The sequence below is a fragment of the Enterobacter sp. SORGH_AS_0287 genome (assembly GCF_031453695.1).
Taxonomy (GTDB): Bacteria; Pseudomonadota; Gammaproteobacteria; order Enterobacterales; family Enterobacteriaceae; genus Enterobacter; species Enterobacter ludwigii.
Genome location: NZ_JAVIZW010000001.1, coordinates 1,323,048 through 1,551,992 on the forward strand (window position 1 = coordinate 1,323,048; position 228,945 = coordinate 1,551,992).

Genomic DNA, 228,945 nt, shown 5'->3' on the forward strand with positions numbered 1-228,945 from the left:
ACTACATCAACGTGCGTGATGCGCTACTCGGAAAAATCACCAATCCGGTTCATCCGGTCGAGGCGCTGGCGGTGATGGCGGTACTGGAAGCGGCCGTGAAATCCTCAGAGACGGGCACCACTCAGGCGCTGGAGTTAACCCCGGAAGAGCGTGCTCAACTGCAATAAAACGCTAAAAAAAAGCCCTGCAGACTGCTGCAGGGCTCGTTGTTATGAGTTACTTGCGTTTTTTTGGCATCATGCGCAGGAGGGTGTTGTCTTTCCAGAAATAGTGATGCATCAGCGCCGCCATCGCGTGCAGACCAATCACAACGTACCCCACGTTGGCCAGCGTCTCGTGCCACTCTTTCAGAACGTCGACCAGATCAAAATTCGATTCTGCCGCGTGCGGCATCACCAGACCAAAGGCTAACCAGTCAGTACCGCGGTTATACATCATGACAATACCAATCAGCGGCAACGCGATGAACAGTAGATACACCACCAGATGGCCAAGATGGGACAGTCCGGTCACCATCGGTTTTGGTTTCGGTTCAATCGGCGGTGCGCGGAATTTAAGGCGAACCACTAAACGCGTCACCATCAACACCAGCACAGAGATGCCGCACGAAACGTGGATCATGTTGATTACCGGCCGTGCGGTGCGTGGGAAGAAGCCTTTGAACTCCATCGCGCAGTAGGCGACGATGATTAACAAAAACACCAGCCAGTGGATAGCAATTTGCAGGCTTGTATATTTAGTACGCATGAGATTTCCTGATAAATAACCGATATCGCGCCAACATAATCCCCTTTCCTTAAAAATTCATTAATTTTTCTGTATGGTTTTTCAAATACTTCCCCTCGCATGAAGCTTCTTCAATTGCCGCCCTGTCCGTGATGGTCTAAGCCTGGATGAGTTCAAACTGTCGCAAAGACGCGTTCACAGGAGTACACCATGAGTAAAATTGGCATTAACGGATTTGGACGCATAGGACGCCTTGTCCTGCGTCGCCTTCTTGAAACCCAGGACAGCAACACCGTCGTCGCCATCAACGATCTCACCTCTCCCAAAGTGCTGGCCTACCTGCTCAGGCATGATTCCAACTACGGTGGCTTCCCGTGGAGCGTAGATTTCACCGAAGACGCCCTGATTGTTGACGGAAAAACTATCGCCGTGTACGCCGAAAAAGAGGCAAAACATATCCCGTGGAAAGCCGCGGGCGTGGATATCGTCGTGGAATGCACCGGCTTCTACACGTCGGCAGAAAAATCACAGGCACACCTCGAGGCCGGTGCCAAAAAAGTGCTGATCTCTGCCCCTGCCGGTGAGATGAAAACCATCGTGTATAACGTGAATGACGATACCATTGACGCCAGTGATACGATTATTTCCGTTGCTTCCTGTACCACCAACTGCCTCGCCCCACTGGCAAAAGCCCTGCACGATGCGTTTGAAATAAAAGTGGGCACCATGACAACCATTCACGCCTATACCGGCACGCAGGCGCTGGTGGATGGCCCGCGCGGGAAAGACCTTCGCGCCTCACGCGCCGCGGCGGAGAATATCATTCCGCACACCACCGGGGCGGCCAAAGCCATCGGTCTGGTGATTCCGGCCCTCAGCGGCAAGCTGAAAGGCCACGCCCAGCGCGTACCGGTGAAAACCGGTTCAGTGACCGAGCTGGTCTCGATTCTGGGTAAAAAGGTCACCGTTGAGGAGATCAACGCCGCGCTGAAAAAAGCGACGCAGGGGAATAAATCTTTTGGTTATACCGATGAAGAGATTGTTTCGTCTGATGTGATTGGCTCTCACTTTGGTTCTGTCTTTGACGCCACACAGACCGAAGTATCAGAGGCTGGCGATCTGCAACTGGTGAAAACCGTCGCCTGGTATGACAACGAATACGGTTTCGTCACCCAGCTGGTGCGCACGCTGGACAAATTCGCCTCGCTGTAATGCCTGTCCCCTCTCCGCGGAGAGGGGAATACCGCAAACGGCCTCTGCTCAGAGAAGCGACCGGTGGTTCAGGGCATCCGTAAGCACAGGATCCTGCTTTAACCGTGCCCACGCTGCAGTCACCTCGTCGGGGAATTCAACGTGTGCAATAAAATCACGCCCGGCCGGGCCATAGCCGTTCATGTCATCACAGAGTCGCGGAAGCTCGCCTAAAATGAGCGAGAGATAGCGCTCTACCGGCCAGAGGCCAGCGCTCTCCCCGCTGAACACCAGCCCGTTTTCGCCATTTTTCAGCACCGGTGTATAGCCCGGGTGGCTGACCCACTGCGGCGAAGCAGACTCGTCACGGCACACGCGGGCAAAGGTTGCCATCGTGCGGCGCTGCATGGTCGGATCCTGCACGACCAGCACGCGCCCGGACGTCTGTTGATGCTGTTTGAGCATGTTCCAGCTAAAACGCGCGTTTTCTCCGCAGTTGGTTGATTGTTCGTCAACCCACACGCGCGCATCAGGGATCTGCCAGAACTGGCGGGCAATATCGGCCAGAATACGTGCTTCCGCTCGCCCCGTTACCGGGACAGTGTGATAACGCGGATGCTGAGCGATGGCTGCATACAAAAACGCGGTCGAATGGCCAATCCCTCCGCTAATCAGTAACGGAACGTCGTGTTCAGCGGCAATACGGCAGGCAGCGTCGATGGTCGGCATCACCGCGTTTCCGGCCAGAATAACCCTGTCAACCGCCGCCACGTCGCGGGTATCGCCCAAATCATCCTGTGCCAGCCACTGGCCGACCGTGTTGATTGCCGCCAGGGTTGACTCCGGCAGAAGGGGAAAATGCGTCTGAACCATGGTGATGTCCTCAGTTGCTCTGGTTCAGATTAACGACTTCAGATCGACAAAACAACGGCCTCCCGGGCCGCTCTTTTTCCTTAACCTGTTCTTCAACATTTGATTAACCTGCGAAAATCATATTCACTTGAATTATCATTTGCGGCAAACGTAGAATCGTTAGCCCACTCATTATTCAATTTTTTCTAAGGTAAAAGACGTTATGCGCCTGCCCGAACGCGACCCTTATGCTCCTCGCGAGTGGCAGCCTCATGAGAAACCCGCCCTGTTGGGTTCGCCCTCCACGCCAGAACACAGCACGCCAAAACGGATTGCCTACGGGGTTGTCGGTCTGCTGGTGTGCCTGACGGGGGCGCTGGGTAATGCGGTGGTCACCGCCAATCTGCAAAATCTGCAGGGGACCTTCGGGGCCTGGTCGACAGAAATCGCCTGGCTCCCGGCGGTGTATGTGATGACCAACATCTCCATCAACCTGCTGCTGGTGAAATTCCGCCAGCAGTATGGTTTGCGCGCCTTCACGGAAGGTTTTCTGGTGCTGTATGTGCTGGTCACCTTTTTCCACCTGTTTGTAAACGATCTCAGCTCCGCGCTGATGGTGCGTGCCGCACACGGGATGGTGGCCGCCGCGCTCAGCTCCCTCGGTATTTACTACCAGATACAGGCCTGGCCCGCGAAACACCGTCTGAAGGCACTGACCATCGGGATTACCGGGTCATCGCTCGCCATCCCCCTCGCCCGCCTCTTTTCGACCGAGCTGCTGCAGCTTGACGAGTGGCGCGGGCTTTACTTCTTTGAGCTCGGGCTGGCGCTCATTTCACTGGCCTGCGTGATAGCGTTGAAATTGCCTCCTGGCGACCGGCGCAAGGTCTTCGAGAAAAAAGACTTCATCACCTTCTTTTTACTGGCCCCGGGGATGGCGCTGCTCTGCGCGGTGCTCTCCTTAGGCCGTCTTTACTGGTGGTTTGAAGCGCCGTGGATCGGCTGGTCGCTGGCATTAGCGCTGGTATTAATCGTGTCTGCGATCGTGTTTGAACATAACCGTTCTAACCCGTTGCTGAATACCCGCTGGTTGTCGAGCGGCAGCATCGTGCGTCTCGGGCTCATTATGCTGCTGATCCGCATCGTGCTGGCGGAGCAAAACACCGGCGTTATCGGCTGGCTGCAGTATGTCGGCTTGCAGAATGAGCAGATGACCCACCTGGCGTGGTCTATTTTTGCCGGTATTGTCTGCGGGATTGTGACCAGTTGTTTGACCATCAAGCCCACAAAACTGGCGTGGCCGATCATTACCTCGCTGGCGCTTATGATTGTTGCCTCCCTGCTGGACAGCCAGTCGAACAACCTGACCCGCCCGGACCAGCTGATGCTAAGCCAGTTCCTGCTGGGCTTCGGCAGCGCCTTCTTCCTCGCGCCCGCCATGCTGGCCGCGATTGGCGGGGTTATCGCCGATCCGCGCAACCTGGTGAGCTTCTCGGTGATGTTTGGCATGAGCCAGAACCTCGGCGGCCTGCTCGGCTCTGCCATCCTGGGGACCTTCCAGACCTGGCGCGAGAAATACCACTCCAGCATGCTGGCCGATCAGCTCACAACCCTGAACCCGCTGGTGAATGACCGTATTCAGGCTTACACCGGGCTGTACCGGAGCCTGATTGGCGACAGCTCGCTGCTGGGCACCCAGGCCATCACCCAGCTGCAAACGGTTTCAACGCTTGAGGCAAATATTCTGGCTTATAACGATACTTATTTACTGACGGCGAGCATTGCCGCCGCCACCCTGGTCTGGATTTTATGGCGCTTGCTGCGCCTGCGACTGACTGCCCGTATGGCCCTGAAGAAGGCAACAGGCAACAAGTAATGAATATGAAGATGATTTCTCTGGAGATGTTATGAGTCAGCAGGATGCCGCTAAAGAGCAGGCCAACACCCGTAAAAATGTCCGTATCGTTTCGGTTTTCACCGCGGCGGCAATCGGTATTGTCGGCGTACTGGTGATCCTCTACGCCTGGCAGCTACCCCCGTTCACCCGCCACTCGCAGTTTACTGATAATGCCTACGTGCGCGGACAGACGACCTTTATCAGCCCGCAGGTTAACGGCTATATCACTGAGGTGAAGGTGCAGGATTTCGACCGGGTTAAAAAGGGCGAGCTGCTGCTGCAGATTGATGACCGTATCTACCGCCAGCGGGTGCATCAGGCCGAAGCGCAGCTGGCGATGAAGATTGCCGCCCTGAACAACAACCTGCAACAGCGCAAAAGCGCCGAAGCGGTGATCGCCAAAAACGAAGCGGCTCTGAAAAATGCCCGCGCCCAGAGTCTGAAATCCCAGGCAGATTTGAAGCGCGTAAAGGACCTGACGGCGGATGGTTCACTGTCTATCCGTGAGCGCGACGCCGCGCTGGCAAGCGCAGCCCAGGGCAGCGCCGACATTGACCAGGCGAAAGCCACGCTGGAAATGTCGCGCCAGGATCTGCAAACGGTGATCGTCAATCGCGGCGCGCTGGAGGCGGATGTGGAAAACGCCAAAGCGGCGCTGGAGCTGGCGCAAATTGACCTGCAAAACACGCGCATTGTGGCGCCTCGCGACGGCCAGCTTGGTCAGATCGCCGTTCGTCTGGGCGCTTACGTTACCGCCGGAACCCACCTCACCACCCTCGTGCCGCCTCAGCACTGGGTGATCGCCAATATTAAAGAGACGCAGCTGGCGGAGCTTCGGGTGGGTCAGCCGGTGAAATTCACCGTCGATGCATTAAATGATAAGGCCTATCAGGGCCGCGTGGAGAGCATCTCTCCGGCAACCGGCGTTGAGTTCAGCGCCATCACGCCGGATAACGCCACGGGTAACTTTGTCAAAATTGCCCAGCGTATTCCGGTGCGAATTGAAGTATTGGGTGACCAGGAAGCCTATCAGCTTCTGCGTCCGGGCATGTCGGTGCAGGTGACCATTGATACGCGGGAGGCGAAGCAATGACCCTTCGCCCGATAGCCGTTCTGATGATCATGACCGTGCTGGCCGGTTGCCAGTCGGTCGACGTGAAACCGGCGCAGCCGTCGCTGCACATCCCCACACAATGGCGAGCAACAGCAGGCCCGGCAAGCCCTGCAGAACAGCTCTGGTGGCGTAATTTCCACGACAATAATCTGAACCGCTATGTGGACCTGGCGCTTAAGAACAACAGCGACGTGCTGATTGCCCGCGAACGGATTAACGAGTATCAGGCGCGGGTCTACGCGGCCGACGGCAGCCTGTTTCCGTCGCTGGATGCTGGCGTCACGGGCACCCGCGCGCGGACTCAATCTGCTGCCACCGGTCTGCCGATCTACAGCAGCCTGTATAAAGGCAGCCTCACCGCCAGCTATGATGTCGATATCTGGGGCGTAAACCGCAGCACCGCGAATGCGGCTGAAGCCTCGCTGGACGCGCAGAAAGCCGCGGCGGCGGCGGCAGATCTTACCGTGGCATCCTCGGTCGCCTCCGGCTATATCACCCTGCTGTCCCTCGATGAACAGCTTCGCGTCACCCGCTCCACGCTGAAGTCCCGGGAAGAGGCATTCACTCTCGCTAAACGCCAGTTTGAAACGGGCTACAGTTCACGCCTGGAGCTGATGCAGTCCGACTCCGAACTGCGCTCCACGCGGGCGCAGGTTCCCCTGCTGCAGCATCAGATTGCACAGCAGGAGAACGCCCTGAGCCTGCTGCTGGGGAGCAACCCGGGCGAGGTCGCGCGCAGTGAAAGCTTCGCGGCCCTGACGCCCCTGGCATTGCCCTCGCAACTGCCCTCCTCGCTGCTTAATCGCCGTCCGGATATTGTGCAGGCTGAAAAGCAACTGGTTGCGGCTGATGCCTCGCTGGCTGCCTCACGCGCCAGCCTGCTGCCGTCGATCAACCTGACCGCAACCGGATCGATACAGGATCGCACGCTTTCCGGCTTACTCGACAACCCGCTGCAGCTCTGGAGCGTCGGCGGCAGCATTCTTGCTCCGCTGCTCAACCGCCAGGCGCTGAACGCACAGGTGGATATTTCGCAGTCCCAGCGCAACCAGGCGCTTTACAGTTATGAAAAAACCGTCCGTAACGCCTTTGCCGAGGTCAATAACAGTCTTGATGCCATCACGCGCTATCAGGAACAACTGACGGAGCTGCTTGCCCAACAAGATGTGGCGCAAGAGACGCTGCGCATAGCGCAAAACCGCTATCGCAACGGCTATTCGTCGTACCTGGATGTGCTGGATGCCCAGCGCACGCTGTTCTCGGTACAAACCAGCGTCGTGCAGGTCAAAAATAACCTGCTGCTGGCGCAGGTTGATTTGTACAGAGCACTGGGCGGAGGCTGGAGCAACGCGTGACCTGATACCCCACAGGCCCTCTCCGGCATGGAGGGGGCGAAAACCGGATCGCAGCGCAACCCGGTGTTTGCCACTCAGGAGTCAATCTATGCAACAACAGTGGTCTGCAGTCGATAATTACATGATCTCTTCACTCATTCCCGAGGATGATATCCTCCAGCGGGTGCTGGAAAACAACCAGCGAGCTGGTTTACCCGAACACGATGTCGCGGCCAATCAGGGGCAGCTGCTGGCGCTTTTTGTCCGCATGACGCAGGCACGGCGGATCCTTGAAATCGGCACGCTGGGCGCCTACAGCACTATCTGGATGGCGCGTGCGCTGCCACCTGACGGGAAGTTGATCACCCTCGAAGCGGACCCCATCCATGCCCGCGTTGCACGGCAGAATATCCAGCTGGCGGGGCTCAGCGATCGGATTGAGCTCATTGAAGGCCCGGCGCTGTACTCTCTTGAACACATCGGTGATATTCCGCCGTTCGACCTGATCTTTATCGATGCCGATAAGCCAAACAATCCGGGGTATCTGGAGTGGGCACTGTACTACTCGCGTCCGGGAACGCTGATCGTCGGGGATAATGTGGTTCGGGACGGCGAAGTGATTAACGCGCAAAGCGACGATGCCCGCGTACAGGGCGTCAGACGATTTATTGAGATGATCGGGGATAACCCGCGCCTGACGGCGACCGCGCTACAAACGGTGGGCAGTAAAGGATGGGATGGCTTTACCCTGGCCGTGGTGAATCGCTAAACGCAGATGCCCTCTCTCACAGAGAGAGGGCGAACACCCGACGTTACGCCGAAATCTGCTCCATTGCCTGCAAAATACGCTTATCCGAAATGGGATACGGCGTACCGAGCTGCTGGGCAAAGAAGCTGACGCGCAGCTCTTCGATCATCCAGCGGATCGCCTGCACGTCTTCATCGTCACGGCGCGCTGGCGGCAATTTGTTGAGCCACTGCTGCCATGCCTTCTGCACGCTTTCCACTTTCAGCATCTGCGCGCGGTCACGATGCGGATCGATAGCCATTTTCTCCAGACGTTTTTCGATCGCCTGCAGATAACGCAACGTATCGCCAAGGCGTTTGAAGCCGTTGCCGGTAACGAATCCACGGTACACTAACCCGGCCATTTGCGCTTTCACGTCCGACAGCCCCAGCGCCATGGTCATATCCACGCGCCCTTTCAGGCGTTTGTTGATATTGAACACGGTGGTGAGGATCTGCTCGACCTGTTTCGCAATGTCCACCACGGTGTCGTTCAGTTCTGCCCTGACTTTCTCATGCAGTACCGCAAACTCCGCTTCTGACCAGACCGGACCGCCCGCCTCGTGGATAAGCTTGTCCACACCACAGGAGATGCAGTCGTCAATCAGATCCAGCACTTTACCGTACGGGTTAAAGTAGAGGCCAAGCTTGGCTTTGTTCGGTAACTTCTCGTGCAGATATTTAATCGGTGACGGAATATTAAGCAGCAGCAAACGACGCAGACCACGCCACATCATCTGCTGTTGTTCCTGTGGATTATCAAAGAGTTTGATGGCCACGCTGTCACGCTCATCCACCAGTGCAGGCCAGGCCTTCACCCTGTAGTTGCCGCGTTTTTGCTCATAGCTTTCCGGAAGCGCGCCAAAGCTCCAGATGTGCAATCCGCTCTGCTCGATACCGTCATCAGCCACCGCAGAAAGCGTCTCCTGGACTTTGCCTTTCAGCGCCTCTTTCAGTTCGGTCAGCGATCGGCCTTCCTGCAGCTTTTTGTTTTTGTCGTCCACCACGCGGAAGCTGATTTTCAGGTGATCGGGCACCTGATCCCAGTGCCAGTCGTCGCGGTCGACGGTTACGCCCGTCATGCGCCTGAGCTCACGCTCCAGCGAATCCAGCAGCGGCAACTCCAGCGGCGTTACGCGGCCTAAAAACGCTTCGGCATAGTTTGGCGCAGGCACAAAGTTACGACGCACCGGTTTTGGCATCGATTTGATCAGCGCAATCACCAGCTCGCGACGCAGCCCCGGAATTTGCCACTCGAATCCGCTCTCTTCGACCTGGTTTAACAACGGCAGCGGAATGTGTACGGTGACGCCATCCGCATCCGCGCCCGGCTCAAACTGATAGGTCAGACGCAGCTTGAGAGAGCCCTGATGCCAGAAGTTCGGGTAATCGAGTTTGCTGACGGACTCCGCCCCCTCTTTGATCAACATGCTCTTTTCAAAGTTGAGCAGATCTGGGGTCTCTTTGCTGGCCTTCTTCCACCAGCTGTCGAAGTGGCGGGCAGAAATCACATCGTGGCTGATACGCTGGTCGTAAAACTCAAACAGCGCCTCGTCGTCGACCAGAATGTCGCGGCGACGGGATTTATGCTCAAGCTCTTCCACTTCGGCACGCAGTTTGAGGTTTTCACGGAAGAACGCATGACGCGTCTGCCAGTCGCCCTCCACCAGCGCGTGACGAATAAACAACTCGCGGCACAACGCGGGGTCTATCTGGCTGTAGTTAACCTTGCGCGCGCCAACCACCGGCAAACCGTAAACGGTCACTTTTTCGGTCGCCATCACCGCGCCCTGCGCGCGCTCCCAGTGCGGTTCACTGTATGAGCGCTTCAGCAGGTGCTGGGCAACAGGTTCAACCCATTCGGGATCAATGCGCGCCGCAATGCGGCCCCACAGGCGGCTGGTTTCCACCAGTTCGGCCACCATGGTCCATTTAGGCGGTTTCTTGAATAAACCGGACCCCGGGAAGATGGAGAAACGGGCGTTACGCGCCCCGGTATACTCCTGCTTGTCGGCATCCTTCATCCCGATATGGGAGAGCAGACCGGTCAGCAACGCAATGTGAATTTCGCGGTACTCCGCCGGTTCACTGTTAACCGGAATGCCCAGCTCTTTCACCACCTGACGCAGCTGCGTGTAGATATCCTGCCACTCGCGCACGCGCAGATAATTGAGGAAATCGACGCGGCACTGGCGGCGGAACTGGTTCGACGACAGCGCTTTCTGCTGCTCGCCGAGGTAGTTCCACAGGTTCACAAAGGCGAGGAAGTCGGACTCTTTATCGTGGAACCGACGGTGTTTTTCATCAGACGCCTGCTGCTTGTCCATCGGACGCTCGCGCGGATCCTGAATCGAGAGCGCGGAGGTAATGATCATCGCTTCACGCACACAGCCGTGTTTCTGTGCTTCCAGCACCATGCGCGCCAGACGCGGGTCAACCGGCAGCTGGCTGAGCTGACGACCCAGCGGCGTCAGTTTGTAGGCGCTAGCCTGCTCGTCGGTGGTGATGGCACCCAGCTCTTCCAGCAGGCGCACGCCGTCCTGAATATTGCGCTTGTCCGGCGCTTCGACAAACGGGAACGCGGCGATGTCGCCAAGCCCTAGCGCAGTCATCTGCAGGATGACCGACGCCAGGTTGGTGCGCAGAATTTCCGGGTCGGTAAACTCTGGTCGCGACAGGAAATCGTCCTCGGAATAGAGGCGAATACAGATCCCTTCCGACACACGGCCGCAGCGGCCTTTACGCTGATTAGCGGAAGCCTGAGAAACCGGCTCAATTGGCAGGCGCTGCACTTTGGTGCGGTAGCTGTAGCGGCTGATACGCGCCGTACCCGGGTCAATCACATATTTGATGCCCGGCACGGTAAGCGAGGTTTTCCGCCACGTTGGTGGCGAGCACAATACGACGTCCGCTGTGCGGCTGAAACACGCGGTTTTGTTCGCTGTTTGACAGGCGCGCATACAGCGGCAGAATTTCGGTATGGCGAAGATCGCGCTTGCTGAGGGCGTCAGCGGTATCGCGGATTTCCCGTTCGCCGCTCAGGAAAATCAGAATGTCACCCGCGCTTTCATTTCCCAGCTCGTCGACGGCATCAAAGATGGCCTGCAGCTGGTCGCGCTCGGTATCGTCCGCGTCTTCCACTATCGGGCGATAGCGCACCTCCACCGGATACGTTCGGCCAGAGACCTCGATAATCGGCGCATTGTTGAAATGCTTTGAGAAACGCTCCGGATCGATGGTGGCGGAAGTGATGATAATTTTCAGGTCCGGGCGACGCGGTAACAATTCTTTCAGATACCCGAGCAGGAAGTCGATATTCAGGCTGCGTTCGTGCGCTTCATCGATAATGATCGTGTCGTACTGCATCAGCAGACGATCCTGCTGGATTTCCGCCAGCAGAATACCGTCAGTCATCAGTTTGACCATGGTGTTATCGCTAACGTGGTCGCTGAATCGCACCTTATACCCAATGCAGCCGCCGGGCTGCGTTTGCAGCTCTTCGGCAATACGGTTCGCCACGGTACGCGCCGCCAGACGACGCGGCTGGGTGTGACCAATCAGCCCTTTCACCCCACGCCCCAGCTCCATACAAATTTTCGGCAGCTGAGTGGTTTTCCCTGAACCGGTTTCCCCTGCGACAATCACCACCTGGTGGTCGCGCACGGCGTCAAGAATGTCCTGTTTTTTCTGACTGACCGGCAGGTTTTCCGGGTAGGTAATCTCCGGACGTGCGGCTTCGCGCAGCACGACTTTCCCTGCCGCCTGTTCAATCTCTTTCGCCATCTCCTGATAAATGGCCTGTTGTGCATCAGGATTTTTAACCTTCTTCACCCCGTGCAGACGACGGGCAAACCGCTGTTTATCACGCAGCATCAGTGAATCAAGCTGTTGCAGGAGCATCGGGAAGGTTAATTTTTGTTGTTCTGTCATAGCGTTAACGGGCAGTGCACTGCCGGGTAAAATCTCTTTTTAATGATTGCTATAGAGTATCACATTGGCGCTTTGAGTGCCTTATTCAAAAAATTCGAACATAGACTTCGATATATTGCGCTATCCCTGCGACAGGATTGTGAATAGAGTGTCAACAAGCAACGGGGCAACCCCCTTCAATCAAATGCAAAAACAGGAATCACCCATGAGCAAAGTATTAGTATTGAAATCCAGTATTCTGGCAGGGTACTCACAGTCTGGTCAGCTCTCTGACTACTTCGTTGAACAGTGGCGTGAACAGCATTCTGCTGATGAAATCACCGTGCGTGACCTGGCTGCAAACCCGATTCCTGTGCTGGATGGCGAACTGGTTGGCGCGCTGCGTCCGAGCGACGCTCCCCTGACGCCACGTCAGCAGGAAGCCCTGGCCCTCTCTGACGAACTGATTGCTGAACTGCAGGCGCACGACGTTATCGTGATCAACGCGCCAATGTACAACTTCAACATCCCTACTCAGTTGAAGAACTACTTCGACCTGGTTGCCCGTGCCGGCGTAACCTTCCGTTACACTGAAAACGGTCCTGAAGGTCTGGTGAAAGGTAAGCGTGCGATTGTACTGACCAGCCGTGGTGGTATTCACAAAGACACCCCAACTGACCTGGTTGCACCGTACCTGACTCTGTTCCTGGGCTTCATCGGTATCACCGACGTGAATTTCGTGTTTGCTGAAGGTATTGCCTACGGCCCGGAAGTTGCGACCAAAGCGCAGACCGACGCGAAAGCCGCTATCGACAGCCTCGTAGCCGCTTAATCATCCCCCTCTCACCGCCTGGTGGGAGGGTTTCTTTCTGTCCCCGCCGCTAAAAATTCGCTATCATCCGCACCCACTCTTCTGTCGGGCCGTCTGATGTCTGCGATTATAGATTCTTTTATTGCCCCACCGTGTCACGACGAGATCGAGATCCTCTGGCAGGACGAACATCTGGTCCTGATTAATAAGCCTTCCGGTCTGCTCAGCCTTTCAGGCAAAAATCCGCAAAACCGCGATTCCGTGCATTATCGACTGGTACAGACGTTTCCCGGCTGCACGCTGGTGCATCGTCTGGATTTCGGTACATCCGGGCTGATGGTAATTGCGCGCAATAAAGCGATTAACGCCGCCCTCTGTCACCAGTTCAGCCAGCGCGCCGTGCGAAAGGTATACAGCGCCCTGCTTTGCGGGCATGTGGAAAACGACGAGGGCGTGATTGATGCCCCGATTGCTAAAGATCCGGCGCTGTTTCCGCTGATGTCGATTTGTGCGATTAACGGCAAGCCCGCACGCTCACGCTATCAGGTGATGGACCGGTTTTATGATGCGGCACTGCCGTTGACGCGGGTCAGACTGACCCCGGAGACCGGGCGAACCCACCAGCTGCGTATTCACTGCCAGCAGTTGGGCTACCCTATTTTAGGCTGCGATCTGTATGGTGGTCTTGCACTGCCGGGCACCGAACAGATACCGCGGCTGATGCTGCACGCCAGCGAGCTGGATTTTGTGCATCCGGTGAGCGCAGAGGCAATTAACGCCCGTCACGCCGCACCGTTTTAAGCGCGGCTTACCACATCAAATCGTCAGGAATTTTGAAATCTGCGTACGGATCGTCTTCATCCTGCTCTTCCTGACTCAGGGCGCTGTTTAACACGATACTCTCGGCATCGCGCTGGGCGATTTTATCGGCCACCACTGCCGGGATAATCGCATAGTCGCAGTCGCCATTGGCATTAATCACCAGACGCGCAATCGCCAGGCGGCCATTGATCAACTGGGCCTGCGTCTGCTTGTCGACCTCGATTTTTTTGATGAGATTGCCGTCGGTAAAGTTAAAGGCGATGGTGCCTCTGGTCACGGTGATGCGGTTCATTTCGATCAGCTGCTTGACCTGCGCTTTAAACTCTTTCGCCAGCGTCGCTTGCTTCTGTTGCTCGCTCAGCTGCTTGTCACGCTCGAGCTGCGCTTTTTTATTCTCTTCTACTGCTTCCCTTGCTTCACGGGCCTGAACGCGCGATTTCTTGGCCGTGCGCTGAACTTTAGCCATCTTCTTGCTGCTGACTAAGCCTGCTTTCAGCATCTGCTCTTGTAGGGTGAGTTTTGTCATGATCGTTTCTAAACCGTGTTGAAATTTTGGGGATTATACCTGGAAAGGCGCTGTTCATGAAGATAGCTCATGTTGCAGTGAAATTAAGTCACTTCCCCTCCGTCACGGGCTCAGGCATAAATTATGCATTGGTAACTTCTTAGCAACAAGAACTTAGGATGTATAACGACGATGAGTAATGCTTTTACATTTAGCCTTAAGCGTAGTTGCTTTGATGAAAATTATAACCCTTCAGAAAATACGCGTACCACCACCAACTTCGCCAACCTGGCCCGTGGCGAAAAACGCCAGCAAAACCTGCGTAATACGCTGGTGATGATGAATAACCGTTTTAACGCGTTAGCGCGCTGGGATAACCCAAAAGCCGATCGCTATGCGCTCGAACTGGACATTATTTCTGTGGATTTGCATATCGGCGCTGAGAAGCCCTTCCCGGCTATCGAAATATTGCAGACAACGATCGTTGATAAAAAGACCCATGAGCGCATCGACGGTATCGTTGGAAATAATTTCTCGTCCTATGTCCGCGATTATGATTTCAGCGTCTTGCTGCCGGAGCACAATAAAAATCAGTCCCGCTTCGCGATCCCGGATAATTTTGGTGAGCTGCACGGCACTATTTTCCGGCATTTCGTTAACTCACCTGAATACAAAGAGAACTTCAAAAAGGCACCGGTGATCTGCCTGAGCGTCTCCAGCAAAGACACCTACCGCCGCACGGGCAACCAGCACCCGGTGCTGGGCATCGAGTATCGTCCGGACGGTACATCCTTAACCGAGCAGTACTTCGGGAAAATGGGTCTGCAGGTTCGTTACTTTATGCCTGAGAATAGCGCAGCGCCGTTTGCGTTTTATTTCACCGGCGATTTATTACGGGATTACACCAACCTGGAGTTGATTAGCACCATCAGCACCATGGAGACTTTTCAGAAAATTTATCGCCCTGAAATTTACAATGCGAACTCGACCGCCGGAGAATGCTACCAGCCCGATCTGAATCATGAGGATCATTCATTAACAAAAATTGTTTATGACCGCGAAGAACGCAGCCGGCTGGCAATTGAACAGGGCAAATTTACGGAAGCGTATTTCATCAAGCCCTATAAACCTCTTCTTGAGCAGTGGTCAGGTCACAACACGCTTTAATTAATCGATAATAAAGGTCTTCTACTATGAAAACATTGCTCCCGACTTCAACGGCTGGCAGTTTGCCTAAGCCAACCTGGCTTGCGCAACCCGAAACGCTCTGGTCGCCATGGAAATTGCAGGATCAGGAATTACTTGCCGGTAAACAGGATGCGCTGCGTTTTATCTCTTTTTTTTTTTTTTTATCTCTGGATGAGCAGATCCGTGCGGGCATTGATATTGTCAGCGACGGCGAACAGACTCGTCAGCACTTCGTCACCACCTTTATTGAACACCTCAGCGGCGTTGATTTTGAGAACCGCCAGACCGTGCGAATTCGTAACCGCTATGACGCAAGCGTGCCGACCGTGGTGGATGCCGTCGCGCGTCAAAAACCGGTGTTCGTTGATGACGCAAAGTATTTACGTCAGCTCACGGATAAACCGATCAAGTGGGCTCTGCCCGGCCCGATGACCATGATCGACACCCTCTATGACGCTCACTATCAAAGCCGCGAAAAGCTGGCCTGGGAATTTGCCAAAATTCTCAATCAGGAAGCGAGAGAGTTAGAAGCGGCGGGCGTTGATATCATCCAGTTTGATGAACCGGCCTTTAACGTGTTTTTTGATGAGGTGAACGACTGGGGTATTGCCGCGCTGGAACGTGCCATCGAAGGTTTGCGCTGCCAGACCGCGGTCCATATCTGCTACGGGTATGGCATCAAAGCCAATACCGACTGGAAAAAAACGCTCGGTTCAGAATGGCGGCAGTATGAAGAAGCCTTTCCTAAGCTGCAGACGTCCAATATCGACATCATCTCGCTGGAGTGCCACAACTCCCGCGTACCGATGGACCTGCTGGAACTGATCCGCGGCAAAAAGGTGATGGTGGGTGCCATTGACGTGGCGACCAATACCATTGAGACGCCAGAGGAAGTGGCCGATACGCTGCGTAAAGCGCTGCAGTTTGTCGATGCCGACAAGCTGTGGCCATCGACAAACTGCGGGATGGCCCCGCTCTCACGTCAGGTTGCCAACGGAAAGCTCAACGCCCTGAGCGCCGGCGCCGACATTATCCGTAAAGAACTCGGCGCGTAATCGCTACGTCTGCCAGTAAGGCGGGGTGCCGAAAAGCGCCACGTAATGATCAATCACCGCCCTGACGTTCAGGGGCGGATGACGGGCGTGAGGATAGATTGCCGCAATGTTCAGCGGCTCGGTATTTATGGCGCACTCCCGTTCCGCGAGGAGTGCGACCAGTTCCCCCTTCTGCAGTCTGTCGCCAATCAGCCAGTCCGGAAACAGCACGATCCCCATCCCGCCCAGCGCGGCAATGAGCAGCGACTCCGCATTATTGGAGGTCATCAGCGGCACCACGGGGTAATGCACCCAGGCTTCCCCCTGACCTCGCACCAGCCAGCGATTGGGACCTGACGACCCGCGGTAGACCAGGCACCGGTGGCGACTGAGGTCATCCGGCCCGTCTGGCACACCGTGTTTTCGCAAATAGTCCGGCGACGCGGCCAGATGGTAACGCTGCTGGCCAAAAACCCGCGCGTGAAAGGTTGAGTCCGTCAGCATGCCGATGCGAAAGATAACGTCGGCGGCATCTTTGTGCGGGTCGATAAAGTCATCGGTCAGCGTCAGCTCTATATTCAGCCGGGGATACCGCGCCGCCAGTGCAGGCAGACCCGGGGCAACGTGCCGCTGCCCAAAGTACACCGGGCCATTAATGCGCAGCGTGCCGGAAGGCTCCGTCGAACGCTCATCCAGCTCCCGACGCGCCTCCTCCAGGCTTTCCACCATCGCTCTGGCGTAGCGGATAAAAAGGTGGCCGCTTTCCGTTGGGATCACCGCCCGGGTATTACGATAGAAAAGCTGCTGGCCGAGCGCGTCCTCAAGCTGATGGATAACGCGTGAAACCTGCGAGGCAGACATCCCCTCCCGCCGGGCGACCACAGAAAAGTTTTGCGCTTCGTAAACCGCAATAAAAACCCGCAGCGAGCGGATATTCATATTTCCGGCATCAACCATTAGTGCATTTCCTGCAAAGGTGTTTCCTGCATTATGGCATTTTTCTCATCGATGTTCAGGGCTAGTCTGTTTCGCCTTCAGAACGTAGAGATAATGAATATGCAATGGTTGTTAATTTTACTGGTTATTCTCGGCGGCATGGGCCTCTCCGTAGAGGCTGGCTTGCTGGGGCCACTGGGTGGGGAAGTCGGCGATTTATGGGCCACGTTCAGTATTTTCGGTACAGGTGCCGCACTGACGTTTCTGCTGATGCTGTTTTTCAGCCCGCGTAACAGCCCGTCGTTTTTCGCACAGCCCGCATGGCAACTGCTCGGCGGCGTACTCGGGCCCGTTTACGTCGTCATTTTGACCCTCGCCACGCCAGCCATCGGCATTGCCCTGACGATGATTGGCATTCTGGCAGGTCAGGTCTTTAAGAGTCTTATCATTGACCACTATGGGTTGCTGGGCACCACGCCCAGAAAGATTAACGGTAAACGCATCATCGCGCTGCTTTTCATCATTGCCGCGCTGGTTCTGGTTGCACAGGGGTAACAAAATGACACTGATTATGATTATGTTGGCAGTGTGTGGCGGCGCGACGCTGAGCGTCCAGGCCGCCATCAACGGACAGCTGGGAAGCAGCGTGGGCGTCTTTAAAAGCGCGTTTCTGACGTTTTCCGTTGGTGCGCTGGTCACCGCCCTGCTGATCTTCTTCTTTGAACCCAAACAGGCCATTACCCTGATGGATGTGCCCAAATGGCAGCTGCTCGGTGCCCTGTTCGGCGTGCCCTACATTGTGATAATGGTACTGGCGGTACAACGTATCGGTACCGCCGTTGCCACGGTCGCGGTGATCTTCGGCCAGCTCACCATGAGCATGTTGATTGACAGCTTTGGCTGGCTGGGTAACGCGGTCATTCCGTTTTCGCTGAGCCGTCTCGGGGCCATCGTCTGCCTGGCCATTGCGCTGATCTTCATCTACCTCAGCAGCAAAACCCCCGCCGAACCGGCGCCCGGGAGCGAGTAACGTTACGCCTTGCGGGTAAAGAACAGCGTCACCGTGGCGACGGTGACGCCCAGTTTCTTCAGATCTGTTTTATTGAACAGATGGGTTTCATCCTGCAGGTACATCCAGTCGTCAAAGTGCAGCAGCCAGGTGCTGCCATTGGCTTTCACCTGCATGCTGTAATGCCAGTTGAAGGCGTTTCCCGCCGCCTGCCCGGTTGCCACCCCTTCGATATCCCCTGCCGTGCCTTCGTAGCGATCGCCCCCCATCCGTCGGATATGCCATACCCGCTGCTGCTTTTCGCCGTCGTCATAGACGAAATGTTCATTGAGCGTCAGCGTATCGCCGATAACGTCCCCGGCAATCTCAACGTGAAACCGGCGCAACTGTTTACCGCTGCGATCCTGCACCATGCCCCACGCTTCGGTTTTCCCCTGAAAATAGCGGAAGATATCCAGCTTCGGCTGCTGTTGACGGTATTCCGTCACCTCTGTACTGCAGCCGGCCAGCAGCATCGTTACCGCCAGCGCGATGACCAGAATACGCTTCATTGTTGCCCTCCTGTCAGCTGCTGACGCAGCGCGGGATATTGCGTGCGGGGACTGAGCCAGATTGCCAGAAAGCGCGTGCTGAACGCGGCGGACTGACGTGGTCCCAGTGGAATAAAGTCTTTCTGCGTCGCCGAAGCACGGTACCAGAACTGCCCCTGCCTGTCGGTGACCACAAACGCCAGCTGGCTGCCCGGCCCAACATCGGGCCAGAGCGACTGGAGCATACGCAGCCAGGCTTCGCTTTGGGGCTCCTGCTCGAGGATCCCCTGCGCCTGCCACTGATCGCGCGTTGCCTCAACCAGGTCATCACGGTCGATTTCACGCGCGTAAGTGATGATCAGCGCCCGATCCCCGTTCTCCCCGCTATAACGCCCCTCCGGCGTGCGAAGCTGTGAGGTATAGACGGTGAACGGCCCCCAGGTCAGCGTGGCGTCACCGACCTTGCGCCAGGTCAGCCAGTCGGCAGCCTGAGCCACGGGGGACAGGATTATCAGCCAGAGAAGCAGTGCCGCAGCTCTCATTTTTGTCTCCCCACCAGCAGATGGAAAAACAGCATCAAAACCAGCCAGCCCGGTGCCATCCAACTGATGACAATAAAGGTCGGCTCCAGAAAAGTAATGGCGCCAAGCCGTTCGCCAATCAGATAGGCGACAGGCCCGCCCACGGTTGCCAGCAGGGTCAGCAGCCAGCCGGGTAATGTTGTTGTGCGCGTCAGCTGAGTCCAGACGGTGGCGAACATCAGCCACAGTGCCACCATCCACAGCGGCATCAGTGACTCACCCGTAAACGCAAGCAGGCCCGTCAACGCCCAGAGCGCATCCAGCAGGCTCCCTGCCGCGGCCAGCGCAATGGCGTAAAGTCGGTACGCGGACGGCAACAGCAGGCAGGCCACAACCGCCAGCACAATCCAGATAATCAGGCCCTGCTCGCGAAAGAGCACCACCAGCGCCCAGTAAAAATCGAACGCGATAGCCAGCAGAAAGACCTGCAAATAATGTTTCATACGCGCTCGGCGGTCAGTTGCACCACGCTGATGGTGCGGGCGTTAAACCCGGCTTCGCAGTAGCCGAGGTAGTACAGCCACATCCGACGAAACCGCTCATCGAACCCAAGCTTTTCAATCTCCTGCCATGCATGCACGAAGCGCTGGCGCCAGAGAGCCAGCGTGCGGGCATAGTCGGGCCCCATATCAAAGAGGTTGCGCATTACGAAATCGGTGTGGCGCGTCATAAGCTCATTCATGGCGGTGATGCTTGGTAAAAAACCGCCGGGAAAAATGTAGCGCTGGATAAAATCGACGCTTTTGCTGTAGTCGCGATAGCGCTGGTCCTGAATGGTGATGGCCTGTATTGCCATACGACCTCCCGGTCGCAGCCTGGCCTGACAGGTGCGGAAGAAGGTTGGCAGATAGCGCTGCCCCACAGCTTCAATCATCTCTATTGAGACCAGCTTGTCGTACTCTCCGGTGAGGTCGCGGTAATCGCACAGCAGTACCTCAACGCGATCCTGCAACCCGGCGCGGACAATCCGTTCTTTCGCCCAGAGATACTGCTCCTGCGACAGCGTCGTGGTGGTCACCCGACAGCCATAATGACGGGCGGCATATTCCGCCATCGCGCCCCAGCCGGTGCCAATTTCCAGCAGGTGATCATTGGCGTTCAGCGCCAGCTGATCGCACAGGCGAGCCATTTTGGCCTGTTGAGCCGCCGTGAGATCCTGCTCATCTGCGGTGAACAGCGCACTGGAGTAAAGCAACTCGTTGTCCAGAAAATGGGCATAGAAGGTGTTACCCAGATCGTAATGCGCGGCAATATTTTCGCGGGCCTTGGCGCGTGAGTTTCGCCGCGTCCAGTGACGAAGCCGTTCAAGCGGCCTGCTGAACAGGCGAAATCCCTTTTCCAGCCGGCCAAGCACCTGCCCGTTAAGCGCCAGGATCTCAAGCAATGGCGTGAGCTGTGTGGTTTCCCATTCGCCATCCATCCAGGCCTCAGCGGCGGCGAGGCTACCCCCCATTAAGACACGCCAGTACACGCCCGGGCTCAGGATCTGAACGTCAGCATGCAGCGCAGCGGATGTCTCGCCGAAATGGAACGTCTGCGCACCCTCACGCAGGGTCAGCGAGCCGCCGCGGATACCGCTTAACAGACGAAACAGCAGCCAGCGCGCGATGCGGACGTTGCGCGGGATATCGGGTTCAAGCGCAAAGACGGGATCGGTCATGAGCGTTCACTCCTGCTGACGGGATGGTTATACAGCGGCACGCGCTTGAGCCACAGCCGCAGCGCCTGCCAGTAAATAGCGAAAACGGTTTTGAGGGTCATCAGTGGAATGCGCAGCAGCAGCGACCGCAGTGCCGCCCGGGTAAGCGGCTCCCGGCGTAGCGCCAGCGTGGCGTCAAACACCTTCGCTTCCTGATGGTTTTCAATGTGCATATGCAACGAGTCGTCAGGCGGGTTAAAGCGCCAGTGGTAAACCATGTCCATCGGGTTAAAAGGGGAAACATGAAACGCTTTTTCTGTGGGACGCGCATCCTGCCCATTCACCGCGTAGTAATGACGCTCATTCCACGGGGTATTGCGAACTTCCGCCAGCACCCAGCGCAGCGTCTCCGCCCGGTCATAGCAGTAGTAAAAGTTGACCGGATTAAAATGGAATCCGAAGTAGCGCAGCTGCGTCAGGAGCATAACCCGCCCCTGCGGCCGTTCTCCGGTCAGGCTTTCAAGCCTGGTGAGGACGTTCTCTTTAAGCGGCGTGCCCAGCGGATAATCCGCATCATGGAACGAGGCGGCGGCAACACGATTGCGACGGACCCCGACCGCGGGCAACGTCTCCAGCTCATCAAGATCGAGCCAGGCCATAAAGACGCTGTAGCGGAACTGGTGCGCTTTCGGCCGGAAGCGACGATGGCGTAAGACACCGTGATAGAGGCAGCTGTTCATTTCAGTTCCCCTCCCCGGCGGCTATCGCATTCACCACGTCCAGCGCACTGCGCACGCCATCTTCATGAAAGCCGTTGTACCAGTAAGCGCCGCAGAACCAGCTACGCTGGTGGCCGTTAATCTCACCGCGACGCGCCTGTGCACGCCAGCTTTTGGGGTTAAACAGCGGGTGTTCATAGACAAAGCGTTTCATAACAAAGCGTTCATCCACGGGGATGTCCGGATTAAGGGTGACGCAGAACAACGGGCTACCCGCAGGCAACCCCTGCAAAATATTCATGTTGTAGGTGATGCAGGCGCTGGCCTGATCCTGCTGGCTCAGACGGTAGTTCCAGCTCGCCCAGGCACGCTGACGTACCGGTAGCCAGCGCGGATCGCTGTGAAGCACCACCTCATTACGCTGCCAGCCGATATCGCCCAGCACGTCCTGCTCAGCCGCGCTCGGCGCGTCAAGCATCGCCAGCGCCTGCCCGGAGTGACAGGCAAAAATCACCTGATCAACGCTGTGGCTCGCGTTGTCGAGCTGGATCGTTACCCCATTCTGCTGACGAATCACCCGCTGCACCGGGGCGTTGAGGTGCAGCGTCAGGCGGTCACCGAGTTTATCCAGCATGGCGCGGATGTATTCCCGCGAACCTCCGGGCACGACGTACCACTGCGGACGATGCGTCACATCCAGCAGGCCGTGATTGTCAAAGAAACGCAAAAAGAGCGGCAACGGAAAACGTTTCATCTCCTGCAACGACGATGACCAGATGGCCGCCCCCATCGGCAGAATGTAGTGACGTGCGAAAAACGGCGTAAAGCGGTGCCTGTCCAGAAACGTCTGCAGCGTCGCGTGCGGATCTGGCTCGCTCTCCAGCGCCTGTTTCGCCAGGCGATTAAAGCGGACAATCTCCCCGAGCAGCCGCCAGAACGATGGGTTCACCAGGTTTCGTCGCTGGGCAAATAACGAGGTCAGGGTGTGTCCGTTGTATTCCAGCCCGGTTTGCGGGTTATGCACCGAAAAGCTCATCTGCGTCTTTTGCCCACTGATACCCAGCTCGCTCAGCAGGCCCATAAATCGCGGGTAGGTACGGTCGTTGTAGACGATAAAACCGGTATCGATGGCGAAAGTACCCTGTGGCGTCGGCACGTCAACCGTCGCGGTATGCCCGCCGGGAGTGGCCCCCGCTTCGAACAGCGTCACCTCATGATGACCGGCAAGACGCCAGGCACAGGTCAACCCGGCGATGCCGCTGCCGATAATGGCAATCTTCATGAACGCACCATCCTGCGCAGCAGTGTGCGCTGAAGAAATGCGGGAAGCCCTGAGAGCAACCGCAAGATAAGGCCAAACCCCACCGGAAACGCAATATGCATTTTCCCTTTCGCCAGCCCGGCCCGAATGGCCTGCACGGCCTCCTCAACGCTCACCCTGCCCGGCATGGCAAAGTCATTTTTTCGCGTCAGCGGCGTATCAACGAAGCCCGGGAATACCACCGTCACGGCGACCCCTTTCGGCTCCCAGTCGAGCCGCAGACTGTCGGCAAACCAGCTCAGCGCCGCTTTGGACGCGCCGTAAGCCTCTGCGCGCGGGAACGTCAGCCAGTGCGCCATGGAGCTGACCAGCACCACGCGGTTGCCTGAAACCAGCTGCGGCTGTAACGCGGCCAGACAGTTCACCGGCCCGAGGAAATTGGTGGTCATCACCCGCTCTACCAGCGCTGCATCCACCACGCCCTGCTCAAGGTATTCGCAGGTACCGGCGCAGAGAATAACCAGATCGGCATAGCAGCCCGTCAGCGCCTGGCGACAGGCGTCCCTGTCTGTCATATCGAACAGGCGAACCGTGATAGTGGGGCTGTGCTGATGCAGGGCGTCCAGACGCGCCGGATCGCGCCCGCAGGCGATAACCGTGTGGCCGTCAGCAGCGAAGGATTTCGCCAGCCCGGCGCCGATGCCCGAACTTGCTCCGGTAATCAGAACAGTGCTCATGCGTTCACCCTCCGCTTCACGCCGCGCACTGCCCAACCGAGCAGCGGAAGGTGTTCGTAGATCATCTCTCCGGCGTCGTAATAGTCACGCTGGCGAGTAATCAACCCATGTTCGGTCTCCACCACCGAACATCCCGGCAGGTCGAGCGGCTCGCCTCCGGCAATGCGCGGATGCGACCAGTGCATAATCCACGTGACAACGAAACGGCGGTCACCGAACAGCGGAGGATCAATGGTAAAACGGCAATTTTCTACATTGGCCAGCAAATGGGTGAAATAGCGCTGGAGCGCGAAAATCCCGTCATGCTCGCCGAACGGATCGATAAGCGTGGCATCCGAATGATAAAGCCCAACCAGCGCTGAGGGCGGCTGGCTATCCAGTGCGGTGTAGTACTCAACAAACCGACTCACGACAGAGGGCAAAGTGCTCATGGGTCACATCCTGGCGGTAAACAACGTGGCGTAATCGCATAATTAAAACTTACACAATTAACGTTATTTGTCCAAGTTTGTGTAAAACTATTTTTTATTTATATTATTTTTCAAAAAGTTACACCTGTGTTGCCGATGCTTTTTTCAGAGCATTTTCTGACGCACCTGTTTCCCGTTTTGCTTTTCAGTTTTACCTTAAGGCGAATTTCCCCTTCTTCTTCCAGACTTATCCTTTTTAATCATAAGGATGAGGAAACCCCGCGATGAAACGTTTCTTTCTGTCACTTTTCTCCAGTCCGGAATCATTGCTCCAGGTGATGAGCCAGCAGGAAATTATCGAAGCCGTGGAGGATGGCGATCGCATCATCATCGACCAGGACGGGAACGCCTCGGTGAACTACAAGAGCAACGAGGTACGACAGGATTTCCTGCGTCATGTTAACGCGCTGAAGAGGGCCTGATATGGGAACGGCTATCTTTATGGTGCTGATGGTCTGTGGGTACTGGTACACCAGCCGTGACCTGTCGACCCGTTTTAAAATCAAGCGATCTTTCGGCTGGGATGTCTATTTTCTCGTTGCCCTGTATGGCTGTATCTTCGTCCTGCAAGGGGTGATCGCCACGGGGCTGCTCTGGCTGTTGCTCTATGCACTTTCTGCCGCCGACAACACCTTCCACTTCACGGCGCAGACCTATGCCGACTGGCAAATAGATTTTATGAACTGGAGCTTTTTAGGTATTCAGGCACCGGTCGTCGTCATGCTGGCCTTCGCCATCCTGTTTTGTCTTTATCGTTCTAACTGGGCAGGCAGCGCCAGGCTGGACGGTGAAGGCAGGAAGAAGCTCTACAAACGTCTCGCGCAGTCGAGCGGTATCGAACAACTGCTGTATCAGTGTATGGAGCAAGGGGAGCTGGCGCAGGTGACGCTGCGCTCGAGACGGATTTATGTCGGCATGATCCACACCGCAACGCTCGAGTATGAAAAAACCGCCAATATCGTGCTGATCCCCATGCTAAGCGGCTATCGCGATGAAAAGACAATGCGGATTTGCATCGAAAATAATTACAGCAAATGGTATGCCCGCCACGACATTACTCTGGATTCAGAACCCGGAAGCGCAATGGACTTCAGAAAGGTGATCATGCTGAATCAGATTGAGAGTATTTCCCTGTTTGATCCGGCCAGTGCCAGCTCGCTGGCGCTGGCGGAACGGGCAGAAGATGATGACTAAAGGCAGGAGCCTGGCATTCACTGCCAGGCTCAGCGCCAGCCCTTCCATGCTAAGCGTATTTCGTCGACGGCCGATCGTGCCCCGGGTCAGGCGGCGTGTTCTGTCAGCCGTTCTACTCCCTTTTTCAATGAGCTTATGACCTCATCCGCTGCGATCCCCATTTGCGCATGAATAATCGCGCCGTCGATCAGCATCATGATTTCATTAACGGTTTTCTCATCGGTTATGCCGGTCAGGGACGCTATTTTTGCCTTTGTTTCGGTTTTATGATTGCGGCAAATATCTTTTATTTCGCCTTCATTTTCTTCAGATTTTGCTTCTGCGCTGGCATTAATAAAGGCGCACCCATGGAATAACGGCGAAATAAACCATTCATACAGCGTGTCAGATAATGCACTGGCCGGGGTTTTGCCCGCAGCAAGATGTCGACGCAGCGTGCTTTCAAACCAGTCAATCCATATTTCGTGTCGATAGTGGAGATAGGCAACAATCAGTAAACTTTTCCCAGGAAAATGGCGATAAAACGTCACTTTAGTGACTTTAGCCTGCTTGATAATGGTATCCACGCCCGTTGCTTTAAATCCGCTGGAATAAAACAGATCGTGCGCGGTAAGCAAGATTTTTTCCCTCACACTGATTGTTTTATCGTTATTCAAGTTGACTGTATTCACAGATCGACGGCCTCAATTGACAGGTTGACAGCGTTATTTTTCAGGCCTAGATTAACACCAGTAGACAGACCTGTCTACCTAATACCAACCAGAGGTAGCCGAAATGAACACACGCCCCCCTTTACCGCCTTTTACGCGTGAAAGTGCCATCGAAAAAGTCAGACTGGCAGAAGATGGCTGGAACAGTCGCGACCCGGCCAAAATCGCACTTGCCTATTCGCTGGATACCCAGTGGCGAAACCGCGCGGAGTATGCCACTAACCGTCAGGAAGCACAGGCATTCCTGGAGCGCAAATGGAAAAAAGAGCTGGATTATCGTCTGATCAAAGAGCTGTGGGCATTTACGGAAAACCGTATCGCCGTGCGCTATGCCTATGAATGGCATGATGATTCTGGCAACTGGTATCGCTCTTACGGTAATGAAAACTGGGAATTCGAGCCGGATGGTCTGATGAAGCGCCGCTTCGCCTGCATCAACGATATGCCGATAAAAGCGTCTGAGCGCCTGTTTCACTGGCCGCTGGGCAGACGTCCTGATGACCACCCTTCACTGAGCGACCTGGGGCTGTAGGTTTCGTCAGGATCATGCTTCGCCATTACGGGGGGTCATACGCTCCGGGTAACCTTTCGGTTACCCGGGCGGGCTTATCTTTTACACCATGAAAAGAGGCAGACTATTATTTAAATCACACCCAACTGTTTCATCAGCGTCAGGTTATCTTCAATATGCCAGTTGGAAACTATTTTACCGTTGCCGATCTCATAGATATCCGTCGCGATAAAATCAACGTTCTGACCCTGCCCTTTTATTTTGCCAAATGTCCCGCTGAAATGGCCGTGGAAATGCAAATGGGACACGACACGATTACCCGTAACGATCATTTGTTCCACCTCGCAGCGTAAATCCGGCACCGCGGTGCGAAATGCCCTCGAGGCCATAATGGCGCCCTCTGGCCCCTGTTTACGGCCTTCCGGTGGGGTTTTATCCACAAAATTAACCGCCAGCGCTTCCCGCGCCAGAGACTCTTTCCCGGTATCCCAGAACGTGGCATATGTAACGGCCGCATGTTCGCTCGCCGTTAATTGCGTTTGCGACAGCGTGTTATCCACAATAAGAAGATTCGGTTTCACCCGGTCGCTCTGGGCCGAATAAGCCACGCCGGATACGCCAGCCAGAATTAACGCCAGCACAGCTGGACGTGCATATGTTGAATATTGCATAAACGCTTACAACCTGTGATTACGTTTTCCGCCAGCATGTTCACTGCCGGAATCAATTCGGATCAACGCGGGGTCAGTTAAGTAATGCCCCGCCCTCAATATCAATCACCGAGCCCGTAACAAAGGCATTATCGATGGCAAAGAGATAGCCCTGAGCAACGTCTTCCGCTCGTCCCCACGCTTTAGCGGGCAACGTTTGTGCTGCAACAGTCAGCATTTTTTCCCGCGCAGCCGCATCCATCCCGGCGTGGGCTTCGGTATCGGTCAGACCCGGGCTGATGACGTTTACGCGACGCGGTGAAAGTTCTTTTGCCAGCACTTTTGTTGCCGCCTCGATGGCGGCGTTCATGGTGGTTTTGACTATGGCACCGGCTACCACGCGGCGCGCGACAAATCCGCTGGTCAGCGTCAGCGTACCGCGGGGCGAAATATTCCCGCTCAGATACCTGGCGACATGCATGCTGCCCCAAAATTTGGTATCAAAAGCCAGTTTCGCCGCGCCAGGGTCGAGGCTGGAAAGCGCCCCTCCCGGTGCCTGAGAGCCGGCCGTGACAATAATATTGTCGACCTGACCCAGCGTTTCGCTTAACGCGATCACCTCTGCTTCATTGCTAATATCGAGGACGAGGGTCTCAACAGAGGCGGGAGATGAACTGAGCCGCGCGCGGGCAGCGTTCAGTTTCTCTTTATTGCGTCCCGCGAGAATAATGTCGTCGCCGCGTGCTGCCAGGGCACGGGCTACAGCAAAACCAATACCGGACGCGCCGCCAATAATTAACGTTTTACGGGTCATCATTTTTCCTCACACAGGTTGTAGGTGGGGTAATCGGTATACCCCACCGCTGTACCACCAAAGAGCGTGGCGGGATCGCTGATGTCATTCAGCGGCCAGTGATGCGCCAGCCGCTGTGGTAAATCGGGGTTGGCAATAAACGGGCGTCCAAACGCAATCAAATCGGCATACCCTGCTGCGAGGATTTTTTCCGCCTTTTCAGGGGTATAATTTCCCGCCACGATCAGGGTGCCACGGAATGTTTCGCGCAGTTTTTTGCGGAAACTTTCCGGAACCTGTGGCGCATCATCCCAGTCGGCTTCCGCCAGGTGAATAAACGCAATGCCTCGTTGCTGGCACCAGGCCGCGAGGGCGAGAATGGCTTCGATCACCTGCGGATCGTTCATTCCCCGCTGTGTAATAAACGGCGAAAGCCGGATACCGGTGCGCTCAGCGCCAATGGCCTGCGCAATAGCATCGAGCACCTCCTGCGCGAAGCGGATCCGGTTCACGAGACTGCCGCCATACTCATCCGTGCGGATGTTTGACGTGGTTCTCAGGAACTGATCAATCAGATAGCCGTTTCCGCCGTGCACCTCCACGCCATCAAACCCGGCCTGAACGGCATTGAGCGCCGCCTGTCGGTACTGTTCGACGACGCGCGCGATCTCTTTTCGCGACAGCACGCGTGGCGTCGGGCAGTCAACCATTTGACCTTCGCCATGTTCATTCACCACCCATACTTTCGCATCGGGTGCCAGCGCGGAGGGCGCGACGGGCAGTCCGTCTTCGTGAAAACGGGCATGAGACATCCGCCCCACGTGCCAGAGCTGGGAAAAAATCACCCCTCCCGCCTGGTGGACCGCGCCGGTCGTGAGTTGCCACCCCGCAACCTGCTCTGGCGAATGGATCCCCGGAGTCCATGAATAGCCCTGGCCCTGAGGCGAAATCTGCGTGGCTTCGGTGATGATTAAGCCCGCGCTGGCCCGCTGTCGGTAATATTCAGCCATCAGCGTCGAGGGAATATTTCCCGGCTGAAGAGCGCGGGCACGGGTCATTGGTGCCATGACGATGCGATTTTTCAGGTTGAGATCCCCTAACCTGTAGCGTTCAAAAAGTGAGGTCTGGTTCATCTGGACGTCCCTTGTGGTTACGATGAAATCACTTTACAGGCGGCATCTGATTTTGATAATTACACTAAAATCAGATGCACTTTTCGGAAAATATGAATAATGGGTAAACTCGAAGATATGGCGCTGCTGGTTGAAGTGGCCGAGGCTGGCGGGCTTTCCGCCGCTGGCCGCCGCCTGTCACTTTCCCCGGCCACCATGACCGCCCGCCTCAAAGCGATTGAAGAACGCTACCAGACGCGCCTGTTTCACCGTTCCACGCGGGCTATCTCCCTCACCCGGGCGGGCGAAGAGTTTTACCATGCGGCACTGCGCGTGCTGGAAGAGATGCATCATGCCGAGTCGTTACTGGCACAAAAAGAGGGCGTGCTCAGCGGCAACATTCGTCTTTCCGCCCCCTCTGACTTTGGCAGGCAGTATCTCAGCCCCGCCGTCATGGCATTTTCCCGCCTGCATCCGGAAATCAAATTTTTCATTTACTTAAGAGAACACGTAGAGGATCTGGTCGCTAACCGGCTGGATATGAGCATTCGCTTCGGCAACCTGCCGGACAGCAGCCTGGTGGTCAGAAATATCCGTCCCAATCACCGGGTGCTGGTCGCGTCAGCAGCGTATCTTAGCGACCAGGGTATCCCTGCCTCCTGTGACGCGCTGACGGACCACCGCTGTCTGGCGCTGGAGTCGCAAGGGGTGGTGATGAATGAATGGCGGTTTGAGGTTGAGGGGAAAGAGCGCGTCGTTCGCGTAGAGCCTGCCATGGTCTGTGATGACGGAGCGCTGCTTCGTCAGTGGGCCCTCGACGGGGCTGGCATTGCGGGCAAATCGTGGTGGGACGTGAAGGACGATGTCGAGAAAGGAAGGCTGAAAGTGTTGCTTGCCGGGAGCTTCACCGGCTTTAGCCGGTTTGATCGCAAAGATGTCGGGCTACAGTTTGTCTACCCGCAACGGAAACTCCAGCCGCTTCAGGTCACCGCATTTAGCCAGTTTTTTATCGACTGGCTTAAAAAGACTGAACGCGGTGAGCTGATGACGTCGTGAAGCCACCGGTTGCGTTAAACGGCCCCCGTCGGCCGGTTAAAATACATCAACACACGGCTGACCGACTTTATGAAGGGCATCGGTCAAGCGGGTCCGAAGTTCATTCAGCGCCGCTTCTTTCTCCGCCAGTTGCGCCAGTTTGCGCCGCAAAGCGGCCTGTTTTTCCTCCGCGGTAAAGCGGTCATCAACCCAGACCGCCAGAACATCGGCGATTTCAGCAAGGGTAAACCCCAGCATTTTGGCATGCCCGATCAGCTTCAGCCGTTGTAAATCCACAGCCGAGTAGACTTTGTAGTTATTACTGCCGTTTGGCTGCGGAATTTTTTCCAGCAAGCCCGCCCTTTCATAATAACGCACCGTCTCTTTCGATAACCCCGTTCTGGCACACAGCTCGCCGATCCTCATCGCGTCGTTCTCACCTTGTAAAAATCACGCTTGACCGTGTACCTGAGTACACGGTTTATCCTGTGCCGCACAGACAGGGAAAACGGGATTTATGTTATGAATTCTTTTGATTATACAGGAAAAACAGCACTGGTTACCGGTGCATCCTCGGGCATCGGACGGGAGTTCGCCCGCCAGCTCGCGGCCCGTGGCGTGGGGTTGATCCTGGTTGCCCGCTCCGAGGCAACGCTGCAGGCGCTTGCGGCTGAGCTACACAAAACGCACGGCGTATCACTCACCGTTATCGTGCAGGACTTAACGCTGCCTGAGGCCATTACCCACATTGTGGAACGGCTGGAAGCGTTACGGCTTTATCCCGATATTTTGATTAATAGCGCGGGGTTTGCCACCTACGGGCGATTTGAAAAACTATCTCTGGCGCGCCAGCGTGAAGAGATCAACGTCAACTGCGTCGCCCCCGTGGCACTCGCGCACGCCCTGCTGCCCGCGATGCTGCGTAAAGGTTCAGGCGTGATGATTAACGTGGCCTCGACCGCTGCCATGCAACCGGATCCGTATATGGCAATTTATGGGGCAACAAAGGCATTTTTACTCTCCTTTTCGAACGCGCTGTGGGGAGAATACCGCGCTCACGGCATCCGCGTGCTGGCGCTTTGCCCCGGCGCAACGGATACCGCCTTTTTTGAGGTGGTGAACGCCGAGGAAGCGTCAGTGGGCAAAAGAATGCCAGCGCAGAACGTGGTCGCGCTGGCGTTACGGGCCGTGGATACGCAACGCAACACGCTGATCCCCGGCTGCGGTAACTGGCTGCTGGGCCAGTTACACCGGTTTGTCACCCGCCGACGTCTGGCGATCATTGCTGAAAAAGTATTACGACCTAAGCCCGCCGGTCAGGGTGCGCGTTCAGACGCATAATCCCGTTCAGGTCAAAGCGTGACGTTTCAGTGCCGCGCAATTGCACTGAAACGCGCGCAACCTCTCGCAAAGACTGACAATATCCCGCGAAAAACAGTGATACACTTAGCCGACCTGGTTGATGATGCAGTCTTAACGGCTCAGGGCTAACGAGTATTATCCCTCGGGTTCCACAGACGACTGTGCATGTGCCATCTGCCCACTCAACCATGTGACCTAATTACCAAATGGTCACACGTTGTCAATCGGAGCCTGTCACGCTAAGCTGAAATAATGACTAAAGACATGAACACCCCATCCACACGTGGTCCACTCGATCACACGGTCCGAGAGCAAATCGTCGAAGCTGCGTATGAGCACTTCGGCCATTACGGCTATGAAAAAACCACCGTCGCTGAACTTGCCAAAGCCATCGGTTTTTCAAAAGCCTATATCTATAAATTTTTTGATTCCAAGCAGGCAATCGGCGAGGTCATCTGCGCGAACCGTCTTGATATGATCATGGCGGCGGTCAATGCAGCCATCGCTGATGCGCCATCCGCAAGCGAAAAGCTGCGTCGTCTGTTCAGGGCGCTCACCGAGGCGGGAAGTGAACTGTTTTTCCATGAGCGTAAACTTTACGACATCGCCGCCGTTGCCGCGCGGGACAAGTGGCCTTCAACCGAAAGGTATTCCGAACGTCTGCTGAAACTGATTGAGAGCATTGTTGTCGAGGGCAGAAAAGCCGGTGAGTTCGAGAGAAAAACCCCTCTGGACGAAGCTACACTGGCGATCTATATGGTGATGTGCCCTTTCATTAACCCTGTTCAGCTGCAGTACAACCTCGAAGCCGCCCCGACCGCGGCGGTTGTCCTCTCCTCTCTGATTTTGCGAAGCCTGGCCCCCTGATTAGTGACCATTGACTTTATTGGTCACTAGAATGAGAATGCGGATACCGTCCTGTTAATGTAATAAGGGTTCCCATGCTCAGGCTTCATTCAGCCCGCCTTGCCGTATGCCTCCTGCCGTTTGCCCTGGTGGCATGCGGCGATAACCACGCCAGTGACGATCCGCGCACGCAGCCACCGCTTGTCAGGTCTGCGTCCGTGATCCCTGCGAACAAGACGTCACGCGCCTTTACCGGCGTGGTGGTGGCAAGAACGCAAAGTGATTTAGGCTTCAGGGTGCAGGGCAAAATTCTCGAACGTCTTGTCGATACGGGTCAGACCGTTAAGCAGGGCCAGCCTTTAATGCGTCTGGATCCTGTTGATCTGAAATTACAGGCGCAGGCCCAGCAGCGAGCGGTGGATGCTGCCCAGGCGCGCGCGCGTAAAGCGTCCAGCGATGAGGCGCGTTATCGCGGCCTTGTGGCATCCGGTGCAGTGTCGGCGTCGGAATACGACCAGATTAAAGCCGCAGCCGACAGCGCCAGAGCGGAGCTCAGCGCTGCCCGGGCACAGGCAGGCGTGGCGCAAAACGCCACCGGTTATGCCGTGCTACTTGCCGATTCAGACGGCGTGGTGATGGAGACGCTTGCCGAGCCTGGACAGGTGGTCAGCGCCGGGCAGGCGGTGGTCCGTCTGGCCCGCGCGGGGCAGCGCGAGGCGCTGGTCCAGTTGCCGGAAACCCTGCGCCCTGCCGTAGGAAGTACAGCCCTGGCAACGCTCTACGGTAACGAAAAACAGCCCGTTAGCGCGAAGCTGCGCCTGCTGTCTGATTCAGCCGATGCGACCACCCGTACCTTTGAGGCCCGATACGTGCTGGATGGCGCGCTGGCGAACGCGCCGCTGGGGGCAACCGTGACGCTGAGCATCGAACACGGCAAAGGCGACAGCCGGGTGATGCAGGTTCCTCTGGCGTCTCTCTACGATGCGGGGAAAGGGCCTGGCGTCTGGCGTATTTCCGCTCAGCCGACAAAAGTCGTCTGGCAGCCTGTCAGGGTGCTTAGCGTAGGGGATGATATCGCCAGAGTGACCGGCGGCGTACAGCCCGGAGAGAAGATTGTTGCGTTAGGTGTCCATCTTCTGCACGAAGGCGAAGCGGTCCGACTGGCGGAACAGCGCGATGCCACTCAGGCGGGGATGACACCATGAGTGGAGGTCGTTTCAACCTGTCAGCGCTTGCGGTACGCGAGCGCTCGGTCACGCTGTTCTTGATTATTCTGGTTACCCTTGCCGGTATTTTCTCGTTTTTTGGCCTTGGCCGCGCGGAAGATCCGCCCTTCACGGTTAAGCAAATGACGGTTATCACCGTCTGGCCCGGGGCAACCGCACAGGAAATTCAGGATCAGGTCGCCGAGCCGCTGGAAAAACGTCTGCAGGAGCTCAAATGGTATGACCGTACGGAAACGTATACCCGCCCCGGTATGGCGTTTATCACGTTGTCATTGCAGGACAAAACCCCGCCTTCTCAGGTTCAGGAAGAGTTTTACCAGGCGCGAAAGAAACTGGGGGATGAAGCCAAAAACCTTCCGGCGGGCGTCATGGGGCCGATGATCAATGACGAGTTTTCCGATGTCACCTTTGCCCTTTTTGCACTGAAAGCGAAAGGCGAACCACAGCGTCTGTTAGTGCGTGACGCCGAAGCCCTGCGCCAGCAGCTTTTGCACGTTCCGGGCGTAAAGAAAGTGAACATCATCGGGGAACAGGCCGAGCGGATTTACATCTCCTTCTCGCATGACCGTCTGGCGACACTGGGACTCTCGCCGCAGGATATTTTCACCACGCTCAACAGCCAGAACGCATTAACCGCGGCGGGCTCGATTGAAACGCGCGGGGCGCAAATCTTTATCCGCCTCGACGGCGCTTTCGATAAATTGCAGAAGATCCGCGATACGCCCCTGATCGCACAGGGCAAAACGCTCCGGCTGTCCGACGTGGCAACGGTTGAACGGGGGTATGAAGATCCACCGACCCTGCAGATCCGTAACCAGCAAGAACCCACCCTGCTGCTCGGTATTGTGATGCGTGAAGGCTGGAACGGCCTGGCGCTGGGTAAAGCGCTGGATGCTGAAACGGCAAACATCAATGCCAATATGCCTCTGGGGATGACCCTGACGAAAGTCACCGATCAGTCGGTGAATATCCGCTCGTCGGTCGATGAGTTTATGATCAAGTTCTTCGTCGCCCTGCTGGTGGTGATGGTGGTGTGTTTTGTCAGTATGGGGTGGCGCGTGGGCATCGTTGTCGCGGCGGCAGTGCCGCTGACGCTGGCGGTCGTTTTTGTCGTGATGGAAGCCTCCGGTATAAACTTCGACCGCGTTACCCTGGGCTCCCTTATTCTTGCCCTCGGCTTACTGGTTGATGATGCCATTATCGCCATCGAAATGATGGTGGTAAAAATGGAGGAAGGCTACGACAGAATTAAAGCCTCCGCCTACGCCTGGAGCCATACCGCCGCGCCAATGCTGGCCGGAACCCTGGTGACAGCCATCGGGTTTATGCCGAATGGTTTTGCGCAGTCAACCGCCGGGGAGTACACCAGTAATATGTTCTGGGTAGTCGGCCTCGCCCTGATAGCTTCGTGGTTTGTGGCGGTGGTGTTCACCCCTTATCTGGGCGTCAAAATCCTGCCGGACATCGCAAAAGTCGAAGGCGGTCATGCCGCCATCTATGACACCCCGCGCTATAACCGTTTTCGTCATACCCTGAGCCGCGTGATCGCCCGAAAATGGATCGTCGCCGCGTCCGTCGTGGCCATCTTCACCCTCGCAGTACTGGGGATGGGGCTGGTTAAGAAACAGTTTTTCCCGACGTCCGACCGCCCCGAGGTGCTGGTGGAAGTGCAGATGCCGTATGGCACATCGATTGAGCAAACCAGCGCCGCCACCGCGAAAATCGAAGCGTGGCTGCGCAAACAGCCTGAAGCCAGCATCGTCACCGCCTACATTGGCCAGGGTTCGCCGCGTTTTTATCTGGCGATGGCCCCTGAGTTGCCCGATCCCTCTTTCGCGAAGGTTGTCGTCATGACGGACAGCGAGAAGTCACGCGAAGCGCTTAAGTTCCGCCTTCGCGAAGCGGTCGCCCGCGGGCTGGCTCCGGAGGCTCGCGTGCGGGTCACGCAGCTGGTGTTCGGGCCTTATTCTCCCTTCCCGGTCGCCTGGCGTGTAATGGGTCCGGATGTCGATAAACTGCGTGACATTGCAGAGAACGTTAAAGGTGTGCTGCAGGCCAGTCCGATGATGAGAACCGTCAATACCGACTGGGGTTCACGCGTACCGACCCTGCATTTCACCCTCGATCAGAACCGCCTGCAGGCTACCGGCTTAACGTCGAACGCCGTTGCCCAGCAGCTTCAGTTCCTGCTGTCGGGCGTTCCCATCACCTCCGTGCGGGAAGATATTCGCTCGGTACAGGTTACGGGCCGCGCCGCGGGTGATATCCGTCTTGATCCGGCGAAGATAGAGGGCTTTACCCTGGTGGGTAACGCCGGACAACGCGTTCCGCTGTCACAAATCGGGGAGATTGAGATCCGAATGGAAGATCCGCTGTTGCGCCGCCGCGATCGTACGCCCACGATTACCGTGCGGGGAGACATTGCCGAAAACCTTCAGCCCCCGGATGTGTCAACCGCCATCATGAAACAGCTGCAACCCATTGTTGATTCGCTTCCACCTGGCTATCGCATCGAAATGGCGGGATCGATTGAGGAATCCGGCAAAGCCACCCAGGCCATGGCCCCGCTGTTCCCCATCATGATTGCCCTGACGCTGCTGATAATCATTCTGCAGGTGCGTTCACTCTCGGCCATGGTCATGGTATTCCTGACCGCACCGCTGGGGCTTATTGGTGTGGTTCCTACGCTGCTGCTTTTCAATCAGCCGTTTGGCATCAATGCCCTCGTCGGCCTGATCGCGCTTTCGGGGATCCTGATGCGAAACACGCTGATTCTCATTGGTCAAATCGATCACAACCAGAAGGACGGTCTCGATCCGTTCCACGCCGTGGTTGAGGCGACCGTACAGCGCGCGAGGCCGGTCTTACTGACGGCCATGGCCGCCGTGCTGGCGTTCATTCCCCTGACGCACTCCGTGTTCTGGGGAACGCTGGCCTACACGCTGATTGGCGGAACGCTAGGGGGAACCATTATTACCCTCGTCTTCCTGCCAGCGATGTATGCGATCTGGTTTCGGACGCCAGCCCGCCGCCTAACGGTGCCGGGCTGGCGTCCGGGATAAGCCCGGCAATCCAGTCTGCAAAGGCACGCACTGCGGGAGAGAGAAAACGCTGATGGGGATAAAGCAACGTGACGGGCACCGAAGGCGGTTGCCAGTCAGCCAGAACCTCAACCAGCCTTCCCTCCCGCAGATGCGCTGAGACAATGCTCTCAGCCAGCTGCGCCAGCCCGAAACCTTCAAGGCACATGTTGATATAAAGCCCGGTGGCATTTACGGCCGCTTCGCCGCGGACAGGGATGGAGACGGTCTCAGTCCCGCGGACAAAGCGTAACGCATCCGCCCGTCGGGTCTGATCGGAAAAATAGTGTATCGCCCGATGCTGTGATAAGTCGTCTGGCGAGCGGGGAGTACCAAACTTCCTGAGATAGTCCGGTGAGGCACAGGTCACCCAGCGAAACCGGCCCAGAGGACGGGCAACAAGAGTCGAACTATTCAGATCCCCCGTTCGGATCACACAGTCCACCCCCTCCTGCACCAGATCAACCTGCCGATCGTTGACGCCCAACATCAGGTAGATATCCGGATAAAGCCGGTAAAAATCTTTCAGGTGAGGCATCACGATGAAATCCGCGATCCCGCCCGGCATATCCACCCGCAAGCGTCCCTGCGGGCGCCGGACTGACGCCGTCAGGCTCGTTTCCGCATGCTCGATTAACGCCAGTATTTCCTGGCATTGCGCCAGATACTGCACACCTTCAGCGGTGAGGCTCACCCGCCTTGTCGTTCTGTTAAGCAGGCGCACCTGGAGGTAATTCTCCAGATTTTTTATGCTGCTGGTGACCGTTGACGAAGGCAGAGAAAGCGTTTCGGCTGCGCGGACAAAGCTTCCGGCCTGCGCTACCCGCATGAAGATCTGCATTGCCTGAATACGATCCATTTTTTCTCCCCCGACCGTCGCTCACATTATTCTTCGTAAATTATGAATAATGAAAACACGTTAAGCATCTTTTTCGCCGTAATCGGGTGGCGTAATTTCTCACTCATGAAGAGACAAAGGACAAGAAGATGAGCGATTACCTGAGAAATATGATTAACAATCAAAGCATAACTCCACCCGCCACGTTGATTAAGGGCGCAACCCTGCTCAGCATGGATGACAGGGTGGGTAATTTTGAACGCGGCGATATCCTTATCGAAGGCGCAAAGATCGTCGCCATTGGTGAAAATCTGGCAGCAGAAGGCGCCCGCATAATAAATGCCACACATATGATTGCCATGCCGGGCCTGGTGGATACCCATCGCCATGCCTGGGAGGGACAACTGCGCCGCATTAACCCCGACGCCAAAACGCTTGAAGATTACTGCAACGCCACGCACTTCTCATTCGCCAGGTATTATCGCCCTGCCGATATTTATATCGGCAACCTGCTCACCGCCCTGGGGTGTATTGATGCCGGTATCACCACGGTGATTGATAATTCCCATAACAGCCGCACCGCTGCGCATTCGGACGCGGCCGTTGAGGCCCTGCTGGATGCGGGGATCCGCGCCGTACACGCTTCCGGTGCACCGGTGTCCGGAGAATGGGATCGCGCGCACTGGCCCGGTAACTGGCAGCGCCTGCAAGAAAAGTATTTCCAGAATAACCCTGAAAGTCTTGTTTCGCTGGCGGTCATGGCCCAGCTGGAACCGGAGAGATGGCTGGAGGCCCGCAGGCTGGGGTTGCCAATCGTGACCGAATTCTTTGGGGGTGAAATGGCGTCGCAGCTTGAGGCGCTGCATCAGCAGGGGCTTCTGGGACCGGACAATATTTTTAATCACTGCACCGCACTGCCGGACGACGGATGGAAAATTCTGCGGGACGCGGGCGTACGCGTGAACGTCTGCCCCCGTTCCGATGCGCACTATGGGATTGAAGACGGCATGTTTGCCCTTCAGTCCGCGCTGCGCCACGGCATCAGCCCCGGCCTCAGCGTTGACAATGAAACGTCGTACAGCGGCGACATGTTTATGGAAATGCGCGTGGCTTTTTACCTCCAGCGCGTCATGGGCATGCATCAGCAGCACTGCTGTGGTTCAGCGCACACCGTAAATACGCTTCATACCCAACAGCTCCTGAAAGCAGCCACCGTTGATGGTGCGGCCTGTGCAGGGTTACAGGAGAGCATCGGCAGCCTGACGCCGGGTAAACAGGCCGACCTGGTGCTTATTAACGCCGGCGATCTCAACCTCTATCCGTCCGGCAATGCATTTGGCACGGTGGTCCATGCGGCAGAGCGCAGCAACATCCATACCGTCATGATTGCCGGACGAATCGTGAAGCAAGACGGCAACGTGCTGGGGGTAGACATCACCCGCCTTCGCGAGGCCATTGATGAATCACGTCATCATCTCTTTACCTCAGCCGGGTATGAGCCGGACATATTTGCTGACGCCTTCCTGCCGCTGGCGCAGGATTAAGCCCCTTCAACCACAACAAATGTCCCGGTTGCCGCCCCCGCGCGCAGCTTTCTGGCGGCCACGTACCCGGGACTGTTATAAAAACGTTTGGCCTCAGCATACGAATCAAACTCTAAAACGACATGGCGTTCATGCGCCTCCCCTTCGAGATTTTCATATTCCCCTGACCAGACGATGACCCGGGGGTTGAACCCCTGCAGCGCTTCCCCGGCAGCGTTCGCATATTCTGCATAGGCAGCAGGATCTGTGACGGTCACGTGGGCGATTAAATAACCTTTATTCATCTTCTTTATCCTTCCTGAGGACTGTTGCCGGTGGTGTAAAACGCATCAACCTGTTTGACAGCGTTACGCGGTATGAAGACACTCTATTAGTCATCAATAAGGGAATAAATCACCCAAAAAATAACGCACTGTTACCCGGAAGGTGAACAATGAAAAACCTGCATGCACTGACTATTTTTGCGCGCGTCGCAGAAATGCAGAGCTTTACTCAGGCGGCGGAGAGCCTGGGCATTAAGAAAGGCCGCGTTTCAACGGTCGTACGTGAGCTTGAGCATGACCTCGGGACGACGCTGTTGCACCGGACTACCCGCGCGGTACAGCTGACCGAAGACGGTCGGGCTTTTTATTCCCGCGCCCGGGATTTGTTATCAGATGCTGAAGATCTGCAGTCCATGTTCGCGCCTGGCGGCATGTCACTGCGGGGACGTTTACGCGTCGATATGCCAGCAGTGTTGGCCCAAAGCGTAGTGATTCCCGCCCTGCCACAACTGCTGGACGCGCATCCTGAACTTGAAATAGAACTTTCAAGCACAGACCGGCGAGTCGATCTGGTTCAGGAAGGCTTTGACTGCGTGATTCGTTTTGGGCCCATTGTTGATGAGACCCTCATTGCCCGACCGCTGGGTCAGTTACGGATGATTAACGCCGCCAGCCCACGCTATCTGGAGCGCGTCGGGGTGCCCGAGACGATTGACGACCTGCTTCGTCAGGGACACCGAATGGTGCATTACATGCGAAATTTTGGTGCCAGGCCTGATGGCTGGCAATACCCGGACGGTGATGGCTACCGGTCCGTCATGTTACCCGGCGCCGCGCGCGTCAACAGCGTACCAGCCTATCATGAGGCCGGGCTGGCGGGTCTGGGCTTAATTCAGGGCGGGTATTCCGCGCTGGCGCCCCATATCCAGCGCGGCGCGCTGGTTGAAGTGCTTCCCCATTTGCCTCCTGAACCGCTTAATGCCGCTTTCGTGGTCGCCCATCGGCGCAATTTATCGCAGCGTGTCAGAGCTTTTATGCACTGGACGGAAGTCATTTTAAAACCGTACTTTGATTAATATCCTGCTAAAGATATTCACGCTAATTGTCGGAGGCGGGACGGCAATATTATCTCGGTGAGGGACGTTTTTTGTGAAAGGAATACACAACGCAAAGGCGAATAATGACTAAAACTGGCAGTTGATTGTTATTTGTGTGGCTTTTAAAATTTAATTGCAAGGTATTTATTAAATTTTAATTAGGGACATAAAAATGACAAGAAATACGCTTTTACTGACGATGATGGCCGCCTTTTCAGGCACAGTATACGCAGGGGAAACGCAATTTACGCCGAATTTCTCACCTGACAGCGTCACCGTTTCAGCCTCGGGCGGGATGCTCAGCGGGAAATCCCATGAAATGGTGTATGACGACGTCACAGGCAGAAAAATCAGCCAGCTGGACTGGAAAATTAAAAACGTCGCCATCCTGAAAGGCGACATTTCCTGGGATGCGTACCCTTTCCTGACCCTGAACGCACGCGGCTGGACCTCGCTGGCATCCGGCTCGGGTCATATGGATGACTATGACTGGATGAACGAAAGACAATCCAGCTGGACAGATCATTCGACGCATCCGGCAACTAACGTCAATTATGCCAATGAATACGATCTCAATGTAAAAGGCTGGATATTGCAGGGCGAAAGCTATAAAGCGGGCGTGACTGCCGGTTATCAGGAATCCCGTTTTAGCTGGACGGCGACCGGTGGCTCTTATAATTATGATAACGGTACCAACACGGGGAATTTCCCGGCGGGTGAACGCGGCATTGGTTATAGCCAGCGCTTCTCAATGCCTTATATTGGGCTTGTGGGGCAGTATCGTATTAATAATTTCGAATTTAATGGCCTGTTTAAATTCAGTGACTGGGTGCGCGCTCATGATAACGACGAGCACTATATGCGCGACCTGACCTTCCGCGAGAAAACCTCAGACTCTCGCTATTATGGTGCGTCAGTGGATGCAGGATATTACGTCACGCCACACGCCAAAGTCTTTGCCGAGTTCACGTATAGCCGTTACAAAGAGGGCAAAGGCGGCACGCAGATTATTGATACTAACACGGGCGAATCCGGGTCAATTGGCGGTGATGCGGCGGGCATTTCCAACAAAAACTATACCGTTACCGCCGGTCTGCAATACCGGTTCTGATTTCGCGCAACGCATCAGGCCAGCGTAAACATGCACAGGCCCCTGACGGGGCCTTTTTCGATGCGCTGCTTTACTTCCGCAGGTGCGCGCCCCTTCATGACGCCGATTTTGGTCGCAGATCCTCGTCAAACTCCAGACGTTTTCGACCGGGCTCCACTTCGCGCAGGGGTTCGACCTGATGCAGGGTCAGCTTGCAGCGATCCACCAGCACCTGATACTCACGCGTGCCCTGCTTCTTCCAGGCAATTTCTTGCTCGCTCAGCACACGTATCGCTTTTGCCGGACTGCCAATGATCAAATGGTTGGCGGGCATCTCCGCTTTCGCTTTCACAAAGGCCGCCGCGCCGACAATGCTGTTTTCGCCAATCACCGCGCCGTCCATGACCACTGCGTTCATCCCTACCAGGGCGTTACGGCGGATAATACAGCCGTGCAGAATCGCGCTGTGGCCGATATGGCCGTCCTCTTCCACCACCGTGTCCTGCTCCGGGAAACCGTGCATGACGCAGTTATCCTGAATGTTCGCGCCGTCTTTCACCACAATCCGGCCAAAATCGCCGCGCAGGCTGGCATTCGGGCCAACATACACGCCTTTGCCCAGGATCACGTCGCCGATGAGCACCGCCGTCGGGTGAACGTAGCTCTCATCAGGTACCACCGGCGTCAGACCGTCAATTTGATAAACGGGCATCTCCACTCCTTATACGATAGTAAGACCACCAAAGCGTTGATAGTAGAGCGTGCCGGGCACAGGCAGTTCGCCGACGGAGGTTTCACCTTTCTCGCTGACAAACGCCAGCGCCCCCGGTGCCACACGCTGATAAATATTAATGCACAGCTGTCGCGCACTTTGTCCGGCCCAGTGTGCAGGCAATAACTCCTCCGGCAACAGCGGGTCTTTCAGCACCACGCGACGGTAAAAATGGATCAGCAACAGCTGGATCTGGAAGCAGCGTTCCGGCGTTAATTCGTCCGGCGCGGCCTCTTTCAGCAGCGGCAGAAGAGGACGGAACGAGTGGATAAACGTCTCGTACATCGCGTTCTGTTCGGTCAACTGCCAGCACTCCTCCACCCGGGCACGCAGCGCCGCGCGGGACAGCGCCAGCGGCGAATGGGCCTCGAAGAAGATGACGTTTTCCGCCACGCCTGCGTCGTGTAAAAGCGACTGCACATCCGCCAGATGCTGCGACGGGGAGGCCATCAGGCTGGGAGCCAGGGTGCCAAAACCCTGCCAGATCAGCTGCTTTTTGACGTCAGCAAGGGTGGTTTTATCCAGACCTTCCGAGAGCAGCAACAGCCACTTGCCGTCCCATGCGGGGAGTTCAGCACGGTAGATTTTACTCTCCGCGCGGCGGGTCAAACGCAGCCCTTTGTCGCTTAGCCGGTAAAAGCTGCGTCGTCCGATGCGCGACACATCCAGCCAGCCCTCTTTGTTAAGACGAAACAGCGCAGTGCGCACAAAGCGCTCGCCAAACCCCATGCCTTCCAGTAAGGCGGCGAGGCTGCCAAGCCAAATCTCGCCGCCGCGATGTGAAAGCGCGTCACCGTATAATGAGGAGATAAGCGACGTTCCGCTAACGGGAACCGAGCTAACCGCGTGCTGGATAAAGGCATCGAGTTTATTCATGTGATTCATTCTGTTGTTATTTTTGGTCTGGATGAATCATAGCATATTCCCCTCACCCCGGCCCTCTCCCAAAGTGAGAGGGGGACAACGTCCCTTCTCCCCTCCGGGGAGAAGGTTAGGATGAGGGGGTGAGGGAAACTCAACCGTTAGCCGCAACTTTACGCAAATCAAACACCCGACAGGCTTTGCCCTCTGAGCGCGGGATACTGCCGCAGTTGACAATCATCACGTCGGTGGAGATCCCGACCATCGATTTAATACGATGGCGCAGCTGATGGCACACCTGGCAGCGCTGCTCGTGGGTCAGGGTCAGACTGCTCTCTTTGAGCTCCACCTTCACGGAAAGTGAATCAAGATGCCCGCGGCGATTGACCTCCAGCTGGTAGTGCGGGGAGAGGTGTTCGAACTTCACGATCTCCTCTTCCAGCTGGGACGGGAAGACGTTGACGCCGCGGATGATGAGCATATCGTCACTGCGACCGCTGATCCTGTCCATACGACGCATGGTGCGGGCGGTCCCAGGAAGCAGGCGCGTCAGGTCGCGGGTGCGATAACGAATCACCGGCAGCGCCTCCTTGGTCAGCGTGGTGAACAGCAGTTCGCCCTGCTCGCCATCATTAAGCGGCGTGCCGTCGTTCGGGTTAACGATCTCCGGATAGAAGTGATCTTCCCAGATGGTCGGACCGTCGGCGGTTTCGATACACTCCATCGCCACGCCTGGCCCCATGACCTCGGAAAGCCCATAGATATCCAGCGCGGTGATCCCCAGACGTCGCGGCGCAGATATCCAGCGCGGTGATCCCCAGACGTTTCTCGATTTCGCGGCGCATGGCCTGCGTCCACGGCTCTGCGCCAAACACTCCCACACGCAGGGAGCAGGCGCTGGCATCGCCTCCCATCTGACGTTCCAGCTCTTCGATCAGATTAAGGCAGTAGGATGGCGTCACCATGATCATATCCGGCTGGAAATCGCGGATCAGCTGCGCCTGTTTCTCCGTCTGGCCGCCGGACATCGGGATAACGGTCGCCCCTAAACGCTCTGCGCCATAGTGCGCCCCCAGCCCACCGGTAAACAGGCCATACCCATAGGCCACGTGAATTTTGTCTTTCGCACTGCCGCCCGCGGCGCGCAGAGAACGGGCCACCAGGTTAGCCCAGTTGTCGATGTCATGTTGGGTATAACCGACGACGGTTGGCTTTCCGGTGGTGCCGGAAGAGGCGTGAATACGCACCACCTGCTCCATCGGTACGGCAAAGGTATCGAACGGATAGTTATCACGCAGGTCCTGCTTGGTGGTGCACGGAAACTTACGGATGTCTTCCAGCGTTTTAAAATCGTCAGGGTGAACGCCCGCGGCGTCAAACTTGCGTTTGTACATCGGAACGTTGTTATAGGCGTGATGCAGCGTCCATTTCAGACGCTCGGTTTGCAGCGCCTGTAATTCGTCAATGGAGGCCGTTTCGATCGGATCAAGCTTTGTTGTATTTGTCATTGTAGGGTACTCACACTGTTATTCGCTCAAACACGCTCAAGGATCATGGCAATGCCCTGACCCACACCGATGCACATCGTACACAGCGCATAGCGCCCGTTGCGTCGATGCAATTCATTGCTCGCGGCCAGCGCCAGTCTGGCACCGCTCATGCCCAGCGGGTGGCCCAACGCAATGGCCCCTCCGTTCGGGTTGACGTGTTCAGCGTCATCCGGCAATCCCAACTGACGTAACACGCCCAGCGCCTGAGAAGCGAAAGCTTCGTTAAGCTCAATCACGTCCATATCGTTGATGCTGAGCCCGGCACGTTCCAGCACTTTGCGGGTGGCTGGCACCGGTCCTAAGCCCATCAGACGTGGCTCCACGCCAGCGGTAGCCATCGCCACGATCCGCGTGCGCGGGACAAGCCCTTGCGCGTGCGCCATCGACTCGCTGGCGATAATCAACGCCGCAGCGCCATCGTTTACACCGGAGGCGTTACCCGCCGTCACGACACCGTTCTTGCGAAACGGTGTTTTCAGCGCGGCAAGTTGTTCAAGCGTGGTATCAGCACGGGGATGCTCATCTACCGAAACTTCCGTAATCGTTCCTTTTTTGCCGGGCACCTGCACCGGCACAATCTCCTGCGCCAGAATGCCGTTCTGCTGCGCCTGAGCAGTACGCTGCTGGCTGCGCAGCGCGAAAGCATCCTGATCGGCCCGGCTGATATTTAACAATTCAGCTACATTCTCTGCCGTTTCCGGCATGCTGTCAGTTCCGAATTGCTGATGCATGAGCGGATTCACAAATCGCCAGCCGAGTGTGGTGTCGAAAATCTCCGCCTGACGCTGGAACGCCGCCGTGGCTTTACCCATTACAAACGGCGCCCGGGACATTGACTCGACGCCGCCTGCAAGCAGCATGTCGCCATCGCCCGCCCTGATTGCCCGCGCGGCAAAGCCAATCGCGTCAAGACCCGAACCGCACAGGCGGTTCAGCGTGGTGCCGGAGACCGTCTGAGGCAGTCCGGCCAGCAGCAGCGACATACGCGCCACGTTGCGGTTATCTTCCCCCGCCTGGTTGGCGCAGCCGAAGATCACATCATCAATCCGCTCGAGGTCGAGCTGCGGATAACGGGCCAGCAGCGCACGCAGCGGCACCGCGCCGAGATCGTCGGCGCGAACGCTGGCCAGCGCCCCGCCATAGCGCCCCACCGGGGTTCGAACGCCATCACAAATAAAAGCGTCACGCATCAGGCTTCTCCTGTCACACTGCCGCCGATGCGGTGAGATTTTCCGCGAAACAGGGCAACGGTTTTCTGTTGTTGGTTCTGAATTTCAATGTCATACACGCCGGTCAGTTTGCCCTGATGCTTAACCCGCGCGGTGGCGGTCAGCGTGTCGCCGGCAAACCCCGGGCGCAGAAAATCGATTGAACAGCCTGACGCCACTGCCGCCAGCCCCTGGCTGTTGCAGGCGTAGGCAAAAGCGGTATCGGCCAGTGAAAACAGCTGTCCTCCGTGGCAGGTTTTGTGGCCGTTGAGCATCTGCGGGGTGATGGTCATCGTCACTACCGCGTAGCCATCGTCCATGTCGATGATGTCGATCCCCAGCGCCTGGGCGCAGGCGTCCTGTTCATACATAGTGCGGGCGTTATGCCAGGCGTTATGACTCATAGCTACTCTCCAGAAGCGCACGCTGGCGCAGCAGTGAACAAGGGCGATAGCGTTCTTCGCCGTAATGGCGTTGCAAATTCTCCAGCAGCGTTAACAGCCGTTGCCAGCCCAGACGCTCCCCCCAGGCAATGGGCCCGTTCGGGTAATTCACGCCGAGGCGCATGGCGGTGTCGATATCCTTCTCGCTGGCCACCCCTTTTTGCAGCGCATCCAGCGCTTCGTTGGCGATCATCGCCACCGTCCGCCAGACCAGCAGACCGGGGTAATCGGCAATGCGCAGTACCCGGTGTCCCTGCTGTTGCAGGTACCAGACGGCTTTTTGCGTGGCGGTATGCGGGTTATCCGATGCGGCTGCGATCACCGCCACGTCGCGTTCAATGCGGTCAATCACCACGACCGGACAGTGAAAACGCCGGGCCAGCGCCTGAGCGGTCTCCCCCTGGGTTTCAATCAACAGGAGCTCATCTATTTCCGTGACACCGTCACCTCTTCGCTGCACACGCATGGGGGTAAAGCTGTCGTTTACTGCATCAAGCCACGGCACAGCCGGTATCTCACCGTGCCAGTCGTAAACGCCCTTCCCGCTTTTTTTGCCCAGCCGCCCCGCCAGCACCAGTTCCTGCTGCACCAGCGACGGCAGGAAACGACGTTCCTGCCAGAAGGCATTGAACACGGAACAGGTCACCGCAAAGTTGACGTCCTGACCAATCATGTCGGTCAACTCCAGCGGTCCCATCGGGAAACCGCCGCCGTCGCGCAGCGCGGCATCAATCACTTCTGGCGCGGCGACCTGCTCTTCCAGGGCGCGCCAGGCTTCAGAATAGAACGGACGCGCAACGCGGTTGACGATGAACCCTGGCGTTGACTGACAGCGGACGGGCTGTTTCCCCCAGTTCAGCGCCAGCTCGCACAGCGCATCGGCCACTTCGGGCGATGTCGCCAGCCCGCTCACCACCTCGACCAGCTTCATGACCGGTGCAGGATTAAAGAAATGCAGCCCCGCGACGCGCTCCGGATGGTGAACATCCGCCGCAATCGCCGTAACAGAAATGGAGGAGGTATTGCTGGTCAGCAAGGTCTGCGGCGGGCAAATCTGAGCCAGTTGCGCAAACAGCGCTTTTTTGACGTCGATACGCTCAGACGCGGCTTCAATCACCAGATCTGCCGCGGCGAGCGCTTCGATATCCGTTACCGGCAACAGCCTGGCAAGAATCTGGCTGCCAGCATCGGCGGAAAGTTTTCCGCGAGTCACCCGGGAGGCGAGACGCTGGCGGATCCCGTCAATCGCGCGTGAAATCGCGTCTGAAGCAATGTCATACATCAGAACCTGATGCCCATGACTCGCCGCGACCTCCGCAATTCCCGCGCCCATCGTGCCGCTTCCAATGACGGCGACAGTACGAACCGTGATCGCCATCTTATTTCCCCGTGAATGTCGGTGCGCGTTTGGCAAGGAAGGCGCTGACCCCTTCCCGGTAGTCGTCGCTGCGACCGGCCAGACGTTGATAATCGCGCTCCAGGTCAAGCTGGGCGTCGAGGGTGTTGGTCTCTGCCGCGTTAATCGCCTGCTTAATCAGCCCCAGACCAAAGGTGGGCTGAGAAGCAAAGTGCAGCGCCATCTGCTGGGCCGTGGCGGAGAGGTGTTCGTCATCCACCACCTGCCAGATCATCCCCCAGGCGTGTGCCTGTTCGGCGCTGAGTTTGTCTCCGAGTAACGCCAGCCCCATTGCGCGGGCGCGCCCGGCGACGCGCGGCAGGAACCATGTTCCCCCGCAGTCCGGCACTAATCCGAGCTTGCTGAAGGCCATCACAAAGGTGGCAGAACGGGCGGCAATGACCATGTCACACCCCAGTGCCAGCGTGGCCCCGGCCCCGGCGGCCACGCCGTTGACCGCGCAAATCACCGGTTTCGGCAACGTCGCAAGACGGCGAACCAGCGGGTTGTAGAACGTCTCCACGGACATTCCCAGATCCGGCGCCGGACCGTTAGGGTCGACGTTGCGGTCATTAAGATCCTGACCCGCGCAGAAGCCGCGCCCCGCCCCGGTAATAAGCAGACAGCGGATGGTGTCATCGCGCTCGGCCTGCTTCAGGCACTCAGCGAGTTGCTGATGCATCACGTCGTTAAAGCTGTTCAGACGCTCCGGACGGTTCAGCGTCAGGGTCATCACGCCTTGTTCTACATGACTGAGAATAAATTCCACGATTAGCGTCCTTTAAAGTCGGGGGTACGTTTCTGTAAGAATGCGTCGATGCCTTCTCGCCGGTCTTCGGTCGCTGAAAGCAGCGTAAACAGCTGTCGCTCCTGGACCAGTCCGGCCTGCAGGGAAACCTCCTGAGACTGGCGCAGCGCCTGCTTCGCCGCCTGGAGCGCCAGCGGTGAGTGTCGTGCCATCAGCTCCGCCTGTTTCAGGGCATATTCCAGCGTCAACGAAGCCGGGAACACATCGCTGACCAGCCCGGCGCGCTGCGCCTGCTGCGCGGTAATGCTCTCCCCAGTCAGCACCATTTTGCTGGCCAGCGATTTGCCCACGCTACGAATCAGGCGCTGCGTACCGCCCGCCCCGGGCATGATCCCGAGCGTAATTTCCGGCAGACCAAAACGGGCGTTATCCCCGGCAATCACCACGTCGCACAGCAGCGCAAGCTCGCAGCCCGCACCCAGCGCGAAGCCGTTGACGGCGGCAATCAGGGGTTTGTTGAAGGCGTTGATCCGGGCCCACAGCTGGGGACGGATATCGTTCAGGGTGGCAGGCAGGTCTTTCTCCGCCATTTCGTTGAGATCTGCGCCGGCAGCAAAGCAGCGTGCGTTGCCGTAAATCACGCAAACGGAGAGATCGCGATCGGCCGCAGCGGCGTCGAGCGCATCAGCAATCTGCTCTAACAGGGCGTTATTCAGCGCGTTGCGTGCCGCCGGACGGTTAAGCGTCAGCTGCAGGACACGACCATGACGGGTGACCATCAGTTCGCTCATGCCATCCCCCTGGAGTCAAAATCGACGATCACGTCAGCGGTTAACGGCAGCGACTGACAGCTCAACACATACCCGGCCGCCAGTTCGTCCGGCTCAAGGCTGTAGTTCGTCGCCATATCAACTTTGCCACGCAGCACTTTGCATTTGCAGGTCGCGCATACGCCGCCCTTGCAGGCATACGGCAGGTCGGCGCCCTGACGCAGGGCGGCATCAAGAATGCTTTCATCGTTTGCCGTGAGGGTAATTTCCCGGTCGCGACCGTCCTGACGCACGGTGACTTTCTGCCCTTCAGCCTGCACGCTGACCGCGCGTTTGCCGGTCGAGCCTGGCGTATTAAAACGCTCAAGGTGAATCGATTTCTCTGGCATCCCCAGCGCTTTCAGCGCCGCTTCCGCGTCGTCCATCATGGCGGACGGGCCACAAATAAAGGCTTCGTCGTACTGGCGGAAGTTGATCAGGGTTTTCGCCAGCGCCTGCAGCTTCTCACCGTCGATACGTCCATGCAGCAGATCGCTGTCGAGCACCTCCTGGCTGAAGATGGCGACCAGCTGCAGACGCTGCGGGTATTTGTCTTTCAGATCGGCAAGCGCCTCGCGAAACATCATGCTCTGGCTACTGCGGTTGCCGTAGATCAGGGTGAAATGACTGTTCGGCTCGGTGGCCAGCGTGGCGGACAAAATGGCCAGCATCGGGGTAATGCCTGAACCCGCGGCAATGGCCAGATAGTGCCCTTCCCGGTCAGCGCGCGGCTGGTAACCAAACTGGCCCTGCGGCACCATGACCTCCAGCGCCATGCCCTGTTTGATCTCATCCCGGGCATAGCGGGAAAAACGTCCGCCCTCGATGGCTTTCACCGCTACGCTGATCTCACCCGGCGCGGTACTGCGGCAGATGGAGTAGCAGCGACGCAGCTCATCCTCACCCAGCTTCGCTTTCAGGGTCAGGTGTTGTCCGGGACGGAAGCGATAGGCGTCCTGCAACGCCTGGGGTACCGCGAAAGTGATGGTCACCGCGTCGCGGGTTTCGGGTTCCACTTTTGCCACTGTTAATGAATGAAACGTTGTCATGGCAACCTCAAATACATTTGAAATAGTCGAAAGGCTCACGGCAGTCGTTGCAGCGATAAAGCGCTTTGCAGGCCGTCGAACCAAATTCACTGATAAGCGAGGTATGTGTGCTGGCACAGCGTGGGCAACTCACCTCGGCCGGAGCATGCGCGTGGCAGCTGTGGCCCACCGGTGGGCTGATGCCATATGCGCGCAGGCGTTCGCGCGCATCCGCTGTCATCCAGTCGGTGGTCCAGGCCGGTTCGAGCTGCAGCACAATATGCACTGGCGTAAAGCCGTGCGCGGTCATCGCTTCGCGAATCGCGCCAAGCAAATGTTCCGTCGCCGGGCAGCCTGAATAGGTTGGCGTAAAGCCAATAACCCAGCCTTCGCCCTGCGCCGATACGCTACGCACCATGCCTAAATCGGTGATGGTTAACACCGGCACTTCCGGGTCCGGGATCTGGCTTAACAGCGACCAGATTTGAGGGATCTCCGCGGGTGCAATCCCGGCAAAACGCTGCATCTTCACCTCCGTACTTACCACTGCTGACCCGGATGGGCACGCTGGAGATACTGCATTTCTGCGAGCATTGGGCCGAGATGTTCGGTATGCAGCCCGCGCTTGCCCCCCGTGCGATACGCCACTTCCGACGGCACGCTCAGGGTGGCCTCCTGCAAACCGGAAAACACTTCCTGCTCCCACGGCTGACGAAGCTCGCGCGGATCAACCGCGACGCCGGAGGCAATCAACGCCAGCTCGACGTCATCGGCTTCAAACAGCTCGGCCGTAAACCGCCACAGGGTGTCGACCGCCTGCTGCATACGCTGTGAAGATGTTTCCGTTCCGTCCCCCAGACGCACCAGCCAGCCACGACTGAAGCGCAGGTGGTAGCGCGCCTCTTTGATGGCTTTCGCGGCGATGGCGGCAAGCTGGCTGTCGCTGCTGTGGGTCAGGCGTTCATACAGCGCTACGTTCCAGGCATCCATAAAGTACTGGCGCGCGAGCGTGTCGGCGAAACTGCCGTTAGGCTGTTCCACCAGCAACACGTTGTGAAACTGGCGCTCATCACGCCCAAACGCCAGGGTGTCTTCATCGCCCTGACCTTCCAGCGCTGCGGCATAGGTCAGGAAATTGCGCGCCTGCCCCAGCAAGTCGAGGCCGATGTTGGCGAGCGCGAGATCGATTTCCAGCTCCGGCGCGTGACCACACCAGGCGCCCAGACGCTGGGAGAGCACCAGACCGTTGTCGCCCAGACGCAGGGCATATGCGGATAATGTTTTCATCCCTGACCTCACATGTGCTCGATGCCATCAGGGATGGTGTAAAACGTAGGATGGCGGTAAACCTTACTTTCCGCCGGGTCGAAGAACTCGCCGCTCTCTTCCGGTTGAGAGGCGACAATCTCGCTCGCCTTCACCACCCAGATAGAGCAGCCTTCACTGCGACGGGTATAGGCATCACGCGCATTTTCCAGCGCCATGCGATCGTCGGCGGCATGAAGACTTCCCACATGACGGTGGGACAACCCTTGTTTGCTGCGTACGAACACTTCGTACAGCGGCCAGTAGACATTGCTCATCGTGTTTCCTCTTAAGCCACTTTGCGGGCGTGTTGTTTTTCCGCGTGCGCCAGTGCGGCTTCACGCACCCACGCCCCGTCTTCCCAGGCTTTACGTTTGGCAGCCAGACGTTCGTGGTTACAGATACCGCGCCCGTTAATGACCTCATCAAACTCGTGCCAGTCGATCTCGCCAAAGCGGTAGTGACCGCTCTCTTCGTCAAAACGCAGGTCAGGATCCGGGACCGTCATGCCCAGCATTTCTACCTGCGGAACCGTGTTGTCGACAAAACGCTGGCGAAGTTCGTCATTGCCGAAGCGTTTGATTTTCCAGGCGAGGCTGCGGGCGCTGTTCGGCGAGTTGTCATCGTTTGGGCCGAACATCATCAGAGCGGGCCACCAGAAGCGGTTAATGGCGTCCTGCAGCATCTGGCGTTGGGCGTCACTCCCCTGCGCAAGCGCCATACAGGCTTCAAAGCCCTGACGCTGGTGGAAACTCTCTTCTTTACAGATTTTCACCATCGCGCGGGCATAGGGGCCATATGAGGTACGGCACAGCGCCACCTGGTTGACAATCGCCGCGCCGTCCACCAGCCAGCCGATCACCCCGATATCCGCCCAGCTCAGGGTCGGGTAGTTGAAGATGGAGGAGTATTTCATCTTGCCGTCGAGCATCTTCTGGTAGATGTCTTCCCGCGCGCAGCCCAGCGTCTCGGCCGCGCTGTAGAGGTACAAACCGTGCCCGGCTTCGTCCTGCACTTTCGCCAGCAGGATCGCTTTGCGGCGCAGCGTCGGCGCGCGGGTGATCCAGTTTCCTTCCGGCAACATGCCGACAATTTCGGAGTGCGCGTGCTGACCAATCTGGCGGATCAACGTCTTACGATAGGCATCAGGCATCCAGTCCTGAGGCTCAATCGCCGTCTCCTGCGCTATGCGCTGCTCAAAGCGTTGTTCTTGCGTCACGTCATCACCTTTATGATTCGATTATTTACCACTTAAAGTGAAATGCTGAATCACTTCATTTCTTAAAAGTTACACAAAGGTTAAATATAACCCCAAGAAATGTTTCCCCATTTTGTGATGGTGCTCGCAAGGCTTTTTGCACAAGGCCTGCACAACAGGGCTTCCGGCCTTCCACTTCATTACACTGGATCACAATGTTAACAATTCATTAAAACTCAGCTTGCTTTTTATGATTCATGATTAAACTATTGATAGTGAAATTACGTAACACTTGGAGATAAGCGATGCAGCAGTTAGCCAGCTTCTTGTCCGGTGCCTGGCAGTCTGGCCGGGGCCGCGAACGTACTATCCATCACGCCATCAGTGGCGAAGCGCTGTGGTCCGTGACCAGCGAAGGGCTGGACATGGCGGATGCACGTCGCTATGCGATCGCGCGTGGCGGCGAAGCCCTGCGCGCCATGACCTTTATCGACCGTGCCGCCATGCTGAAGGCGGTGGCGAAACATCTGCTTAGTGAGAAAGAGACGTTCTATGCCCTGTCTGCCCAGACCGGGGCGACCCGAGCGGACAGCTGGGTGGATATTGAGGGTGGGATCGGGACGCTGTTCACCTATGCCAGCCTGGGGAGCCGCGAGCTGCCTGATGACACACTCTGGCCGGAAGATGAGCTGATCCCGTTGTCGAAGGAAGGCGGCTTTGCTGCGCGTCACGTACTGACGTCAAAATCGGGCGTGGCGGTCCATATCAACGCCTTTAATTTCCCGTGCTGGGGAATGCTGGAAAAACTGGCGCCCACCTGGCTTGCGGGGATGCCTGCCATTATCAAACCCGCCACCGCCACCGCGCAGGTCGCGCAGGCGATGGTGAAAGCGATTGTGGAGAGCGGTCTGGTGCCGGACGGCGCTATCAGCCTTGTCTGCGGCGGCGCGGGCGATCTGCTGAATCATCTCGACAGCCAGGATGTGGTGACCTTTACCGGCTCCGCCAGCACCGGCCAGAGCCTGCGCATTCACCCGAATATCGTGGCGAATTCCATTCCCTTTACCATGGAAGCCGACTCACTCAACTGCTGCGTTCTGGGTGAGGATGTGACGCCGGAACAGCCAGAATTCGCGCTGTTTATTCGCGAAGTGGTACGCGAAATGACCGCCAAGGCAGGGCAAAAATGTACCGCCATCCGCCGTATAATTGTGCCTCAGGATCGGATGGATGCCGTCAGTCAGGCGCTGATCGCACGGCTGCAAAACGTGGTCGTCGGCGACCCGGCAGAGGACGGGGTGAAGATGGGCGCGCTGGTGAACGGCGAGCAACGCGCGGACGTGCAGGAGAAAGTCGATCTGTTAATTGCGGCGGGTTGCCAGGTCAGACTCGGCGGAAAAGCCGATCTGCAGGCTGCGGGGGCATTCTTCCCGCCGACGCTGCTTTTCTGCCCACAGCCAGATGAAACCCCCGCCGTGCATTGCACCGAAGCCTTCGGGCCGGTCGCCACGCTGATGCCCTCCCGCAATTCAGACCACGCGATGCAGCTGGCACGGGCGGGTGGCGGGAGTCTGGCCGGTACGCTGGTCACCGCCGACCCGGCTATCGCCCGCCAGTTTATTGCCGGCGCGGCGCGGGCGCACGGACGAATTCAGATCCTTAACGCCGAATCCGCCAGGGAGTCCACCGGACACGGCTCTCCGCTGCCGCAGCTGGTGCACGGCGGTCCTGGCCGCGCAGGTGGCGGTGAAGAGCTGGGAGGACTGCGTGCGGTGAAGCACTATCTGCAGCGCACCGCCATTCAGGGCAGCCCGACCATGCTTGCCACCATCGGCAAACAGTGGGTACGGGGTGCTGCGGTTCATGAAGATCGCGTTCATCCGTTCCGGAAATACTTTGAAGAACTGCAGCCGGGCGACAGCCTGATGACCCCGCGCCGCACCCTGACGGAAGCCGATATCGTTAACTTTGCCTGCCTGAGCGGCGATCACTTCTACGCCCATATGGACAAAATCGGCGCGGCAGAATCCATCTTTGGCGAACGGGTGGTACACGGTTACTTCCTGATCTCTGCCGCGGCGGGTCTGTTTGTCGATGCCGGCGTCGGGCCGGTGATTGCCAACTACGGCATGGAAAACCTGCGCTTTATCGAACCGGTTAAGCCGGGCGATACCATTCAGGTGCGCCTCACCTGTAAACGTAAAACGCTGAAGAAACAACGGACCGCCGATGAGAAGCCAACCGGCGTGGTCGAATGGGCCGTTGAGATCTTTAACCAGCACCAGCAGGCGGTCGCGCTCTACTCCATCCTGACGCTGGTGGCGCGCCAGCACGGCGACTTCTGACACGTTCCTCTCTCGCACGTTGACCGGGGTGTGATATCGCCCCGGTCTTTTTTTAACCTGGCAAGACCAACAAATAACCTGGCAGATGCAGGCAAACGCTTTTCTCGGGCGCCTGTCAGGATAAGGCTGTCACAACACAATAAACACAACAAGATGAGGTCTACGATGGGAAGCAATTCTTCTTTTTCTGCCCGTAGAACGGCACTGGCTATGGCCGTTGCGCTGTGTTGCGCCTGGCAATCACCTGTTTTCGCACACGGCAGTGAGGCGCATATGGTCCCGATGGACAAAACGCTGCAGGCGTTTGGCGCCGATGTGCAGTGGGATGATTACGCACAGATGTTCACCATTGCGAAGGACGGGGCATATGTAAAGGTCAAGCCCGGCGCGAAAACCGCTATTGTGAACGGCAAAACCCTCACGCTGCAGGTGCCGGTGGTCATGAAAGGTAAAAAAGCGTTCATCCCCGAGACCTTCATCAACGACGTTTTCCAGTCGGGTCTCGACCAGACCTTCCAGGTTGAAAAACGCCCTCACCCGTTAAACGCGCTAACGGCTGACGAAATTAAGCAAGCCGTAGAGATTGTGAAAGGCTCTGCGGATTTTAAACCGAACACCCGCTTTACCCAGATAGCCCTGGCCGAACCCGAGAAAGCCAAAGTGTGGGACTTTGTGCTCAACGGCACGGCGGTGGACTCTCCCCGCCAGGCGAACATCACCATGCTGGACGGGAAACACGTTATTGAAAGTCTGGTGGACCTGAAGGATAAAAAGATCCTGCGCTGGGACGCCATTAAAGATGCCCACGGCATGGTGCTGCTGGATGATTTTGCGACCGTTCAGCAGATCATCAACGAGAGTGCAGAGTTTGCCGAGGTTCTGAAAAAGCGCGGCATTACCGATACGAAGAAAGTGATCACCACGCCACTGACCGTCGGCTATTTCGACGGCAAAGATGGCCTGAAACAGGAAGACCGGCTGCTGAAAGTGGTGAGCTATCTGGACGTGGGCGACGGCAACTACTGGGCGCACCCGATTGAGAACCTGGTGGCAGTGGTCGACCTTGAGCAGAAGAAGATCCAGAAGATTGAAGAAGGTGCCGTTGTGCCGGTGCCGATGACGCCGCGTCCGTATGATGGACGTGATCGCATTAACACGCCGAAAAAGCCGCTCGACATCATTGAGCCGGAAGGCAAAAACTACACCATTACCGGCGATATGATTCACTGGCAGAACTGGGATTTCCATCTGAGTCTGGATTCCCGCGTGGGCCCAATGATTTCTACCGTCACCTACAATGACAACGGCAAAAAACGCCAGATTATGTATCAGGGCTCCCTGGGCGGGATGATCGTTCCTTACGGTGACCCTGACGTGGGCTGGTACTTCAAAGCCTATCTGGATTCCGGCGATTACGGCATGGGCACCCTGACCTCTCCGCTGGTGCGCGGCAAAGACGTGCCGTCCAACGCCGTGATGCTCAATGAAACCATTGCCGATTATACCGGTGCGCCGATGGAGATCCCCCGCGCCATCGCCATTTTTGAACGCTACGCAGGACCGGAATATAAACACCAGGAGATGGGTCAGCCTAACGTCAGTACCGAGCGGCGCGAGCTGGTGGTTCGCTGGGTGAGCACCGTTGGCAACTACGACTACATTTTCGACTGGGTATTCCACGAAAATGGCACCATCGGGATTGATGCCGGTGCAACGGGGATTGAGGCGGTGAAAGGCGTACAGGCGAAAACGATGCATGACCCTACAGCCAAAGACGATACCCGATACGGCACATTAATTGATCACAACATCGTCGGGACCACCCACCAGCACATCTATAACTTCCGTCTCGATATGGATGTGGATGGCATCAACAACACGCTGGTGGCAATGGATCCACAGGTGAAACCGAACACCGCCGGCGGCCCGCGAACCAGCACCATGCAGATCAATCAGTACGCTATTGATACCGAGCAGCAGGCGGCGCAGAAATTTGACCCGGGCACCATTCGTCTGCTGAGCAACACCAGCAAAGAGAACCGCATGGGGAACCCAATTTCGTATCAGATAATCCCTTACGCCGGGGGGACGCACCCGGTGGCGACCGGCGCGAAGTTCGCCCCGGACGAGTGGATCTATCACCGCCTGAGCTTTATGGATAAACAGCTGTGGGTGACGCGTTACCATCCGGATGAGATGTACCCGGAGGGCAAATTCCCAAACCGCTCAACCCACGATACGGGGCTTGGCAAATACAGCAAAGATAACGAGTCGCTAAACGATCAGGATGACGTCGTCTGGATGACCACCGGCACAACCCACGTCGCGCGCGCCGAAGAGTGGCCAATCATGCCAACGGAATGGGTGCATACCCTGCTCAAACCGTGGAACTTCTTCGACGAAACGCCGACACTCGGCAGGAAAAAAGACGAACAAAAATAAAAACAGACCGGGCGTAATGCCCGGTTTTTTATTTGCTGACTGTCTCGTCCTGCTTATCGTTATCTTACTCCAGCCATTCTTTAACACCTTCTGCTGACTAGTCTTAAGTTCCGTCGTGACAGCGCCCAACGCGATGCCATACTTGGCTGTATGGGTTAGCTCTTATGGTTTAATATTGTGACACCGTAACGGCGATATGTTCGGACGGTTCCTCCGCCCGTTCCTGTCTCACTTGCTCCCAGAAAAGGATAAAGAGCATTTATGGAAAAAAGAAAAAAAACGACGCCAGAGCGGGCTGCCTGGCCGACGCGTCAGGCGATGGTCATGCACGGGCTGGCGATGAACCTGCCGTGGCTGGCATTCGTCAACATCAGCTTCGCCGTGATGATCCTGCTGCGCCACGTCTCGCTTAAGCCCGACGACCCCCTCTACCTCCGGTCGCTGCCTCTGCTGAAGTTTATCGATGCCTCGATGTTCGGCATTATTATTCTGTCAGCTGCGTTAATCATCATGGCCTGGCGACGTATTGCCGGCATCAGCGTGGTGCTCTTTTTCTGTAGCGTCATCTGGTCGATATCCTGTTTCTGGTTTATCACCGATCTGTTGCTGCCCCACGTCTGGCCCCTGTGTGCGATTTTGTTACTCGCCGGGTTGACGGCGCTCTACTTTTACCCCCGTGGGTTACTCGCCTTCGTGATCCCGCTCTGGGTCACGCTACCGGTCGCAAGCTGGGTACTCAATGATGGTGTCAACCTTCACTTTGCCGCCGTCTGGACCGTCTTTACGCTGATTTTGCTCTGCGGGCGTTTCATCCTGATAAGCTGGTTTGATGAGGCCTGGCGACGTAACCAGCAAAACCAGCTGTTGATTTCGCGGCTGGAAGCGCTGGCGCATCAGGATCCGTTAACCCAGACCGCCAACCGTCGCAAGATGGAAGTGGTGCTGGAGAATGCCGTTGAGCAGAAAAAAGCCTTCTCGCTGATTATGCTGGATATAGATTATTTCAAACTTTACAACGACACCTATGGTCATCAGGCCGGTGACGAATGTTTGACCCGCGTGGCGCAGGTGCTCCGGCAGTCGGTGCGAACACCTGACGATGTCGTGTCTCGCTACGGCGGTGAAGAGTTTGTGGTGATCCTCTTTGATTGCCCGGAAAACACAGCCGAAAAAGTTGCCATGCGTATTCAGGACGGCCTGCGCGCGGAAGCGATAGCGCACGATGCCTCAAAAGTCAGCGATCGCGTCACCGTAAGCATGGGCATTGCAGGAATGGCAGAGGGTCTGGCGGGGACGGAGATTATTGCCCGCGCCGATGAGGCGCTGTACCGGGCGAAAGCGGCCGGACGGGACCGCTGGTCACGATAGCCGTGTCGGGTGGCCGTTGCGCCAGCCCGACAGGCTTTGTTTTAATACCGTACACATACCGATTTGGTTTCACACCAGCCATCCAGCCAGTCCGGGCCGAAATCGCGCCCGGTGCCGGACTGCTTCATGCCGCCAAACGGCAGGTTGGCGTCGATCAGCGTATGGCTGTTCACCCAGACGGTCCCCGCCTGAAGCCGGTCGGTGTATTCCAGCGCCTTGCTGATATTTTGCGTCCAGACGCTGGCCGTCAGCCCGTATTCGGTGTCGTTGGCCAGCGCCAGCGCTTCTTCGCCATCCGCGACGCGCACCAGGTTGACCACCGGGCCGAACACTTCTTCGCGGGTGAGTCGCAGCGCGGCATCCGGGTTCACCACAAGCGTCGGCGACACGTAATAACCTTTGCCATCCGGCCCCCGGTTACCGGTGATCAACTCCGCATTGCGCGATTTTGCCTCGTCGAGGAAGGTCTGCACTTTATCGCAGTGCGCGCGGGAGACCAGCGGGTTGATGAACGCCTCCGGCGACATGCCCGGCCCGACGCTCAGGGATTTCACCGCCTGCTCAAACCCGCTGACCAGCGTGTCAAACAGCGGCGCTTCAATATAGATACGGGAGCTCGCCGCACAAACCTGCCCCTGGTTCAGGAAGCTGCCGGTCATCAGGCCTTCAATTACCCAGGCCGGGTCAGCATCTTTCAGTACGATAGCCGGGTTTTTACCCCCCAGCTCCAGCGTCACCCCCGTGAGCGTATCCGCCGCCGCGCGGGCAATTTGCTTGCCTGTCGCCGTTGAGCCAGTAAAGCTTACTTTAGCAATATGCGGATGTGAGGTCAGCGCGGCACCGCACACCGCACCGCTTCCCGTGACCACATTAAACACCCCGTCGGGGATGCCCGCTTCACTTGCCAGTTCCGCCACGCGCAGCATGGTGAGCGGCGTGGTTTCTGAAGGCTTAATGACAATGGAACACCCCGCCGCCAGCGCAGGCATGACTTTCCACATCCCGATCATCAGCGGGAAGTTCCACGGCACAATCCCGGCCACCACGCCAACCGGCTCTTTGCGCGTCCACGCCTGATAGCGGGCCCCCTGCGGTAAGGGGATGGAGAGGTCGAGGGTTTTACCGGCAATTTTCGTGGTAAGCCCTGCGGTATAGCGCATCCAGTTCAGGGTGCAGCCCACTTCAAAGGCGCGGGAGATATGAATGGATTTCCCCTGCTCCAGCGTCTCAAGCTGGGCCAGCTCTTCGCTGTGCTGTTCAACCAGATCGGCGAAATGCAGCAGGATACGCTCACGCTCTGCCGGTAATTTTCCGGCCCAGCTACGGGCAACAAACGCACGCCAGCCGGACATCACGGCGCGGTCGACATCATCAACGCTGGCATCGGCGGTGGAGGCGATGACATCGCCCGTTGCCGGATTATAGACATTGAGCCGCTTTTCACTGTCCGACGCGGCCTGACGCCCTTCAATCCACAGGCCATGATGTCGGTCTAAAAACTGCTGTACGGCAGGCTGAACGGCTACCTGAGATTCAGACATAGGGTACTCCTTCGTTTTTATTCGCAGGGTGTTAATGCAGTCTAAGAGGGGTTTTGGATTCTCGCTTTTGTCTCTGTGACATTCGCTTTGCCACCTGTGACAGGCTCCGCAAATCGTGATAATTCCGTCTTATAACGCTGTTACCGGTGAGTGTTCTTTCCTATAGTCAGCCTCATAGCTCTGACAAAATGCAACACAAATGCAACAATGCAAAAACATTGACGGTGCAGCGAGATAAGCGATGGCGTGTGCAAGCGAAGAGGAACAGTATCAACAGTGGCTGGCTCAAATTAACCAGGTCTGCGGGCGTTTTAATGCGCGTCCGCTGGAGGGGGAATTCGTCGGCGAGCTGGAAACCAGCTATGCCCGTAGCCTGAAGTTAAGCACCGTAACCGCAGGTGGCGTTAACCTGTTCCGCTCCCGCCATGAGATTAACGACAGTAACGATGCCTGGTTCTACACCGTATTTCAGCTGGAGGGCAGCGCGGAGATTGAACAGGACGACCGCCGCGCGGTGCTGAAGACCGGCGATATCACGCTGCTTGATGCTTCCCGCCCGTGCTCCATTGCCTGGCATGAAAAATCCCGCCAGATTTCGCTGCTGGTTCCGCGCCAGATTATTGAGCAACAGTGTCGTTTTCAGGAAGTAAGCTGCGCGCTCACCCTTTCGCGCACGCTGCCCACCGTTCAGTTAAGCCACCACCTGCTGATGGAAAGTATGGGGAATGCCGATCTGAGTGACCGGGAGAGTGAAGCGGCGCTGGAAGCGATGATCTGTCTGCTTCGGCCCGCGTTCCAGCAGCGCGACGTGGCTCAGCCACGTAAAGAACGCCTGTTCCGCAATGTGCTGTCATTGATTGACGATCATATTCAGTCTGAATCACTGCGACCGGAATGGATTGCCGCACAGAGCGGGATGTCGGTGCGAAGCCTCTACCGCATGTTTGCTGATAAGGGGCTGGTGGTCGCCCAGTACATTAAAAACCGCCGTCTCGACCTGTGCGCACAAGTGTTGCGCTCCGCCAGCGATGATGAAAAGCTGGCGGGCATTGGCTACAGCTGGGGCTTTTCCGACCATAGCCATTTTTCAACCGCCTTTAAGCAGCGTTTTGGCGTCTCGCCTGGCGAATATCGTAAGCGCTTTCGCTAACTACTTCTTCAGCCATTTCCCGTTGATGCCTTTCACGTACTCGCCCGGCTGGGCGCGGGCAACCAGCTTTTGCCCTGCCATTTTCGCCACTTCGTCCACCGGCAGATTGTTGCTGTCAGCCAGCTTCTGATAGCTTTCCGTGCGCGCGGCGTTAATGCGATTGACCAGCGCCAGGGTTTCCGCATCCTGTTTGATTGGCGCAAGATAACCGCTCAGGGTTTCCCCCACGCGCCCCTGCGTCCGGGCGTCATTTAAGGTCAGCGTTGCCGCCTGCACGTTCATGCCGAGCGCCAGTAACATCAGAGCTAATCGTTTCATGGCATCCTCAGAACAGATCGCTGCGTGATTTCAGCAGGGTTTCAACGTCTTTATCGACCTTGATGTGGATCTCATGTTCGATTTTGACATTCATATTGATGGTAATCGGCTCCTTCGGCGCGGCGACTTCAATGCGCGGCGTACAGCCGGTCAGTAGCGCGGCAACGGCAACGGTGAGCACACCAGCCATCTTTTTCATTGTTGTTCCTCACTTTCCTTGCCAGTCGAACTGCGGATACCAGGTATTGCCGCGTGTTGCTCAAACCAGGTTTGCAGGTTGTCTCCAAAACGCAGGCTGCGCCAGAGGGTAAAGACATTCTCTTCATGGGTATAGTTCAGATTAACGTAGCTGCTTTTACCCTCTACCCGGCTGGTTCCCTTAAGGGTCGCCTGCATGGTTAATTCACCCAGATTATCTAAATTGATTCTTGTCCACGAGCGAGAAATTTCCATATAGCGCAGCCAGTTAATTGCGGCTCCCGCCACCATATTATCTTTTACGATGGCGTCCGCCGTGTCTTTATCGATACGCAGCGTCATCGGGCCGGGGTTGGTCAGCCAGCCATCTTTGATGATCCATTTTTCATTGTCCAGCCAGAACGGCAGCGCCCCGCTCACCGGGCCAGACATCGCAAACTGCTTAGGATTAACGGCACTGATCAGCTCGCTGGAGGATATATTGTCTACCCGCAGCAGCGCCGGATCGTGTTGCGGCATCCTCAACTGCTGCATGGTGATTTTTCCACCGAGGGTTTCCACCTTCACATTGGTGAGCAGAAGCGGGTTCGCCTCACTCCAGGGGTAGTCACCCTGCAGGTCCGCCGTGATATTCCGCGCGGTCACCAGGTTTACCACCTCGCCAATCCGTAAGGTTACCGGGCCGCGCGTTCCCAGCGACCAGGTGCCCTCACTAAACCGGAACGGCAGGACAAAGTCGACGCCGTTGATCTGGTTGTCTGGCATCCAGGCGCTACCGGCTTTCAGTACGCCGTGACCGCCCGCCTCAAAGCCCTGACCCGCGGCCGCCGAGAAGGCCACCTGCGCATACAGTTCGCCGTCACGCAGCGTCATTTTCCAGTCTGGCGGGATCAACGGCTGGAACACGGTGAGCGATTGTTTCGGCCACCAGGCCTGCCCGCGAAGGCGTTCCCCGTCCCAGCGTCCGTTCACCTGTACCGGTCCGATAGCATCGGCATGCAGATCGCCCTTGAACTGGAACAGTGTCGGGTCTGTTCCGTCTACGCTGAAGGTCAGCACCGACGGCGGCAATACGCTGCCGCCGCTGAAACGGGTTTGCCCGGCATTCAGCGACAGCGCTCCGCTGAACGTCGGCTTGTCAGGATCGCGATACCAGCGCACCGGGTTATCCAGCACCAGACGGGGTTTACTGACCTCCATGGCACCGTACTTGAGCTGGTCGAAACCGGTTGAAAGCGCGGTCAGCTCAATAAGTTTGTCGCGCCATTCGCCTTTTCCGGCAACATCCCAGCGCGCATTCATTGGGGTGAAGCCCCCTTTGCCCCAGTAGCGCCACTGCCACAGGCCGTTGTCGGGTAAAAAGTCACTGGCCTGGCCATCCAGATGCAGTTCAAAATCACCCATCTCGTTCTCGTGCGCCCGCAAAATGGCCTGCAGGCGTCCATCGACACCTTTTTGGGTCAGCCTGACGCCCGCCAGCGGCCAGCGAATTTCATCAATATCCAGTGAATCGATAATGCGACCACGTGAGCGCAGCAGCGCGCCCGGCTCAAAGGAGAGCTGCGGTTCATACAGGCTTCCGGTCAGTTTTGCCGGCAGTCTGGCATAGAGCACCAGGTCGTTATGTTTCGCCTCGCCGCTCAGATGAAGCGGCATGTCGCTTTGTTCCATGCTGAGCCTGCCCGGTCCGATATTCAGCACCGCGTTGCCCTTCCCCGCATCCCCTTGAGTGAGCACATTCAGACGCCCGGTCAGGGTCGCTTTCTCAAGCCCCGCCTGCCAGTTATCGACACGAAGGCCAACCCGCCCGCTCAGCGGCATGCCGGAAAGGTTCCAGTTCCAGCGTCCGTCACTGATATTCAGCTGTTCCGCGGTTATTTGCCACGGCAGATCGAGCAGCGGATCGGGGTTATCCCGCGCCATGACCACCAGTTGCCCCTGATTGGCTTCCCAGTCGAGATCGGCATCGACCAGCGAGGTTAACTGTGGCACGTTAAAGGTCGCAACCGCATGGCCTTTAACCGGCACGCCGTCCGGCACCAGCGGCAGGGTGAATTGTCCCACCAGTTTTATCGGCTGTGGCTGGTCGGGAAGTTGTACATCAAACTGGGTGACAGAGAGGGTCTGACCGCGGAGCATCCCTTTAATACTGACCTGCTCACCTTTGTAGGCAATCTCCTGACGCGCGGGCGTCAGCGACGCCTGAAGTTCTCCCTGCCACTGCTGCCAGGGCGAGAGCGTCAGACGATGGACAGTAAGCCAGGTATTCGGTAACACCGCCTGCCACTGCGCCAGCGTTTTGGGCGCGACCGTGGACGGTGCGGACTGGGGAATTTTATTGAGGCAAACGGAGTTCAGTTCGAGCGCGCCGACATCCAGTTTCCAGCGGCTGGGGTGCGACAGGGTCGCGTTATCGACTCGGGCAATTTCGCAGTCATCCACAAGATAGCGAAGATCGGGGATGATCAGGGCATGACGCGTGAGTCTGGGACTTTGTTCAAAGGCGATGCGTGTCCCGACAGGAAGCCAGATCCCGGCAAGGGTTGGTACCCACTGGGCAAGGGTCATCAGCAGCGTCAGCGGCACCAGAATGAACAGCAGTAAGAGCGCAATTGCGGCTTTGTATGTACCCCTCATGGGCAGTTAATATCCTGATTTAGCGAAAGAATTAAGCCGACAGTGCCGATCATTGTCGCATGTTTAGCCAGTCAGTTGAAGAGAATGCCAAATTTAAGGATAGATGCTCTGACCGTATGCGCTAAAAATTTTATTATACTTAACGTCAATAAGTCATCTTAAATTCAATGGGTTAGGCTGTATTTCAAGACGACCTTCAGCGTTGTAGCGTCAAAAGTTAGAATTTGTTGCGCGGCATTGCCAGCAGGTAAACCATCGCAAAAACCAGGGAACCCCAGTACACGGAGTCATACCGATAAGGATCAAAATCTATGTGCAAAAATCCATTCACAAACTCATGACCATTCGCAAAAATGTTTATCTGTACGGCAGCGACTGCAATCACTAGCAATGTATAAGCAATGAAGAGAGGGTATTTGCGGAGTCGGTTGATTTTTATCTTCCCCAGATACAGGAGGACAAAAATTGCAATAGATACAATAAAATAGCAAAAAGCGGGCCACATAGGTGGGTTTAGGGATAACTCAAGTTGTGGTGACATAATCAATTCTCTTTAGCAATCTGGTACATCTGCCATCCTGTAACGCTTCCACTTCGCCCACCTTCTGACACCTCCGCCCCAGGGTGCATCAAATCTATACTTAAGCAGGGGTGTAGATTGAATATCATAGAGTTAACGGGTAAAGATGCTCTAAAATAATTGATAGAACTTATTGAATTCAATAATATTTCAGAAATTGTAAGATAATTTTAATCATGCTAACGTGAATGCAAAATCACTGGAGAAAGTCTTATGAAACTCGCGGTATATAGCACAAAGCAGTACGACAAAAAGTATCTGCAACATGTTAACGAGGCTTACGGGTTTGAGCTTGAATTTTTCGACTTTCTGCTGTCCGAAAAAACCGCCAAAACGGCGCACGGCTGTGAAGGCGTTTGCATTTTTGTGAATGATGATGGCAGCCGTCCGGTGCTGGAAGAGTTGAAAAAACAGGGCGTGAAATATATCGCCCTGCGCTGCGCTGGCTTCAACAACGTGGATCTTGATGCCGCAAAAGAGCTGGGGCTGAAGGTGGTCCGCGTCCCGGCATATTCTCCGGAAGCGGTCGCGGAACATGCCATCGGTATGATGATGTCGCTGAACCGTCGTATTCACCGTGCTTATCAACGTACCCGTGACGCCAACTTCTCTCTGGAAGGGCTGACCGGCTTTACCATGTACGGTAAAACCGCGGGCGTTATCGGTACCGGTAAGATTGGCGTTGCCGCCCTGCGCATTCTGAAAGGGTTTGGTATGCGTCTGCTGGCGTTTGATCCGTACCCAAGCGCTGCCGCGCTGGATCTGGGCGTGGAATATGTCGACCTGCCGACGCTGTTTTCACAGTCTGACGTTATCTCCCTGCACTGCCCGCTGACGCCGGAAAACTACCACCTGCTCAACCAGGCGGCGTTTGACCAGATGAAAGATGGCGTGATGATCATCAACACCAGCCGCGGCGGGTTGATTGATTCCCAGGCCGCTATTGAAGCGCTGAAAACTCAGAAGATTGGCGCGCTGGGGATGGACGTGTATGAAAATGAGCGCGATCTGTTCTTTGAAGACAAATCTAATGACGTGATCCAGGACGACGTATTCCGCCGTCTGTCTGCCTGCCATAACGTCCTGTTCACCGGACACCAGGCGTTTCTGACTGCCGAAGCGCTGATCAGCATTTCAGAAACCACGCTGGGGAACTTGCAGCAGCTGGAAAAGGGTGAAGAGTGCCCTAACGCTATCGTGTAAATCTATATGCCGGGTGCGGCTCTGCCCTGCCCGGCCAGCTACGCCCGGTCTGGTTTCCAGCTCCGGTGAGCAAAGCGCCACCAGAGCAGGACAGCCAGCAGCGCAATGGCGCTGAGCACGCTAAAGGCCGTCGCAAAAGAGTAATGACCGGCAATCGTGCCGGTTAACGCCGGGCTCATTGCTGCCCCGACACCCTGCATCAGCATTACCACGCTCTGCCCGGCATTCACGTGCCCACTCCCGCGCAACAGCACCACGATAAACGACGGCACGACAACGCCCAGGATCCCCGCGGCCAGACCATCAAGAATTTGTACCGGGATCATCATCAACGGGGCGTCTGTGGAGGCTGCCAGCGCCGCCCGAACGGGCATGATCAGCAGGGCCAGCATGATGAAACGCCAGTAACCGTAGCGCTCAATTCGACCTGCCACCCCAATGGCGACGGGGATCATCACCGCCTGAGAAATGATGACGGTGGCCGCTGCAAATAATCCGGGATTGATGGTTGCCGGTGCCGCAGCAACCCTCATGCTCAGCATCGGCAGCAGTGCGGCATTGGCCAGATGGAACAGCAGCAGCGTCAGCCCGGTTATCAACAGCGCCCGGTTTTTAATCAGCACCGCGACGCCGGGGACCGGTTGACGGTCTAAAGAGGTCAGCCCCCGCGCCGCATCGTTGTCGATATCTGTATGACGAATGACCAGCAGCGCACACAACGTCAGAAGCGTCGTACAGGTCATCAGCAGGAAAATGCCCCCGACGCCCCAGAACCAGGCAATACCGCCCGCAATCACCGCCGTCAGGAAATTGCCGGCGTGGTTGAACGCCTCGTTCTTCCCCATCTGCGCGCTAAACCCGCTCGGGCCCGTCAGACCCAGCGTAATACCTGCAATCAGTGGCCCCACAAACGCCGCGCAGATACCGGTGATAATTTGCGAGACGGCGACGACGCCGCTCTGCTGACTAAACCAGAGCAGCAGCGTACTCAGCGTAATGGCGATACAAAGCAGTGCCAGAACCGAACGCTTATTGCGGGAGGTATCCGTAATAAATCCCGCCGGCAGCGTTGCCAGTAATCCCGCCAGCCCCCCGGCGGTCATCAGGATGCCGATATCATCCGGGGTCCAGTGACGTTCCGTCAGGAAGATGCCGAGAAAGGGCCCGAGGCCATCGCGAACATCAGCAATGAAAAAACTTGTCAGGCACAACGCCCGCAGTGAACGAAGAGACATACTTCCTGCCTTTTGCATATTGGCTGGCTCTGTTAGCGACGGCCTGTACGTTCGACGCCCTGTTAAAATCACGATGCAGTATACCGGAGCGTGTTGAAGCTAAAATGACCTCTCCACTCTTCTGCCGCGGCAAACTCTTTTTATAGAACTTCACGCTTTCCAGATACGCCCATTTATGGGAGTATTTAGGAATCGATTGTTTCCTAAATGATGAGCACAATGTCTGAGAAGCTACAGAACGCACGCGAGCGCGGACGTCCGCGGCAGTTTGATCTCGATGCGGCCCTGGATCTGGCGATGCCGGTATTCAGAGAAAAGGGTTACCACAGCGCGTCGATAAGTGACCTGAGCGACGCGATGCAGCTCACTGCGGGCAGTATTTATAAAGCCTTTCACGATAAACGTGGCCTGTTTCTGCAGGTATTCGCACGTTATACCTCCCTGCGCAATCAATCGTTGCGCGAGCGTCTGGCGCAACAACCTGATGGCCGGGCCAAAATAGCCGAGCTGCTGAACTTTTATCTTGAATCGGCCAGCGCTGTCGAAGGGCGCCGCGGTTGCCTGGTGGTCGGTAGCACCCTTGAACTCAGCCAGTTTGACGGCGAAATTGCCGGGCTGGTGCAGAGCGCGCTTGCGCGAAATCAGCACGCGATCCTCCAGCTGATCGAACAGGGTATGCAGGACGGTTCAGTTAATTCACGTCACGACGCACAGGCGTTGAGCGGCGTTCTGCTGTGCCTGGTCCTGGGCATGCGTGTGGCGGGCAAAGCCGGAGAATTACCGGCACGCGAACGGCTGGTAGAGACGGTGATGGCGCTACTCGCCTAAAAAATTTATCCATAAAGGAAATGATCATTTCCTAAATAGCTGGAGGTAGTCATGTCTGAGAATTCAATCCCCCTTCCGTGGTCGCAGCCTGTCGCGGGCTTGCCCGGTTTTGCGCACTATTACTCAACGGTCGATGGGGTTCGTCTGCACTATGTCAGAGGCGGACAGACGCAAGGTGAAACAATCGTGCTGCTTGCAGGCTTCCCGCAAAGCGGGTTTGCCTGGCATAAGGTGATGGCTCTTTTAGCCGATCGTTACGATATCATCGCACTCGACCTCCCGGGCCAGGGCGACTCCGATAAGCCACAGTCTGGCTACGATACCCTTACGCTTGCCAGTTCGGTTTTTGGGCGGGTGCAGGCACTCGGGATCACAAGACATTACCTGGCCGCCCACGATGTAGGTGCATGGGTTGCCTGGCCGTATGCCCTTCGTTATGAACAGCAGGTAATCAAGCTGGCTCTGCTTGATGCCGGTATCCCGGGTATTACTTTGCCGGACGCCCTGCCCGCGACGCCAGAAAAAGCCTGGAAAACCTGGCACTTCGCGTTTCATCTTCTCCCCGACCTGCCGGAAGCCTTAATTAGCGGGCGTGAAGAGATTTACCTCGAATGGTTCCTGCGGCGAAAAACCGCCAGTCCGATGGCCTTTAGCGATGCGGATATCGCCCGATATGTCCGCCAGATGCAGCAAAACGGCGCGCTGCGTGCCGGGCTGGCCCCTTACAGAGAAGCGGCGGTCTCCGCTGTTCAGAACCGGACGCTGGCTGAAACGCAAAAACTTCGGGTGCCGCTGCTGGCCGTCAGTGCCGATCAGGGTTCGATTGCCGATATGGCTGCCCCGCTTCGCCAGTTTGCAGAGACGGTGAGTGGCATTACGCTTGCTCATTGCGGTCATTTCATTCCGGATGAACAACCTCAGGCCCTGAGTGAGGCCCTGGCAAACTTCTTCCGTTAACAGGAAGCGCACGGTGTTGATCACTGCTGGCACCGTGCCCTGCTTCATCAACAAAGACAATTGCTGTCGCCATAAAATAAACCTCGCTCAAAATTTATTAAGGAGTTAATCTCGCAAAGAAAATAAGGGGGCATTATGAAAAACTTGATACTCAGTGTTATCGCAAAAATTTCCAAAATGGACGCTGAAGCTAAAGAGCTGGCGGCCAAAGTAGAAGCACAGTCTTTGTTGATAGGCGCGTTGTTACTGACCATTGGTAAAAATGGCGGTATGAACGAAATGCTCGAGAATGTCAGAAAAGCGATCAACGCGGCACTTGAAGCAGCAGATACGCCGCTCAAATCCGACGCTGAAATGTTACTGAACGAATTCAATAACCTGATTTTATTAACCCAGTTATTAGAAACTAATGACTCAGAGATAAGTATCGAATCGTTAAAGGAAGCCCCAGGCGAAACGGCCTCAGATTGAAACCCATTCCTTGAGGCTGGAGTTAAGTCTCCAGCTTCTCGTTAAACCCTCGCCTTACGCGCAGCGCGCCCGAACCGTGTGAGCGTGATTAGACTTTGCCAGACAGAATATTCAACATCCGTCGCAAGGGTTCCGCAGCGCCCCACAACAGCTGATCGCCGACCGTCAGAACCGAGTATATAGGGTCATTGTTAAGCGACATTTTCTTGTAACGGCCAATACCCACCTGCAGCGAACCGCTAATGTTAGCGGGAGTCAATTTACTGACACTGTCATCCTTATTATTGGGCACATAGTTAACCCATGGATGGGAATGCGTCACAAGCTCTGCAAATTCTTCTTCGCTGACTTCACGCTTGAGCTTCAGGGTTATTGCAGCACTATGGCAACGGATCACACCGACCCGAATACACAAGCCATTTACTGCAATCGTCCCCGGAGAAAGACCAAGGATTTTGTTCGTTTCTGCCTCACCCTTCCATTCTTCTCTGCTATTACCATCCCCTAAATCGCTGTCAATCCATGGAATAATACTGCCCATTAAAGGCGCGCCGAAATTCTGGATGGGCATGTTAGCACTGTTAATTAATTCACTCACTTTATTGACTAAAGGAAGCACTGAACCTGAGGATTCCAGCTCATCAGAAGATAAATGTTTACTGATATAAGCGCTTTGAGCAATTAATTCCCGGACATATTTAGCACCCGCTCCGGATGCAGACTGATAGGTCATCACACTCATCCATTCTATCAGGTCAGCTTTAATTAAGCCTGACAGTCCCATAAGACTCAGCGTAATGGAACAGTTGCCCCCAACAAAAAGTTTAATTCCCTCTTTGATGGCACGATCGATATTTGTGCGGTTGACCGGGTCGAGAATAATGCAGGCTTTTTCATCCATCCGTAGCGCTGAGGCCGCATCAATCCAGTAGCCTTGCCAGCCATGGCTAATCAACGCCGGATAAATTGCTTTGGTATAATCCCCGCCCTGACAGGTTATGATGATATCCATTTCGGCCAGGGCGCTAATAGAATTAGCATCTTTGAGTGTGTGGTTGACGCCACCAATGACGGGACCAGCGGCACCTGCACTGGAAGTACTGTAAAAATGCGCGGAAATATTGTCGAAGTCGTTCTCTTCGACCATTCTTTGTAACAAAACAGAGCCCACCATTCCTCGCCAACCAACAATACCAACCTGCTTCATTTGCTTAACCTTAATGACGTTATGAGAATGTTAATTTTTCAAAACATGTTATATCTCATCCCACATTAATGGTCATTACGAATTGCATCACATTCGGCCATTATTAAAATGTTTCATACGGCATCAGCAATATTTATACCTTTTACACGGCATAAATAATTAAAATTGTGGGTAAGACATAATCAAACAAAAACCGGGCCTCACGCCCGGTTTTGTAACTGATCTGAATCAGCGCTACGCACTCAACCCGCGATTCTCCAGCATCGGTTCAATCCTCGGATCGCGGCCGCGCCAGTTCCGGTAAAGTTCAGATCAATCACTACTGCGCCCGCGCGACAGAATCACCTCGTGGAATGTCTGTCCGTTTTCGCGGGTCAAACCACCCTGCTCGACAAGCCACTGATAGCCATCGTCTGCCAGCATTTGCGTCTATAGGTAATCCAGATTCAGTGTTTGATAATACAGGTCAACCTTTTTTATCTGTGGTAAACGTTGCTATTACTTCTTTTTCATCTGCAATTTTACCAAGATTTTCTGACGCTATTATTCTGCCAACGGGTGTGTATCCGTAGTTTGTCTGAAAGGTCTCATAAAAAAGTACCAGGGTACGATGGCCATATAACATGAGATCGCCCTGATTAATGGTTCCAGGTTTGACCTGGCGGGTCGGTAAGGGACGGGGCAGATCAGCAAATTTCTCGTTCCCGTTAAGTTCCTCCATCGTTAGAGTCAGGGGAAGCTGTTCAATAAATGCCTTAGCGGCTGGATTATTCTTAAGTCCAACGTAAAAAGTTTGCTGATTGATAGTCATTTTAATGGTCACGGCTTCTTCCTTGTCTGGCTGTAAAGAATTACTGGCACGAACCTGGAATAAAAAGCTCGTGATGATAATAAATAACAGGAATAATATTTTTTTCATCCAGATTCTCTCCCGCAAATGTGCTACACCTTTCAGGTGCAGCATCAATGATTATTTTAGATAAGCTTTTACAAAGAGGTCAATTTATCAAATGGGTTCAGAACCGTATGCTTATCTCCGGACTCCTCTCTTACTGGAAATTCTACACGATAGATGTATGCTGACTAGCTAATGATTGCTTAATGGGCTTATAAGCTATAGTTATGTTTTGTGAGTATTTCACCGATGAAACGTAATCTGAATGACCTCCTTTATTTCATTACCGTCACCCGTGAAGGGAGTTTAACCCGTGCGGAGGCTCAACCAGGGGGGCGCAACCGGCTCTCAGCCAGGCAATATCGGCGTGGGAATAACGGCTGCAGATCAGCCTGCTCATACGAACTACCCGTAACGAATCTCCAATTAATGAGCTGTACTCATAATCAATATAAATTTATTCGCATTATCGAATTAATGCTCTACTGCTAAGATTATCCCTGTTCAGGAATGTGTCACTGAAGTCTGAAGAGATCGAACCTGATCTCAGTCTGATAGTGGTGACAACAGCCCATCTCCTATTCAGGAAGAGTAAAAATGACAGATAACATCATAGGCAAAGTAATTGTAATCACGGGCGCATCAAGCGGTATGGGTGAAGCGGCTTCACGTTATCTAGCTGAAAAAGGAGCAAAGGTTGTGATGGCTGCGCGGAGAATAGACCGCATAGAGGCCATTGCGAGTGAGCTCCAAAAGCAGAATAAAGAAGCCATCGCCGTCGCAACCGATGTGACGAAACTTGATGACGTAAACAACCTCATTGAGACTGCGGTCAACAAATTCGGTCGTGTAGATGTTCTTATCAATAATGCCGGCCTGATGCCACTTTCCCGCCTTGAACAGGGAAATGTCGATGAATGGAATCAGATGATTGATGTCAATCTGCGCGGGGTTCTACACGGGATTGCTGCGGTGCTGCCTTATATGAAATCACAAAAAACAGGTCATATCATTAACACCGCATCTGTTGCTGCACACCTTGTCTTCCAGAGTTCTGCTGTCTATTCGGCGACAAAATTTGCTGTTCGTGCATTAACCGATGGTTTGCGCCAGGAAATGGCGGCACATAACATTCGCGTCACGTTAGTCTCCCCCGGTGCTGTTAAAACAGAACTGCTGGAGCATATAACGGATAAAGATGTTAAGGCTGCAAACCAGGATTACGTTGAAAATGTTGGCGTGCCAGCAGAAACCTTTGCACGCATGGTAGCCTTCGCAATAAATGAACCAGAAGATGTTGGTGTGAGTGAAATTATTTTCAGACCAACGGCTCAGGAATTGTAATTAGTTTAGTGGCGGCAACTGGAGAAAAACTATCAGGATTTAGGCTTTCAGATTCGGCATACCCCTATGCCTTTTCCTAAGCCTAAAACACGATTTTTCCTGCACCTAACAGCGAGAAATGTCCGCTTCTGGCACGAAGCGGACAAGATGGCTAGGCTCAAGGTCTGTTGTGAGCGAAAAGCGGAAGTTCGCATTTGTCGTAACAACCGGGAGCTGGGACTATCATTGGCATCTGATAATCAACAGGGAGAAGAGCAGGTCACGGTTTCTCAAAAAATATCTTCAGGCAGCGAGAATTGCAGAATGCTGACGAAGATGATTTTGGAAAAGTTCTGCATAATCTGGTGATACAGCGGCATTTACGCTTTCCCTTTTCGCAAGTGCAGTTTTCCATGCGGAAATCCGCGGAAGTCCCTCAAAAATCGCCTCAGATACTGATGCATCAATGATGGAGAAGTAACGGAAAACAGGAGCGTAGATCGCATCAACCATACTGAATTTGGAACCCGAGAAATAAGGCCCTGAATTCAATTCAGATTCAATATATTCAAGTTGCTCACGGAGCACAGCGCGTTTGCTGTCTGCCATGGCCTGATCAGTCGCATTTAAAAATTGCCAGGCATTTCCAAGCATTAATGTAGAGAACTCGATCCATGCTCGCTGTCTAGCCCTTTCTAATGCATCGTCAGCATACAGCGAATCACCATCTTGCGTTTCATTAAGATACTCGCAGATCACCATGCTCTCAAAAATAATGGCATCTTCGCCCTCTGCATGATGCACTTTAAGTAGAGGTACCTTGCCGGTGGGTGACAGAGCAAGAAACCAGTCAGGCTTCGCCGACAGATCTACATTTACACGGTCAAATGGCACATTTTTTTCGAGAAGAACGATCGCTGAACGCTGCACAAAGGGACACAATGGGTGGCTAATCAGTGTCAGGTCATGGGTAGACATCTCAACCTCCAGATAAAATAATAGCCCGCCGCCATAAAAGGTGGCGGGCTTGATGAATTGTAAATCTTATTTTGGTGGCTTAGATTGAAACGCCGCCGTCGATGATGATTTCTGAACCCACGGTCCAGGCAGACGCATCGGAGGCAAAGTAAAGCACCGCTTGCGCGACTTCCTGAGGCTTACCAAAACGACCGGCAGGGATGGTTGCAACGATATCTTTCATCACTTGATCATGATATTCCACGGGGATCCCCGCCTTATCGTAAAGCGGCGTGTCAACCGGGCCTGGACTCACCGCGTTGATACGGATCCCGCGAGAAAGTAACTCGTTAGACAGTGTTTTCGACATGTTGAGTAATGCGGCTTTGGTGGAGCCATAAACTGAAGAGTTCACCGGGCCCGTGTGCGCATTTATAGATGTATTAAAGACCACTGATGCAGAGTTTGCGAACACTGGCAACAGCGCCTGCATCAGGAAATAAGGACCTTTAACGTTGATATCATAAATGCGGTCGAACATTTCTTCTGTCCATGCCTCAATTGGCATATACATTGATATACCCGCATTCAGGAAAGCAATATCCAGCTCACCAAAATGTTCCTGAACCGTCTGAGCCAGCTCTTTCTGTGCATTCACATCTGCAGAATCCGCGCTCACGACGACCACATCTTTACCCAGCTCGAGTTTCGCCTTTGCGACAGAATCAGGGTTAATACCAGTAACCATTACGCGTGCACCTTCTGCGACAAACAGCTTCGCGGTTGCAAGACCAATACCACTTGTTCCACCCGTGATGAGTGCGCGTTTACCTTGTAATCTGGACATGAACATATCTCCCGTGAGTTTTAACAGCTGATCGGCAAATGACCGATTTGATCGCCACTCTATACTCATGCTTTAAGGGTGATAAGATTGTATTTATGAATATGTTCCATGCGTTAAAAGCATAAATAGGTTTAGGATGGACAGATTACTTTTGATGACATGCTTTGTCCGCACTGCGGAGACAGGCAGTTTTTCTGCAGCAGGCAGGGATTTAGGCTTAGGGCAACCGAACGTGAGTCGCCATGTTGCAACCCTCGAAGAGCATTTGCAGACCAGATTACTCCACCGATCAACCCGCAAGCTTTCCCTGACTCCTGAAGGAGAACGTTATTATCTGGAAGCAAGGCGTATTCTGGAAGCGGTCGAAGAGTCAGAGTCTTCTTTCAGAGAAAATGTGACGCCCACAGGGTTACTGCGCGTTGCTTGTCCCACTGCACTGGCTCACACATTTTTGATTCCGCGCATACCCGATTTTTTAGAACGCTACCCTGAGCTAACACTCGATCTACAGATTAATGACCGCTATATCAATCTCGTTGATGAAGGCGCTGAGCTGGCAATCCGCATTGGTCACCTTGAGGACAGTGCAATGCGTGCCCGCAGACTTGGCATGTATGAGCGAGTCTGTGTTGCCAGTCACAAGTACCTGGCTGAACATGGGATTCCTGACACCCCGGAGGATTTAAAAAAACATGATTGTTTGATCTATACCCTGTTATCAACGGGCGCTACCTGGAGATTTCGGGATATGGATGTGCCTGTTTCTGGCCGGCTCAGGGTCAATTCACCTGAAGCAGTGCAGAAATTTGTCAATGCTGGGGTTGGGATCGCACAGGGCCCAGAATGGTTGTTCGAGGAGGGACTGGCAAATGGCAACTTACAATTATTACTGGCGGATTACACTGCATCTCCCGTTCCCATTCAGGCTGTTTATGTTGCAAATCGACTTTTACCAAAACGCGCGATTGTGTTCATGGATTTTGTTGCTGAGATTTTTGAAAAAAATCCCGGCTTCAAAGTTTACAACCCATTGAAATGAAGCTGAGATGACGAACTGACCGGCTGGCCGTAAATTGCATAGCAAGGTGTAAATAACTTCCGCTCTTGGCACGAAGCGGCCAAACTCACTGGAGTGGACATTCAATTTATAAGGGAAAAAATTGCTGATTTTGCATTCAGGCCCTGTTAACTTGAATGACAATGAAAACACACTCTGTCCTATTCCATTTAATGATTATTATCACCTGTCTGACTCAGGTGGGATAACGTTCGCCATTTTCCCGCCGGTAAGGCGGGCCTTACCGGTAACAATCCCGTGAGGTAAATAATGGATATCGCTACAGTCACAACGTCAGAAAAACCCACTTTGCACTTGTTATGTGGGAAAATTGCATCAGGCAAATCCACATTGTCAGCAAAGTTAGGAGCATTACCCGGCACCATAATTGTCAGTGAAGATTATTGGCTGGCTGCCCTCTTTGCCAATGAAATGCAATCCATAGCTGATTATGTGCAGTATTCCTCAAGACTCAGAAACGCTATGAAGCCTCATCTGGTGTCGCTACTCAAAGCGGGTTTATCCGTAGTTCTGGATTTTCCGGCAAACACACAAACCAATCGTGAATGGATGATGAGCATCATTAAGGAGTCAGGTGCCAGTAACAGGCTGCATTACCTGAAAGTTACTGATGAAGTATGTAAATCCCGCTTGCGCGCCCGTAATGCAGAAGGAATGCATGAATTTACAGCCTCAGATCAACAATTTGAAACCATAACGCGCTTTTTCGCAGAGCCAACGGCTGATGAAGGGTTTGATATTATTGAATACAGCTGAATTTACCTTTCTGCACAAAGCGGACCGGCATAAGAGCCGCAAGGTCCGCTGTGAGCGATAAGAGGACGTTGAGTTTCTAGTAAAACTGACATGAAAACGTCCAAAGTCCCTCTGGGAATTTGTGAAAGTAGCCGATACCATTGTCCGCCCACATCCAGTTTACTTTTTCTTCTGACCCCACTTGAAAGACAAAATCTTGAATCCCCGCACCATGTTGTATCTCCATTGGATATCCTCCAACCTTGGTTCCCCTGTACCGGTTAAAACCATCATAGAATCTATTACTTGCATCCTCATCATCGTTTACGTCAGACAAGTCAATAATATCCCAAGCATCCTCCCATCCCGGAGCATCATCATTGACACTCACCCACCGAACCGGAAATGCGCGATCTGGAGTGTTAATTGCAGGCAATAGCTCAAGCCCATCAAGGGTGGCGTATTCTCGTATTAGCCACCCCTCGCCATGAGGTTTATCAAATGGATGGCTTTCCATATTATGATAAAGCACTAAGAGCGCGATCCCCTTCAGTTGTTCAGGAATCACGGGAAGCTCATCTACGCGAATCTGGAGAAGCGGAAACATCGGCTGCCCCTTCCAAACTGGCAACCCTTCACCTGGAAGAGCGACTCCTTTTAAAAACCAGGATGTAATTGGGTCTGCTGTAGGGCGGAAACCACCGACTTGTGCCACAGATGCAGTACGTAATTTGGATCTGAGTTCTTCTAAAACTAACGCACTCTTGGATTTCATAATTGCATCCTTGCGTATGCCCATACTCTTGGATTCTGAAATGGAGGAGTTTTTATTATATATCGTAATTATTACCCAACAGACCTAAATATTTCTGTGCTTCCTCTTCAGGATAGTTACGGAGGTCCGCTTCTGGCACATAACGGCCCTGGAAATTGGGTAAATCACCGGACCCTTAGCAGATCTGAATATCTGGTCGTATATCTCGGCGACAGCATTTCACGTTTCATCTGCCAATACTGCTGTATGCCCTGTCCTGCAAAGTAAAGCGTGCCTTTCCCGTCTTTCGCATTCAGGTGATCGAGCACCTCAATCAACTTTTCGCTGCCAGCATACGGTGCGTTCTCATCGAAAAGGTTGAGCTGGGCCCCCCCTGGCTGAAGAAGTCACCCGACATTATTCCGGCTTTCTGGTAACGATGGCCATCCTTCCAGATTTTATCCAGGCACTTTATGTGGCGTTAATGATTTTGGGGAAGAAAAATCGGTCAAAAAACCGGGCATCGCGCCCGGTTCTGTTCCCATACTAAAAAAGCCCTTACGAACTCAACCCGCGGTTATCCAGCATCGGTTCGATCTTCGGATCGTGGCCGCGCCAGTTCCTGTAAAGTTCAGCTAAATCAGTGCTGTTCCCGCGCGACAAAATGGCCTCGCGGAATTTCTGTCCGTTTTCACGCGTCAACCCGCCCTGCTCAACAAACCACTGATAGCCATCGTCTGCCAGCATCTGCGTCCACAGGTAGGCATAATATCCCGCCGCGTAGCCGCCGCCGAAGATATGGGCGAAGTAGCTGCTGCGATAGCGCGGTGGAACGGCGGGCAGATCCAGCCCCTCTTTGTGCAGTGCTGCCGCTTCAAAAGCGTCAACATCGTCCACGGGTTCGCTGATGCCGTGCCAGTTCATATCCAGCAGCGCAGCGCTAAGCAACTCGGTCATGTCATAACCTTTATTAAACTGCGTCGCGTTAAGCATTTTATCGCGCAGCGCCTCCGGCATCGGCTCTCCGGTCTGATAGTGGCGGGCATAGTGGGCAAACACCTGCGGATGGCTCGCCCAGTGCTCGTTGATTTGCGATGGGAACTCGACAAAATCACGCGGCGTATTGGTGCCGGAGAGGGAGGCGTAGCGCTGGCTGGCAAACAGACCGTGTAGCGTATGACCAAACTCGTGGAACAGGGTAACCACATCGTCCCAGGAGATCAGCGCCGTCTGACCGTTAGCCGGTTTTTGATAGTTGCAGACATTGTAGATAACCGGGCGCGAGGCAAACTCATACGATTGCTCGACGAAATTCCCCATCCACGCCCCACCGGCTTTCGATTCGCGGGCAAAGAAATCACCGTAGAACAGCGCCATCCCTTCGCCGGTGTGGTCGAAAATTTCCCACACGCGGACATCAGGATGGTAAACCGGAATATCGAAACGCTCGACAAAGCGGAGGCCAAACAGCTGGCTTGCAGCCCAGAATACGCCATCCTGCAACACGGTGTTGAGCGCAAAGTACGGCTTGATTTGCGACTCGTCGAGGGCATATTTCGCCTGGCGCACGCGCTCGGCATAAAAAGCCCAGTCCCACGCCTGCACGGTGAATCCGCCCTGCTCGTCATCAATCACGTTTTGGATATCGGCTTGCTCAAGCGTCGCTCGGGTGCGTGCGGCGGGCACAATACCGCGCATAAAAGCCAACGCGGCGGCTGGTGTTTTCGCCATTTGATCGGCGATACTCCAGCTTGCGTAGTCCTCAAACCCCAACAATTTTGCCTGACGCGCACGCAACGCGGTGAGACGCAGGATCAGTGCCCGGGTATCGTTTTCATCCCCTTTCTGGGTACGCGTCCAGCCCGCGTTAAACAAATTTTCGCGCGTCTGACGGTCACGCAGCGCGGAAAGTGCGGGTTGTTGAGTGGTATTCAGCAGCGGAATCAACCAGCGATCGTTCAGCCCTTTCTCCGCAGCGGCATGGGCAGCCGTCGCAATCTCGTCAGGACTGAGTCCATCAAGCTGATGTACATAATCCACGACCAGCCCACTGGCTTTGGTGGCGGCCAGCAGACGCTGATTAAACTGGCTGGTGAGGGTCGCCGCCTCGGTATTCAGCGCTTTCAGCTCCGCTTTTTCTGCATCATTCAGTCGCGCACCGGCCAGCACAAAGTGCTGGTACGTCTCTTCTGCCAGCCGACGGGATTCGGCGTCCAGCGCAGCACAATCCTGCCAGACGCTCTCCACGCGAGAGAACAGCGTGTCGTTAAGCCAGATATCGTTCGCCAGGGCAGCAAGCTCGGTAGAGATCTGCTCCTCAAGCGCCTGTAAGTCATCATTGGTGTGCGCAGAGGTCATGGCGAAGAAAACGCTGCTGACACGCGAGAGCATGGCACCACTTTTTTCGAGCGCCAGCACGGTATTGTTGAAATCGGGGGCGGCCGTTTGCGCGACAATCGCGTCAATTTCGGCTCGCTTCTGGCGTATCGCTTCATCGAATGCCGGGCGGTAGTGGCCGTCGTTGATTTCGTCGAATCGGGGTGCCTGATAAGGCAACAGGCTGCTTTCAAAAAAGGGATTAGTGGCCGACATCTTTCACTCCTGATTACGGTTATCTTCCCAGAGTAGGCCAGGCCGCCACTGCCTGCAATGCCGTCATACAAATGTTGCCTTAACGCATCCTTCGCGGCCGTGCTATGTTAGTACAACACAAAAAGCGTTGAGGAACAGTGAGATGATTATTTTAGTTACCGGGGCAACGGCAGGTTTTGGTGAAAGCATCACGCGTCGCTTCGTCGCCAACGGGCATAAGGTGATTGCGACGGGTCGTCGTCAGGAGCGTCTGCAGGAGCTGAAAGATGAACTGGGTGACAGCATCCTGACCGCGCAGCTTGATGTCCGTAACCGTGCCGCCATCGAAGAGATGATTGCTAACCTGCCGGCCGAATGGCGTGCCATTGACCTGCTGGTCAACAATGCCGGTCTGGCGCTCGGTATGGAGCCTGCCCACAAAGCCAGCGTCGAAGACTGGGAAAACATGATCGACACAAATAACAAGGGGCTGGTGTACATGACCCGCGCCGTGCTGCCAGGCATGGTTGAGCGCAATCGCGGCCACATTATTAACATCGGTTCGACCGCCGGAAGCTGGCCTTATGCGGGCGGTAATGTTTATGGCGCGACCAAAGCCTTCGTGCGCCAGTTCAGCCTTAACCTGCGTACTGATCTGCACGGCACCGCCATTCGCGTGACCGATATTGAGCCGGGCCTGGTAGGCGGAACCGAATTTTCCAACGTTCGGTTTAAAGGTGATGACGCGAAAGCAGACAAAACCTACGAGAATGCGAACGCCCTGACGCCGGAAGATGTCACCGAAGCGGTCTGGTGGGTGGCAACGCTGCCAAAACACGTCAACATTAACACGGTAGAAATGATGCCAGTCAGCCAGAGTTTTGGCGGACTTAGCGTCCATCGTGGCTAACATTGCCCTTCCCGGCCTGCGGGCCGGGTCTGTTTCAGGCCATAAAAGAATGGTAGTATGTTCAGGCTAACTCTCTGAGAAATGACAACTCATGGCCGCTGAATCGCAACTCAATCCTACCCAGCCTGTAAACCAGCAAATCTATCGCATTTTGCGACGTGATATTGTCCATTGCCTGATCCCACCCGGAACGCCGCTCTCTGAAAAAGAGGTGTCCGTGCGGTTTGACGTGTCCCGCCAGCCCGTGCGTGAGGCGTTTATCAAGCTTGCAGAAAACGGTCTGATTCAGATCCGCCCGCAGCGCGGCAGCTATGTGAACAAAATCTCGCTCTCCCAGGTGCGTAACGGGTGTTTTGTCCGTCAGGCCATTGAGTGCGCGGTGGCGCGCCGGGCCGCATCGCTGATTGACGATAACCAGTGCTATCTGCTGGAGCAAAACCTGCATCAGCAGCGTATTGCGATTGACCGTAAACAGCTCAACGACTTCTTCCAGCTTGATGACGAGTTTCACCAGAAGCTGGCGCAAATTGCGGACTGTCAGCTGGCATGGGACACGATTGAAAACATCAAAGCCACCATCGACCGCGTGCGCTATATGAGCCTCGACCACGTCTCACCACCGGAAATGTTGCTACGACAGCATCATGATATTTTCAGTGCGCTGGAAAAACGCGATCAGGACGGTGTAGAAAAAGCGATGACGCTGCACCTGCAGGAAATCAGCGAATCCGTACAGTTAATTCGTCAGGAAAACAGCGACTGGTTTAGCGAAGAGTAAAATACGCCGCCCCCGTTTCGGTTGCGGCGAAGAGATTAGCGAACCACCAGCACCGGAATACTCGCATAGCGCAGGATAGATTCCGCATTTGAACCGAGCAGATGGGTGCTGATGCTCGGGTTTTTCGACCCGATGACGATCACGTCATATTCCCCTTCTTTGCTCAGTTTGATAATTTCGTCACGCACGTTGCCAAAGCAGACCAGGCTGTGGATATTCTCCCCGGGGAGATCAAACAGCCTTTTTAGCTCGTTCATTTTCTTCCCGGATTCTGCGGTCATAAACGCTTCAAACTTTTTGATATCGGCGTTGAATCCGCGCAGCAACGAGCGGCTGCTGTTGGGGAGAATGTTCACCAGCGTAATCGACGCACCTTCCGCCTTTGCAAGGTTGGCCGCGTGGCGAACCGCTTTGTCGCTCAATTCCATTTCAAATACATCAACAGGCATTAAAATCTTCTTATACATAAGCCTGACTCCTTATTCCTGTGAAAGGGGTATTCCCTGCTCCAAGAATGACAGCCGGAATATAAACAAACCCTAAACGCTTGCCTGCAGAAACTATCAATAAAGGAAAATAAATGTGGGCTTTGTAAATTGCTGTCGTGAACCGTCAGCACCCACCAATATTGAGAAAAAAGTGTGAGTTTGATCAAAAACAAAAAAATGAGATGCAGACAGGCGTATTTATAGTGCCCCGTGAACGGTGAAACCTGAAATAGCGCCGTAACGGATAAGTGAGAGAGGAGAAAATACCATGATGACATACGACCGTAACCGTAACGCAATTACCACCGGCAGCCGTGTAATGATCAATGGCACAGGACACACCGGCGTGATTAAAGCGATCCACAGCGAAGGGCTGGATGCCGCGCAGGTGCGTCGCAGCAAAACGGTAGAAGTGGAAGGTTGCGAAGGTAAGTTCGAACCGATTGAACTAATTCGCCTGGGTATGCACTGATTCATGCGACATCATGCCGCCGCACGCGGCGGCATGTGATGACTTAGCAGTTCGCCGCGTACTCTGCGATCGTGGCTTTTGCACCTTTTTGCAGTAACGTCTGGTAAGCACGCATTACCGCATCCACAAAGACGGTTTCATGCGGGAGTTCTTTGCCAAAAATGGCCTCAATGCCCAGCAGCGCCTTCACCCGGTCTTCGCCCTCAGCACTTCCCTTCACCGCCGCCTGAATGACCGCCAGCTGCGGGTCGCTCACGTCGATAGCGTTGCCCTGCTCATCGACACCACCGACATACCGCATCCAGCCTGCAATGCCTAATGCCAGCAGCGGGAAGCTTTTTTGATGCACCAGATGCCAGCGCACGGAATCGAGCATACGCTGCGGGAGCTTCTGGCTGCCGTCCATCGCGATTTGCCAGGTACGGTGACGTAACGCCGGGTTGCTGTAGCGGGCAATCAACAGGTCTGCATAGTGGCCTAAATTAACGCCTTTCACTTTTAAGGTCGGCGCCTGCTCGTTCAGCATCAGCGCATGGGCGGCAGTACGGTAGTGCGCGTCTTCCATGCAGTCGTTGATATGCGGGTACCCCGCCAGATAGCCAAGATACGCGAGGAAAGAGTGGCTGCCGTTAAGCATGCGCAGCTTCATCTCTTCAAACGGAATGACGTCTGAAACCAGCTCCGCCCCGGCCTTTTCCCACTGTGGACGGCCTGCAACAAAGTTGTCCTCAATCACCCACTGACGGAACGGTTCGCACGCCACGCCTGCCGGGTCACGAACGCCGGTCAGCTGTTCAATTTTATCCAGCGTCTCCGGTGTAACCGCGGGAACAATACGATCCACCATGGTGGACGGGAAAGTGACGCTGGATTCAATCCAGTCTGCCAGCTCGCCGTCAACCGCGCGGGCATAAGCGCAGGTCACATTACGCATGACGTGCCCGTTCTCCGGCATATTGTCACAGGACATGACGCTAAACGCGGGCAGCCCGACAGCTTTGCGTCGCGCGAGTGCTTCCACCACCACACCCGGCGCAGATTTCGGCTGATGCGGGTTTTGCAGGTCGGCGGCGATTAACGGGTGATCGAGCATCAGTTTCCCGGTCGCCGGCGAGTGGCAATATCCCTTTTCAGTAATGGTGAGCGAGACAATCGCCACCTGCGGCTCACACAGTGCGGCCAGCACGCGTTCCAGCCCGTCAACCTGTGCATGCAGTGCGTTCCTGACCACGCCCACCACCCGCGATGTCCACGCATCGGCAGACATTTCCGCCACGCTGTAGAGATGATCCTGTGCATTCAGATCGGCAATCTGCTGTTCACGCGCCAATCAGGTTTACCTCACAGTAACCCCAGTCGCTGTTGTGTTCCGCGGCGAGAATGTCGGCGTACACCGCCTGATGCGCACGGTGAAATGCGCCAAACCCTAAATGAACAATGCGTGCCTTGAGGCGATCGCGATCGTACTGAGGAAGCGTCGCTTTCGCCTGTAATAACCGGTTTTCCATGATTAAGACTCGTTAAGTTATGTACGCTGGGATTCGCTGCCGCTCTATATGAGCAGCAGCGCCTGCTGACTACACCAACTAGAATGGCAGTCGGGGTAAAAAAGAACTGCCATTAACCATACTGATCCTGCAGTTTGAGATTTTGATTTATATTAACTTTTACGCATGTGGTGTGACATGAACATAAAGTTGTGTGACAGGTCACTAAAGATATAAACCATTACCGCCGCGATGAAACCGCCCCATAGCCAACGGAATCACGTGCCGGCCCCTCCGCCGCATCTTCCGCCACGCTCAAATCACGATCGCAGACCTCTGGCATGCAGATGGCGGCGATCAGCCCAATCACGGAGTAGGCGATCATCATGGCGACAATTGGCCACCAGGAACCGGTCATATTGCAGAAGATCCCGGCGAGCACTGGCCCGAAGCCTACCGCCACCAGCCCGCCCGCCTCTTTTGAGATAGCCATCCGGGTAAAGCGGTTACGCGAGCCAAACATCTCCGCCATCGTGATGTTTTCCAGGGCGAACAGTCCCAGTACGGCGAAATTATGGATAACGATGATGGAAAGCATGATCACACCCGGCGCATAGCTCTTATCAACGATAATCGACAGCATCGGGTACGCCAGAATAATGGCGGAGATATTGAGCAGAATGTACGGCAGACGACGCCCTACTTTATCGGAGAGCCAGCCCAACAGCGGGATAGAGATAAACCCGAGGATTGAGCTTATCATCAGCGCATCGGTGGGGATCGCTTTATCGAACAGCAGCGTCTGAACCAGATACCCGGCAAGAAACGTCTGGATCAGACCCGAATTCCCCGCCTGACCAAAACGCAGCCCGGTTGCCAGCCAGAAGGACTTACTCTTCACCATCGCTGCAAATGATAAATCATGTTTTGTCACCGGTGCGGTTGTCTCAGCCTCGTTCACTTTTTCAAATACCGGGCTCTCCTTGAGGTTCATTCGCAGCCAGATGGCGAAGATCATTACCACCACGCTGGCAAGAAACGGGACACGCCAGCCCCAGGCAACCAACTGTTCGCGGTCGAGGGCGAAGAACATAATTGCCCAGATAGCCGTTGCACTTAGCGTCCCGCAGTTGGTGCCCATCGCCACCAGCGAGGAGATAATGCCGCGTTTCCCTTTAGGGGCGTACTCCGCCAGCATGGTCCCGGCGCCGGAGATTTCAGCCCCTGCCCCCAGCCCCTGGATGATACGCAGCGTCACTAACAGGACGGGCGCGAAAATCCCAATCTGCGCGTAGGTCGGCAAGACCCCGATCAGGGTCGTGCAGATCCCCATCATAGTAATGGTGATAAACAGCACCTTTTTACGGCCAATGCTGTCGCCCATTCGCCCGAAGATAAAGGCGCCGACAATGCGCGCGATATAGCCTGCGCCGTACGTCCCCATCGCCAGAATCAGCGCCATTGCGGCCGATTGTTCCGGGAAGAAGATCTCATGGAATACCAGGGCGGCCCCCAGCGAATAGAGCTGGAAATCCATAAACTCCAGTGCGGTACCCAGCCAGCCGGAAACGGCAGCTTTCACCAGATCTGAAGTCGTTCTTTGTGGTTGTGTTTGCGTCATAATGGCTATCTCTGCAAGGTAAGATGCGTACCACTCAGAGCCTGTCTGCGCAGGCTCTTAACCGCGTGAATTATTATTGCCCGAACGTGAGTAAGACTTTGCAGCACTGCCGCTGATCTTTTTCAAACCGTTCGATGGCGTCTGTTACGTGGTGATAGTCAAAAGTGTGGGTGATCAGTTTGTCCGGGTCGATCAGCCCCTTTTCCAGCCAGTCGATGACGACGGGGAATTTGTTGGCATTCAGCCGTGATGAGAATATCGCCAGCTCTTTTCCGGTGATCCCCTGCTGAACAATCTGGCTTGGGTCGCTGGAAAACCCCATCAGCACGATGCGTGCCGCCGGAGAGGCAATGGTGATGGCTTCCTGTAAAATTGTCGGATGACAGGCTGCGTCAATAATAAGCGTTGGTTTGATCCCTTTTTCTTCCAGCGCCGCCTGTAACGACAGCTCCGCGTTGTTGAACACCCAGTCCGCGCCGCTGCGTTGCGCCATCGCCAGCCGTTCATTGATCCGATCGACAACGATAACCTGCTTCACCTTATAGACACCTTTCAGCGCCTGGAGGGTGACAAGGCCCATGGGGCCTGCGCCGTAGATCAGGGCGATATCCTGCCCGGTGGGTTGTGCGTGGCCCGTCACGTTAGCGGCAATCGTGAACGGCTCGATCATTACCGCGTGTTTATCTGGAATAGCGTCCGGAACAACCCAGGCATTTTTTGCCGGTACGACGGCATACTCACTAAAGCCTCCGTCGCGATGAACGCCCAGCACCACCAGAGAAGTACAGACATTGGGTTTGCCCACGGAGCACGGATAGCAGTGTCCGCAGCTGATCACCGGGTCAACCGAGACGCGCTCGCCCACGCGGGCCGGGTCAACTCCCTCACCAACGGCATCAATCTCACCAAAAAATTCATGGCCAATCACGCGCGGGTATCGGGCAAACGGATTATGCCCGCGGTAAATATGGCTGTCTGAACCGCAAATACCGGCCAGTTTGACGTTGACGCGCACTTCACCTGCCGCGGGTTCCGGGAGTGGACGATCTTCAATCACCAGTGCGTTGGGTTGTTGAATCACTACGCTTTTCATCGTTCGCTCCTCGTTTACCAGTTCCACAACGTGCCATCTTCGAGACGGGCAACCGGAAGATAGGCAGGATCGTACGGGTATTTCGCCGCCAGTTTTTCGTCAAATTCAATGCCCAGCCCGGGTTTGTCGCCCGGATGCATATAGCCATTATCAAAGCGCCAGCTGTGCGGGAAGACCTCCAGCATCTGTTCGGAGTAACCCATATATTCCTGTACACCAAAGTTTGGCACCCACAGGTCAAAATGCAGCGCGGCGGCGTGGCAAACAGGCGACAGATCCGACGGTCCATGTGAGCCGGTACGCACCTGATAAAGCGAGGCGAAGTCCGCGATGCGCCGCATGCCGGTGATGCCGCCCGCGTGGGTAATGGTGGTGCGGATATAGTCGATAAGCTGCTCTTCAATAAGCTGCTTGCAGTCCCAGATACTGTTAAACACTTCTCCAACCGCAATCGGCGTGACCGTGTGCTGACGGATCAGACGGAAGCAGGCCTGGTTTTCCGCAGGCGTAGGATCTTCCATCCAGAACATACGGAATGCTTCAATGCTCTTACCGAATCGCGCCGCCTCAATCGGGGTCAAACGGTGGTGCATGTCGTGCAAAAGATGCTCATTAAAGCCAAATTTACTGCGCACCGCATCGAACAGCTTCGGTGTGAAATCGAGGTATTTTTCGGTGGACCAGAGCTGCTCTTCCGGCCAGTCACCTTTAGTGGCGGGCTCGTAGGCCAGCCCTTTTCCTTTCGACATGCCATAGGTGGTTTTCATACCCGGCACGCCGCACTGAACGCGGATCGCCTTAAAGCCCATCTCTTTATGCCGGGCGTAATCTTCCAGCACGTCATCAATGGAGTGTCCGGTGGTATGACAATAGACCATCACCCCTTCCCGGGATGCGCCGCCCAGCAGCTGGTAGAGCGGCATATTGGCCGCTTTGGCTTTGATATCCCACAGTGCCATATCCACGGCGGAAATGGCCGACATGGTGACCGGACCACGACGCCAGTAGGCGCCTTTATAGAAGAACTGCCAGATATCCTCAATGCGGTGCGCATCACGGCCGATCAATTGCGGGCAAAGGTGATCTTTCAGATAAGAGGCCACCGAAAGTTCACGTCCGTTGAGGGTGGCATCACCCAGCCCGACGATGCCCTCGTCGGTGGTAATTTTAAGGGTGACAAAGTTACGCCCCGGGCAGGTAACAAAGACTTCAGCCCCGACAATCTTCATAATCCATTTCCTTACATCGCTCATTGTGATGCTGGAAACTTACTCTTCTGCACTACTACCATACAAGTATAATGATCATAAAATCAGCGAAAGGTCACAAAAAAATCGGGCGCTCAGGCGCGCCCCCATCCGGCAACAATAATCAACATGCCGCACAGCGCAACCAGCGCCCCGGCCCAGTCATACGCGCTGAGCTTCACACCATCAACCACGCGTAACCACAGCAGCGCGGTACAGACATAAACGCCCCCATAAGCGGCGTAGACGCGCCCGCTGGCCGCCGGGTGCAGCGTCAACAGCCAGACAAACAGGACCAGCGCAATGCCCGCCGGGATCAGCAGGAAGACGGTTGCCCCCTTCTTCAGCCAGAGCCACGGAAGGAAGCAGCCGATGATTTCACACAGCGCGGTGGCAAAAAAAAGCAGAGTGGTTTTGAGCATATTTACGGTCATGTGATGATTTATTTAGACATCATACCTGATGATATCGTTTACTTTTCCATACCCGTGCCGCGGGTATGCCGTTATTTCTCTTTGGTGTAGAATCTGAACGGGATAACTTAATTATCTGCGCCCATTTAAAAGGAAACGCTATGACTACATTAAGCAAACGCCTTTGTCTGACAGCCCTGCTGGCGCTGTCATCGTTCGCCTTTGCCGCCTCTGCCACCGCGGAAACCAGCAAACTCATTATTGAGTCTGGTGACAGCGCGCAAAGCCGTCAGAACGCCGCGATGGACAAAGAACAATGGAATGACACCCGTAGCCTTCGCCAGAAGGTGAACAAACGTGTTGAAAAAGAGTGGGACAAAGAAGATGTCGCTTTCGACGCGCGCGATAAGTGTCAGCAAAGTGCCAACGTTAACGCCTACTGGGAGCCAAATACCCTGCGCTGCCCTGTCCTGGATCGTCGTACTGGCCGCACGGTAGCGCCATAATGTCAGTGCAGTGTGACGTAAAGCTACGCCCGCTGGAGCGTGAAGACCTGCGCTTCGTCCACCAGCTCGACAATAACGCCAGCGTGATGCGCTACTGGTTCGAAGAGCCTTACGAGGCGTTTGTTGAGCTGTCGGATCTCTACGATAAGCACATTCACGATCAGAGCGAACGCCGTTTTGTCGTGGAGTGTGAAGGTGAAAAAGCCGGTCTGGTGGAACTGGTTGAGATCAACCACGTTCATCGTCGGGCAGAATTCCAGATTATCATTTCACCTGAGCATCAGGGGAAAGGTCTTGCCACGCGGGCGGCGAAGCTGGCGATGGATTACGGATTCAACGTCCTGAATCTCTACAAGCTTTATCTCATCGTGGATAAAGAGAACGAGAAAGCAATCCATATCTACCGCAAGCTGGGCTTTATGGTGGAAGGCGAACTGGTTCACGAGTTCTTTATCAACGGTGAATACCGCAACACCATTCGCATGTGCATCTTCCAGCATCAGCACCTGGCCGGACACAAACCGTCAGGCGCCAGCCTGCTGAAACCCACCGCGCAGTAACCTGCGCGGCTTTTTCTCAGTAGTATTCAATACTGTTCTTAATGGTGTACTTGCGCTCAACAGCGGGCTTCACGCTGTTGTCGGTGATTGTCAGATCGCAACTCACCGGATTATTGTGTCGATCGTAATCGCAGCTCTGATTGACGTTGCCCAGCGGCTTGTCATTCAGCATGCTCACGGCGGAGTAATCCATTCTTTTGCGAAGATCTTTAGACGGCGTCGACTGGACGGATAAATGCTGGTCCCCGGAGACGGTGGTTTTCCCCAGCGGATAGCCATCCGCATCATAGCGGTACTTCACTTCCATCTCTTTGCCGTGCGCCGCCACCACAAACCCGTTATCGTCGGTATCCCACGTTACGCCCGCCGACGGCAATTCAGCCAGCTGGCATTTCCCCTGCAGTTTCACTTTTCGCTGCTGGGTTTCCGCATCAAGGTAGTAATTAGCATCCAGTACCAGCGCCACGCCGGTATTGGCCTCGAGGTCGTGCAGTTCGAGGGTATCGAAACACCCTTCCGTCGACATCGTACCGGTTACCCGTTTGGAGACTTCACCTTTGTCGTTGAACAGTGTCTGGGTAAAGTCTTTTACCGGGCCGCGCAGAGGGTCAAAATCAAATTCATTGGAGAAGCTCGCCATCTCGGGCGTAAACGACAGCGGCGCGGAAGGGTTGTCGCACCCCACCAGTGTTGCTGCCAGTAGCGTTATCGCTGCGTAGTTCTTCACATCATTTACCGAATCAGGGAGAGTATTCCCGATCATATTAGCAAATACCATTGTTCACACGATAGCAAAATGTCAGGCGAAAAGAGGCGTACAATCAATGCATTAATCTCTCTTACCCTCTGCAAAACCACGCCAGAATGAGAAGGCGCTGTGCCTGCTGTTGAACAGGAAACACACCTGCTTTGAGCGCATGACGGATATTCTGTGACATATTAACAACATGAAAACGCCGGCAGATTGCGCCATCTAACTTTTTTCTTTGATATATTAAATGTTTACCATCCTCTTTCTTCCTCTATAAGGATGCGCTACCCTCACAAATGCGTTCGCGTCCAAAACCGCCTGGAATCTCTATGCTTTCTTTATTCATGAAAAAACGTAGGCAAAACGCTGATTTTTGATTGCTCATCAAAGGTTAAAAAAATGAAAAAAACAATCCCTGAATATACGCCTGTTGACTTATCACGTTGGGCCAGAAAAGAACATTTCGAGGTATTTCAGTCCTTTGCTCAATCTACATTTAATCAAACTGTTCAAATAGACATCACCGCATTGCTCAAGGATATAAAAGAACTGGGCTGGAAATTTTATCCGACGATGATTTCCCTCCTTTCTAAAATCGTCAACAACCATTCGGAATTCCGTATGGCCATGAAGAACAATGAACTTGTCATATGGAATGAAATTCATCCAAGCTATACCATTTTCCATAATGAAACGGAGACCTTTTCTTCTTTATGGAGTCACTTCGATGGCAATATTGATCATTTCCAGAACGTTTATTCGGAAGATGTTGCTCGCTATGGTAATACCCTTTCTTATTGGCCGAAGGAAGAGTCGCGGGAAAATGTATTTTTTGTGTCGGCGATCCCCTGGTCAAGTTTTACCAGTTTTAATATCAACGTAGCCAATATGCAGAACTTTTTTGCCCCCATGTTCACTATGGGGAAATACGTCAACCAGGGTGGAAAAGTATTGTTGCCCCTCGCCGTGCAGGTCCATCATTCCGTGTGCGATGGTTTCCATGTGGCAAGATTGTTCAATGAGTTACAGGCGATGTGTGATGACTTACGGCATCACTCCGGCGAACGACAGGTGCAGAGCAAAACGCACCGCGCTTAGCGTCGCGATGCCGGGCGGGTATAACCGCCCGCAGGACGTGTTGATGGAAATTGGGGAAAATGAGCGCAGGAAGCCTGTATAAGATTGTTCAGAAAGTTATCCCCAATAACAAAAGCTTACACGAACCCTGCTAAGCTTAACCGACACACAGAGAAAAGGAGCTACAGATGAAACGGTTACCCTGGATTACCGCCCTGCTGTTAATGAGCGCTTCTACAGCGGCTCTGGCTGCCCCGGATTCCTGCGAGCGCGTAAAAAGCGATATTCAGCAGAAAATCATCAATAACGGCGTGCCCGAGTCCGGCTTTACGTTAAATATTGTGCCAAACGATCAGGCTGACCAGCCGGATGCACAGGTAGTCGGTCATTGTGCGAACGATACTTTTAAAATTCTCTATACCCGCACCGGTAGCGGTGCCGCATCAGGGATGCAGGATAATGGTCAGGGCGAACCTCAGTGATTTTAATCACTTTCTCGCGGCCAATTCCCTTTGACTTGATGAGGATTAATATTTAATACCTCCAAATAAGTAACATTCACCCCATCATTAGCCCGGTTGTAATCACGGGCGAAAATAATACGCAATTAAAATGATGGGGTGAGTTATGTCCGATGTCGATAATCACGGCGGGATCAGCCGTCGAACGTTGGTTAAATCCACTGCAATAGGCTCTCTGGCACTTGCCGCCGGGGGGATTTCACTGCCTTTTGGCCTCAAAAGCGCCGCTGCCGCGGTACAAAACGCCGTAAAGCCCGCTGAAGACAAAGTGGTCTGGGGTGCCTGCTCGGTCAACTGCGGGAGCCGTTGTGCGCTGCGCCTTCACGTCCGTGATGAAGAAGTTTACTGGGTCGAAACGGATAACACCGGTGAGGATATTTATGGTAATCATCAGGTTCGCGCCTGCCTGCGCGGGCGTTCTATTCGCCGTCGGATCAATCACCCCGATCGTCTGAACTACCCCATGAAGCGCGTAGGGAAACGCGGTGAAGGTAAATTTGAGCGTATCTCATGGGATGAAGCCCTGGACACCCTTACCCGCAGCCTGAAAGATGTCGTCGAAAAATACGGCAACGAAGCGGTCTACATTAACTACTCCTCCGGCATTGTGGGCGGCAATATCACCCGCTCCTCCCCTTATGCTTCGCTGGTCGCGCGTCTGATGAACTGCTACGGCGGCTTTTTAAGCCACTATGGCACTTACAGCACCGCGCAAATAGCCTGTGCAATGCCCTATACCTACGGCAGCAACGACGGCAACAGCACCTCGGATATTGAAAACACGAAGCTGGTGGTGATGTTCGGCAATAACCCGGCAGAGACGCGAATGAGCGGCGGCGGGATAACCTATTATCTCGAGCAGGCCCGCGAGCGCTCTCACGCGCGCATGATCGTCATCGATCCGCGGTATACCGACACCGCCGCCGGGCGCGAAGACGAGTGGATCCCGATTCGCCCGGGGACGGACGCCGCGCTGGTCGCGGGTATCGCCTGGGTACTGATCGACGAAAACCTTGTCGATCAGCCGTTCCTCGACACGTACTGCGTCGGCTATGACGAAAAAACGCTGCCGGAAGGTGCACCTGCTAAGGGGCATTACAAAGCGTATATTCTCGGTCAGGGTGATGATGCCACCGCCAAAACGCCGGAATGGGCCTCGCGCATCACAGGCATACCGGCCGATCGCATCATCAAGCTTGCACGGGAAATTGGCAGTACCAAACCGGCCTACATCTGCCAGGGCTGGGGTCCCCAGCGCCAGGCCAACGGCGAGCTGACCTCCCGCGCCATTGCCATGTTGCCGATTTTGACCGGAAACGTCGGTATCAACGGCGGTAACAGCGGCGCACGTGAATCGACCTACACGATCACCATTGAGCGTATGCCACTGCCGGATAACCCGGTGAAAACGCAAATCTCATGCTTTAGCTGGACCGACGCCATCGCGCGCGGACCCGAAATGACCGCCCTGCGCGACGGCGTGCGGGGAAAAGAGAAGCTGGATGTGCCGATCAAATTCGTCTGGAACTACGCCGGCAACACCATCATCAACCAGCATTCCGACATCAACAAAACCCACGATATTCTGCAGGACGAGAGTAAATGCGAAACCATCGTGGTGATCGACAACTTTATGACCTCGTCGGCGAAATATGCTGACATCCTGCTGCCCGATTTAATGACCGTTGAGCAGGAAGACATTATTCCTAACGATTATGCAGGCAACATGGGCTACCTGATTTTCCTTCAGCCCGTGACCGCACCTAAGTTTGAGCGCAAACCGATCTACTGGATCATGAGTGAAGTGGCGAAACGCCTCGGCCCGGATATTCATCAGCGATTTACCGAAGGACGTACCCAGGCGCAGTGGCTGCAGTATCTGTATGCCAAAATGCTCGACAAAGATCCGCAGTTGCCGTCCTATGACGAACTGAAAGAGAGGGGTATTTATAAGCGTAAAGATCCGGCCGGGCACTTCGTGGCCTATAAAAAATTCCGCGATGATCCGCAGGCTTATCCGCTCAACACCCCCTCGGGCAAGATTGAAATTTACTCCAGCAAGCTGGCAGAGATTGCGGCTACCTGGGAGCTCGCCGACGACGAAACCATCAGCCCGCTGCCGGTCTACGCCTCGACCTTCGACGGCTGGGACGCCCCGGAACGCCATAAATTCCCGCTGCAGCTCTTCGGCTTCCACTTCAAAGCTCGCACCCATTCCAGCTACGGCAATGTCGACGTGCTGAAAGCCGCCTGCCGTCAGGAGGTCTGGCTTAACCCCGTGGACGCGGCGCAACGCGGCATCAAAAATGGCGATACGGTGCGCGTGTTTAACGATCGCGGCGAGGTGCGCATCGAAGCGAAAGTCACACCACGCATCATGCCCGGCGTGAGCGCGATGGGCCAGGGAGCCTGGCATGACGCCAATATGAACGGCGATCGTGTCGACCACGGTTCATGCATCAACACCCTGACCACGCACCGCCCGTCACCGCTGGCCAAAGGTAACCCGCAGCACACCAATCTGGTGCAGATCGAGAAGGCGTAAGGAGTAAGTGATGACCACTCAGTATGGATTTTTTATTGATTCCAGCCGCTGCACCGGGTGCAAAACCTGCGAGCTCGCCTGCAAGGATTACAAAGATTTAACCCCGGACGTCAGCTTCCGCCGTATTTACGAATACGCGGGCGGTGACTGGCAGGAAGACAACGGTGTCTGGCACCAGAACGTGTTTGCCTACTACCTGTCGATTGCCTGCAACCACTGCGAAGACCCGGCCTGCACCAAGGTCTGCCCGAGCGGGGCGATGCACAAGCGTGACGACGGGTTTGTGGTGGTGGATGAAGATGTCTGCATCGGCTGTCGCTACTGCCACATGGCCTGTCCGTACGGTGCCCCGCAGTACAACGCCGCCAAAGGGCATATGACCAAGTGCGACGGCTGCCACACCCGCGTGGCAGACGGCAAAAAGCCGATCTGCGTGGAATCCTGCCCGCTGCGTGCGCTGGATTTCGGTCCTATCGACGAGTTGCGTAAAAAACATGGTCAGCTGGCAGCCGTCGCGCCGCTGCCGTCCGCGCACTTCACGAAGCCAAGCATCGTGATTAAACCTAACGCCAACAGCCGCCCGACAGGGGATACCACCGGCTACCTGGCAAACCCGAAAGAGGTGTGAGATGGGAAGTGGATGGCATGAATGGCCGCTGGTGATCTTCACCGTCTTCGGACAGTGCGTCGCCGGGGCATTGATCGTTATGGGGCTCGTCTGGCTTACTGAAAAAGACGACGCGGTGAAAACACGCCTTGTCCGCAGTATGTTCTTTCTGTGGCTGGTGATGGGCATCGGATTTTTGGCGTCCGTGCTGCACCTTGGCTCCCCGCTCCGGGCCTTTAACTCGCTCAACCGCGTGGGTGCTTCGGCGCTCAGTAACGAAATTGCCGCGGGATCCATTTTCTTTGCCGTTGGCGGTTTCTGGTGGCTGGTATCCGTTATCGGTAAAATGCCCCCGGCACTGGGTAAAATCTGGCTGGTCGTTAGCCAGATCCTGGGCGTTGTCTTTGTCTGGGCGATGACCCGGGTTTATCAAATTGATACCGTACCGACCTGGTACACGGGTTACACCACGCTGGCCTTTTTCCTGACGCTGGTATTGGGAGGGCCGCTGTTTGCAGCCCTGTTGCTGCGCGTGGCAAACACGACATATAAAAGCACATTCGCGGCCTCTGTCAGCGTGCTGGCACTCCTGGCCTGCGTGGCGGTCATCGTGCTGCAGAGCAATGACCTGGCGACAATCCACAGTTCCGTTCAACAGGCGAGTGCCCTGCTGCCTGACTATGGCGCACTGCAAATCTGGCGTATCGTACTGCTTGCCGCCGGACTCGGCTGCTGGTTGTGCCCGCTGATGCGTCGGCAGGAGCCTAAAGCCCTCGCTCTTTTTGCAGGCGTGATACTGGTCGTCGTGGGTGAACTGATTGGCCGTGGTCTTTTCTATGGTCTGCACATGACCGCAGGTATGGCGATTGCGGGTTAACACAGTCGCGCGGGCTACTCCGCGCGAGCAAGGAAGGTACTCATGAAAGAAGTCTCACAGCGTGATTCGTTCGCGTTCAGCGCCCGGGTACTGGGCGCGCTGTTTTATTTTGCTCCGGATAGCGAGCAGACTGCGCCGCTGGTGCAGGCGCTCACCGCAGGCGACTGGATTCAGGACTGGCCGCTGGCGCCGGAAACGCTGCAGCCCGTTGCAGATGCGTTCAAAACGCCATCCGATGAAGCGTTAAAAGATGCCTGGCAACGTCTGTTTATTGGCCCTTACGCACTGCCGTCACCGCCATGGGGTTCCGTCTGGCTGGATCGGGAATCCGTGCTCTTCGGCGACTCCACCCTCGCGCTGCGCCAGTGGATGCGTGAAAACAACATTGCCTTCGAGATGAAGCAGAACGAACCGGAAGATCACATCGGTACCCTGCTGTTACTGGCCGCGTGGCTGGCAGAAAATGGCCGCGACGCTGAACGCGACCAGCTTCTGGCGTGGCACCTGCTGCCGTGGAGTACCCGCTTCCTGTCCGTGTTTGTTGAAAACGCCGGGCACCCGTTCTACACCGCACTGGGCAAACTCGCACAGCTGACGCTCGCGGACTGGCAGGACACGTTAATTATTCCGGTCGCGGAAAAAACGCTCTACCGCTAACGCCAGCACCTGGCTTGCTCACCGCTTCCGGGCAAGCCAGGCTCTCCAGCCACCAAATTCCGTGATATCCCGTGCCCCCTCCAGGCCATACGCCTCGCAGATAAACCCGGTCAACCACCGTCCATCCTGCAGCTCGATTTTTCCCAGCCCCAGGGGTGCGGGGATCCCGGCGAGAAACGACCCCACTTCGCTGTGCGGTAGCTCCCAGACTTCGACCGCAATCCCGGCCCCCTGGTCTGCCACCCGAACCATTCCGGGACGTTTACCGTCCGCCAGCGCATACAGACGGTAATAAGGTGCGCTGGTGGTCGCGTCTACAAGGCGTGCTCCGCGCTCTCGTAACTGAACATTGAGCGCCAGACCGTCCATATGCGCACCGCAGACCACTATCCGCAGGCGGTCATGGGTTGCAGTGCAGGTCGGCGCGTCGTCCAGCATGGCACGATTGCCCGGTAACGTTAATTTTGTGTGACGTTGTAACGCATCGGCCAGACTGAGCAGATACTGATCGGTAAACGCGCGGCCAAATAGCGTGACGCCGGATGGCAGCCCATTGTTCATTTCACCGACTGGAACCGCTACGGCGGCATAGTCGAGCAGGTTCATAAAGTTGGTATAGATGCCCAGCGCCGAGTTGCTTTTAACCGGTTCATCGGCCAGCTCAGCCAGACTCACCGGGCGGGGATACGTCGGAATTAATACGCAATCCAGGTCGGCCATCATGGCATCGCACTCGGCTTTATACCGCTGGAGTTTGTACTGCGCGTCAAACGCCGCCACCGCAGTGGCTGCAGGCGCGTTTTGCAGGACATCACGGATAACCGGCAACACCGCGTCGGGCTGGCGTTCAATCAGCGCACCCGCGAGGTGATAACGCTCGGCGACCCACGGGCCGTCATAGAGCAGTTTCGCAGCCGCCAGAAACGGTGCAAAGTCGAGAGTCACGGGCACGCCACCCAGCGCGATAAGCCCCGTCTTCGCGCGGTGATACAGCGCCTCGCTTTCTGCACAGCCGAGAAACTCCAGCGTCTCCGGCACGCCAAAGCGAAAGCCCGCAGCAGGGGCACCAAAAGCCTGAGGGCCGTTCCACGTCGGGTTGGACCGGCTGTATTCGTCACGCGGATCCTGTCGCGCCGTGAGTGCCAGCAGCTGGCTGGCCTCTGCTGCTGTCGCGGTGAAAAACGTGACGCAGTCCAGCGTGCGGCAGGCAGGCACAACCCCTGCCGTGGAGATGAGTCCTTTGGTTGCCTTGAGGCCGACCAGATTATTCAGCGAGGCCGGTACGCGCCCGCTACCGGCCGTGTCCGTTCCCAGCGCGAAGCTCGCCAGCCCCAGGGCGACCGCCAGCGACGACCCCGCGCTGGAGCCACCGGACGGGTAATCCGGATGAACGCTGTTACGACATGGGCCATACGGCGAGCGCGTACCGTTTAAGCCGGTTGCGAACTGATCGAGGTTAGTTTTCCCCAGAGGAATCGCCCCCAGCGCAATCAACTGCGAAACTATCGTTGCATCCTGCTCTGCCCGATACGCAAATGCCGGACAGGCGGCGGTGGTGTCGATACCCGCCAGATCGATATTGTCTTTGATGGCAAAGGGCACGCCGAACAGCGGCAGCGTGTCCGGCGCTACGCCCTCCAGCGCGGCAAGGTACGGCTCCAGCTCTTCAGGGGTGAGCAGATAAATAAAAGCGTTAAATGACGGGTTCAGCGCCAGCGCGCGCTCGCGTAATGCCGTTATCACCTCACGCGGGGCGATCTGGCCTTCACGGTATGCCTCTGCCAGCACAGAGAGACGTAAATCATAAAGAGGCTTCATGCTGTTTTCTCCAGAACGACCACGCACTGGCCCGCCCGCACCGACGACCCCGGCTGGACACGGACCTGACTGACCACACCGTCCTGAGTGGCAACTAACGGGATTTCCATTTTCATCGACTCCAGCACCACCAGCACATCGCCTTCGCGCACGGAGTTGCCGACCTCAACGTTCACCTGCCACAGGTTGCCGGCAACCGGGCTTTCAACACCGGATTCTCCCGACCGTAACGGCGCGTCGTCACCGTCATCCGTCGTTTCGTCGCTGCTGTCAAAATGCGCCTGCCCGCCCGCTATCCAGAGCTCACGCTCGGCATTAAACGCCGCCTGCTGATGCGCACGGAATGCCTCAATCTCAGGTGCTTCGTCAGCCAGAAACTGCTGATACTCCGCCAGTTTCAGCGTGGTGTGTTCAATACGCAGCGGATAACGCCCCAGCGGGAAATCCCGGCGGATGGTTTGCAACTCCCCGGCTGAGACCGGATAAAAACGAATTTGATCGAAGAAACGCAGCAGCCAGGGCTTGCCGCCGAAATCCTCTACCGTGCGATAGCGATTCCACATCTGCAGGGTTCGCCCCACAAACTGATACCCGCCCGGCCCTTCCATACCGTAGATGCAGAGGTATGCCCCGCCAATACCCACCGAGTTCTCCGCCGTCCAGGTACGCGCCGGGTTGTATTTGGTGGTCACCAGACGGTGTCGCGGGTCGAGCGGCGTGGCCACCGGCGCGCCGAGGTAGACATCCCCCAGCCCCATCACCAGATAACGGGCGTCGAACACCGTTTTATACACTTCATCAATGTTAGCCAGATCGTTTATGCGACGGATAAACTCCAGGTTACTCGGGCACCACGGCGCATCGCGGCGCACGGTGGTCATGTATTTGTCGATGGCTTTCTGACACGCCGGATCGTCCCAGGAGAGCGGCAGCCAGACGATGCGCGATGGCACGTCCAGCGAGTCCTGGTCACAAACGCCCTGCCACAGCCCGGCGATCACCTCCAGCAGGCTATCCAGGCGCAACGTTTCCGGCTGATAATGAATTTGCAAGGAGCGGATCCCCGGCGTGAGATCGATAACGCCTTTCAGCGCCCGGTCCTCCAGCGCCTGCATCAGCGCGTGGCCGCGAAAACGCAGCACCAGATCCAGCTCAGGCTCGCCAATCTCCAGCAGCAGATGGGTATCACCCGACACTCTCGCCACCAGACGTTTATCGTCCGTCCCCTGCGTCAGCACAATCGGTGAGTCCAGAACGGCAGGTTGCCACATGACAGGTTGCGGGGTCAGGCTGGCGATTTGGCGCTCCTGCGCCTGCGCCAGCCGTCGCGCGGTGGCAATATCCACCGGCACAAAGCGAACGTAATCTCCCGCCTTCAGTTGTCCTACCGCGTGCAGATCGGCCTCGATGATGGTGACCGGACAGACAAACCCGCCCAGGCTTGGGCCATCCGGGCCGAGGATCACCGGCATATCGCCGGTAAAATCCACCGCGCCGATGGCATACGGATTGTCATGAATGTTCGACGGATGCAGGCCCGCCTCGCCGCCGCTGTCGCGAACCCATTCCGGTTTCGGACCAATCAGGCGTACCCCCGTCCGGCTGGAGTTGAAATGCACTTCCCATTCGGTGGCGAAAAACGTCGCGATGTAATCCGACGTGAAATACTCCGGTGCACCGTGCGGGCCGTAAATCACCCGCAGTTCGCGCACCGCGTCCAGCCTCGTGTGCAGCGCCTGCGGCAGCGGCGCGTCCGCTACCGGCTCGGTTAACGGAGCCAGGTGCAAAATGTCACCTGTGCGGAGCGCCCGTCCGGCGTGCCCCCCGAACTGCCCCAGCGTGAAGGTGCTTTTACTGCCCAGATATTCCGGCACGTTAAACCCGCCGCGCAGGCAAAGATAGCTGCGCACGCCCTCACCGCGGATCTCTCCCATACGCAGCGTCATGCCCGCACGTACGCGAAAAACGTGATTATTGGCCAGCGGTTCACCGTCCAGCGTGAGCGCAATTTCAGCGCCCGTCACCACCAGCTGCGCATCGCAGTTGAATTTCAGCGTCGGGCCGCTGAGGGTGATCTCAAGCGCGGCGGCATCGTCTTTATTGCCCAGCAGACGGTTACCCAGACGCAGCGCCAGGCTGTCCATTGGCCCGGATGGCGGAACGCCAACCGCCCAGTAGCCTGTGCGTCCCGGGTAATCCTGTACCGTGGTCTGCGTACCGGCGCTGAGCACCTCCAGCGTGGACGCCTGGTACATCAGGTGCTCAAGACAGCGGGTCCAGGGCTCACCTGCGGCAAACGGTGCGAAGGTCAGGATCTGCTGCAGATAACTGCGGTTGGTTTCAACGCCATAAAGACGGGTCTCCCCCAGCGCGGTATGCAGCACGCGGATGGCGGCTTCGCGTGTCGGCTGCCAGGCGATCATTTTGGCTAACATGGGGTCAAAAAACGGCGGGACGTCGCATCCGGCCTCAACCCAGCTGTCGATGCGCAGCGTAACGCGGTCATCGGGCGGGAAAGCCACGTCGGTGAGCAGTCCCGGTGAAGGCTGGAACTGACGGCCCGGATTCTCGGCATAGATCCTGGCCTGAATGGCATGCCCCTTCGGTTTCAGGGTGTCACGCAGTGTCGTCAATGGCGGCAACGTTCCGGCGGCAAGTTCGATCATCCAGCGCACCAGATCCACGCCCCACACCTGTTCGGTCACGCCGTGCTCCACCTGCAAACGGGTATTCACCTCAAGGAAGTAAAAGCGGGCGGCGTCGCTGTCATAGACGAATTCAACGGTGCCCGCGCTGCGGTAGTTGACCGCTTTACCCAGCGTTATCGCCGCCTCGCACAGTGCCTGCGCCATGCCCGCCGGCAGGTTTGGCGCGGGCGTCTCCTCCAGCACTTTCTGGTTACGCCGCTGCACAGAGCAGTCGCGCACGCCGAGGGCAATCACCTCGCCCTTGCCGTCGCCAAACAGCTGTACTTCCAGATGACGCGCCCGCTCGATGTACTTTTCGATAAACACACCCGCGTCGCTGAAGTTATTTTTCCCCAGACGCACTACCGCATCGAACGCGTCACGCAGCGCTTCTGCGTCATAGCAGACGCGCATACCGATGCCACCGCCTCCCGCTGTGCTTTTCAGCATCACCGGATATCCCACCCCGGCGGCAGCGTTGACGGCCTGGTTAACATCGGCCAGCAGGTCGGTGCCCTCCAGCATCGGAACCCCGTGCGTTTTCGCCAGCGCGCGAGCGGTATGTTTTAGCCCAAACAGACGCAGCTGTTCCGGCGTGGGGCCCACAAAGGCAATCCCCGCGGCGTCACACGCTTCGGCGAACGCGGCGTTTTCCGAGAGAAAACCGTAGCCCGGATGAATGGCCTGTGCGCCGCTGGCTTTCGCGGCGGCGATGATCTTCGTGCTATCCAGATAGGTGTTCGCCGCCGGGCCATCGCCCAGACTCAGCGCTTCATCGGCCTCGCGAATATGCAGGCTGCTGATATCCGCCTCGGAATAGACTGCCACACCACGGATTTTCATGGTGCGCAGGGTGCGTAAAATGCGGCAGGCTATCGCCCCGCGGTTCGCAATCAGGAGTGTCGTCAACATAGGTCAGACTCAATCGTGGCGGGTCGTCCCGCCGAAAATCGGCTCACCCATGGTCGTCCATGGGGAAAAAGCGGTTACGGCAGAATGCGTCCGGCACGAACTTCAAACAGGCGGTACAGCGCCTGGCGCAGTCGCTGCCAGCGGGTGGGCGTCAGTTCCATACCAGCACCTCAGCAGGCGTTGGGTTCCAGCCGTTGCAGGGGTTATTCAGCTGTGGACAGTTGGAGATCAAGACAATGACGTTGCACTCGGCGCGCAGGTCGACGTATTTCCCCGGCGCGGAGATGCCATCTTCAAACGTCAGCCCACCCTCTGGCGTCACCGGCACGTTCATAAAGAAATTGATGTTGGCCGTGATGTCGCGTTTTTGCAGACGGCCATCGTGCAGACAGGCGCAGAGGAAGTTATCGCGGCAGCTGTGCATATGGCGTTTATTGAGGGCGTATCGCACGGTGTTGCTCTCCTGGGCGCAGGCCCCGCCGAGGGTATCGTGACGCCCGCAGGTATCGTCGATAATGGTCAGCAGGGGGTTACCGAGGCTGGAGTACAGGACGCTGCCCCGCGTGAGATAGGCGTTGTTCTGACGGCGCAATGTGCGCTGCGCATCGTAACGTTCACGCGGGTTATCGGCATTGTAGAACAGCGTGTCGACCGCCTGGTTACCTTCCAGGTCGAGCAGGCGCAACGTCTGCCCTTGTTTCACCTCGAACAGGTACGGTTCACCTGCCGGGATCACGTGGCGAAATACCGCGTCTTGCACATGCTTTTCAGAGATCATGGTCATTTTACTGCTCCTTACAGGGCGAAAAGCCGGGTATTGGTCATGGCGCGTTCGTTTTCCGGGCGCGTCAGAAGCGCGTTAACGGCCCCCTCTTCATCCTCAGCCTGTCGCCAGCTCAGCGCGACCGGTCGTGGGGCATATTCCCGGGACGGATCCATCGGATGCTGCAGCGCGGTCATCACCACAAGCGTGTCCATGGGGGCGTACAGCTCCACGTAACTGCCCGGCTGCGAATAACCGCCGTGGAAGGTGAACTGACCGCGGTCATCGACGGTGACTTTGCTGAAGAAGTTGACCACCATCAGCAGATCTTCGAGGTTGAGATCCCACTTACCCATCTCCACCAGCAGGTTGTCCGTTCCGTTTCGGTAAAACCCGTTACGCAGTTCCTGATAGCGTCCCTGGCCATACTTTTCAGTCACCTCGGCGGCGTTCAGTACGCCGCCAAACGGGTCATGCCAGCCGCAGGTATCTGTGGTGATGCCTGCCAGCACGCGTCCCATGTCGGAGTAAAAGCAGTGTCCGGCGGTCAGACGCGCGGTGTGCTGACCTTTCAGGGTGTCGGGCAGGTTCAGACGTTCACTTTTCTCGTGCGGATTCAGCATCAGCAGGCTGACGTTTGCTCCACCTTCAATGTCGGTCATACTTAGGATCTGCCCGCGCTTAAGCACAAACGAGAGGTGACCGCCGCCGGGCAGGATCTCTTCACGTAACATGGTCATGGTATTCACGGTGTTAACCCCTTAATGCATAAACGTTATCGGGAGCCGTTCCACTCAGCGCGGAGAGCCGCGTCTCGTTGAGCGGAATGTCGTAGGTAATACGGGCGCCAAAGGCGTTGGGCGCCTGCGGGTCGAGGCGCACTTTGTCGAACACCAGTAAGCGGGTGCCGAGGTTAAAGCCTTCCGAAAGATCGTGGGTGACCATAAAGACGGTCATGCGGGTCTCCCCCCACAGCTGAAGCAACAAGGCGTGCATATCTTTACGAATACCCGGGTCCAGGGCGCCAAACGGCTCATCCAGCAGCAACACGCGCGGCTGCATGATGAAGGCCTGCGCAATGGCTAAACGTTGCTGCATACCGCCGGAAAGCTGGGCCGGGTATTTGTGCATCGCATGCCCGAGACCGACTTTTTCCAGCATCCCGGTGGCCCGCTCACGCGCCGCGCGTTTCTTTGCCCCAAACAGGCGCCCGAACAGCGTCGCTTGCGGCAGTTCCAGACCTATGGTGACGTTATCCAGCACGCTGAGATGCGGGAAAACGGAGTAGCGCTGAAACACCACGCCCCGGCTGCTGTCCGGCTCGGCGTGCAGCGGTTTACCGTCCAGCGTAATGGACCCTCGGCTGGGCGCTTCCTGACCGAGCAGCAGGCGCAAAAACGTGGATTTTCCGCAGCCAGAGGCCCCCACCATTGAGCAGAACTCGCCCTCTTTCACCAGCAGATTGAGGCGCTCCAGCACCACGTGGTCGCCGTACTCCTGCCAGATATTGTTGATGGTGATAAAGCTCATGCCTTCCCTCCTTCCGCCCAGGGAAACCAGGTTTTATGTAACTGGCGCAGGGCCAGATCCATCAGCCAGGCCAGCAGCGTGATCCACAGGACGTACGGAATGATCACATCCATCGCCATATAGCGGCGCACGAGGAAAATGCGATAGCCCAGCCCGGCGGTTGAGGAGATGGCCTCTGCCGAAATGAGAAACAACCATGCCGACCCCAGCAGCAGACGCAGCGAGGTCAGCAGCCGCGATAACAGCTGCGGAAGTACCACGCGCAACACCAGCGTCCAGCTGTTGGCACCCAGCGTCTGGGCTTTGATCAGAATCTCCGGTGGGATTTCGCACGCGCGATGCTCCAGATCGCGCGCCAGCATCGGCGTGATGCCGATGACAATCAGCATCACTTTCGACAATTCATCCAGCCCGAAAACGATAAATAGCACCGGCAGGATCGCCAGCGGCGGGATCATCGACAGCACCGTCATCAGCGGCGAGAGCGACGCGCGCCACAGCGGGAAAACACCGGCGGTGACGCCAACACAGAGGCCGATGATCGAGGCGATGACCAGCCCCGTCAGAAGACGGGCAAGGCTCACCAGCGTATCCACCCAGAACAGATAGTCACCGCTGCGTTTATCCGGGGTAAACGCCATGCGTGATAGCGCGTCCAGCATCTGCTGCAGGCCAGGCAGCAGCTTGTCCTGCGGGTTAGCCTCCAGCCTGACCGCGGAACCGAAAAAGTACGCGGCCAGCAGCAGGACGAAAGGCAGCATCACGAGCATCAGCCGCATGCCGGGCGTGGGATGGCGATTAATTTGTCGCATGGATGTTCCGTCCGTTATTACAGCGTGCCGGCAGCGGCCATTTTCACGAAGCTGTCGTCAAAGCGCAGCTTCACGTTGCTGGCATCGCCCTGGGTGACATTGCCCGGGAAGCGCATGCCGATGAAATCCGCGCTTTGCGCCCCATCGCCCAGCAGCCCTTTATCGAACGAAAACGTGGCCACGCGATGCATGGTTTTCGCCAGCTCCGGCGACGTTAAAAAGGCAATATTGTCCTGCGGGGTATAGAACAGGTGGGTTGTTTTCAGCTGCGCCTGATAACCGGCCAGATCGGTACCGGAGGCGGCGGCCATTGCGTTGAGCACGGTGGCATCCTGCGCTTTCATCAGCCCCATCATCTCGTACCATGCGCCGGTCAATGCTTTGCCAAGCGCCGGGTTGTCTTTCAGGGTTTCGCTGTTGACCACCATCATGTCGATAAGCTCACCCGGTACCTGAGAGGAGCTGAACACTTCAGTCGTTTTTGGTGTGCCTTTGATGACCGACAGCTGCGGGTTCCAGGCTACCGCCGCCTGCACATTTGCCGTGCCAAAGGCAGAGACGATGTCCGCGTCAGACGTGTTTACCACAGTGACGTCTTTTTCGGCCAGGCCGGCTTTTTCCAGGCCGCGCACCAGCAGATAGTGGGAAACAGAGAGCTCAGGCAGGTAGACTTTCATCCCTTTCAGGTCGTTGAGCGTTTTGCCCTCGCCCTTCATCACCACGCCGTCGTTGCCTTCTGAATAGCTGCCAAGGATCAGCGCCGTGGTATCAACGCCGCCCGCGGCCGGTATGGTCAGCGCATCCATATTGGTCATGGTGCAGCCGTCAAACTGGCCCGCAGTGTACTGGTTGATGGATTCGATATAGTCGTTGAGCTGAACAACGTTGATTTTGATGCCGTATTTATCGGCCCATTTATCGATGATTTTGCTACTGCTAAGGGTGCCCCAGGGCATCCAGCCGGCGTAGATGGTCCAGCAGACGTTGAACTCTTTCTTCACCGCAGCAAAGGTGGGGAGACTGACCAGCATCGCCAGGGAGAGTACCAGGGTGCGGAATAATGGCGTTTTCTTCATGCTTGACCTCTGAGTGGCACAAAATTAGGGGGCAGCGCGACACCTTCAGGTGCTGCTGTCTCCCGGGCTTTTGTCCCGCCGTGTAACCTCTCAGAGGTCGCCAGCTCTTGGACCAGCCATTCACCGCAGTGAACCGGAACCCTAGCCAGCTATTTTTCAAATTGTGGTGTGCTGCCCTTCAGTGTTAAGCGTTGCAAGGGATATGCCAGAATTTTTTTATGTTAATTATTAAACTGTTAAGTCTGCCTGTGCAGGCTGTTTCACCGTTTTGGTGAGACACGGCGAGTTGAGTGCACCGTGCTGGTGCTCTTTGGGATGACGCGTGGTGCTGACGGCGTTGCCCACAGAACGTGTCTGCGACAGCAGGAAAGGCTCAAAATGATGTGCTGGTATTTGCCAGGTCTTTCATCATCGTCGTCGTCAGGCTGAGCTGCTCGCTTCCCATTTTACGTGACAATTCCTCTCTTGCGGACTGCCATACGGGGATCACGGATGTCAGAAGCGCCCACCCCTGCGCGGTCAGGCTAAGTTGTTTTCCACGGCGTCCGCGCCCCCCCGTTGATTCAATAACCCCACGGGACTCCATAATCCGTATGTTTCGGCTCAGTGTGGTTGCATCCACCCCGGCCTTTGATGCAAGCCCTGCCACCGTTTCATTTACGCCACCGCCGATCCCCACCAGCAGGCTGAACTGTTCTGCCGTCAATTCATAAGGTCTGAAGCAGGCGTTGTAATAACGCGTAATAGCCCGTGCGGTTGCACGTGCCTGATACGCCGGACAGGTCTCGGGGATGGTTTTTAGTAACGCCAGATCAACAGTGTTCATACTTTACGCTCGACAGATACGGTGAGATAAAATAGTGTATATACACTATTAACGCTATTCAAGGTATCATGATGCCCGCATTTATCCATATCAATTTACGTGTTATCGACCCTGCACGGCAGGCCAATCTTGCCCCTCGCTTCAGACTGGCACTTGAAGAGGCCGGCGGCAAAATTCTGCATTTTGGTCCTGTTGTTGAAGTCCTTGAAGGCGATGAAGAACCGCTACCCTTTGCTGGCATTTTTGAGTTCCCTTCACTGCAGCAGGCGCTGGCGTTTTACCATTCGGAAAAATATGCCCCGATCAAAGCTGAACGCCAGCTGGCACAGCAGGCAAAAATGTTTGTTGTCACCACTGACTAAGCGTTTCGTTTCCTTGCCTGCGGTATCGTTTCCAGATTTCTCCACCCGTTCGCCAGAACCGGTGTAGAGTTTTTAAACACTGCATCTCTAAAAGGACACCGGCATCATGTTAAGCATCCTGGGCAAGACAACCTCGATCAACGTACGTAAAGTGCTCTGGACCTGCGAAGAAGCGGGTATCGAGTATCACCAGGAAGACTACGGCAGCGGTTTTGCCTCCACGCAAACCGCTGCCTTCCGCGCCCTGAATCCCAACGCCATGGTTCCCGTGCTGCTCGATGACGAGTTCGTCCTCTGGGAATCTAACGCAATCTGCCGTTATCTGGCACATAAAGCCGGCCGTGAGGATCTCCTGCCAACGGAACCGCAGGCCTGTGCTAACGTCGAACGCTGGATGGACTGGCAGGCAAGCGAATTCAACAATGCCTGGCGGTATGTCTTTCCGGCACTGGGACGCAATAACCCGGACTATAACGACCCGGAGCGTATTGCCGCCGGAATTAAAACGTGGAACCACTGCATCGCTATTCTGGAGGAGCAGTTGCAACGCACTGCAGCCTATACGGCGGGTGAGGTGTTTACCCTTGCAGACGTGGTACTTGGTCTCTCGGTGAACCGCTGGAAAATGACGCCATTTGATAAGCCTGATGTGCCGGCAATTAACGCCTGGTTCGAACGGCTTAATCAGCGACCGGCATTTTTACGTCACGGGAATAACGGTATGGTGTAAGTTTTTCAGCCCACACACATTCAGCAAGGATATTTTATTTAATTACAAAACCCTGAATGCCGTTATCAGGAATAATAATTAAGCAATATCCTGGACAGCCCCTTGCACCGCTTTGCTAGCCTGAATAGTCAGGCAAAGCTCAACCCGGAGGTATTCTTGCTGATTAAACTCAAAAAAGAACGAACGCATCAGGAGGATCGCCTGCTCGCACTCTGGCTGGCGACCTCTGCAGGCTTGCTCAACGCCATCGCCCTCGGGGCATTTGGCTTTTTTCCCTCCCATATGACCGGCAATACCTCCCAATTATCCAGCGAAGTTTCCTCTACCGATCTGAATGATATTTTGTTCTTTGGCGCCATTATTCTGTCTTTTGTTGCCGGCGCAATCATGGCCCGTATCATCGTGTTATGGGGGATTATCCATAATATCAGGCTGGTTTTTTGCCAGATACTGTTGGTCGAGGGATTATTACTGACCGGCGTTTCCTGTTACGAGATGTATTTCCATGCCCTCACGACTAACCGTGAAATTATTATCTTTCTTTGTGGTCTGATGGGGATTCATAATTCAACATCGACCCAGCTTTCCGGCGGCCGGGTAAGATCAACCCATATTACCGGCACGCTGACGGACGCGGGAATATCTCTGGCCTCGGTCCTGGTGGCGATGCTCCGTCGGGATTATTCCAAAGATACGGCAGCGCAAAAAAGTCAGCTCAAAACCCACTTAACCACCATTTTCTCGTTTATTACCGGCGGTATCGCCGGGCTGATCCTGTTCAGGTGGATTGGGTTTAACGCCATGCTGGCGCTTGGGGTAATGCTCGTCGTTGTCGCCGCCTTTTCCATCATCAGCACCTCAGTGCGCGTTCGCCGGGTTCGCGCCGCCTTCAGCCGATAATGAGGGTCGCAGGCGTGAGGAGACGCTCACGCCATGTGACGCTGTCACATTTTAAATTACGCTTTAGGACAATTCTGTCTGCCCCACAGCCAGCCCTTGCTCCATAAGGCTTAACCTAAGGTTGTCACTAATTTCATAGGGTTACTGATTTTCCCCCTTCGCTGGAACCCATCCCAAACGCTTGCTATAGGTCATCTACCCCTGCCGAAACATGGCATAACAACAGGCAACCCGTGGTTGCTATAACGCATGCGCACAGGGAGACACATCGCAATGCACCCATTACTCAAACGTTCGCTGCTTTTTGTCGGCGCCATTATTGTGGTCGTTGCCCTCCTCACCTGGGGAATTGGGCTGGACACGATTAAGGCGCGTCAGGTTGACCTGATTTACCTCGGGCAACAGCATTTAATCCTGGTATTCTCATCCATGTTCTTTGCCCTGCTGATGGGTATTCCCAGCGGCATTTTGTTGAGCCGCCCGTCAGCACGCGGTATCGCTGAATACGTGATGCAAATCTTTAATGTCGGTAATACCCTGCCGCCGCTGGCCGTTCTGGCGCTGGCAATGGTGGTGATTGGTATCGGTGATACGCCTGCGATTATCGCCCTGTTCCTCGCCTCGCTGCTGCCGATAGTGCGAAACACCTATGCCGGACTGTGCTCGGTTCCGGCGTCGTTACAGGAAGCGGCTAATGGCATTGGGATGACGAAATGGCAGCGTCTGCGCCAGGTCGAACTTCCCAACGCCTGGCCGGTAATGCTCTCCGGGATCCGCATTGCCACCGCCATCAACGTGGGTACCGCCCCGCTGGCCTTCCTGATTGGTGCCAGCAGCTACGGCGAACTGATTTTTCCCGGTATCTACCTCAACGACTTCCCGACGCTGATCCTCGGCGCGGCGGCCACCGCCCTGTTTGCTCTGATCCTCGACACCCTGCTGGCTGCGCTGGGTCGCGTGATGAGTCCACATCTCGCTCGATAACAATAACAAGGAGCTTTTATGAGACTGATATCCGGCCTGACGGCGCTGTGTGCCGCGGCACTGTTCACCAGCCAGGCGATAGCGGCCCCGCTGATCCTGGCGACCAAGAGCTTTACCGAGCAGCACATTCTCTCGGCCATGACCGTCCAGTATCTGCAAAAGAAGGGGTTTCAGGTCCAGCCACAGACCAATATTGCTACGGTCATTTCCCGCAACGCGATGATCAACAAACAGATTGATATGACCTGGGAGTACACCGGCACGTCGTTAATCATTTTTAACCACATCAACAAGCGCATGTCGCCACAGGAGTCTTACGAGACGGTGAAACGCCTGGACGCGAAGCACGGTCTGGTATGGCTCAACCCCGCCGATATGAACAATACCTACGCCTTCGCCATGCAGCGTAAACGCGCCGAAGCGGAACACATCAACACCATGTCTGAAATGGTCGCAAAGATTGAGCAGATCCGTAAAACCGATCCGGATAAAAACTGGCTGCTCGGTCTGGACCTCGAATTTGCCGGACGCAGCGACGGGATGAAACCGCTGCAGGCGGCATACAACATGGAACTGGATCGCCCGCAGATCCGCCAGATGGACCCCGGCCTGGTCTATAACGCGGTGCGGGACGGTTTCGTCGATGCCGGGCTTATCTATACCACCGACGGGCGGGTAAAAGGCTTCGACCTGAAGGTGCTGGAAGATGATAAAGGCTTCTTCCCGAGCTATGCGGTCACTCCCGTGGTGCGTAAAGACACCCTTGACGCCAATCCGGGTCTGAAAGAGGCGCTGAATACTCTCTCCGCCCAGCTCAATAACGACGTTATCACCGAACTGAATAAGAAGGTGGATATCGACCATCAGTCACCGCAGCAGGTCGCCCGTGATTTCCTGCGTAGCAAACAATTGCTGTAGGAGGCGCTATGGAGACGATTCACTACATTCTGGATAACTGGGACTATCTGTTAACCCTGACGCTGCAACACCTGTGGCTGGTGGCGCTGGCGGTTGGGCTAGCCATACTCATCGGCGTCCCTCTGGGGATTTTGATTGTCCGCCACAAATGGCTGGCGACGCCGGTGCTGGGGATTGCCACCATCGTGCTGACGATACCGTCCATTGCGCTGTTTGGCCTGATGATCCCGCTCTTTTCGCTGATCGGTCAGGGCATTGGTGCCCTGCCCGCTATCACGGCGGTGTTTCTCTACTCATTGCTGCCAATTGTGCGTAACACCCATACCGCGCTGGACAGCCTGCCGCCGGGCCTGCGTGAAGCCGGACGCGGTATCGGGATGACCTTCTGGCAGCGTTTGCGCTGGGTTGAAATCCCGATGGCGTTGCCGGTGATTTTTGGCGGTATCCGCACCGCCGTCGTGATGAACATTGGCGTGATGGCCATTGCCGCAGTGATTGGCGCTGGCGGCCTTGGCCTGCTGCTGCTTAACGGCATTGGCGGTAGCGATATTCGTATGTTAATTGCGGGTGCGCTGATGATCTGTCTTTTAGCGATTGTGCTCGACTGGCTGCTGCATCGTCTGCAGGTCGTTCTGACTCCAAAGGGGATACGATAATGATAAAACTGGAAAACCTCACCAAACAATTTTCGCAGAAACACGGCCAGAGCGTTAAGGCCGTCGACAACGTCAACCTCAACGTGCCTGAAGGGGAAATGTGCGTCCTGCTCGGCCCGTCAGGCTGTGGGAAAACCACCACCCTGAAGATGATTAACCGTCTGATCGCGCCAAGCAGCGGCACGATCCTGATTAACGGTGAAGACACCAGCGGGATGGATACCGTGACCCTGCGCCGCAATATTGGCTACGTTATTCAGCAGATTGGTCTGTTCCCGAACATGACCATTGAGGAGAACATCACCGTGGTGCCGCGCATGCTGGGCTGGGATAAAGCCCGGTGCAAAACCCGCGCTGAAGAGCTGATGGATATGGTGGCCATGGACCCGCATAAATTTCTCAACCGCTATCCGCGTGAAATGTCCGGCGGTCAGCAGCAGCGTATCGGCGTGATCCGCGCCCTGGCGGCGGATCCTCCGGTACTGCTGATGGATGAACCGTTCGGTGCGGTGGACCCGATAAACCGCGAGGTGATCCAGAACCAGTTCCTGGAGATGCAGCGCAAACTGAAAAAGACCGTGATGCTGGTCAGCCATGACATCGACGAGGCCCTGAAGCTTGGGGATCGTATCGCCGTCTTCCGCCAGGGGCGTATTGTCCAGTGCGCCAGCCCGGACGAGCTGCTGGCAAAACCGGCGAACGAGTTCGTCGGCTCGTTTGTCGGCCAGGACCGTACGCTCAAGCGTCTGCTGCTGGTATCGGCAGGCGATGTCACCGACCAGCAACCGACCCTCACCGTGCGGGGCTCTACCCTGCTTTCTGACGCCTTTGCGACCATGGATGACAACGATATTCGCGCCATTACCGTCGTGGACGATCGGGGTAAACCGCTGGGCTTTGTGAAGCGTCGGGAAGCGCGTAATGCCAGTGGCACCTGTGCCGATATCCTGCATCCGTTCCGTATGACCGGCAAAGCGGAGGATAACCTGCGCGTGGTGCTTTCACGGTTGTATGAGAGCAACACCAGCTGGATGCCGATTGTCGACGAAGAGGGTCGCTATAACGGCGAGATCTCACAGGATTATATTGCCGAGTATCTCAGCTCCGGCCGTACGCGCCGGGCGCTGAATATTCACAGCGAGAGTTAAGCGAAAACACTCCGCCGGGCGGGCCAGACGTATGGCGCTGACCTGCCCGGCGGCACGCTCCCCCACAGCGCATTTGCTCAGGCCGACACGGTTCATCGCACGCATACCTTTTGCTAACCCCGCGATTTCCCCTCACAATATTGTATCTCCCACGTTTAATTGCGGCCCATGCAACGTCTTCACGCTTATCCCGACATCCGCGCGATGTTTCGCAGACTTCTGATTGCCACCCTTACCGGCATACTGGCCGCGCTGGCCGTCGCGGTGTTCCGCCACAGCATGTATCTGCTGGAGTGGCTGTTTCTCAGTAACAACAGCGGCAGTCTGGTGAATGCCGCGGCGGCGTTATCCCCGTGGCGTCGCGCGCTCACGCCCGCGCTGGGAGGGCTGACGGCGGGGTTATTGTTGTGGGGATGGCAGCGGCTTACGGCGCAACGTCCTCATGCGCCGACAGATTATATGGAAGCGCTGGAGACGGGTGACGGCCAGTTTGATTATGGCTCGAGCCTCGTAAAATCCCTTGCGTCACTGCTGGTTGTCTCCAGTGGGAGCGCCATTGGCCGCGAAGGTGCCATGATCCTGCTTGCGGCACTGGCCGCCTCCTTTTTCGCCCAACGCTTTACGCCGAAATCCGAATGGAAATTATGGATTGCCTGCGGAGCCGCGGCCGGGATGGCCAGCGCCTATCACGCGCCCCTGGCCGGCAGCCTGTTTATTGCCGAAATTCTGTTTGGCACGCTGATGCTGGCCTCGCTCGGGCCGGTGGTGATTGCGGCGGTGGTAGCCCTGCTTACCACGCGACTCTTAGCGCCCGGTGCCGGTACGCTCTATGACGTCCAACTGAGTGGCCTACTCAGTGCGGCAGATTATGGCCTGCTTGTCGCGACAGGCCTGCTGGCGGGCCTGTGCGGACCGCTGCTGATGTGGCTTATGGCGTTCAGCCATTCGTTATTTCTGCGTCTCAGGCTCTCGCCGCCCTGGCAACTGGCGCTCGGCGGAGCGATCGTCGGGTTGCTGTCGCTCCTGACGCCTGACGTGTGGGGGAATGGCTACAGCGTGGTTCAGGCTTTTCTGCTCGCCCCACCGCTGCTGTCCGTGATAGCAGGTGTATTTCTCTGTAAATTACTGGCGGTACTGGCAAGCAGCGGTTCTGGCGCGCCGGGCGGGGTTTTCACACCGACGTTGTTTGTCGGCATGGCCACAGGAATGCTATTTGCACAACTCTTCGGGCTGTGGTTTCCGGGGTCTGAAACGGTGATTTTGCTGGGGCTGGCAGGCATGGCGACGTTACTCGCCGCGACGACCCATGCGCCCATTATGTCTGCGTTGATGGTCTGTGAAATGACCGGGCAGTATTTTTTGCTGCCCGGTTTGCTGATTGCCTGCGTGATCGCGTCCGTCTTGTCGCGGACGTTACGCCACGACTCGATCTACGGACAACATGCGACCGAGGGAAGAGAGATCGATGTACTGCGCTAATTCACGCTGTTCGGCACGCGGCAGATAAGGCAGCTCGCCCACCAACGGTCCCGGCAGTTTTTTGCTGAGCACGTCGATGATTTCCGCGTAGTGCGCCAGGCCCGGGTTGATACGGTTTGCGACCCAGCCAATCAACGGCAATCCGTCATTGGCAATCGCCTGCGCCGTCAGAAGCGCATGGTTGATGCACCCTTCCTGAATACCGACCACCATGATCACCGGCAGTTGCTCCTGCACCACCCACTCAGAAAGCGGGCGCAGATCGTTCATCAGGCTGCGCCATCCGCCGGTACCTTCCACCACGACATGGTCGGCCATCTCGCTCAGGTTCGCCAGACCGTCGGACAACAGGGTGTAATTAATCAGACCGCTGTGCGCCACGCTGCTTTCATCTTCGCTTAAGGCAATGGGATTGATCGCGTGATATGGCAGTTCCAGTGACGAGACGCTTTGTAACACCAGGGCGTCTTTATTCCGCAATCCTTCGGGCGTCTCTTTACTGCCTTTTGCGACCGGTTTGTACCCTGCAACGCGTTTACCGCTTGCTGCCAGAGCCTGTAGCAACGCGCGGGATACAACGGTCTTGCCGACAGAGGTATCTGTACCCGTAACAAAGAAACGCTTAAGCATGACTCATTCCACCTCTTGGGTATGCTTCGAAAATATAAACCAGAGAAATAATTCAGTGGGGGAAGTCTACGGGATGCGTGCGCTACCCAGCTTGAGATAGCGCAATTTTTCGTACATCTGCGGAAAAGAGTTAACCCTGTAACAGGCGGATCAGCAGCGAGCCGTTATACATGGCGTCCTTGACCAGGGCTGCACCAGCCATGGTGCCCTGATTGGAAAACTGGGTGCTTTCCACGGCAATATTTTTGCTGTAGGCCGGGAGCGCCTGTTGATGAATACAGGCCGAGATAGCCGGGAAGAGAATTTCCGCCGCCTGACTCAGCGGTGAGCCAATCAGGATTTTTTGCGGGTTGAAGAGATTCACCATAATGGCCAGAATGCGGCCAACGTTATTCCCCACTCCGGTAATAATATCCTTTGCCAGCAAATCCCCCTGACGCGCTGCGGCGCAGAGTGAATCGACGGTCAAAGGTTGTCCGTGTAGCGAAGAGCTCATGGACTGGCTGAGCCTGACCTGCGCCAGCTCCAGCACGCTTTCCACGCTGGCGATGGTTTCCAGACAGCCATGGTTGCCGCAGTAACAGCGCTTGCCGTAGGGATCGACCTGCGTGTGGCCGATTTCGACCAGGCTACTGCTTCCGGCATGCAGAAGGCGTCCGTCGGTGATGACGCCCGCCCCGACGTTATGGTCAATCACCACCTGAATCACGTCCCTTGCGCCGCGGGATGCGCCAAACAGCGCCTCCGCCATCGTCCAGGCGCTGATGTCATGCTGAATATAGACCGGCACGCCGGTGTGATTTTTCAGCACCTCGCCCAGCGGCATCTCTTTGACATCGTCGTAGAACGGCATGCGGTGCACGATTCCATTTTCGGTATCAATAATACCCGGCATGGTGATCGCAATGGCCGTTAAGCGTTCAAGGCGTTGCTGATGGCGAATAAAGAAGTGATCGATATGGGTGACAATGGCATCGAGGAGCGATTGTTCAGCCTTGAGCGGCAGTTCCAGCCGGTCTTCTACCACCAGCTTGCTGCTTAAATCGCGCAGGGCAAGGAAGATCTCTCCCCGGCTAATGCGCAGTGACAGGTAGTGCCACGCTTCAGTCTCCACCACCAGGCCGACCGCCGGACGGCCGCGGCTGCCCGGCTCCTGAATTTCCGTCTCCTGGACCAGGTGGGCTTCCAGCATTTCACGAACAATCTTGGTAATACTGGCAGGTGCCAGTTGTGCCAGGCGCGAAAGATCGATACGCGAAACCGGGCCAAGCTGATCAATCAGGCGATAAACCGCGCCAGCGTTGGTCTGCTTAATCTGATCAATGTGCCCTGGCTGACTATCAGCAACCACCTCGTACTCCCTTATTTTCGAGCATCGAAATAAACTGTGGGCTATGGTGAAGCACTTCAATGGCCGTCGTCAAATATTTACTTAGCCATGTGATTTACTGCACATTTTTACCCACTTTTCCCTCTAAATATTGTCCTGCAGAGGCGCTTAACAGCTGTGCTTTAAACCGCTGCGCTGCATGGCTCTGCTCATGATGTTTCGACCATACCAGCCACATTTCCGAAACAGCATCGTCTTCGGCGATAGCAACCCAGCGCATTTCACGCAATTGTACCCGTTTAAACGAGGCCGGAAGAATAGAGACACCCAGCCCCGCCGCGACCAGCCCAATAATGGTCATCGCTTCCCCGACTTCCTGCGTAATGATCGGGGCAAGATCGTAGCGTCGTAACAGGCCCAGAATATCGTCGTACAGACCGGTACCTACCTGCGGGTCGAAAAAAACAAACGGCTCTTTTGCCAGCTCTGCCAGCGTGACCGCCGAACGCGAGGCGAGCGGATGATCGTGCGGGATCATTGCCATTAACGGTTCGCGCAGAATAACCTGCCACGCCAGCGTATCCGGGAGTTGGGTGTTACGCATCAGACCTAAATCAAGAGAACCTTCATTCAGCGGAGCGATTTGCTCGCGGGTATTAATTTCGCGCGTCTGAATATGCACATCCGGAAAATGCCGGCGAAACGACGACAGGGTCTGCGAAACAGCGCTGATAAACGGTGCAGACGAGGTAAACCCAATCCGCAACTCTCCGGTTTCCCCGAGATAAAGCCGCTCTGCCCGGGCTGCCGCCTCATCCACCATACTGAGAATTTGTCGGCTGTCGGCCAGAAATTGCTTCCCGGCCGCCGTCAGGCTCACGCTGCGGTTGGTCCGTGCCAGAAGGCGCGCCCCGACCTGTTGCTCAAGGATCTGGATCTGCTGGCTTAGCGGGGGTTGTGAGATATTCAGTCTTGCCGCCGCGCGGCCAAAATGAAGCTCTTCAGCGACGGCGACAAAGTAGCGCAGATGACGCAGTTCGATATTCATATTTTTAAAGTATCATTTGAGATTATTAATATATTAGACAGAATATTTACATTTTCCTACTCTGATCGTGTGGTCATACCCGTCACCCGAAACCACGGGGATGTTTAAGCAAGGACATTGTGTGAGTCGTACATCTACCATTGATATCGATCCGGCCAGAGATATTGATGATTTACCCGCAGCATCGCAGCCGGTTCAGTTCATTAAACGTGGTACCCCCCAGTTCATGCGCGTCACGCTGGCGCTTTTCTCAGCGGGTCTGGCAACCTTCGCCCTGCTCTATTGCGTTCAGCCGATCCTGCCCGTTCTTTCCCATGAATTTGGCGTATCGCCTGCCAGCAGCAGTATTTCGCTCTCTATCTCTACCGGCATGCTGGCGATTGGTCTGCTTTTCACCGGGCCACTTTCCGACGCCATTGGCCGTAAACAGGTGATGGTTACCGCCCTGATGCTGGCTTCGATTTGTACGTTACTCTCCACGATGATGACCAGTTGGCACGGTATCCTGGTGATGCGCGCGTTAATTGGGTTATCCCTGAGTGGCGTGGCGGCGGTCGGGATGACCTATCTCAGCGAAGAGATCCACCCGAGCTTTGTCGCCTTCTCTATGGGGCTGTACATCAGCGGGAACTCGATTGGCGGAATGAGTGGACGTCTGCTGAGCGGGGTGTTTACGGACTTCTTTAACTGGCGTATTGCGCTGGCGGTGATCGGCTGCTTTGCCCTTGCGTCTGCGCTGATGTTCTGGAGAATCCTTCCGGAATCACGTCATTTTCGTTCTACCTCCCTGCGCCCGAAAACGCTGTTTATCAACTTCCGTCTGCACTGGCGTGACAAAGGGTTGCCGCTGCTGTTCCTGACCGGCTTTCTGCTGATGGGCTCATTCGTTACGTTGTTTAACTATATCGGCTATCGCCTGATGCTCTCCCCGTGGCACCTGAGTCAGGCGGTGGTGGGTCTGCTCTCTGTGGCGTATCTCACCGGCACGTGGAGTTCACCTAAAGCCGGAGCGATGACGGCCCGCTTTGGACGCGGTCCGGTTATGCTGGTCTCTACGGCCGTCATGCTGCTCGGCCTGTTGATGACCCTTTTCGCCTCCCTGTGGCTTATCTTCGCCGGGATGCTGCTTTTCTCTGCCGGTTTCTTCGCCGCTCACTCGGTGGCCAGCAGCTGGATTGGCCCGCGCGCTCGCCGGGCCAAAGGCCAGGCGTCGTCTTTGTATCTGTTCAGCTATTACCTCGGTTCCAGCTTTGCGGGGACGCTGGGTGGGGTGTTCTGGCATAACTATGGCTGGAACGGCGTGGGCGGTTTTATTGCGCTGATGCTCTGCGGGGCGCTGTTGGTAGGGACCCGTTTACACCAGCGGCTGCACTGATTCAGGGTTTGAAATCGAGCGTGTAGTTTTCCCCGATACGCTCATCAGGTACCACTGGGAGCACATGATCGTCACTGGCAGACTGTAAGGCCGCAATGGCGGCCTTACACAGCTCAGGATCGCTGCCTTTTACCACCTGAATGTTGGTCACATAGGCCGCGCCTTTGGGCTGGTGAATCTTTAACGAGCAGAGCTTCCCTTCATACTGCTCTGCGGTCGTCATCCTTTGTTTCACTGTTTCCACATACGCAAACGCCCATGCATGCGCGGAGTCTTCTTCGGTGTTGAACGGGATTACGTCATGATGATGTGTCTGGCACCCCGTCAGCAACACTGCAATCCCTACACTCACAACCTTGTTCATTTTCCATCCGGCAGTCGTTTTTTTTAGGGTTATAACACAGCGTTACTGAACGAAATAGCACCAAACTCTAAGGGGTAATGGCTTGGATTCAGGTGGGAATTTTGATACTACTCACTCTTCATGCCTGAAACATCGCCTTGCAAAGAGAAAACGAAATGAGCGAAAACAGCCACTACCAACAACTCACCCGCACCTTCCAGCGCCTCTCCCGTTTCTCCCACCTCTCCGCCATCGCCAGCTGGGATATATTTACCATGATGCCGCCGGGAGGCAGTGCCGCGCGCGGTGAAGCACTGGCCGAAATGAGCGTTCTGCAACACCAGATCCTGACCGATAAAAAGGTGGGTGAATGGCTGTCCGCCGCGGCCGGTGAGGACCTGAATGATATTGAACAAGCCAACCTGCGTGAAATGACGCGTCATTACCAGCAGGCGTCGCTGTTGCCGGAAGCGCTGGTGGAAGCCAAATCGCTGGCAGGCAGCAAATGTGAGCACGCCTGGCGTACTCAGCGCCCGGCCAATGACTGGCAGGGGTTTGCCGCCAACCTGAAAGAGGTCGTCAAACTGAGCCGCGAGGAGGCTCGTCTGCGTGCTGAAGCCAAAGGCTGCAGCCCTTACGACGCGCTGCTGGATATTTTCGAGCCGGACATGACCAGCGCGCGTCTGGACGTACTGTTCGCGGATATGAAATCCTGGCTGCCGGACCTGCTGGCAAACGTTGTGGAAAAACAGGCTCAGCAGTCGTTCGTTCCGCCGCAGGGCCCCTTCCCGACGGCAACGCAGCGTGAACTTGGGCTTGAAGCCATGAAGATGCTCGGCTTTGATTTTAACGGCGGTCGCCTGGACGTCAGTGCACACCCGTTCTGCGGTGGCGTGCCGGAAGATGTGCGCATCACCACGCGTTATGATGAGGACGAGCTGCTCAGCGCGCTGTTTGGCATGATCCACGAAACCGGACACGCGCGCTACGAGCAAAACCTGCCGCGAACGTGGGCCGGTCAACCTGTCGCGCTGGCCCGTTCAACGGCGATCCACGAATCCCAGAGCCTGTTCTTTGAGATGCAGCTGGGGCGCAGCGACGCTTTTCTTAAACATCTCCTCCCTGCGGTTCACGCCCGTTTTGGCAGTCAGGCGGCGTTCAGTGAAGAGAACTTTATTGCCTGGAACCAGCGCGTGAAACCGGGCTATATCCGCGTCGATGCCGACGAAGTCAGCTACCCGGCACATGTGGTGCTGCGCTATGAAATTGAACGTGCGCTGATCAATGGCGATATCGAGGTGGATGACATTCCGGCACTGTGGGATGATAAAATGCAGGCCTGGCTCGGGTTATCAACCAAAGATAACTACCGCAACGGCTGTATGCAGGACATTCACTGGACCGACGGCGGTTTTGGCTACTTCCCGTCCTACACGCTCGGCGCGATGTACGCCGCGCAATTGTTCCATGCGGCCAAAACGGCGCTGCCGGGTCTGCAGTCCTCCATCGCTGAGGGCGATTTCTCCGCCCTGTTTGACTGGCTGCGTCAGAACATCTGGCAGCACGGTAGCCGCTTCACCACTTCGCAACTGATTACCCAGGCGACGGGTGAAGACCTGAATATCCGTTACTTCCGCGAGCATTTGACGTCCCGTTATCTGTAATCCAGCGGCCGGAGTACGCTCCGGCCGTTTTCCTTTTGCGCACCCTTTACCGCCCTTTGTACATTCCGTTACACGCCGATACCAATCACTCACGGAAACCCCGAATTTACAGGGATATAGTTCTTTCAACGGCCCCGCAGTGGGGTTAAATGAAAAACCAAATTCGAGGGTATGAACATGAAAAAAGTATTAGCTCTGGTTGTTGCCGCTGCTATGGGTCTGTCTTCTGCTGCGTTTGCTGCTGAAACCACTGCTGCACCGGCTGCTGCTGCGCCAGCTGCAACAACGACTGCTGCTCCGGCAAAAACCGTACACCACAAGAAACACCATAAAGCCGCTAAACCTGCTGCAGAGCAAAAAGCCCAGGCTGCTAAAAAACACCACAAAAAAGCCGTTAAACAAGATGCCGCTAAACCGGCTGTAGAGCAGAAAGCGCAGGCCGCTAAGAAGCACCACAAAAAAGCGACCAAACCTGCTGTAGAACAGAAAGCCCAGGCCGCTAAAAAGCATCACAAAAAAGCAGTAAAACACGAAGCTGCTAAACCAGCTGCACAGCCAGCTGCGTAAGAGTACAAGCTTAACCGTGCCTTTCGGGGCACGTTGGTAAACCGGCGCTGAACCGGAAAGGTCCAGCGCCGTTTTTTTATCCGGAGGGCGTATGCTGCGGCGCTATCGGTTTGAGCTGATTCTTATCCTGCTTATTTTATGCGCGCTCATCGCAAGCCATTTTTATCTTTCCTGATCGTAGCACGCTGATTTTACTCCCACTTTAGCGCTGTCCCGTCTATAGTATTTTCATAGGGTTCACTTTTAATAATCATAATTGCCCCCACCAGAGTGTGATATGCGTAAATCTGTTGTGTTGTTACTGGGAACGTTTGGTCTTTTTTCTGGATTCTCACATGCGGATGATGGCGGTGATGAAACCATTAGCGCGAAAGAGCTTAAAACGCTGTTTTTCGGTCATGACGATCGTACGCGCGTCGCCGATCCTACCCAGGCACCCTGGGACGCTATCGGGCAACTGGAAACCGCCAGCGGTAATTTATGTACCGCTACGCTGATTACGCCGCAACTTGCCCTGACGGCAGGCCACTGCCTGCTGACACCGCCAGACGGCAAGCCAGACAAAGCCGTTGCCCTGCGATTTGTGTCGCAAAAAGGGATGTGGCGTTATGAAATTCACGGTATTGAGGGACGGGTTGATGCTTCTCTCGGCAAACGTCTGAAGCCTGACGGTGACGGCTGGATAGTGCCTCCGTCAGCGGCATCCTGGGATTTTGGCCTGATCATTTTGCGCTACCCGCCCTCTGGCATTACCCCGCTTCCGTTATTTGACGGAGACAAAGCCGCGCTCACTGCCGCACTGAAAGCCGCCGACCGTAAGGTGACGCAATCAGGCTACCCTGTCGATCATCTGGACGCGCTTTACACCCACACGGACTGTATTGTCACAGGATGGGCGCAAAACAGCGTGCTCTCGCATCAGTGCGATACGTTACCCGGTGACAGCGGCTCGCCGCTGATGTTAAAAACGGATAACGGCTGGCAGCTGATTGGTGTTCAAAGCTCTGCGCCAGCGGCAAAAGACAGATGGCGAGCAGATAACCGGGCCTTAGCAGTGACCGGTTTTCGTGACAAGCTGGAAGCACTGGCGCAGCAGTAACTCAGCACTGTCTGACCTGACGTAACGCCCTGATTGATTCAATCGGCATCGGCTGGCTGAACCAGAATCCCTGCAGCTGATCGCAGCCAGCCAGCCGTAACAATTTCATCTGCTTTTCGTTTTCCACCCCTTCAGCGACCACCGCCATGCCCAGAGCATTGGCGATCCTCACCGTGCCGCTCACCAGCGCCGCCGCTTGCTCATCGTTATCCACCAGCCCGGCCAGTGATTTATCAATCTTAATGGTGTCGAAATTAAAACGCCGCAAATAGCCAATACTCGAATAGCCCGTGCCAAAATCATCCAGCGCCACCGCGGTGCCCAGCGCTTTAAGGTTGGCAATCGCCGTGCGGGCACGCTCGGGGTTTTCCAGCACATAGGTCTCCGTGACTTCGAGCTGGAGTCGCCTGGCCGGGAAACGGGTGCTTTCCAGAACCCAGGCCACTTTTTCTTCGAATTCAGGGTCGCGAAACTGCGCCGGGGAGATATTAACGGAGAGCTTTAATTCGCTGTACGGCTCCAGATCCTGGCAGGCACGCTGCAAAACAAACTGGCCCAGTTTGTAAATCAGCCCACTCGTTTCCGCAATGGAAATGAAGGTATCTGGACCGAGTTCACCTTCCGGACGACGCGGCCAGCGAACCAGCGCTTCCACGCTGCTCATTTTCTGACTGCGGGCGTCAATAATCGGCTGGTACCAGACCTCAAACTCGTCTCGCTCCAGTCCGTTACGGATCTGGTTTTCAATCGCAAGCTTGCGTTCCCGGGCGTTATTCAGCGCCGCGTCATAGTGGGTGACACGCCCTTTCCCGCTAATTTTGGAATGGTACATGGCGATATCGGCGCGGCGAAACAGCTCGGAACTGGTGCATTCAATCAGGGTTCCGCTGGCAATCCCGATGCTGGCACCGATATGAATGGTGCGCTCCCCCAGACGAATGGGGGTATTGAGAAAATCCAGTACGGATTCGGCAAAGGTGGTCGCCAGCGCTTCTGCCCCTTCACCGCCGATGGTCATGGCAAACTCATCGCCTCCCATGCGCGCCAGCATCCCACCCGGTGGAACGCATTCATTCAGCGTTTTGGCGATGGTTACAATGAGATCGTCACCGACGCTGTGGCCGTAGATATCGTTGACGTCCTTGAAGCCATCCAGATCGATAAACACCACGCTTTTGACGTCAATATCGCCACGCAAACTCACGCGGTCCAGCGCTTCAATGAGTGCGCGGCGGTTCGGCAGATGGCTTAGCCAGTCCGTTCTGGCGACCAGACGCGCCTGGCTTTCTCCGCGGGCCAGTTTGTACAGGCCCACACAGCTCACCATAATAAACAGCAGGATCAGCACCGATGCCAGCACCACTATCTGCGTGATATCAGATGATGCGGCCCGGGCCGCCTGCGCGCCAGGAAGGCGTGCCTGCCAGTTGAGGTAACCCAGTAACTCCCCAGCAGAACTGCGCAGCGGCATACTCAGACTGTTGATTTTATCCGGGGTAAAGTTGAGGTTATCAATCTGAAAGGTCTGCCCCAGATCGGATAATATGCCGCTATTCAAATGGCGGGTAATCACCAGATAGCGGCGCGTACCGTCGTTAACCTGCAATCGCCCGATCATCGGTCGGATCAGCCCTATTCCGACAAACGCGACGCCGTGACGCGTTCGAGTGATCCCGGCATAAATATTCTTCTGGCTGGGTAATTCACGTCCGTGCTGCTGAATAAGCGCTTGCAGGCCTTTGCCAAAAAAGTCGAGATTCGTCTCCGCAAAAGGCTGGCTTTGAAACGATCCCCAGATAACGTTGAAATGCTCATCCAGCACGAAAGTGCCGTCATAGAGGTTATTGACTTTAAAGCCCGCTCCCCAGGTGTTGTATAACCATTCGGTATCGAGCTTTGGGCGGTAGACCTCGCGTACCGCATCGTCCCAGACGGCATTATCTATCACCAGGGTCGAGACACGGTTAACCGACGTTTGTATCGCACCCTGCACGGAAAGCGTGGTGCGGTGCTCGTCAATTTCATTGGTTTTGGTGCTGATCAGGTGCAGAGATAAATAGAGCAGCGCGACAATGGAGATGATTAAGCCGATCCCCGCCATGAAGATCATGGCGAACAATGTTCTCGCGGTGGGAATATTGCGCCAGCTTAATGTGCGATACATTAGCCATCCTCTTCAATGTTTTGCTTTTTTTAAGAGTAATACAGGCAGCGAATTTCGCTGCCTGTAAATAATGGCTTAACGTGTATCAGGCGAGTTTTATCATGATCATGCCGGCAAGCAGCAATATCAGTCCAATCCAACCTTTGTTATTTAAACGCTGACCGAACAGCACCCAGCCGGCTGCCAGGGTGGCGGCAATACCAAACCCGCCCCACAGCGCATAGGCCACGGACAGATCGATACCCTTCACTGCCTGTGACAGGGCGCTGAACGCCCCCAGTACGGCGGCAATCGACAACAGTCCGTAAATTTTACGACGAAAACCGTCAGAGAATTTTAGCAGGACGTTCGCTAAAATCTCCAGCACGATGGCAAACCCCAACCAGGCCGCGTGGATCCATTCAAACTGCTGCATGGGTCTGCTCCTTCGGCTGCTTAGTCGGTTTGCGTGTACCCGATTTAATCAGCACGATACCTGCTACCAGCGTCGTTAACCCGGCAATCTTCATTGTTGATAATGTTTCGTCAAATAATAAGACGCTGAACAGGGTGATCAACAAAATACCGATCCCTTCCCACAGCGCATAGGCCACACCCAGCGCAATTTTCTTCACTGCAAACGACAGGAAAATATAGGAAAGTGAAATCATCACCAGCATTAAAATAAAGCCGGTATTGCCATCGCTGACGCTTGCCCATTTCATCGACAGCGTGCCGGTAATTTCAGCGATAATAGCAAGGGCTAATAAAATCCAGTAAAACATGTTTTTCTCCTGCTTGAGAATATAATCCATCGTGGCCTGCTGCGTGCAGCAAACCCAAAAATATGAAATTAAATCAGACAGCTAAGCGCGTAGCGCCAGCTCAGGCAGAAGATGTGACTATAGCGCGTTGCGCCAGTGTTGCTCACCAGAAAGAAGGCAGAAGGAAGTGAAAAATACAGCGGTGTTGTTTGAAGAATACGTCCTGAACAAATTGTCCATAAAATTACAATTATCCGCGTTGTTGCTTCTCGTCTTTGCGGATGAAAATTGTCCTCGGTAGTTGAACACGCCAAATTTGTACCATAAGTAAGGCTTTTACTCAAAGTCTTTTCAATTCTTTACCCATCCCGTTTGATTTTGGTTAGTTTATTGAAACGGCTTTCGCCTTTATTATAAATAAAAATATTATTCAGGAACCCCCATGGCTAAACCCATCATTACCCTGAACGGGCTAAAAATTGTCATCATGCTGGGCATGCTGGTGATCATACTGACGGGCGTTCGTTTTGCCGCCGACATCATCGTGCCGTTTATTCTGGCCCTGTTTATTGCGGTGATCCTTAACCCGCTCATACAGCGCATGACGCGGTTCCGCATCCCGCGCGTGCTGGCAATCACGATGCTTATCAGCATCATTATTATTGCCATGGTGCTGCTGGTCGCTTATCTCGGCACCTCCCTGAATGAACTGACGCGAACGTTACCGAAATACCGCTCGTCGCTGGCGATACCGCTGTTGCAGCTTGAACCCTGGCTGCAGCGTGCGGGAATCGAAGTGTCCGTTGAGGAGTTGCTGAAGTACATTGATCCGAATGCCGCCATGACCCTCGTCACCGGCCTGCTGGCGCAGCTCTCTAACGCCATGACCTCGATTTTCCTGCTGTTTTTAACGGTGGTGTTCATGCTGCTGGAAGTGCCGCAACTGCCCGCAAAACTGCAGCAAATAATGGTCCGTCCGGTTGAAGGCATGGGCGCGATTCAACGCGCGCTGGATAGCGTCTCCCGCTATCTGGTCCTGAAAACCGCCATTAGCCTGGTCACCGGGGCCGTGGTCTGGGGAATGCTGATGGCGCTGGATGTCCGGTTTGCGTTCGTCTGGGGATTACTGGCCTTTGCGCTCAACTATATCCCCAACATCGGTTCGGTGCTGGCCGCTATCCCCCCTATTCTGCAGGTGCTGGTGTTCAGTGGGTTCTATGATGCGCTGATTCTGCTAGCCGGGTATCTGGTGATTAACCTGGTGTTCGGGAACATTCTTGAGCCACGCATGATGGGGCGTGGTCTGGGATTGTCCACGCTGGTGGTATTTCTGTCCCTTATCTTTTGGGGATGGCTGCTCGGCCCGGTCGGCATGTTGCTCTCCGTTCCGCTGACCATCATTGTGAAGATTGGCCTCGAACAGACGGCAGGCGGGCAAAGTATCGCCGTGCTGCTGAGCGATATGAGCCATAAGCCAGTCGAATAACCTCCGCAGATGCCTGCCTCGTCCCCCTTACCGGGGGTGACGAGACAGGCAGGCGTTACGGCCTTCGCGCTCGGCGCACAACAAAATAGCTACTCGCGCCATCCCATTGCCGGTGCAACATGCTTCAGAATGGATTCGATAACATGCGCGTTGTAATCCACTCCGAGCTGGTTCGGCACGGTGAGCAATAAGGTGTCCGCTTCGGCAATCGCTTCGTCTTGTTTCAACTGCTCAATCAGCTTTTCAGGCTCAGCGGCATAGCTGCGTCCGAAAATTGCGCGCGTTTTCTCATCAAGGTAACCCACGCTATCGCTGTCGTTCCGGCTTGCGCCGAAGTACATGCGGTCACGATCGTCCATCAGCGCAAAAATACTGCGGCTGACCGAGACGCGCGGCTGACGAGTATGCCCGGCTTCCGCCCAGGCCTGTCGGTAAGCGCGGATCTGTTTTGCCTGCTGAATATGGAATGGCTCACCGGTTTCATCATCTTTCAGGGTTGAGCTTTGCAGGTTCATCCCCAGTTTTGCAGCCCATACCGCTGTCGCGTTCGACCCTGCGCCCCACCAGATGCGCTCACGTAAGCCTTCGGAATGTGGCTCCAGGCGCAGCAGTCCCGGTGGATTTGGGAACATGGGTTGTGGGTTCGGTTTTGCAAACCCTTCTCCGCGCAGCACCTCAAGCAGTACCTCGGTGTGTCGGCGTGCCATATCTGATTCATTTTCCCCTTCCTGCGGGACATAACCAAAATGACGCCAGCCATCAATGACCTGCTCCGGAGAGCCCCGGCTGATCCCCAGCTGCAAACGTCCGCCGGAGATTAAATCCGCCGCGCCCGCATCTTCCGCCATGTACATCGGATTTTCATAGCGCATATCGATCACGCCAGTACCGATTTCGATGCTTTTCGTTTTCGCACCGATCGCCGCCAGTAAGGGGAACGGAGAGCTGAGTTGACGGGCAAAATGATGCACACGGAAATAGGCACCGTCTGCGCCCAGCTCTTCAGCGGCGACGGCCAGGTCGATGGATTGCAACAGGGTGTCCGCCGCGGAACGCGTGCCGGACTGAGGTGACGGTGTCCAGTGACCAAATGACAAAAAGCCGATCTTTTTCATAACGAGATATCCTGATGATGCTTTGCGTTATCTCTACTTTACGCATTACCCGGGGAGAATAAATGCCCTTTATTTAACGGAATAATTCAAATAAATTGACAGAATTGAGCGGATCGCAATGACGCCCCATAATGAGATATAGTGCGTCTTTCTTTTTCCCTGGCAGGTAAAACCGGCAATGGCTCTGATCCCTAAAAACTACGCGCGACTGGAAAGTGGCTACCGTGAAAAGGCATTAAAAATCTATCCCTGGGTCTGTGGACGCTGCTCACGCGAGTTCGTCTATTCAAACCTGCGGGAGCTCACGGTTCACCATATCGATCACGATCATACTAATAACCCGGAAGATGGCAGCAACTGGGAGCTGTTGTGCCTGTTTTGCCACGACCATGAACACTCGAAATACACCGAAGCAGATCAGTACGGTACTACCGTTGTGGCGGGTGAAGACGCGCAAAAAGACATGGGCGTGGCCACTTTCAACCCGTTTGCCGATCTAAAAGCGATGATGAATAAGAAGAAATAATTCCCTAATATTGCCCCTCTTCGTCATATGGGCCGCACAGTTACAGGTAAAAGGATATGGATACACTCCGTTGCTACTGGGACGTTTTTTTCAATGCTTATGGCTCACTGCTCACGAAAACCGTGCTGGTATTACTGCTGGTGTGGTGGTGTCATCAAACCCTGCAGCACTTCAGAAAAGAAGCCCCTGACGCTAACGGCCCCATTGCCGAGGCCAATGCCAGAGAACGCTACCAGTGGCGCTATTTGCGGTGGGCTTTAAGTAGCATCCAGGGCATCCTTTCCCTGTATATTATAGGGTCGATTATTACGACGCTTTTTACGTAGCGGATACGGTTTCTGCCCTGAAGACGTCTCAGGTAGGCTCTGTATTTAACAGTTCGCATTGTCGATGATAAGCCGGGGACGCTGGACTCGATTCCAGCGTCCCCCTGCGGATCACTCAACCGTCAGCGCGAAACAATTTTTCAGTACAGAGGCAATGTCATCTTCTGCCAGCTGCTGCGTTTCCACGCCCTGCGCGGTGATCGTTTTCAGCACGTTACCCAGCAAAATCTGGCGTCCTTCAGGGCGATGCTGTACGACGAGCAGCTTCTGCACAAAAATGGCGTCCGGGTGCGTGGAGTTAAGGTAGTTGGCAGGCACGAAATCAATCCACTCCTGAGGAGAGAGGTCAAAGCCGTACTGACTGGCCCATTTACCCTCCACCCATGCCTGAAGCAGATACTCACCCTCCGCGTTACGGGTCAGCCGGAACGTGTCGAAATCCTGCCGGATATCCGTATCAAGCATGTCTAACGCCATCGGCGCACGGATGCCGTAGCTACCGAATCCAAGGTCACAAAGCCACTGACGACCGTCAATCTCAGCAATGAGTGCCATATGGGTTTTAGGCCGACGCACCGGGTAGAACATCGGGCGCGCCGCGACAAAACGCCAGCGAATGCCCAATGCCTCCAGCGCCATCGCAAATAGCCCATTCACCTCATAGCAGTAACCGCCGCGCTTCTGCCTCAACAGCTTGTCGGCAATGTCTTCGGGGACCAGCGAAACGACTTTACCCGCCTGTACATCCCCATTTTCAAAGGGTATCGAAAAGAGCTGATGGCGCATAAGCGCATGCAGGGTAGCAGTATCGGCAGCCGCCGGGCCGGTATAGTTTATGCGCCTGAAATAGGCAGAAATATCGAAATTGTCGCTGTGCATAGTGCCTCCTTGTCTGGAACATGCCGGACACTATAGATGGGGCACTTCATTGGCTGTATAGTCAGTTTTATCGAAAATTTGACTGCACAGATCCCCATGGCCGCCCCGTCCCCCCATTACCGTCGGATTGCTGAGATGCTGCGTCTTACGCTGGCTTCAGGCGCGTTGCAAATCGGCGACCGGATGATCTCTGCACGTAAACTGGCCGAGCGCGAACAGGTCAGTCTCCCGACGGCACTGGAAGCACTCCGCTGCCTTGAGGCCGAAGGCCTGATCGTTGCGCGTCCGCGTTCGGGCTACTACGTCCGTCAGACCCGCCTGTCCCGATGCGTGCAGCCCACCCGTTCCCTGCCCGGCCCCGTGCCTGTGACAATGTCAGCCGTCGCGCGATCGTTATTCAGTAGTGCAGAAGCCCGGCTGGTACCGCTGGGGGCTGCCTTGCCCGACCCCGCGTGGCTGCCAGGCGATACCCTGCAACGTGCGCTGCAGTCTGCAGGTCGACGTCTGGAAGCGCGTGGGCAAAGCTATAGCCTTCCTCCGGGACGGGTTGATTTGCGCAGTAAGATTGCCGCCCGGGCAGCGCAATGGGGTGGCCGTTTTGGTGCAGAGGATCTCATCATCACCGCTGGCGCGACACAGGCGCTGCGTCTGGCGTTGCGGGCTGTGTGCCAGCCTGGCGACGTGGTAGCGATAGAACAACCCGCCTATTTCGGTACGCTGTTGCTGCTGGAAGATTTGGGCCTGAAGGCGCTGGAGATCCCAACCGATCCTGAGGATGGGTTGCTGCTGGCGCCGCTCGCCGATGCTATTCGGTGCCATCATCCAGCGGCCGTTCTGGCCTCGCCCACCGTGCAAAATCCGCTGGGCGCCAGTATGTCCGTCCCCCGCAAGCAGGAACTGGTTGCCCTGCTGGAAGATGCAGGCATCCCGTTAATTGAGGACGATGTTTATGGCGACCTGGTCGGCGAAGGGCAACGTCCTCCGGCCTGTAAGGCGTTCGACCAGAGCGGGAATGTCATTTACTGCAGTTCATTGTCTAAAACGCTTGCGCCCGGATGGCGCATCGGCTGGATTGCGGCCGGACGTTACCACGCCCAGGTCCTGCAGGCGCGTATGGCCGGAGACTGGGCAGGCGCGCCGCTGTTTGAGGCCGCAACGAGCGAAATCCTGGCCAGTGGCGACTACGATCGTCATCTGCGGCGGCTAAAGCGGCGCATCGCAGAAGGGATTGGTGCCGTCATTGCGCGCGTCAAGGCAAGCTTCCCTCCCGGCACACGCGTTAACGTGCCAGCTGCCGGTTTCCTGTTGTGGGTTGAACTTCCACACCAGGTGAATGCACTGGAGGTGCACCGCCGCGCGCTGACACTGAATATTGGCGTTAGCCCCGGGCCGCTGTTTTCCCCCCGCGCACACTTAACGAATTTCCTGCGATTAAATTGTGCAAACGAACCCACGCCTCTCCTGCTGAATGCGGTGGATCGGATTGGCGCGCTTTGTCATGAACTGGCCGGCTCCTCTGGCCCTATTCCAGAAAGTGAACATTGAGCGTTCTTTACTCCCTGCATCCGGGTTCGCGTTTTTTACTGCCGTCAGAAACGCACTCCCCTTTTTTCACGGAATAATACGTGCCGCTCTTAGCTGCGAGAACAGGCTGAAAAACATCTCATCGGTTGCCTGCATTCGCGTGAACCCTGACCGGCGGAGCTTACTGCCGTCGCCAAACATGTCGTAATTCCAGTTAAAGACAAAATCGGCAAAATGCCCGTCGTTTAGCTGCAAAATATCCGCCTCCACCAACCGATCCCCGGCAATGTCGCGCCATAACGCACGATAGTCCTTAAACAGCTGATGGAATGACAATCTGACCGGCGGCGCAGAGTCCAGTTCAAACCAGCGTGCGATGCGCGGCCACAGCTCGCTCCAGCGCCAGATGTCCCCATTATTCACGTTGAAAGCCTGGTTGTTAGCCCTACGTGATGTGGCTGCCCACAGCGTTGCCTCCGCCAGCAATTCGGCGTCAGTATGATCAACAATGCTGTGCCAGGTCTGTTCCGAACCGGGAAAACGCAGAGGTAAACCCAGAGCCTTACACAGGGACGCATACAGTGCGATGCTCAGCGCAAGGTTCATGGTATTGCCTGGCACCGAACTGCCCACCACGCCTGGCCTGATGGCATTCCAGTGCCAGCGTTTTCCCCGCTGAAAATCACGGAGCCACGCGAGCTGAGCGGCGTTAAATTCTGCCCCGGGTACGCCCGGATCGCTTTCGCGTGCCGGGGTTTTGAACGGTCCCAGGTGCGCGCCATACACTTTGTATCCCTGCATCAGGCTTACCGTCTGCAAAGGCGCCGTTTTTTCAATATTGCTGACCAGGTTGCGCAACATCGTGACGTTCGGTTCAACCATTTCCGTCCAGCTCCCGGCATTCATCCAGGCACTGTAAAAAATATGGGTGATCTCGCCAGCGGCTTGCAAAGCCCTGGCGCTATCCTCCGCATCAAGTAAATCAACGTTGATCAGCGAAATAGCATCAGGATGGGATAAGGCATGGCGGCTCAGGCCAATCACCTGCCATTTGTTGTCCAGGAGTGTTTTGACGAGCTGTCTGCCTACGATCCCGCTAGCGCCAGCGACCAGCGCGACGTTTTGTGGCTGCATCTTATTCACGGTGTTTCTCCAGTTAGGGTGACAGACACAGTGTGATATATTATTTTTTCCCTACATATCCCCTGAATTCGATGGCACTTATAAGAAAAAACATTAAATGAACAATAAGCTCAACGCCATTTCCACCTTTCTGCGCGTCGCAGAAGCGGGTTCCTTTTCGGCAGCCGCTCGCCAGAGCGGAATGAAGCAGTCTGCCGTCAGCCAGCAGATTGCCGCCCTGGAACAGGAGCTCGGGGTGGTATTACTGCATCGGACAACGCGAATGATGAAGCTCACCGAGCAGGGTGAACGTTATCGCCGTGATATGCAGCTTTTGCTGGATGCCATGCAGGAAGCGGAGAGACGGTTAAACCCTGCCGATCATCAGTTTCAGGGCAGCGTCCATGTTCAGTTGCCAAGCAGTCTGGGGCAGATCGTTTTGCCCTCTCTGCTGGCGCTTCAGCGCCTGCATCCGGCGTTGCACCTGACGTTGTCCCTGGATGACCGCATCGCCGACCTGGTGAGCGAAGGGGTGGATGTCGCGCTACGCCTTAGCGCTGAGCCTCCGCAATCGCATGCGGCACGTCTTCTGATGCGGATTGAAACCGCGCTGTTCGCTGCTCCCGGCTTTCAGGCGGTACACTCCGTCAGCGAACTGGCGGCACATCCCCATGTGCGATTTAGCGGCATTCCGCGGGATGCGCCTCTACGGTTGATCGCCGGTGAGGAAACAATTGACGTGAAAGTGCATACCGTTTTTCGTGCCAACACCAGTGATGCCCTGTTACAGGCGCTGGAGTCAGGCATCGGGATTGGCGGCATGCAGCTGCCGCTTGCGGCAAAGGCGTTGCAAGCCGGCACGCTGGTGCCGGTATTACCGGCCTGGCGGTTACCTGACCGGTATCTCTATGCCGTCTACCCCGACGCCCGTTTTATCCCACAACGCGTCAGAAGCGTGATACAGGTGATCGAACAAATCCTGCCGACGCTTGCCAAATAACCGGCGTCTACTTCGCTACCGGCAAATCCGCGTACCGCGTCGTATAAGCCGGTGACAACATCTCGCGCTTCATCGCCCAGGATTTCTCAATCCCCTGCCCGGCAAACCATATCTTCCCTTTCCCGGAATGATTCACGCTGTCGATCAGCGCCATCAGCGCCGCGCTGTTGGCGCGCAAACGGTTATCGTCAAATAAATTCAGCTGGGCGACGCCGCTACTGAAAAAGTCCGCCAGCATCACCCCCGCTTTCATGTAGCGATAGCCGTCAAGCCATATGCGCCCCAGCGCATCGGTGGCGGCACGGATGATATCGCGCGAGTCATTGGTGGGCGTCATCAGGGTGACAGACGCCTGATTGCCGTAATAAACCTCGTTGTCCGCATGCGGGCTGGTACGCAAAAACACGCTGATAAAGCGACAATATTGATGCTCGCTGCGCAGCTTTTCCGCAGCCCGTTCAGCGTAGGCGCAAATGGCCTGGTGCATCTCCTCGTATTGCGTAATACGGTGTCCAAACGAGCGGCTACAGATAATCTGCTGCTTCGTGGGCGTGAACTCTTCCAGATCAAGACAGGGCTCGCCGCGCAGCTCGCGCGCCGTGCGCTCCAGGACAACGTTAAAATGTTTGCGAATGACCCACGAGGAAGCTTGTGCCAGCTCCAGCGCCGTGGTGACGCCCATCGCATTAAGTTTTTTGGTAATGCGCCGCCCGACGCCCCACACCTCCTCTACCGGTACGCGCGCCAGCAGTTTACGCTGCCGCTCGCGATCCGATAAATCCACTACGCCTCCCGTGCTGCTCCACCGCTTTGCCGCATAGTTGGCCAGCTTCGCCAGCGTTTTCGTGGGGGCAATGCCTACGCCAACGGTTAATCCCGTATTTTTAAACACCTGCGTGCGCATATGATGACCAAACGCCTCCAGCGCCATGCAGTTGCTGACGCCAGCAACGTTCACAAACGCCTCATCAATGGAGTAAATCTCTATGGCCGGGGCAAAGTCGGTCAGCGTCTGCATCACCCGGCTGCTGAGATCGGCATAAAGCGCATAGTTCGAGCTAAAGACGTAAACCCGCGCGGGAAAGCGCTTCTCTTTGAATTTGAAATACGGCTCGCCCATTTTTATATCGAACTGCTTTGCCTCCCGCGACAGCGAAATAATGCAGCCATCGTTATTGGAGACCACCACCACGGGTTTGCCCCGCAGATCGGGCCTAAACACCGTCTCGCAGGAGGCATAAAAGCTGTTCACATCAACCAGCGCGAACATGTTTATGCGTTTTGAGTGTGTGGGTGACAACACCGAAGATCTGCAGTTCCTCTTCGGACTGAAACGTGATCGGCTGATAGCGAACGTTATGCGGCACTAACCTCAGGATCGGGCGGGTCTGCAGCTCTTTGACCGTAAACTCACCCGCGACGGATGCCACCACAATATCCCCGTGCACGGCGTTTAACGAACGATCGACGACCAGCAGATCGCCATCGCCGATCCCAACGCCGATCATCGAGTCTCCGCTCACCTTCACAAAGTAGGTCGCGCTGGGATGCCTGACGGCCAGGCGGTTAAGATCGAGACGATCTTCCACATAATCCTGCGCCGGGCTTGGAAAACCACACGCTACGCGTTCTACAAATAACGGTAATTCAAGAGGTTGCTTTGGATAATAAGAAAAGAGAGTGTCCATAAATGCCTTTCTCACCAGGTACTGTATATAAATACAGTATTACGGATTATGGACAAGGATCAAGGTCCTTTACGGGGGTTACCCCAAACGCATTGAAGTGTGAGCGGATTTAATTCAGCCGTATCCTGCGCATCGGCGAAAGAATAGCCAGATAACGCCTGCGGCAGCGACATTCAGGTTTCAAGAGGGACAAAAAAGCCCAAAGTACTGCTTTGGGCTTATGCCTGTCTGGCTTAATCCGCCAGCGAATCGAGCGTTTCCAGCGCGTCAGCCGGGAGCACCAGCTCCGCCGCCGCAAGATTTTGTCGCAGATGCGCCACGGAGGAGGTGCCGGGGATCAGCAGGATGTTCGGCGAACGTTGCAGCAACCACGCCAGCGCGACCTGCATTGCCGTTACGCCCAGCGAATCAGCGACCGCCTGCAGCCCGGATGATTGCAGGGGTGTAAAACCGCCCAGCGGGAAGAACGGCACATACGCAATCCCCTGCTGCGCCAGCGAATCCACCAGCGCATCATCGCCACGGTTCACGATGTTGTACATGTTCTGCACACACACCACCTGCACCATCTTCTGCGCTTCCGCAACCTGGGTGGCCGTGACGTTGCTCAGGCCAATATGGCGCACCAAACCTTGCTGTTGTAACTCGGCCAGCGTGGCGAGAGGTTCAGCAATTGAGCCTTCTGCTGGCCCGTGTGCGCTGAACATGATGCGCAGATTAACCACGTCCAGCACATCCAGCTGCAGATTACGCAGGTTGTCATGTACCGCCTGCGTCAGTTCCTGCGCGGAGAAGGCCGGCAGCCAGGAGGCATCACTGCCGCGACGGGCACCGATCTTGGTGACGAGCGTCAGATCGTCGCGGTACGGATGAAGCGCCTCGCGGATCAGCTGGTTGGTGATATGCGGCCCGTAAAAATCGCTGGTATCAATGTGATTCACCCCAGCAGCCACCGCTTCGCGGAGCACATCCAGCGCGGCATTTTTGTCCTTTGGAGGACCAAACACGCCTGGCCCGGCAAGCTGCATCGCGCCATAGCCAAGCCGTTTAACCGTCCGCGACCCCAGTGCGTACGTCCCGCTTTTATCAATGCTGCTCATGTCGACCTTCCTCATAAAAATGATCCGGATTTACAACGAGTTCCTTAACAGACCCCGTAGTTAAGCGCGAGTTAAATTAAAGTTTAATTTCTCTACGACGATAGTATTTGTGTAACCCTGCATCTTCTCTAACGGACGACCGCTATGCTGAAAAATCTGCACGTGATTACCGGTATTATCTTTGCTCTCACCATATTCTGTCTGTTGCAAGTTGTCACGGGAGGGTTGTTCTACTCTGCCGTCAGCAACGACCGCCATAACTTCCAGAACTCCGGGGTGCTCAATGCCCAGCAGGAGAGCCTGAGCGACAGCGTAAACACGCTGATCAAAACGCGCGTCACCGTCACCCGCGTGGCGATCCGCTACCTGAAAAACCAGCGCGACCCGGCGTCCCTTGCGGCGATCAACAAACTGCTTGGCACCGCGGCTGATTCTCTGGCTAAAGCTGAAGCCTATAACAAAGAGTGGCAGAAAATGCCGCAGGTTAACGGCCAGAACGCGGCATTAACCGACGAAATGCAGAAATCATGGAGCCAGATGCATGAAGTGATGCGTCTCTCCATTGCGTATCTGCGTGCCGACAACTACCAGGCCTATGGCGATCTGGATGCCCAACAGGCCCAGGACGATATGGAAGGGGTTTATAACCGCTGGCGCGCCGAAAACAACACCCTGCTGAAAGCCGCAACCGAAGAGAACCAGAGCAGCTTTACCCAGATGCAATGGACGCTGGCAGCGATCTTCCTGGCCGTTATCGCGGTGCTGGTGGTGATCTGGCAGGGTTTACAACACCTGCTGTTAAAACCGCTCCACATGATTATGAACCATATTCGCGCCATTGCGGGCGGCGATCTGACGCAGGATATCGCCCTGTCTGGCCGCAATGAGATGGGTCAGCTGGCGGCGGGTCTGCATGAGATGCAGCAGTCGCTGGTGACCACCGTCAGCGCCGTGCGTGGTAGCACCGACTCCATTTACACAGGCGCAGGTGAAATAGCCGCCGGAAGCAACGATCTGTCTGCCCGCACCGAGCAACAGGCGGCTTCGCTGGAGGAGACGGCTGCCAGCATGGAAGAGCTGACCGCAACGGTTAAACAGAACTCCGACAACGCCCGTCAGGCTACGCTACTGGCGAAGAACGCTTCAGAAACGGCGGCCCGTGGCGGTCACGTGGTGGATAACGTTGTCCGTACCATGACCGAAATCGCCGACAGCTCGCAGCAAATTGCGCACATTACCGGCGTGATTGACAGCATTGCCTTCCAGACAAACATTCTGGCGCTTAACGCGGCGGTGGAAGCCGCGCGTGCCGGGGAGCAAGGTCGTGGCTTTGCGGTCGTCGCAGGTGAAGTCCGCACGCTGGCCAGCCGCAGTGCGCAGGCGGCGAAAGAGATCAAAGGGCTGATTGAGAACTCCGTCAGCCGGGTGAATACCGGTTCAGAGCAGGTCAGCGAAGCGGGCGCAACCATGAAGGAGATTGTCGCTGCCGTCACCCGCGTGACCGATATCATGGGCGAGATTTCGTCGGCGTCCGATGAACAGAGCCGCGGCATTGAACAGGTGAGCCTGGCCGTTTCGCAGATGGACAGCGTCACACAGCAAAACGCCGCGCTGGTACAGCAATCCGCCACGGCGGCGGCGGCCCTGGAAGATCAGTCGGAACAACTGCGCCAGGCTGTGGCAGCGTTTCGCCTGAACGGAAAGGAAAAAGCCACCGCGCCCCGCCCGGCCACGGTGAAAACCCCACAGCTGTTACGCCCGGCAACGGCCAACACCGCCACCGACAGCAACTGGGAAACCTTCTGAGTGACAGGCGGGCGAACGTCTCGCCCGCCAGAAGCGCTTAACGGCTGCGCTTAGCGTGCCGTTCCCAGTTCTCCTGTTTCGCTTCGTCAGACTTTCGTAGCGAAACATAGCATGCTCCGCTGCCGCCGTGATGCGGCAGCGCCACGCAAAAGGCCTGCACTTCCTCGAACTCGGTTAACCAGCGCGCCAGATAGCTGCGTACCACGTTGGGATGGGCGTTCTGCTCCCGCCCTTTTCCATGAATGATCACCAGGTTACGTAATCCATCGCGTCCAGCCTGGCGGATAAAGGAAAACAGCATCTGCCGACAACGCTCGGCGGGCTGGCGTAACAGATTTAAGCTGGCCTGGCGGGAATATTTACCCGAGCGGAGCTTATCAATAACGCCCTGTTGCACCCCTTCCCGTCTGAACGCCAGCGGCTCCTCCAGGGGCAGAAGTTCCAGGAAGCCCAGGGTCAGGAAGTTATCCAGTTGCTCGGTATCAATCTCCTGACGCGTTCGCGTGTTGCGGCTCGGCTGCCAGTGAATATCCGTGCAGCGCTTCAGGGGCTGGATACCCTCCATGGCGTCAAGAAAAAGTGATTTGTCGTCAGGGTTCATGGACATCCTCCCGCTACATCTGAGCCTGTACTATACCTGCGCCAGGCATGGGCCTCAATAACCGCTACCCCAGGATGAGGGCATAAATATTAACCTGATGAATATAAAAATTATTTCTTCGCAAAAGTTAAACGCGACTTAACTTAAATTTCAGCACACATAAAACAGAAAGTTTAGGTTAAAAAAATGTGGAATCAATGATGCTAAAACATATCTTTTTGAGGGTTGGCTGTTATAATTAAATAAACCTGCTTCACGGATATAACATTCAGGATCTGCGAAGGGAAGCACTGCTGTGTGTTGTAGGGTCTGTCTGATGTCGGACAGGCTCTGTTTTTTTATTTTACTCCCCACTTCACTCCGATACTATTTTCCGCGCCTCTCTTCTGAATTGCGTAATTAACGATTCGGTCAGGGGTGTCTGACGAGAATCACGGCGCTGAATTAAATAATAGGCCGCTTTAGGTAGCGATTCGACAACGGGCAGCATAACCAGACGGTGCGCCAGCAGCGGGTCACAGCCCAGTTCCTTTGGCAGGATACTTAAAAAATCACTTTGTGCAACAAGGCTAATGCAGGAAGAAAACGTTTCGCAGACAACGTCAATGCGCGGTATTTGCGAGCGATGAGTAAAAACATCTTCTAATTGCTTATAATAACTCCCGCGTGGCGTCGGCATTGTCCAGTTATAATTCAGCAATTCGGTAATGGATGTCGCGCCCGTCGCCGGATGCCCTTCCCGACAAAATACGGCGAAAGGCTTTTCAAACAATTTTTCAAACGTAAACTCATGATCGTACGGCCCCTGATAATAGGTGTTGATGGTGAAATCCAGCTCGCCCTGGCGTAATTCATTGATCATCGACACCAGTTGCCCTTCCATAATCCGGACTTTTACCTGCGGATGTTGTGCATGAAAGCGGGTGATCACCGCGGGCATAAGGCTTCGCGAAATACTGGCTCCCATTCCAATATTAATCTGCCCGGCCAGTTCCCCCTGGCGCTGGCGGATATCATCCTGCGCCGCGCGTAACTCTTCCAGAATCAGCCTGGCGCGCGAGTAAAACCCTTCCCCACATTCGGTCAATGCGACGCCTTTACTCCTGCGCACAAAAAGCTGCGCCGCCATCCCCTCTTCCAGCTCTTTGATCGATTTGGTCAGCGCCGGTTGCGAAAGATTAAGCGTCCTGCTGGCACCGCGGATACTGCCCTGACGCGCGACTTCAACAAACGCCCGGATTTGATGAAATTTAATCTGAAATGACATAGCCCGACCGATAACCGTTGTTTATCAGAGTAAAGAAACTGTCATCTACTTTAATGGAAATGGATGTGCGAGGGTAATTCCTGAACGGTTAAAACTGTGAAAAAACGGTTAGTGATAAGTAAAAACTATCACAGCGTGAAGCAGTTCACATATTTTAATGATGACAGGAACAGATATGGAATCACTGGCGCAGTACATCCAGACATTAGCCCCACAACTGAGCGCATGGCGTCGCGATTTTCACCATTTCGCGGAGTCCGGATGGCTCGAATTTCGCACGGCGGCGAAAGTCGCGGAAATCTTAGACCAGCTGGGTTATTCGCTGGCGGTGGGCCGCGACGTGGTGGACGCCGAAAGCCGTATGGGATTACCCGATGACGCCACGCTGGCGCGAGAGTTTGCCCGCGCCCGGGCGCAAGGCGCACCAGAGAAATGGTTGACCCCGTTTGAAGGGGGATTTACCGGCATTGTGGCGACCCTGAATACCGGCCGCGCAGGCCCGACGCTGGCGTTTCGCGTGGATATGGACGCGCTGGATTTAAGCGAAGCACTCGATGACAGCCATCGCCCGTTCCGCGACGGGTTTGCCTCCTGCAACCCGGGGATGATGCACGCCTGCGGCCACGATGGCCACACCACCATTGGTCTGGGGCTGGCGCACGTGCTTAAGCAGAATGAATCGCAACTCAATGGCACCATCAAACTGATCTTCCAGCCTGCCGAGGAAGGCACCCGAGGCGCTCGCGCCATGGTGGCCGCCGGGGCGCTCGACGACGTGGACTACTTCACCGCGATTCACATTGGCACCGGTGTGCCCGCCGGTGTGGTGATCTGCGGCAGCGATAACTTTATGGCCACCACCAAGTTCGATGTGCATTTTACCGGGGTTGCCGCACACGCCGGCGGTAAACCGGAGGACGGCCGTAATGCCCTGCTCGCCGCAGCTCAGGCCGCTATCGCGCTTCACAGCATTGCCCCACACAGCGAAGGTGCATCGCGGGTGAATGTCGGCGTGATGCAGGCCGGCAGCGGACGCAACGTCGTGCCAGCTAACGCCCTGCTCAAGGTTGAAACCCGCGGCGTAAGCGAAGCCATTAACCAGTACGTCTTTGAACGCGCGCAGGCCGTGATTACCGGTGCGGCGGCACTCTACGGCGTGAGCGTCGAGATGCGTCTGATGGGCGCCGCCACCGCCAGTGCCCCTACACCGGCCTGGGTAGATTATCTGCGCCAGCAGGCAAGCCAGGTGACCGGCGTGGTGCAGGCCATTGACAGAGTCAACGCCCCCGCAGGTTCCGAAGACGCGACGCTGATGATGGCCCGCGTGCAACAGAACGGCGGAATGGCGTCGTATATGGTGTTCGGTACCGAGTTAAGCGCAGGTCATCACAATGAAAAATTTGATTTTGATGAGCAGGTCATGAACCTCGCTATCGAAACGCTGGCGCGCACTGCGCTTAATTTCCCGTGGACGCGAGGTGTGTAATGCAGGAGAACTACGCTTTTATTGCCGATGCCATCGACACGCGATGTCAGCTGTTAACCGACATTGCCGACGACATCTGGGATCACCCTGAAACGCGTTTTGAAGAGTTCTGGTCCGCGGAACGGATTGCCGGCGCGCTGGAAGCGGAAGGTTTCAATCTGACCCGTGAAGCCGGCGGGATTCCGAATGCCTTTATCGCCAGCTTCGGCAGCGGTAAACCCGTTATCGCCCTACTGGGGGAATATGATGCTCTGGCCGGATTGAGCCAGCAGGCACACTGCGCGACGGCACAGTCCGCCACGCCGGGTGCCAACGGCCACGGCTGTGGCCACAATTTGCTGGGAACGGCAGCGCTGGCGGGTGCCATTGCGGTGAAAAGCTGGCTGGAGCAGCACGGGGGGAGCGGCACCGTGCGTTTCTACGGCTGTCCTGGTGAAGAAGGTGGTTCAGGGAAAACCTTTATGGTGCGCGAAGGTTTGTTTGATGACGTTGATGCCGCCGTCACCTGGCACCCTGAAGCATTTGCCGGCATGTTTAACGTCAGCACGCTGGCCAATATTCAGGCCGCCTGGCGGTTTCACGGCGTGGCGGCGCATGCTGCTAACTCGCCACATCTGGGGCGTAGCGCGCTGGATGCCGTAACGCTGATGACCACTGGCACCAATTTCCTCAACGAACACATCATTGAGAAAGCGCGCGTTCATTACGCTATCACCGATACCGGTGGAATCTCACCCAACGTGGTGCAGGCGCAGGCTGAAGTGCTGTATCTGATCCGCGCGCCGGAAATGGCCGATGCGCAGCAGATCTACGAACGTATCGAGAAAATCGCTCAGGGCGCGGCAATGATGACCGAAACCACCGTTGCGTGTCGCTTTGATAAAGCCTGCTCCAGCTACCTGCCCAACCGCACGCTCGAAGCGGCGATGTATCGCGCCCTGCAGCATTACGGCACGCCGGAGTGGACGGAAGAGGAGCGCCAGTTTGCGCAGGATATTCGTGCCACGCTAACGCCAAATGACCTGCAAAACAGCCTGAAGAACATTGCCGCGACGGGGGGAGAAGCCGGTAACGCTTTTGCGCGCCGTCAGCAGGAGATGTTACTGACAGATGAGGTCGCACCTTACGCCATTACCGATAACGTACTGGCCGGGTCAACCGATGTGGGCGATGTCAGCTGGAAAATGCCGGTGGCACAGTGTTTCAGCCCCTGCTTTACCATCGGAACGCCTTTGCATACCTGGCAACTCGTGGCTCAGGGGCGAACCTCGATTGCTCATAAAGGCATGCTGCTGGCCGGAAAAGTGATGGGCGCAACCGCGCTAAATCTGCTCCAGGATGCAACGCTGCTGCAACAATGCCGGGAAGAGTTCGAACAACAAATCACCGAAAAACCGTACGTGTGTCCGATTCCGGCAGGCGTGACACCGTCACCTTTAAAATAATAAAACACAACACAACAACACAACAACAGTCCCGAGGAACGCCCATGAGTATGTCTTCCATACCTTCGCATTCCCCATCCGGTAAGCTCTATGGCTGGGTTGAAAGGATCGGCAATAAAGTGCCGCACCCTTTCCTGCTTTTTATCTGGTTGATCGTGGTTTTGATGGTGGCGACAGCGGTGCTGTCCGCCTTTGATGTCAGCGTGCGCAGTCCGGCCGATGGCAGTATGGTGGCGGTCAAGAACCTGTTGAGTGTCGAAGGGTTGCACTGGTTCTTACCGAATGTGGTTAAAAACTTCAGCGGCTTCGCCCCGCTGGGGGCCATTCTGGCGCTGGTACTGGGCGCCGGGCTTGCCGAGCGTGTCGGTCTGTTACCGGCGCTGATGGTGAAAATGGCCTCCCACGTCAGCGCACGTTACGCCAGCTACATGGTGCTGTTTATCGCCTTCTTTAGCCACATCTCCTCTGATGCCGCGCTGGTGATCATGCCGCCCATGGGCGCTCTGATTTTCCTCGCCGTCGGACGCCATCCCGTGGCGGGTCTGCTGTCGGCGATTGCGGGCGTAGGCTGCGGCTTTACCGCCAACCTGCTGATCGTGACCACCGATGTCCTGCTCTCAGGCATCAGCACGGAGGCGGCCAAAACCATCGACACCGCGATGCACGTCAGCGTCATCGACAACTGGTACTTTATGGCCAGCTCGGTGGTCCTGCTGACCCTGGTGGGCGGACTGATTACCGATAAGCTCATTGAGCCGCGTTTAGGGAAATGGGAAGGCCGAAGCGATGAGAAGCTGGAGACGCTGAGTAAAGAGCAACGCGTTGGCCTGCGCGTGGCAGGCGTGGTCTCGCTGGCGTTTATTGCCGCGGTCGCGTTGATGGTGGTACCGGAAAACGGCATCCTGCGCGATCCGGTTAAACATACCGTTCTCCCCTCGCCGTTTATTCAGGGCATTGTGCCGCTGATTATTCTGTTTTTCTTTGTCGTTTCGCTCGCCTATGGGATCGCCACCGGCAAAATTCGCCGTCAGGGCGATCTGCCGCAGCTGATGATCGAACCCATGAAAGAGATGGCGGGCTTTATTGTGATGGTGTTCCCGCTGGCGCAGTTCGTGGCGATGTTTAACTGGAGCAACATGGGCAAATTTATGGCCGTGGGGCTGACCGATGCGCTGGAAGCGGCGGGGTTAAGCGGCGTCCCGGCATTTGTCGGCCTTGCGCTGCTGTCGTCACTGCTGTGCATGTTTATCGCCAGCGGCTCGGCAATCTGGTCGATTCTGGCTCCCATCTTTGTGCCGATGTTTATGATGCTGGGGTTCCACCCGGCGTTTGCCCAGATCCTGTTCCGTATCGCAGACTCCTCCGTCATCCCGCTGGCACCGGTCTCACCGTTTGTTCCGCTGTTTTTAGGCTTCCTGCAGCGCTATAAACCAGAGGCAAAACTGGGTACCTACTATTCGCTGGTTTTACCCTATCCGCTTATCTTTTTAGGGGTATGGCTGGTGATGCTGGTGGCATGGTATCTTGTCGGTCTGCCGATTGGGCCGGGGATTTACCCAAGGCTGCACTAAAGGATTAACGATGCTGAGATTACTCGAAGATAAAATTGCCACGCCGCTTGGTCCACTGTGGGTGATTGCAGACGAGCAGTTCTGTCTGCGCGCCGTTGAGTGGGAAGAACACAGCGACAGGATGGACACGTTGCTCAACGTGCACTATCGCGCGCAGGGTTATGAACGTATCAGCGCCACCAACCCAGGCGGCCTGAGCGACAAACTGACGGCGTACTTCGAGGGCGATCTCAGCATCATTGACACCCTGCCGACCGCCACGGCAGGCACACCTTTCCAGCGCGAAGTCTGGCAGGCGCTGCGCAGTATTCCGTGCGGACAGGTCATGCATTACGGCCAGCTCGCCGGGCAACTCGGCCGTGCCGGCGCGGCCCGCGCGGTCGGCGCGGCAAATGGCGCTAACCCCGTCAGTATTGTGGTCCCCTGCCACCGCGTGATTGGCCGCAACGGCACCCTGACCGGCTATGCCGGTGGCGTGCAGCGCAAGGAGTGGTTACTGCGTCACGAGGGGTATCTCCTGCTCTAGTTTCCAGGCTTTTAGTGCTTAATTTTCTTCCGGTTAGGCTAAAAATCCATAATCAAGCTGTGGAATTTCAAGAAGATGGCAACAGGTTGCCGTCTCTTGTCCTTATTGATGGTTTGGCAGGCTTACGTACTTACCAAAAAGATGTTAAAATTGACCAATATCAATTAAGGCTTGAGCAAACCTATGATCCCGGAAAAGCGAATTATACGACGCATTCAGTCTGGCGGTTGTGCTATCCATTGCCAGGATTGCAGCATCAGCCAGCTCTGTATCCCGTTTACCCTGAATGAGCATGAACTCGATCAGCTTGATAATATCATCGAGCGCAAAAAGCCTATTCAGAAAGGGCAGACGCTGTTTAAAGCGGGAGACGAACTGAAATCGCTCTATGCTATCCGTTCTGGCACCATCAAAAGCTACACCATCACTGAACAGGGTGATGAGCAGATCACCGGCTTCCATCTGGCGGGTGACCTGGTTGGCTTTGATGCCATCGGTACTGGCCATCACCCGAGCTTTGCTCAGGCGCTGGAAACCTCAATGGTTTGCGAAATCCCGTTTGAAACGCTGGACGATCTCTCAGGCAAAATGCCCAATCTGCGTCAGCAGATGATGCGTCTGATGAGCGGTGAGATCAAAGGCGATCAGGACATGATTCTGCTGCTTTCCAAAAAGAATGCAGAAGAACGCCTGGCCGCGTTTATCTATAACCTCTCACGCCGCTTCGCGGAGCGCGGTTTCTCCCCGCGTGAATTCCGTCTGACCATGACGCGTGGCGATATCGGTAACTACCTGGGCCTGACGGTGGAAACCATCAGCCGCCTGCTGGGTCGTTTCCAGAAAAGCGGAATGCTGGCCGTTAAGGGTAAATACATTACCATCGAAAACGGTGAAGCTTTGGCCGTTCTTGCCGGTCACTCCCGCAACGTGGCATAACGCCTCCGCATGATTGATGCCAGGCCGATAAATTTTTATGATTTATTGGTCTGGTACGTCACCACTTCCGTTTCACCACGTTTCCCTGGCACCGCCCCACTCAGTCCCTGAAAGGTTCTTGTTGAGGTTATGAATTGAGAGAAAGTTTATTTTTCGTTTCAGTCGTTATCGCCTCAGTGACCTTCATATTCATCTGGATCATGCTTGTCGGGCCAATGAAGGGTGAAGAAAAAACCTACGTACAGGATTCAACGACGTTTGCGATTGCGGTGATGGTACTGCTGCTGATTGCCTTTATCGCGGTAACGACAACGGTTCTTTTTCTGTGACAGATTTTCATGATTTATTGATCTGACAAAAACTTCCCCCCTGTTTCATTCAAGATATATAGGTTACTCTTTTAATTACAGACTGTGGTGACAGTAGTAAGGAGACCTGTATGGCAAAGTATCAAAACATGCTGGTGGCTATCGATCCTAACCAGGACGATCAGCCGGCATTACGACGTGCTGTGTATCTACATCAACGGATTGGTGGCAAAATCAAAGCGTTTTTGCCGATCTATGACTTCTCATATGAGATGACCACCCTTCTGTCGCCTGACGAACGCACCGCAATGCGTCAGGGAGTGATCAGCCAGCGTACCGCGTGGATCCGTGAACAGGCCAAATATTACCTGGAAGCGGGTGTTCCTATCGATATTAAAGTGGTCTGGCATAACCGACCTTTCGAAGCCATTATCCAGGAAGTGGTCGCCGGTGGGCACGACCTGTTGCTGAAAATGGCGCACCAGCACGACAAGCTGGAATCCGTGATCTTTACCCCTACCGACTGGCACCTGCTGCGTAAATGCCCTTGCCCGGTGTGGATGGTAAAAGACCAGCCGTGGCCAGAAGGCGGCAAGGCCGTCGTGGCGGTCAACCTAGCGAGCGAGGAGGATTACCACAATTCGCTCAATGAAAAGCTGGTCAAGGAGACGATCCAGCTTGCCGAGCAGGTTAACCACACTGAAGTCCATCTGGTGGGCGCTTACCCGGTAACACCGATTAATATTGCCATCGAGCTGCCTGAATTTGACCCGAGCGTGTATAACGATGCGATCCGGGGGCAGCACCTGCTGGCCATGAAGGCGTTACGCCAGAAATTCAGCATCGATGAGAAAATGACACATGTGGAAAAAGGGTTGCCTGAAGAGGTGATCCCGGATTTAGCAGAACATCTGCAGGCGGGGATTGTGGTACTGGGTACCATTGGCCGGACCGGTATTTCTGCCGCGTTCCTGGGCAATACCGCCGAACAGGTGATCGACCATCTGCGCTGTGACCTGCTGGTCATCAAGCCGGATGAGTATCAGACACCGGTTGAACTGGACGACCCGGAAGACGACTAAGTTCAGACATAAAAAAACCGCCGTTTCCGGCGGTTTTTTTGTCGCTGATTTACAGCGATTTCAGAATCGCATCGACACTGGCTTTTGCATCGCCAAACAGCATGTGCGTGTTCTCTTTGAAGAACAGCGGGTTCTGAACCCCTGCATAACCGGTATTCATGGAACGTTTGAAGACAATCACGTTCTGCGCCTTCCACACTTCCAGAACCGGCATACCGGCGATTGGGCTACGCGGATCGTCCTGCGCCGCCGGGTTAACGGTGTCGTTGGCACCAATAACCAGGACGGTGTCGGTATCGGTGAAATCATCGTTGATCTCATCCATCTCCAGCACGATGTCGTAAGGCACTTTCGCTTCCGCCAGCAGCACGTTCATGTGGCCTGGCAGACGTCCCGCGACCGGGTGAATGCCAAAGCGAACCTTGATACCACGCGCACGCAGTTTCTCGGTGATCTCCGCAACCGGATACTGAGCCTGCGCCACCGCCATGCCGTAGCCTGGGGTAATGATGACCGAGTGTGAGTTTTTCAGCATCTCTGCGGTATCTTCCGCGCTGATCTCACGGTGCTCACCCACTTCTTCGTCAGAACCGGTTGAGGAGCCATCAGAACCAAAGCCACCCGCGATAACGCTGATAAACGAACGGTTCATCGCCTTACACATGATGTAAGACAGGATCGCACCAGAAGAACCGACCAGCGCACCGGTGACGATCAACAGATCGTTGCTCAGCATGAAGCCAGCTGCCGCCGCGGCCCAACCGGAGTAGGAGTTCAGCATGGAGACAACCACTGGCATATCGGCACCACCAATGGAGGCCACCAGGTGCCAGCCAAAGGCCAGAGCAATCAGGGTCATCACCAGTAACGCCAGCACCTGCAGGCCCACGCTTTCAGTGCGCACGAAGACCACCAGCAGCACAAAGGACACGACCAGCGCCGCCAGGTTCAGCTTGTGACGGTTTGGCAGCATCAGCGGTTTAGAAGAGATCTTACCGCGCAGTTTGCCGAACGCGACAATTGAGCCGGTGAAGGTCACCGCACCAATGAAGATGCCGAGGAACACTTCCGTCAGATGGATGTTGACCAGAATCGGTTCCAGACCGGGTGTGTGGTACAGGTAGCTGTTGAAGCCCACCAGCACCGCCGCCAGCCCCACGAAGCTGTGCAGAATGGCCACCAGCTCCGGCATCTCGGTCATTTCAACGTGTTTCGCCAGGCGAATACCAATCGCGCCACCGATGATCATCGCCACCAGGATCCATGCAACGTTGCCGGTGTCCGGCCCGAAGATGGTGGCAATCAGCGCAATCGCCATCCCGGCGATACCAAAGTTATTTCCCTGCTGAGACGTTTCGTGTTTGGAAAGCCCCGCCAGACTGAAAATAAATAGGATTGCAGCAACAATGTATGCGGCTGTGACTAATCCTCCAGACATATGCTACCCCTTAGCCTTTACGAAACATTTTCAGCATGCGCTGAGTCACGGTGAACCCACCGAAAATATTGATACTGGCGATCAGCACCGCGATAAAGCTCAGGAAACTTACCCAGCCGCCGTGGCCAATCTGCAGCAGCGCCCCGACCACGATAATCCCGGAGATGGCGTTAGTGACCGACATCAGTGGCGTATGCAGCGCATGGGAGACATTCCATACGACGTAGTACCCCACCACACACGAGAGCGCGAAGACGGTAAAGTGGCCGAGGAATTCTTTCGGCGCGACGTCTGCCAGCCAGCCAAACAGAATAATGACCAGCGCCATGATCGCGTACTTGCGCCACGGAGAAGCCGGTTTAGCTGGCTCTTTAGGCTCAGGCGCCGCTTTCGGTGCCGCCTGAGGCTGCGCGGACACCTGAATCGGTGGCGCAGGCCAGGTGATTTCGCCTTCACGCACCACCGTTACGCCACGCACAACAACATCGTCAAAATCAACGGTGATGTTGCCGTCTTTCTCTTTGCAGAGCAGTTTCAGCAGGTTAACAAGGTTGGTACCGTACAGCTGAGAAGACTGCGTTGGCAGACGGCCCGGCAAATCGGTATACCCGATCACCTTCACGCCGTTAGCAGTTGTGGTCACCTGATTTGGCACGGTGTACTCACAGTTGCCACCGTTCTGCGACGCCAGGTCGACGATCACACTGCCCGACTTCATGGAGTCAACCATCTCACGGGTAATCAGCTTCGGCGCGGGTTTACCGGGGATAAGCGCGGTAGTGACAATGATGTCGACATCTTTGGCCTGCGCGGCGAAGAGTTCCATTTCCGCTTTGATAAAAGCTTCGGACATGACCTTCGCGTAACCGTCACCGCTGCCCGCTTCTTCCTTGAAGTCCAGCTCAAGGAATTCGGCCCCCATACTTTGGACTTGTTCTTTTACTTCAGGACGGGTGTCAAAAGCGCGTACGATAGCGCCCAGGCTGTTTGCCGCGCCGATAGCCGCAAGACCCGCCACGCCCGCGCCAATCACCATCACTTTCGCCGGAGGCACTTTCCCTGCCGCGGTGATCTGACCGGTAAAGAAGCGACCAAACTCATGCGCCGCCTCAACAATCGCGCGGTAACCGGCGATATTCGCCATGGAACTTAAGGCATCCAGCGACTGCGCGCGCGAAATACGCGGCACGGAGTCCATGGCCATCACGGTCACGCCACGTGCTGCCAGCTTCTCCATCAACTCAGGATTCTGTGCAGGCCAGATGAAGCTCACCAGCGTCGTGCCAGGATTAAGCAGTTCAATCTCGCTCTCTTCCGGCGCATTAACCTTGAGAATAACGGGCGACTGCCAGACTTCAGCACCGTCCACCACTTCCGCGCCAGCCTGAATAAAGGCCTCGTCATCGAAACTCGCCAGTTTGCCCGCGCCGCGTTCAACTGCGACGGTAAAACCCAGTTTAAGCAGTTGCTCCACCGTTTTCGGTGTTGCCGCTACGCGGGTTTCATTGGCTAACCGTTCTTTTGGTACCCCAATACGCATAGTTTTCCCTTCCATCGGTTTTTGATGATGGTTTGTCGATAAATGCCCGCGGTTTGTATCAACTTTCGCCAGCAGGACAGCGACGACATATGATTAACCCCAGAAAATAAAACAGTAACAAACTTTCTATAACCTACTGAAAATAACGCCCGTGATCTACCGCCAGAAAACACTATTTCTTACTTTATCTGTGAAAAATAAGTGATCTGCGTCGCTGACAGTGATATTTACCTTAAATTCATCGCTGAGACCGATAAATAGCGCAAGCGAAGCGGTAAAAACATGATATAGCGCCATTAGAGAACAACTTATTAACATTAAATTAACTTGTAAAAGTCATAAGCTTTATCAGTTTTGCTTGTCAGACGCCTGTTTTTTCAACATATCACTAAATGTTATCAAATCAGATGATTCAGTGAGCACAGGCTGTGAAAAATGGCGCAGACAGCGACGGGTTTTAAATGCCATAATCGGGACCGTCTCAAATTAACAACAATACCAGTACATGGTTTGCGCAAGGCGAAGGATTATTTTTATGAAGCTTAAGAACACACTCCTGGCGTCCGCACTTCTCTCCGCGACCGCCCTGTCTGCGAATGCCGCGACAGAGTTAACGCCGGAGCAAGCGGCAGCGTTAAAACCTTTTGACCATACGGTCATTGTGGGTCGTTATAATTCTATTGGCGATGCCGTCGCCGCCGCATCAAAAGCCGCCGATAAAAACGGTGCGGCCTCGTTTTACGTTGTTGATCAGTCTGACTCCGGCAACAGCGGTAACCAGCGCGTGACCATTGCGCTGTATAAAGACAATGCGCCGAAAGCTGACGCACCGAAAAACCGCGTGATTAACGGCGTCGTTGAATTACCGAAAGATCAGGCGATTGAGCTGGAACCTTATGACACCGTCACCGTGCAGGGCTTCTATCGCAGCCAGCCTGAAGTGAACGATGCCATCACCAAAGCCGCAAAAGAAAAAGGCGCGTACTCTTTCTTTATCGTGCGTCAGGTCGATGCTAACCAGGGTGGCAACCAACGCATTACTGCGTTCATCTATAAAGAAGATGCGAAAAAACGCGTTCTGCAAAGCCCGGACGCTATTCCTGCTGATTCCGAAGCGGGTCGTGCGGCGATAGCGAAAGGCGGTGAAGAAGCGAAGAAAGTGGAAATTCCAGGCGTAGCCACCTCTGCCGCACCAAGCGCTGAAGTGGGCCGTTTCTTCGAAACACAATCCACCAAAGGTGGCCGTTACTCCGTTACCCTGCCAGACGGAACCAAAATTGAAGAGCTGAACAAAGCCACTGCAGCGCAGATGGTGCCGTTCGACAGCATTAAATTTACCGGCAACTACGGCAACATGACGGAAGTCTCTTATCAGGTCGCGAAACGTGCGGCGAAGAAAGGGGCGAAGTATTACCACATCACCCGCCAGTGGCAGGAACGTGGTAACAACGTGACCATCAGCGCCGACCTGTACAAGTAACAGAACGGTTGACCCGAGGCGGCGCAATGCCGCCTTTTTTGTTACTTTTTTTTGAAATTCGGCCCCACGTCATTGCATGCTTTCGTGACACTCCGTAAAATCCCGCGCCTTAGTGTGATCCACCATTTTTATGCGCCTGTGCGAAATAATTATTCTGGATTTGGACCTTTCATAACAGGAAGCCAATGGAAAAGAAACTAGGCCTGAGTGCTTTGACTGCACTCGTTTTGAGCTCAATGCTGGGTGCGGGCGTGTTCAGCTTACCGCAGAATATGGCAGCGGTCGCCAGCCCTGCCGCACTGCTTATAGGGTGGGGCATCACGGGTGCCGGGATTTTGTTGCTGGCGTTCGCAATGCTGCTTCTGACCCGCATCCGCCCGGATCTGGATGGAGGGATTTTCACTTACGCCCGTGAAGGTTTCGGCGAACTGATTGGCTTCTGTTCCGCATGGGGCTACTGGCTATGTGCGGTCATCGCAAACGTCTCCTACCTGGTGATCGTCTTTTCGGCGCTCAGTTTCTTTACCGATACCCCTGAACTGCGGTTCTTTGGCGACGGCAATACCTGGCAGTCCATTGTGGGCGCCTCGGTACTGCTGTGGGTTGTTCACTGGCTGATTCTACGTGGCGTACAGACGGCGGCCAGCATTAATCTGGTGGCAACTCTGGCCAAACTGGTTCCGCTCGGCCTGTTTATCGTGCTGGCCTTTATGGCGTTCCGTCTCGATGTGTTCAGTCTCGATTTCAGCGGTGTCGCGCTGGGCGTACCGGTCTGGGAGCAGGTCAAAAACACCATGCTGATCACCTTGTGGGTCTTCATCGGTGTTGAAGGGGCCGTCGTGGTCTCTGCCCGGGCGCGGAATAAGCGCGATGTGGGTCGCGCCACGCTGCTGGCGGTACTGGCGGCGCTGGGCGTGTATCTGATGGTGACGCTGCTGTCGCTGGGGGTGGTCGCGCGTCCTGAGCTGGCCGAAATGCGTAACCCGTCGATGGCGGGCCTGATGGTGAAAATGTTCGGACCGTGGGGTGACGTGGTGATTGCCGCGGGGCTGATTATCTCCGTGTGCGGCGCGTACCTGAGCTGGACCATTATGGCGGCAGAAGTGCCGTTCCTGGCCGCAACGCACAAAGCATTTCCACGCCTGTTTGCTCGTCAAAACAAAAACAGCGCGCCGTCGGCCTCACTCTGGCTGACCAACATCAGCGTTCAGGTCTGTCTGGTGCTGATCTGGCTCACAGGTTCAGACTATAACACTCTGCTGACCATCGCCTCGGAGATGATTCTGGTACCCTATTTCTTAGTAGGTGCGTATCTGTTAAAAATCGCCACACGTCCGGCGCACTATGTGGTGGGTGTCGGAGCCTGTATTTACGGCCTGTGGTTGTTGTATGCTTCCGGGCCTATGCATCTGCTGCTGTCGGTGGTGTTGTATGCACCGGGCCTGCTGGTGTTTATCTACGCCCGCCGCACGCATCAGTTAGAGAACGCGCTTAGACGCCGTGAGATGGCCTTAATCGGGCTGTTACTGGTTGCTGCCGTACCGGCAACCTGGATGTTAATGGGATAGAATCGCCTTTCCCATTGTTGAACTGAAAAGGAGAATACGATGGGAAATGCGCAGCAACGCCCAATACTGATTACTGGTGGAGGCCGTCGTATCGGCCTCGCCCTTGCCCATCACTTTCTCAATCTTCGCCATCCGGTCATCATCAGTTACCGCAGCGAATATCCCTCGATTGAGGGGCTACGCAAAGCCGGTGCGATCTGCATTCAGGCCGATTTCTCAACCGATGACGGTATTCTGGCCTTCGCTGATAAAGTGAAATCTACCACCCCCGGGCTGCGCGCCATTATCCATAATGCCAGCGCCTGGCTTCCCGAAAAATCCGGTACGCCACTCAGCGAAACGCTCTCCTGCATGCTGCAGATCCACGTCAATGCGCCCTATCTGCTGAACCATGCCCTGCTCGACCTGCTGCGCGGTCACGGACATGCGGCGGGTGATATTATTCATTTCACCGATTACGTCGTGGAGCGCGGCAGCGACAAGCACATCGCCTATGCGGCCAGTAAAGCTGCACTCGATAACATGACGCGCTCGTTCGCCCGTAAACTTGCCCCTGAAGTTAAGGTGAACGCCATCGCCCCGGCGATGATTTTATTCAACGAAGACGATGATGCGGAGTATCGCCAGCAGGCGCTGAATAAATCGCTGATGAAAATTGCGCCAGGTGAAAAAGAGGTTATCGATCTTATCGATTATCTGCTCACCAGTTGCTACGTCACTGGCAGAACCTTTGCCGTGGACGGCGGTCGACCGCTGCGCTAGTGAAAGCGGCTCCAGAAGAAGATAAGCACCCAGGCGCTGAGTCCCCAGCAGACAACAGCCCCGCTCAGCGCCAGGGGAAGTCGCATAAAACCGGTGAAGTACCACAGCGAAAGCAGATAAAGAAAATAAGGGATGATCGACCACATCCCGAACACGATAGTCGTACGCAATGCTTCCGTGCCTCGTTCTGAGGCGACAATATAGTGCGCTATTAACGCAAAGGTCGGGAAGAGTGGGATCAGCCCGGCAATATAATAATTCCTGGTTTTAGCCAGAATACCTATCAGTAACACCACCAGCGCACCCAACGCGGCTTTTATCACCAGCCCCATCTTTTTCCCTATAACAATCAAATAACAATATGAGCCAGAATAACGGAACTGGCGTTAATTATGAAAGATTAATGGAACGTTAAGGTTGTGCGGTGTATGTTGGCTTTTTTCGCGATAACAGACGTTGTATGAATAAGATTGTTTATGTTGAAGACGAGCCCGAAGTGGGGCAATTGATTGCCGCCTATCTGGGTAAGCATGATATGGACGTCATTGTTGAGCCTCGTGGCGATCGTGCCGAAGAGGTGGTCTTACGTGAAAACCCGGACCTGGTGCTGCTGGACATTATGCTGCCCGGCAAAGATGGCATGACGGTCTGCCGCGATCTGCGCGCCCGGTGGGAGGGCCCTATCGTGCTGCTGACCTCGCTGGACAGCGACATGAACCATATTTTGTCACTCGAAATGGGTGCCAATGACTACATTCTGAAAACCACGCCCCCTGCCGTCCTCCTTGCTCGTCTGCGCCTCCATTTACGCCAGCGTGCCAGCGTTGAACGAGAAGCGCCTGCTCAGTCGCTGACCCCGCACAAAGCGATGCGTTTTGGTACCTTGTCTATTGATCCGATTAACCGTCAGGTTCTGCTTTCTGGCGAGCTTATCGCCCTTTCCACGGCAGATTTTGACCTGCTCTGGGAACTGGCAACCCACGCCGGGCAGATCATGGATCGCGATGCATTACTGAAAAACCTGCGCGGCGTCAGCTACGACGGAATGGATCGCAGCGTTGACGTGGCTATTTCGCGCCTGCGTAAAAAACTGCAGGATAATGCCACTGAGCCGTACCGCATTAAAACCGTGCGTAACAAGGGCTATCTGTTCGCGCCTCACGCCTGGGAAACCTGATGCCGGTTCCCCGAATGACACTGTTTAAAACATTATGCAGACGAGGTCTGACAGTTGCATAAAATAAGAACACTCAGCCTGATCTGCAGTTTTGGGTTAACCGGGTGCGTTGTCGCAGATATGGATTCAAGTCATTATGACTATGTTCCGTATATTCAGACTATCCAGAATCCCTGGACCCCGGGCCATACCAATGTGCAACAACGCCGTGAGGATTTGTACGCCTGCGGCGTTGATCGAAAGTATTCGCTCAATTCATGGGACGAAAACTTCAGTCGTAACCGCCTGCTGCCGGGCGAAACGATAGAACAGCAAGATTCCAGGATCAAAAAAATAGAAGACTGTATGAAATCAAAAGGGTACGTTCTGTGGGATTACTCACAATGCGGGCCCCGTAAAAAACCGAGCGGTATGTGTAACTAGTTTGGGTTTGCGTGTTTGTCTTCGACGCAGGTTGTTAACGTATTGATTTTCGGTGAGATTGAATGAAAAAGCTGTTTGTACAGTTTTATCTCCTGCTGTTTGTCTGCTTCCTGGTGATGACCATGCTGGTTGGACTGGTCTATAAATTCACCGCCGAACGTGCGGGCAGGCAGTCACTGGATGATTTAATGAAAAGCTCGCTCTACCTGATGCGCAGCGAGCTGCGAGAGATCCCGCCACACGACTGGGCCAAGACCTTAAAAGAGCTGGATCTGAACCTGTCGTTTGATCTGCGCATCGAGCCGATGAAGGATTTCGATTTAGAGCCACCCGCCATGCAGCGACTGCGTGACGGGGACATTGTGGCGCTGGATGAGAAATATACCTTTATCCAGCGCATTCCACGGAGCCATTACGTTCTGGCCGTGGGGCCGGTACCTTATCTCTATTATCTGCACCAGATGCGCCTGCTGGACCTTGCCCTGCTGGCTTTCATTGCCATTTCGCTCGCGTTCCCGGTCTTTATCTGGATGAGGCCACACTGGCAGGACATGCTGAAACTGGAATCAGCTGCGCAACGTTTTGGTGACGGGCATTTTACCGAGCGCATTCACTTCGACAGCGGTTCCAGCTTCGAGCGTCTTGGCGTGGCGTTTAACCAGATGGCCGATAACATCAATGCGCTGATTATCAGTAAAAAACAGCTCATTGACGGAATTGCTCACGAGCTGCGTACGCCACTGGTACGCCTGCGCTATCGGCTGGAGATGAGCGAAAACCTGACGGAGGCCGAGTCTCAGGCACTGAACCGCGACATTGGTCAGCTTGAGGGCCTCATTGAGGAGCTCCTGACCTATGCGCGCCTCGATCGCCCGCAAAACGAACTGAACCTCAGTACGCCGGACCTGCCCGGCTGGTTACAAACCCATATCGATGATGTCCAGAGCGTAAACCCGCAACGCACGCTGCTGACACACGTCACGCCCGGCGATTATGGCGCACTGGATATGCGTCTGATGGAACGCGTGCTGGATAATCTGATGAACAACGCCATGCGCTATAGCGAGAGCACGCTGCAGATTGGCTTAGATTTACAGGGTAGTCAGGCCTGTCTGACGGTTGAGGACGACGGACCTGGCATCGCCCCGGAAGCGCGTGAAACGGTGTTTGAGCCGTTTGTACGCCTCGACCCCAGTCGCGATCGTGCCACGGGGGGATGTGGCCTGGGGCTGGCAATTGTTTACTCCATTGCGCAGGCGATGGGCGGCACGGTGCATTGTGAAGAGAGCGCACTCGGCGGCGCGCGCTTCTGCTTTAGCTGGCCGGTATATCACAACATCACCCTTCCCGTCCCTGCCTGACCTTTATCGCACGCTGGCCTGACCCGGCGTGCTGTGCTATATGATAAGTATGTTGTAACTAATGAAAAGTTATCATGGCGACGTACGATCTCATCGAAAGGCTGAACAGCACGTTCCGCGACATTGAACACGAGTTACTGACCCTGACCGAACGTTTGCAGACCTGCCGTCTGTTAGCCGCGCGCGTCTTTACCCTGCCGGATGTGGTGAAAGGCGCTGAACACGACCCGCTGGAAACCATAGAGGTACAGCAGCATATCGGCAAAGCGGCGCTGGAACTGACGCTGCGGCACTACCGTCGCCTGTTTATCCAGCAGCAGTCAGAAAACCGCAGCAGTAAGGCGGCCGTTCGTCTGCCGGGCGTAATCTGCCTGCAAACTGATGCAACAACGCGAGAAGCGCTGGAAAACCAGATTGCGCATATCAACACGCTTAAGGCGACGTTTGAAAAGATCATCACTGAAGAGTCAGGTCTGGCCCCTGCCGCCCGTTTTGAATGGGTACACCGACAGCTACCGGGATTAATCACCCTGAATGCCTACCGTACGCTGACGGTACTGCGTCATCCCGCCACGCTTCGCTTCGGCTGGGCCAACAAGCACATCATTAAAAACTTCACCCGGGATGACATTCTGGCGCAGCTGGAAAAGAGTCTTAAGGCACCGCGGACTGTCGCACCGTGGTCACGCGAGCAGTGGATTGAACGGCTTGAGCAGGAGTACCACAGCATCGCCTCACTGCCGGCGGATACCCGGCTTAAGATTAAGCGTCCGGTGAAGGTGCAGCCTATCGCGCGCGTCTGGTATTCCGGCCAGCAAAAGCAGGTACAGTATGCCTGCCCGACGCCGCTGATCGCACTTTATGATGCCGATCAGGGGGCCATTGTGCCGGATATTGGCGAACTGCTGAATTACGATGCTGAAAATGTCCAGCATCGTTACAGACCTCAGGCGCAACCGCTGCAGCTGATTATTCCGCGGCTGCACCTGTATGTGGCGCAGTGATTATTTCAGGCTGCCGACCATCGATTCCGGGCGTACCCATGCATCAAACTCAGCCTCCGTCAGATAACCCAATGCCAGAGCGGAGGCTTTCAGCGTCAGCCCCTCTTTATGCGCTTTTTTCGCAATCTCGGCGGCTTTGTCGTAGCCGATATGGGTATTCAGCGCGGTCACCAGCATCAACGACTCATTGAGCAACTGGCTGATGCGCTCGCGGTTTGGCTCAATGCCTGACGCACAGTGCTCGTTGAAACTCTCCATACCGTCCGCCAGCAGGCGTATGGACTGAAGCACGTTGTGAATCACCATCGGGCGATAGACGTTCAGCTCAAAGTTACCGGATGCGCCGCCCATGTTAACGGCAACGTCGTTACCCATTACCTGGCAGCAGAGCATGGTCATGGCTTCACATTGGGTCGGGTTTACTTTGCCCGGCATGATTGAGCTACCCGGCTCGTTCTCCGGAATGCTAATTTCACCGATACCGCAACGGGGACCCGAGGCCAGCCAGCGCACATCATTGGCGATTTTCATCAACGACGCTGCCAGCCCCTTGAGGGCACCGTGGGTATGAACCAGCGCATCACAGGTGGCCAGCGCTTCAAACTTATTCGGCGCCGTGATAAACGGCTGCCCGGTGATGGCCGCCAGCTCGTCGGCAACGCGCACCGCATATTCCGGATGGGTATTTAACCCCGTACCGACCGCCGTTCCGCCCAGCGCCAGCTCTGCAAGATGCGGCAGGCTGTACTCGATGTGCTTGAGGTTATGTTCTAGCATTGCCACCCAGCCGGAAATCTCCTGGCCGAGCGTCAGCGGCGTGGCATCCTGCAGATGAGTACGTCCTATTTTGACGATATCGCTGAAAGCCTGCGCTTTCTCGCCAAGGGTGGTTTTAAGCACGTTGAGCTGCGGGATCAGCTGTTCACGAAGCGCAATCACCGCCGCCACGTGCATCGCCGTCGGGAAGACGTCGTTCGAACTTTGGCTTTTGTTTACGTCATCGTTCGGGTGAACCTTACGCTCCATACCGCGCACGCCGCCCAGCAGTTCGCTTGCCCGGTTCGCCAGCACTTCGTTCATATTCATGTTGCTCTGGGTGCCAGAACCGGTCTGCCAGATGGCGAGGGGGAATTCATCGGGATGCTTGCCGGCCAGCACTTCATCGGCAGCAGTGATAATCGCGGTGGCCTTATCTGCCGCCAGCAGGCCTAAATCCTGATTCACTTTGGCGGCCGCACGTTTAGTGAGCGCCAGCGCCTGAATCAGCGAGACGGGCATTTTCTCGGTCGAAATACGGAAATGTTCCAGCGAACGCTGGGTTTGCGCGCCCCATAGCTTGTCAGCCGGGACATCGATCGCGCCCATAGAGTCTTTCTCACGGCGTACCGTAGTCATTACTTTCTCCTTGATAACACTGTCGGGATTGCTCACATGCTTCAGAGATAAGTATTGATTGCTTTACAGAAAAGATATGGCGCTTTGTGCGCTCTTTGATGTGCCGGGTGACGTGAACGCCACCCGGCTATAGTAGATTACTTCACACACGCCGAACATTGTGAGGACTGGATCTGCCTGAAGAAGTCGTTACCTTTGTCATCCACAAGGATAAACGCCGGGAAATCTTCCACTTCAATTTTCCAGATAGCTTCCATACCCAGTTCCGGGTATTCAATGCACTCCAGGCTCTTGATGCTGCCCTGCGCGAGTACGGCAGCCGGACCGCCGATGCTGCCCAGGTAGAAGCCACCGTGTTTATGGCAGGCATCCGTCACCTGCTGGCTACGGTTTCCTTTTGCCAGCATGATCATGCTGCCGCCGTTGGCCTGCAGCTGGTCAACATACGAGTCCATACGGCCTGCGGTGGTCGGGCCTAACGAGCCAGAGGCGTAGCCTTCTGGCGTTTTGGCCGGGCCTGCGTAGTAAATCGGGTGATCTTTGATGTACTGCGGCAGCCCTTCACCGTTGTCCAGACGCTCTTTCAGTTTCGCGTGAGCGATGTCACGACCAACGATGATGGTTCCGTTAAGAGAGAGACGGGTCGACACCGGATACTGAGACAGCTGCGCCAGAATCTCTTTCATCGGACGGTTCAGGTCAACGTGAACGGCTTCACCCTCGCCCGCTTTGCGCAACGCTTCAGGAATGTACTTCCCTGGGTTATTCTCCAGTTTTTCGATCCAGACGCCTTCGCGGTTGATCTTCGCCTTGATGTTACGATCCGCAGAACAGGAGACCCCCATCCCAACCGGGCAGGAGGCACCGTGGCGCGGCAGACGGATCACACGCACATCATGGGCAAAATATTTGCCGCCGAACTGCGCACCCAGGCCAAGGTTACGCGCTTCTTCCAGCAGTTCCTGTTCGAGCTGAACATCGCGGAACGCCTGGCCGTGCTCGTTCCCTTCGGTAGGCAGGCCGTCATAATATTTGGTCGACGCCAGCTTCACCGTTTTCAGGGTGCTCTCTGCTGACGTACCGCCAATCACAAAGGCAATATGGTACGGCGGGCAGGCAGCGGTGCCGAGCGTGCGCATTTTCTCAACCAGATAATTCTTCAGCTTGCCCGGCGTGAGCAGCGCTTTGGTTTCCTGATAGAGATAGGTTTTGTTCGCTGAACCGCCACCTTTGGCGATGCAAAGGAATTTGTATTCATCACCGTCCACGCTATACAGGTCAATCTGCGCAGGCAGGTTTGTGCCCGTGTTGACCTCTTTGTACATATCCAGCGCCGCGTTTTGCGAGTAGCGCAGGTTGTCTTCGGTGTAGGTGTTGTACACGCCGTGCGCCAGCGCCGCTTCGTCGCCGCCGCCAGTCCAGACGCGCTGGCCTTTTTTACCCACAATGATGGCCGTGCCGGTGTCCTGGCAGGTAGGTAAAATACCTTTCGCCGCGATATCCGAGTTACGCAGGAACTGCAGGGCGACGTATTTGTCGTTTTCGCTGGCCTGCGGGTCGCTCAGGATATCGGCAACCTGCTGCTGGTGCGCAGGGCGGAGCATAAACGAGGCGTCGTGGAAAGCCTGCTGCGCCAGTAACGTCAGCGCCTGTGGATCGACCTTGAGGATCTCCTGCCCTTCGAATTCAGAGACGGAGACATGATCGCGGGTTAACAGGTAATATTCGGTTTGATCCTTACTGAGGGGGAAAGGATCCTGATAATGAAAGGGTTTGTTCGACATTGTTCTCTCACTTACTGCTTCAGTCTGATTATTTGGGCAGATGTTCCGCTGCCCGCTTAAAAGCGAGTCAGCTTATCCTACACAATTTTTTAACAAAAACTGAGACTAGTACGACTTTTTACATCCACAGGTTACTTCCATGTTGTTTATTGCTTTAATACCCGGAGTTAATTCCACCATTGAATCAGGGCTTGATAATGCAAAAACTCATTAACTCAGTGCAAAACTACGCCTGGGGAAGTAAAACTGCGTTAACGGATCTCTACGGTATCGCGAACCCAAACAACCTGCCGATGGCAGAACTGTGGATGGGTGCGCACCCGAAGAGCAGCTCAAAAATTGAAGACGCAAGTGGCCAGGTTCGCTCTCTGCGCGACGTGATTGATGCCGACAAAGCCACCCTGCTGGGTGACAAGGTTGCCAGCCGTTTTGGTGAGCTGCCGTTCCTGTTTAAAGTGCTGTGCGCCGACCAGCCGCTCTCCATCCAGGTTCACCCGAATAAAAAAGCCTCTGAGATGGGCTTTGCGAAAGAGAACGCGGCCGGTATTCCGTTAGATGCGGCCGAGCGTAACTACAAAGATCCTAACCACAAGCCGGAACTGGTCTTTGCGCTGACTCCCTTCCTGGCGATGAACGCGTTTCGCGAGTTCTCAGAAATTATCTCCCTGCTGCAGCCGGTGGCGGGTGCTAACAACGCTATTGCCCACTTCCTGGAAAACCCGAATGCAGAAGGCCTGAGCCAGCTTTTCGCCAGCCTGCTGAACATGCAGGGAGAAGAGAAATCTCACGCCCTGGCGGTGCTGAAAGCAGCGCTGGACAGCCAGCACGGTGAGCCGTGGGATACCATCCGCCTGATTTCTGAATTCTACCCGGACGACAGCGGCCTGTTCTCCCCTCTGCTGCTGAACGTGGTGAAGCTGAACCCGGGCGAGGCGATGTTCCTGTTTGCTGAAACCCCGCACGCCTACCTGCAGGGCGTGGCGCTGGAGGTGATGGCCAACTCAGACAACGTACTGCGTGCAGGCCTGACGCCGAAATACATTGATATCCCTGAGCTGGTTGCCAACGTGAAGTTTGAGGCGAAGCCTGCGGATCACCTGCTGACTCAGCCTGTTAAACAGGGTGCGGAGCTGGACTTCCCGATCCCGGTGGATGATTTTGCCTTCTCACTGCATGACCTGAGTCCGGCAGAAACCGCCATCGCGCAGGAGAGCGCAGCAATCCTGTTCTGCGTTGAGGGTGAAGCAACGCTGCATAAAGGTGGCGAGCGTCTGGTGCTCAAGCCAGGCGAATCGGCATTTGTAGCGGCAAACGAGTCGCCGGTGAGCGTGAGCGGTACCGGTCGTCTGGCGCGTGTTTTTAATAAGCTATAAGCACTTACTGAATTTTTTAACAACTCTTGCTAAGCTAGTTGAAGACTTTACATCACCGGGCGGTTTCTACCGCCTGGTTTCATTTTAGGGATAGTCGCAATGAAAAAATCGGTCGTAGCGGTAGGAGTGATTGTAGCGTTAGGCGTGGTCTGGACAGGTGCCTCCTGGTTTACCGGGAAACAGCTGGAAAGCCGTCTGGCTGAGATGGTGGCACAGGCTAACGGAGAGCTTAAGCGTGGCGCGCCGGAAGCAGGCGTGGAGCTTGCCTACCAGAATTATCAGCGTGGTATCTTTACCAGCCATATGCAGGTGGTTGTCAAGCCTGTTGCCGGTAATGAAAATGGCTGGCTGAAACCGGGCCAAAGCGTGGTACTGGATGAAGTGGTCAGCCACGGTCCGTTCCCGCTGGCACAGTTAACGTCTTTTAACCTGATCCCGTCGATGGCGTCTGTTCACACTGTACTGGTGAATAACGACTTAACCAAACCTCTGTTTGATCTGGCAAAGAACGAGTCACCTTTCGAGGTTAACACCCGCATCAGCTACGCCGGTGACACACGTTCCAGTATCGATCTGAAAGCACTGAACTACGAGAAAGATAACGAGAAAGTGACCTTTAGCGGGGGGAATTTCAAGGTTGATGCTGACCGCGATGGAAATGTCTTCTCCCTGACCGGTGAAGCAGAGAGCGGCCTGATCAATGCCGTCAATGAATACGGTCAAAAGGTTCAGCTGACGTTCAATAATCTGAAAGCCGACGGCGACAGCAAGATGACCGATTTTAAAGAGCGTATCGGTAATCAGAAACTCTCTTTCGACAAGATTGCTATCGCGGTTGAAGGTAAAGAGATGGCCGTGCTGGAAGGCATGGAGGTGGACGGCAAATCCGACGTGTCTAAAGACGGTAAGAGCATCAATACCCAACTGGATTACGCCTTGAAGAGCCTGAAAGTGCAGAACCAGGATCTCGGGACCGGCAAACTGTCGCTGAAGATTGGCAATATCGACGGTCAGGCGTGGCATGAATTTAGCCAGAAATACAGCAAAGAGAGCCAGGCACTGCTGAGCAATGCCGCGCTGCAGCAGAATCCGGAAGTTTACCAGCAGCAGGCCATGGCGGTGCTGATGAACAACCTGCCCATCCTGCTGAAAGGTGAGCCGGTCATCACCGTGGCCCCGCTGAGCTGGAAAAACAGCAAAGGCGAAACCAACTTTAATCTGTCCCTGTTCCTGAAAGACCCGGCAACCGCAACGGGTGAACCTCAGACCCTGGCGCAGGAAGTGGATCGCAGCGTGAAGTCACTCGACAGCAAGCTGACCATCCCTGTGGATATGGCGACCGAGTTTATGACCCAGATTGCGAAGCTTGAAGGGTATGGTGATGAAGATGCCGGCAAGCTGGCGAGCCAGCAGGTGAAAGGCCTGGCGGCAATGGGCCAGATGTTCCGCATCACGAAGATGGAAGACAACACCATTTCCACCAGCCTGCAGTATGCCAACGGTCAGGTCACGCTGAACGGCGATAAAATGCCGCTGGAAGATTTTGTCGGGATGTTTGGTATGCCTGCCCTGGGGATGCCGGAACCGGCTGAACCTGCAGCGCCGGCCGTGCCTGAAGCACCCGCTGCACCACAGCAGTAATCATCAAAACCCCTCTCTGAGGGGTTTTTTATTACCGGTTGCAGGTACTCAGCCTGGTGCCACGAAATACTATTTCACCGTCACTAACCGTGCCGACACAATCTGGTGCCCGGCCTGCACGTCTGCTTTTTCGATGCGCTGCATAATCCTGTCCGCCAGCGTGTAACCCATCTCCCGGGCAGGTGTGGTGGCCCAGACAATGGGCAGATCGTCCAGCGCGTTTTCACCGACGTCGGCAAATGCCCCTAACGCCACCTGGTGGCCGAAGAAGGTTTCAACCCCACCCTCTCCGCTCTGACGCCCGGCGCGGATCAGGCCAAACCAGGCTCCCATCGCAATCACCTCGTTATAGCAAATCACGGCGCTTATCGTCGGGCTACTCCGTAATAACGCGTTTATCGCTTCCGCGGCTTTCTTCTGGCTGGATTCGCATTCCACCACCCATTCGCTGTGGAACGGGAGGCCGTATTTAATCAGCGTCGCGCAGTAACCGCCTACCCGCTCGGCTCGCGTCAGGGACGAGCTTTTTCCGCCAAGCCAGGCAATGCGCTGATGCCCCCGATGAATAAGATGCTCCGTCAACATTTGTGCGGCCTGCATGTTGTCCGGTCGCAGGGTATCGGCTTCGTCCAGATAACTGGCGCGCGAGGCAAACACCAGCGGCACGCCTTTTTCGGCGGCGCGCTCGCACAAGTCATTACTCACACCCGACGCGCCGGCGACGATCACCCCGTCGACGCCCTGCGTAAGCAGCATATCCAGACGGGAAAGGAGCTGATCGGCCTCGCGACCGCCGTGAAGCAAAAAGACCATCCGTCCCTGCGCTTCAAGCGCTTCGGTCAGGCCCGCGGTCAGTTCGGCATAAAAGGGAGAGGTCAGGTCACGCACAATCAAACCGATCACACCGCTTTGGCCGCCGCGCAGCGCTGATGCCTGGCGGTTACGTACAAAGCCCAGTTGCTCAACCGCCTCGTTAACCCGTTGCCCGGTCGCGGGAGAAATGCGTCCTTTCCCGCTGAGCACCAGTGAAACGGTGCTGACGGAAACCCCCGCCGCGAGCGCGACATCGTTGATGGTGATTTTTTTCGCTACAGCCATGTGTCGGCGTGACTCCCTGAAATGAGATCGGTAAAACGTTTTATCAATATGTAATCTTTATACTACCAGTCAAAGCCTGAGAATGTGATTCAGAGCGCACTAAACTTTGATAAAACGTTTTATCTTCTCGCAGCATTGAAGCAGATAAACTGATTTTAACAATAAAGGAGTCGTTTATGACGGCGAAAGCAGCACAAAAAATATCGCTGTGGGAATTTTTCCAGCAACTGGGTAAAACCTTTATGCTGCCCGTGGCACTCCTCTCGTTCTGCGGGATCATGCTCGGGATCGGCAGTTCGTTGAGCAGTAAGGACGTCATCACGCTGATCCCGTTCCTCGGGACACCTGTGCTGCAGGCGATCTTTATCTGGATGAGTAAAGTCGGCTCCTTCGCCTTCAGCTTCCTGCCGGTGATGTTCTGTATTGCTATCCCGCTGGGTCTGGCACGCGAGAACAAAGGCGTGGCCGCCTTTGCCGGGTTTGTCGGTTATGCGGTAATGAACCTTGCGGTGAACTTCTGGCTGACGGCTAAAGGCATTCTGCCCACCACCGATGCCGCCGTGCTTAAAGCGAACAACATTCAGAGCGTTATCGGGATTCAGTCCATTGATACCGGGATCCTCGGCGCGGTGATCGCCGGGGTGATTATCTGGATGCTGCATGAGCGCTTCCACAATATCCGCCTGCCTGATGCGCTGGCGTTCTTCGGGGGCACCCGCTTTGTACCCATTGTAACCCTTGTGGTCATGGGTCTGTTTGGCCTTATTATTCCGCTGATCTGGCCAGTCTTTGCGCTGGGGATTAACGGGATTGGTCGCATCATCAACGGTGCGGGCGATTTTGGTCCGATGATCTTCGGAACCGGCGAACGTCTGCTGCTGCCGTTTGGTTTGCAACATATTCTGGTGGCGCTGATCCGCTTTACCGAAGCGGGCGGCACAATGGAGGTGTGCGGACACGATGTGAGCGGTGCGCTGACCATCTTCCAGGCACAGCTGAGCTGCCCGACCACGCACGGCTTCTCTGAAAGTGCGACCCGCTTCCTGTCACAGGGTAAAATGCCGGCCTTCCTCGGCGGCTTGCCGGGTGCGGCGCTGGCCATGTATCACTGTGCTCGTCCGGAAAACCGCCATAAAATTAAAGGGCTGCTGATTTCCGGGGTCATCGCCTGTGTCGTGGGCGGTACAACGGAGCCAATCGAATTCCTGTTCCTGTTTGTCGCGCCAGTGCTGTATCTCATCCACGCGGTACTGACCGGTCTGGGCTTCACCGTGATGGCGGTGCTGGGCGTCACCATCGGGAATACCGACGGCAACGTCATCGACTTTGTGGTGTTCGGGATCCTGCACGGGTTGTCGACCAAGTGGTACCTGGTACCGGTGGTCGCCGCTATCTGGTTCGCGGTGTACTACGGCATTTTCCGCTTCGCCATCACCCGCTTTAACCTCAAAACGCCTGGACGGGATACCGATACCGCCAGCAGCGTTGAGCAGGCTGTTGCAGGTACCGTGGGTAAGTCCGGCTATAACACCCCTGCTATTCTGGCGGCGCTGGGCGGTGCGGATAACATTACCTCTCTGGATAACTGCATCACCCGACTGCGCCTGTCGGTGGCGGACATGTCGAAAGTGGACACCAACGCCCTGAAAGCCAACCGGGCCATCGGCGTGGTACAGTTAAATCAACATAATTTGCAGGTGGTTATCGGCCCGCAGGTCCAGTCAGTGAAAGATGAGCTGGCAACCCTGATGCGTACAGTGGAAGCCTGATGCCTCACCCCCTCGCGCTGAGGGGGTTTTTCTTTAAGGACTTGAGACATGTTCGATTTTTCAACCGTCGTGGATCGACACGGCACTTGGTGCACGCAGTGGGACTATGTCGCCGACCGCTTTGGCGCGGCCGATCTGCTGCCCTTCACCATCTCCGATATGGATTTCGCGACCGCGCCCTGCATCACCGAAGCGCTGCACCAGCGTATTCATCACGGGGTGTTTGGCTACAGCCGCTGGAAAAATGAAGAGTTTCTCGCCGCTGTGGCGCACTGGTTCCGGCAGCGCTTTAACAGCCACATTGATACCGAATCGCTCGTGTACGGGCCTTCCGTTATTTATATGGTGTCCGAACTGATTCGCCTCTGGTCAACTCCCGGCGACGGCGTGGTGGTCCATACCCCCGCTTACGATGCGTTCTATAAGGCCATCGAGGGGAATGCCCGCCAGGTGGTCGGCGTGGCGATGGAAAAACATGCCACGGGCTGGCAGGGAAATAGGGCCGCACTTGAGGCGGCGCTGGCAAAACCGGAAAACAAAATTTTGCTGCTGTGCAGCCCGCAAAACCCCACGGGTAAAGTCTGGACGCGTGAAGAGCTGAGTCACATGGCAGAACTGTGCGCCCGTTATGACGTGGCGGTGATCAGCGATGAAATTCATATGGACATGGTGTGGGGAGGCCGTCGCCATACGCCGTGGAATGAAGTGGCACGCGGTAAATGGGCACTTCTGAGCTCTGGTTCAAAAAGTTTTAACATACCGGCGCTCACCGGTGCCTGGGGGCTGATTGGCGATGAAGAGAGCCATAACGGTTACCTCAGCGCATTAAAAGGTCGTGACGGGCTCTCTTCCCCTTCCGTACTGGCGCTGACGGCCCACATTGCTGCCTATCAGCAGGGAGAGCCATGGCTGGATGCATTGCGGGCGTATCTGGAGGAAAATCTGGCGTACATTGCACGCGAATTACACCACGCGTTTCCGACGCTCAACTGGCAGCCACCCGAAGCCACGTATCTGGCCTGGATCGATTTACGCCCACTCAACCTTGACGATAAAATGCTACAAAAAGTCCTGATTGAGCAGCAAAAGGTCGCCATCATGCCGGGATACACCTACGGCGACGAGGGTAACGGTTTTGTCCGTCTGAACGCGGGATGCCCGCGTAGCAAGCTTGAGCAAGGGGTTCAGCGGCTGATCGCCGGCATAACGACGCTCCTGTAATCAGATTGCGCAACGGAATATTCCCTTGCGCAAATAGCTTTTTACCTCGTTTTGTTTTTATAATATGACGCACTTTAACCAGAAAAGAGTGCGACCATGATTGATACACGCCTGCCACTAACTGATATTCACCGCCATCTTGACGGTAACATTCGTGCCCAAACCATCCTCGATCTTGGCCGCCAGTACAATCTCACGCTCCCTGCTCAAACGATTGAGACCCTAATCCCCCACGTTCAGGTCACCTCAAATGAACCGGATCTGGTCAGTTTCCTGAGCAAACTCGACTGGGGCGTGAAAATGCTGGCCTCGCTGGATGCCTGCCGCCGTGTTGCTTTCGAAAATATTGAAGATGCCGCCCGTAATGGCCTGCACTACGTTGAACTGCGCTTTTCGCCAGGCTATATGGCGATGACCCACAACCTGCCCGTTGCAGGCGTGGTTGAAGCGGTAATTGACGGCGTGCGCGAAGGGTGTAAAACCTTCGACGTTCAGGCTCGCCTGATTGGCATTATGAGCCGCACCTTCGGTGAAGCGGCCTGTCTGCAGGAGCTTGAAGGGTTACTGGCGCATCGTGATGCGATCGCTGCCGTTGACCTGGCGGGTGATGAACTCGGCTTCCCGGGCAGTCTGTTCCTTTCTCATTTCAACCGCGCGCGTGACGCCGGCTGGCACATTACCGTGCATGCCGGTGAAGCGGCAGGCCCTGAAAGCATCTGGCAGGCCATCCGTGAGCTGGGTGCAGAGCGTATCGGTCATGGTGTCAAAGCCGTTGAAGATCGCGCCCTGATGGATTTCCTTGCCGAGCAGCGTATTGGTATTGAATCCTGTCTGACGTCCAATATTCAGACCAGCACAGTGGCATCACTGGCGCATCACCCGCTGAAAACCTTCCTGGAGCACGGTGTTCTGGCCTCACTGAACACGGACGATCCGGCAGTACAGGGCGTGGATATTATTCATGAGTACACCGTCGCCGCACCGCAGGCTGGCCTGAGTCAGGATCAGATCCGCCAGGCGCAGATTAACGGCCTGGACATCGCCTTCCTGACGCCAGCAGAGAAACAGGCGCTGCGGGATAAGGTCGCCCGCGGCTAAGCCCGTTGCCGGGTGGGCGCTTCGCCTTACCCGGCTTTGCCAGAATCACGCCAGACAGAGCGTTGCGCGGTGTTTGGCTGATTCAATCCCCAGTTCAATCAATTCCATAATCTGAATCGCCTGGCTGGCCGGAACCGGGTTATCCCCCGTCCCGTTTAGCGCATCACGGATAGCGGCATAATACGCCGGATAGTTACCCGGGATCGTAAGCAACGTTTCTTCAACCCTCTCCTCACCTTCCACCCGCGTCACAACCCCGTCCCGCATGTCATAGCCCCAGTCTTCCTGCGGCAAACGCTCGCCGTTTTTCAGGCGTTCTTCCTGAGGATCGAGACCAAACTTCACAAAGCTCCCGCGGGTACCGTGAAGGATATAACGCGCTGATTCGGCGGCTGCCACCATTGTCCCGTGCAGTACAATACGCCGCTGCGGGTAACTCAAGACGGCATGAAAGTAATCGGTGGTTTGCGCTCCGGGTCTGAGCTGGGCCAGATCGACCGTCATACTGACCGGCAGGCCAAACAAATTTACGGCCTGATCGAGAAGATGCGGCGCTAAATCGTACCAGATGCCGCTGCCCGGCCCGGCTTGCTCACGCCAGCGGTTTCGGACCTGAGGGCGGAACCGGTCAAAGTGTGATTCAAAAAAGAGGATTTCGCCCAGCGTACCTTCATTAAGGAGCGCTTTTACCGTCAGGAAATCACTGTCCCAGCGGCGGTTATGAAATACCGAAAGCACTCTGCCAAAACTTTTTGCCAGCGCATCCAGTTCGCGCGCCTGTGACAACGTCACCGTGAAGGGTTTATCGACAATAACGTGCTTACCGGCCTCCAGTGCAGCCTTTGCCAGCGGAAAATGCGTGTCATTGGGGGTGGGAATGACGATCAGATCAATATTAGGGTCGTTAAAAAGATGCTTAGGTTCAGAAACAACCGGCACGGAGGGCCAGTCGGCATGCACTTTCGTGGCATCGCTACTGGAAACTGCCGCCAGCGCCATGCCCGGCGTCCCGGCAATCAGAGGCGCATGAAAAGTCTTGCTCGCGTACCCGTAACCAATAAGCCCGACGCGGATGCTATCACTCATAATGTTGCCCTCTTTTATGACTATCTTATTTCACACTGGCTACTCTGACGTTCTTACAGATTAATCATGTGCCATATGACGTAAAATAGCAGGCTATGCCGGTTGTTTTTGTTACATAGATTTAACGTTCTGATTTTGTTTAGGGGAACCGTTCCCAAAGCACTTGCCGCGGGGGAAACGGCGCTGTAACATTTGCAACCTGTATTTATGGATAAATTACACGTACCAGTCATGACGTCAATTATTAATCGAATCATTGAATTAGCGGGATGGATTGTCCTTGGGGTATCGGTCATTTTGCTTGGTGTTGCCAGCCATATCGATAACTACCAGCCGCCGGAGCCTGTCACCGTCGCCCAACCTAAGTAACCGGTTACCGCAATAAAGAGTGACATAATATGTCAGTTACTTATTGCCAGCCCTGGTGAACACGGTTAACCTTCTCTTCCAGGCATCGTCTGATGCCTGTACTTTCAGCAAAGAAAACTCCTAATTTAGTCGCGTTATCTGAGTGGGCTGTTTACGTCTTTATTAATCCGTTTATTATTCGGACGAATTACCTTAACTGGTATTACTCACTTTTATATGGAAACTTATTAATATGACAGTTCAGGACTATTTATTAAAATTTCGCAAGATCAATTCGCTTGAGAGCCTGGAAAAACTGTTTGACCATCTGAACTACACGCTGTCGGATAATCAGGAAATCATCAATATGTATCGCGCCGCTGACCACCGCCGTGCGGAGCTGGTCTCCGGTGGCCGTTTGTTCAACGTCGGTGAAGTGCCTAAGTCTGTATGGCGCTACGTTTTATAAGAAAGTAGCCATCCGCGCGAAATGTTATATACTCTCCGCCCTGCAAACTGGCTGTACAACATTTCGCGCAGATTATGGGAGAGTTCATGACCGCAACGCCTGGAGAACGAATTGGAGGCTGGTTAATCGCCCCACTGGCATGGCTGCTGGTTGCCTTATTAAGCGCATCACTTGCGCTGCTGCTTTATACCACCGCACTGATTACACCTCATGCAATCCAGACCCTGATGTCGCAAAGTGTGCTTAATATTACGATGTGGTTTGTGTCGTTCGTTTTTGCGATCGGGATGTGGTACTACACGCTATGGCTGACCATTGCCTTCTTTAAGCGCCGTAAGGGTGTCCCTAAACACTACATTATCTGGCTGCTGATTTCGGTCCTGCTGGCGGTGAAAGCCTTTGCTTTTTCGCCAGTTTCTGATGCCCTGGCCGTTCGCCAGCTGCTTTTTCCGTTACTGGCTGCGGCGCTGCTGGCGCCCTATTTCAAGCGTTCGACGCGGGTGAAGAACACCTTTGTGAACCCGTAATAACCTTACAGATAACCTGTTGTCGCCTGCGGTGGTTTGTCCGATAATAGGCGGCTTTTTTATTTCAGGCTAAATAATGACCGATTACTTACTGCTCTTTGTCGGCACTGTGCTGGTTAACAACTTCGTCCTGGTGAAGTTCCTTGGCCTGTGTCCATTTATGGGGGTTTCCAAAAAGCTGGAAACTGCGATGGGCATGGGGCTGGCCACCACCTTCGTGATGACGATGGCGTCTATCTGCGCGTGGTTGATTGATAACTGGATCCTCATCCCGCTGGATTTAATCTATCTGCGTACGCTGTCCTTTATTCTGGTCATCGCGGTGGTAGTGCAATTCACAGAAATGGTGGTGCGTAAAACCAGCCCGGCTCTCTATCGCCTGCTGGGTATCTTCCTGCCGCTGATTACCACCAACTGTGCAGTACTTGGCGTGGCGCTGCTGAACATCAACCTTGGGCATAACTTCATGCAATCGGCGCTGTACGGTTTTTCTGCCGCCGTCGGTTTCTCTCTGGTGATGGTGCTGTTCGCCTCGATTCGCGAGCGCCTGGCAGCAGCGGATATCCCTGCGCCATTCCGCGGTAACGCGATCGCCCTGGTGACAGCAGGTTTAATGTCTCTGGCCTTTATGGGCTTTAGTGGTCTGGTGAAGTTGTAATGAGTACTGTCTGGATAGCCATCGCCTCTATCAGCGTGCTGGGGTTGGTGTTTGGCCTTATTCTGGGTTATGCCTCCCGCCGTTTCGCGGTAGAGGACGATCCTGTTGTAGAAAAAATCGATGAGCTTCTGCCGCAAAGCCAGTGCGGGCAGTGTGGCTATCCTGGCTGCCGCCCCTATGCCGAAGCGGTAGGCGTGCAGGGTGAAAAAATTAACCGCTGCGCACCCGGCGGTGAAGCGGTAATGCTGAAAATAGCCGCCCTGCTTAACGTTGACCCGCAACCTGTTGACGGCGATGAAGATGTGCAGGAGCCGGTTCGCGCCCTCGCCGTGATTGACGAAGCGAACTGCATCGGCTGCACAAAATGCATTCAGGCATGCCCTGTCGACGCCATCGTTGGCGCAACCCGTGCCATGCACACCGTCGTGGCGGATCTGTGCACCGGCTGTAACCTCTGCGTGGCACCCTGCCCGACGCAATGTATAACGTTGCGCCCGGTTGAACCGACTACCGAAAGCTGGAAGTGGGATCTTCAAACCATTCCGGTTCGCATCATTCCTGTGGAACAACATGCTTAAGTTATTTTCTGCTTTCAGAAAAGAGAAGATTTGGGACTTTGACGGTGGTATCCATCCACCTGAAATGAAAACCCAGTCCAACGGCACGCCGCTGCGCCAAATTCCGCTGGCGTCCCGTTACGTCATGCCGCTGAAACAGCATATCGGTGCTGAGGGTGAACTGTGCGTGAAAGAAGGCGATACCGTCCTTCGCGGCCAGCCGTTAACGTTCGGTCGCGGACGTATGCTGCCGGTCCACGCTCCGACGTCCGGTACAGTGGTGGCGATCGCCCCCCATACCGTTGCACACCCCTCTGCGCTCTCCGAGCTGAGCGTCATTATTGAAGCCGACGGAGAAGACCGCTGGATAGACCGTGACGGCTGGAGCGACTACCGCAACCGGAGCCGCGAAGCGCTTATCGAGCGTATTCATCAATTCGGCGTTGCCGGCCTGGGCGGCGCAGGGTTCCCTACCGGCGTCAAACTGCACGGCGGCGGCGATAAAATTCAGACCCTGATCATCAATGCAGCGGAATGTGAACCCTACATCACCGCCGACGATCGTCTGATGCAGGACTGCGCCGCGCAGGTCGTGGAAGGGATCCGCATTCTTGCCCATATTCTGCAGCCGCGCGAAGTGCTGATTGGCATTGAAGATAACAAGCCACAGGCTATTTCGATGCTGCGCGCCGTCCTCAACGGCAGCCACGATATCGGCCTGCGCGTTATCCCAACCAAGTACCCCTCTGGCGGCGCCAAACAGCTGACGCAAATTCTGACCGGCAAGCAGGTTCCGCATGGCGGACGCTCTTCGGACATCGGGGTGCTGATGCAAAACGTCGGGACAGCCTACGCCGTGAAACGTGCGGTGGTGGACGGTGAACCGCTGACCGAGCGCGTGGTTACGCTGACCGGTGAATCTGTCGCGCGTCCGGGCAACGTCTGGGCGCGTCTGGGTACGCCGGTTCGTCATCTGCTGGAACAGGCTGATTTTTGCCCGGCCAGCGACCAGATGGTGATCATGGGTGGCCCGCTGATGGGCTTTACCCTGCCGTGGCTCGATGTCCCGGTAGTAAAAATCACAAACTGCCTGCTTGCCCCCTCCCCGACCGAAATGGGTGAAGAGCAGGAGGAGAAAGGCTGTATCCGCTGCAGCGCCTGTGCCGATGCCTGTCCGGCGGATTTACTTCCGCAACAGTTGTACTGGTACAGCAAAGGTCAGCTGCACGATAAAGCGCAGACCCATAACCTGGCCGACTGCATCGAATGCGGTGCCTGCGCCTGGGTCTGCCCAAGTAACATTCCTCTGGTGCAGTACTTCCGCCAGGAGAAGGCCGAGATTTATGCCATCTCCATGGAAGAGAAACGCGCAGCCGAAGCGAAAGCGCGTTTTGAAGCGCGTCAGGCGCGTCTGGAGCGTGAAAAACTGGCCCGTCAGGCGCGTCACAAACAGGCCGCAGTTCAGCCCGGCGAAAAAGACCAGGATGCGATTAATGCCGCACTGGCACGCGTGCGGGAGAAAAAAGCGACGGCAGCCCAGACCGTGGTGATCCCGGCCTGTGAAAAACCGGATAACAGCGAAGCGATTGCCGCCCGCGAAGCGCGTAAAGCGGCTGCGCGCGCCCGTCAGGCAGAAAAAGCACAGTCAGCCTCCTCTGACGCTGAGATCGATCCGCGTAAAGCCGCCGTTGAAGCCGCCATTGCCCGCGCCAAAGCCCGTAAGGCCGGCGAGCAAAACGAGGTAGTTGAACAAGACGCGGAGGCCGTAGATCCCCGTAAAGCGGCTGTTGAAGCGGCGATCGCTCGCGCCAAAGCGCGCAAAGTCGGCGAGCAAAACGTGGTGGTTGAGCAAGAAGTGGAGGCCGTAGATCCCCGTAAAGCGGCTGTTGAAGCGGCGATCGCGCGCGCTAAAGCGCGCAAAGCAGCGGCGCAGACTGAAACCGCTACGCCTGAAGCCCCCGTCGACCCGCGTAAGGCGGCTGTTGAAGCCGCCATTGCCCGCGCCAAGGCCCGCAAAGCAGCACAGCAGGAAGAACAGCAGCCGGCCGCAAACGACGACCCACGTAAAGCCGCAGTCGCCGCCGCCATTGCGCGCGTTCAGGCGAAGAAAGCCGCACAGCAAGCAGTTAACGAGGATTAAATGGTTTTCAGAATCGCAAGTTCCCCTTACACCCATAATCAGCGCCAGACATCACGCATCATGATGCTGGTGTGCCTGGCGGCGCTGCCGGGCATTGCCGTTCAGTGCTGGTTTTTCGGCTGGGGAACGCTGTTCCAGATAGTGCTGGGTTGTGCCAGCGCCTTAGGGGCAGAAGCCCTGGTGCTTAAACTGCGTAAGCTGGCGGTTTCCCGCATCCTTGCCGATAACTCAGCACTGCTGACTGGCCTGTTGCTGGCAATCAGTATTCCACCGTTTGCTCCGTGGTGGATGGTGGTGCTCGGTACGGTGTTTGCAGTCATTATTGCCAAACAACTTTATGGTGGGCTGGGCCATAACCCGTTCAACCCGGCGATGATTGGCTACGTCGTACTGCTCATCTCCTTCCCGGTTCAGATGACCAGCTGGTTGCCGCCGCATGACATTGCCGCGACGGTACCCGGCTTTATGGATGCCCTGCACGTTATCTTTACCGGCCATACCGCGCTCGGTGCGGATATGAACGCGCTGCGTATGGGCGTGGATGGCATCAGCCAGGCCACACCACTCGATACGTTTAAAACCTCCCTGCATGCCGGGCACTCCGTCGATCAGATTATGAAATCTGCCATCTTCAGCGGCATGCTGGCGGGCGCGGGCTGGCAGTGGGTGAACCTTGCTTATTTGCTGGGCGGGCTGTTCCTGCTGCAGCAGAAAGCGATCCGCTGGCATATTCCGGTCAGCTTCCTCGTGACGCTGGCGGTCTGCGCCACACTGGGATGGGTGTTCTCGCCAGAATCGCTCGCCAGCCCACAGATGCATCTGCTCTCGGGGGCAACCATGCTGGGTGCGTTCTTTATCCTGACCGATCCGGTAACGGCATCTACCACGAACCGTGGCCGCCTGATCTTCGGTGCACTGGCCGGCTTGCTGGTGTGGCTCATCCGCAGCTTTGGCGGTTACCCGGACGGTGTGGCATTCGCGGTTCTGCTTGCAAACATCACCGTTCCGCTCATCGACTACTACACGCGTCCGCGCGTGTACGGCCACCGTTAAGGGTTTCGCGATGCTGAAAACAATGCAAAAACACGGCGTCACGCTGGCCATTTTCGCCGCGGTCCTCACCGGACTGACGGCCCTGGTGAACAACCTGACCAAATCGACCATCGACGAACAGGCGGTGAAGCAGCAAAAAGCCCTGTTCGATCAGGTGATCCCCCCTGATTTCTACGATAATGACCTGCAGAAAAGTTGCTTCGTGGTCCAGGCACCTCAGTTAGGCAAAGGCCCGCACCGCGTCTTTATTGCCCGTAAGGGGGATAACGCGGTAGGCGCGGTAATGGAAGCGACGGCGCCCGATGGCTACTCCGGGGCGATTCAACTGCTGGTCGGCAGCGATTTCTCCGGTACCGTGTTGGGTACGCGCGTGACGGAACATCATGAGACGCCAGGCCTGGGGGATAAAATTGAAACCCGTCTGAGCGACTGGATTTTGCATTTTGCCGGAAAAGTGATCCACGGCGAAGCGGATCCTGCATTTGCTGTGAAAAAGGATGGCGGCGAGTTTGACCAGTTCACGGGGGCAACCATTACCCCACGGGCCGTGGTCAATGCCGTAAAACGAGCCGGGCTGTATGCGGAAACGCTGCCCGCGCAGATGAACAATCTTCCGGCCTGTGAGGAGTAATCATGAGCCAGGTTAAAGAGGTTATCGTCCAGGGATTGTGGAAGAACAACTCCGCGCTGGTACAGCTGCTGGGGATGTGTCCGCTGCTGGCAGTGACATCCACCGCCACCAACGCGCTGGGTCTGGGGCTGGCAACCACGCTGGTTCTCACCCTGACCAATCTGTCCATCTCTGCCCTGCGCCGCTGGACGCCATCGGAAATCCGTATTCCGATTTACGTCATGATCATCGCGTCGGTGGTGAGTATCGTCCAGATGCTGATTAACGCTTATGCGTTCGGTCTGTATCAGTCGCTCGGGATCTTTATTCCCCTCATCGTAACCAACTGTATTGTGGTCGGGCGCGCGGAAGCTTTTGCCGTAAAAAACAGCCCGGCGATGTCGGCTCTGGATGGTTTCTCTATTGGTATGGGGGCAACCGGTGCCATGTTCGTGCTCGGCTCAATGCGTGAGATCCTGGGTAACGGAACGCTGTTTGATGGCGCAGATGCGCTGCTCGGCGGCTGGGCTAAAGCGCTGCGCATCGAAGTCTTCCACACCGATACGCCGTTCCTGCTGGCCATGCTGCCGCCAGGCGCGTTTATTGGCCTCGGCATGATGCTGGCGATAAAATACCTGATTGATGAAAAACGTAAGCGTCGCGCGGCTGAGCGCAGCGTACAGGAAGGGATACCCGAGAAGGCCTCATGAATAAAGAAAAGCGCATTGCGATCCTGACCCGTCTGCGGGATGAGAACCCACATCCGACGACGGAGCTGAATTTTAACTCCCCGTTCGAGCTGTTGATCGCCGTGCTGCTCTCTGCGCAGGCTACCGACGTGAGCGTTAATAAGGCGACCGCCCTGCTTTATCCGGTCGCCAACACGCCAAAGGCGATGCTGGAACTGGGCGTGGACGGGGTGAAGTCCTATATCAAAACTATCGGTCTGTTTAACAGCAAGGCTGAGAACGTGATCAAAACCTGCCGGATCCTGCTGGAACAGCACGGGGGTGAAGTACCGGAAGATCGCGCCGCGCTGGAAGCATTACCCGGCGTGGGACGTAAGACTGCGAATGTGGTACTTAACACCGCGTTTGGCTGGCCGACTATCGCCGTTGATACCCATATTTTCCGCGTCTCTAACCGCACGAACTTCGCACCGGGCAAGAATGTCGAGCAGGTTGAAGAGAAACTGCTAAAAGTGGTTCCCGCCGAATTTAAGGTGGATTGCCATCACTGGCTCATTCTCCATGGCCGTTATACCTGTATTGCCCGTAAGCCTCGCTGTGGCTCCTGTATTATCGAAGATCTCTGCGAGTACAAAGAGAAAGTGTATCCCTGATATCTTCCGCTTTTCGTTTTCTGACGCAACGGCAATTCCTTACCAAAAGAGGGTCTACCAGAAGACCTTCTTTTGACCATAATTTATCCGCCTTCCTTACCACTTCCCTTATCACTTGTTCGAGCCTTTAACGCTCAAACAGGTTAATACTTTTTTCATAGCCGAAAATTTCTATACATATGTGATCAAGATCACCCTGATAACTTCGTGTTGAATTTTTGTTGTTAAAAGCGGCGTAAACCCTTTGCCAGACAAGATCAAACTCATCACGAGCAACACATAAGACCAGCTATTTTTCAGAATATGGGCTATATCACTGCAATAAACCTCAAATAGCAGAACATATCGCCATTGAGGGCAAATTATGGGTGAATGCCAGTCAAAAAAACTCCCTTTACAGATCGTATGAAATTTAACGCTGAATAACATTTGTATGAACCGCCGATTATAGCGGCCCAGTTATATGTAACAGATTATTACAAACGTATTGCCAGACGGTGCAGGATAGTGAACATTACCCGCCGTTTCTCCTCCCAATATAACTATAAGGCGGATGGACTACGGCCATCACGCGATGAACACCCCCGTTAATATGGGATGTAAAAAAAGAGGTATATGTGTCGACTGCAAACAATAAACCAACAGATGAAAGCGTAAGTCTTAACGCTTTTAAACAACCTAAAGCGTTCTATCTCATCTTCTCTATCGAGTTATGGGAGCGTTTTGGTTATTACGGCCTGCAAGGGATCATGGCGGTTTACCTGGTAAAACAGCTGGGTATGTCCGAAGCAGATTCCATTACGCTGTTCTCCTCTTTCAGTGCCCTGGTGTACGGTCTGGTCGCTATCGGCGGCTGGCTGGGCGATAAAGTCCTCGGGACTAAACGTGTCATTATGCTGGGTGCGATTGTCCTGGCCGTTGGCTATGCGCTGGTTGCATGGTCTGGTCACGATGCCGCTGTGGTGTATATGGGTATGGCGACTATCGCCGTCGGTAACGGTCTGTTCAAAGCGAACCCGTCTTCCCTGCTCTCTACCTGTTACAACAAAGATGACCCGCGTCTGGACGGTGCATTCACCATGTACTACATGTCCGTGAACATCGGTTCCTTCTTCTCCATGCTGGCAACCCCGTGGCTGGCCGCTAAATTCGGCTGGAGCGTTGCGTTCTCCCTGTCCGTTGTCGGTATGCTGATCACCGTGGTTAACTTTGCCTTCTGCAAACGCTGGGTTAAAGACTACGGCTCCAAACCAGACTTCGAACCGGTTCACATTGGCAAACTGCTGGCGACCATTGTCGGCGTGGTGATCCTCGCGGCAATCGCAACCTGGCTGCTGCATAACCAGGGCATCGCGCGTGCGGTTCTGGGTGTGGTTGCGCTGGGTATCGTGATCATCTTCGCGAAAGAAGCCTTCGCCATGCAGGGTGCCGCTCGTCGTAAGATGATTGTGGCCTTCATCCTGATGCTGGAAGCGATTATCTTCTTCGTTCTGTACAGCCAGATGCCAACGTCTCTGAACTTCTTCGCTATCCGTAACGTTGAGCACTCAATCCTGGGTATCGCGTTCGAGCCGGAACAGTATCAGGCCCTGAACCCGTTCTGGATCATGATTGGTAGCCCGATTCTGGCTGCTATCTATAACAAGATGGGCGACCGTCTGCCGATGCCGCACAAATTTGCTATCGGTATGCTGCTGTGTTCTGGCGCATTCCTGGTACTGCCGCTGGGTACGAAATTTGCGACTGACGCCGGTATCGTCTCCGTTAACTGGCTGATCCTGAGCTACGCGCTGCAGTCTATCGGTGAACTGATGATCTCCGGTCTGGGCCTGGCGATGGTTGCACAACTGGTTCCTCAGCGTCTGATGGGCTTCATCATGGGTAGCTGGTTCCTGACCACTGCGGGTGCCGCTATCATCGCAGGTAAAATTGCAAACCTGATGGCCGTGCCGGATAACGTGACTGACCCACTGGTCTCTCTGAACGTCTACGGTACCGTGTTCATGCAGATTGGTATTGCTACTGCGGTTATCGCGGTTCTGATGATGCTGACTGCGCCGAAGCTGAATCGCATGACTCAGGACGACGACAAGACGGCGAAAGCGACCGAAACCGCTACCGCATAATGTCACTGAGAAACGACTGAACAGAAGCCGCTAATGTATTAGCGGCTTTTTTTTTACCCGTTCGCGCACTAACATAGCTGAAACCTCAGCAAAAAGGAGTTACCGATGAAACTGTTCTACAAACCGGGCGCGTGCTCTCTTGCTTCCCACATTACCCTGCGCGAGAGCGGCAAAGATTTCACGCTGGATGGCGTTGACCTCATGAAAAAACGCCTGGAAAACGGCGATGATTTTTTTGCTATTAACCCGAAGGGACAAGTTCCGGCTCTGCTGCTGGATGACGGTACCCTACTGACCGAAGGCGTGGCGATTATGCAATTCCTCGCCGATAGCGTGCCCGACAGGCAATTGCTGGCACCGGTAAGCACGGTTTCTCGCTACAAAACGCTGGAGTGGATGAACTACATTGCGACCGAGCTGCACAAAGGCTTTACCCCGCTGTTCCGTCCGGAGACGCCGGAAGAGTACAAACCGACCGTACGTGCTCAGCTGGAGAAAAAACTGCAGTACGTTAACGCATCGCTGAAAGACGATCAGTGGATTGGAGGCGCGCGTTTTACAATTGCTGATGCCTATCTGTTCACCGTGCTGCGCTGGGCGCGGGCCATTAAGCTCAACATGGACGGGCTGGACCACATTGCATCGTACATGGATCGCGTAGCCGCGCGTCCTGCGGTGGCTGCAGCGCTTAAAGCAGAAGGGTTGAACTGACCGGCGCACTGTATTGCCGGGTGGCGCTGTCGCTACCCGGCTGACAGGAATGTGAACCGTTATAACCGGGTCGCGCTGAAGTAATGCTCCGGTTTCGCGATACGATCCTGTGCCGCGACCACCTGCAGTTCATACTCCTGCATCTCTTTCGTCGCCTTCATGATTTCGTACACCGCAGCAGTCACATGCTCAAGCGCATCCCGCAGCGTGGCCCCCTGAAGTAATTTCACCAGCAGCAAACCGCTTGTCACATCACCGACACCCACCGGCTGACGCATGCCGAAGTCCACCAGCGGACGGCTGATATGCCAGGCTTCGTCTTTCGTCACCAGCAGCATCTCAAAACGGTCCCTGCTCAGCCCTGCGCGCGCGAGATGTTTCACCAGGACAATCTCCGGCCCCTGGGCTATTAGCTCGCGAGAAGCGCTTACCGCCTCTTCTACGCTATTCACCGGATGCTCGCAGAGAATTTCCAGCTCAATCAGGTTCGGCGCAATAATATCGCTGGCCGGCAGCGCGTGACGCACATGGAATTCAGCCACGCCGGGGGCCACGATACAGCCTTTCTCCGGATGCCCCATAACAGGATCACAAAAGTATTTCGCCGCCGGGTTTGCCGCTTTCACCTGGCGGACAATGCCCAGGATATGCTCTCCCTGCTCTGCCGAACCGAGATATCCGCTCAGTATCGCATCACAGCGTTTTAGCTGATCGATATTGGCAATGCCCTGCACAATGTCGGTGAGGTGCGAAGGCGGCATCACGCAGCCGGTCCATTGACCGTATTGTGTATGGTTTGAGAACTGCACGGTATTGAGGGGCCAGACGTTGGCACCGAGGCGGCGCATCGGAAATTCCGCGGCGCTGTTGCCAGCATGCCCAAAGACCACGTGGGACTGAATGGCGAGGATGTTCTTCATTTTTACTTACCAAACCCTGAAAAAACAAAAGGGGCGTGGTTTCCCACGCCCCTGGATACTTTTAATTATTTCCAGCAGACCAGACAGTAGTTTTTCTTACCGCGACGCAGAAGCGTGTAGCGGCCATACAGACGATCGCTGTCAGCGAAGGTGTATTCCGGGTCGGCCTGTTTTTCACCGTTAATGGTGATAGCGTTCGAGGCGATGGTTTTACGCGCCTGACCTCGGGATGGCTGCAGCTCGGAGTCCACCAGCGCCTGCATCAGGTCGGCACCTTTTTCCATCTCAACCATCGGCACGCCATCCTGCGCCAGCTGTTCGAAGTCCGCTTCGCTCAGATCGCTCAGCGTCCCGTTGAACAGGCTTGCAGTAATGCGTTTTGCCGCGGCCAGACCTTCTTCACCGTGAACCAGTTTGGTCACTTCATCAGCCAGTACGTACTGAGCACGTGGCGCTTTACCGCTGTTTTTGTCTTCTTCTTCCAGAGCATTGATCGTCTCAATGTCCATAAAGGTGAAAAACTTCAGGAAGCGATAAACATCGGCATCCGCCGTGTTAATCCAGAACTGGTAGAATTTGTACGGGCTGGTTTTCTTCGGATCAAGCCATACCGCGCCGCCTTCGGTTTTACCAAATTTGGTGCCGTCGGCTTTGGTGATCAGTGGAACGGTCAGACCGAAGACCTGGTTCTGGTGCAGACGACGCGTCAGATCGATACCCGACGTGATGTTGCCCCACTGGTCAGAGCCGCCAATCTGCAGGCAGACGCCGTGCAGTTTATTCAGGCAGGCGAAGTCATAACCCTGCAGCAGGTTGTAGGAGAACTCGGTAAAGGAGATGCCCTGGTCGTCACGGTTCAGACGCTGCTTCACCGCTTCTTTGTTAATCATCTGGTTAACAGAGAAGTGTTTGCCAATGTCGCGCAGGAAGGTCAGCACGTTCATGCCGCCAAACCAGTCATAGTTGTTGGCCGCAATCGCAGAGTTGTCACCGCAGTTAAAGTCGAGGAAAGGCGCAACCTGTTTGCGGATCTTATCCACCCACTCCTGCACGGTGTCTTCGGTGTTCAGTTTACGCTCAGCAGCTTTAAAGCTTGGGTCACCAATCAGACCGGTCGCGCCGCCTACCAGTGCGACAGGCTTGTGGCCCGCCATCTGGAAGCGTTTCAGGCATAACAATGGAACAAGATGCCCCAAATGCAAGCTGTCAGCGGTAGGATCGAAGCCGCAATAGAGCGCGATCGGGCCTTGCGCCAGTCGCTCTGCTAACGCTTCCTCGTCCGTCACCTGAGCCACAAGGCCCCGCTCTTGCAATTGTTTAATCAAGTTACTGCTTGCCATCAAATTCTCCATGTATAAACGACTGCACCTTTGCCGGTACACGACTTTTCGCCTGATGCGAAAGGTACATAGAATAAAGCGCAAGCGCGGCCTGCGCTAGCGCTTAAATCAACAAATTTCGGCGATTACGGTGCCAGCCTGTCGATTTTCCAGCCGCCATTTTCACGCTGGTATAAAAAGCGGTCATGCAGACGGTGTTCGCCGCCCTGCCAGAATTCCATCTGCTCGATCGGAATGCGGAAGCCCCCCCAGAAACTGGGCAACGGAACTTCGCCCTGCTGGAATTTCTGCTTCAGTTCGAGAAATTTGCTTTCAAGCACGCCACGCGCCGAAATACGGCTGGACTGTTTTGAGACCCAGGCGCCAATCTGGCTGTCACGCGGACGGCTGTGGAAATACTTCACCACTTCCAGCGTGGAGAGACGCTCTGCTTTGCCGGTGACCATCACCTGACGCTCCAGCATATGCCACGGGAACAGCAGGCTGATACGAGGATTGTTTTCCAGGTGGTGTGCCTTACGACTGCCCAGGTTGGTGTAAAACACCAGGCCTTTCTCGTCATAATGTTTGAGCAGGACGATACGCTGATACGGTTGACCGTTTTCATCTACCGTTGCGACAACCATTGCCGTTGGGTCGGCAAGTTTCGCTTCACAGGCCTGTTTCAGCCAGCGTTCAAAAAGCACGAGGGGTTCGGCGGGAAGATCCTGGCGACGCAGGCCGCCTTTGGTGTATTCACGGCGCAGATGCGCAATTTGCTGCAGTTCGTCGTTATCTGACATGGCGTTAGCTGACATTGACATTGGGTGGCGCTATTGTGCGCCGCCCCTGTAAAAATCTCAACGCTTCGGATTTTCGAGCTGGCAATTGTTCAGCACAATACGGTCGCGTTTGTAGACGGTGGCGCTGTCGCCTTTCGACCAGAAGACATAAATTCCGTCCGTGTAGCGTGCGCCGGAGGCAGAAATGCCCTGCTTGAGGGTGAGCAATTTGTTGTCGTAGACAAAACTGGCTTCCTGACGCGGATTGTTCAGCTTAACGGTCAGCGGTTTTTCATCACAGCGATACTCCAGGGTATCGGTCTGCATGCGATCAAGGAACTGGTTGTAGACGCTGCATCCTGACAGCAATAAAGGCGCGGCAATAAGAAGAAGTTTTTTCATGGGCGTATTCCGAAGACTTTCCTGGTCCTGGAGGGCATGGCTGCCCTCCTGTTTCATTCCATTCTAACGACCACACGCAGCGCTGAATTTCAGTTAACTCTGATTATGACGTGGATTCGCCGGGAAAATGGCCCCGAGGACGCTGGCCTCACGTGCGCCAGTCACCGACGGCAAATTGCCCGGAAGCCCGGCAATGGTGCGCCAGGCAAGCCAGGCAAAGGCCAGCGCTTCCATATCATCGCCGCTGATGCCGGCTTCATCGGTGGTCGTCACCTCGGTACCCGGCAATAACCCGGCAAGACGTGCCATCACCAACGGGTTACGGCTGCCACCGCCGCACACCAGCAGGCGTTCGCATCCACCGCTGAGAAGAACCTGTTCCGATATCGAAACCGCCGTTAACTCGGCGAGCGTCGCCTGGACATCCTGCGGTGCAAGCGCCGGGAACTGCGCCAGCTGACGTTCGAGCCAGCCATAGTTGAAATATTCGCGCCCCGTGCTTTTGGGCGCCGGTAAAGCGAAGTACGGATCGCTTAGCATGGACTGCAACAGCGGGATGATCACTTTGCCTTCGCTGGCCCACTGCGCGTCTTTATCATAAGCCTGACCACGCTGACGCCAGATCCAGGCATCCATCAGCATGTTACCCGGGCCGGTGTCATAGCCGCGTACGGGTTGATCCGGGATAAGCAGAGACAGGTTGGCGATACCGCCAATGTTCAGCACCATTCGGCGCTCTGTCGGATGGGTCAACAATGCCTGATGAAAAGCGGGCACCAGCGGCGCGCCTTGCCCGCCAAGCGCAATATCGCGACGCCGAAAATCACCGACTACGGTCACGCCCGTCTTCGCCACAATCTGGTTGTTGTCGCCGATTTGCAGGGTATGCGGTGCATCGCCGACCGGCTCATGCCAGACCGTTTGTCCGTGACAGCCGATAGCGACGACATCCTGCGGGCGAAGCTTTTCTTTATGCATCAGGGCCAGTACCGCATCGGCAAACAGCGCCCCCAGCCGCACATCAAGCTGACCAAGCTGAGAAAGCGTCAGTTGTTGCCCCTGACAGACACTGAGAATGTCCTCTTTCAGCGCCAGGGGGATAGGCCAGGTCAGGCTCGCCTGCTGTGCCACCATGTTTTCATCAATAGCGGCCAGAACGACGTCTACGCCATCCAGACTGGTACCCGACATCACACCAATGTAGCGACCCGATTTCATGCGCTTTCCTTACGTTGCGTGGGCTAATGCTCTCCACTCAACCATAAACAGCGCCGCTTTGCTATCCGGCGATAATATTTTTTAACAATCTCAGACAGGTAACCTGCCGGGTGCCCGTTTATGTCTCGTTAAGTTAAATTCAAGTACAATTTTCTTATTGTTAGTGCAAAGATATGAACTATGGCCCCTTATGCCATATAATTTAGCCATAACGGATGCCCGCCATCGGGCGTTTTTGGTGAACAGGAGATTCAAATGATTTTACGTGTACTGGGCGTTTCGCTGATCGGTTTAACCCTTGCAGGCTGTGTGAATGACAGTTCACTTTCTGGCGACGTGTACAGCGCTTCTGAAGCCAAACAGGTTCAGAGCGTCACTTACGGTACCGTTGTTAACGCACGCCCTGTACAAATTCAGGGTGGCGATGACAGCAACGTGATGGGTGCCATCGGCGGTGCTGTGCTGGGTGGCTTCCTCGGTAATACCGTAGGCGGTGGCACGGGCCGTTCGCTGGCCACGGCAGCAGGTGCCGTTGCGGGTGGTGTTGCAGGCCAGGGCGTTCAGGGTGCAATGAACAAAAGCCAGGGCGTAGAACTGGAAATCCGTAAAGATGACGGCAGCACCATCATGGTAGTACAGAAACAGGGTAATACCCGTTTCTCTGCCGGCCAGCGCGTTGTTCTGGCGAGCAACGGAAGCCAGGTCACCGTTTCTCCACGCTAATTCAAACTGGATGTGGTCATCAGACCACATCCATTTAACAAATCCATTTAACAAATCCGTTTAGCGAAGCCCGTAAACAAATCTATTTACATATAATATAATTATCAGCAATATATTTACAAAAAACATTCCCGCCATGAATCATTAAGCGCGGTATATCTTGTTCCTGCGCAAAGTATTTACTCTCCACGCCTGTTACTCTCTTTCTTACTTTACATTATTTAATTTTATTATTCCGTCAAATCCCTATGCTTGCACTACAACGATATTTTAAGAACCCTTATATTACATTCTGTTTTGGATGCATCGTCGTCGTTGGAATATTACAAGGTCTCTTTGTAAAACTGGTCGAATTAGTCCCTTCATTCTCACCGCTGCTATTCCCGACACTTACCATATTTTTGCTGGTATTCCACCTGTTTATTGCCTGCTTCATGGTCATGAAATACTGGTGCGACAGACGGCGGTTGTACCTTATCGCCCTCGCCTCGGCCTTTGCCGGGTCGACGATGCTGATGGCCGGCACCCTGTCCAGCTTCCCGTCATGGCTGGATCTCTATCAGTTCAATGTTGTCGACTATAACGACGCCATGATCTTCTTTATGTTCCGTCATATTCTTATGGCGGTGCTGATAATAGTCTCAGCTTTGCTCTATTCTATTCGGGATTATCCCCTTTCACGCCCCGCGCATATTGCCGTGGTTATCGGTACACTGCTGTTTACGGTTTCTATGGTCGCCCTGGCCTGGTTCTGCTCCAGCCACTCGGCACTGATAACGCTGGATCTGGTGGATAATGAAACCCGGCAATTTATGGTTCTCTGGAGCCAGGTCATAAATATCTTTTTGATTCTTCTCTGGGTTGTGGCGTTAGCAACGTTAATGACGATTACCCGGGTGCGGAATCTTTTTTGGGTTGGCGGTAATTTCTTATGTGTTTGTTATGTCCTGACGCTCTCATTACTGTTAGCCGGCGGGCATGCTGAGGACACGTCCTGGTATCACGCTCGCTTATTCGAAACCGTGGCGACGCTGATGATTATTTTTGTCCTGCTGTACGACGTCTTTAACCTGTATCGCGACTCGCACATAAAGTATCAGCAGTCTTATCAGAACTCGATCCGCGACCCGCTGACGCGCCTTTACAACCGCAGTTATTTTTACGACGCCTTAAATCAGGCACTCAGCATCAGCAAAGCCAATCACCCTGTGTCGGTTATCGTCAGCGATCTCGACCGTTTTAAGCGCATCAACGACTGCTACGGCCATCTGCAGGGAGACAAAGTATTGCAGTTTGTCGCCAACCTGCTGATGGATTCCGTCCGCCCGCAGGACATTGCGGCACGTATTGGTGGGGAAGAATTTGTCCTGATGCTGACCAATACTTCGTCGGAGGCAGCGTACCAGGTGGCTGAACGCATACGGCTAAAGCTGAGCAGTTTTGATAAGGTCAGCAGCGGGGGTCAGTTACCTGAATCCATCACGATTAGCATGGGGGTATTTACCGCCACCTCTCCGACGACGACCGCTGAAGCGTGCGTGGAGAATGCTGACAAGGCGATGTATGAAGCGAAAGAGACCGGGCGTAACCGTGTCGTTGTATCGAGGTAAAAAAGGCCTTGCTGCTGCAAGGCCTTGTGATGGTGTCAGTCGCGTGACTGCAGCTCATGAATGTTCTGCTCAAGGCGTCCAATGAGGCTGATGAGCAGTTCAAGCTCTGCGGGTGAAACCCCGGAAAGGATTTCGCCGCGCGTTTTGGTGATAACGGCTTCCATTTCAGTAATGATAGGGGCCGCTTTCTCAGTGAGCTTAATCCGCTTAGCGCGACGATCGCTGGCGCAGGTTTGCCGGGAGATGAGTCCTTTCTCTTCCAGTTGGTCAAGCGTACGTACCAGTGATGGTTGCTCAATGCCGATCGCTTTTGCCAGTTGAATTTGTGACTGGTCGGGTGGCAGCTGATGAATGTTATGCAGCGTGACCCAGTGCGTCTGTGTCAATTCCAGAGGTTTCAGGCGATGGTCAATCAGAGCACGCCAGACGCGTACCAACCTTGCCAGATCAGAACCTAATGGCGATTCCAATTTCATCTCCTTATAATTAGCTTGCTAAGTTATTATACTGATTTTAGAATAGTGTGCAGCATTTGTATTGGCAAAACAAATGCAATACTGCATTCATCGAACTTAAAAGGATGACTTACACTGAATTGTGATGTTCCATCAGATTAAGACTCGCCCTCGCGGCATTTTGTTCACTGCAAAGGATCTCTGCCCGTGACGTTTTTTCAAAGCTCCGTGGGACTCCCCCTTCAGGACCTGATTTTCGGTGCGTCAGTCTACTTTCCGCCCTTGTTTAAGGCCGTCCTGGTCGGCTTTATGATTTGGCTCATAGCCCATCGCCTGCTTCGCGACTGGATGTACTCCGGCGAGATTTGGCACCCCATGTTAATGGACCTCTCCCTGTTTGCCCTTTCCGTATGCCTGGGCCTTGCTGTCTTGATTGTGTGGTGAATATGCCCCTGAAAACGCTGAAGTACTTTTCCACGCTGATTGTTCTTGCCCTGGCCCTGGTTGCCGGGTGGTGGCTCTGGAATTTTTATATGCAGTCACCCTGGACACGTGACGGCAAAGTGCGGGCTGAGCAGGTCAGCATTACCCCACAGGTGTCGGGCAGCATTACGACGCTTGTCGTGAAAGATAACCAGTACGTTAAAAAGGGTGACGTGTTATTCCGTATCGACGACACCCCCTATCATATTGCGATCCTTAACGCCCAGGCACAGCTGGCGAAGGCCCAGTCTGATTTAGCAAAAGCCAATAACGAAGCCAATCGCCGCCGGCACTTGTCGCGCAACTATATTTCCGCAGAAGATTTAGATACTGCCAATATCAACGTTAAGGCCATGCAGGCGAGTGTGAACGTCGCGGAGGCTACGCTCAAACAGGCGCAGTGGGAGCTGACACAAACCGTTATTACCGCGCCAGTCGATGGATGGATCACCAACCTGTCAGCCCGCGTGGGGAATTATGCCACCGCCGGGCAACCCGTTTTCGCCCTTGTCGACAGCCACTCGTTCTATGTGGTGGGTTATTTTGAAGAGACCAAGCTTCGCCATATTCGCGAAGGGTCTGCCGCTACCATTACGCTTTACAGCGGCTCGCAGAGGTTACAGGGTCACGTCTCCAGCATTGGCCGCGCCATCTACGATCAGAGTGTTGAAATGGATTCAGGCCTGGTACCGGACATCAAACCGAACGTGCCGTGGGTGCGTCTGGCCCAGCGCGTACCGGTTCGTGTGGAGTTTGACCATTTACCGCAGGGCATGACGCTGGTCTCCGGCACAACCTGCACCGTCGCCATCGGGACCCGTTGATGAACCTGCAGGCCTTCTCCTGGCGAAATACGCCGTGGATGAAAGCGACACGTCCGCAGTGGCGCTATGCGCTGCGTAATGGCATTGCGATGTGTCTGGCGCTGACTGTCGCCTATTACCTCAACCTTGATCAGCCCTACTGGGCAATGACCTCTGCCGCGGTGGTGAGTTTCCCCACCGTCGGCGGGGTGATCAGCAAAAGTCTTGGACGTATTGCTGGCAGCCTGTTGGGTGCCACCGCAGCGTTAATCATTGCAGGTCATACGCTGAACGATCCGTGGCTTTTTTTGTTGAGCATGGCGATATGGCTGGGCTTTTGTACCTGGGCCTGCGCGCACTTTACGAATAACGTTGCCTATGCCTTCCAGCTGGCTGGCTATACCGCCGCCATTATCGCCTTTCCGGTGGTGAATGTGCTCGATACCACCGAGCTGTGGGACATCGCTCAGGCGCGCGTCTGCGAAGTAATTGTCGGTATTCTGAGCGGCGGTTTCATGATGATGATCCTGCCGAGCACTTCCGATGGCACCGCGCTTATTACCGCCCTGAAGACCATGCATACTCGTTTACTGGAGCACGCAAGCCTGCTCTGGCAACCGGATACCAACGACGACATCCGTCTTGCGCACGAAAAGGTGATCGGCCAGATCCTGACCATGAATCTGTTACGCATTCAGGCCTTCTGGAGCCACTATCGCTTTCGTCGTCAGAACACCCTGCTGAACTATCTGTTGCATCAGCAGTTGCGTATGACCAGTTCAATCTCCAGCCTGCGCCGGATGCTGCTCAACTGGCCTACACCCCCTGCGCATACGCGCACCGTGATTGAAACGCTGCTTGCGGCGCTTGCACGCCCGGATGCCGACATCTACACCGTCGCGAAGATTATCGCCCCGCTCGCGCCAGTAGATGAGTACGATTACCGTCACCGCGCCTTCTGGCAGCGTCTCAACTATTTTTGCCGGTTGTATCTGCGCAGCAGCCGCTGGATTAACGCCGTGGAAAATGCCACCCCGGTCACCGAGTTCGCTGTCCCCGGTAGCCCGGCGCTGGCACGACACACAGACTCGATGGAGGCACTGTGGAGTGGTTTTCGTACCTTTTGCGCGCTCACGCTGGTTGGCGCGTGGAGTATCACCACCCAGTGGGAGTCAGGCCCTGCGGCCCTGACGCTTGCTGCTATCAGCTGCGTGCTGTACTCCGTCGCCGCGTCACCGTTCAACTCCCTCACGCTGCTGCTACGCACCCTGGTGCTGCTTTCGCTGTTTAGTTTTGCCGTGAAGTTTGGGTTGATGGTGCAGATAAGCGACCTGTGGCAGTTCCTTCTGTTCCTGTTCCCGCTGTTAACCACCATGCAGTTGCTGAAGCTGCAAATGCCCAAACTCGCGGGGCTGTGGGGACAGCTGATTGTATTTATGGGCTCGTTTATCTCCGTCACTAACCCGCCGGTTTATGACTACGCCGATTTTCTCAATGATAATCTGGCGAAGATCCTTGGCGTTGGGCTGGCGTGGCTGGCATTTGCGGTGTTACGTCCGGGTTCAGATGCGCGCAAGAGTCGCCGGCATATCCGCGAGTTACGCAGAGGTTTTGTCGACCAGTTGAGTCGAAAACCGCATTTACGTGAAAGTGAGTATGAATCGCTGGTCTATCACTATGTCAGCCAGCTCAATAACAGCCAGGACTCCCTTTCGCGCCGCTGGCTGTTGCGCTGGGGCGTGGTGCTGTTGAACTGCTCTCACGTGGTCTGGCAACTTAGGGCATGGGAAACACGTTCCGACCCGCTGTCGCAGGTTCGTGATGTCTGCATCACCCTGCTACGCGATGTCATGAGCGAACGCGGTGTCCAGCAGCGTCCACTGGAAACCACGCTTGCTGAACTTCAGCGAATTTGCGATACCCTTGCGCACCACCACTCGCCTGCAGCACGAGATTTAGCCTCGATAATCTGGCGCCTGCACTGCTCGCTGTCGCAGCTGGAACAGGCACCGGCTCCGGGTACAATTGGGGATCACATCACCCCGCAGGCATAGCGAGCCCCGCCACCGCCAAGCGGTTTTGGCTGATCGGACATATTGTCGCCGCCGACGTGGATCATCAGCGCCTTGCCTTTCACTTCATCCAGCTTTTTCAGCCGCGGCGCGACAACGGGATCCGTGGCTTTGCCGTCGTTATTCACCACCAGCACCGGCAAATCGCCCAGATGTCCCATGCCGTCAGGACCTTCATGCTTACCGGTATGTTGTGGGTCGAGGTGGCCGCCTGCCGCCTCCGCAGCCGAGGCTTTACCCTCTTTTAATGCGGGCTGACAGCTACCGTTGGCATGGACATGGAAACCATGTTCGCCAGGAGGAAGGGCTTTGAGATTGGGCGCGAATTCCAGTCCCTTGTCGGTTTCAGTGATTTTCACCGTGCCGATGGACTGACCTACACCCTGAGAGGTGACGAGATTCATTTCCACTTCATCACTGGCCGCCTGCGCACCTGCACAGACCACCAGCGTGACGAGAGCCAGAGTAAAACGCTTCATATGACCTCCACGGGTTGTTTTTTGCCCCTTAAGTTTATACCAGGGGCAAAGATTTCACCGGAAAGTCACGTTTTACCGGTTACGGTACGTCGTAACCCAGCGCCGCTTTGCGGATGCGGAACCACTGCTGACGGGTCATCTGCAACTCTTCCGCGGCAATGGCGGCGCGTACGCGTTCAATTTTGCCCGAGCCAATGATTGGCAGTGGTTTTGACGGCAGACGCAGGATCCACGCGTACACCACCTGTTCGATGCTTCCGGCATTCAGTTCGCGGGCAATGGTCTCAAGCTCAGTGCGCAGCGGCTGGAATTCATCATCATTAAACAGGCGTCCGCCGCCCAGGCACGACCACGCCATCGGACGGATACGCAATTGCTGAAGCTGATCGAGCGTGCCATCCAGCAGCAGCGGCTGATGAACCGGAGAAATTTCAACCTGGTTGGTGGCCAGGGTAAACGGCAGACGAGACTGCAGCAGCGCAAACTGTGCAGGGGTAAAGTTTGATACGCCGAAATGACGCACTTTGCCGCTTTGATGCAGATTCAGAAACGCTTCGGCCACCTCATCGGCATCCATCAACGGATCGGGGCGGTGGATCAGTAGCAGATCGATATGATCGGTCGCCAGATTAACCAGCGACTGTTCGGCGCTCTTAATGATGTGCGCGCTGTCGGTAATGTAATGGCCGAGAGCATGTTCCGGTTTTGCCGTCGTGGCAATCCCGCATTTGGTGACGATCTCCATGCGTTCGCGTAACGCAGGAACCAACTTGAGTGCCTCGCCGAACGCGGCTTCACACTGATAGCCACCGTAAATATCAGCGTGATCGACCGTGGTGATCCCTAAGTCGAGATGCTCTTCAATAAAGCTTGCCAGCTGGAGGGGGGACATATTCCAGTCCATCAGGCGCCAGTAGCCCATCACAAAGCGGGAGAATTCTGGCCCCTGGGGGGCAAGGGTAATTCGCTGAACCATAACATTTTCCTCAAGGACGTGATGTCATGAGTATACGCAATTACCGTGTTAAAACAGTGAAGGTTGCTGGGGTTCTTCGGTGTCACCGGCTTTGTTTGCGCGTATTTTGCGCAGAAGTCGCTGTCGACAGAGACGGAGCACTTCCTGTTTCTGCGTGTCGCTGAAGTGTTGCCAGTTAAAACGCTCATCGCGCGTGCGCATGCAGCCACGGCAATATCCGCGTTCATCCACCTGACAAATACCCCGGCACGGGCTCTGGATGGGGAAAAACTCCAGTTGCTCTGCCACACTCACCTCCCGATAACGACTATCACCTACAGTGAAGACGCTAAACGTCCCGCGTGCAAGGGCTTTACCACAGTTTTGTGGCATTAAGGTTTCACTAATCTTCGTTCTCTATACTCGCCCCATCATTAAAATTGCAGGTTTTCTGATCGATGTGGCCAATCAAAAAGTTACAATGTAACGATATAAAATTTACTCTGGGCTGTGCACTTTTCTTTACCGTATTAAACGCGCTGTTTATTCAGCGTAGCTGGGCAATTATCGCGCCCGCGCATATCCATGACGTCCTCTTTGCCGCGTCCGTTCCACTGGTGCTGTTTTGCGGCTGGGTCATTGTTTTTAGTCTGCTTAATATCCCGTTTATCCGTAAGCCGCTGCTGATTGTCTTGACCGTCGGATGCGCCGCCGCGACTTACTTTATGTATACCTACGGCGCGGTTATCGATCAGAACATGATTGTTAATGTGTTCGAAACCAACTCTCAGGAAGCCACTGCCCTGGTGACGCCGCAGATGATCCTGTGGATTGTCGTTGCCGGTCTTGTTCCGTCCGTGGTGCTGGCCATGATCCGCATTCGCACCGGGAAATGGTGGTACGCCCTGCTGACCCGTTTTGCCGCCATGCTCGGCGCCCTGCTGGTTATCATCCTCATCGCCGCCCTGTTTTATAAAGATTACGCATCGCTGTTTCGCAATAACAAAAGCATCGTCAAAATGGTGACCCCCGCTAACTATGTCAGCGCGATGGTCAAATACAGCAAAATGCGCTGGTTTGCAGGCGATCAAACACTGGTCCGGATCGGTGAAGATGCCCATAAAGGGCCGCTGATTGCAGGCCAACAAAAGAAAACCGTTCTGGTGCTAGTCATCGGCGAAGCGTCACGCGCCGCGAACTACTCGTTGAATGGCTACGGGCGTGAAACAAACCCCGAGCTGAAAAAGCAGGATGTGATTAACTTCCCGCAGGCCTCCTCCTGCGGCACCGAAACAGCCGTCTCCGTGCCCTGCATGTTCTCCGGTATGACGCGCAGTAAATACGATGCCGACCTGGCCCATCACCAGGAAGGGTTGCTGGACGTGCTCGCCCATGCGGGGATCAATATGCTGTGGCGTGACAATGATGGCGGTTGTAAAGGCGCCTGCGATCGCGTTCCCCATACCGACATGACCCAGTGGAAACTCGATCAGTTCTGCAAAGACAACTCCTGCATTGACGATGTGAACTTCACCCGTCTGGATAATGTCCTGGATGGCCTGAAGCAGGACTCCGTACTGGTCATCCACCTGATGGGCAGCCACGGCCCGGCATACTATCGCCGTTATCCGGATAATTTCCGCAAATTTACGCCAACCTGCGATACCAATGAAATTCAGGATTGCGATCACCAGGCGCTGATGAATACCTATGACAATACCATCCTGTATACCGACAGCATGGTCAGCAAAACCATCGATGCTCTGAAAGCGCGTCAGGCGAGCATGAATACAGCCCTGATTTACCTTTCGGATCACGGGGAGTCGCTGGGCGAAAGCGGGATTTATCTGCACGGCACGCCGTATCTGCTGGCACCAGAGCAACAAACGCACATTCCGTTTATGTTCTGGTTATCACCAGACTATGCGAAAAATTTCGGCGTCAACGCGCAGTGTTTACGTGACTATGCAGCAAAAAATGCGGTTTCGCAGGACAATTTGTTCTCTACTGTATTGGGTATGATGGACATTAAATCAAAGGTTTATCAACAGCAGCTGGATATTCTGAACGCATGTCGCCACTGAACACGCTTGCAATAGACCGAACGGTCTATTAGAGTGCGGCCATGAGCAGAAATACAGAACACGATACCCGAGAACATTTACTGGCGACCGGCGAGCGACTTTGCATGCATCGCGGGTTCACCGGTATGGGGTTGAGCGAGTTATTAAAAACCGCTGAGGTACCGAAGGGGTCATTTTATCACTACTTCCGGTCCAAAGAGGCGTTTGGCGTGGCAATGCTGGAGCGGCACTATGCCAGCTACCATCAGCGCCTGGCAGCTCACTTTGCCACGGGCGAAGGTAATTATCGCGATCGTGTTCTGCACTTCTATCAGGAAACGCTGAACCAGTTCTGTCAGCAGGGCATCATCAGCGGTTGCCTGACGGTAAAACTTTCTGCCGAAGTGTGCGATCTTTCAGAAGATATGCGCACAGCAATGGATAAAGGGGCCCGCGGGGTTATCGCCCTCATGGCACAGGCGCTGGAGAAAGGCCGCGATGAAAAAACGCTGACTTTTCCCGGTGAACCTTTAACCCAGGCGCAGGTTTTATACGCCCTCTGGTTAGGCGCGAACCTGCAGGCCAAGATTTCACGCAGTGCGGTGCCGCTTGAAAGCGCACTGGCACATGTAAAAAGCAGCATTACTACGCCTCGCGTATAGCAGGCGTTTTTATTTACGTAATTACTAGACGACTGGTCTACTCAGGAGCCTTTATGTCCGCTGAAAAATTATTTACCCCCTTGAAAGTGGGTGCCGTTACCGCGCCAAACCGTGTGTTCATGGCCCCGCTTACCCGTCTGCGCAGCATTGAGCCGGGTGATATCCCTACCCCGTTGATGGGTGAATATTACCGTCAGCGCGCAAGCTCTGGCCTGATCATCACCGAGGCCACTCAGATTTCTGCTCAGGCTAAGGGTTACGCTGGCGCACCAGGTCTGCACAGCCCGGAACAGATTGCCGCGTGGAAAAAAATCACGGCTGGCGTTCACGCTGAAGAGGGTCGTATTGCGGTCCAGCTGTGGCATACCGGTCGTATCTCTCACAGCAGCATCCAGCCTGGCGGTCAGGCACCGGTTTCCGCCTCTGCCCTGAGCGCGAACACCCGCACCTCGCTGCGTGATGAAAACGGCAATGCGATCCGCGTTGATACGTCTATGCCGCGCGCTCTTGAACTGGACGAGATCCCGGGGATTGTTAACGATTTCCGCCAGGCCGTGGCGAATGCGCGTGAAGCCGGTTTCGACCTGGTTGAACTGCACTCCGCGCATGGCTATCTGCTGCACCAGTTCCTGTCACCGTCCTCTAACCATCGTACCGACCAGTACGGCGGCAGCGTTGAAAACCGTGCGCGCCTGGTGCTGGAAGTGGTGGATGCCGTATGTCAGGAGTGGAGCCCGGACCGCATTGGTATCCGCGTTTCCCCGATTGGTTCTTTCCAGAACGTTGATAACGGCCCGGACGAAGAAGCGGATGCCCTTTACCTGATTGAAGAGCTGGCAAAACGGGGTATCGCGTATCTGCATATGTCTGAGCCAGACTGGGCCGGTGGTCAGCCTTACACTGAAGCCTTCCGTCAGAAAGTACGCGAACGCTTCCACGGTGTGATCATCGGTGCAGGTGCATATACCCCTGAGAAAGCTGAAGATCTGATTAGCAAAGGTTTGATCGACGCCGTTGCATTTGGTCGCGATTTTATCGCTAACCCTGATCTGGTCGCCCGTCTGCAGCAGAAAGCCGCGCTGAACCCTCAGCGTCCGGAAAGCTTCTACGGCGGCGGCGCTGAAGGTTATACCGACTACCCTACCCTGTAATCTCTTCATTGCTCATTGATAGCGGCGACCTTTCGCCGCTATACTAAAACATCGTTTCTGTTCAAATAGATATTCTATTCCATTGGTTAATGAGGAAATTATGCGCCTACTTCACACCATGCTGCGCGTTGGCGATCTGCAACGTTCTGTCGATTTCTACACTAACGTACTGGGTATGAAACTGCTGCGCACCAGCGAAAACCCGGAATATAAATACTCGCTGGCGTTTGTGGGTTACGGCCCGGAAACGGACGAAGCGGTCATCGAATTGACCTACAACTGGGGCGTGGACAGCTATGAGCTGGGCACCGCTTATGGTCATATCGCGCTGGAAGTGGACAACGCAGCCGAAGCCTGTGAACGTATTCGCAGCAACGGCGGTAACGTGACGCGCGAAGCTGGCCCGGTCAAAGGCGGCACCACCGTGATCGCGTTTGTTGAAGATCCGGACGGCTACAAAATCGAACTGATTGAAGCCAAAGACGCTGGTCGCGGTCTGGGCAACTGATCCCGCAGGGCGCAACATGCGCCCGTACTTTTACTGCATCCCCATCCAAAATTTGCCATAATGCGCACTGCTTTTTTCCCCATGTAAGAGACCCTGATGTCCGATAACGCTCAATTTAGCGGTCTGTGCGACCGTTTTCGTGGTTTTTATCCTGTTGTGATCGATGTTGAAACAGCCGGATTTAACGCTAAAACCGATGCGCTGCTTGAAATTGCCGCCATCACGCTGAAGATGGATGAACAGGGATGGCTTACACCGGACACCACGCTGCATTTCCACGTTGAACCGTTTGAAGGGGCCAACTTACAGCCCGAGGCGCTGGCCTTTAACGGCATCGATCCGCATAATCCGCTGCGTGGTGCGGTAAGTGAATATGACGCGCTGCACGCCATTTTTAAAATGGTGCGTAAAGGCATGAAAGAGAGCAACTGCAGCCGCGCCATTATGGTGGCGCATAACGCCACGTTCGATCACACCTTTACGATGGCCGCCGCTGAGCGCGCGTCGCTCAAGCGTAACCCTTTCCACCCGTTTGTGACCTTCGATACCGCGGCACTGAGCGGTCTGGCGTTGGGACAAACGGTATTATCAAAGGCCTGTATTACGGCAGGCATTGAGTTTGACGGTACGCAGGCGCATTCCGCACTTTATGACACCGAGCGGACGGCGGAGCTGTTTTGCGAAATTGTGAACCGCTGGAAGCGTCTGGGCGGCTGGCCACTGCCGATGGGTGACAGTGAAGAATAAAAAAAAGCGACCTCATGAGGTCGCTTTTTTGTCTTCGCAGACAACTTACTCCGCGTCTGGCTCTTCCGTTTTGTACTTCGCAGCCGTTTCTTTGATTAGCTGCTGCAGTTCGCCGCGCTGATACATTTCGATCAGGATATCGCAACCGCCGACCAGCTCACCGTCTACCCACAGCTGTGGGAACGTCGGCCAGTTAGCGTATTTAGGCAGCTCAGCGCGGATGTCCGGGTTCTGCAGGATATCAACGTAAGCAAAACGCTCACCACAGGCAGACAGCGCCTGAACCGCTTGCGCGGAGAAGCCACAGCTTGGCAGCTTCGGAGAACCTTTCATATACAGCAGAATCGGGTTTTCAGCGATCTGGCGCTGGATTTTTTCAATAGTGGTGCTCATGTCTTGCTTCCTTTAACTTCTGTTACGGCATTCGTCTGTCATTGTAGCGGTTCAGACTGCCATCGGAAAATAACATTTTTGTCACGTCTTTCTTATTTTACCGCGAGTGATGAAAAGTTGCATTGCAAATGGTGTTTAACCCTGCGGCACTCAGGGTTTTGTTTAGGGAGTGAACAATAGTGCGACAGATTGATGAATTTTTTTGCACTTGCTAACGAAACAGGATTGTAGATTGAAAAATGCTATTAACTTATCGGGTTTTTATAGATTAGAATCGACGGGCTTTGTAAATCATTCGCGGGTATTATTGATGACCTGCATTTATCAGGGGACTGCCCAGTGGCGCGGATAAATAAAATCTCGATCACGCTCTGTGCTTTACTGTTTACAACACTCACTTTCACGCCAGTGGCGAACGCCTCTCAACAGGCGCGGCACTCTGCTGTACAAAAAACGCATCTGGCCAAAACCACAGACCGTAAGAAAAAAACCACCAGCAAGAACGACAAAAAAAAGACCACCACCCAGACTAAAAAGACCGCCTCCAGCAAGACGAAAACAAAACCTTCCCGCACTGCCCACGCAACCAAAAGCAAAGCCTCGCAAACTGCAGCTAATCTCGTGACGGAAAAATGCATCCCCCGCAAAGGTCATAAAGCGAAATGCACGAAGGTCACGAAAATAGCGGAAGTGCATAAGGTTCGCGTGCAGAAAGCGCAAAAAACGGCGTTGAACAAACTGATGGGGCAGATTGGCAAACCCTATCGCTGGGGCGGCAGCTCACCGCGTACCGGTTTCGACTGCAGCGGCCTCGTCTATTACGCCTACAAAGATCTGGTGAAGTTCCGAATTCCACGTACCGCCAATGAGATGTATCACCTGCGCGACGCGTCACCGGTCAACCGCGGTGAACTGGAGAATGGCGATCTCGTCTTCTTCCGCACTCAGGGGCGCGGCACGGCTGACCACGTTGGCGTATATGTAGGCAACGGGAAATTTATCCAGTCCCCACGTAGCGGCCAGGACATCCAGATAACCTCTCTCAGTGAAGACTACTGGGTACGTCACTATGTCGGCGCACGCCGCGTGATGACGCCAAAAACCATTCGCTAACCCCTGCCCTGCCACAGCCGTGGCAGGGTAAGTTCCTCTTTTGCATACCCTTTCAATTTGCTATTCTGTCCCTGTTGTCTGTGTGGTTATTGGCAACATAAAAAACAATAAGGAGAGAAGCAATGTCGTTCGAATTACCTGCACTACCATATGCAAAAGACGCCCTGGCCCCGCACATTTCTGCGGAAACCCTGGAGTATCACTACGGCAAACATCACCAGACGTACGTCACCAATCTGAACAACCTGATCAAGGGCACCGATTTTGAAGGCAAAACGCTGGAAGAGATCGTCCGCAGTTCAGAGGGCGGTGTCTTTAACAATGCCGCTCAGGTGTGGAACCACACCTTCTACTGGCACTGCCTGGCACCGAATGCAGGCGGCGAACCTACGGGTGAACTGGCTGGCGCGATTAACGCGGCGTTTGGCAGCTTTGCTGATTTTAAAGCGAAGTTTACGGATGCTGCAGTCAAGAACTTCGGTTCTGGCTGGACGTGGCTGGTGAAAGACGCGGACGGCAAACTGGCTATCGTTTCCACCTCGAACGCGGGTACGCCACTGACCACCAGCGCAACGCCGCTGATGACCGTGGACGTCTGGGAACACGCTTACTACATTGATTACCGTAACGCGCGCCCGAACTATCTGGAGCACTTCTGGGCACTGGTTAACTGGGCGTTTGTGGCGAAGAACTTCGCCGCGTAAGAGACACGCAGAAGGGGTTGCCCTTCTGCGTTTTTTCATTATTTAGCAGCGCACGCTGCTTCCGGCTGTTTACGGCCAGACATCATCACTAACAGCAGGCCGAGCGCGGCAATTATCGCCCCCATCACCGGCACAAAGCTGTATCCCAGGCCGCCAGAAATGACGGCACCACCGGCAGCGGCACCGAGCGCATTGCCAAGGTTAAACGCGCCAATATTGACCGACGACGAGAGACCCGGTGCCTCATGGGCAACGCGCATCACGCGCATCTGCAGCGGCGGAACCACGGCAAAGGTCGCAGCCCCCCAGACAACCATCGCCATCGCCGCCCCGACTTCATTACGCGCCAGCCATGGAATGGCGATCATGATGACAATCAGCAGCGTTAAAAAGCCTTTCAGCGTCCCGCTCACGGAACGATCGGCGAATTTCCCGCCGAGATAGTTGCCTATAGAGAACCCGACACCAATCAGCACCAGCATCGCGGTCACAAAGAGAGGCGTCGCGTGGGTGATATCGTGCAACACCGGTGAAATATAGGTGTACAGAGTAAACATGGCGCCCGCCCCCAGTACGGTGGTCAACAGCGCGGAGAGCACCTGCGGGCGCATCAGTACCGACAGCTCTTTGCGGACGTCAGGACGTTCACCAGCGCTGCCTTTCGGCAAGGAGAAGTACAACGCCACCATGGCGATAACACCCAGCACGGCCGTCGCCAGGAACGACATGCGCCAGCCTATCGCCTCACCCAGCCAGGTTGCGGCAGGTACACCGCCAATGTTGGCAATCGTCAGACCCATAAACATGGTTGCCACGGCACTCGCCTGCTTGTGTTTTGGCACCACGCTTGCGGCCACAACCGATCCCAGCCCAAAGAACGCGCCGTGGTTAAGACTGGTCAGAATGCGGGACAACATCAGGGTGGTGTAATCCGGAGCAATGGCGGAGAGCACGTTGCCCAGCGTAAATATCGCCATCAGGAAAATCAGCGCATTGCGGCGCGCGCGGTGTGAAAGCAGAAGCGTCATGAGCGGTGCCCCCACCATCACGCCAATGGCGTAGGCGCTGATGAGCATCCCGGCCGCCGGGATAGAAACATCCACGCCCCGGGCGATAACAGGCAGTAACCCCATCGGGGAGAATTCAGTGGTGCCAATCCCAAAAGCGCCAATCGCCAGGGCAAGCAGGGGAAAATTGATTTTCATGCGTCAACTCCGGATGCCGTGTCATGTCGTGACACAGAACAAAGAAGCCGAAAGCATGACATCAATCACAAAAAATGAGAAGTTAACAAATTGGCAAAAGATTTTTGCCGCAGGCGTAACAATCAGGAAAACTGAGAGGGAGAGAGCTCTCCCTCCGTGTAAATCAATGCAATGCAGCCGTCAGACCCGCCGCAACAATCAGAGCCAGTACAATAACGGTGGTCACCAGCGAAAACTTCAGATCGTAGCTCATCAATTTTTCTCCTTTTAATCTCCCCACGAAAAGTGAGCCTGCTCATTTTTACACAGTTTAGTTCAAAAATCTTTCTGGATTTAAACTGATAACCACTTTAGCTCTTCCCCTTTTCATCAAGATAGGACAAAATTCCACGCTAAATTTATTAGCGTACCGGCCATTGACCCCCTCCTGACGTCCTGTGTCGTTTTCCCGGCGTGCCGCAATTCAAGATTGCGTGATAAGGGTGAGAGAAGGCAAACGTTTACCTTCAAGTTTTTCAGGAGTTTAGGATATGGTCTGGAGTGACATTTAATGGCAACAATTAAAGACGTAGCAAAACGCGCAAACGTTTCCACTACAACCGTATCACATGTAATTAACAAAACCCGCTTTGTGGCGGAAGAGACGCGCAACGCCGTCTGGGCGGCAATCAAAGAATTACACTATTCACCGAGTGCGGTGGCGCGCAGCCTCAAAGTTAATCACACCAAATCCATTGGTTTGCTGGCAACCAGCAGTGAAGCGGCCTATTTTGCCGAGATCATTGAAGCGGTCGAGAAAAACTGCTTCCAGAAAGGCTATACCCTGATTCTGGGCAACGCGTGGAACAGCATTGAAAAACAGCGCGCTTATCTCTCCATGATGGCGCAAAAGCGTGTGGATGGCCTGCTGGTGATGTGTTCAGAGTATCCGGAGTCCGTGCTTTCCATGCTGGAAGAGTACCGCCATATTCCTATGGTGGTCATGGACTGGGGCGAAGCGCGTGCAGACTTCACCGACTCCGTCATCGATAACGCGTTTGAAGGCGGCTATATGGCAGGCCGTTATCTGATTGAACGCGGTCACCGCGAGATTGGTGTGATCCCGGGTCCACTGGAGCGCAACACCGGAGCCGGGCGTCTGGCCGGGTTTATGAAAGCAATGGAAGAGGCGCTGATTACCGTGCCGGAAAACTGGATCGTGCAGGGTGACTTTGAACCTGAATCCGGTTATCGCGCAATGCAGCAGATTGTCTCCCAGTCGCATCGCCCGACAGCCGTTTTCTGTGGCGGTGACATTATGGCGATGGGTGCTCTCTGTGCCGCCGATGAACTGGGTTTGCGCGTGCCGCAGGACATTTCCGTGATCGGGTATGACAACGTGCGCAACGCGCGCTTCTTTACCCCGGCGCTGACCACCATCCACCAGCCAAAAGACTCGCTGGGTGAAACGGCCTTCAATATGCTGATGGACAGGATCGTCAACAAGCGTGAAGAGTCTCAGTCCATTGAAGTTCACCCGCGTCTTATCGAACGCCGTTCCGTTGCGGATGGTCCGTTCCGCGACTATCGTCGTTAATCTTTTACGGGGCCAGTTATACTGGCTCCCGTAGCCATTCCCGGTTAAGCGTCTCACTGTCTCCCAGGTAATCCAGCAGCCAGGCCATTGCGGGCGACACATCATTTTGTTGCCAGGTGAGGCAACAGGCCGCATCCGGAAAAGGATTTTCCAGCGTCAGTTCAACCCATTCACCGGTATCGATTCGGGGCCGTGCAAAATGGCCAGGGACCATGGCAACGCACAGCCCTGCGCTGAGGCATGTTGCTGAGGATTCCCAGTCCGGCGCAACCACCCGTCGCTGGTTATCCAGCAGCCAGGTAATGCGTTTGGGCAACGAACGCGAGGTATCTTCCAGCACCAGCGAGGGCCAGTTACGGAGCGTTTCGTCGCTGAGCGGCCCGTCCAGGTCAGCCAGCGGATGATCGCTTGCCACCACACATTTCCAGCTGAGCATGCCCATGTCGCGAAAGGCAAAGCGTCCCCCAACCGGGATCGCCTGCGTGGCACCGATCGCCATCTCTGCCCTGCCATCCGCCAGCGCATCCCAGACGCCGTTAAACACTTCCTGGGATACCCGCAATTCGACATCCGAGAAATGGCGATAGAAATCGACAATCATTTGTCGGGTACGTTCCGGTTTTACGATGTTATCCACGGCAATCGAAAGATGTCCTCGCCAGCCGTTAGCGATCTGCTGACACTGTTCGCGGGTGATCTGCATTTTTTTGATAACAGAACGCCCTTCTTTCAAAAACCATGCCCCGGCGGGCGTTAATTCCACATCACGGTGACGCCGTTCAAACAGCGGAACGGCCAGCCATTCCTCAAGCTGACGCACCGTATAGCTGATTGCCGAGGGGACGCGGTGCAACTCCTGCGCTGCACGGCTAAAGCTGCCGTTGCGCGCAACAGCATCGACCACTTCAAGAGAATAATCTGACCACATTTTCTGCCTGCAAAAATTTTGAATGCACTCGCCAAATATTAGCGTTTCACAAGCTGCTTTGCACTCCCTACACTCTGCGCAAACATAGACCTGCCTCCCTCAGGAGAAAAAAACAATGCAACCCAGGAAAGGATTTTTAGTCTGGCTCGGTGGTTTAAGCGTGCTGGGCTTTTTAGCCACCGATATGTACCTGCCCGCCTTCGCCGCAATGCAGGAAGATTTACAGACCCCGGCGGCAGCCATCAGCGCCAGCCTGAGCTTATTCCTCGCGGGCTTTGCCTTCGCGCAGCTGCTCTGGGGGCCGCTCTCTGACCGCTTTGGCCGTAAACCGGTGCTGTTGCTGGGGCTGGCTATCTTTGCCGTCGGCTGTCTGGGAATGTTATGGGTACGCGATGCAACCTGGCTGCTGGTACTGCGCTTCGTGCAGGCCGTTGGCGTCTGTGCTGCCGCGGTGACCTGGCAGGCGCTGGTCACCGACTACTATCCGGCCAACCGTACAAACCGCATTTTCGCCACCATTATGCCGCTGGTAGGGCTTTCGCCTGCCCTCGCCCCGCTGCTCGGGAGCTGGATCCTGGCGCATTTCGACTGGCAGGCCATTTTCGCTACGCTGTTTGCCATCACGCTGGTCCTGATGATCCCGGCATTCACACTCAAGGCAGCACATAAGAAAGAGACGCCTGCTGGCACGACACCGGTGACCTTTACCTCTCTGCTGAGCACCAAAGCGTACCGCGGTAATGTCCTGATTTATGCCGCCTGCTCGGCGAGTTTCTTCGCGTGGCTGACCGGTTCGCCGTTCATTCTTCACGATATGGGTTACAGCCCGGCCGCCATCGGTCTGAGCTATGTCCCACAGACCATCGCGTTTCTGGTCGGGGGCTATGGCTGTCGCGCGGCGCTGCAAAAATGGGAAGGTCAGCAGATGCTGCCCTGGCTGCTGGTACTCTACGCGCTGAGCGTGATCGCCACCTGGGCTGTGGGCTTTATCCCGGGCGCAGGTCTGGCAGAAATTCTGATTCCCTTCTGCGTGATGGCCGTGGCGAACGGTGCGATTTACCCTATCGTCGTAGCCCAGGCGTTACGTCCGTTCCCACAGGCAACAGGCCGTGCGGCCGCGCTTCAGAATACCCTGCAGCTGGGTCTGTGCTTCCTGGCAAGCCTGGTGGTCTCTGCGCTGATTGCCACGCCGCTCCTGACCACCACCAGCGTCATGCTGGTTACGGTTGCGCTGGCTCTTCTGGGATACCGTATGCAGTCTGCGGCACAACGTGAGCAGGATGACCGCGCAGAGGTGAAAACCTCGCATGCATAATCGCGCCAGAAATTATGTTAAATATCAGTGATTAGGTTGCTAAGAATTTTCTATTGAATCACCAAATTTTGAGGCCTATACTAAATTTGGTTCGATTAAATACGATAAATATTAAGTGTTAACGGGAGCCGGAGCGCTCCCGTTTTACCATGGAAGGCATTTCGGCAAGGGTTATCTCCCTTCCTCTGTTCTACGTCGGATACTAGCCTCACGGGGAAATACCGTGAGATTTCTCACAAACCATAAAAAGCGTCTACGCTGTTTGAAGGTTCTGATCACAGTAAGGTGATGGAGAAGCTATGAGTTCATCGTGTATAGAAGAAGTCAGCGTTCCGGACGATAACTGGTCCCGGATCGTCAGTGAACTGTTAGGTCGTGCAGGCATCACTATTAATGGATCTTCGCCATCCGATCCACAGGTTAAGCATCCCGACTTTTTTAAACGCGTATTGCGGGAGGGATCGTTAGGCCTGGGGGAAAGTTATATGGACGGCTGGTGGGAGTGTGAACGGCTGGATATGTTTTTCTCCAGCGTGTTACGCGCCGGTCTGGAAAACCAGCTCCCCCGCAATCTGAAAGATACGTTACGTGTCGCCTCCGCCCGGCTGTTTAATCTGCAAAGCAAAAAACGGGCGTGGATCGTCGGCAAGGAGCATTACGACCTCGGTAATGACCTGTTCAGCCGCATGCTCGATCCTTTCATGCAATATTCCTGCGCCTACTGGAAAGAGGCCTCAACCCTTGAAGAAGCACAGCAGGCTAAGCTGCGTCTGATTTGTGAAAAACTGCAGCTACAGCCGGGCATGCGTGTGCTGGATATCGGTTGTGGATGGGGTGGTCTGGCCTATTTTATGGCGAAGCATTATGGTGCCAGCGTGGTCGGTGTGACCATTTCAGCTGAACAGCAAAAAATGGCACGGGAGCGCTGCCAGGGCCTTGATGTGGATATTCGCCTTCAGGATTATCGCGACCTGAACGAGCAGTTTGATCGCATAGTCTCCGTCGGCATGTTCGAACACGTGGGGCCGAAAAACTATGACACCTACTTCAGCGTGGTGGACCGTAACTTGAAACCTGACGGCATCTTCCTGCTGCACACCATTGGTTCTAAGCGCACCGACAATAACGTCGATCCGTGGATCAACAAATACATCTTTCCGAATGGCTGTTTGCCGTCCGTTCGCCAGATTGCTAACGCCAGTGAACCTCATTTCATTATGGAAGACTGGCATAACTTTGGCGCGGATTATGACACCACGTTGATGGCATGGCATTCACGTTTCCAGGAAGCCTGGCCAGAAATTGCGGACAACTATTCTGAACGGTTTAAACGGATGTTCAGCTATTATCTCAATGCCTGCGCAGGCGCCTTTCGCGCGCGTGATATTCAACTTTGGCAGGTTGTTTTCAGCCGAGGGATAGAACACGGTTTGCGGGTCGCACGCTAAAAAAAACCCCGGATATCCGGGGTTCATTTTATTCTTCTTCTGCGGTCTTTATTATTGCGGCTTCTTTTGCCGCCAACAGCCGCTCAACGGTATCCACAACCGCCTGAGTCTGCGGATCGATTTCGATATTAACCCGATGCCCCAGTTTTTTCGCCCCCAGGGTTGTACGCTGGAGAGTTTCAGGAATTAAATGCACGCAGAAACGGGTCGGCGTCACTTCCCCAACCGTCAGGCTAATCCCATCAATACCAATAAATCCTTTATACAGGATGTATTTCATTAATGAAGGATCCTGCACTTTAAACCAGATTTGACGGTTATTTTCCGAGGTGACAATCTTCGCCACTTCCGCGGTGGTCATAATATGGCCTGACATCAGATGGCCGCCAATCTCATCGCTGAACCTGGCCGCACGCTCTACGTTTACGGTATCCCCTACCACCAGCTCGCCCAGGTTGGTGATGCGCAGCGTCTCTTTCATTAAATCAAAGCTAATCTGGTTCCCGTTAATTTCGGTTACCGTCAGGCAACAGCCGTTATGTGCAATCGAGGCGCCAGTTTCAATGCCATCAAGCATATATTCCGGAAGCTCAACCACATGAGTTCGGAAATTAGGTTTTTCATCAATGGACACCACTTTGGCGGTGCCCTGCACAATACCAGTAAACATGCTTACAACTCCTGTTTTTTCCGGACGGTGGTGACACCGTTTAATCCCACCACAATAACAGTTGGAAAAACAGGTTGCCAGCGGAGCGCATTTTGTGGCGATTTTTTCACTAGATAAATAGCTAAACCCCGCTACAATAGCTGGCCCCCCCCTGCATTTTCTTCTTGCTGCCAGTTACGGCGGCCTTTTTAGTCTCTCAAATAACTAGAATATAAAGGTGTTCACGTGCAGAAGTACATGAATGAAGCGCGCCAGTTATTGGCACTGGCTATACCAGTGATCATCGCGCAAGTGGCCCAGACCGCAATGGGATTTGTGGATACGGTAATGGCAGGTGGCTACAGCGCCACCGATATGGCCGCCGTGGCAATAGGCACCTCGATCTGGCTTCCGGCCATCCTGTTTGGCCACGGCCTGCTGCTCGCCCTCACCCCAGTTATCGCTCAGCTTAATGGCTCAGGGCGACGTGAACGTATTGCCCATCAGGTTCGACAGGGGTTCTGGCTGGCAGGGTTTGTCTCCGTGCTGATAATGGTTGTGCTGTGGAATGCCGGTCATATCATCCGCGCCATGCATAATATTGACCCGGCTCTGGCTGACAAAGCCGTCGGCTATCTGCGAGCCCTGCTGTGGGGTGCGCCTGGCTATCTGTTCTTCCAGGTCGCGCGTAACCAGTGTGAAGGCCTGGCGAAAACCAAGCCCGGAATGGTAATGGGCTTTATCGGCTTGCTGGTGAATATTCCGGTGAACTACATCTTCATCTATGGTCACTTCGGTATGCCGGAGCTCGGCGGCGTCGGCTGCGGCGTGGCGACGGCTGCCGTCTATTGGGTGATGTTCTTCAGTATGATCTCCTATGTGAAACGTGCCCGTTCAATGCGCGATATCCGCAATGAACGTTCGTTCAGCACGCCAGACTGGAACATCATGACGCGTCTGGTGCAGTTAGGCCTGCCGATTGCACTGGCGCTGTTCTTTGAAGTGACGCTGTTTGCCGTGGTCGCCCTGCTGGTTTCTCCGCTCGGCATTGTGAACGTAGCCGGTCACCAGATTGCGCTGAACTTCAGTTCCCTGATGTTCGTATTGCCGATGTCGCTGGCCGCAGCGGTGACCATTCGCGTGGGCTTTCGTCTGGGGCAAGGTTCGACGCTGGATGCGCAAACGGCGGCCCGCACGGGGCTTGGCGTCGGTGTCTGTATGGCCATCTGTACGGCACTGTTTACCATCACGCTGCGTGAGCAAATTGCCCTGCTTTACAACGACAACCCGGAAGTGGTGGCCCTGGCCTCCCACCTGATGCTGCTTGCCGCGGTGTACCAGATCTCCGACTCCATACAGGTGATTGGCAGCGGCGTACTGCGTGGGTATAAAGATACGCGTTCGATCTTCTTTATCACCTTCATCGCTTACTGGGTGCTGGGTCTGCCGTGTGGTTATATCCTGGCGCTTACCGACCTGGTGGTTGACCGCATGGGGCCGGCAGGATTCTGGATGGGCTTTATCATCGGCTTAACCTCTGCGGCAATTATGATGATGCTGCGCATGCGCTTCCTGCAACGCCAGTCATCCTCGGTAATATTGCAACGCGCTGCACGTTAAATACGCAGTAGCCGCCAGCTGGCGGCTACTTTCTCTTCACTTTGCGCGGTAATAAAGCAATCGCGTGAAATCAGAGAGAAAAATGCATTTTCCCTCTTGCCTCAACGATGCTGTGCCGCTAATATTCGTCCCCGTTGTCACCGACAACACGTTGCGTTCATAGCTCAGTTGGTTAGAGCACCACCTTGACATGGTGGGGGTCGTTGGTTCGAGTCCAATTGAACGCACCATTCTGCGTCCGTAGCTCAGTTGGTTAGAGCACCACCTTGACATGGTGGGGGTCGGTGGTTCGAGTCCACTCGGACGCACCATTTCAGTCCTGAAATGGTGCAAATCCTCTTCTTAATGCCTGATTTTTCTTAATACCCCCATTTCATCATTATTCTCCTGCTACGCTTTTCTTATGGAAAAAAAACAGGAAGACTGTCGATGAAGAAAATCGCCATTATCGGCTCCGGCCCTACAGGGATTTACACCTTTTATTCTCTTCTTAAGAACGCGTCGCCGCTCTCTGTCTCCGTTTTTGAACAGGCAGACGAAGCTGGCGTGGGAATGCCCTACAACGACGACGATAACTCTCGCCTGATGCTGGCCAACATTGCCAGCATTGAAATCCCGCCCCTTTTTATGACCTACCTCGACTGGCTTAAGCGCCAGAGTGAAGCCCATCTGGCGCGCTTTAAGGTTGATAAAGCCACCTTGCATGACAGACAGTTTTTGCCCCGTATTCTGCTGGGCGAGTATTTTCGCGACAGTTTCCTGACGATAGTCCAGGAAGCTAAGAGGCGGGGATTTCAGGTTGAGATCCACACGTCTGCCACCGTCACCGATGTTGCCCCGTCTTCCTCCGGCGTGACGCTTTCGGTCAATGACACGCCGTTTCCGGAACAATTCGATCTCGCCGTGATCGCCACCGGGCATGTCTGGCCAGAAGAAGAGGAAGCCACGCGCGCGTATTTCCCAAGCCCGTGGTCAGGGTTGATGGATGCCCGCATCCGCCCCTGCCGCGTCGGTATTATGGGAACATCCTTAAGCGGGCTGGACGCGGCGATGGCCGTGGTCATGCAGCACGGTGAGTTTCGCGACGGCACGTTCCTCCTCGATAAAGGAAGTGAAGCGTTAAAAATTGTACTCATGTCCAGGACCGGGATTCTGCCAGAGGCCGATTTTTACTGCCCTATTCCGTACGAACCGCTGTCGGTATTAACCGAATCGGTACTCGAAGCCGAAATCGCCAAAGGATCAGACGGTCTGCTTGACCGCATTTTCGCCCTGATGGTGAAAGAGCTTGAACTCGCCGACCCGGCCTGGTGTGAGAAAATATCGCTGCGCATGCAGACGGCGGACAGCCTTCGCGAAGCGTGGTTTGAGGATCGAAAACAGCACGGTCCGTTTACCTGGGCTGAAGAGAACCTGATTGAAGTCGAGCGGAACAAACGTGACCGGCGCACGGTGGCCTGGCGCTACACCGTGCTTCGGCTGCATGAAGTGGTCCAGGAGATGGTTCCTCATCTTACCGAAAAGGACGCTGAACGCTTTAAAAACGGGCTGGCACGCGTCTTTATCGACAACTATGCCGCCATTCCCCCGCAGTCGATTCGCAGGCTTCTCGCGCTTCGTGAGGCCGGCATCATTAGCGTTGTGGCGCTGGGTGATGATTACACGCTGGATATTGGCAGCGCGCAGACGGTCATCACCACAAAAGAAACAACCTACCGTTTCGACGTCTTTATTGATGCCCGCGGGCAAAAGCCGCTTAAAACAAAAGATCTGCCCTTCCCGACGCTGCGCAAACAGCTACAGGCGACGGGCGATGAGATCCCGGATATTGGCGAGGATTACACGTTAAAAGCGCCGGAAACGCTTCGCGGACGCATTGCATTTGGCGCAATCCCGTGGCTGATGCACGATCACCCTTTTGTTCAGGGACTGGCGGAATGTGCAGAGATAGCAGAGGCGATGGCAAAAGCCGCAGAGAAAACCGCATCGGGTTCAAGAAGGAAATTACCGTACAGTGATGACTGACAGGGCATCCGTGCCCTGCAACGCGGGATTACTCGAAGTAAACCTGCGGGTTATCGGATAAAGAGACAAAGGTTTTCGTCTCTTTATCCAATGCAAGAATTTTGCCGCTTTCAATGTCATACACCCAGCCGTGAAGACGGATGGCGTTGTTGCGCAGGCCCACCGCCACTGACGGGTGAGTCTTAATGTTGCTCAGCTGCGCAAACACGTTTTCCTGCACCATCGCATTCACTTTATCGATTGGCTTATCCCAGGTTTTCTTCTCAACCACCGCTTTTGCCGCATCGGAATAGCGTAACCAGTGAGAAACCGCCGGCATAGGTTCGAGGTCCGCATTGTCGGCAATGGCTTTCATCGCCCCACAGTTGGAGTGGCCGCAGATAACAATATCGGTCACGCCCAGCGCGACAACCGCGTATTCAATCGTTGCGGAGACACCGCCTGGCTCAGGGCCGAACGGTGGCACGATGTTGCCAGCATTACGAATGACAAAGAGTTGTCCTGGCTCTTGCTGAGTGACCAGTTCTGGGACCAGACGGCTGTCGGAGCATGAGATGAACAGCGCTTTGGGATTCTGGCTGGACGCTAAACTGCGGAAGAGCTCTTTACGTTGCGGGAAAATCTCTTTTTGAAAGCTGAGAAAACCTTCAATGATATGTTGCATAGCAATTTCTCTTTTATCTGTTTTAGTTTAGGTATGATCGGGATCACACAAGTAAAGTTTACCCACCGGACTTTACTTCAGACAAGCAATATATTTCTGGCCCGACCGCTGCACAATCTCATCCGCATTCGCCAGGATATTTTGCCCTTCAAAAGCGCCGTACAGGCGAGCGAATTTTTTCCCCACCAGCCGCTTGGTCACGTCTTCGACGCTGCGGGCGGGCAACGGCAGCATATTCGGATAGCTCCACATAAACGAGACGGCATCTTTGCCCGGCGTGACCTGTAGAATATCGCCTGCCAGTAAGACACCATCACCCTCCTGCCAGTGCAGCACCGTTCCGCCAGCGAAATGTCCTCCGAGACGTAATAACGTTACCGCGGGGAAAATGTCCAGCGTATCGCCCTGCCAGAAGTGGAGCATCGGACTGTCGCGCATAACCCACTCGCGATCGTTCGCGTGCAGGTAAACCGGCGCATCGAAAGCCCCGGCCCACTCCTGCATCGTGGTGTAGTAGTGAGGATGTGAAATCGCGATCGCGCTGATGCCGCCGAGCGCCGTGATGATGGTTCTGGTTGCCGGGTCGAGATTCGCAATGCAATCCCAAAGGATATTGCCGTGGGGGGTACGCAGAAGCAGCGCGCGCTGGTTGATGGCAAAAGCGGGCACCGTTTTGATACTGAGCAGCTGCGGCTCAAGCTGCTGCCATTTATTGCTGTGTGTGGCCGTCACCGTCGCAAAATCACTCCACGCCTGGCCGCTGGCCGGAACATACTGGCGTTCATCCTCGCATACAGGGCATCGCGCCGGCGTTTCGTCATAAGAGGTACCGCAGGTTTTACACAGTGTAATCATGAGCTCTCCTCAGCGATAAAGCACTGAGTATGGCAGGGATTATCGTTATGTGCTGCGCGGTACATTGCCGGCTCTTTTTGCCCTATACTGTGCCAGTATCAAAAACCGAACAAAGCAGGTGCCATATGGAAATTGATCTCGAAAACTTGGTCTTTAACGGGCTGGATGAAGCTGAAGAGCGTAACGCGGAACGTCTCGACGACGCTGATAAAAAAGCGCAGTCGATTATCGCCGATGACGACTGCGGTGATGCCTGCAAGATCTGATGATAAAGCACCGGAAAACCCGGTGCTTTTTTATATTATTTCTTCAGCCCGTCAATCGCCGCCTGCGCGCACGCTTCATCAAGATGACCACCCGGCGCACCGCCGATCCCTATTGCGCCGATCACCTCATCCCCCTCTTTCACCGGCAGACCACCGGCCAGCAGCAGGAAGCCCGGAATATCACGCATGTTTTGTGCGCCGGCATTGCTCTGCGCGGCTTCCATAACCTTGCCTGACGCATTTTTTGCACTCAGCGCGGTATAGGCTTTCATTTCGCTGGCTTTTACCGTGTGTGGCCCGGCATTGTCGGTACGCTGCACCGCTTTGACCACACCGGCGCGGTCCACCACGGTGACCGTCACCTGGTAGTTTTTCGCAACGCAGGCCTGAATGGCGGAGGTTGCCAGCGCGTTGGCCTGCGCCAGGGAGAGGTTTTTCTGGTTCAACGCGTCGGCCTGTGCCGTCAGGCTTACGCTACCGGCGACAAGCGCGGCTGCCATCATTACTTTTTTCATCGCACGTCCTCGAATGATTGAATACCGTTCGATCGTACTCAGACGCGCGATGAAGCGTAATTCGGTTGATTACGCAATTATCCTGGTAGTTATACGGATTGTAATTTGTCGTAATCGCGGATTGCCTGCACCAGGCTGGTCACGCCAAGCTTGGCGAACGCCGCGGCCCGGTGCGCTTCAACCGTTCTGGGCGAGAGGTTCAACTGCAGGGCCACCTCTTTATTGCTGCGTCCTTCCATCAGCACCGCCAGCACCTCGTGCTCACGCGCCGTCAGTTGTTCGAAACGCGCTTTAATCCGCGACGTTTCCTGCCAGCGGGTCAGTCGTCTCTGGCTCTCTTCGAAGGCGAGCCCTACCGTTTCAATGAGCTTATCGGCATCCAGCGGCTTGGTGAAAAATTCAAAGACGCCATTGCGAAAGGCGCGGCGGCAGGCATCAACGGTGCCGTGTCCGGTCATGACGATAACCGGCAACAGCGGCCAGGGCCATTTGCCCTCCTCCAGCCAGGTCAGCCCGCCTTTTCCCGGCATGCGCATATCCAGCAGCAGACAGCCGACGAGCGCCGCGCGCCCACCGTGCGCTGACGTAAACGCGTCCACGCTTTCAAACCCATTGACCTGCCAGCCCATTCCCGAGAGTAAGAAGGCCAGCGACTCACGGATGGATTCATCGTCATCAATCAGCCAGACTGTGTTATCCACGCGTATTTACCTCTCCACTCGCCAGTTGTAACCGGACCTGCGCCCCGCCCTGGGGCGCATTGCCAAGCGTAATTGATCCATTCATGCGCGTCATCAACGACTCCGTTAACGTCATTCCCAGCCCTATTCCTTCCGTCCGTCCGCTGTAAAACGGCATAAAGGCGTTCTGCAAGGCCTCCGGGCTAAAGCCAGGTCCGCCATCGGTGAGTGTGATATAAATCCAGTTTTCCCGTTTCTCGCTGGTTATTTTCACCCACCCTTGCGCGCACTCTTGCTGGGCCTGAATGGCATTACTGAGCAGATTATGCAGCACCTGTTCAAGCCAGAGTCTGTCTGCCAGAACCCGCGTGGCACCTGCCGCGAACGCATGGCTCACCGCGATATGCTCAGAGCGGCGTTCATGTTCAAGGAGATCGACCACCTGCTGCCAGCACGGTTTCAGGTCGATGTCGCGCAAGGTGACTTTTTCCTGAACCACATGTTCGCGAAAGCGGATTAAGAGCGCGCTGATACGCTGGGTTTGTACCAGCGCGGCAGCCAGCGCCTGCGATACGGCCTGCGGATTCGCCTGCAGTTGCTGGCGCTGAGCACCCTGGATCCAGGTCTGAACGGCAGTCAGCGGCTGGTTAATCTCATGCACGATCCCAGCGGTGATCTCTCCCAGGGTGTTGAGCCTTGCATGCTGGTAATAGTGTGCGCGCTGTTCCGCGTGCTGGCGCTGCCGCCGTTGCCAGAGCAGCATGCTGGCCGCGGCGATAAGCACTGCCCAGCCGAAGAACAGGAACGGATATACCCACCAGGAGACGGCCAGCCAGTGCGGCTTTGCCGTGGCCATAAGGGTGAAAGGTTGTGTGGGTTGCGTGAAGGTCCGCTGCCAGTGCCAGAAAGCCCCGGCAGGGGGCGCGTTATCTGCGTCATTGAAGCGAATGGCAAGTGCATCAAAGGTATGTTGGGTGCTGAGCAGCGGCGCAAGATCGATAAGTACGCGGATCTGACGCCAGGGATTATACAGCCAGTACTGACAATCGCGGGTCGATTCCACACGGGCAGCGTTCAGCGCACGGCCTGAGGTTTTCTCAAGGGCGAGGATGTGCGGGAATTTTTTGCGCAGAGCCGCGAGGTCTTCCTCACCGTTGAGTAACGGCAAAACAGATTCATTTTGCGTCAGCACGGCGCTAAGGGTGGAATAGCGTGTCGAAAACTCACGATCGCGTTCCCAGAACTGGCGGCGGATCTGTTCGGCATAGAGCAAAACGCCGCTGATGAGGCACACCAGCAGCCAGACAATAACCGTGCGCCTGAAAAGAGTGTTATTCATTCCGTTAACGGGTCAGGAGATTCATCCTGCCGACATTAGCAGTTAACCGTTGTCAGAACAAAATTTCGCACAGCTCATTCCAGTACATTTCGCGCGTGCGGCGCAGTTCAGCGTGACGTTTTATCATGGAACCACTCCGGATCAATGTTGGCAACGTCCACGCCATACAGGCTGGCGACAGGCAGTACGGACTCAAGAACACGTTGCGCGCTGTTCTCCGCATTCGCTGGTCGGGTCGCAAAAAACCGCCGTAACGTGTTTATCCACTTTTTCATCGTCTTTCCCCCTTTCGCTTCACTTGCCCTAAGTTAAACACCCAACACCCGCACAGGGGAAATACCAAAATCCACTGTTGTTGTGCAGGATTTGCAAATAGCCCTCCATTCTTTTACTCGCCATTAACACCTTGTTCACTAATGCTTTTTTGCTTATAGCAAAGAACGATTTCTTATTTGGCGAGAGCTTTCGCTTATGGGAGCGTAACGGGGTAAAACAAAAACAACGGGATGAACAATCACTATGGCAGCAAACACGAAAGGGTTTAAAAAAAGGACACTGGTGCTGGGCTTACTGGCGGCAGGCGGTCTGTTCTCAATGCAGGTGCAGGCCGATCAACTGGCGGATATTAAAGCCGCAGGCGTGGTCAAAGTTGCCACCTTTGATGCCAATCCGCCGTTTGGCTCCATCGATGCAAAGACCCATGAGATTGTCGGCTACGACGTCGATTTCGCCAGAGCGCTTGCCAGTGCACTTGGCGTGAAGCTTGAACTGGTCGCCACCAACCCGGCTAACCGCATTCCCCTCCTGCAGTCCGGTAAGGCGGATTTGATTGTGGCAGATATCACCATTACCCCGGAACGGGCGCAGGTGGTTGATTTCTCCCTTCCCTATTTCGTGACCGGCCAGCAGTTCCTGGTACCGGTAAAAGCTGCCGATACGCTTGAGGCCTATAGCCGGGCGCGCATTGGCGCGGTAAAAGGCACAACGGGTGAACAGGCGCTGCACCAGCGTTTCCCGCACGCCCGCGTGCTCTCTTATGACGATATTCCGCTGGCGCTGACGGCCCTGCGCAACGGTAACGTGCAGGCTATCACTCAGGACAGTACGATTCTGGCCGGTCTGCTGGCGCAGGCGCCGGACAAGGCGAACTTTAAAATCCTGCCCGATCTGCTCAGCAAAGAAGAGATTGGCGTGGGGGTAAAAAAAGGCGAAACCGCACTGCTGAAAGCCGTCAACGACGAGCTTGTTAACCTTGAGAAGAACGGTCAGGCGGCAAAAATCTATGACGTCTGGTTCGGTCCGGATACCCCCTCCCCACAGCCTCGTGCCTTTAAAATAGAAGCTCAGTAATATGCTCTCAGCGCTTTTTTCACACTCCGCGGCCGGTGCCGCGGATTTTTCACATCTGGAACACGCCAGCGTCGAGTTTCGCGATGTGCAGAAACATTACGGAAACCATCAGGTCTTAAAGGGCATTAACCTCACCATCACGCCAGGTGAAGTGGTGGCCATTCTCGGGCCTTCGGGTTCCGGTAAATCCACCCTGATCCGGCTTATCAATCAGCTTGAAACCCTGAGCGGTGGCGAGATCCTGATCGATAACAAACCCACCGGACGGCTCTCCGGCACCGCGCTGCGTCAGTTGCGCAGCCGCGTCGGGTTTGTGTTTCAGCAGTTCAATCTTTACGCCCACCTCACCGCCAGTCAAAACATCACGCTGGCGCTGGAGCATGTTCACGGCTGGAAGGCCCAGCCAGCTCAGGCGCGGGCGCTGGCACTGCTGGAAAAAGTGGGGATGCTGGAAAAAGCACACCATTTCCCTGCCGAACTTTCCGGCGGTCAGCAACAGCGCGTGGCGATTGCCCGCGCGCTGGCCTCTTCACCGCAAATCATTTTGTTCGATGAGCCGACCTCCGCGCTTGACCCGGAGATGATTGGCGAAGTGCTGTTCGTGATGAAGGCGCTTGCGCACAGCGGAATCACCATGATTGTGGTGACGCATGAGATGCAATTTGCCCGGGAAATTGCCGACCGGATTGTGTTTATCGACGCCGGGCACGTTCTTGAAACCGCGCCACCGGAGCAATTTTTCAGGCAACCGTCGCACCCACGCGCTCAGCGATTCCTGCAAAAAGTCCTGAACCCGCTGCATCAGGAGCATCTCTAATGCCCGCACTTGACTGGCAGGGCGTGCTGACCGGACAGCCCCTGCAGTGGATCGCATCCGGATTTCTCACCACCCTGTGGGTGACGCTCGCGGGGATGCTGCTGGCAACCCTGCTCGCGCTGCTTTTTCTGCTTCTGCGCCTGACGGGTGGACGTGTCGGGAACGCGGTCGTCAGTAGCTGGGTGTCGCTGTTTCGCAATACGCCGCTGCTGGTGCAGCTGCTGTTCTGGTATTTCGCCGCCTGGAACGGGTTACCGCAGGCGTTCCGGGATGCCGTGAATGCGGATCACCGCTGGTCCGTTTTGCCCGGTGACGTCTGGTGGTTTACCCCCGAGTTTTTATGCTCTGCATGGGGGTTAGGCGTATTCACCTCGGCTTTCTTGATTGAGGAAGTGGCATCGGGACTACGTTCAGTCCCTGCCGGGCAACGGGAAGCGGCGCTCGCACAGGGATTTTCCGCGTGGCGCTTATTTCGTTACATCCTTCTGCCGCAAGGGCTGGCCAACGCCTGGCAACCCGTTGTCGGGCAGTATCTCAATCTGATGAAACTCTCATCGCTCGCCAGCGGCATTGGCTTTGCCGAATTGACCTATCAGGTGAGACAGATTGAAAGCTACAACGCCCATGCGCTGGAGGCGTTTACCGTCGGCACCGTCCTGTACCTGCTTACCGGTATGCTGATGGGGGCGGTGCTGGTGCGCCTCGGCCCAATATCAGGGAGGGGAAACCATGCTTGCCGGACTTAATGTCATTACCGATAACCTGGATTACCTGCTCTGGGGACGTGCGGCAGTTGGGGAGCCTGGCGGGGTCTTGCTCTCATTGCTGATGGCGCTGGGCGCGGCGGCTCTCGCCCTGCCCGGTGGAATTGCTCTCGCGTGTCTGGCCTGGCGTTTTACGGGGCTTGTGCGCAAGGCGCTCTTTGTATGGGCGGAATTAATTCGCGGGATCCCGCTAATCTTTGTGATTTTCTGGATGTGGTATCTGCTGCCGCTCATCACCGGCGGCGATCTCCCGGGGGCGCTCACCGTCACGCTGGCCCTGGCCTGGTTTACCGCGGCCTCGGTTATGCATTCAGTACTGGCCGGACTCAGCGCCTTACCGTCAGGGCAGTACGAGGCCGCCCTGTCTCAGGGTTTCAGTACCCGGCAAACGCTGTCGCGCGTGCTGCTGCCGCAGGCGCTGCGCAATATTCTGCCGTCACTGGTGGGGATTTTTATCAGCCTTCTGAAGGATACGTCGCTGGCGTTTATTGTGAATGTCCCTGAGCTCACCACGGTGGCCGGCCAGGTGAACAACCGGGTGCAAATTTACCCGGCAGCCATTTTTATCTTTACGGGTGTGGTCTATTACCTGCTCTGCTGCTCCCTTGAGCAGCTTGCGAAACGCTGGCGCTTCAACCGGCCAGCGCTTTGACCACGGTTTCCATCGCCTGGGTGGTTAACTCGCTACGTTTTACGCGCTGGTTCGCCAGCGCCGTACGCAGCACCCCCGCAATGACAATATGCTTCGGCTCCTGCCCCAAATCACGCATCTCCAGAACGACCTTCCCGACCACACGACACATCTCCTGATACAGCGCTTCGTCTTTGGTCACATTACCCATCGTCATCACTCCATTGCCCTAAACTCTCAGCTTAAATGATTCATCGCCCGGATACAAAAAAGAAGCCCGGCGAGAGTCCCGCCGGGCTTCATTCGTAAAATCAATAAATTAGTGGTTTACCGGGATCACTGCGCCTTTGTATTTGGTGCGGATCCAGTCCTGGATCGCTTTGGAGTGCAGAACGTTCACCAGCGCGACGATATCTTTCTTCTTCTCGTCACCACGATGAACGGTAATGATGTTGGCATACGGGTTATTTTCACCACTCTCTACCGCAATCGGGTCATGTACAGGATCAAGGCCCGCATCAATCGCGTAGTTGGCGTTAATCACGACCGCGTCACCTTCGTCGTTGTTGTACATCTGTGGCAGCAGAGAGGCTTCCACGTTAGGCGTAAACTGCAGTTTTTTCGGGTTTTCCACGATATCGCTGATACGCGCGGTCACTTTGTCGATGCCCGGCTTCAGTTTGATCACCCCCTCTTTTTCGAAGATAGAGAGAATGCGGCCCTCTTCAGATACAGCATCACGCATGATGATTTTGCCGCCCTGCGGCAGATCTTTCAGGGATTTGTATTTTTTGGAATAGATCCCGATTGGCTCGATGTGGATCGCGCCCGCGCTGACAAAATCATAATCCTTATCACCGGCGTGATCTTTCAGCACGCTGTTCAGGTAAGGAATATGCTGGAAATAGTTAGCGTCAATATCATGACCCGCCAGCGCGGTGTTGGGCAGAATGTAGTCCTGGAAAGGTTTGATCTCCAGATCGATACCCTGCTTCGCCAGGATAGGCTTCGCCTGCTCCAGAATTTCGGCGTGCGGCGTGTTGGATGCCCCCACGGTCAGGGTATCAGCCCAGGTGGCAAAGCTCAGGGCGCTCAGGGTTGCTGCGGCGATCAGTGTCAGTGTTTTTTTCATGATGATGGTTCCTGTGTGTTATTAGAGATTATCGTTTATCTAACAGTGAGGTCAGGACGTCGCCGCAGAACTGGATAATGAAAACGATGATCAGAATGGTCACCGTCGCCACCAGCGTGACGTCGCCATGGTTGCGCTGGAATCCTTCCAGATAAGCCAGATTTCCCAAACCGCCTGCGCCAATCACCCCCGCCATGGCGCTGTAACTCACCAGCGCAATCAGCGTTACCGTAATACCTGATACCAGTGCAGGTGATGACTCCGGCAGTAAAACCCGAAACACCAGGGTGCTCAGCCGTGCGCCCATTGAGCGCGTGGCTTCAATAACCCCCTTGTCCACTTCACGCAGGGCAATTTCGACCAGGCGAGCGTAGAACGGTGCCGCACCGACAATCAGAGCCGGCAGCGCCGCGTTGGCGCCAAGAATGGTGCCGACAAGGGTTTTCGTGAACGGGATCAACAGCACAATCAGAATGATGAACGGGATAGAACGAAACACGTTCACCACAATTGAAATCACGCTGTAGACCGTGCGGTTGTGGAACAACCCGCCGCGCGCGGTTAAAAACAGCGCCAGGCCAAGGACAATTCCAAGAACAAAGGTTGCCACGCCGGAAAGGGCAGTCATGTACAGCGTTTCCAGCGTCGCCGCCCAGAGTTGCTCCCACTTCAGATGAGGAAAAAGCGTCTCAGCCATGTTTAATTACCTCGCCTTCAATATCGCTGTGCTTCAGGTCGGCGAGGATATTGCTCAGTTGTTCATCCGATGCCACGACGTGTACCCAGAGTTGCCCAAATACGCCGTGGGCCGTTTGGGTCATTTTTCCGTGCAGAATGTTAAACGGCAGGCCGTAGCGCAGAGTCAGCTCGCCCACGATCGGCTTATGGGTGCTGTGGCCCGTAAAGGTCAACCTGATGACGCTACCTTCAAGGTCAGCTGCCAGCTCCGTATTAAACGTCTCTTCCTCGGCATACTGGCTCACCTGGCGGACAAACTGCTGAGTGATAGGCTGCTGCGGACGGGTAAAGACGCTCAGCACCTCCCCCTCTTCCACCACTTTGCCGTTCTCCATCACCGCCACGCGGTCGCAAATTTTGCGCACCACGTGCATCTCGTGCGTGATCAGCACAATGGTCAGCCTGAAGCGGCGGTTAATGTCCAGCAGCAGATCGAGGATTTGATCGGTGGTCTGCGGGTCGAGGGCTGACGTGGCTTCATCGCACAGCAATACGTCGGGGTTATTGGCCAATGCACGCGCAATCCCCACACGCTGTTTTTGCCCGCCACTCAGCTGCGAGGGATAGGCGTTCTCGCGTCCCTTCAGCCCAACGAGATCGACCAGTTCGGCCACGCGGGCCTTAATGTTGGCTTTTGGCACACCGGCGATTTGCATTGAGAACGCGATATTCTCACTCACCGTGCGCGACCAAAGCAGATTGAAGTGCTGGAAGACCATGCTGATTTTCAGACGCGCCTGGCGCAGTGCTTCGCCCTTTGCGGCAGAAATGTCCTGTCCGTTGATGGTCACACTGCCGCGAGTGGGTTTTTCCAGTCCATTCAGCAAACGAATAAGAGTACTTTTACCCGCGCCGCTGTAACCGATAATGCCGTATATCTGCCCCTGCTCTATCGTCAAATTGACGTTATCAACGGCAGTGAGTGCAACCTTCCCGTTGTCAAAAACCTTCGAAATATTGCTGAGTACAATCATTCTTATGTGTAATCCGTCCCGCGCATGGCGGTTTAGCAGTATGGATGTCCAAATGATAGTAAACAGGCGTTATCACCTTTTAAATGAACAAAAAGGAATTTGTTATAACTTGCAGGAATAAATAGCGATTTTCGTACCGGCAGGCATTTAGACCAATTTCAGAAATGATTATCTGGCATGTGCATATCAGTGGTTCATCACCTGATGAAAACGGTTAATTTTTCAGCATTTTTGACTGATATAGCCATCCTCACATCCAGAGCACTTTACGTCTTGCTATCCCTCCATCCAAAAACGGCATTTATATTCTTTTCTGTTCTAAAACGGAGTGAAGGATTCTTTAAGGGGTTAATTTCCCCGCCCTATCATCCTGTCATGACCTCCTGAAAGGAAAACACCATGACGATTTACCACTCCGTCACCGAACTGATTGGCCACACCCCGCTTATCCAGCTGCATAAGCTTGATACCGGTCTCTGCTCGTTGTTTCTGAAGCTGGAAAACCAGAACCCGGGCGGTTCGATTAAAGACCGCGTTGCACTGTCGATGATTAACGAAGCGGAGCGCAACGGCCAGCTCCAGCCAGGCGGTACCATCATTGAGGCGACGGCGGGAAATACCGGTCTTGGCCTGGCCTTGATCGCCGCGCAGAAAGGCTATTCGCTGATCCTGGTGGTGCCAGACAAAATGAGCCGCGAGAAGATTTTCCACCTGCGGGCACTGGGGGCTCAGGTGGTACTGACCCGCTCCGATGTCAATAAGGGCCACCCTGCCTACTATCAGGATTACGCGCAACGTCTGGCGAATGAACTGCCGGGGGCGTATTACATCGATCAGTTTAATAACGAAGCCAACCCGCTGGCGCACCGCACCACCACCGCGCCTGAACTGTATGAACAGCTTGACGGTAAGATTGACGCCATTGTCGTCGGCGTGGGGTCTGGCGGGACGCTGGGTGGGCTACAGGCGTGGTTCGCTGAGCACTCACCGCAGACTGAATTTGTGCTGGCCGACCCGGCCGGTTCGGTCCTGGCCGATCAGGTAGAAACGGGACGCTATCAGGATGCGGGTTCGTGGCTGGTTGAGGGGATTGGTGAAGACTTTATTCCTCCGCTGGCACACATCGAAGGGGTGAATCGTGCCTGGCGCATCACCGATCGCGAAGCTTTCACCACCGCCCGCGAGCTGCTGAAAACGGAAGGCATCCTGGCAGGCTCCTCCAGCGGCACCCTGCTGGCGGCTGCGCTGAAATATTGCCAGGCCCAGACCACCCCGAAACGGGTTGTGACCTTCGCCTGCGACAGTGGCAACAAATATCTCTCAAAGATGTTCAACGATGACTGGATGCGCCAGCAGGGTTTGATCTCCCGGCCGCAGGCTGGCGATCTCTCCGACTACATTGCCCTGCGCCACGATGAAGGCGCAACCGTCACCGCCGCGCCGGATGACACCCTCTCCACCGTACTGGCGCGGATGCGTTTGTATGACATCTCCCAGCTGCCGGTCCTGGAGAACGGTCAGGTCGTGGGCATCATCGACGAGTGGGATCTTCTGCGCCATATCGGTGGCGATGGCGACCGCTTCTCGCTTCCCGTGACCGCGGCAATGACCCGTCAGGTGGAGTTCCTCGATAAAAACGCCCCGGAAAGCGCCCTGAACGCCATTTTCGATCGCGGTCTGGTGGCGGTTATTAATGACAATGACCGCTTCCTGGGCCTGATTACGCGCAGCGACGTTCTTACCGCCTGGCGCAACCGTCTTCAGCAATAAAGGAATACATGATGAAAAATCTGGCAACCCTGAGCGTACACAGCGGTGAGTTTAACGATCGGCATGGCGCGGTCATGCCCCCGATTTACGCCACCTCCACGTTTGCGCAACCGTCACCTGGCGAGCACACCGGCTATGAATATTCGCGCAGCGGCAACCCGACCCGCCATGCGCTGGAAACCGCCATCGCCGAACTGGAAGGCGGGACCCGCGGCTATGCGTTCGCTTCCGGCCTCGCCGCCATCTCTACCGTGCTTGAACTGCTGGATAAAGACAGCCATATCGTCGCCATTGACGATGTCTACGGCGGGACCTGGCGCCTGATTGAAAACGTGCGCAAACGTAGCACCGGCCTGCAGGTGAGCTGGGTCAAGCCGGACGATTTGGCCGGTCTTGAAGCCGCCATCCGGCCGGATACGCGAATGGTATGGGTTGAAACGCCAACCAATCCGTTGCTTAAACTGGCGGATCTGGCGGCTATCGCCGACATCGCCCGTCGTCATCACGTCATCAGCGTGGCCGATAATACCTTCGCATCGCCCGTCATCCATCGTCCGCTGGAAACGGGTTTCGACATCGTCGTGCACTCTGCCACCAAATACCTGAATGGTCACTCGGACGTGGTCGCCGGACTGGCAGTTGTGGGGGATAACGCCGCGCTGGCGGACAAGCTTGCCTACCTGCAGAACGCAGTCGGCGGTGTACTGGATCCGTTTAGCAGCTTCCTGACGCTGCGTGGTATTCGTACGCTGTCGCTGCGGGTAGAAAAGCACAGCACCAACGCGCTGGCCATTGCGCAATGGCTGGAGCAACAGCCGCAGGTCGAAAAGGTATTTTATCCGGGGCTGGAATCACACCCGCAATATTCGCTTGCCCGCACGCAGATGGCGCTGCCGGGCGGCATGATTTCTCTGGTGGTGAAAGGCGATGCGCAACGGGCCACAGAGGTGATCCGCTCACTGAAATTATTCACCCTCGCCGAAAGCCTGGGTGGCGTGGAAAGTCTGGTCAGCCAGCCTTACAGCATGACTCACGCTTCGATTCCGCTTGAGCAGCGGCTGGCCAACGGCATCGTACCGCAGCTGATTCGCCTGTCTGTGGGCATTGAAGATGCCAAAGACCTGATTGCCGACCTCAGCCAGGCGCTGAAAAACTAAGCAAAATGCGGCAGGTCACGCACCTGCCGCGATAAGATGTCATCTAACCTTAACGCCTTGATAACAATCTCATGTGGATCTGCACAGATTATTTTTGAAACGCTGTTTTCATTTTCCTTTTATCTTAAAATCAGCGTATAATGCGCGCCTAATCCCTGGTGAATGGTTTCAGCGCTTGGAATACAAAAAACAACGTACAACTACTCCTCTCCTTCGTTGGGCTGTCACTCAGGCACACTTTCTTCTGCACGCTCATTTGATGTCTCCTATCCTTAGTGCGTGTCATATACTCTTTTGCAACACAGGTTTGACTCCGCGGCGGTGCGCCCCCGGAGCGAGATTTCCATATCCTTCCCAACTTAAAGACTAAGACTGTCATGAAAAAGACGAAAATTGTTTGTACTATCGGCCCGAAAACCGAATCTGAAGAGATGCTGAGCAAAATGCTGGACGCCGGCATGAACGTTATGCGTCTGAACTTCTCCCACGGTGACTATGCTGAACACGGTCAGCGTATCCAGAACTTGCGCAACGTGATGAGCAAGACCGGTAAAAAAGCAGCCATCCTGCTGGATACCAAAGGTCCAGAAATCCGCACCATCAAACTGGAAGGCGGTAACGACGTCTCTCTGAAAGCGGGCCAGACCTTCACCTTCACCACTGACAAGACTGTTGTCGGTAACAACGAAATCGTTGCGGTCACCTATGAAGGTTTCACCAGTGACCTGTCCGTTGGCAACACCGTGCTGGTAGACGATGGTCTGATCGGCATGGAAGTGACCGCCATCGAAGGTAACAAGGTTATCTGTAAAGTGCTGAACAACGGCGACCTGGGTGAAAACAAAGGCGTTAACCTGCCAGGCGTTTCCATCGCGCTGCCAGCCCTGGCTGAAAAAGACAAACAAGACCTGATCTTCGGTTGCGAGCAAGGCGTCGACTTCGTTGCGGCATCCTTCATCCGTAAACGTTCCGACGTGGTTGAAATCCGTGAGCACCTGAAAGCGCACGGTGGCGAGAAGATCCAGATCATCTCCAAAATCGAAAACCAGGAAGGCCTGAACAACTTCGACGAAATCCTCGAAGCGTCAGACGGCATCATGGTTGCACGTGGTGACCTGGGTGTTGAAATCCCGGTTGAAGAAGTTATCTTCGCGCAGAAGATGATGATCGAGAAGTGTGTTCGCGCGCGTAAAGTGGTTATCACCGCAACGCAGATGCTGGACTCCATGATCAAAAACCCACGCCCAACCCGCGCAGAAGCTGGTGACGTGGCTAACGCCATCCTCGACGGTACCGATGCAGTCATGCTCTCCGGCGAATCCGCGAAAGGTAAATACCCGCTGGAAGCCGTTGGCATCATGGCGACCATTTGCGAACGTACTGACCGCGTGATGACCAGCCGTCTGGACTTCAACAACGACAGCCGCAAACTGCGTATTACCGAAGCAGTCTGCCGCGGTGCGGTAGAAACCGCTGAGAAACTGGAAGCGCCTCTGATTGTGGTTGCCACCCAGGGCGGTAAATCTGCTCGCGCAGTCCGTAAATACTTCCCGGACGCGACGATCCTGGCGCTGACCACCAACGAAACCACTGCCCGTCAGCTGGTGCTGAGCAAAGGCGTGGTTGCGCATCTGGTGAAAGAAATCGCGTCTACCGACGATTTCTACATTCAGGGTAAAGCGCTGGCGCTGGAAAGCGGCCTGGCACAGAAAGGCGACGTTGTGGTCATGGTTTCTGGTGCGCTGGTACCAAGCGGAACCACCAACACAGCATCTGTTCACGTGCTGTAATAATTCCCGAACGAATTAATTTTCATAAAAAGCGTCCTCCGGGACGCTTTTTTTATTTCATGCATTAGCCAAAGTCATTCAAAAAGCAAATCGGGTTTCTCTATTTAATTGCGAATTATCTAAGATGAATCCGATGAAAAATGCCTTTTTTTACAGAGCTTTTTGCCAAAAAAGGGCCGATTCGATGCTTCTTTGAGCGAACGATCAAAAATAGGCGTATTCCCATCAAAAAAATATTCTCAACCTAAAAAACTTTGTGTAATACTTGTAACGCTACATGGAGATTAACTCAATCTAGAGGGTATTAATAATGAATCGTACTAAACTGGTACTGGGCGCGGTAATCCTGGGTTCTACTCTGCTGGCTGGTTGCTCCAGCAACGCTAAAATCGATCAGCTGTCTTCTGACGTTCAGACTCTGAACGCTAAAGTTGACCAGCTGAGCAACGACGTGAACGCAATGCGTTCCGACGTTCAGGCTGCTAAAGACGACGCAGCTCGCGCTAACCAGCGTCTGGACAACCAGGCTACTAAATACCGTAAGTAATAGTACCTGTTAATAAAATGGCGCACATTGTGCGCCATTTTTTTTGTCTGCGTCAAACCCCTACTGCGTCACCTTCTCACCGTCATCTTCCGCGACCGCAGCGGATGTCCGACTGTTCTGTACTGACAACACGTTCTGACGCGCTGACGCGCCGTTATCGGCCGACACGGCTACCGGGATCCCCGCGCGGCGTGACAAGGCTTTATCGATAAGCGCTTTATCACTTCCTGACTGCGAGACAAACGTCGCAAAGTCTGCGGAATGCGAAATGGGTGTCATCTGGGGGTTTTCACCCTCAACCTGCGCCAGCGGACGATGCACTTCAATATAGCGTTTACCGTCAGGCTCAACGGAGAACTTCACCGGCTCATTAATGATTTGCACCCGCGTGCCGACCCGCACCTGCTCAAACAGCGCTTTGATATCCGGCGCGTTCATGCGCATACAGCCGGAGCTGACCCGCAGGCCGACGCTGTCCGGTGCGCTGGTGCCGTGGATCAGGTATTCCCCGTGACCCACGCCTAAACGCAATGCAAAGCGTCCTAGCGGGTTATTTGGCCCGGCCGGGACCACGGGCGGCAATTTAATGCCCTGCTCCAGAGAGCGCGCTCTGATGCCCGGTGTTGGGGTCCAGGTAGGATTAGGGATCTTCTGGCTGACCCGGGTGGTGGTGACCGGCGTTTCAAGTCCCAGTTGCCCAATGCCGAGCGGGAAAACCTGAACGATGTTTTCGCCCGGCGGGAAGTAGTAAAGCCGCAGCTCCGCCAGGTTCACGACAATCCCCTCACGGGGCGTGTCGGGCAACAGCATCTGCGAAGGGATCGTGATCACTGTCCCCGGCGCAGGGTTTACCGGCGCAATAGTATTATTGGCTTCAAGGATAAGCTGTGCGGCAGTATTAAACCGGCGAGCGATGGTCTGAAGTTTATTATCCCCTTCCTGTATCGTGTAGGTTTGATTTTGCCCAATCAGACGGCTGCCTGCGGGCGGCAACGGGTAATCCATCGCGCGGGCCGAATTAAGAGCACCGAGCGAACCCAGGAGTAATAGAGTTATTAGAGACGCGCGCTTCATGCTGAGATTCCTTATTCACTGGCCGGATGCCAGAAAGCTGAAAAACCAGCGAGGCGGGAACCACCTCGCGAAACAGAATGAATGCTGTTCTGTAAGTCTAGCTAAGGATTGCAGCTTTGGCGCGGATGGCGCGAATCATCGCTTCCAGCCCCTGGGAACGGGACGGGGTGAGGTGTTGGGTCAGGGCCATTTTTTCAAACCACGGGCGGACATCAAAAGCGACAATATCCTGCGCTGACATCTGGTGATAGAGAATAAATACCACCGCAATAAGCCCTTTCACAATAGCGGCATCGCTGTCGCCCTGTAATTCGATCACGCCGTCGCGCGTCTGCTCCATCACAATCCAGACCTGGCTCTGACAGCCCTGAATAATATTTCCCGGGTTGTGTGCCTCTTCGCTGAGCGGCGGTAAACGCTGACCCAGCTCAATAATATAGAGGTACTTCTCTTCCCAGTTTGCGCAA

The 228,945-nt window shown here is 55.3% G+C and carries 224 protein-coding genes, 2 tRNA genes, 6 pseudogenes and 1 riboswitch (2 of these 233 running past the window's edge); of the genes and pseudogenes, 122 read left to right on the forward strand and 110 right to left on the reverse strand.

The window, feature by feature from the left end:
- On the forward strand, positions 1-167 hold the 3' end of the coding sequence (locus tag QE396_RS06215) for an oxidoreductase (RefSeq protein WP_020884209.1). It extends 901 nt beyond the left edge of the window; only the last 167 of its 1,068 coding nucleotides appear in the window; its start codon lies beyond the left edge, outside the window; its stop codon occupies positions 165-167.
- A 49-nt stretch (positions 168-216) separates the two neighbouring features.
- Here QE396_RS06215 and cybB read toward each other — a convergent pair whose 3' ends face one another.
- Positions 217-747 carry a cytochrome b561 gene (gene cybB / locus QE396_RS06220; protein ID WP_032678116.1) on the reverse strand — a complete coding sequence of 177 codons (531 nt, stop codon included), beginning with the start codon at positions 745-747 and terminating at the stop codon, positions 217-219.
- A 189-nt stretch (positions 748-936) separates the two neighbouring features.
- Here cybB and gap point away from each other — a divergent pair, with 189 nt between their 5' ends.
- Entirely contained in the window at positions 937-1,938 is a 1,002-nt protein-coding gene (gap, locus tag QE396_RS06225) for a type I glyceraldehyde-3-phosphate dehydrogenase (protein WP_020884211.1), read from the forward strand.
- 48 nt (positions 1,939-1,986) lie between these two features.
- Here the strand turns inward: gap and QE396_RS06230 are convergent, their stop codons facing one another.
- The gene (locus QE396_RS06230) at positions 1,987-2,790 is read right to left on the reverse strand and encodes a YdcF family protein (protein WP_047366265.1); all 804 of its coding nucleotides are present in this window, start codon (positions 2,788-2,790) and stop codon (positions 1,987-1,989) included.
- 202 nt (positions 2,791-2,992) lie between these two features.
- On the opposite strand from QE396_RS06230, the gene QE396_RS06235 reads away from it, so the two are divergent.
- The 4 genes from QE396_RS06235 to QE396_RS06250 all read left to right on the forward strand — a co-directional run bounded on the left by QE396_RS06235 (position 2,993) and on the right by QE396_RS06250 (position 7,883).
- A complete protein-coding gene (locus tag QE396_RS06235; protein WP_014169975.1) occupies positions 2,993-4,645 on the forward strand; it encodes an MFS transporter in 1,653 nt (550 codons plus the stop codon).
- A 31-nt stretch (positions 4,646-4,676) separates the two neighbouring features.
- Positions 4,677-5,759 carry an HlyD family secretion protein gene (locus QE396_RS06240; RefSeq protein WP_014169974.1) on the forward strand — a complete coding sequence of 361 codons (1,083 nt, stop codon included), beginning with the start codon at positions 4,677-4,679 and terminating at the stop codon, positions 5,757-5,759.
- Entirely contained in the window at positions 5,756-7,135 is a 1,380-nt protein-coding gene (locus QE396_RS06245) for an efflux transporter outer membrane subunit (protein WP_032678114.1), read from the forward strand. Before QE396_RS06240 ends, QE396_RS06245 begins: the two co-directional genes overlap by 4 nt.
- Positions 7,136-7,223: 88 nt before the next feature.
- Positions 7,224-7,883 carry an O-methyltransferase gene (locus QE396_RS06250; RefSeq protein ID WP_020884214.1) on the forward strand — a complete coding sequence of 220 codons (660 nt, stop codon included), beginning with the start codon at positions 7,224-7,226 and terminating at the stop codon, positions 7,881-7,883.
- 43 nt (positions 7,884-7,926) lie between these two features.
- Here the strand turns inward: QE396_RS06250 and hrpA are convergent.
- Positions 7,927-11,830, reverse strand: a pseudogene (gene hrpA, locus QE396_RS06255) (ATP-dependent RNA helicase HrpA).
- A gap of 205 nt (positions 11,831-12,035) precedes the next feature.
- Here hrpA and azoR point away from each other — a divergent pair.
- Both azoR and QE396_RS06265 read left to right on the forward strand, forming a co-directional pair.
- Positions 12,036-12,641 (forward strand): FMN-dependent NADH-azoreductase, encoded by a 606-nt coding sequence (azoR, locus tag QE396_RS06260; protein WP_017693462.1) that lies wholly within the window; start codon positions 12,036-12,038, stop codon positions 12,639-12,641.
- 96 nt (positions 12,642-12,737) lie between these two features.
- Positions 12,738-13,421, forward strand: a complete 684-nt coding sequence (locus QE396_RS06265; protein WP_309950401.1) for an RluA family pseudouridine synthase — start codon at positions 12,738-12,740, stop codon at positions 13,419-13,421.
- 7 nt (positions 13,422-13,428) lie between these two features.
- Here the strand turns inward: QE396_RS06265 and QE396_RS06270 are convergent, their stop codons facing one another.
- On the reverse strand, positions 13,429-13,968 hold the full coding sequence (locus QE396_RS06270) for a DUF2058 domain-containing protein (RefSeq protein WP_014169968.1): 540 nt from the start codon (positions 13,966-13,968) through the stop codon (positions 13,429-13,431).
- Between the two features lie 171 nt (positions 13,969-14,139).
- Between QE396_RS06270 and QE396_RS06275 the strand changes: the two genes are divergently transcribed.
- Together QE396_RS06275 and QE396_RS06280 are read left to right on the forward strand one after the other, a co-directional pair.
- Positions 14,140-15,114 carry a DUF1852 domain-containing protein gene (locus QE396_RS06275; protein WP_014169967.1) on the forward strand — a complete coding sequence of 325 codons (975 nt, stop codon included), beginning with the start codon at positions 14,140-14,142 and terminating at the stop codon, positions 15,112-15,114.
- A gap of 26 nt (positions 15,115-15,140) precedes the next feature.
- Positions 15,141-16,190, forward strand: a complete 1,050-nt coding sequence (locus QE396_RS06280) for a methionine synthase (RefSeq protein WP_309950405.1) — start codon at positions 15,141-15,143, stop codon at positions 16,188-16,190.
- Positions 16,191-16,193: 3 nt separating this feature from the next.
- Here the strand turns inward: QE396_RS06280 and QE396_RS06285 are convergent, their stop codons facing one another.
- Positions 16,194-17,126: a LysR family transcriptional regulator gene (locus QE396_RS06285; RefSeq protein WP_014169965.1), complete on the reverse strand. Its 933-nt coding sequence runs from the start codon at positions 17,124-17,126 to the stop codon at positions 16,194-16,196.
- 99 nt (positions 17,127-17,225) lie between these two features.
- On the opposite strand from QE396_RS06285, the gene QE396_RS06290 reads away from it, so the two are divergent.
- Positions 17,226-17,660, forward strand: coding sequence for a DMT family transporter (locus tag QE396_RS06290; protein WP_032670472.1), 435 nt, complete (start codon positions 17,226-17,228; stop codon positions 17,658-17,660).
- 4 nt (positions 17,661-17,664) lie between these two features.
- On the forward strand, positions 17,665-18,135 hold the full coding sequence (locus tag QE396_RS06295; protein WP_020884219.1) for a DMT family transporter: 471 nt from the start codon (positions 17,665-17,667) through the stop codon (positions 18,133-18,135).
- A gap of 2 nt (positions 18,136-18,137) precedes the next feature.
- Here QE396_RS06295 and QE396_RS06300 read toward each other — a convergent pair whose 3' ends face one another.
- The 8 genes from QE396_RS06300 to QE396_RS06335 are packed head-to-tail and all read right to left on the reverse strand — an operon-like array spanning position 18,138 to position 24,012.
- Positions 18,138-18,665, reverse strand: a complete 528-nt coding sequence (locus QE396_RS06300; RefSeq protein WP_020884220.1) for a DUF3833 domain-containing protein — start codon at positions 18,663-18,665, stop codon at positions 18,138-18,140.
- Entirely contained in the window at positions 18,662-19,186 is a 525-nt protein-coding gene (locus QE396_RS06305) for a hypothetical protein (RefSeq protein WP_014169961.1), read from the reverse strand. Before QE396_RS06305 ends, QE396_RS06300 begins: the two co-directional genes overlap by 4 nt.
- A complete protein-coding gene (locus tag QE396_RS06310) occupies positions 19,183-19,668 on the reverse strand; it encodes a DUF2878 domain-containing protein (RefSeq protein WP_020884221.1) in 486 nt (161 codons plus the stop codon). Before QE396_RS06310 ends, QE396_RS06305 begins: the two co-directional genes overlap by 4 nt.
- Positions 19,665-20,885 carry a cyclopropane-fatty-acyl-phospholipid synthase family protein gene (locus QE396_RS06315; protein ID WP_020884222.1) on the reverse strand — a complete coding sequence of 407 codons (1,221 nt, stop codon included), beginning with the start codon at positions 20,883-20,885 and terminating at the stop codon, positions 19,665-19,667. The genes QE396_RS06310 and QE396_RS06315 overlap by 4 nt, the downstream gene beginning before the upstream one ends.
- A complete protein-coding gene (locus QE396_RS06320) occupies positions 20,882-21,604 on the reverse strand; it encodes a DUF1365 domain-containing protein (protein WP_014169958.1) in 723 nt (240 codons plus the stop codon). Before QE396_RS06320 ends, QE396_RS06315 begins: the two co-directional genes overlap by 4 nt.
- Before the next feature lies 1 nt (position 21,605).
- Positions 21,606-22,865, reverse strand: coding sequence for an NAD(P)/FAD-dependent oxidoreductase (locus tag QE396_RS06325; RefSeq protein WP_020884223.1), 1,260 nt, complete (start codon positions 22,863-22,865; stop codon positions 21,606-21,608).
- Positions 22,862-23,581 carry an SDR family NAD(P)-dependent oxidoreductase gene (locus QE396_RS06330; RefSeq protein WP_020884224.1) on the reverse strand — a complete coding sequence of 240 codons (720 nt, stop codon included), beginning with the start codon at positions 23,579-23,581 and terminating at the stop codon, positions 22,862-22,864. The genes QE396_RS06325 and QE396_RS06330 overlap by 4 nt, the downstream gene beginning before the upstream one ends.
- Entirely contained in the window at positions 23,578-24,012 is a 435-nt protein-coding gene (locus QE396_RS06335; RefSeq protein ID WP_014169955.1) for a nuclear transport factor 2 family protein, read from the reverse strand. The genes QE396_RS06330 and QE396_RS06335 overlap by 4 nt, the downstream gene beginning before the upstream one ends.
- A 263-nt stretch (positions 24,013-24,275) precedes the next feature.
- Here QE396_RS06335 and QE396_RS06340 point away from each other — a divergent pair, with 263 nt between their 5' ends.
- Positions 24,276-24,473, forward strand: coding sequence for a hypothetical protein (locus QE396_RS06340; protein WP_008502331.1), 198 nt, complete (start codon positions 24,276-24,278; stop codon positions 24,471-24,473).
- A gap of 1 nt (position 24,474) precedes the next feature.
- The gene (locus QE396_RS06345; RefSeq protein ID WP_014169953.1) at positions 24,475-25,245 is read left to right on the forward strand and encodes a hypothetical protein; all 771 of its coding nucleotides are present in this window, start codon (positions 24,475-24,477) and stop codon (positions 25,243-25,245) included.
- Positions 25,246-25,331: 86 nt separating this feature from the next.
- Here the strand turns inward: QE396_RS06345 and QE396_RS06350 are convergent, their stop codons facing one another.
- Positions 25,332-25,916 (reverse strand): TetR/AcrR family transcriptional regulator, encoded by a 585-nt coding sequence (locus QE396_RS06350; protein ID WP_020884225.1) that lies wholly within the window; start codon positions 25,914-25,916, stop codon positions 25,332-25,334.
- 103 nt (positions 25,917-26,019) lie between these two features.
- On the opposite strand from QE396_RS06350, the gene QE396_RS06355 reads away from it, so the two are divergent.
- Complete coding sequence (locus QE396_RS06355) at positions 26,020-26,487, forward strand: DUF1348 family protein (RefSeq protein WP_020884226.1); 468 nt, start codon at positions 26,020-26,022, stop codon at positions 26,485-26,487.
- A gap of 110 nt (positions 26,488-26,597) precedes the next feature.
- On the opposite strand, the gene QE396_RS06360 is transcribed toward QE396_RS06355, so the two are convergent.
- The 3 genes from QE396_RS06360 to QE396_RS06370 all read right to left on the reverse strand — a co-directional run bounded on the left by QE396_RS06360 (position 26,598) and on the right by QE396_RS06370 (position 29,042).
- A complete protein-coding gene (locus tag QE396_RS06360) occupies positions 26,598-27,137 on the reverse strand; it encodes an ester cyclase (protein ID WP_014169950.1) in 540 nt (179 codons plus the stop codon).
- A gap of 73 nt (positions 27,138-27,210) precedes the next feature.
- Positions 27,211-27,933, reverse strand: a complete 723-nt coding sequence (locus QE396_RS06365) for an SDR family oxidoreductase (protein ID WP_174377644.1) — start codon at positions 27,931-27,933, stop codon at positions 27,211-27,213.
- The gene (locus QE396_RS06370; RefSeq protein WP_020884228.1) at positions 27,930-29,042 is read right to left on the reverse strand and encodes an alkene reductase; all 1,113 of its coding nucleotides are present in this window, start codon (positions 29,040-29,042) and stop codon (positions 27,930-27,932) included. The genes QE396_RS06365 and QE396_RS06370 overlap by 4 nt, the downstream gene beginning before the upstream one ends.
- Before the next feature lie 99 nt (positions 29,043-29,141).
- Between QE396_RS06370 and QE396_RS06375 the strand changes: the two genes are divergently transcribed.
- Positions 29,142-30,077, forward strand: a complete 936-nt coding sequence (locus QE396_RS06375; protein ID WP_020884229.1) for a LysR family transcriptional regulator — start codon at positions 29,142-29,144, stop codon at positions 30,075-30,077.
- Positions 30,078-30,113: 36 nt separating this feature from the next.
- On the opposite strand, the gene QE396_RS06380 is transcribed toward QE396_RS06375, so the two are convergent.
- Positions 30,114-30,482: a MerR family transcriptional regulator gene (locus QE396_RS06380; protein WP_020884230.1), complete on the reverse strand. Its 369-nt coding sequence runs from the start codon at positions 30,480-30,482 to the stop codon at positions 30,114-30,116.
- Positions 30,483-30,578: 96 nt separating this feature from the next.
- Between QE396_RS06380 and QE396_RS06385 the strand changes: the two genes are divergently transcribed.
- The 4 genes from QE396_RS06385 to QE396_RS06400 all read left to right on the forward strand — a co-directional run bounded on the left by QE396_RS06385 (position 30,579) and on the right by QE396_RS06400 (position 36,552).
- Positions 30,579-31,397 carry an SDR family oxidoreductase gene (locus tag QE396_RS06385; RefSeq protein ID WP_020884231.1) on the forward strand — a complete coding sequence of 273 codons (819 nt, stop codon included), beginning with the start codon at positions 30,579-30,581 and terminating at the stop codon, positions 31,395-31,397.
- A gap of 273 nt (positions 31,398-31,670) precedes the next feature.
- Positions 31,671-32,285, forward strand: coding sequence for a TetR/AcrR family transcriptional regulator (locus QE396_RS06390; protein WP_014169944.1), 615 nt, complete (start codon positions 31,671-31,673; stop codon positions 32,283-32,285).
- Between the two features lie 74 nt (positions 32,286-32,359).
- Positions 32,360-33,469 carry an efflux RND transporter periplasmic adaptor subunit gene (locus QE396_RS06395; protein ID WP_020884232.1) on the forward strand — a complete coding sequence of 370 codons (1,110 nt, stop codon included), beginning with the start codon at positions 32,360-32,362 and terminating at the stop codon, positions 33,467-33,469.
- Complete coding sequence (locus QE396_RS06400; RefSeq protein WP_020884233.1) at positions 33,466-36,552, forward strand: efflux RND transporter permease subunit; 3,087 nt, start codon at positions 33,466-33,468, stop codon at positions 36,550-36,552. Before QE396_RS06395 ends, QE396_RS06400 begins: the two co-directional genes overlap by 4 nt.
- Here QE396_RS06400 and QE396_RS06405 read toward each other — a convergent pair.
- Positions 36,464-37,429, reverse strand: a complete 966-nt coding sequence (locus QE396_RS06405) for a LysR family transcriptional regulator (RefSeq protein ID WP_309950417.1) — start codon at positions 37,427-37,429, stop codon at positions 36,464-36,466. The genes QE396_RS06400 and QE396_RS06405 overlap by 89 nt on opposite strands.
- Before the next feature lie 128 nt (positions 37,430-37,557).
- Here QE396_RS06405 and QE396_RS06410 point away from each other — a divergent pair, with 128 nt between their 5' ends.
- A complete protein-coding gene (locus QE396_RS06410; RefSeq protein WP_020884235.1) occupies positions 37,558-38,952 on the forward strand; it encodes an amidohydrolase family protein in 1,395 nt (464 codons plus the stop codon).
- On the opposite strand, the gene QE396_RS06415 is transcribed toward QE396_RS06410, so the two are convergent.
- The gene (locus QE396_RS06415; protein ID WP_014169939.1) at positions 38,949-39,236 is read right to left on the reverse strand and encodes a DUF1330 domain-containing protein; all 288 of its coding nucleotides are present in this window, start codon (positions 39,234-39,236) and stop codon (positions 38,949-38,951) included. The two genes, QE396_RS06410 and QE396_RS06415, sit on opposite strands and share 4 nt — an antisense overlap.
- Positions 39,237-39,385: 149 nt before the next feature.
- Here QE396_RS06415 and QE396_RS06420 point away from each other — a divergent pair, with 149 nt between their 5' ends.
- Positions 39,386-40,291, forward strand: coding sequence for a LysR family transcriptional regulator (locus QE396_RS06420; RefSeq protein WP_014169938.1), 906 nt, complete (start codon positions 39,386-39,388; stop codon positions 40,289-40,291).
- A gap of 193 nt (positions 40,292-40,484) precedes the next feature.
- Positions 40,485-41,423 (forward strand): omptin family outer membrane protease, encoded by a 939-nt coding sequence (locus QE396_RS06425; RefSeq protein ID WP_020884236.1) that lies wholly within the window; start codon positions 40,485-40,487, stop codon positions 41,421-41,423.
- 94 nt (positions 41,424-41,517) lie between these two features.
- Here QE396_RS06425 and paaY read toward each other — a convergent pair whose 3' ends face one another.
- The 13 genes and pseudogenes from paaY to paaA form a co-directional block, all read right to left on the reverse strand.
- Positions 41,518-42,114: a phenylacetic acid degradation protein PaaY gene (gene paaY / locus QE396_RS06430; RefSeq protein WP_020884237.1), complete on the reverse strand. Its 597-nt coding sequence runs from the start codon at positions 42,112-42,114 to the stop codon at positions 41,518-41,520.
- 9 nt (positions 42,115-42,123) lie between these two features.
- Positions 42,124-43,059, reverse strand: coding sequence for a phenylacetic acid degradation operon negative regulatory protein PaaX (gene paaX / locus QE396_RS06435; protein WP_014169935.1), 936 nt, complete (start codon positions 43,057-43,059; stop codon positions 42,124-42,126).
- Between the two features lie 130 nt (positions 43,060-43,189).
- Positions 43,190-44,543 (reverse strand): annotated as a pseudogene (gene paaK / locus QE396_RS06440) (phenylacetate--CoA ligase PaaK).
- Positions 44,544-44,569: 26 nt separating this feature from the next.
- On the reverse strand, positions 44,570-45,775 hold the full coding sequence (gene pcaF / locus QE396_RS06445; protein ID WP_020884239.1) for a 3-oxoadipyl-CoA thiolase: 1,206 nt from the start codon (positions 45,773-45,775) through the stop codon (positions 44,570-44,572).
- Complete coding sequence (gene paaI, locus QE396_RS06450; RefSeq protein ID WP_020884240.1) at positions 45,775-46,197, reverse strand: hydroxyphenylacetyl-CoA thioesterase PaaI; 423 nt, start codon at positions 46,195-46,197, stop codon at positions 45,775-45,777. Before paaI ends, pcaF begins: the two co-directional genes overlap by 1 nt.
- Entirely contained in the window at positions 46,187-47,614 is a 1,428-nt protein-coding gene (gene paaH, locus QE396_RS06455; protein ID WP_020884241.1) for a 3-hydroxyacyl-CoA dehydrogenase PaaH, read from the reverse strand. The genes paaI and paaH overlap by 11 nt, the downstream gene beginning before the upstream one ends.
- A gap of 1 nt (position 47,615) precedes the next feature.
- Entirely contained in the window at positions 47,616-48,404 is a 789-nt protein-coding gene (gene paaG / locus QE396_RS06460) for a 2-(1,2-epoxy-1,2-dihydrophenyl)acetyl-CoA isomerase PaaG (RefSeq protein WP_025204280.1), read from the reverse strand.
- Positions 48,404-49,171 (reverse strand): 2,3-dehydroadipyl-CoA hydratase PaaF, encoded by a 768-nt coding sequence (gene paaF / locus QE396_RS06465; RefSeq protein WP_020884242.1) that lies wholly within the window; start codon positions 49,169-49,171, stop codon positions 48,404-48,406. Before paaF ends, paaG begins: the two co-directional genes overlap by 1 nt.
- Positions 49,168-50,238: a 1,2-phenylacetyl-CoA epoxidase subunit PaaE gene (gene paaE, locus QE396_RS06470; protein ID WP_020884243.1), complete on the reverse strand. Its 1,071-nt coding sequence runs from the start codon at positions 50,236-50,238 to the stop codon at positions 49,168-49,170. Before paaE ends, paaF begins: the two co-directional genes overlap by 4 nt.
- Positions 50,239-50,245: 7 nt before the next feature.
- A complete protein-coding gene (gene paaD / locus QE396_RS06475) occupies positions 50,246-50,743 on the reverse strand; it encodes a 1,2-phenylacetyl-CoA epoxidase subunit PaaD (protein ID WP_020884244.1) in 498 nt (165 codons plus the stop codon).
- Between the two features lie 14 nt (positions 50,744-50,757).
- A complete protein-coding gene (gene paaC, locus QE396_RS06480; RefSeq protein ID WP_020884245.1) occupies positions 50,758-51,504 on the reverse strand; it encodes a 1,2-phenylacetyl-CoA epoxidase subunit PaaC in 747 nt (248 codons plus the stop codon).
- 8 nt (positions 51,505-51,512) lie between these two features.
- Complete coding sequence (gene paaB, locus QE396_RS06485; protein ID WP_003857353.1) at positions 51,513-51,800, reverse strand: 1,2-phenylacetyl-CoA epoxidase subunit PaaB; 288 nt, start codon at positions 51,798-51,800, stop codon at positions 51,513-51,515.
- Between the two features lie 11 nt (positions 51,801-51,811).
- A complete protein-coding gene (gene paaA, locus QE396_RS06490; RefSeq protein ID WP_014169925.1) occupies positions 51,812-52,741 on the reverse strand; it encodes a 1,2-phenylacetyl-CoA epoxidase subunit PaaA in 930 nt (309 codons plus the stop codon).
- 284 nt (positions 52,742-53,025) lie between these two features.
- Between paaA and paaZ the strand changes: the two genes are divergently transcribed.
- From paaZ to QE396_RS06505, 3 genes are all read left to right on the forward strand, one after another.
- Complete coding sequence (gene paaZ, locus QE396_RS06495) at positions 53,026-55,065, forward strand: phenylacetic acid degradation bifunctional protein PaaZ (RefSeq protein WP_020884246.1); 2,040 nt, start codon at positions 53,026-53,028, stop codon at positions 55,063-55,065.
- A gap of 165 nt (positions 55,066-55,230) precedes the next feature.
- Positions 55,231-57,507 carry a primary-amine oxidase gene (gene tynA / locus QE396_RS06500; protein WP_020884247.1) on the forward strand — a complete coding sequence of 759 codons (2,277 nt, stop codon included), beginning with the start codon at positions 55,231-55,233 and terminating at the stop codon, positions 57,505-57,507.
- A 261-nt stretch (positions 57,508-57,768) separates the two neighbouring features.
- Positions 57,769-58,875, forward strand: coding sequence for a GGDEF domain-containing protein (locus tag QE396_RS06505; RefSeq protein ID WP_020884248.1), 1,107 nt, complete (start codon positions 57,769-57,771; stop codon positions 58,873-58,875).
- 41 nt (positions 58,876-58,916) lie between these two features.
- Here the strand turns inward: QE396_RS06505 and QE396_RS06510 are convergent, their stop codons facing one another.
- Entirely contained in the window at positions 58,917-60,416 is a 1,500-nt protein-coding gene (locus tag QE396_RS06510) for an aldehyde dehydrogenase family protein (RefSeq protein WP_014169921.1), read from the reverse strand.
- A gap of 241 nt (positions 60,417-60,657) precedes the next feature.
- Here QE396_RS06510 and feaR point away from each other — a divergent pair, with 241 nt between their 5' ends.
- Positions 60,658-61,566: a transcriptional regulator FeaR gene (gene feaR, locus QE396_RS06515; protein WP_014169920.1), complete on the forward strand. Its 909-nt coding sequence runs from the start codon at positions 60,658-60,660 to the stop codon at positions 61,564-61,566.
- Here the strand turns inward: feaR and QE396_RS06520 are convergent, their stop codons facing one another.
- The 4 genes from QE396_RS06520 to QE396_RS06535 form a co-directional block, all read right to left on the reverse strand.
- Complete coding sequence (locus QE396_RS06520) at positions 61,567-61,884, reverse strand: YdbL family protein (protein WP_014169919.1); 318 nt, start codon at positions 61,882-61,884, stop codon at positions 61,567-61,569.
- Between the two features lie 7 nt (positions 61,885-61,891).
- On the reverse strand, positions 61,892-62,083 hold the full coding sequence (locus QE396_RS06525) for a YnbE family lipoprotein (protein ID WP_014169918.1): 192 nt from the start codon (positions 62,081-62,083) through the stop codon (positions 61,892-61,894).
- Positions 62,080-64,719: a YdbH family protein gene (locus QE396_RS06530; protein ID WP_032678077.1), complete on the reverse strand. Its 2,640-nt coding sequence runs from the start codon at positions 64,717-64,719 to the stop codon at positions 62,080-62,082. Before QE396_RS06530 ends, QE396_RS06525 begins: the two co-directional genes overlap by 4 nt.
- 217 nt (positions 64,720-64,936) lie before the next feature.
- The gene (locus QE396_RS06535; protein ID WP_020884249.1) at positions 64,937-65,260 is read right to left on the reverse strand and encodes a hypothetical protein; all 324 of its coding nucleotides are present in this window, start codon (positions 65,258-65,260) and stop codon (positions 64,937-64,939) included.
- 252 nt (positions 65,261-65,512) lie between these two features.
- On the opposite strand from QE396_RS06535, the gene QE396_RS06540 reads away from it, so the two are divergent.
- Complete coding sequence (locus tag QE396_RS06540; protein ID WP_014169916.1) at positions 65,513-66,502, forward strand: 2-hydroxyacid dehydrogenase; 990 nt, start codon at positions 65,513-65,515, stop codon at positions 66,500-66,502.
- Positions 66,503-66,540: 38 nt separating this feature from the next.
- Here the strand turns inward: QE396_RS06540 and QE396_RS06545 are convergent, their stop codons facing one another.
- Positions 66,541-67,737 (reverse strand): MFS transporter, encoded by a 1,197-nt coding sequence (locus QE396_RS06545; RefSeq protein ID WP_020884250.1) that lies wholly within the window; start codon positions 67,735-67,737, stop codon positions 66,541-66,543.
- Between the two features lie 219 nt (positions 67,738-67,956).
- Between QE396_RS06545 and QE396_RS06550 the strand changes: the two genes are divergently transcribed.
- From QE396_RS06550 to iraP, 3 genes are all read left to right on the forward strand, one after another.
- A complete protein-coding gene (locus QE396_RS06550) occupies positions 67,957-68,565 on the forward strand; it encodes a TetR/AcrR family transcriptional regulator (protein ID WP_238159451.1) in 609 nt (202 codons plus the stop codon).
- Between the two features lie 51 nt (positions 68,566-68,616).
- Positions 68,617-69,522 carry an alpha/beta hydrolase gene (locus QE396_RS06555; RefSeq protein WP_309950428.1) on the forward strand — a complete coding sequence of 302 codons (906 nt, stop codon included), beginning with the start codon at positions 68,617-68,619 and terminating at the stop codon, positions 69,520-69,522.
- 135 nt (positions 69,523-69,657) lie between these two features.
- The gene (iraP, locus tag QE396_RS06560) at positions 69,658-69,993 is read left to right on the forward strand and encodes an anti-adapter protein IraP (protein ID WP_014169912.1); all 336 of its coding nucleotides are present in this window, start codon (positions 69,658-69,660) and stop codon (positions 69,991-69,993) included.
- An 88-nt stretch (positions 69,994-70,081) separates the two neighbouring features.
- Here iraP and asd read toward each other — a convergent pair whose 3' ends face one another.
- The 3 genes and pseudogenes from asd to QE396_RS06575 all read right to left on the reverse strand — a co-directional run bounded on the left by asd (position 70,082) and on the right by QE396_RS06575 (position 72,119).
- A complete protein-coding gene (gene asd, locus QE396_RS06565) occupies positions 70,082-71,200 on the reverse strand; it encodes an aspartate-semialdehyde dehydrogenase (RefSeq protein WP_181240643.1) in 1,119 nt (372 codons plus the stop codon).
- Positions 71,201-71,434: 234 nt separating this feature from the next.
- Positions 71,435-71,629: pseudogene (locus tag QE396_RS06570) on the reverse strand (M3 family metallopeptidase); the annotation flags it as partial.
- Positions 71,630-71,666: 37 nt separating this feature from the next.
- Positions 71,667-72,119 carry a cyclophilin-like fold protein gene (locus tag QE396_RS06575; protein WP_309950432.1) on the reverse strand — a complete coding sequence of 151 codons (453 nt, stop codon included), beginning with the start codon at positions 72,117-72,119 and terminating at the stop codon, positions 71,667-71,669.
- A 225-nt stretch (positions 72,120-72,344) separates the two neighbouring features.
- Between QE396_RS06575 and QE396_RS06580 the strand changes: the two are divergent.
- Together QE396_RS06580 and QE396_RS06585 are read left to right on the forward strand one after the other, a co-directional pair.
- Positions 72,345-72,469, forward strand: a pseudogene (locus QE396_RS06580) (LysR family transcriptional regulator); the annotation flags it as partial.
- 223 nt (positions 72,470-72,692) lie between these two features.
- Entirely contained in the window at positions 72,693-73,439 is a 747-nt protein-coding gene (locus QE396_RS06585) for an SDR family oxidoreductase (protein WP_181240641.1), read from the forward strand.
- Positions 73,440-73,721: 282 nt separating this feature from the next.
- Here QE396_RS06585 and QE396_RS06590 read toward each other — a convergent pair whose 3' ends face one another.
- Both QE396_RS06590 and QE396_RS06595 read right to left on the reverse strand, forming a co-directional pair.
- A complete protein-coding gene (locus QE396_RS06590; RefSeq protein WP_032681106.1) occupies positions 73,722-74,396 on the reverse strand; it encodes a glutathione S-transferase family protein in 675 nt (224 codons plus the stop codon).
- Positions 74,397-74,475: 79 nt separating this feature from the next.
- The gene (locus tag QE396_RS06595) at positions 74,476-75,222 is read right to left on the reverse strand and encodes an SDR family oxidoreductase (protein ID WP_309952595.1); all 747 of its coding nucleotides are present in this window, start codon (positions 75,220-75,222) and stop codon (positions 74,476-74,478) included.
- Positions 75,223-75,358: 136 nt separating this feature from the next.
- On the opposite strand from QE396_RS06595, the gene QE396_RS06600 reads away from it, so the two are divergent.
- Together QE396_RS06600 and QE396_RS06605 are read left to right on the forward strand one after the other, a co-directional pair.
- Positions 75,359-76,261 (forward strand): LysR family transcriptional regulator, encoded by a 903-nt coding sequence (locus tag QE396_RS06600; protein ID WP_040017377.1) that lies wholly within the window; start codon positions 75,359-75,361, stop codon positions 76,259-76,261.
- 288 nt (positions 76,262-76,549) lie between these two features.
- The gene (locus QE396_RS06605) at positions 76,550-77,056 is read left to right on the forward strand and encodes an ATP-binding protein (RefSeq protein ID WP_108647394.1); all 507 of its coding nucleotides are present in this window, start codon (positions 76,550-76,552) and stop codon (positions 77,054-77,056) included.
- 76 nt (positions 77,057-77,132) lie between these two features.
- On the opposite strand, the gene QE396_RS06610 is transcribed toward QE396_RS06605, so the two are convergent.
- The 3 genes and pseudogenes from QE396_RS06610 to dcp all read right to left on the reverse strand — a co-directional run bounded on the left by QE396_RS06610 (position 77,133) and on the right by dcp (position 80,381).
- A complete protein-coding gene (locus QE396_RS06610; protein WP_309950438.1) occupies positions 77,133-77,810 on the reverse strand; it encodes a DUF1963 domain-containing protein in 678 nt (225 codons plus the stop codon).
- Positions 77,811-77,974: 164 nt separating this feature from the next.
- Positions 77,975-78,264, reverse strand: a pseudogene (locus QE396_RS06615) (DUF4113 domain-containing protein); the annotation flags it as partial.
- An 83-nt stretch (positions 78,265-78,347) separates the two neighbouring features.
- The gene (dcp, locus tag QE396_RS06620; RefSeq protein ID WP_020884258.1) at positions 78,348-80,381 is read right to left on the reverse strand and encodes a peptidyl-dipeptidase Dcp; all 2,034 of its coding nucleotides are present in this window, start codon (positions 80,379-80,381) and stop codon (positions 78,348-78,350) included.
- A gap of 142 nt (positions 80,382-80,523) precedes the next feature.
- Here dcp and ydfG point away from each other — a divergent pair, with 142 nt between their 5' ends.
- Together ydfG and QE396_RS06630 are read left to right on the forward strand one after the other, a co-directional pair.
- The gene (ydfG, locus tag QE396_RS06625) at positions 80,524-81,270 is read left to right on the forward strand and encodes a bifunctional NADP-dependent 3-hydroxy acid dehydrogenase/3-hydroxypropionate dehydrogenase YdfG (protein WP_020884259.1); all 747 of its coding nucleotides are present in this window, start codon (positions 80,524-80,526) and stop codon (positions 81,268-81,270) included.
- A 91-nt stretch (positions 81,271-81,361) separates the two neighbouring features.
- On the forward strand, positions 81,362-82,048 hold the full coding sequence (locus QE396_RS06630; protein ID WP_014169893.1) for a GntR family transcriptional regulator: 687 nt from the start codon (positions 81,362-81,364) through the stop codon (positions 82,046-82,048).
- A 35-nt stretch (positions 82,049-82,083) separates the two neighbouring features.
- Here the strand turns inward: QE396_RS06630 and QE396_RS06635 are convergent, their stop codons facing one another.
- The gene (locus QE396_RS06635) at positions 82,084-82,515 is read right to left on the reverse strand and encodes a universal stress protein (protein WP_014169892.1); all 432 of its coding nucleotides are present in this window, start codon (positions 82,513-82,515) and stop codon (positions 82,084-82,086) included.
- A 289-nt stretch (positions 82,516-82,804) separates the two neighbouring features.
- Between QE396_RS06635 and ydfZ the strand changes: the two genes are divergently transcribed.
- Positions 82,805-83,008: a putative selenium delivery protein YdfZ gene (gene ydfZ / locus QE396_RS06640; RefSeq protein WP_013096785.1), complete on the forward strand. Its 204-nt coding sequence runs from the start codon at positions 82,805-82,807 to the stop codon at positions 83,006-83,008.
- Positions 83,009-83,051: 43 nt separating this feature from the next.
- Here the strand turns inward: ydfZ and QE396_RS06645 are convergent.
- The 5 genes and pseudogenes from QE396_RS06645 to QE396_RS06665 all read right to left on the reverse strand — a co-directional run bounded on the left by QE396_RS06645 (position 83,052) and on the right by QE396_RS06665 (position 88,878).
- Positions 83,052-84,516 (reverse strand): annotated as a pseudogene (locus QE396_RS06645) (mannitol dehydrogenase family protein).
- A 220-nt stretch (positions 84,517-84,736) separates the two neighbouring features.
- Entirely contained in the window at positions 84,737-86,116 is a 1,380-nt protein-coding gene (locus QE396_RS06650; RefSeq protein ID WP_014169890.1) for an MFS transporter, read from the reverse strand.
- 73 nt (positions 86,117-86,189) lie between these two features.
- Positions 86,190-87,209 (reverse strand): Zn-dependent oxidoreductase, encoded by a 1,020-nt coding sequence (locus QE396_RS06655; protein WP_020884261.1) that lies wholly within the window; start codon positions 87,207-87,209, stop codon positions 86,190-86,192.
- 14 nt (positions 87,210-87,223) lie between these two features.
- Positions 87,224-88,438: a starvation-sensing protein RspA gene (gene rspA, locus QE396_RS06660; protein ID WP_020884262.1), complete on the reverse strand. Its 1,215-nt coding sequence runs from the start codon at positions 88,436-88,438 to the stop codon at positions 87,224-87,226.
- Between the two features lie 113 nt (positions 88,439-88,551).
- Positions 88,552-88,878, reverse strand: a complete 327-nt coding sequence (locus QE396_RS06665; RefSeq protein WP_032670475.1) for a YnfA family protein — start codon at positions 88,876-88,878, stop codon at positions 88,552-88,554.
- 152 nt (positions 88,879-89,030) lie between these two features.
- On the opposite strand from QE396_RS06665, the gene QE396_RS06670 reads away from it, so the two are divergent.
- Together QE396_RS06670 and speG are read left to right on the forward strand one after the other, a co-directional pair.
- Entirely contained in the window at positions 89,031-89,375 is a 345-nt protein-coding gene (locus QE396_RS06670) for a DUF1283 family protein (protein ID WP_309950444.1), read from the forward strand.
- Positions 89,375-89,935 (forward strand): spermidine N1-acetyltransferase, encoded by a 561-nt coding sequence (gene speG, locus QE396_RS06675; RefSeq protein ID WP_020884265.1) that lies wholly within the window; start codon positions 89,375-89,377, stop codon positions 89,933-89,935. The genes QE396_RS06670 and speG overlap by 1 nt, the downstream gene beginning before the upstream one ends.
- Before the next feature lie 16 nt (positions 89,936-89,951).
- Here the strand turns inward: speG and QE396_RS06680 are convergent, their stop codons facing one another.
- A complete protein-coding gene (locus QE396_RS06680) occupies positions 89,952-90,698 on the reverse strand; it encodes a YnfC family lipoprotein (protein ID WP_032670404.1) in 747 nt (248 codons plus the stop codon).
- A gap of 387 nt (positions 90,699-91,085) precedes the next feature.
- On the opposite strand from QE396_RS06680, the gene catA reads away from it, so the two are divergent.
- The 6 genes from catA to dmsD all read left to right on the forward strand — a co-directional run bounded on the left by catA (position 91,086) and on the right by dmsD (position 96,970).
- Positions 91,086-91,784: a type A chloramphenicol O-acetyltransferase gene (gene catA, locus QE396_RS06685; RefSeq protein ID WP_014169882.1), complete on the forward strand. Its 699-nt coding sequence runs from the start codon at positions 91,086-91,088 to the stop codon at positions 91,782-91,784.
- A gap of 167 nt (positions 91,785-91,951) precedes the next feature.
- Positions 91,952-92,245, forward strand: a complete 294-nt coding sequence (locus QE396_RS06690) for a DUF1161 domain-containing protein (protein WP_014169881.1) — start codon at positions 91,952-91,954, stop codon at positions 92,243-92,245.
- A 145-nt stretch (positions 92,246-92,390) separates the two neighbouring features.
- The gene (ynfE, locus tag QE396_RS06695; RefSeq protein WP_020884268.1) at positions 92,391-94,829 is read left to right on the forward strand and encodes a selenate/tellurate reductase subunit YnfE; all 2,439 of its coding nucleotides are present in this window, start codon (positions 92,391-92,393) and stop codon (positions 94,827-94,829) included.
- A gap of 10 nt (positions 94,830-94,839) precedes the next feature.
- Positions 94,840-95,457: a DMSO/selenate family reductase complex B subunit gene (locus QE396_RS06700; RefSeq protein ID WP_014169373.1), complete on the forward strand. Its 618-nt coding sequence runs from the start codon at positions 94,840-94,842 to the stop codon at positions 95,455-95,457.
- A 1-nt stretch (position 95,458) separates the two neighbouring features.
- On the forward strand, positions 95,459-96,313 hold the full coding sequence (locus tag QE396_RS06705; RefSeq protein WP_020884269.1) for a dimethyl sulfoxide reductase anchor subunit family protein: 855 nt from the start codon (positions 95,459-95,461) through the stop codon (positions 96,311-96,313).
- 42 nt (positions 96,314-96,355) lie between these two features.
- The gene (gene dmsD, locus QE396_RS06710) at positions 96,356-96,970 is read left to right on the forward strand and encodes a Tat proofreading chaperone DmsD (protein ID WP_020884270.1); all 615 of its coding nucleotides are present in this window, start codon (positions 96,356-96,358) and stop codon (positions 96,968-96,970) included.
- Positions 96,971-96,988: 18 nt separating this feature from the next.
- On the opposite strand, the gene atzF is transcribed toward dmsD, so the two are convergent.
- The 8 genes from atzF to QE396_RS06750 all read right to left on the reverse strand — a co-directional run bounded on the left by atzF (position 96,989) and on the right by QE396_RS06750 (position 107,394).
- The gene (atzF, locus tag QE396_RS06715; RefSeq protein WP_020884271.1) at positions 96,989-98,788 is read right to left on the reverse strand and encodes an allophanate hydrolase; all 1,800 of its coding nucleotides are present in this window, start codon (positions 98,786-98,788) and stop codon (positions 96,989-96,991) included.
- Positions 98,785-102,387, reverse strand: coding sequence for an urea carboxylase (gene uca / locus QE396_RS06720; RefSeq protein WP_020884272.1), 3,603 nt, complete (start codon positions 102,385-102,387; stop codon positions 98,785-98,787). Before uca ends, atzF begins: the two co-directional genes overlap by 4 nt.
- 151 nt (positions 102,388-102,538) lie before the next feature.
- A complete protein-coding gene (locus QE396_RS06725) occupies positions 102,539-103,171 on the reverse strand; it encodes an urea amidolyase associated protein UAAP2 (protein WP_020884273.1) in 633 nt (210 codons plus the stop codon).
- Between the two features lie 11 nt (positions 103,172-103,182).
- Positions 103,183-103,890 carry an urea amidolyase associated protein UAAP1 gene (locus QE396_RS06730; protein WP_309952598.1) on the reverse strand — a complete coding sequence of 236 codons (708 nt, stop codon included), beginning with the start codon at positions 103,888-103,890 and terminating at the stop codon, positions 103,183-103,185.
- 13 nt (positions 103,891-103,903) lie between these two features.
- Entirely contained in the window at positions 103,904-104,680 is a 777-nt protein-coding gene (locus QE396_RS06735) for an ABC transporter ATP-binding protein (RefSeq protein ID WP_020884275.1), read from the reverse strand.
- Positions 104,677-105,492 (reverse strand): ABC transporter permease, encoded by an 816-nt coding sequence (locus QE396_RS06740; protein WP_014169869.1) that lies wholly within the window; start codon positions 105,490-105,492, stop codon positions 104,677-104,679. The genes QE396_RS06735 and QE396_RS06740 overlap by 4 nt, the downstream gene beginning before the upstream one ends.
- A 17-nt stretch (positions 105,493-105,509) precedes the next feature.
- Positions 105,510-106,568 (reverse strand): putative urea ABC transporter substrate-binding protein, encoded by a 1,059-nt coding sequence (locus QE396_RS06745; RefSeq protein WP_020884276.1) that lies wholly within the window; start codon positions 106,566-106,568, stop codon positions 105,510-105,512.
- A gap of 57 nt (positions 106,569-106,625) precedes the next feature.
- A riboswitch (guanidine-I (ykkC/yxkD leader) is annotated at positions 106,626-106,724 on the reverse strand.
- 217 nt (positions 106,725-106,941) lie between these two features.
- Positions 106,942-107,394, reverse strand: a complete 453-nt coding sequence (locus QE396_RS06750; RefSeq protein WP_020884277.1) for a MarR family winged helix-turn-helix transcriptional regulator — start codon at positions 107,392-107,394, stop codon at positions 106,942-106,944.
- A 68-nt stretch (positions 107,395-107,462) separates the two neighbouring features.
- Between QE396_RS06750 and QE396_RS06755 the strand changes: the two genes are divergently transcribed.
- The 8 genes from QE396_RS06755 (at position 107,463) to clcB (ending at position 114,571) form a co-directional block, all read left to right on the forward strand.
- Positions 107,463-107,756, forward strand: coding sequence for a DUF1330 domain-containing protein (locus QE396_RS06755; RefSeq protein ID WP_196480812.1), 294 nt, complete (start codon positions 107,463-107,465; stop codon positions 107,754-107,756).
- Positions 107,757-107,862: 106 nt separating this feature from the next.
- Complete coding sequence (locus tag QE396_RS06760) at positions 107,863-108,486, forward strand: glutathione S-transferase (RefSeq protein WP_309950453.1); 624 nt, start codon at positions 107,863-107,865, stop codon at positions 108,484-108,486.
- A gap of 156 nt (positions 108,487-108,642) precedes the next feature.
- Positions 108,643-109,386: a YoaK family protein gene (locus QE396_RS06765; protein ID WP_025204317.1), complete on the forward strand. Its 744-nt coding sequence runs from the start codon at positions 108,643-108,645 to the stop codon at positions 109,384-109,386.
- Positions 109,387-109,659: 273 nt separating this feature from the next.
- Positions 109,660-110,370 carry an osmoprotectant ABC transporter permease OsmY gene (osmY, locus tag QE396_RS06770; protein ID WP_020884281.1) on the forward strand — a complete coding sequence of 237 codons (711 nt, stop codon included), beginning with the start codon at positions 109,660-109,662 and terminating at the stop codon, positions 110,368-110,370.
- An 18-nt stretch (positions 110,371-110,388) separates the two neighbouring features.
- A complete protein-coding gene (gene osmX, locus QE396_RS06775; protein WP_020884282.1) occupies positions 110,389-111,288 on the forward strand; it encodes an osmoprotectant ABC transporter substrate-binding protein OsmX in 900 nt (299 codons plus the stop codon).
- An 8-nt stretch (positions 111,289-111,296) separates the two neighbouring features.
- Positions 111,297-111,944: an osmoprotectant ABC transporter permease OsmW gene (gene osmW / locus QE396_RS06780; RefSeq protein WP_014169860.1), complete on the forward strand. Its 648-nt coding sequence runs from the start codon at positions 111,297-111,299 to the stop codon at positions 111,942-111,944.
- Entirely contained in the window at positions 111,944-113,092 is a 1,149-nt protein-coding gene (osmV, locus tag QE396_RS06785; RefSeq protein WP_020884283.1) for an osmoprotectant ABC transporter ATP-binding protein OsmV, read from the forward strand. Before osmW ends, osmV begins: the two co-directional genes overlap by 1 nt.
- Positions 113,093-113,260: 168 nt before the next feature.
- Positions 113,261-114,571, forward strand: a complete 1,311-nt coding sequence (clcB, locus tag QE396_RS06790; RefSeq protein WP_020884285.1) for a voltage-gated ClC-type chloride channel ClcB — start codon at positions 113,261-113,263, stop codon at positions 114,569-114,571.
- Here clcB and bioD read toward each other — a convergent pair.
- The 3 genes from bioD to QE396_RS06805 form a co-directional block, all read right to left on the reverse strand.
- On the reverse strand, positions 114,506-115,201 hold the full coding sequence (gene bioD / locus QE396_RS06795) for a dethiobiotin synthase (RefSeq protein ID WP_014169857.1): 696 nt from the start codon (positions 115,199-115,201) through the stop codon (positions 114,506-114,508). The genes clcB and bioD overlap by 66 nt on opposite strands.
- A gap of 130 nt (positions 115,202-115,331) precedes the next feature.
- Positions 115,332-116,552, reverse strand: a complete 1,221-nt coding sequence (gene mlc, locus QE396_RS06800) for a sugar metabolism global transcriptional regulator Mlc (protein ID WP_020884286.1) — start codon at positions 116,550-116,552, stop codon at positions 115,332-115,334.
- A gap of 94 nt (positions 116,553-116,646) precedes the next feature.
- A complete protein-coding gene (locus QE396_RS06805; RefSeq protein WP_020884287.1) occupies positions 116,647-117,579 on the reverse strand; it encodes a LysR family transcriptional regulator in 933 nt (310 codons plus the stop codon).
- Between the two features lie 121 nt (positions 117,580-117,700).
- Between QE396_RS06805 and QE396_RS06810 the strand changes: the two genes are divergently transcribed.
- The gene (locus QE396_RS06810; protein WP_020884288.1) at positions 117,701-118,954 is read left to right on the forward strand and encodes an MFS transporter; all 1,254 of its coding nucleotides are present in this window, start codon (positions 117,701-117,703) and stop codon (positions 118,952-118,954) included.
- Position 118,955: 1 nt separating this feature from the next.
- On the opposite strand, the gene QE396_RS06815 is transcribed toward QE396_RS06810, so the two are convergent.
- Complete coding sequence (locus tag QE396_RS06815) at positions 118,956-119,318, reverse strand: cell envelope integrity protein TolA (RefSeq protein WP_020884289.1); 363 nt, start codon at positions 119,316-119,318, stop codon at positions 118,956-118,958.
- Between the two features lie 155 nt (positions 119,319-119,473).
- Here QE396_RS06815 and QE396_RS06820 point away from each other — a divergent pair, with 155 nt between their 5' ends.
- The 3 genes from QE396_RS06820 (at position 119,474) to QE396_RS06830 (ending at position 122,627) form a co-directional block, all read left to right on the forward strand.
- A complete protein-coding gene (locus QE396_RS06820; protein ID WP_309950463.1) occupies positions 119,474-120,961 on the forward strand; it encodes a carboxypeptidase M32 in 1,488 nt (495 codons plus the stop codon).
- A 177-nt stretch (positions 120,962-121,138) separates the two neighbouring features.
- The gene (asr, locus tag QE396_RS06825) at positions 121,139-121,528 is read left to right on the forward strand and encodes an acid resistance repetitive basic protein Asr (protein ID WP_032670412.1); all 390 of its coding nucleotides are present in this window, start codon (positions 121,139-121,141) and stop codon (positions 121,526-121,528) included.
- 277 nt (positions 121,529-121,805) lie between these two features.
- Complete coding sequence (locus QE396_RS06830) at positions 121,806-122,627, forward strand: serine protease (protein WP_020884292.1); 822 nt, start codon at positions 121,806-121,808, stop codon at positions 122,625-122,627.
- Between the two features lies 1 nt (position 122,628).
- Here QE396_RS06830 and QE396_RS06835 read toward each other — a convergent pair whose 3' ends face one another.
- The 3 genes from QE396_RS06835 to mdtJ form a co-directional block, all read right to left on the reverse strand.
- A complete protein-coding gene (locus QE396_RS06835; protein ID WP_020884293.1) occupies positions 122,629-124,791 on the reverse strand; it encodes a bifunctional diguanylate cyclase/phosphodiesterase in 2,163 nt (720 codons plus the stop codon).
- A gap of 85 nt (positions 124,792-124,876) precedes the next feature.
- Positions 124,877-125,206 (reverse strand): multidrug/spermidine efflux SMR transporter subunit MdtI, encoded by a 330-nt coding sequence (gene mdtI, locus QE396_RS06840; RefSeq protein WP_014169849.1) that lies wholly within the window; start codon positions 125,204-125,206, stop codon positions 124,877-124,879.
- The gene (gene mdtJ, locus QE396_RS06845) at positions 125,193-125,555 is read right to left on the reverse strand and encodes a multidrug/spermidine efflux SMR transporter subunit MdtJ (RefSeq protein WP_025204323.1); all 363 of its coding nucleotides are present in this window, start codon (positions 125,553-125,555) and stop codon (positions 125,193-125,195) included. The genes mdtI and mdtJ overlap by 14 nt, the downstream gene beginning before the upstream one ends.
- A gap of 421 nt (positions 125,556-125,976) precedes the next feature.
- On the opposite strand from mdtJ, the gene QE396_RS06850 reads away from it, so the two are divergent.
- Positions 125,977-127,020 (forward strand): AI-2E family transporter, encoded by a 1,044-nt coding sequence (locus QE396_RS06850; RefSeq protein ID WP_014169847.1) that lies wholly within the window; start codon positions 125,977-125,979, stop codon positions 127,018-127,020.
- Between the two features lie 89 nt (positions 127,021-127,109).
- On the opposite strand, the gene QE396_RS06855 is transcribed toward QE396_RS06850, so the two are convergent.
- Positions 127,110-128,135 (reverse strand): LLM class flavin-dependent oxidoreductase, encoded by a 1,026-nt coding sequence (locus tag QE396_RS06855; protein WP_014169846.1) that lies wholly within the window; start codon positions 128,133-128,135, stop codon positions 127,110-127,112.
- A 178-nt stretch (positions 128,136-128,313) separates the two neighbouring features.
- Between QE396_RS06855 and yajD the strand changes: the two genes are divergently transcribed.
- Together yajD and QE396_RS06865 are read left to right on the forward strand one after the other, a co-directional pair.
- The gene (gene yajD / locus QE396_RS06860) at positions 128,314-128,661 is read left to right on the forward strand and encodes an HNH nuclease YajD (protein ID WP_014169845.1); all 348 of its coding nucleotides are present in this window, start codon (positions 128,314-128,316) and stop codon (positions 128,659-128,661) included.
- A 56-nt stretch (positions 128,662-128,717) separates the two neighbouring features.
- Positions 128,718-128,987 carry a hypothetical protein gene (locus tag QE396_RS06865; protein ID WP_149376604.1) on the forward strand — a complete coding sequence of 90 codons (270 nt, stop codon included), beginning with the start codon at positions 128,718-128,720 and terminating at the stop codon, positions 128,985-128,987.
- Between the two features lie 111 nt (positions 128,988-129,098).
- On the opposite strand, the gene QE396_RS06870 is transcribed toward QE396_RS06865, so the two are convergent.
- Positions 129,099-129,866 carry an arylamine N-acetyltransferase gene (locus tag QE396_RS06870; protein WP_020884297.1) on the reverse strand — a complete coding sequence of 256 codons (768 nt, stop codon included), beginning with the start codon at positions 129,864-129,866 and terminating at the stop codon, positions 129,099-129,101.
- Positions 129,867-129,902: 36 nt separating this feature from the next.
- Between QE396_RS06870 and QE396_RS06875 the strand changes: the two genes are divergently transcribed.
- On the forward strand, positions 129,903-131,411 hold the full coding sequence (locus QE396_RS06875; protein WP_309950472.1) for a PLP-dependent aminotransferase family protein: 1,509 nt from the start codon (positions 129,903-129,905) through the stop codon (positions 131,409-131,411).
- Between the two features lie 66 nt (positions 131,412-131,477).
- Here QE396_RS06875 and QE396_RS06880 read toward each other — a convergent pair whose 3' ends face one another.
- Complete coding sequence (locus QE396_RS06880) at positions 131,478-132,533, reverse strand: SDR family oxidoreductase (RefSeq protein ID WP_014169841.1); 1,056 nt, start codon at positions 132,531-132,533, stop codon at positions 131,478-131,480.
- Between the two features lie 97 nt (positions 132,534-132,630).
- Between QE396_RS06880 and QE396_RS06885 the strand changes: the two genes are divergently transcribed.
- A complete protein-coding gene (locus tag QE396_RS06885) occupies positions 132,631-133,512 on the forward strand; it encodes a LysR family transcriptional regulator (protein ID WP_309950478.1) in 882 nt (293 codons plus the stop codon).
- A 7-nt stretch (positions 133,513-133,519) separates the two neighbouring features.
- Here QE396_RS06885 and umuC read toward each other — a convergent pair whose 3' ends face one another.
- The 3 genes from umuC to QE396_RS06900 form a co-directional block, all read right to left on the reverse strand.
- Complete coding sequence (gene umuC, locus QE396_RS06890) at positions 133,520-134,782, reverse strand: translesion error-prone DNA polymerase V subunit UmuC (RefSeq protein WP_044858836.1); 1,263 nt, start codon at positions 134,780-134,782, stop codon at positions 133,520-133,522.
- Positions 134,766-135,200, reverse strand: coding sequence for a translesion error-prone DNA polymerase V autoproteolytic subunit (gene umuD / locus QE396_RS06895; protein ID WP_014169838.1), 435 nt, complete (start codon positions 135,198-135,200; stop codon positions 134,766-134,768). Before umuD ends, umuC begins: the two co-directional genes overlap by 17 nt.
- A 233-nt stretch (positions 135,201-135,433) precedes the next feature.
- Positions 135,434-136,300: an aldo/keto reductase family oxidoreductase gene (locus tag QE396_RS06900; RefSeq protein ID WP_020884301.1), complete on the reverse strand. Its 867-nt coding sequence runs from the start codon at positions 136,298-136,300 to the stop codon at positions 135,434-135,436.
- A 144-nt stretch (positions 136,301-136,444) separates the two neighbouring features.
- Here QE396_RS06900 and QE396_RS06905 point away from each other — a divergent pair, with 144 nt between their 5' ends.
- Positions 136,445-138,106, forward strand: coding sequence for a methyl-accepting chemotaxis citrate transducer (locus QE396_RS06905; RefSeq protein WP_014169836.1), 1,662 nt, complete (start codon positions 136,445-136,447; stop codon positions 138,104-138,106).
- A 37-nt stretch (positions 138,107-138,143) separates the two neighbouring features.
- Here QE396_RS06905 and smrA read toward each other — a convergent pair whose 3' ends face one another.
- On the reverse strand, positions 138,144-138,707 hold the full coding sequence (gene smrA, locus QE396_RS06910; RefSeq protein WP_020884302.1) for a DNA endonuclease SmrA: 564 nt from the start codon (positions 138,705-138,707) through the stop codon (positions 138,144-138,146).
- 355 nt (positions 138,708-139,062) lie between these two features.
- Positions 139,063-139,974 (reverse strand): LysR family transcriptional regulator, encoded by a 912-nt coding sequence (locus QE396_RS06915; RefSeq protein ID WP_014169834.1) that lies wholly within the window; start codon positions 139,972-139,974, stop codon positions 139,063-139,065.
- Positions 139,975-140,149: 175 nt separating this feature from the next.
- Between QE396_RS06915 and QE396_RS06920 the strand changes: the two genes are divergently transcribed.
- The 7 genes from QE396_RS06920 (at position 140,150) to uspE (ending at position 147,328) form a co-directional block, all read left to right on the forward strand.
- Positions 140,150-141,460, forward strand: coding sequence for a M20 family metallo-hydrolase (locus tag QE396_RS06920; RefSeq protein WP_309950482.1), 1,311 nt, complete (start codon positions 140,150-140,152; stop codon positions 141,458-141,460).
- Positions 141,460-142,905 carry a M20 family metallopeptidase gene (locus tag QE396_RS06925; RefSeq protein ID WP_020884304.1) on the forward strand — a complete coding sequence of 482 codons (1,446 nt, stop codon included), beginning with the start codon at positions 141,460-141,462 and terminating at the stop codon, positions 142,903-142,905. Before QE396_RS06920 ends, QE396_RS06925 begins: the two co-directional genes overlap by 1 nt.
- A 44-nt stretch (positions 142,906-142,949) precedes the next feature.
- Complete coding sequence (gene abgT, locus QE396_RS06930) at positions 142,950-144,476, forward strand: p-aminobenzoyl-glutamate transporter (protein WP_020884305.1); 1,527 nt, start codon at positions 142,950-142,952, stop codon at positions 144,474-144,476.
- Positions 144,477-144,486: 10 nt separating this feature from the next.
- Complete coding sequence (gene ogt, locus QE396_RS06935; RefSeq protein ID WP_020884306.1) at positions 144,487-145,002, forward strand: methylated-DNA--[protein]-cysteine S-methyltransferase; 516 nt, start codon at positions 144,487-144,489, stop codon at positions 145,000-145,002.
- A 183-nt stretch (positions 145,003-145,185) separates the two neighbouring features.
- On the forward strand, positions 145,186-145,938 hold the full coding sequence (fnr, locus tag QE396_RS06940) for a fumarate/nitrate reduction transcriptional regulator Fnr (RefSeq protein WP_014070017.1): 753 nt from the start codon (positions 145,186-145,188) through the stop codon (positions 145,936-145,938).
- Between the two features lie 176 nt (positions 145,939-146,114).
- Entirely contained in the window at positions 146,115-146,267 is a 153-nt protein-coding gene (locus QE396_RS06945; RefSeq protein ID WP_223398027.1) for a hypothetical protein, read from the forward strand.
- A gap of 110 nt (positions 146,268-146,377) precedes the next feature.
- Positions 146,378-147,328 (forward strand): universal stress protein UspE, encoded by a 951-nt coding sequence (gene uspE / locus QE396_RS06950; RefSeq protein WP_014169827.1) that lies wholly within the window; start codon positions 146,378-146,380, stop codon positions 147,326-147,328.
- A 49-nt stretch (positions 147,329-147,377) separates the two neighbouring features.
- Here uspE and pntB read toward each other — a convergent pair whose 3' ends face one another.
- Positions 147,378-148,766, reverse strand: a complete 1,389-nt coding sequence (gene pntB, locus QE396_RS06955) for a Re/Si-specific NAD(P)(+) transhydrogenase subunit beta (protein WP_020884307.1) — start codon at positions 148,764-148,766, stop codon at positions 147,378-147,380.
- Positions 148,767-148,776: 10 nt separating this feature from the next.
- Positions 148,777-150,306 (reverse strand): Re/Si-specific NAD(P)(+) transhydrogenase subunit alpha, encoded by a 1,530-nt coding sequence (gene pntA, locus QE396_RS06960; RefSeq protein ID WP_020884308.1) that lies wholly within the window; start codon positions 150,304-150,306, stop codon positions 148,777-148,779.
- 535 nt (positions 150,307-150,841) lie between these two features.
- Here pntA and ydgH point away from each other — a divergent pair.
- From ydgH to folM, 3 genes are all read left to right on the forward strand, one after another.
- Complete coding sequence (gene ydgH, locus QE396_RS06965) at positions 150,842-151,786, forward strand: DUF1471 family protein YdgH (RefSeq protein ID WP_020884309.1); 945 nt, start codon at positions 150,842-150,844, stop codon at positions 151,784-151,786.
- Between the two features lie 185 nt (positions 151,787-151,971).
- Complete coding sequence (locus QE396_RS06970) at positions 151,972-153,354, forward strand: amino acid permease (protein WP_020884310.1); 1,383 nt, start codon at positions 151,972-151,974, stop codon at positions 153,352-153,354.
- 39 nt (positions 153,355-153,393) lie between these two features.
- Positions 153,394-154,116, forward strand: coding sequence for a dihydromonapterin reductase (gene folM, locus QE396_RS06975; protein ID WP_020884311.1), 723 nt, complete (start codon positions 153,394-153,396; stop codon positions 154,114-154,116).
- Here the strand turns inward: folM and QE396_RS06980 are convergent.
- A complete protein-coding gene (locus tag QE396_RS06980; protein WP_020884312.1) occupies positions 154,113-154,448 on the reverse strand; it encodes a GlpM family protein in 336 nt (111 codons plus the stop codon). The genes folM and QE396_RS06980 overlap by 4 nt on opposite strands.
- 128 nt (positions 154,449-154,576) lie before the next feature.
- Here QE396_RS06980 and rstA point away from each other — a divergent pair, with 128 nt between their 5' ends.
- The 3 genes from rstA (at position 154,577) to tus (ending at position 158,081) form a co-directional block, all read left to right on the forward strand.
- Positions 154,577-155,293, forward strand: a complete 717-nt coding sequence (rstA, locus tag QE396_RS06985; RefSeq protein ID WP_025204337.1) for a two-component system response regulator RstA — start codon at positions 154,577-154,579, stop codon at positions 155,291-155,293.
- Positions 155,294-155,778: 485 nt separating this feature from the next.
- Positions 155,779-157,077: a two-component system sensor histidine kinase RstB gene (rstB, locus tag QE396_RS06990; protein ID WP_014169816.1), complete on the forward strand. Its 1,299-nt coding sequence runs from the start codon at positions 155,779-155,781 to the stop codon at positions 157,075-157,077.
- A gap of 74 nt (positions 157,078-157,151) precedes the next feature.
- A complete protein-coding gene (gene tus / locus QE396_RS06995; RefSeq protein WP_014169815.1) occupies positions 157,152-158,081 on the forward strand; it encodes a DNA replication terminus site-binding protein in 930 nt (309 codons plus the stop codon).
- Here the strand turns inward: tus and fumC are convergent, their stop codons facing one another.
- A complete protein-coding gene (gene fumC / locus QE396_RS07000; RefSeq protein ID WP_020884315.1) occupies positions 158,082-159,476 on the reverse strand; it encodes a class II fumarate hydratase in 1,395 nt (464 codons plus the stop codon). It lies immediately after the preceding gene.
- A gap of 137 nt (positions 159,477-159,613) precedes the next feature.
- Complete coding sequence (gene fumA, locus QE396_RS07005) at positions 159,614-161,260, reverse strand: class I fumarate hydratase FumA (protein WP_025204339.1); 1,647 nt, start codon at positions 161,258-161,260, stop codon at positions 159,614-159,616.
- Between the two features lie 197 nt (positions 161,261-161,457).
- Between fumA and manA the strand changes: the two genes are divergently transcribed.
- Positions 161,458-162,633: a mannose-6-phosphate isomerase gene (gene manA, locus QE396_RS07010; RefSeq protein WP_020884317.1), complete on the forward strand. Its 1,176-nt coding sequence runs from the start codon at positions 161,458-161,460 to the stop codon at positions 162,631-162,633.
- 99 nt (positions 162,634-162,732) lie between these two features.
- Positions 162,733-164,274 (forward strand): YdgA family protein, encoded by a 1,542-nt coding sequence (locus tag QE396_RS07015; RefSeq protein WP_020884318.1) that lies wholly within the window; start codon positions 162,733-162,735, stop codon positions 164,272-164,274.
- Positions 164,275-164,343: 69 nt separating this feature from the next.
- On the opposite strand, the gene QE396_RS07020 is transcribed toward QE396_RS07015, so the two are convergent.
- Positions 164,344-165,372, reverse strand: a complete 1,029-nt coding sequence (locus QE396_RS07020) for a Mal regulon transcriptional regulator MalI (protein WP_014169810.1) — start codon at positions 165,370-165,372, stop codon at positions 164,344-164,346.
- A 176-nt stretch (positions 165,373-165,548) separates the two neighbouring features.
- On the opposite strand from QE396_RS07020, the gene malX reads away from it, so the two are divergent.
- The 3 genes from malX to add all read left to right on the forward strand — a co-directional run bounded on the left by malX (position 165,549) and on the right by add (position 169,460).
- A complete protein-coding gene (malX, locus tag QE396_RS07025) occupies positions 165,549-167,141 on the forward strand; it encodes a maltose/glucose-specific PTS transporter subunit IIBC (protein ID WP_014169809.1) in 1,593 nt (530 codons plus the stop codon).
- Positions 167,142-167,189: 48 nt separating this feature from the next.
- A complete protein-coding gene (locus QE396_RS07030; protein ID WP_020884319.1) occupies positions 167,190-168,362 on the forward strand; it encodes a MalY/PatB family protein in 1,173 nt (390 codons plus the stop codon).
- Positions 168,363-168,458: 96 nt separating this feature from the next.
- Positions 168,459-169,460, forward strand: a complete 1,002-nt coding sequence (add, locus tag QE396_RS07035) for an adenosine deaminase (protein WP_014169807.1) — start codon at positions 168,459-168,461, stop codon at positions 169,458-169,460.
- A gap of 45 nt (positions 169,461-169,505) precedes the next feature.
- On the opposite strand, the gene QE396_RS07040 is transcribed toward add, so the two are convergent.
- A complete protein-coding gene (locus QE396_RS07040) occupies positions 169,506-170,546 on the reverse strand; it encodes an oxidoreductase (protein ID WP_020884320.1) in 1,041 nt (346 codons plus the stop codon).
- A gap of 243 nt (positions 170,547-170,789) precedes the next feature.
- Between QE396_RS07040 and blr the strand changes: the two genes are divergently transcribed.
- The 12 genes from blr (at position 170,790) to gstA (ending at position 181,087) form a co-directional block, all read left to right on the forward strand.
- Positions 170,790-170,915, forward strand: a complete 126-nt coding sequence (gene blr / locus QE396_RS07045; protein WP_168112406.1) for a division septum protein Blr — start codon at positions 170,790-170,792, stop codon at positions 170,913-170,915.
- A gap of 232 nt (positions 170,916-171,147) precedes the next feature.
- On the forward strand, positions 171,148-171,363 hold the full coding sequence (ydgT, locus tag QE396_RS07050; RefSeq protein ID WP_006174966.1) for a transcription modulator YdgT: 216 nt from the start codon (positions 171,148-171,150) through the stop codon (positions 171,361-171,363).
- Positions 171,364-171,449: 86 nt separating this feature from the next.
- Positions 171,450-171,890, forward strand: coding sequence for a DUF2569 domain-containing protein (locus QE396_RS07055; protein ID WP_020884321.1), 441 nt, complete (start codon positions 171,450-171,452; stop codon positions 171,888-171,890).
- A 76-nt stretch (positions 171,891-171,966) separates the two neighbouring features.
- Positions 171,967-172,548, forward strand: a complete 582-nt coding sequence (rsxA, locus tag QE396_RS07060; RefSeq protein ID WP_014169803.1) for an electron transport complex subunit RsxA — start codon at positions 171,967-171,969, stop codon at positions 172,546-172,548.
- Complete coding sequence (rsxB, locus tag QE396_RS07065) at positions 172,548-173,126, forward strand: electron transport complex subunit RsxB (protein ID WP_020884322.1); 579 nt, start codon at positions 172,548-172,550, stop codon at positions 173,124-173,126. The genes rsxA and rsxB overlap by 1 nt, the downstream gene beginning before the upstream one ends.
- On the forward strand, positions 173,119-175,245 hold the full coding sequence (gene rsxC, locus QE396_RS07070) for an electron transport complex subunit RsxC (RefSeq protein WP_309950494.1): 2,127 nt from the start codon (positions 173,119-173,121) through the stop codon (positions 175,243-175,245). The genes rsxB and rsxC overlap by 8 nt, the downstream gene beginning before the upstream one ends.
- Positions 175,246-176,298, forward strand: a complete 1,053-nt coding sequence (gene rsxD, locus QE396_RS07075) for an electron transport complex subunit RsxD (RefSeq protein ID WP_014169800.1) — start codon at positions 175,246-175,248, stop codon at positions 176,296-176,298. It begins immediately after the preceding gene.
- 10 nt (positions 176,299-176,308) lie between these two features.
- The gene (gene rsxG, locus QE396_RS07080; RefSeq protein ID WP_020884325.1) at positions 176,309-176,929 is read left to right on the forward strand and encodes an electron transport complex subunit RsxG; all 621 of its coding nucleotides are present in this window, start codon (positions 176,309-176,311) and stop codon (positions 176,927-176,929) included.
- Between the two features lie 2 nt (positions 176,930-176,931).
- A complete protein-coding gene (locus tag QE396_RS07085) occupies positions 176,932-177,618 on the forward strand; it encodes an electron transport complex subunit E (protein ID WP_020884326.1) in 687 nt (228 codons plus the stop codon).
- The gene (nth, locus tag QE396_RS07090) at positions 177,615-178,250 is read left to right on the forward strand and encodes an endonuclease III (protein WP_014169797.1); all 636 of its coding nucleotides are present in this window, start codon (positions 177,615-177,617) and stop codon (positions 178,248-178,250) included. The genes QE396_RS07085 and nth overlap by 4 nt, the downstream gene beginning before the upstream one ends.
- Before the next feature lie 617 nt (positions 178,251-178,867).
- Positions 178,868-180,376, forward strand: coding sequence for a dipeptide/tripeptide permease DtpA (gene dtpA, locus QE396_RS07095; protein ID WP_014169796.1), 1,509 nt, complete (start codon positions 178,868-178,870; stop codon positions 180,374-180,376).
- Between the two features lie 105 nt (positions 180,377-180,481).
- Positions 180,482-181,087, forward strand: a complete 606-nt coding sequence (gene gstA / locus QE396_RS07100; RefSeq protein WP_014169795.1) for a glutathione transferase GstA — start codon at positions 180,482-180,484, stop codon at positions 181,085-181,087.
- Between the two features lie 59 nt (positions 181,088-181,146).
- On the opposite strand, the gene pdxY is transcribed toward gstA, so the two are convergent.
- The 5 genes from pdxY to anmK form a co-directional block, all read right to left on the reverse strand.
- On the reverse strand, positions 181,147-182,007 hold the full coding sequence (gene pdxY, locus QE396_RS07105) for a pyridoxal kinase PdxY (protein ID WP_014169794.1): 861 nt from the start codon (positions 182,005-182,007) through the stop codon (positions 181,147-181,149).
- 65 nt (positions 182,008-182,072) lie between these two features.
- Positions 182,073-183,347 carry a tyrosine--tRNA ligase gene (tyrS, locus tag QE396_RS07110; RefSeq protein ID WP_020884327.1) on the reverse strand — a complete coding sequence of 425 codons (1,275 nt, stop codon included), beginning with the start codon at positions 183,345-183,347 and terminating at the stop codon, positions 182,073-182,075.
- A gap of 125 nt (positions 183,348-183,472) precedes the next feature.
- Entirely contained in the window at positions 183,473-184,129 is a 657-nt protein-coding gene (pdxH, locus tag QE396_RS07115; protein WP_025204349.1) for a pyridoxamine 5'-phosphate oxidase, read from the reverse strand.
- Between the two features lie 57 nt (positions 184,130-184,186).
- Entirely contained in the window at positions 184,187-184,510 is a 324-nt protein-coding gene (mliC, locus tag QE396_RS07120) for a C-type lysozyme inhibitor (RefSeq protein WP_020884329.1), read from the reverse strand.
- 93 nt (positions 184,511-184,603) lie between these two features.
- The gene (gene anmK, locus QE396_RS07125) at positions 184,604-185,728 is read right to left on the reverse strand and encodes an anhydro-N-acetylmuramic acid kinase (protein WP_020884330.1); all 1,125 of its coding nucleotides are present in this window, start codon (positions 185,726-185,728) and stop codon (positions 184,604-184,606) included.
- Between the two features lie 255 nt (positions 185,729-185,983).
- Here anmK and slyB point away from each other — a divergent pair, with 255 nt between their 5' ends.
- Both slyB and QE396_RS07135 read left to right on the forward strand, forming a co-directional pair.
- Entirely contained in the window at positions 185,984-186,451 is a 468-nt protein-coding gene (slyB, locus tag QE396_RS07130; RefSeq protein WP_014169789.1) for an outer membrane lipoprotein SlyB, read from the forward strand.
- A gap of 248 nt (positions 186,452-186,699) precedes the next feature.
- Positions 186,700-188,061: a GGDEF domain-containing protein gene (locus QE396_RS07135; RefSeq protein ID WP_020884331.1), complete on the forward strand. Its 1,362-nt coding sequence runs from the start codon at positions 186,700-186,702 to the stop codon at positions 188,059-188,061.
- 35 nt (positions 188,062-188,096) lie between these two features.
- On the opposite strand, the gene slyA is transcribed toward QE396_RS07135, so the two are convergent.
- Positions 188,097-188,537, reverse strand: a complete 441-nt coding sequence (gene slyA / locus QE396_RS07140) for a transcriptional regulator SlyA (protein ID WP_014169785.1) — start codon at positions 188,535-188,537, stop codon at positions 188,097-188,099.
- A gap of 186 nt (positions 188,538-188,723) precedes the next feature.
- Here slyA and QE396_RS07145 point away from each other — a divergent pair, with 186 nt between their 5' ends.
- Genes QE396_RS07145 through QE396_RS07155 form a run of 3 tightly spaced genes read left to right on the forward strand, consistent with a single transcriptional unit; the run spans position 188,724 to position 191,856 of the window.
- Entirely contained in the window at positions 188,724-188,960 is a 237-nt protein-coding gene (locus QE396_RS07145) for a DUF1656 domain-containing protein (RefSeq protein WP_020884333.1), read from the forward strand.
- A 2-nt stretch (positions 188,961-188,962) separates the two neighbouring features.
- Positions 188,963-189,823: an HlyD family secretion protein gene (locus tag QE396_RS07150; RefSeq protein ID WP_020884334.1), complete on the forward strand. Its 861-nt coding sequence runs from the start codon at positions 188,963-188,965 to the stop codon at positions 189,821-189,823.
- Complete coding sequence (locus QE396_RS07155) at positions 189,823-191,856, forward strand: FUSC family protein (protein ID WP_020884335.1); 2,034 nt, start codon at positions 189,823-189,825, stop codon at positions 191,854-191,856. Before QE396_RS07150 ends, QE396_RS07155 begins: the two co-directional genes overlap by 1 nt.
- Here the strand turns inward: QE396_RS07155 and sodC are convergent.
- The 3 genes from sodC to QE396_RS07170 all read right to left on the reverse strand — a co-directional run bounded on the left by sodC (position 191,835) and on the right by QE396_RS07170 (position 193,617).
- Positions 191,835-192,353 carry a superoxide dismutase [Cu-Zn] SodC gene (gene sodC, locus QE396_RS07160; protein ID WP_020884336.1) on the reverse strand — a complete coding sequence of 173 codons (519 nt, stop codon included), beginning with the start codon at positions 192,351-192,353 and terminating at the stop codon, positions 191,835-191,837. The genes QE396_RS07155 and sodC overlap by 22 nt on opposite strands.
- Before the next feature lie 79 nt (positions 192,354-192,432).
- Positions 192,433-193,329, reverse strand: coding sequence for an aldo/keto reductase family oxidoreductase (locus QE396_RS07165; RefSeq protein WP_014169781.1), 897 nt, complete (start codon positions 193,327-193,329; stop codon positions 192,433-192,435).
- A gap of 48 nt (positions 193,330-193,377) precedes the next feature.
- Entirely contained in the window at positions 193,378-193,617 is a 240-nt protein-coding gene (locus QE396_RS07170) for a DUF1289 domain-containing protein (protein WP_020884337.1), read from the reverse strand.
- Positions 193,618-193,766: 149 nt separating this feature from the next.
- Between QE396_RS07170 and eptA the strand changes: the two genes are divergently transcribed.
- From eptA to rnt, 5 genes are all read left to right on the forward strand, one after another.
- Positions 193,767-195,392 (forward strand): phosphoethanolamine transferase EptA, encoded by a 1,626-nt coding sequence (eptA, locus tag QE396_RS07175; RefSeq protein WP_020884338.1) that lies wholly within the window; start codon positions 193,767-193,769, stop codon positions 195,390-195,392.
- A 41-nt stretch (positions 195,393-195,433) separates the two neighbouring features.
- Positions 195,434-196,033 (forward strand): TetR/AcrR family transcriptional regulator, encoded by a 600-nt coding sequence (locus tag QE396_RS07180; RefSeq protein WP_014169778.1) that lies wholly within the window; start codon positions 195,434-195,436, stop codon positions 196,031-196,033.
- A 53-nt stretch (positions 196,034-196,086) separates the two neighbouring features.
- A complete protein-coding gene (locus tag QE396_RS07185) occupies positions 196,087-197,184 on the forward strand; it encodes an alkene reductase (protein WP_020884339.1) in 1,098 nt (365 codons plus the stop codon).
- A 100-nt stretch (positions 197,185-197,284) separates the two neighbouring features.
- Entirely contained in the window at positions 197,285-197,692 is a 408-nt protein-coding gene (gene gloA / locus QE396_RS07190; protein ID WP_020884340.1) for a lactoylglutathione lyase, read from the forward strand.
- 96 nt (positions 197,693-197,788) lie between these two features.
- Positions 197,789-198,439, forward strand: coding sequence for a ribonuclease T (gene rnt / locus QE396_RS07195; RefSeq protein ID WP_014169774.1), 651 nt, complete (start codon positions 197,789-197,791; stop codon positions 198,437-198,439).
- 45 nt (positions 198,440-198,484) lie between these two features.
- Here rnt and grxD read toward each other — a convergent pair whose 3' ends face one another.
- The gene (gene grxD, locus QE396_RS07200; protein WP_003832760.1) at positions 198,485-198,832 is read right to left on the reverse strand and encodes a monothiol glutaredoxin 4; all 348 of its coding nucleotides are present in this window, start codon (positions 198,830-198,832) and stop codon (positions 198,485-198,487) included.
- A 339-nt stretch (positions 198,833-199,171) separates the two neighbouring features.
- Between grxD and QE396_RS07205 the strand changes: the two genes are divergently transcribed.
- Together QE396_RS07205 and sodB are read left to right on the forward strand one after the other, a co-directional pair.
- The gene (locus QE396_RS07205; RefSeq protein WP_014169773.1) at positions 199,172-199,945 is read left to right on the forward strand and encodes a C40 family peptidase; all 774 of its coding nucleotides are present in this window, start codon (positions 199,172-199,174) and stop codon (positions 199,943-199,945) included.
- Positions 199,946-200,067: 122 nt separating this feature from the next.
- Entirely contained in the window at positions 200,068-200,649 is a 582-nt protein-coding gene (gene sodB / locus QE396_RS07210) for a superoxide dismutase [Fe] (protein ID WP_020884341.1), read from the forward strand.
- Between the two features lie 38 nt (positions 200,650-200,687).
- Here the strand turns inward: sodB and QE396_RS07215 are convergent, their stop codons facing one another.
- The gene (locus QE396_RS07215) at positions 200,688-201,854 is read right to left on the reverse strand and encodes an MFS transporter (protein WP_020884342.1); all 1,167 of its coding nucleotides are present in this window, start codon (positions 201,852-201,854) and stop codon (positions 200,688-200,690) included.
- A 163-nt stretch (positions 201,855-202,017) separates the two neighbouring features.
- Positions 202,018-202,107, reverse strand: a complete 90-nt coding sequence (locus QE396_RS07220) for a YnhF family membrane protein (RefSeq protein WP_032670423.1) — start codon at positions 202,105-202,107, stop codon at positions 202,018-202,020.
- Between the two features lie 297 nt (positions 202,108-202,404).
- On the opposite strand from QE396_RS07220, the gene purR reads away from it, so the two are divergent.
- Complete coding sequence (purR, locus tag QE396_RS07225) at positions 202,405-203,430, forward strand: HTH-type transcriptional repressor PurR (protein ID WP_014169769.1); 1,026 nt, start codon at positions 202,405-202,407, stop codon at positions 203,428-203,430.
- 16 nt (positions 203,431-203,446) lie between these two features.
- On the opposite strand, the gene punR is transcribed toward purR, so the two are convergent.
- Positions 203,447-204,358, reverse strand: coding sequence for a DNA-binding transcriptional activator PunR (gene punR / locus QE396_RS07230; RefSeq protein ID WP_020884343.1), 912 nt, complete (start codon positions 204,356-204,358; stop codon positions 203,447-203,449).
- Positions 204,359-204,473: 115 nt separating this feature from the next.
- Between punR and punC the strand changes: the two genes are divergently transcribed.
- Positions 204,474-205,673, forward strand: a complete 1,200-nt coding sequence (punC, locus tag QE396_RS07235) for a purine nucleoside transporter PunC (RefSeq protein WP_020884344.1) — start codon at positions 204,474-204,476, stop codon at positions 205,671-205,673.
- 299 nt (positions 205,674-205,972) lie between these two features.
- Positions 205,973-207,121 (forward strand): cyclopropane fatty acyl phospholipid synthase, encoded by a 1,149-nt coding sequence (gene cfa, locus QE396_RS07240; RefSeq protein WP_014169766.1) that lies wholly within the window; start codon positions 205,973-205,975, stop codon positions 207,119-207,121.
- A 28-nt stretch (positions 207,122-207,149) separates the two neighbouring features.
- On the opposite strand, the gene QE396_RS07245 is transcribed toward cfa, so the two are convergent.
- Positions 207,150-207,791, reverse strand: coding sequence for a riboflavin synthase (locus QE396_RS07245; RefSeq protein ID WP_020884345.1), 642 nt, complete (start codon positions 207,789-207,791; stop codon positions 207,150-207,152).
- A gap of 225 nt (positions 207,792-208,016) precedes the next feature.
- On the opposite strand from QE396_RS07245, the gene mdtK reads away from it, so the two are divergent.
- From mdtK to QE396_RS07265, 4 genes are all read left to right on the forward strand, one after another.
- Positions 208,017-209,390, forward strand: a complete 1,374-nt coding sequence (gene mdtK / locus QE396_RS07250) for an MdtK family multidrug efflux MATE transporter (protein WP_014169764.1) — start codon at positions 208,017-208,019, stop codon at positions 209,388-209,390.
- A 153-nt stretch (positions 209,391-209,543) separates the two neighbouring features.
- A tRNA-Val gene (locus QE396_RS07255) sits at positions 209,544-209,620 on the forward strand.
- 4 nt (positions 209,621-209,624) lie between these two features.
- A tRNA-Val gene (locus QE396_RS07260) sits at positions 209,625-209,701 on the forward strand.
- Between the two features lie 118 nt (positions 209,702-209,819).
- Positions 209,820-211,415 (forward strand): FAD-NAD(P)-binding protein, encoded by a 1,596-nt coding sequence (locus tag QE396_RS07265; RefSeq protein ID WP_020884347.1) that lies wholly within the window; start codon positions 209,820-209,822, stop codon positions 211,413-211,415.
- 28 nt (positions 211,416-211,443) lie between these two features.
- Here the strand turns inward: QE396_RS07265 and QE396_RS07270 are convergent, their stop codons facing one another.
- Complete coding sequence (locus QE396_RS07270) at positions 211,444-212,079, reverse strand: carbonic anhydrase (RefSeq protein ID WP_014169762.1); 636 nt, start codon at positions 212,077-212,079, stop codon at positions 211,444-211,446.
- Between the two features lie 72 nt (positions 212,080-212,151).
- Positions 212,152-212,934 carry an MBL fold metallo-hydrolase gene (locus tag QE396_RS07275; RefSeq protein ID WP_020884348.1) on the reverse strand — a complete coding sequence of 261 codons (783 nt, stop codon included), beginning with the start codon at positions 212,932-212,934 and terminating at the stop codon, positions 212,152-212,154.
- 125 nt (positions 212,935-213,059) lie between these two features.
- Between QE396_RS07275 and QE396_RS07280 the strand changes: the two genes are divergently transcribed.
- A complete protein-coding gene (locus QE396_RS07280) occupies positions 213,060-213,200 on the forward strand; it encodes a hypothetical protein (RefSeq protein WP_020884349.1) in 141 nt (46 codons plus the stop codon).
- A gap of 35 nt (positions 213,201-213,235) precedes the next feature.
- On the opposite strand, the gene QE396_RS07285 is transcribed toward QE396_RS07280, so the two are convergent.
- The 4 genes from QE396_RS07285 to QE396_RS07300 form a co-directional block, all read right to left on the reverse strand.
- A complete protein-coding gene (locus tag QE396_RS07285; protein WP_020884350.1) occupies positions 213,236-213,715 on the reverse strand; it encodes a heme-binding protein in 480 nt (159 codons plus the stop codon).
- Positions 213,716-213,804: 89 nt separating this feature from the next.
- The gene (locus QE396_RS07290) at positions 213,805-214,416 is read right to left on the reverse strand and encodes a response regulator transcription factor (protein WP_014169758.1); all 612 of its coding nucleotides are present in this window, start codon (positions 214,414-214,416) and stop codon (positions 213,805-213,807) included.
- Positions 214,409-215,734, reverse strand: a complete 1,326-nt coding sequence (locus QE396_RS07295; protein WP_309950516.1) for a HAMP domain-containing sensor histidine kinase — start codon at positions 215,732-215,734, stop codon at positions 214,409-214,411. The genes QE396_RS07290 and QE396_RS07295 overlap by 8 nt, the downstream gene beginning before the upstream one ends.
- A gap of 107 nt (positions 215,735-215,841) precedes the next feature.
- Positions 215,842-216,009 (reverse strand): hypothetical protein, encoded by a 168-nt coding sequence (locus tag QE396_RS07300; protein ID WP_014169756.1) that lies wholly within the window; start codon positions 216,007-216,009, stop codon positions 215,842-215,844.
- A 244-nt stretch (positions 216,010-216,253) separates the two neighbouring features.
- Here QE396_RS07300 and QE396_RS07305 point away from each other — a divergent pair, with 244 nt between their 5' ends.
- The 4 genes from QE396_RS07305 to QE396_RS07320 are packed head-to-tail and all read left to right on the forward strand — an operon-like array spanning position 216,254 to position 219,317.
- A complete protein-coding gene (locus QE396_RS07305; protein WP_020884352.1) occupies positions 216,254-217,084 on the forward strand; it encodes an ABC transporter substrate-binding protein in 831 nt (276 codons plus the stop codon).
- A gap of 1 nt (position 217,085) precedes the next feature.
- Positions 217,086-217,901: an amino acid ABC transporter ATP-binding protein gene (locus QE396_RS07310; protein WP_014169754.1), complete on the forward strand. Its 816-nt coding sequence runs from the start codon at positions 217,086-217,088 to the stop codon at positions 217,899-217,901.
- Positions 217,901-218,647, forward strand: coding sequence for an amino acid ABC transporter permease (locus QE396_RS07315; RefSeq protein ID WP_020884353.1), 747 nt, complete (start codon positions 217,901-217,903; stop codon positions 218,645-218,647). The genes QE396_RS07310 and QE396_RS07315 overlap by 1 nt, the downstream gene beginning before the upstream one ends.
- Positions 218,631-219,317: an amino acid ABC transporter permease gene (locus QE396_RS07320; protein ID WP_020884354.1), complete on the forward strand. Its 687-nt coding sequence runs from the start codon at positions 218,631-218,633 to the stop codon at positions 219,315-219,317. Before QE396_RS07315 ends, QE396_RS07320 begins: the two co-directional genes overlap by 17 nt.
- Here QE396_RS07320 and fumD read toward each other — a convergent pair.
- The 4 genes from fumD to QE396_RS07340 form a co-directional block, all read right to left on the reverse strand.
- Complete coding sequence (gene fumD, locus QE396_RS07325; RefSeq protein ID WP_014831602.1) at positions 219,298-219,507, reverse strand: fumarate hydratase FumD; 210 nt, start codon at positions 219,505-219,507, stop codon at positions 219,298-219,300. The genes QE396_RS07320 and fumD overlap by 20 nt on opposite strands.
- A 108-nt stretch (positions 219,508-219,615) precedes the next feature.
- Complete coding sequence (locus QE396_RS07330) at positions 219,616-220,428, reverse strand: MetQ/NlpA family ABC transporter substrate-binding protein (RefSeq protein WP_020884355.1); 813 nt, start codon at positions 220,426-220,428, stop codon at positions 219,616-219,618.
- 28 nt (positions 220,429-220,456) lie between these two features.
- Positions 220,457-221,125: a methionine ABC transporter permease gene (locus tag QE396_RS07335; protein WP_020884356.1), complete on the reverse strand. Its 669-nt coding sequence runs from the start codon at positions 221,123-221,125 to the stop codon at positions 220,457-220,459.
- Positions 221,118-222,140: a methionine ABC transporter ATP-binding protein gene (locus QE396_RS07340; RefSeq protein WP_020884357.1), complete on the reverse strand. Its 1,023-nt coding sequence runs from the start codon at positions 222,138-222,140 to the stop codon at positions 221,118-221,120. The genes QE396_RS07335 and QE396_RS07340 overlap by 8 nt, the downstream gene beginning before the upstream one ends.
- 399 nt (positions 222,141-222,539) lie before the next feature.
- Between QE396_RS07340 and QE396_RS07345 the strand changes: the two genes are divergently transcribed.
- The 4 genes from QE396_RS07345 to lpp all read left to right on the forward strand — a co-directional run bounded on the left by QE396_RS07345 (position 222,540) and on the right by lpp (position 227,404).
- Positions 222,540-223,910 (forward strand): pyridoxal-phosphate dependent enzyme, encoded by a 1,371-nt coding sequence (locus QE396_RS07345; RefSeq protein WP_014169746.1) that lies wholly within the window; start codon positions 222,540-222,542, stop codon positions 223,908-223,910.
- An 11-nt stretch (positions 223,911-223,921) separates the two neighbouring features.
- Positions 223,922-225,067, forward strand: a complete 1,146-nt coding sequence (locus tag QE396_RS07350) for a PLP-dependent aspartate aminotransferase family protein (RefSeq protein WP_040017288.1) — start codon at positions 223,922-223,924, stop codon at positions 225,065-225,067.
- A gap of 377 nt (positions 225,068-225,444) precedes the next feature.
- Positions 225,445-226,857, forward strand: coding sequence for a pyruvate kinase PykF (gene pykF, locus QE396_RS07355; protein WP_014169744.1), 1,413 nt, complete (start codon positions 225,445-225,447; stop codon positions 226,855-226,857).
- Between the two features lie 310 nt (positions 226,858-227,167).
- Positions 227,168-227,404, forward strand: a complete 237-nt coding sequence (lpp, locus tag QE396_RS07360) for a murein lipoprotein Lpp (RefSeq protein WP_001082307.1) — start codon at positions 227,168-227,170, stop codon at positions 227,402-227,404.
- Positions 227,405-227,464: 60 nt separating this feature from the next.
- Here the strand turns inward: lpp and QE396_RS07365 are convergent, their stop codons facing one another.
- Positions 227,465-228,478 (reverse strand): L,D-transpeptidase family protein, encoded by a 1,014-nt coding sequence (locus tag QE396_RS07365; protein ID WP_020884361.1) that lies wholly within the window; start codon positions 228,476-228,478, stop codon positions 227,465-227,467.
- A gap of 97 nt (positions 228,479-228,575) precedes the next feature.
- Positions 228,576-228,945: the 3' portion of a cysteine desulfuration protein SufE gene (gene sufE / locus QE396_RS07370; protein ID WP_020884362.1), read on the reverse strand. It continues 47 nt past the right edge of the window; the window shows 370 of its 417 coding nt (coding positions 48-417); its start codon lies off the right edge, out of view — the gene reads right to left on this strand; it ends in the stop codon at positions 228,576-228,578.

Coding starts and splice junctions, on each gene's coding strand:
- QE396_RS06700 (WP_014169373.1), top strand. CDS start 94,840: ATGACCACTCAGTATGGATTTTTTATTGATTCCAGCCGCTGCACCGGG.
- QE396_RS06835 (WP_020884293.1), bottom strand. CDS start 124,791: ATGTATCGCACATTAAGCTGGCGCAATATTCCCACCGCGAGAACATTG.
- QE396_RS06555 (WP_309950428.1), top strand. CDS start 68,617: ATGTCTGAGAATTCAATCCCCCTTCCGTGGTCGCAGCCTGTCGCGGGC.
- manA (WP_020884317.1), top strand. CDS start 161,458: ATGCAAAAACTCATTAACTCAGTGCAAAACTACGCCTGGGGAAGTAAA.
- fumC (WP_020884315.1), bottom strand. CDS start 159,476: ATGACTACGGTACGCCGTGAGAAAGACTCTATGGGCGCGATCGATGTC.
- paaX (WP_014169935.1), bottom strand. CDS start 43,059: ATGAATCACATGAATAAACTCGATGCCTTTATCCAGCACGCGGTTAGC.
- paaD (WP_020884244.1), bottom strand. CDS start 50,743: ATGCAGCGTTTTGCCGGGATTGCACCCGCGGAGATCCCTCAAATCTGG.
- QE396_RS07270 (WP_014169762.1), bottom strand. CDS start 212,079: ATGCAACATATCATTGAAGGTTTTCTCAGCTTTCAAAAAGAGATTTTC.
- QE396_RS06900 (WP_020884301.1), bottom strand. CDS start 136,300: ATGAGCAGCATTGATAAAAGCGGGACGTACGCACTGGGGTCGCGGACG.
- QE396_RS06340 (WP_008502331.1), top strand. CDS start 24,276: ATGAAACGTTTCTTTCTGTCACTTTTCTCCAGTCCGGAATCATTGCTC.
- QE396_RS07165 (WP_014169781.1), bottom strand. CDS start 193,329: ATGGTTCAGCGAATTACCCTTGCCCCCCAGGGGCCAGAATTCTCCCGC.
- QE396_RS06275 (WP_014169967.1), top strand. CDS start 14,140: ATGAGTAATGCTTTTACATTTAGCCTTAAGCGTAGTTGCTTTGATGAA.
- mdtJ (WP_025204323.1), bottom strand. CDS start 125,555: ATGTTTTACTGGATTTTATTAGCCCTTGCTATTATCGCTGAAATTACC.
- osmX (WP_020884282.1), top strand. CDS start 110,389: ATGAGACTGATATCCGGCCTGACGGCGCTGTGTGCCGCGGCACTGTTC.
- yajD (WP_014169845.1), top strand. CDS start 128,314: ATGGCTCTGATCCCTAAAAACTACGCGCGACTGGAAAGTGGCTACCGT.
- QE396_RS07275 (WP_020884348.1), bottom strand. CDS start 212,934: ATGATTACACTGTGTAAAACCTGCGGTACCTCTTATGACGAAACGCCG.
- QE396_RS06905 (WP_014169836.1), top strand. CDS start 136,445: ATGCTGAAAAATCTGCACGTGATTACCGGTATTATCTTTGCTCTCACC.
- QE396_RS07220 (WP_032670423.1), bottom strand. CDS start 202,107: ATGAGCTACGATCTGAAGTTTTCGCTGGTGACCACCGTTATTGTACTG.
- QE396_RS06970 (WP_020884310.1), top strand. CDS start 151,972: ATGGAAAAGAAACTAGGCCTGAGTGCTTTGACTGCACTCGTTTTGAGC.
- QE396_RS06705 (WP_020884269.1), top strand. CDS start 95,459: ATGGGAAGTGGATGGCATGAATGGCCGCTGGTGATCTTCACCGTCTTC.
- QE396_RS07185 (WP_020884339.1), top strand. CDS start 196,087: ATGTCCGCTGAAAAATTATTTACCCCCTTGAAAGTGGGTGCCGTTACC.
- paaI (WP_020884240.1), bottom strand. CDS start 46,197: ATGAGTCATAACGCCTGGCATAACGCCCGCACTATGTATGAACAGGAC.
- QE396_RS06630 (WP_014169893.1), top strand. CDS start 81,362: ATGGCCGCTGAATCGCAACTCAATCCTACCCAGCCTGTAAACCAGCAA.
- ynfE (WP_020884268.1), top strand. CDS start 92,391: ATGTCCGATGTCGATAATCACGGCGGGATCAGCCGTCGAACGTTGGTT.
- catA (WP_014169882.1), top strand. CDS start 91,086: ATGAAAAAAACAATCCCTGAATATACGCCTGTTGACTTATCACGTTGG.
- QE396_RS06600 (WP_040017377.1), top strand. CDS start 75,359: ATGGACAGATTACTTTTGATGACATGCTTTGTCCGCACTGCGGAGACA.
- QE396_RS07135 (WP_020884331.1), top strand. CDS start 186,700: ATGCTTGCACTACAACGATATTTTAAGAACCCTTATATTACATTCTGT.
- fumA (WP_025204339.1), bottom strand. CDS start 161,260: ATGTCGAACAAACCCTTTCATTATCAGGATCCTTTCCCCCTCAGTAAG.
- QE396_RS06415 (WP_014169939.1), bottom strand. CDS start 39,236: ATGAATAAAGGTTATTTAATCGCCCACGTGACCGTCACAGATCCTGCT.
- cfa (WP_014169766.1), top strand. CDS start 205,973: ATGAGTTCATCGTGTATAGAAGAAGTCAGCGTTCCGGACGATAACTGG.
- QE396_RS06635 (WP_014169892.1), bottom strand. CDS start 82,515: ATGTATAAGAAGATTTTAATGCCTGTTGATGTATTTGAAATGGAATTG.
- QE396_RS06405 (WP_309950417.1), bottom strand. CDS start 37,429: ATGGATCGTATTCAGGCAATGCAGATCTTCATGCGGGTAGCGCAGGCC.
- rstB (WP_014169816.1), top strand. CDS start 155,779: ATGAAAAAGCTGTTTGTACAGTTTTATCTCCTGCTGTTTGTCTGCTTC.
- QE396_RS07330 (WP_020884355.1), bottom strand. CDS start 220,428: ATGAAAAAAACACTGACACTGATCGCCGCAGCAACCCTGAGCGCCCTG.
- QE396_RS06280 (WP_309950405.1), top strand. CDS start 15,141: ATGAAAACATTGCTCCCGACTTCAACGGCTGGCAGTTTGCCTAAGCCA.
- rsxA (WP_014169803.1), top strand. CDS start 171,967: ATGACCGATTACTTACTGCTCTTTGTCGGCACTGTGCTGGTTAACAAC.
- QE396_RS07085 (WP_020884326.1), top strand. CDS start 176,932: ATGAGCCAGGTTAAAGAGGTTATCGTCCAGGGATTGTGGAAGAACAAC.
- QE396_RS06755 (WP_196480812.1), top strand. CDS start 107,463: ATGATGCCCGCATTTATCCATATCAATTTACGTGTTATCGACCCTGCA.
- cybB (WP_032678116.1), bottom strand. CDS start 747: ATGCGTACTAAATATACAAGCCTGCAAATTGCTATCCACTGGCTGGTG.
- QE396_RS06390 (WP_014169944.1), top strand. CDS start 31,671: ATGACTAAAGACATGAACACCCCATCCACACGTGGTCCACTCGATCAC.
- QE396_RS06850 (WP_014169847.1), top strand. CDS start 125,977: ATGGCTAAACCCATCATTACCCTGAACGGGCTAAAAATTGTCATCATG.
- QE396_RS06690 (WP_014169881.1), top strand. CDS start 91,952: ATGAAACGGTTACCCTGGATTACCGCCCTGCTGTTAATGAGCGCTTCT.
- asd (WP_181240643.1), bottom strand. CDS start 71,200: ATGAAGCAGGTTGGTATTGTTGGTTGGCGAGGAATGGTGGGCTCTGTT.
- paaY (WP_020884237.1), bottom strand. CDS start 42,114: ATGCCCGTTTATCAAATTGACGGTCTGACGCCGGTGGTACCTGATGAG.
- clcB (WP_020884285.1), top strand. CDS start 113,261: ATGCAACGTCTTCACGCTTATCCCGACATCCGCGCGATGTTTCGCAGA.
- tyrS (WP_020884327.1), bottom strand. CDS start 183,347: ATGGCAAGCAGTAACTTGATTAAACAATTGCAAGAGCGGGGCCTTGTG.
- QE396_RS06830 (WP_020884292.1), top strand. CDS start 121,806: ATGCGTAAATCTGTTGTGTTGTTACTGGGAACGTTTGGTCTTTTTTCT.
- QE396_RS07310 (WP_014169754.1), top strand. CDS start 217,086: ATGCTCTCAGCGCTTTTTTCACACTCCGCGGCCGGTGCCGCGGATTTT.
- dmsD (WP_020884270.1), top strand. CDS start 96,356: ATGAAAGAAGTCTCACAGCGTGATTCGTTCGCGTTCAGCGCCCGGGTA.
- QE396_RS07150 (WP_020884334.1), top strand. CDS start 188,963: ATGCCCCTGAAAACGCTGAAGTACTTTTCCACGCTGATTGTTCTTGCC.
- asr (WP_032670412.1), top strand. CDS start 121,139: ATGAAAAAAGTATTAGCTCTGGTTGTTGCCGCTGCTATGGGTCTGTCT.
- QE396_RS06535 (WP_020884249.1), bottom strand. CDS start 65,260: ATGTCACCACAACTTGAGTTATCCCTAAACCCACCTATGTGGCCCGCT.
- ydfZ (WP_013096785.1), top strand. CDS start 82,805: ATGATGACATACGACCGTAACCGTAACGCAATTACCACCGGCAGCCGT.
- QE396_RS06875 (WP_309950472.1), top strand. CDS start 129,903: ATGGGGCACTTCATTGGCTGTATAGTCAGTTTTATCGAAAATTTGACT.
- rstA (WP_025204337.1), top strand. CDS start 154,577: ATGAATAAGATTGTTTATGTTGAAGACGAGCCCGAAGTGGGGCAATTG.
- rnt (WP_014169774.1), top strand. CDS start 197,789: ATGTCCGATAACGCTCAATTTAGCGGTCTGTGCGACCGTTTTCGTGGT.
- uca (WP_020884272.1), bottom strand. CDS start 102,387: ATGTTGACGACACTCCTGATTGCGAACCGCGGGGCGATAGCCTGCCGC.
- QE396_RS07315 (WP_020884353.1), top strand. CDS start 217,901: ATGCCCGCACTTGACTGGCAGGGCGTGCTGACCGGACAGCCCCTGCAG.
- QE396_RS06590 (WP_032681106.1), bottom strand. CDS start 74,396: ATGTCTACCCATGACCTGACACTGATTAGCCACCCATTGTGTCCCTTT.
- QE396_RS07340 (WP_020884357.1), bottom strand. CDS start 222,140: ATGATTGTACTCAGCAATATTTCGAAGGTTTTTGACAACGGGAAGGTT.
- QE396_RS06325 (WP_020884223.1), bottom strand. CDS start 22,865: ATGAAGATTGCCATTATCGGCAGCGGCATCGCCGGGTTGACCTGTGCC.
- QE396_RS06605 (WP_108647394.1), top strand. CDS start 76,550: ATGGATATCGCTACAGTCACAACGTCAGAAAAACCCACTTTGCACTTG.
- QE396_RS06745 (WP_020884276.1), bottom strand. CDS start 106,568: ATGAAGAAAACGCCATTATTCCGCACCCTGGTACTCTCCCTGGCGATG.
- QE396_RS07300 (WP_014169756.1), bottom strand. CDS start 216,009: ATGAAAAAGTGGATAAACACGTTACGGCGGTTTTTTGCGACCCGACCA.
- QE396_RS06575 (WP_309950432.1), bottom strand. CDS start 72,119: ATGAAAAAAATATTATTCCTGTTATTTATTATCATCACGAGCTTTTTA.
- QE396_RS06300 (WP_020884220.1), bottom strand. CDS start 18,665: ATGAAGCGTATTCTGGTCATCGCGCTGGCGGTAACGATGCTGCTGGCC.
- QE396_RS06885 (WP_309950478.1), top strand. CDS start 132,631: ATGAACAATAAGCTCAACGCCATTTCCACCTTTCTGCGCGTCGCAGAA.
- ydgT (WP_006174966.1), top strand. CDS start 171,148: ATGACAGTTCAGGACTATTTATTAAAATTTCGCAAGATCAATTCGCTT.
- QE396_RS06760 (WP_309950453.1), top strand. CDS start 107,863: ATGTTAAGCATCCTGGGCAAGACAACCTCGATCAACGTACGTAAAGTG.
- QE396_RS06410 (WP_020884235.1), top strand. CDS start 37,558: ATGAGCGATTACCTGAGAAATATGATTAACAATCAAAGCATAACTCCA.
- QE396_RS06730 (WP_309952598.1), bottom strand. CDS start 103,890: ATGACCATGTTACGTGAAGAGATCCTGCCCGGCGGCGGTCACCTCTCG.
- nth (WP_014169797.1), top strand. CDS start 177,615: ATGAATAAAGAAAAGCGCATTGCGATCCTGACCCGTCTGCGGGATGAG.
- sodB (WP_020884341.1), top strand. CDS start 200,068: ATGTCGTTCGAATTACCTGCACTACCATATGCAAAAGACGCCCTGGCC.
- QE396_RS06245 (WP_032678114.1), top strand. CDS start 5,756: ATGACCCTTCGCCCGATAGCCGTTCTGATGATCATGACCGTGCTGGCC.
- eptA (WP_020884338.1), top strand. CDS start 193,767: ATGTGGCCAATCAAAAAGTTACAATGTAACGATATAAAATTTACTCTG.
- folM (WP_020884311.1), top strand. CDS start 153,394: ATGGGAAATGCGCAGCAACGCCCAATACTGATTACTGGTGGAGGCCGT.
- paaE (WP_020884243.1), bottom strand. CDS start 50,238: ATGACAACGTTTCATTCATTAACAGTGGCAAAAGTGGAACCCGAAACC.
- QE396_RS06310 (WP_020884221.1), bottom strand. CDS start 19,668: ATGAAACATTATTTGCAGGTCTTTCTGCTGGCTATCGCGTTCGATTTT.
- QE396_RS06510 (WP_014169921.1), bottom strand. CDS start 60,416: ATGTCTGAATCTCAGGTAGCCGTTCAGCCTGCCGTACAGCAGTTTTTA.
- rspA (WP_020884262.1), bottom strand. CDS start 88,438: ATGAAGATTGTCGGGGCTGAAGTCTTTGTTACCTGCCCGGGGCGTAAC.
- pdxY (WP_014169794.1), bottom strand. CDS start 182,007: ATGAAGAACATCCTCGCCATTCAGTCCCACGTGGTCTTTGGGCATGCT.
- paaZ (WP_020884246.1), top strand. CDS start 53,026: ATGCAGCAGTTAGCCAGCTTCTTGTCCGGTGCCTGGCAGTCTGGCCGG.
- QE396_RS06520 (WP_014169919.1), bottom strand. CDS start 61,884: ATGAAACGATTAGCTCTGATGTTACTGGCGCTCGGCATGAACGTGCAG.
- QE396_RS06595 (WP_309952595.1), bottom strand. CDS start 75,222: ATGTCCAGATTACAAGGTAAACGCGCACTCATCACGGGTGGAACAAGT.
- fumD (WP_014831602.1), bottom strand. CDS start 219,507: ATGGGTAATGTGACCAAAGACGAAGCGCTGTATCAGGAGATGTGTCGT.
- feaR (WP_014169920.1), top strand. CDS start 60,658: ATGGCGTGTGCAAGCGAAGAGGAACAGTATCAACAGTGGCTGGCTCAA.
- QE396_RS06655 (WP_020884261.1), bottom strand. CDS start 87,209: ATGAAAAGCGTAGTGATTCAACAACCCAACGCACTGGTGATTGAAGAT.
- QE396_RS06750 (WP_020884277.1), bottom strand. CDS start 107,394: ATGAACACTGTTGATCTGGCGTTACTAAAAACCATCCCCGAGACCTGT.
- QE396_RS07030 (WP_020884319.1), top strand. CDS start 167,190: ATGTTCGATTTTTCAACCGTCGTGGATCGACACGGCACTTGGTGCACG.
- QE396_RS06270 (WP_014169968.1), bottom strand. CDS start 13,968: ATGACAAAACTCACCCTACAAGAGCAGATGCTGAAAGCAGGCTTAGTC.
- umuD (WP_014169838.1), bottom strand. CDS start 135,200: ATGGACACTCTCTTTTCTTATTATCCAAAGCAACCTCTTGAATTACCG.
- QE396_RS07345 (WP_014169746.1), top strand. CDS start 222,540: ATGACGATTTACCACTCCGTCACCGAACTGATTGGCCACACCCCGCTT.
- QE396_RS06380 (WP_020884230.1), bottom strand. CDS start 30,482: ATGAGGATCGGCGAGCTGTGTGCCAGAACGGGGTTATCGAAAGAGACG.
- QE396_RS07335 (WP_020884356.1), bottom strand. CDS start 221,125: ATGGCTGAGACGCTTTTTCCTCATCTGAAGTGGGAGCAACTCTGGGCG.
- abgT (WP_020884305.1), top strand. CDS start 142,950: ATGAGTATGTCTTCCATACCTTCGCATTCCCCATCCGGTAAGCTCTAT.
- QE396_RS06610 (WP_309950438.1), bottom strand. CDS start 77,810: ATGAAATCCAAGAGTGCGTTAGTTTTAGAAGAACTCAGATCCAAATTA.
- ogt (WP_020884306.1), top strand. CDS start 144,487: ATGCTGAGATTACTCGAAGATAAAATTGCCACGCCGCTTGGTCCACTG.
- sodC (WP_020884336.1), bottom strand. CDS start 192,353: ATGAAGCGTTTTACTCTGGCTCTCGTCACGCTGGTGGTCTGTGCAGGT.
- QE396_RS06370 (WP_020884228.1), bottom strand. CDS start 29,042: ATGAACCAGACCTCACTTTTTGAACGCTACAGGTTAGGGGATCTCAAC.
- QE396_RS07320 (WP_020884354.1), top strand. CDS start 218,631: ATGCTTGCCGGACTTAATGTCATTACCGATAACCTGGATTACCTGCTC.
- QE396_RS06420 (WP_014169938.1), top strand. CDS start 39,386: ATGAAAAACCTGCATGCACTGACTATTTTTGCGCGCGTCGCAGAAATG.
- QE396_RS06525 (WP_014169918.1), bottom strand. CDS start 62,083: ATGAAAAAGATGGCTGGTGTGCTCACCGTTGCCGTTGCCGCGCTACTG.
- QE396_RS06925 (WP_020884304.1), top strand. CDS start 141,460: ATGCAGGAGAACTACGCTTTTATTGCCGATGCCATCGACACGCGATGT.
- QE396_RS06680 (WP_032670404.1), bottom strand. CDS start 90,698: ATGATCGGGAATACTCTCCCTGATTCGGTAAATGATGTGAAGAACTAC.
- QE396_RS06365 (WP_174377644.1), bottom strand. CDS start 27,933: ATGATGACCCGTAAAACGTTAATTATTGGCGGCGCGTCCGGTATTGGT.
- QE396_RS06240 (WP_014169974.1), top strand. CDS start 4,677: ATGAGTCAGCAGGATGCCGCTAAAGAGCAGGCCAACACCCGTAAAAAT.
- QE396_RS06550 (WP_238159451.1), top strand. CDS start 67,957: ATGTCTGAGAAGCTACAGAACGCACGCGAGCGCGGACGTCCGCGGCAG.
- QE396_RS06290 (WP_032670472.1), top strand. CDS start 17,226: ATGCAATGGTTGTTAATTTTACTGGTTATTCTCGGCGGCATGGGCCTC.
- QE396_RS06360 (WP_014169950.1), bottom strand. CDS start 27,137: ATGCAATATTCAACATATGCACGTCCAGCTGTGCTGGCGTTAATTCTG.
- QE396_RS06400 (WP_020884233.1), top strand. CDS start 33,466: ATGAGTGGAGGTCGTTTCAACCTGTCAGCGCTTGCGGTACGCGAGCGC.
- QE396_RS07055 (WP_020884321.1), top strand. CDS start 171,450: ATGACCGCAACGCCTGGAGAACGAATTGGAGGCTGGTTAATCGCCCCA.
- malX (WP_014169809.1), top strand. CDS start 165,549: ATGACGGCGAAAGCAGCACAAAAAATATCGCTGTGGGAATTTTTCCAG.
- dcp (WP_020884258.1), bottom strand. CDS start 80,381: ATGTCGGCCACTAATCCCTTTTTTGAAAGCAGCCTGTTGCCTTATCAG.
- slyA (WP_014169785.1), bottom strand. CDS start 188,537: ATGAAATTGGAATCGCCATTAGGTTCTGATCTGGCAAGGTTGGTACGC.
- osmV (WP_020884283.1), top strand. CDS start 111,944: ATGATAAAACTGGAAAACCTCACCAAACAATTTTCGCAGAAACACGGC.
- slyB (WP_014169789.1), top strand. CDS start 185,984: ATGATTTTACGTGTACTGGGCGTTTCGCTGATCGGTTTAACCCTTGCA.
- atzF (WP_020884271.1), bottom strand. CDS start 98,788: ATGAAGCCTCTTTATGATTTACGTCTCTCTGTGCTGGCAGAGGCATAC.
- pcaF (WP_020884239.1), bottom strand. CDS start 45,775: ATGCGTGACGCTTTTATTTGTGATGGCGTTCGAACCCCGGTGGGGCGC.
- pykF (WP_014169744.1), top strand. CDS start 225,445: ATGAAAAAGACGAAAATTGTTTGTACTATCGGCCCGAAAACCGAATCT.
- paaB (WP_003857353.1), bottom strand. CDS start 51,800: ATGAGCAATGTCTACTGGCCGCTGTACGAAGTGTTCGTACGCAGCAAA.
- QE396_RS07245 (WP_020884345.1), bottom strand. CDS start 207,791: ATGTTTACTGGTATTGTGCAGGGCACCGCCAAAGTGGTGTCCATTGAT.
- paaH (WP_020884241.1), bottom strand. CDS start 47,614: ATGGCGATCACGGTTCGTACTGTCGCCGTCATTGGAAGCGGCACGATG.
- QE396_RS06545 (WP_020884250.1), bottom strand. CDS start 67,737: ATGTCTCTTCGTTCACTGCGGGCGTTGTGCCTGACAAGTTTTTTCATT.
- QE396_RS07040 (WP_020884320.1), bottom strand. CDS start 170,546: ATGAGTGATAGCATCCGCGTCGGGCTTATTGGTTACGGGTACGCGAGC.
- QE396_RS06385 (WP_020884231.1), top strand. CDS start 30,579: ATGAATTCTTTTGATTATACAGGAAAAACAGCACTGGTTACCGGTGCA.
- QE396_RS06250 (WP_020884214.1), top strand. CDS start 7,224: ATGCAACAACAGTGGTCTGCAGTCGATAATTACATGATCTCTTCACTC.
- QE396_RS06855 (WP_014169846.1), bottom strand. CDS start 128,135: ATGAAAAAGATCGGCTTTTTGTCATTTGGTCACTGGACACCGTCACCT.
- add (WP_014169807.1), top strand. CDS start 168,459: ATGATTGATACACGCCTGCCACTAACTGATATTCACCGCCATCTTGAC.
- QE396_RS06235 (WP_014169975.1), top strand. CDS start 2,993: ATGCGCCTGCCCGAACGCGACCCTTATGCTCCTCGCGAGTGGCAGCCT.
- mdtI (WP_014169849.1), bottom strand. CDS start 125,206: ATGCAGCAGTTTGAATGGATCCACGCGGCCTGGTTGGGGTTTGCCATC.
- gstA (WP_014169795.1), top strand. CDS start 180,482: ATGAAACTGTTCTACAAACCGGGCGCGTGCTCTCTTGCTTCCCACATT.
- QE396_RS06395 (WP_020884232.1), top strand. CDS start 32,360: ATGCTCAGGCTTCATTCAGCCCGCCTTGCCGTATGCCTCCTGCCGTTT.
- azoR (WP_017693462.1), top strand. CDS start 12,036: ATGAGCAAAGTATTAGTATTGAAATCCAGTATTCTGGCAGGGTACTCA.
- QE396_RS07285 (WP_020884350.1), bottom strand. CDS start 213,715: ATGAAAAAAGTAATGATGGCAGCCGCGCTTGTCGCCGGTAGCGTAAGC.
- tynA (WP_020884247.1), top strand. CDS start 55,231: ATGGGAAGCAATTCTTCTTTTTCTGCCCGTAGAACGGCACTGGCTATG.
- iraP (WP_014169912.1), top strand. CDS start 69,658: ATGAAAAACTTGATACTCAGTGTTATCGCAAAAATTTCCAAAATGGAC.
- QE396_RS07365 (WP_020884361.1), bottom strand. CDS start 228,478: ATGAAGCGCGCGTCTCTAATAACTCTATTACTCCTGGGTTCGCTCGGT.
- tus (WP_014169815.1), top strand. CDS start 157,152: ATGGCGACGTACGATCTCATCGAAAGGCTGAACAGCACGTTCCGCGAC.
- purR (WP_014169769.1), top strand. CDS start 202,405: ATGGCAACAATTAAAGACGTAGCAAAACGCGCAAACGTTTCCACTACA.
- QE396_RS06540 (WP_014169916.1), top strand. CDS start 65,513: ATGAAACTCGCGGTATATAGCACAAAGCAGTACGACAAAAAGTATCTG.
- QE396_RS07350 (WP_040017288.1), top strand. CDS start 223,922: ATGAAAAATCTGGCAACCCTGAGCGTACACAGCGGTGAGTTTAACGAT.
- gap (WP_020884211.1), top strand. CDS start 937: ATGAGTAAAATTGGCATTAACGGATTTGGACGCATAGGACGCCTTGTC.
- QE396_RS06665 (WP_032670475.1), bottom strand. CDS start 88,878: ATGCTCAAAACCACTCTGCTTTTTTTTGCCACCGCGCTGTGTGAAATC.
- QE396_RS07015 (WP_020884318.1), top strand. CDS start 162,733: ATGAAAAAATCGGTCGTAGCGGTAGGAGTGATTGTAGCGTTAGGCGTG.
- QE396_RS06295 (WP_020884219.1), top strand. CDS start 17,665: ATGACACTGATTATGATTATGTTGGCAGTGTGTGGCGGCGCGACGCTG.
- QE396_RS06585 (WP_181240641.1), top strand. CDS start 72,693: ATGACAGATAACATCATAGGCAAAGTAATTGTAATCACGGGCGCATCA.
- osmW (WP_014169860.1), top strand. CDS start 111,297: ATGGAGACGATTCACTACATTCTGGATAACTGGGACTATCTGTTAACC.
- osmY (WP_020884281.1), top strand. CDS start 109,660: ATGCACCCATTACTCAAACGTTCGCTGCTTTTTGTCGGCGCCATTATT.
- QE396_RS07180 (WP_014169778.1), top strand. CDS start 195,434: ATGAGCAGAAATACAGAACACGATACCCGAGAACATTTACTGGCGACC.
- bioD (WP_014169857.1), bottom strand. CDS start 115,201: ATGCTTAAGCGTTTCTTTGTTACGGGTACAGATACCTCTGTCGGCAAG.
- ydfG (WP_020884259.1), top strand. CDS start 80,524: ATGATTATTTTAGTTACCGGGGCAACGGCAGGTTTTGGTGAAAGCATC.
- QE396_RS06265 (WP_309950401.1), top strand. CDS start 12,738: ATGTCTGCGATTATAGATTCTTTTATTGCCCCACCGTGTCACGACGAG.
- QE396_RS06920 (WP_309950482.1), top strand. CDS start 140,150: ATGGAATCACTGGCGCAGTACATCCAGACATTAGCCCCACAACTGAGC.
- QE396_RS06425 (WP_020884236.1), top strand. CDS start 40,485: ATGACAAGAAATACGCTTTTACTGACGATGATGGCCGCCTTTTCAGGC.
- QE396_RS07305 (WP_020884352.1), top strand. CDS start 216,254: ATGGCAGCAAACACGAAAGGGTTTAAAAAAAGGACACTGGTGCTGGGC.
- QE396_RS06345 (WP_014169953.1), top strand. CDS start 24,475: ATGGGAACGGCTATCTTTATGGTGCTGATGGTCTGTGGGTACTGGTAC.
- QE396_RS06335 (WP_014169955.1), bottom strand. CDS start 24,012: ATGAGCACTTTGCCCTCTGTCGTGAGTCGGTTTGTTGAGTACTACACC.
- rsxC (WP_309950494.1), top strand. CDS start 173,119: ATGCTTAAGTTATTTTCTGCTTTCAGAAAAGAGAAGATTTGGGACTTT.
- speG (WP_020884265.1), top strand. CDS start 89,375: ATGTCAGTGCAGTGTGACGTAAAGCTACGCCCGCTGGAGCGTGAAGAC.
- QE396_RS06305 (WP_014169961.1), bottom strand. CDS start 19,186: ATGAGAGCTGCGGCACTGCTTCTCTGGCTGATAATCCTGTCCCCCGTG.
- ydgH (WP_020884309.1), top strand. CDS start 150,842: ATGAAGCTTAAGAACACACTCCTGGCGTCCGCACTTCTCTCCGCGACC.
- QE396_RS07215 (WP_020884342.1), bottom strand. CDS start 201,854: ATGAAAATCAATTTTCCCCTGCTTGCCCTGGCGATTGGCGCTTTTGGG.
- lpp (WP_001082307.1), top strand. CDS start 227,168: ATGAATCGTACTAAACTGGTACTGGGCGCGGTAATCCTGGGTTCTACT.
- uspE (WP_014169827.1), top strand. CDS start 146,378: ATGGCAAAGTATCAAAACATGCTGGTGGCTATCGATCCTAACCAGGAC.
- QE396_RS06735 (WP_020884275.1), bottom strand. CDS start 104,680: ATGAGCTTTATCACCATCAACAATATCTGGCAGGAGTACGGCGACCAC.
- grxD (WP_003832760.1), bottom strand. CDS start 198,832: ATGAGCACCACTATTGAAAAAATCCAGCGCCAGATCGCTGAAAACCCG.
- QE396_RS06865 (WP_149376604.1), top strand. CDS start 128,718: ATGGATACACTCCGTTGCTACTGGGACGTTTTTTTCAATGCTTATGGC.
- QE396_RS06330 (WP_020884224.1), bottom strand. CDS start 23,581: ATGAGCACTGTTCTGATTACCGGAGCAAGTTCGGGCATCGGCGCCGGG.
- pdxH (WP_025204349.1), bottom strand. CDS start 184,129: ATGTCAGATAACGACGAACTGCAGCAAATTGCGCATCTGCGCCGTGAA.
- QE396_RS06650 (WP_014169890.1), bottom strand. CDS start 86,116: ATGACGCAAACACAACCACAAAGAACGACTTCAGATCTGGTGAAAGCT.
- rsxD (WP_014169800.1), top strand. CDS start 175,246: ATGGTTTTCAGAATCGCAAGTTCCCCTTACACCCATAATCAGCGCCAG.
- fnr (WP_014070017.1), top strand. CDS start 145,186: ATGATCCCGGAAAAGCGAATTATACGACGCATTCAGTCTGGCGGTTGT.
- QE396_RS06355 (WP_020884226.1), top strand. CDS start 26,020: ATGAACACACGCCCCCCTTTACCGCCTTTTACGCGTGAAAGTGCCATC.
- rsxG (WP_020884325.1), top strand. CDS start 176,309: ATGCTGAAAACAATGCAAAAACACGGCGTCACGCTGGCCATTTTCGCC.
- QE396_RS07020 (WP_014169810.1), bottom strand. CDS start 165,372: ATGGCTGTAGCGAAAAAAATCACCATCAACGATGTCGCGCTCGCGGCG.
- smrA (WP_020884302.1), bottom strand. CDS start 138,707: ATGAACCCTGACGACAAATCACTTTTTCTTGACGCCATGGAGGGTATC.
- rsxB (WP_020884322.1), top strand. CDS start 172,548: ATGAGTACTGTCTGGATAGCCATCGCCTCTATCAGCGTGCTGGGGTTG.
- QE396_RS06915 (WP_014169834.1), bottom strand. CDS start 139,974: ATGTCATTTCAGATTAAATTTCATCAAATCCGGGCGTTTGTTGAAGTC.
- QE396_RS06980 (WP_020884312.1), bottom strand. CDS start 154,448: ATGGGGCTGGTGATAAAAGCCGCGTTGGGTGCGCTGGTGGTGTTACTG.
- QE396_RS06315 (WP_020884222.1), bottom strand. CDS start 20,885: ATGACCGATCCCGTCTTTGCGCTTGAACCCGATATCCCGCGCAACGTC.
- punR (WP_020884343.1), bottom strand. CDS start 204,358: ATGTGGTCAGATTATTCTCTTGAAGTGGTCGATGCTGTTGCGCGCAAC.
- QE396_RS06230 (WP_047366265.1), bottom strand. CDS start 2,790: ATGGTTCAGACGCATTTTCCCCTTCTGCCGGAGTCAACCCTGGCGGCA.
- QE396_RS06740 (WP_014169869.1), bottom strand. CDS start 105,492: ATGCGACAAATTAATCGCCATCCCACGCCCGGCATGCGGCTGATGCTC.
- QE396_RS06820 (WP_309950463.1), top strand. CDS start 119,474: ATGAGCGAAAACAGCCACTACCAACAACTCACCCGCACCTTCCAGCGC.
- QE396_RS06725 (WP_020884273.1), bottom strand. CDS start 103,171: ATGACCATGATCTCTGAAAAGCATGTGCAAGACGCGGTATTTCGCCAC.
- pntA (WP_020884308.1), bottom strand. CDS start 150,306: ATGCGTATTGGGGTACCAAAAGAACGGTTAGCCAATGAAACCCGCGTA.
- QE396_RS07280 (WP_020884349.1), top strand. CDS start 213,060: ATGGAAATTGATCTCGAAAACTTGGTCTTTAACGGGCTGGATGAAGCT.
- paaC (WP_020884245.1), bottom strand. CDS start 51,504: ATGAAAACATTATCCGCATATGCCCTGCGTCTGGGCGACAACGGTCTG.
- pntB (WP_020884307.1), bottom strand. CDS start 148,766: ATGTCTGGAGGATTAGTCACAGCCGCATACATTGTTGCTGCAATCCTA.
- anmK (WP_020884330.1), bottom strand. CDS start 185,728: ATGAAATCGGGTCGCTACATTGGTGTGATGTCGGGTACCAGTCTGGAT.
- QE396_RS07155 (WP_020884335.1), top strand. CDS start 189,823: ATGAACCTGCAGGCCTTCTCCTGGCGAAATACGCCGTGGATGAAAGCG.
- QE396_RS06320 (WP_014169958.1), bottom strand. CDS start 21,604: ATGAACAGCTGCCTCTATCACGGTGTCTTACGCCATCGTCGCTTCCGG.
- QE396_RS06805 (WP_020884287.1), bottom strand. CDS start 117,579: ATGAATATCGAACTGCGTCATCTGCGCTACTTTGTCGCCGTCGCTGAA.
- mliC (WP_020884329.1), bottom strand. CDS start 184,510: ATGAAAAAACTTCTTCTTATTGCCGCGCCTTTATTGCTGTCAGGATGC.
- punC (WP_020884344.1), top strand. CDS start 204,474: ATGCAACCCAGGAAAGGATTTTTAGTCTGGCTCGGTGGTTTAAGCGTG.
- gloA (WP_020884340.1), top strand. CDS start 197,285: ATGCGCCTACTTCACACCATGCTGCGCGTTGGCGATCTGCAACGTTCT.
- QE396_RS06285 (WP_014169965.1), bottom strand. CDS start 17,126: ATGGTTGATGCCGGAAATATGAATATCCGCTCGCTGCGGGTTTTTATT.
- QE396_RS07265 (WP_020884347.1), top strand. CDS start 209,820: ATGAAGAAAATCGCCATTATCGGCTCCGGCCCTACAGGGATTTACACC.
- QE396_RS07295 (WP_309950516.1), bottom strand. CDS start 215,734: ATGAATAACACTCTTTTCAGGCGCACGGTTATTGTCTGGCTGCTGGTG.
- QE396_RS06670 (WP_309950444.1), top strand. CDS start 89,031: ATGACTACATTAAGCAAACGCCTTTGTCTGACAGCCCTGCTGGCGCTG.
- paaF (WP_020884242.1), bottom strand. CDS start 49,171: ATGAGCGAACTGATGGTCACCCGTCATGGTCGTGTCCTGCAGCTGACG.
- QE396_RS06375 (WP_020884229.1), top strand. CDS start 29,142: ATGGGTAAACTCGAAGATATGGCGCTGCTGGTTGAAGTGGCCGAGGCT.
- QE396_RS06815 (WP_020884289.1), bottom strand. CDS start 119,318: ATGAACAAGGTTGTGAGTGTAGGGATTGCAGTGTTGCTGACGGGGTGC.
- QE396_RS06505 (WP_020884248.1), top strand. CDS start 57,769: ATGGAAAAAAGAAAAAAAACGACGCCAGAGCGGGCTGCCTGGCCGACG.
- umuC (WP_044858836.1), bottom strand. CDS start 134,782: ATGTTCGCGCTGGTTGATGTGAACAGCTTTTATGCCTCCTGCGAGACG.
- QE396_RS06530 (WP_032678077.1), bottom strand. CDS start 64,719: ATGAGGGGTACATACAAAGCCGCAATTGCGCTCTTACTGCTGTTCATT.
- QE396_RS06870 (WP_020884297.1), bottom strand. CDS start 129,866: ATGCACAGCGACAATTTCGATATTTCTGCCTATTTCAGGCGCATAAAC.